This window comes from Streptomyces sp. NPDC028635, from assembly GCF_040637635.1.
In the GTDB taxonomy this organism is placed as follows: domain Bacteria; phylum Actinomycetota; class Actinomycetes; order Streptomycetales; family Streptomycetaceae; genus Streptomyces.
Window position 1 is genome coordinate 1 of the sequence record NZ_JBEZWX010000016.1, and the last position, 161,915, is coordinate 161,915.

The window sequence follows — 161,915 nt, forward strand, 5'->3', positions numbered from 1 at the left end:
GGGGTGTCCGTCCTCGGTCCGGCCGCCCGTTTCCGACGACGGCGCCCTGTGCCGGTGCCGGCCGCTGCGGGCGGACACCCCCCACCCCGTCCCCTTCCCGCCGTCGGCGGCTGCGGGCCGTCCCGCCGACGGTTCAAACAGGCCGACGGCTGCCGTCGCGCCCCTTCGGGGGCGCGGGGAACTGCGCGACCAGCCACGACACGCCCGCACCCGCCAACGCTCTGTCACCCTGGCTGCGGGCAGTCGTGCCGCAGGCCACCGCGGGCGGTCGCGTTACGCCAGGAGGCCCGAGGACTTCCACAGGCGGCGGCCCACTCCTCGGAGGACCCCGATGTCGTCCAGGAAGTCCGTCAGCCGCTTCGCGCCCGTCTGCATGACCTCGCGGCGGTGGCCGCTGGCCTTCACCTGGGCCATCGCCTCCCGCTTGTCCAGGCCGACGTTCGTGTAGACGTCCGGGTTGATGAAGGCGATGGAGAAGACGCGGGCGAACTCACCGGAGGTGACCCGCGTGAACTCCTGCGACCACTTCGGGGCCGTCAGCATCTGGCGGCGCAGCTCCTCACGGGCGTAGCGCACGTGGCGCGCCTCCTCCACGACGTGGATGCGCGTCACGCCCCGGATGAGGGGCTGGACCCGCTCGTCCGGGAAGGTCAGCCGCTGCATCCAGTCCAGGACCTCCTCGCCGAGCAGCGTCGCCGTGAAGGATCCCGGGGTGGTCGAGATCGTCTTGAACACCCGGCCCAGGTTCTGGTGCACCCGGCTGACCGGGTACCACGGCGTGCCGCCGCGGGAGATCACCCGGGCGAACATCTTCGAGTGCCGGCACTCGTCCTCGATCTCGGTGAGGGCGTAGCGCACGTGCGCGCTCGTCGCGGCCTTGTCGTAGATGTGGCGGACGAGCAGCTGCATCAGGATCAGTTCGAACCAGATGCCGAGCGAGGCCAGCGCCGCGGCCTCGTGCTGGGAGAGCGCGATCCGCTGCTCCTCGCTCATCCGCTTCCACAGCGGTGTGTCGTAGAGCGACACCAGCTCCGGCGGCCAGAACCACTTGCCCTCCTCGAAGGGCGCGTCCCAGTCCAGCTCCTTGTCCGGGTCGAAGGAGTGCTTCGCGGAGGAGGCGAGGAGGCGTTCGGCCACCTGTTCGCGGTCCTTGAGCAGGCCGAGCGCGTCGCGCAGGCCGTCCAGCGCCTCGGCTTCCGTCAGGGTCGTCGTCATGGCTGATCCACCTCGTCGTGCGGGGGGCAGGGCGGAGTTACCCGCCGGTCACTCCTCTTATGAGACTGCCTGTCAGCAAGCGCGTCAATCCCCGTGCAGCAAGTCGCGTCTTCCGTGTGCCGAGGAACTCGTTGACCGCGCGTCCGGCCCGTGTGAGCCTGCCGTGCATGCCGACCTTCGACCTGTACGCCGACGATCCGGGCGCCTCGCACTGGGAGGTGCCCGCCTCCGGCGCGGCCCGCTTCAGCTGGGAGTACGACGACGGCCGCGACCGCCTGCTCGCCCTCTACCAGAAGGGCAAGGACAAGCAGTGGGACGGGGCCCTGCGCATCGACTGGGATCTGGAGGTCGACCCCCACGACCCGCTGGGGACGCCGGACGAGGCCATGTCCGTGTACGGGAGCCGGCACTGGGACAAGATGTCCGACCGGGACCGCCGTGAGCTGCGGCGGCACTACGCCTCCTGGCAGTTCAGCCAGTTCCTGCACGGCGAGCAGGGCGCCATGATCTGCGCGGCGCGCATCGTGGAGTCGGCGCCGGACATGGACGCGAAGTTCTACTCCGCGACCCAGACCATGGACGAGGCCCGGCACGCCGAGATCTACGGCCGCTTCCTGCACGAGAAGATCGGGCTGGTCTACCCGATCAACGACAATCTGCAGTCCCTGCTGGGGGACACGCTGCGGGACAGCCGGTGGGACATGCCGTACCTGGGCATGCAGGTGCTCATCGAGGGGCTGGCGCTGGCCGCCTTCGGCATGATCCGGGACACGACCGACAAGCCGCTGCCCAAGCAGATCCTCGCGTACGTGATGCAGGACGAGGCGCGGCACGTCGCCTTCGGGCGCATGGCCCTGCGTGACTACTACCGGCAGCTCACCGACGCCGAACTGCGCGAGCGCGAGGAGTTCGTCATCGAGGGCTGCTACCTGATGCGCGACCGGCTGCGCGGGACCGAGGTGCTGGAGAACTTCGGCATCCCCAAGGCCGAGGCCGAGCAGCTCAGTGAGCACTCCGAGTTCCTGCGGCTCTTCCGCAAGCTGCTGTTCAGCCGGATCGTGCCCTGTGTGAAGGACATCGGGCTGTGGGGCAAGCGGCTGCAGCAGGCCTATGTCGACCTGGGCGTCCTGGAACTCGGCGACTCCGACCTGGACCTGCTCATGAACCAGGACGAGGAGATAGCCGAACGGCTCGACGCCGAGCGCTTCGCGGCGGAGGAGAGGGAGCGCGTCGAAGAGGTCGGCGCGGCGATCCGGGAAGGGGAGGGGGCGGAGGCGGCCGGGGCCTGACGTGTCACCCGCGTGGAGTACGGTTCTGGCGTGTCCACGCCTCCCCAGAATCCTTACGGCCGGCAGCCTCAGAACCCCTACGGACAGGGGCCCTGCGGCCAGAACCCGTACGGCGCGCAGCAGCCCCAGGCCCCGTACGGGCAGCCCCCGGCCGCCGGACAGCCCCAGGCCCCGTACGGACAGCCCCAGGCCCCGTACGGGCAGCCCCCCGCCGCCGGCGGACAGCCGCCCTACGCGGCCTACGGCCAGCAGCCCCCGGGTCCCTACCCGCCGCAGCCCCAGGGCTGGGGCGCGCCGCCGCCCAGGAAGCGGCGCGGACTCGTCATCGGCATCGTCGGCGGTGTCGTCGCCCTGATCGTGGTGGTCGTGGCCGCGCTCGCGCTGGCCGGCTCCAAGGGCGGCGGCTTCCCCGAGGCCAAGAACAAGCTCGTGCTGTCCAAGACGCTGCTGAACGGGCGTTACACGCTCAGCCAGGACCTGTCCGGCTCCGAGGGAAAGAAGATCGAGGACGAGGCCGACGGCTCCTGGGACGCCAAGGACACCCACGCCGTCGTCGGCCAGTACGCCCTCGGCGGCGACCAGACCAAGGGCACCCTGGTGGTCTCCGGCATGTACGGGCGCTTCAAGCACCCGGACCGGGCCCGCGACAACATGATGAAGGGGGCCGGAGAGGGCGAGGCCAAGGTCGTCGTACCCCCGAAGGACTTCCACCCCGACGCCTCCGGCATCACGGTGACCTGCGAGGTGCTCACCCAGGTGCAGATGGGCACCACGCTGACCGTGCCGATGTGCGGCTGGGCCGACGACAACACCGGCGCCTCCATCGCCGAGATCACCGCCGAGACCATGACGCAGGACCCGCAGAAGGTCGACCTGGAGGCCGCCGCGAAGACCGCGCTCCAGGTCCGCACCGAACTCCTCAAGCCGGTCTGAGCTACGCCGGGCACTCCAGGTCCTCGGCGGCCACGCCCCGCACGGGCGAGGCACCGAGGACCGGCTCCGCGTGCTGCGCAGGGAACGGGGCGCGCAGGGTGAAGGCGTACGGCGTGGGGCCGTGGGTGCGCAGGTGCAGCAGCCGGGCCTCGGCCTCGGCGACCGTCGGACGGTGGCCCGCCGGCACCCACCACAGGGTCGCCATCGCCTCCCGCACCCGCTCGAAGAACTCCCGGCGCCGGGCCAGCAACTCCCGGTGCAGACCCCGGTACATGAAGGCCGTCAGCGCGTCGGAGTCCCGCCACACCGACATGTTGATGATCAGCCACTCGTCGCCGAAGACCGCGATGTCGGTGGCGTCGCCGCCGTCGCTCTGCAACCGCCACACGAAACCGTCCGCCGCGTCCGCGTCGGCGTTGACGGGGTCGAGGCCGTCGACGAAGTCCTTCAACTCGGGTGAGTCCAGCGGGAATCGAAGGCGGGCGATGTTGACCTGGGCGAGTTCGAACGGGGCGTCAGTCATGACCGAACGGTAGGTCGGGCCGTCCGCCCGGCAGAAGCCCCGTCTCACGAACCGAGCACCGCCTGCATCACCGCCCGGGCGATCGGCGCCGCCGTACCGCCGCCGCTGATCTCGCCGCGGTTCGCGGAGCCGTCCTCCACCACCACGGCGACCGCGACCCGCGCCTCCATGTCCCGCTCGTCCTGCGCCCACGACACGAACCAGGCGTACGGCGTACCCGAGTTGCCGAGGCCGTGCTGCGCCGTGCCGGTCTTGCCGCCCACGATCGCGCCGGGGATCGCCGCGTTGGTGCCGGTGCCCTCGCGCACCACGCCCTCCATCAGCCTGCGCAGCTTCGCCGCCGTCGACGGGAGCATCGCCTGCCGCGTCGGACGCGGCCCCGCCGTGGTCACCGTCGCACCGCCGCGCCGCGTGGTGCGCTCCACCAGATACGGCGTCCGCAGCCGCCCCCCGTTGGCGACCGCCGCCGCGACCATCGCCATCTGCAACGGCGTGGCCCGCGTGTTGTACTGGCCGATCGACGACAGCGCCAGCTGCGCCCGGTCCACGGTCGTGTCGAAGGTGCTGGGCGCCACCGAGAACGGGATGCGCAACCGCTTGTCGTTGAAGCCGAAGGCCTGCGCCGTGCGCACCATCCGCGCGGCACCGACGTCCACGCCGAGCTTGGCGAACACCGTGTTGCAGGACCACTCGAAGGCGTCCCGCAGCGAGACGTCCCGGCAGCCGTCGCCCTCGTTCGTCAGCCAGGTCGTCGTCCCCGGCAGCCGGTAGGGGTCCGGGGAGGTGGTCGGCTCGTCCGGGTTCCTGAACAGGCCCGCGTCCAGCGCCGCCGCCGCGGTGACCACCTTGAAGGTGGAACCGGGCGGATACGTCTGCCGCACGGCCCGGTTCAGCATCGGCCGCTCCGGATCGGCGTTCAGCCGCGCCCAGGCACGGGCCGCCTCCGGCCCGTTCCCGGACAGCGCACCGGGGTCGTACGACGGAGACGACACCAGCGCCAGGATGCGTCCCGTCGCCGGCTCGATCGCCGCCACGGCGCCCTTGCGTCCGGCCAGCCCCTCGTAGGCCGCCCGCTGCGCCTGCGGGTCGAGGGTGGTCACCACCTCGCCGCCCGGGTCGCGGGCCCGGGTCAGGTCGCCGACCAGCGGCAGCGACGCCAGCAGCGGATCGGTGCCGGCCAGTACGGCGTCCTCGGTGTGCTCCAGCAGCGTCGTGCCGTACTCCTGGGAGGAGAACCCGGTGACGGGCGCGTACAACGGGCCGTCGGTGTAGGACCGTTCGTAGCGCAGCTGCTCGCCGGAGTCCCGGGAGCCGGTGACCGGCCGGCCGCCCACCACGATGTCGCCGCGGGGCTGGGCGTACCGGGCGATGGTGGGGCGGCGGTTGGCCGGGTTGTCGTTGTAGCCGCCGGCGACGACGAGCTGGACGCGGGCGGCGTTGACCAGCAGGGCGACCAGCAGCAGGGCGCAGAAGGCGGCGGAGTGGCGGATGGTGCGGGTCATGGCGCCTCCGGGGCGGCACCGGGCCGCCGGGCCGAGTCGCTGACGCGGATGAGCAGGGCGAGGATGGCCCAGTTGGTGACGACCGAGGAACCGCCCTGTGCGAGGAACGGCATCGCCATCCCGGTCAGCGGGATCAGCCCGGTCACCCCGCCCGCGATGACGAAGACCTGGAGCGCGACGATCGAGGCGAGGCCGACGGCGAGCAGCCGCCCGAAGGGGTCGCGCAGCGCGAGCCCGGCGCGGTAGCCGCGCTCCACGAGCAGGCCGTAGAGCAGGAAGACGGCCGACAGCCCGGCGAGTCCCAGCTCCTCCCCGGCGGTGGCGAGGATGAAGTCGGACTTGGTGGCGAACCCGATGAGGACGGAGTGCCCGAGGCCGAGTCCGGTGCCGAGCAGCCCGCCGGCCGCGAACGCGAACAGCGACTGGGCGAGCTGGTTGGCGCCCTGCCCGGCCTGGATGGAGGCGAACGGATGCAGCCAGTCCTCGATCCGCGCGTGCACATGCGGCTCCAGCTGCCCCACGGCGACGGCCCCCAGCGCGGCGAGCACCAGCCCGACGGCGATCCACCCCTTGCGCCCGGTGGCGACGTAGAGAAGGACGACGAACAGCCCGAAGAACAGCAGTGAGGTCCCGAGGTCCCGCTCCAGCACCAGCACCCCGACGCTCACCAGCCACACCGCGACGATCGGCCCGAGGACCCGCCCGGTCGGCAGCTGCATCCGCCACACCCGCCGCCCGGCGTACGTCAGCGCGGTGCGGTTCGCGGCGAGGTGGGCGGCGAAGAAGACGGCCAGCAGCACCTTGGCGAACTCCCCGGGCTGGATGGAGAACCCGGCGATCCGGATCCAGATCCGGGCCCCGTTCACGGCGGGGAAGAGGATCGGCAGCGTGAGCAGCGCGAGCGCCGCGGCCACGCACACATAGGCGTAGCGCTGGAGCACCCGGTGATCGCGCAGCATGGCGACGACGACGATGAAGAGCCCCACCCCGAGCGTCGACCACACCAGCTGCGTCGGCGCCGCCCGGTCGCCGGGCGTCTCGAGATCCAGCCGGTAGATGAGCACCAGCCCGAGCCCGTTGAGCAGGACCCCGATCGGCAGCAGCAGGGGATCGGCGTACCGGGCGCGCAGCCGGACGATCAGATGCGCCAGCAGCGCGAGGACGCCGAGCCCGGCGCCGTAACCGGCGGCGCCCGGCGGCACGGCGCCGGTGCGGCCCAGGCCCACCACGCAGTAGCCGCACACCGACAGCAGGACGGCGACGACGATGAGGGCGAGTTCGACACCGCGGCGCCGGGGCAGGGGGACCGGGGGAGCGGGCGTGTCCGCCACTGCCACGGTGATTCCGGTTCCGGCCTTCGTCATGTCCGGAACTTACCCAAACAGGGCGACTTGTGCCGCGCCTGCGGGGCGAGCGGGTGAGGGTGTGTCAGGGACGTCAGCACCAGCGGGGCGACGACCCGAGGACCTGGATGTAGCGGGCGGAACCCCAGGCCCAGGTGCCGTCCGTCAGCAGGTACCACAGGCGGTCGCCGTCGACGCTCTGGCCGCGGGTCTGGCAGTAGATCGAGACGATCTGACCGCGGCGCACGGAACGGATCACCTGGCTCCCCCGGTTGGGCGCGCTGCGCAGCAGCAACGTCCCGGCGGTGACCCGCCCCCGCGCAAGCCGCGACTCATGACCGCCGCCGCCCTGCTGCTGCCAGCTCCCCCCGTCGCCGCCGCCATCGCCGCCCTGCTGCTGCCAGCTCCCGCCGCCCCCGTCGCCTCCGGCGTCGCCGCCCTGCTGCTCCCAGCCGGCGTTGCCGCCGTCCCCGCCGCCCTGCTGTTCCCAGCTGCCACCGCCCCCGCCGTCACCGCCCTGGCTGGAGGCCGAGGAGCTGTCCTCCCCCCATCCGTCATCGGCGACGGCAGGCGTACCGGCAACGGCACTGGCGAACACGACGGTGGCGGCGGCTATGGCGAACCGCGCGAGACGGGGCCGACGAGACATGGGTACCTCCACGAGGAACCTGAGGGGTCAAAACCTGACTAACCGCCACGTTAGGAGCCGACGCGGAGCGCTGCCCGAATTGCTGGGCCATCGGGAGGGGGTGGCGGGGTCGCCCCCACCGGCCACCGGGCAGCAACGGGCCGCCGCAGGCAAAAAGGGGGGCGGGGAACTGCGCGACCAGCCACCACGCACGCGCGGACGAACCACCGCCGGAGGGCCATGGGGCGGAGCCGCTGGCGGGGTCCGGGGCGGAGCCCCGCGACGGCACCTCTTGCGCAAGATCAACCCGACCCCGGCGGCACCCTTGCGCAAGAGCAACCCCACCCCGGCGGCACCCTTGCGCAAGATCACCCCCCAACCGGCGGAGCCCCCGGCAGGGACAGCGTCGCCAGTGCCCCGCCCCCCACCGCGTTCGCGAACGTCAGCCGGGCGCCCAGGACCTCCGCCTGCCCCAGCGCGATCGTCAGCCCCAGCCCGTGCCCCGTCGCACCCCCCTCCGTACGGAACCGCTGCGGCCCGTGCGTGACGAGGTACTCCGGATAGCCGTCCCCGTGGTCCCGTACGGTCACCACCGGCCCGTCCACCGTCACCACCACCGGCCCCTTGCCGTGCCGGTGCGCGTTGGACACCAGGTTCCCCAGCACCCGCTCCAGCCGACGCCGGTCCGTCTCCACCCGCGCGTCCCGCACGACCCGGACCTCCGTCGGCGTCCCCGACGCCCGCACCACCCGCTCGGCCAGCGCCCCCAGCTCCTCGCTGTCCACGTCGAGCCGCTCCCGCCCGGTGTCCAGGCGCGAGATCTCCAGCAGGTCCTCCGTGAGGGTGCGCAGCGCGGCCACCCGGTCGCGCACCAGCTCCGTGGGCCGCCCCGCGGGCAGCAGCTCCGCGGCGGCGTGCAGCCCCGTCAGCGGCGTACGCAGCTCATGCGCCACATCCGCGGTGAACCGCTGCTCCGCCAGCAGCTTGCCCTGCAACGACGCGGCCATGGAGTCCAGCGCGGCGGCGACCGCCGCGACCTCGTCCTGCGGCCGTGACGGGTCCCCGGCCCGCGGGTCGTCCACCCGCGCGTCCAGATCCCCGGCGCTGATCCGCCGCGCGACCCGCGCCGTGGCGTGCAGCCGCCGCGTCACCCGGCTCACCGCGAACGCCCCCACCAGCACGGTCGCCCCGATCGCCAGCGCCGACGACCACAGGATCGCCCCGTCCAGCCCCTGGATCGTGCGGGCCTGCTGCGCGTAGTCCACGCGTACCGCGAGCGCGTGCCCGCCCTCCACGGGCCCCGCCGCCCACATCGCCGGCTCCCCGCGGTGCTCGCCGACCATCGTGCCCCGCTCCCCGGCCGCCGCCAGCGTCCGCAGCCGTGCGGGCAGGTCGGGGGGATCGACCCCGGCGTTCGGCAGCAGCGTGTCGCCGGCCTCGAAGGCCTGCGTGGCGTCCGCGAGCCGGGCGAGCGCCAGGTCGCGGGCCTGGCCGACGGTCTGGTTCGTCACCTGCACGTGCACCAGCACGCCGAGCAGCGCGGCCAGCGCACAGCACATCACGGTGATGAACGCGGCCGCCCGCACCGCCAGCGGCCCGGACCACTGCGGCAGCACGGACCTCATCGCCCACCTGCCGACCCGGAGGCCGACGGCGAAGCAGCCCCCGACGCCGAGGACGACGCGGCGCCCGACGCCGACGCCGACGCGGCGGGCTTGCGCTGCGGATGCCCCGGGTGCACCCCGCTCCCGGTGCGCACCATCTCGTCGTGGGTGAGCAGCATCGCCTTCTGGTCCGGATCCCAGGTCCACTCGAGCCGGTACTCGTAGCGCGCCAGATCGGACGGCGAGCTGAGCACGAGCGAACGCCCGGCCACCTCGACGGCGCTCACCGCGTCCTCCCACTTCATGACCTGCACCAGCCGGTGGTGGTCCACGGTGTACACCCGCACGGCCGTCATGGGCCCGGGCAGCAGCCGGAACCCGAGGGCCAGATCGTCGTGCCCGTCCCCGGTCAGGTCCCGGTAGTACGGCTTGAGCACCGGGCAGCGCCCCCGCTCGGGCCCCTGCCCACAGGCGTCACGCACCAGCCGGGCCGTCTCGGGGAACGTCTCGCCGCTCTTGCCGCCCGTCTTGTACCGCTCCGGGTGCGCCGCGATCTCCGCGCGCACGATCGCCGCCGGATCGACCTTGCGGATGTCGTCGCCGGGCACGGACACGCCCTTGACCACCTCGCGCTCGACCTCGTCGATGTCGTACGCCGGGGACGACGCCGGTGTCAGCTCCGGCCACAGCCGGGCCGGGCTGACCGCGACCTGCGTGGGCCCGGCGCCCTCCAGGGACCCGGTGTCACCGCAGGCGGTCAGGGCGGCGCCCAGCACGACGGCCAGGACGGCGAGCAGGGCACGCGGGCGGCGAGGGGGCACGGGACTCCTGTGGGTAGGGATGTTCGAGGGCCCCGTACACCATATTCGTAGGTAAGTCCTTTTTGCTGTTCGGAACCCACTCGCTGCTGTCCGGGACCCTGCTCGGGAACCTACTCGGCCAGCTCCTCCAGCAACCGCACCGTCGGCAGCCCGGCCCGCAGGTACGCCACGAACAGCTCGTTGTGCAGGGCCCATGGCGAGCGACGGGACCGTATCAGCCGTATGGCGTCCTCCACCGGGTGGCCCCGGTGGATCAGCGCCTGCGCGACGACCAGGCCGGAGCGGTTGTAGCCGTGGTAGCAGCGCACCAGCACCCGCCGGCCGTCGTCCAGCGCCTCGCCCACCGCCCGGGCCAGCCGCAGCACCCCCGCGAGCTGGGTGCCGTCCAGCGGCCCGTCCGGGATGTCCCACACATGGTGCTCGACCCCGGGATCCGGCCCGTGCCCCGGCAGCCGCAGCAGTGTCTGCACCAGTTCGAACTCGTCCCGTACGACGGCGAACTCCAGCCCGCCGGACGTCCCCCGGAACTCGTGCCCGCCCATCCACAGGCCCGGCACGATCTCGCTCCACGGGCTGTCCGGAGCGGGCACATCGGGCTGTTTCCCACGCGTACGCAACGGCGCCTCCCCAACCCCGCTCACCACGGTCCCCGCCCGCGCAACTCCCTCCCAAGGTAGCCGCCTTCTTGCCCCGGGAGCACCCTGCCTGTTCCCATGGTCATGGGGTGATGGGGCATGAGCCGACTGCGCGTCATACCGACCTACCGACACGGCCGCGAACGGCTGTACGTCTGCTCCACGGACGGACGGAACATCGCCTGGTACGACCGGGAGGCCGGCCGGGTGAACCTGCTCAGCGAAGACCACCGGGAGGCCGTCCTGGACGCCCTCGGCCCGTTCCTCACCGGCCAGGTCGCCGTGGGCCCGCCGCCCGTGCCGACCCCCGCCGAGCTGGCCCGGCTCAGCCTCCACCCGGACGACGACCTCGCCCCCAACCGGCCCGGCGAGGCCCTCCTGATCGCCCTGGAGCGCGAACCGGGCCCCGCGCACCGGCTGCGCCCGGACCCGCGCCGCCGGGCGCTGGAGGCGGAGCAGTGCGTCGGTAAGGCACTGGACCGGCTGGACGGGGCCGGCTGGCACGCGCTGCACTCCGTCCCGCTGCCCGGCGGCGACCGCGTCCACCACCTGCTGATCGGCCCCGGCGGACTGTTCGCGCTGCACGCCGTGCACGCCCGCAAGCAGAAGGTCACGGTGGACGGGCCGCTGCTCACCCTGGGCCGGCGCGACCCGGTGCCGCTGCCGCGGGACGTCCGCGCGGCCGCCGCCCGCGCCTCGTACGCGCTGACCGCCGAGGTCCGCCCGGTGCTGTGCCTGCTCGCCCCCGCGTCCGTCCAGGTCGCCGTACCGCCGCGCGAGGTCCGCGTCATGACGGACACGGAGCTGCCGGAGCTGGCCCGCCAGGGCGGCGTACTGAAACCGGCGGACGTGGAGGCCCTGCACGCGATGGCCCGGGACCGCACCACCTGGGCCCGCGTCTGAGCGCTCAGGGCACGCTTCCCGCGCGCCCCGGCTCCAGCAGCGGTGCCAGCAGGTCGCCGTGGTCCTGGAGCCGGGGCGCGATGTCGCCGGCGCCGAACGCCAGCTGCTCCGGCGCCCCGCAGTCCTCGACCTCCTCCCAGGTCACGGGCGCGGACACCCACGGGTGCGACCGGGCCCGCAGCGTGTAGGGCGTCGCGGTGGTCTTGCGGGCGGCGTTCTGGCTCCAGTCGACGAACACCTTCCCGGGCCGCAGGCTGCGCGTCATACGGTGCAGCGCGAGACGCGGCATGGCCTTCTCCGCCTCCACGGCGAGCTGCTTGGCGTACTCGGACGTGCGCTCCGACGGCGCCGGCTGCACCGACGCCAGCAGATGCAGCCCCTTCGACCCGGACGTCTTGGCGTACGCCTCGATCCCGTCCTGCCCGAGCCGCTCCCGCAACCACAGGGCGACCTCGCAGCACTCGACGACACTCGCGGGCGGTCCGGGGTCGAGGTCGAAGACGATCCGGTCGGCGACGTCGGGTGTCTGCACCCGCCACTGGTGCGTGTGGAACTCCGCGACCTGGTTCGCCGCCCACATCAGGCTCGGCAGATCCTGGACGACCACCATCCGGGACGGCCCCTCCGACCGGGGCACCGCGGCGGTCGTGACCCAGTCGGGCGTACCGGGCGGCACGTTCTTGGTGAAGAAGAGCTGCCCGTCCGGGCCGTCCGGATAGCGCAGGAAGGACACCGCGCGGTCCCGCAGATGCGGCAGCAGCGCCTCGGCCGTGGTCGCGTAGTAGTGCAGCACCTCGGCCTTGGTGAACCCGGTCGCCGGATACAGCACCTTCTCCAGGTTGCTGAGCGCGATCCGCCGCCCCTCCACCTCTGTGATCGGCGTCATACGATGAGAATTCCCCGCAAGAGGGAGATATCCGTACATATGCGGATGAACCTGACCGAAAGGGTGTGCACGTGAGATCCATATGGAACGGCGCCATCTCGTTCGGCCTGGTCAGCATCCCGATCAAGCTGGTGAACGCGACCGAGAGCCACTCCATCTCCTTCCGCCAGATCCACACGGAGGACGGCGGCCGCATCCGCTACCGCAAGTTCTGCGAGCTGGAGGACCGGGAGGTCACCCAGGCGGAGATCGGCAAGGGCTACGAGGACGCGGACGGCTCGATCATCCCGATCACCGACGAGGACCTGGCCAGTCTGCCGCTGCCCACGGCGAAGACGATCGAGATCGTGGCCTTCGTCCCGGCGGACCGGATCGACCCGCTCCAGATGGACGCCGCGTACTACCTCGCCGCCAGTGGCGCCCCGGCCGCCAAGCCGTACACCCTGCTGCGCGAGGCGCTCAAGCGCAGCAACAAGGTCGCCATCGCCAAGTACGCGCTGCGCGGGCGCGAGCGCCTCGGCATGCTCCGGGTCGTCGGCGACGCCATCGCCATGCACGGCCTGCTGTGGCCTGACGAGGTCCGCGCCCCCGAGGGCGTTGCCCCCGACGCCGACGTCACCGTCCGCGACAAGGAGCTCGACCTCGCGGACGCCCTGATGGACACCCTCGGCGAGGTCGACATGGACGACCTGCACGACGAGTACCGCGAGGCGGTGGAGGAGGTCATCGCCGCCAAGGTCTCCGGCACGGCCCCGCCCGAGGCCCCCGAACCCGCGGCCGGCGGCACGGTCCTGGACCTCATGGCGGCCCTGGAGAACAGCGTGCGCGCGGCCCGCGAGTCCCGGGGCGAGGGCGGCGGCCCGGCGGCCGGTGAGGAGGAGGCCGAGGTCAGGCCGCTGCGGGGGCGCAAGACGGCGAAGAAGACGGCGGCTCCCGCGTCGGCGAAGAAGGAGCCGGCGAAGAAGTCCGCCGCGAAGAAGACCACGGCCTCGGCGAAGAAGACGACCGCGAAGTCGGCACAGGGCACCGGCGCGAAGAAGACGGCGGCCGCGTCGAAGACCACGGCCAAGAAGACCCCGGCGAAGAAGACGGCGTCCCGCAAGCGCAGCGCGTAGCGCAGCGCGTAAGGGGACGCCGACCCTCTCCGGGCGACGGGTCAGGCCACTCGCCGAAGCGCGAGCACGGCGTTGTGCCCGCCGAACCCGAAGGAGTTGCTGAGCACCAGGTCACCCTGGCGGGGCAGCGGGCGCGCCGCCCCCGTGACGACATCGAGCCCGATGGAGGGGTCGATCGCCGTGCTCCCGACCGTCGGCGGTACGACGCCGTCGCGCAGCGTGAGCACGGCGGCGACGGCTTCGACACCACCGGCGGCGCCCTGCAGATGTCCGAGGTTCCCCTTGAGCGCGGTCACCGGGACGCCCCGCTGACCCAGCACGCCCCGCAGCGCGGCGGCCTCCGCGAGGTCCCCCTCCACGGTCGCGGTGGCATGCGCGTTGACGTGGACGACGTCGACGACATGCCCGCCGGCGTCCCGCAGGGCCCGCCGCAGCGCCAGAGCGACGCCGCTCCCGCTCGGATCGGGTGCGGCCATGTGGTGGGCGTCGGCGGACAGCCCCCACCCGGCGGCCTCGCAGTAGATCCTCGCCCCCCGGGCCCGGGCGTGCTCCTCGGCCTCCAGGACGAGCACGCCGGCGCCCTCCCCGTTGACGAACCCGTCCCGGTCCTCGGCGAAGGGCCGGGACGGCGAGAGCCCGTCCTTGACCTCATGCGTGGACAGCGCCCGCATGGCGGCGAAGGAGGCCATGATCGCCGGCGTGACGACGGCCTCGGCGCCCCCGGCGAGGGCGACGTCGATCCGGCCGTACCGGATGCGGTCGATGGCCTCCCCGATGGCCTCGGTCCCGGACGCGCAGGCGCTGGTGACGGTCCGGGCCTCCCCGGTGATGTGCAGATCGAGGGAGACCTGTGAGGCGGCCTGCGAGGGCACGGTCATGGGCGTGGTGAGCGGCGAGACCGCGCGGGGCCCGCGGTCCCGCAGCTTGCGGTCCCCGCCGACGAGCACCGACGCGTCCCCGAGAATCGCCCCGAGGCAGACCCCGACCCGCGAGGGATCGATGTGGCTGGCCTCGGTGCCGCCCTCCTGGAACCCGGCGTCCCCCCATGCCTCCCGGCCCGCCAGCACGGCGAACTGCGCGGCCCGGTTCATCCGCCGCGCGACGGCCCGCGGCAGCACCTCACCCGGATCGACGGGCACGACCCCGGCGGTCCGCACGGGCAGCTCGGCGAACTCGGGGTCGTCGACCTCCCGTATCCCGTGCCGCCCCTCCAACAGCCCCCGCCACAGCTCCCCGACCCCGAGCCCGAGCGGAGTCACGGCCCCGAGCCCGGTGACGACGACGCGCCGGGCGCGCGGAACGGAGGCGTGGGCGCTGGGCCGGGGGCTGTACCGCACGACGACCTCGTCATCACGCAGGGCGTCACCCGCCCACCCGCGCACGTCCTCGTCGGAGTGAGCGACGCCACTCCCGTCATCGAGATCCCGGTGCCAGACCCCCCACCGCCGCACGTACGTCTCCTCGACGGCCCCCGGATCGACGACGCGCAGCACACCGACCCGATCCCCGTCCCGGAACCGAGCCCCCGCCACGTCGTCGGACTCGACGAGCCCCACGCCGGCGGGATCGACCCGATACCCGGCGACGGTGAGCCGAGCGTCCCGTGCGACCAGGTGGTCCCGCTCCCTGCCCCCGAGCGCGGGCCGCAGGGAGAGCCGTATCCACTCGGGAGCCTCCGGCACCGTGTGCACGACGACGTACCAGCGGGCCCGCGCGCCCCCGTCGGCGCCGACTCCGGCATCGGCCGCGGCCTTGGCATCGGCTGTGCCCTCGGCATCGGCGGAGAGGTCGACGAGGTCCCCGGGGATCACCTCGGCGGCGCTGACGGAGTGGGGGTCGAGAGCGAGTCGGTTTTCCGGCGTTCCGTGCGAATGGGACATACTGCACCACACTTCCTGAGCCCGAACTGGCGTAAAGCGGACGGGAATGAGTGAAGCGGGCGAACGAACGAAAAGCCACAGTTGAAAACTGAATCTGCGAACTGGGTCACATGGCTGGTGTAGACGCGCACACCCGACGAGAAGTCAGGTCATATGCACATATATTGACTTGCACCGATTCCGACATTACGGACGTGAGTGAAGTCACTAGGAGGCTCGGCCTGAACCGTGACGGCGGGCAGGGGGCGCTGGCGGGAGTGCGCGCCGAGGGGCTCCCGGCCCGGCGATCTCGCGCCACGCGCCATCAAGCCTTCGGTGCGGGACGCCTTCCCTCTCCACGTGTGGCCGGCGTCACCTTTGGGTGGGTGATGTGGACCGCAGTCCTCGGAGGTGCGGCAGCAGCAGCCGGTGATGGCGGGAGCGAGGGTGGCCGAAGCGGCGAGGCAGCTTGGGCGACCCCATTGCCGCGCCCGACGCGCCCCTTGTCCGGCTGCGGATGCGCAAGTAGACGACTGCTGACGGGACTTGTATGAAAATCTGACTACCATGCGGAACGATCAAGAGGCTCAGTGGACCGTCGGGGTCGACTCAAAGGCAGGCGCTCGCGGAGGAAGGCATTCGTCGAGGCAAGTGGGCAACGAAGAGACACCTTCCTCTCTCCCTCGCTCCCCACGGACGGCCTCCTTCGTGATGGTGCACGTAGGACAATCTCCCGAGAGCCAGCGGAACTTGCAGTACGGCATCGAGACCCGTTCGTGGGGCTTCCCGCTCTGGAAACCCGAGTACCGCTTCGCACGCCCACGCTTCGCGGTGCTGGCCACCGGAGCGGGCCCGCGTGTGCAGCTCGACGCGTGGACCACGAAGACGATCACTCTCTATCTGTTCGAAGTACGTGAGAACTTCTACGAGGCGAGGGCTCCTCACTGGCCCGACGAGGAAGCGGAGAACGCGATCAAGTACCCGGTGCGCTTCGGCATCGAGCCCTTGGCCGTGCTCAAGGACGTCTCTCTGGCTGAGGACGGGCCGCTTGGGCTGACTGCCAGTGACGCCATACGTGTTTCGGGCACCCAACGAGGCATAGGCCTGCTGGTCGACATGGACCCGCAGCCGCTGCTAGATGCCGCCGGCATCCCGGCGAACTGGTCGCAAGAGCAGACCGTGCCCCTCAACCGGGCGCCCGGCTTCACCGCGGAGCAGGTGAAACCGCCCAAGGCGGCCAAGGCACCCTCCGGCGGCGCCGGTTTCGTCTCCGACCCCAAGAAGCGCAAGGCCATCGAACTGCACGCCGAAGACATGGCCGTGGCCCACTACGAAAGGCAGGGCTGGGCGGTCGAACGCCTCGGCAAGCCGTACGACCTCCACTGCACTCGTGGCCGGGAAGAGCGCCGTGTCGAGGTGAAGGGCACGACAGGCGCAGCAACGAGCGTCGACCTGACGATCAACGAGGTCGAACACGCACGGGACCCGCAGAACACAGTGGACCTGTTCGTGGTCAGCGACATAAAGGTGCACCTCGAGATCGACAACTACACGACCAGCGGCGGCAGGATCCTGCACCTCCATGACTGGGCACCCGCCGAAGAAGACCTGAGACCACGAAGCTTCGAATACCGCTTGCCGTTCGCCTGAACGCCAGATCCCCCCTTTCCGGCTCCCTCCCTTGCATGGTCCTACGGCGCCGAGAGCGGGGGAGCCAGGCACCGGCTTACGGAACACGCCACCGACTACCGGAAGCTACGCACGCGCCTCCGGAGGGGGCTTCGGTCTCAGGCGTGTGCGTAGGTCACGGGCATCTTGCCCATCGGTTATCGATCACTCGTCCACGGATAGTCCACAAGCCGCTATCACTTCGCATCAGTGGCACACAAGCCGATGAGCATGCGACAGCTCGCCCGCCATGGACCACAGGACGCCACGACTCTGCCGTTTGAGATCCCCGACACGCTCGGGCTCAGCCACGCTTCAGAATCCAGCGCGCGGGCGAGATGGCCGACAGGCTGATCACCCGGGCCGGGAATCAGGACTGCTTGGCGTCCTTCGTCGTGGTACGAGGGATCGGAACCGAGTTCTGGTCCCCGGCCTTCCCCTTTCCGTCAAGCCCGAGGGACTGCTTGATGTTTTCGAAGTCGACGACCGGGGTGCCGATCCTGGCCACCGTGTGCCCGTGCGAGGTCAGCATGGCCTCGGCGAACGGGCTGTCCAGCGTGGCGACTCAGGTCCACGAGCGAACCTCTGCCAACGGAACAGACTGCACGATCTCGAAGTCGACCAAGAGGTCCGGGATGTCGAGGTATTTGGGCAGAATCCGGTAACGGGCGTTGTTGTCGCGGAACATCTCCAGAGCCGCGTTCCGCTCCCGGCTCTCATTGCCGGGGGATCCGGCCTCGATCCAACGAGCGATCAAGGGTGCTTCGCTCAACGGAACCGCCTTGGCGATACGCACGTACTCGGCCTTGGCCGCTCGATTGCCGCCGCTGGGCAAGTCCCCGTAGAGGTCGCATGCAGGCGTGAGGACGACCCACCAGCCGTCCTGGGGATCCCGCAGAACGTCTGCGGCGGTCACGTGTTTCGTGACCGGTGGCATCGAGTTTTGGCTTTCCTCACGCACTCCGGGACCGCGGTCGCTCACGTCGATTTCGACCTTGCCCTCGGGCGTCCGCCTCGTCTCGATGAGGATGGCGCGCTCCTTCCCCTCGGGCAGGGTGGAGAGCCAGTAGATCGAGTTCCCTACGAGGTTGTGGACCACCTGGGAGATGTCACCGGGTCAGCCGTCACTGTCACGTCCTCGCCGCTGACGGTGATCCCGTGCTTCTCGAGCGTGGCCTCGTGGACCGCGACGGCGTCGTCGATCGCGGTTTGGAGGGAAAGAGCGCGGGAACGGCCTCGCCGCCTGCCGCTCAGCGGCTCGACGCGGGTGAAGAGCCGGTCCAGAGCCTGTTCCTGCGCGGTGAGGTCGACGTGCATCTTCGCGAGAGCGGAGGCGAGCTGTTCGTCCTCCTCCCGCTTGCGGCCCACCAGCTTGTTCAGCCGGCGGAGGACGTAGGCGATGCGGGTCAGTGCCGTTCGACCGTCGTGCAGTACGACGTCGACCAGCGCTCCCAGAGTCGCGAGGCGGGAGAACTGCGAGAGGACCTCCTGAACCTTCTCGACGCTCTCGTCGATCGTTTCCTGAGCCTCCTCCAGTGCGCGGCTCAACTCGGTGTCTTCCGGGTACTTCGAGTTGACGACGTCCCGGACGGGCGAGAGCGTGAAGTTCTGGATGGGGTGTCCACCGTAATTGGATCCGACTCGCGGCTCTCTCGCTTCGGACGGCGCAGCCCGTAGCGCCAGGTCTCGAGTCGGCTCACGGCCTGGGTCAGGACGCCCTTCAGGTCCTCGTATTCCAGAGAGTCGATGAAGCCTCCCCGGTGCGACCGGTCCCGAAGCCCGGGGTCACCGTCCGCCGATATGTACACGAAACCCGCGACCTGGTTGTTGGAGAACCGCATGGTGGGGTTGTTCACACGGCGGAGGTCGAAGCCCCGCCAGTCGAAGTCGACCTCGCCGAAGGGCTGCACCCGGAAGCCGTCCCGGTAGAGGGCGACACCGCTGTTGTCCTTGATCAGCTTACGGACCTCGGTGATGTTGCGGGCCCCGAGGTCGATGTTGAGCATCTCCTTGAAGGACGCCGAGTCGAGGTCCCAGGTATGGAGGTCGAACTTCAGGCGACCGCACTTGGGTGCCCTCCCATGCGACGGGAAGAGGTACCGGTTCAGGGTCTCCGACTGCCCGGACGTCAGGTTGGTCATGGTCAGGTCGGCGAGACCGCTTTCGTCGATGGTCCCTATGAGGCGGTAGTGCGGATGCGCTAGAGCTTCGCTGGCCCCGACGAAACCGGTGTGGTGGTCCAACGGCATAGTTGGAAGGAGGGGTAGATCGCGAAGTCCGGCTGGTCGGGTACGTCCAGCTCCGCAGGAGGGGGAGGAGGGAGGAGTCGGGACAGGGACCGCTTCAGGCTCTCCACCGACTCGGCCCCCCAGCCCTGCCGAAGCCCTTCGAGCCGGACGAGGGTGCCGTGAGAGCCCATCCATGCGCCCTGCTTCTCGCTTGTGCGGAAAGCAGTTGTCGCCTCGTCGAAGAGGCGACGCGCTTGGCCGTTGTCAGCGAACACCTCGGGAGCGCCCACGTTCCACTGGACCGGTACCTGGTCGAGGTAGGCGTTCTCGGCGGCGAAGTCGCTCCAGTCGAGCCGGATGTTCACCTCGGGGCCGCCGGCCTTGCGACTCCTGATCGCGGTCACGGCGCCGAGGCGGGCTGCGGAGAAGCGCCCGCCCCCTTTGCGCCAGGAACGCGTCGCCCGAACTGCTCACTGCGCGGAGCACGGTGCCGAAACGGTGTGGCAATCTCCATCCAGGTGTCCTGGACGGTCTCGGGGGACATGCCGTGTCCGTCGTCCCACACCTCGATGGAACCGTAGCCCTCCTCCAACGGCCCGTTGAACCTGATCACAGCCAGGCTGGCATCGGCGTCGTAGGCGTTCTTGACCAGCTCGGTGAGCGCCACCCGCTCGTTGATGATCAGATCCTCGCCGAGTGTGCTCATCAGGCGCGCACGGGGACGTAGGAACGTCTGTGTGTTCTCGGAGTCCACGCTCGCCCCTCTGACCGCTTCGTACCCGCACCCCCGCCCGAGGAGCACCAGCTGGCGATCTTAACGGCGGGGAGGGCTCTGGAAACGCTGCTCAGAACATTTGGGGCAGTACGTGCCGGGGCAGCGGTCCACGGTGGGTTGCGGCACCCGGCGAAAGGGGCGCAGCCCCTGTGCTCGAACGTGTCTTCTGGTTCGGGGGTTCGTTGAGACAGGTGACGTTCGTGGACGTATCGCACCGGAACGGGGGAGTCCCGAGGAGTAACCCAAGGGGTGGTGTCCTCTAACATGGGGTGGCTCAAGAGTAGAGCACTGCTTCAAGTTACCAATGGGACACGGTGAGTGAACAGCAGTGTTCACCAGGCAGGTCACCCGCGTGACAGACGAGACTTTGCGGCGGCGTGGACCGGCCGGAAGCCTTGCCTCCGCAGCGTCGTGCGTGATCTCCTGGAGGTCGTTCAGGTCGTCAGGTACGGAGGAGTGGGTCGTGGCGAAGGAGAAGGGGGCAAAAAGCACGTATGGCGTGCCCCTGGAGCGGAGCGACTACCTCAAACTGGACAAGCACAGGCACCACTGTGAGCCGGACGATTTCAGGAAATGGGTCCAGTCCGGTTACGGAAAAGACAAACGCCTGGCTGTCGACCTCTTCTCCGGTGCTGGCGGGCTGAGTCTGGGCCTTGAACGGGCCGGATGGACCACCGCTGCGGCCGTAGACTTCGACGAGCGGGCTCGCGAGACGCATGCAGCGAACTTTCCGGGAATGAGTCTCTGCGTCGACCTCGGGGATGACATTCAGCGAGGCGAATTCGTTCAGCGAATCCTTGACTCTGGCGCCGAGATCGACATCGTCGCAGGAGGCCCTCCCTGCCAGCCGTTCAGTCGTGCCGGACGCAGCAAGATCCGACATTTGGTCGAGTACCACAACCGTGACCCGCACGATCTCCGTAAGGAGCTCTGGCGCGCCTACGTCGATGTGGTCGAGCGGCTCCTTCCACGTGCCGTCCTGATGGAGAACGTCCCCGACATGGGGCTTGGGGATGACTTCAGTGTGATCCGCATCATCGAGGCAAAGCTGGAGAGTCTCGGGTATGTGACCCAGGTGCGTCTCGTCGATGCGTGGAACTATCGCGTGCCGCAGCACAGGAAGCGTCTGATCCTCCTTGCACGGAGAGACGGCGGCGCCTTCGCGTGGGGCAAGCCGACGAAACAGACCACCCTTCGGGATGCCATCGGCGACCTTCCTGCACTCAATCCGGAGCCTTTGAAAGCGGTGGGTGCCCGAGTCGGCGACTATGACGAGCAGCAGGAGCCGAAGCCCTCTTCCTTCGCCAAGGAGATGCGCAGAAGGGCAGACAAGGGCGTAATTCACGACCACATGACGCGGCGGGTTCGTGAGGACGACTTCAGGATCTTTACGGTCATGGATTCCAAGACCCTCTACTCCGAGCTCGAAGAGAAACTGGAAGAGGACGAGAAGGATTTCCAGAGGTACGACGCGGAGCAATTCACCGACAAGTACAAGAAATTGGACTGGAATGAATTGAGTCGCACCATCACCGCGCACATCGCCAAGGACGGTTACTGGTACATCCATCCTGAAGAGGCGCGAACGCTGACCGTGCGTGAAGCTGCGAGGATCCAGACCTTCCCGGACCGCTTTCGGTTCGCGGGTACGCGGAGTGACGCCTTTCGCCAGATCGGCAACGCGGTTCCCCCACTGTTGGGCGAAGCCGCGGCCCGGGTTCTCCTGCCGCAAGATGTTCCCGCCGGGGACGAGGCCGCGGACAAGTGGCCGAAGGTACGTGAGGAATTGACCCGCTGGGCCAAGGAGCAGCGTGCGGGCAAGCAGTGGTACCAGTTCCCCGGTGGCCGGAGGATGAAGCCGCTCGGGGCTCTCGTCATGGCAGTGCTCTCAGGAAGCAAGCTGCACCCGAAGCAGCTCTCCGACGTGATGGACGAGGTCGCTGGGCACAGGGAACTGACGCAGGACGTCTATCTCGCCCTCGTGAACGCAGCGCCGACAACAGCACTCCGCAAGCGTCTGGAGGGCAGGCTCAGTCCGGTCGTCGACAAGCCCGAGGTCTGGGTGAACGCGGATTCGGTTCTTGATCACAGCAAGGTGATGGGGCTCAAGCCGGCTGAGCTCGCCTTGTTCAGGCTGCTGGCCGGCGGCGACATAATGCTGGTCGGCCAGAGTGCGTTGCGGGTGGCTGCAAGGGTTCAGAAGAACGAATCGCACCTAACCAACCGACTGACCGAGGGTCGACTCAACCTCATCAAGCTTCTCGGCGCCGGCCGGGACGCACCGGTGCGCATGGCCGCCATCAGGTTCATCGGCGAGAACCTGTGTCGTGACAAGCAGCCGTTCTGTGGAAGCTGCCCGCTGAGCGACTACTGCCCGACCCGTCCGCATGAGGACGAGGGAACCGAAGCCACCTTGGACGTTGCGGTGACCACAGGCTGAAAGGCCCTTCCCGGGAGAACAGGGCCGCTGAGGTGTGCGACGTGGGCGATGCGCTGGGCGGCCCGCCCGGCGTTGGCCCAGACCTCACACTCCCAGATGCGCACTACGGTCCATCCGGCGTCTCTCGCTGCTTCGGTGTTCCTGGCGCCCCTTTCCATGTTGGTCGTGATCTTTGGCTTCCCAGCGCAAGGCGTTCGGCCCGCGGAAGTGCCGTGTGCCGCGGGACGGGCAGCCGTGCCAGAAGCAACCGTCGACGAAGACCGCGACGGAGTACCGGGGCAGCACGAAGTCCGCCGTGCAGCGGGGAGCGACCTTACGGTGCAGCCGAAAGCGGAGCCCGAGGGCGTGGATGGCGCTCCTGAGTGTCTTTTCCGGTTAGGTGTCCCGGACGCATCAGCCCGGGTACCAAGCTGCTCGTGTTCAGTGACGGGGACGGGCGCATCGTGCTGAGGCGGGCAGAAGACACGATCAACGACCTGTTGCGGGAGGAAACCCTGTAGCGGCAGCCCCGGCTGCGCGGGACTGCCGCTCTCACTCGGTGTCGTGGTCGAGACCGACGGGCTCGGGGTGGAACCCGTGCCGCAGAGCCTCTTCGTAGACCTCCATCGCCTGCCTGGCCTTGGTCCCGGTGACCCGCCGCCCTTGGGCCAGACGCTGCGCGACATGGTCGGCGAGCTGCCTGTCCACGGCGCGCAGAACCCGGCCTTCGCGGGCCCAGTCCGCCAGAGCCTGCCACTCCCCGCTGGGGATGTCCTCGACGGCGGCTTCGGCCTCGTCGGACTCGGTACTCTCGGGGGAGGCGATCTCAAACGGCTCGGCTGTGAGCTCGGCGGCCAGCGCGTCGGGAAGCGTCCACGGGATGCGGGAAACCTCGTCCCAGCAGTCGGGCTTCTTCGCCCACTCCGACACGTGCCGGTCGCCGGAGATCACCGTCTCCATGATCAAGGGACAGAGGTCGTCGAGGGCGTCCTCCAGGGCGTCCGTGATGCCCTGCTCATTCCAGATCCTGTCGAGGTCGATCCGCTTCTCGGCGGCGAGCGAGAGCCGGGCGACCGTGTAGGTCGTGATCAGTCGTTTGTGGCTGCCGGCCGAGTGCGCACGGGCGATCCGGTCGGCAGCCTGGAAGAGGAGTGCGGTGGCTATGGCGCGCTTGCAGTACTGCACGTCCACGACGGGATCGGACTTCTCGATCCGCTCCATGAAGTGGGCGAAGTTCTTCTGGGCGCCGCGACTCACCCAGTACGGGAGCTGCTCCCAGGAGTGCACGAAGGTGGCCAGGTCGGACTTGCTGAATCTCTGCCGGCTCGGCGTGATCAGCTTGAACTTGCGCTGGGCGGCGCGGGTCTCGTGCTCGGCGGACTTGTCGGTGTACTGACCCCGCGCCCGCTCGTAGAACCATCGCGTCTCCTGACCGCTGCCGTCGGTCGCAGGGGCCCACAGGCTGCGGGAGACACGCTCGAAGGCGACGTGGAACTCGTGGTTCGAGCTGAAGTCGACCAACGTCACCTTGTTCTGGGTGTTGGAGTACTGGGAGATCCTCGGAACGATCTCGGACAGGTAGGCGGGATCGACGATCGTGAGTTTCATCTGCACATGGACGCCGTCCAGGTCCCGCTTGTCATGAGTCAGGACGTGGTGCAGCGAGGCGGTGGTCTGACCGCCGTTGACGATCTGGAGGCCGGTCATGCTCCTGATGGCGACGGGACTGCCGTGCTCGTCGGTCTCGAAGTCCACGTCCGAGGCAGTGGCGGTCACGCCGTTGTTGTAGGCGAGGAAGCGGCTCGGATCCTTCAACAAGGTTTCGCGGATGCCCTTGTTCACGCCACCACGGGTCTGGAGGAAGGACCGGACGTTGAGTTCGAGCAGCCGGGTCCGGTGCTCCCTGTACAGTTCGGCAAGCTGTCGGCCGGGGATGACGGCCAGGACGACCGAGTAGTTCGGCTCTTCGCTGTGCGCCGCCAGGCAGGGAAGAGGACGCTCAAAGGTCACCTTGATGGGCTCGCCGATACTCCCGGAGGTCTCGTGCCTGTGGAGCCGTGCAAGGTCCCAGAGCTCGTGCGTGACAGGGATCCCCTCGAACTCCCCGGGCCCCGGGGCGCTCGTCGTGCTGACCCGGTTGCTGAGGAGGAAGAGGCGGATCTTCGGAACCTCCGACAGCGCCTTCTCCACACCGACGCACATGTCGTGCACGTCGGTGTTGTCCTCCTGGTTGGAGCGGATGGCCCCGTGCTTGCCCAGGAACGCGAACAGCCTGCGGAAGAGCCTGTCGGACTCGGCCTTGGTCAGCTTGCTGCTCAACGGGGTCAGGTTGAAGTCGGTGGTGTAGAGATCGAGGCTGGACCCGTCCTCGGGCAGGCCGTAGCCGTAGATCTCCAGCCCCCGGGAGGAGTGGTAGGCGAGCGCTGCGTCGGTGACGACCCCGGCCTCCTCGAGGATCTCGAGTACGTGCTGGGTGAACGTGTTCGGGATCGAGCCGCCTTGGGCGTCCGCCAGCGCCTGGATGTCGGTTACCAGGGCGCGCGAGTAGTCGTTGAGGTCGTGCTCAGCCATGGGTTCCTCGGATCAGGTCGACGAGTTTTTCGGCGGCCACGCTGTGGGCGGTCAGTGCCGACACGTCGATGGTGTAGGTGCAGTTGCCCACCCCGGGCGGCAGCTCGGCCTCGACGATGCGGGGGAAACCCTCCCCGACCATCCAGAACTCGCTGCGACGCAAGGTGTAACGGTCGTGGTCGTAGAGGTCCCGCTGATTCGGCAGATAGCCGGCTTGGACCAGCAGACCCTCGAAGCGCTGGGCGGCGGACGGCGAGGTCAGACGGGCCCGTATCTCGTCCACCAAGGCGTTCAGACTCCTGCCGAGCCCACTTTGCCGGTCGTCGAGGACCACGTGAGCCAGTGCGAGGGGCGTCGAGTCGACCGTGTCCAGCTGTCGCTCACTCGCGATCTGGACCGTTCGGGGTGAGCGCGCCGTGGTCGCCTTCACCTCGACCGCGGCACCGGGCAGCTGGAAGTCCTGGTTCGTCTGCCGGGGGCCGGTCCAGGAGCTGACGGCCGTGTGCTGGTCCACAGCCGGAAGTACGTATTCAAGAAGGAAGTGGAGTTCACCGAAGAGACCGCACCGAGCCTGTCGGGATAGTCCGTCGCGCGATACGGAGCGCAGCAGCTGCTGCCACCGGACGTAGCGGCGAATCGCGGCCTCCGCCGCCGTCTCGGTTGTCGGCGCGTCCCGCACCACCTCAGCGATGTCGGTGACAAGCGGGGTGAAGACCTCGGTGAGTTCGTCGTCGGTGAGCATCACTTGGAGCTCGTATTGGTTGCCGGACACCGACGACAGGGTCAGCTGCAGACCTCGGGTGGCCGGCAGTTCGTGGATCTCCTGACGTACGGTGTCGGCGGTCCTGGCGTCGGTGCCGAGCAACAGCATCCGCCGGAGAGCAGGGTGCGTCACCGACACCTGGATGTCGTGCGGGGAGTCGGGGTGGAGCCGCCGGGTGGACCTACCCGGGGTCTGCTGGTGGGCCTCCAGCTCCTGCCACACACTCTCGTCGATCACTCTTCGTCCTCGAAGTCGTCGAACTCCATGTCCTGCTTGAACCAGATGTCGTTCACCACGTACTCGGTCTTCAACTGGTGGCGGGAGAACGGGAAGCTGATGGCGAACCCGACCAGCGGAGCGACCGGCTCGGGGCTCCCCGACGACTTGGCCACCTCGGCAGGGCTGAGGGGGTACAGCAGAAGCAACGGCTGGTCAGAGCGACGCTGGTGACGCAAAGGCCGGCCTCGGGGGGTGTCGGGGTCCAGCGGTTCGCCCTTCCTGTTCAACTTCCCCTTCGCGGCGTCCTTCGTGGCCTTCAGGGCCCGGTCGTACTGTTCCTCGGTCAGGTCGCAGAGCTCGTCGGCAGGGCTGAGGACGCGCTTGATCGTGTAGCGGCCGGGAACCACGTCCGAGGACTTGGAGTGCCTGCGTGTGATGAGGCCGATGGAATGGCCCGCGATCTCGGCCGGCTCGCCCTCGGGCAGTCGGCTCGCGAGGCGGATCGTCCAGTTGCCGAGCTCGCCCTGCCTGGCGCACTGCCGCACGTATTCTGCGATGAAGGCCGGCCGCACCCGCTGGGCCTGCCGGTCGGTGAGATAGGAGTCGAGGAAACCCTCGGTGACGTCCGAGGCTGCGACCCCACTCCAGGTGACGCTCCCGCTTCGCTCGTCCACGTTCCCGGCTGAGAGTGCATCGAGGCGCGCGGCAAACAACTCGAGGAGGTCGTAGTTCTTGCGAACCACCTTCTCGGAGAGGTCGAAGATGGTCGTCTCGGGAAGCTCACCGGAGTAGCTGAGGCGGACACGCGTGCCCTGCCTCATCTTGTTGGAGGCCGTGATGCCGAGACCGAGCGACGAGGTCCTGACCTTGAGTCCGTACTCGCGGGGGGTCAGCCCCACCGCGGACATCTCCTCGACGTCGCGCCGGAGTTCGTCGGTGGCCGCGGTGATCTCCGCGTACTGGCGCTGCAGTGTACGTGTCGTGTACAGCCGGCACAGGTCCTCGTAGTGGGGACGGTAGCCGAACCAGCGGCCCATCTGCAGCAGGGTGTCGTACGTCTTGGAGGCACGCAGGTAGTAGCTGACCGACAGCCCTTCGAGGGTCAGACCGCGGGAGAGTTTCTCGCCGCCCACGGCGATGACCGACAGGCCGGTCTCCCGACGCTCGTAGTACTGGAGGGCATCCTTTGCGGCACCGTTGACGGCCATAACGGTGATCTTCGCAAGGGCGGCGTGGAGATGGGGTTCGACGTCCTCCCAGTCGAGCCGGCCCCCGGTCATGTCCTCGGTGCAGGGGACGAAGTCCTCGTCCCAGAGCTCCCGCAGCTCTTCCTCGAGTTCTTCGCGGGCACTGCTGAACCTGTCCTGGAGAACGTCGAAGAGCAGGCGCACGTGGGCGTCGATCTGCTCGCGGACCTGCTGCTGTACAGCTGTGAAGCGGGTCACGTGCACCAGCATGGAGTTGTGCACGGCGACCTGCCCCCGCGCTCGACGTACCGCGCAGGTCAGGACGAAGGACCGGATGGCTCGCTGCAGCGACTCGGGTAGGAAGTCCGGAACCTGGTGGTAGGACTTGTGCTTGTCCGGCACCCAGAGGTCCGTGTCCTTGATGTGCCTTATGAGAGGCAGCGGCTCGATGTCCTCCTCGTCGCCGTCGGTCTGCAGACCGAAGAGACGCTCCGGACCAAGGTAGTTCGACGGCGCCCGCAGAGTGCGGATGAAACTCTCCGGGAAGAGGTCGGGGCCCAGCTCGTCGTGGTCCGTGTCGGGGCTGATGTAGATGTTCGCGAAGGGGGTCGCGGTGTAGCCGACATAGGACGCCTTCGTGAAGCTGTTGACCAACCGCCTGATGGCCTTGTTGATCGCCGACGGGTTGGTGTCGGGGTCCTTGGACGTGTTCACCCCGGCGTTGTCGGCTTCGTCGTCGATCACGAACAGGGGGAGGTCGGGGACGACCATCCGGCCGGTCTCCGGGTCCTCCACGCCGTGGTTGTCGATCACCCAGTCCCGCAGGTTGTCGATGATCCGTCGGTTCTTCTTGACCACCAGGACCACCGGGACACTACCGACGGGCACGTTCGCGGAGACCGCCGTCTTGCGGGCGAAGTCCCCCTTCTCGTGGCTGGTGGTGAGCGACGCGGCCTTCAGGCGCTTGCCGTGCGACATCGCGCCAACACCGATATGACGATGCGCGTCGTCGTCCGAGCGGAACTGGTACTGGGTGTCGAACCCGAGGAGCCCTTCGTCGATACGGAGCTGGGTCTGGCTGCGCAGGTCGTTGTGGATCCCGGCGAACACCACGATGAGCCGGTAGCCGGCGTCGGCTGCCTTCGCGGCGAGTCCGATGAACTGCCCCGTCTTGCCGGACTGGACCTGTCCGATCACGAGCCCGGTCCGGCGCCAGATGCCTTCCCGCTGAGGGTCTTCCAGCTCACCGAGGACGTCGTCGGTGCTCTGGTCGAGTCGGCGCACGACCTGCGTCGGAAGCTTGGAGACGGTCAGGAGGTAGCGCCGGTAGCGGTCCCAGAAGTCCCAATTCCGGTCGGCCTTCGCGTCGGCAAGCCAGGGCACGTGCCCCTCGTCGTCCTTCATCGCGGAGGAATCGGCCTGGAACACGGTGGCCCGGGCTTCGAGCACCTTCCGCACCTGGTCCCGCTCCACTGTGATCCCCTGGGCAGCGAGGATGCTGACCGCTGTGTTCACGGCGAAGTCCACCTCGGCCGGCGTTGCCTGGCGGTCACCGGGCAGGAGCAGCACCGCGGTCTGCTCGGCCTTTTCGAGATTGTCTTCGGGGGTGGTGCTCACAGCGACCTCCTGCGGCCGGGTCGGTTTGGAGTGGGGACTACCAGGTGGGTCAGGAGTTCCAGAAACCTTGTTGCTCGTCGAAGGGGGGCATGGAGCTGAGTACTCCCCGGGCATCCTCAGGGGAGCGGCCCTGCCCAAGGAGCGCTTCGTACACCTGGCGGGCGATGTCGACGGTCTCCGGAGCGGCCGGCCCCGGACCGCCGAAGGGCTCGGGGTCGTCGACCATGTCGGTCTCGTGGAGCATGCGGAGCGCCGTGACCGGGACCGTTTCCTCAAGGAGGCGGATCATCGAGCGGACGACGTCCGGGTTGCCGCCCTGGTCGTCCATCGCTGCTTTCACCAAGGGGTGTTTTCGGTTGATGCGCAGAACGATCCGGCCGTCGTGGCGCTTCACGTTCCAGGCGAACTTCAGGGGGTCACCGTGCGCCCGGGAAACCACTTGACCACGCTGCCGTGCGGAGCGGGAGGCCGCCTCGCGCGTGTACCTGGCGATCCTCTCCAGGTGACGCCGCAATGAGACGGGCGGAACGACGCTCGCCTTGCGCACGTCCACGCCCCAGTCGGTGTCGGCCTCCGCAGGGATGTCCACAGCGATCCGCGCGAGGTTGTACTTCTCCTCGCGCCGCAGGCCGCGGATCCCCAGCCAGTTACCGGCCAGGATCAGGCGGTCACGGCGGTATACGTAGAACCCCTGCTGCCCTAGCCACCCCATCTGCCCGGCAGCCGACTCGTACTCGGCCTCCGATAGGCGCTGTGACGTGGGGAGGACGAAGGGCTCCACGCGTACCGACTCCGATCCCAGCGGCAGAGGCTCCCAGGGGATCCGCTGGACCGACGGGTGCGTAGACAGGAACGGGTCCCACGGGGAGAGGGCGGAGCCGCGCACCCGGATCCGGCACCGGGCCGGGCGCTGCAGGAAACGGGCGAAGACCATCGAGAGGTGGGCTTCGGTGCGTTCCGCCTCCGCATAGAACTGGGCCTGCGTCTTTTCATCATCGCTGGTCACGGCGGTGTTGTGGTAGCCGGAGAGCTGCTCCCACAGGACAACGGTCCCGTGCTGCATGCTTCCCGCGATCCGGCGCAGAAGAGTCGTGGTCGTATCGCCGGGGTCACGGAGGAGCCGCCACTCCTTGTGGTGCTCCACGACACCGAGGTCCCAAGTCCGGACGTGCCAGGTCCCGTCCTTGACCGTGGCGACGGTGAGTTTGCGGCACTGGGAGAAGGAGGCGGACTTCAGCCCCACACCGAAACGGCCGAGATCCGTAGCACTCCGTTCGGCGGACGGCCCGCGGGCCGCCACCGTCATGGCGGTCACCAGCTCGGGCTCCGTCATCCCTCTGCCGTCGTCCGTCACAGCGACCCAGGAGTTCTGTCCGTCCCAGGTGAAGTCGACGTCGATGTTCTTGGCCTCTGCTGAGACACTGTTGTCCACGAGGTCTGCGACGGCGGCGGGAAGCGAGTAGCCGAGCGAACTGAGCGACGCCACCATGCCAGCAGGGTCGGGAGCAGCGACCTCGAAGTCCATCTTTACGCTCCGTACCCGGTGAGTCCTGTGCGGTCGATTCGCCTGTGTGCTCCGCGGAGCGGCATGTGACAGGGCCTCTCGGGTCTTGTGTGGTGCGCGTGTTGCTGCTTGACCCACACCAGCCGAAATCCCCCGTTCGGAGCATGCTACCGAAGGGACTTGTCTCGCGTAAGTGATCTCTGTGAGCACTGCCCACCAGCTTTGCGAGGCATAACGCGTAGGCCGTTGAGTCGCCGGGGGCGGCCTGGACACTGGAGGAGCGCAGAAGATTCGGCGACACATCACAGTGGCACACCGACAGCCTCACAGGTTCCGTACTGGGGGCGCATGGAAGCACGCAGGTGCTGGCATTCGAGCTCTCAGCTTGGGAAGCTTGGGTTCCTTGGCAACAGTTGCTTCACTGACCTGCGACCGAGTGGCGTTGGAGCCCGGGGCCCACGCGTGGCCAATCGCCGCTGTTCCCCGTGTGTCCCAGCACGATCTGGCAGGGATCTGGCACGACGTCTTCGTCTCGACCTGTCGGCCCAGAAGTCGTTGAGGTCGCGTTAGCTGCTCAGCTGGCCATTGAAGGGTGCTGGCGGCCAGCTACGGTCGTCGTGGTTGCTGTACTTCGCTGCTGTACCGCAGGGATCAGGTCGGCTCGGCCTGGTCGTACTCGGCTGCCTCGAAGCTGGGCCGTAGCTGATCTGAGGCGTCGGATCGCTCGATCGTTGCCGATGCTGCTGTGTACCGGTTGGCGTACGGCGATGAGCACGCACAGAGTCATGGCGCCGTCGTCCTCCCGTAGGGAAGGATGCAAGAGAGTGCCAACGATCGAGAGCACGACGGGGTGGGGATGAAGCAGAGGGATTCTGAGCCTGTGGTCGGCATCAACAAGCCGACGGGCCAAGAGGCACGCGAAGCCTGGGGCTCAGAGGCGTACTTAATCCTCATAGGTGTAGCGCAGACATATCATGCCGTAATCACTTACAAGGAGTTGGCGGAGGAGATCCAGGGCCGGACTGGCATCCGGACCAAGACTCTCCTGCACAACTGGATCGGTCCGATCTTGGGCCGGGTGGTGCGTGAAGCCCACCGTCGCGGCGACCCACCACTGACGGCTCTGGTGGTCCATACAGACGACGGCAAGGTAGGCAGTGGCTACAAGGAAGTTCTGGCAGTCGCTGGAGAGCCGCCGGTAGATGACGAGCTGCAACGCGAGCATCACGCTGCCGAAGCCCGCCTTGCTTGCTACCGCCACTTTGGGGCGACCATGCCGCCTGGCGGTGGTGTGCCGGCCCTCGCTCCCAGACTGCGGGCCGCCGTCGAGCGCCAGCGCGAGCGCCCTGAAAAGCCTGCCCGGGTTTGTGAGCGCTGCTTCGTCCAACTGCCTTCGACAGGCATTTGCGATGCGTGCGGTTAGTCGACGACTGCTTCGTCCCGAAGCGACTTGGGTGGGGGCGCTACCTTGAGCTGCTGCGCTTCTCACCTGCGTTCATGGTCCGCGGACGTTCGCGCTCGTCCGTGGTAGTCCGTCGGCGTTGTCACGCATTAGCCACTCACATGGCGCGGCTCGCGGTGCCTGAATCAGCTCGCATCCGCTGAGTTCTCCAGGCTTGGGCATGGTGCTATGAGTGTCGCAGATCCATTTGGGTGACCTGGGGCCGGCGTTCCCTGCGACCGTCGTTAGTAGTTCGCCATCGGTCGTCATTGAGCGGCCTCGGACGGCCCACAGACGGCCCAGCGGATGGGCTCGTGCGCCCCCCTCGGCGAGGTTCCCTGTCGAATGGGACCACCACTGTCCGCCTCGGCCCTGCGCCCTCGGTGTGGGTCCTCAACGATGCCAGCCGCAGTAACCCTGTGCCGGCTCTGAGGGGCCGAGCGACAGAGCTCCACCAACGAGGTACCCGGATACGTACGACTACGAGGCAGCCGTTCTCTGGAACGCGCACGCCGGTGCCCTGTGGCGGCGCTTCTTGATCTACCACCGTCGGGAGGTCGCCAAGCGCGCCGGTCTCACGCAGCGCGCGTTCCGGCACTACGCCCGAGTCTCCTCCGCGAAGGTGGCCGAGTATCAGAAGCGTGGTGCCGTCCACTTCCACGCGGTCATCCGCCTCGACGGCCCGGAGGGAGGAGGCACCGCGCCCCCGGCATGGGCGTCGGCCGAGCTGCTGACGGACGCCATCCGGGCCGCTGCCACCGCTGCGCGCGTCGCCGGACCAGAGATCGACGGCCGTACCCACAGCTTCGTCTTCGGCCGTCAGCTCGACGTCCGTCCGATCGGCTCCGCCGACTTCAACGACGGCCAGGAGCTGACCGAGCGAGCCGTAGCGGCGTACATCGCCAAGCACGCCACCAAGGGCGCTGAGACAGCCACCGGCACCCTGGATCGCACGATCCGCTTCCTCGCCGAGCTGGCGCAAGCCCGGATCTCGGACCACGCCCGGCGCATGATTCGCACCGCGTGGACTTTTGGGGCACGCTCCGAGTTGGCAGGCCTCCGGCTTCGTGCCTGGGCTCACATGCTCGGCTTCCGCGGCCACTTCTCGACTTAGTCCCGTCGCTACTCGACCACCCTCGGCGCCCTCCGTGACGCCCGTGCCGAGTGGCGCCGTGCCCAAGCTGCGCCGCCCGTCCCGCAGGACGGTGAAACCACGCTCGACCTCGCCCACTGGGTGTTCGCCGGAACGGGCCTGTCTCACGCCGAAACGTGGCTCGCCGCCTCACTCGAACCCGCCCCCGGAACGGAAGGAGAACCGACATGGACGCCCGCCGCGACGAGACAGGTACCTCGCTATGAAGTGGCCTTATGCGGCGCCCAATACGCGAGACGGCATCAACGAATCCCTCACCAGCGTGACCATGGAACTTCTCGTGGAACGCCCGGGATGGCCGTCCGACGAGGAGATCCGTAAGGCGTTGCGCAGTTGGGCCTTCGTGCTGCCAGGTCCGAACGACAGGGAAGTGCCGGACAACGTCCAGAGCGTCTGCACTGGGTGGCAAAGGCGTCCAGGCCGCTCGCGGATCTCGCCGAACCGGCGACGGCGCGTGCGGTGCTCGACGGACTGAAGCTCAAGCTCGATGGCACCCCTGCAGCCGCTGAGACTGTGCGACGGAAGCGGCGGACCCTCGTGAACGCCGCGAACTATGCGGTCGACCTGGGGGAGCTGCGGGAGAACCCGATCACGGCGGTTCGCTGGCAGAAGCCCAAGGTCTCGAACCAGGTCGATCCGCGCGTTGTCGCCAACCCGGAACAGGCCCGCAATCTCCTGGCGGCAATGTCCTACGTCGGCGGCTACCGGCGTGCTCGCGGCCGGCGTCTCGTCGGGTTGTTCGCGGCGATGTACTTCGGTGGCCTCCGGCCCGCTGAGGCGGTCGGCCTGGTCGAGACTGACCTTGTCCTCCCTGAGCGGGGCTGGGGATCGGCGCTGCTTCACCGCACCCGCCCTTCGGTCGGCAAGCAGTGGACGGACTCGGGGGAGACCCACGACGACCGCGGGCTCAAGAATCGACCGGCTGAGGACGTTCGGCGTGTGCCCATCCCGCCCCAGCTCGTCGCCGTGCTGCGCGAGCACCTGGCCACGTTCGGCACGGCGGATGACGGGCGGCTCTTCTTCAGCGAGAAGGGTTCAGTCGTCCCGTCCTCGACCTACTACCGCGTGTGGCAGGAGGCTCGGCTCTTGGCGCTTACGCCGGCCGTCGCGGCCTCGCCACTTGTGAGCAGGCCGTACGACCTTGGGCACTCGGCGCTGTCGACGTGGCTTAATGCGGGAGTGGATCCCACCGAGGTAGCCGAGCGCGGTGGTAACAGCGTTGAGGTGCTGCTGACCCGGTACGCGAAGTGCCTCGACGGACGGCAAGACGTCGCCAACCGGCGCATCGAGGACCTGCTTCGCGAGTACGACTGAGCCCCAACTTCTGCCGTTCAAGGCCCCTGCGGTGATCCAGGAGCCTTGCCGTTTTCTGGGGTTTCGCGGTCAAAGTTTCGCTGCTGGGCAATACTGCTGCTCATGGAACGTCAGAGTCATATACCTGTGATCGAAGAGAAGGCGTGCTCAGCATGCGCCAAGCCGTACAAACCCCTCCGCAGGGGAATGTGTCAGCCGTGCTACCGCCGAAACGCGCGTTACGGGACGACTGAGTACCGACGGATGGAACTAGAAGATGTCACAGTCCACTTTATTCTAAGCAATTGCGCGGAATCGGGGGAGTGTCTTCTGTGGGAGGGAGCGATAAGTAAGGAGGGGAGACCGCAGACCATGGATCGCAGACTATGGAGAGAGGAAGGGAAGACTCGCCAAATTCTGTTGCATAGGTGGATGTATGAACAGCATTCGGGTGATGAGCTCCGCAAGGGCCAGCAGGTCAGACAAACATGCGGAGAAAAGCGGTGTCTTGCGCCAGCCCATCTTGAGACCTCGAAGCCGAGACCTGGACGTGAGCCGCTCGGCGATGCCGGGCAATACAAGGGGAGAAAGCGGCGGGAAGACCACTTCGAACGTTGTGCGAACGGGCACGAGTGGAGTGATGAAAACTTGTACATCGATGCCAAGGGGCGTCGTATCTGCAGGATTTGCCAAGTCGCGTCGCACCTGCGTAGAGCAGGGAAGGATCTCAGCGAACATGAGTGGCGTCGTCGGAAGCCCTGGGAGGAAACACCTGAGTGCGTGAACGGCCACCTGTATGAGCAGGTCGGTTGGTACTGGAACGGGGAGGCGCGTGTCTGCCGGAAATGTTTCGCTGAGAAGGAGCGTAAGCGGTGGCTGCGTGTGAACTATGGGCTAAGCACTGAAGACTTTGAGTCCCTGCTTGTGACTCAAGACTTCTCCTGTGCAATCTGTGCAACTACTTTTAACCCTGGTGTACGTGATCTCACCCCATGCGTCGATCACTCCCACACGACTGGGCAGGTCAGGGGCTTACTCTGCCACACTTGCAATCTCGGCCTGGGGCACTTCCGGGATGACCCGAAGCGCCTGCAAGCGGCGCGCGGCTATCTGGCGGCGTTCGCACCTCTGGACTCTCCGAGCGAGGAGATTCAGTGATGGCCTGGTTGAGGTCGTCACCACGAAGTTGCTAGATCGAGGCTCCTGCACCCCGTCCAGGGGCCTCGCGCTTTTCAAAGCCTTACCTGCGGCGATGCTCCAAGATCCCGTCCACGCCTCGTCCACAGACCCCGGCAAACGGCCGCTCCGGACGGCACATGCCTGCACATAAGCGAAGACCCCGGCCTCAGCGTATCCGCTGGTGACGGGGTCTTTGGGCACCTCATGCTGGGTGCCCCGGCAGGAAGGGCCCGAAGGCAATCAAGCTCCCGAACGGCGCGGTGCGGATCCGCCGTTCGGAACTGGAGCGGTGGATTGCAGCTCTGGAGGAAGCCGCGTGACCAATCGCAAGACCGGCGCAACTCCGGGCGCTCGTAAAGGCGAGCGCCCGGCCGGGCCTGAAGAGCCCACCCTTTCCACCGACGTCTGCGTCTGGAAAGTCAGCAAGATCTCCAGCAAGACGGCGCCTCACCAACTTCGTTGGGTGGTCGCTGGAAAGGTCCGCCACGCGACTTTCACGACGTCGGCGCTCGCCGAGAGCCGCCGCTCGGAACTCTGGCGAGCCATGCGCAAAGGCGAGGCCTTCGACGTGGGGACTGGGCTACCGGAGTCGGAGCTCCGGGCAGCGGAGGAGAAGGCGAGTGCCAAGCCGGACCCGTCATGGTGGGACTTCTCTCGCGAGTACATGGCAATGCGGTGGCGCACTGCCGCGGCGAAGACGCGTGAGGGGCTGGCGGACAGTCTCGCTACCGCAGCTCTCGGCATGATGAGGGAGAGCCCAGGGGCGCCGGACCTGGAGGACGTACGGCGTGCCGTTCGGTGGGCCGTCGTACCGGCACATAAGGACGAAGAGCCCCCGTCGGACCTGGAGAAGGTCTGCACGTGGCTGGCGACCCATTCTCTTCCCCTGTCCGCTCTCGGGGACTCAAAGGTGGTGCGGGACGTCCACTATCGGCTGTCGTTCAAGCTGGACGGCAAGCCGGCGGCTGCGGATACGTACAAGCGTCGCCGTCGCGGATTCAACACGGCCATGGAGTACGCGATTCAGGAGGGGTACCTGGAGGAGAATCCGCTGGCAGGAGTCAAGCGCCCCACTTCCAGTGGGAGCGATTCCGTGGACCCGCGAGTCCTGGTCAACGAGGTGCAGGGAAGGCAGCTCCTCACGGCTGTCTCCTATGTCGGCTCGGTGCACCGTAACCGGGGGCGGCGCCTGGTTGCCTTCTTCGCGTGCATCCTGTACGCCGCGATGCGCCCGGCCGAAGTGGTCGGACTCCGCTTGTCTGACTGCCATCTCCCCGACAAGGGATGGGGGACGCTCACCCTCTGGGAGACCCGTCCGATCTCGGGCAAGAAGTGGACCGATTCGGGCGAGCGACACGACAGGCGGGGGCTGAAGTCACGGGAGCCGGGCACGGACCGGCCGGTACCCATTCCCCCTGTTCTGGTCGCGATGCTCCGCGCGCACCTGAAGGAGTTCGGCACGGCCAAGGACGGGCGGCTCTTCCCCAACGAACGGGGGGACCTGCTGGGCACCTCCAGCTACTGGCGGGTGTGGCAGGAAGCCAGACCGCTGGCGCTCCCGCCCGACAAGGCGGCTTCGCCGCTGGCACGGAAGCCGTATCACCTCCGCGCCACCTGCATCACAAACTGGCTCCGCGCAGGCCTCCCGGTAGCCGAGGTGGCCCGACGCGCTGGTAACTCCCCGGAAGTCATCCACCGCCGATACGCGGGCGTCATCGACAACAGCGAGGAGGAGAACAACAAGAAGATCGAAAAGACCCTGGGATGGGAGGACCTCTCGGCGGGGAGTGCCGAGGCGGTGTCCGACGACCCCGGTGTCGCTCCTGTCGATAGAGCACTCCCACCGTCGCCGAGCGGGTGCTGAACCGAGTCGCAAATTTCTCTGCCGCAGCAAGGCGGCTCGCTCCGATCACCGCGCGCGGCCCGGCCGCCCACCGGGCCCGCGCTCCTGCCTCCGATTCGGTCCCTAGGAATTCAGGCCGATCGCACAGTGACGTTGCTTTACCTGGAAGCCCGGAGGAGAGGCCCCTCTTCACCGCAAATGACTGGCTGCGTCTCCTCTGCCCCTAGGGCGAGCTCGGATCGTTGGAAATTCTTTTCTCCAAGGCTTGGAAGAGAGCCTCAAGGCTGGTAGCCCGCTGCGGGTGAAGGGCATTTTTCGGGTTAGACGCGACGGCTCTCGCTACGATGCCTTTTGCTATCAATTCAGCATCTTTATCGAAGATTTTCCCTTGTCGACGGAAAGCGTCATCGAGGCGCGTGCTCCATTTCGCCCGACCCTTTTTAAACTCATCGACATCTAGGGATATGCCAAAGCATCCTTCTATCTCTGTTTTGTAAAGCTTGGCGGGAATGAGGTCTTCGAACTCGGATTCCCTCATTGATCGCACGATCGCATATGTCTCCTCCTGCATGGCAAGCAGGCCAGCATCTTTCGCGCGACTTCCTGCCTCTCGGCCAGCCTGGTCGTGATCCAGAAAGACGTGGTATTTGCAAAGCTGCTGCCGTAGCGCATCCAACTTGGGCAGCAGATTGCTGGCACCTCTCAGGTACTCAATCGCCAAGGAGCCAGAGGAGAGGTGCCGGGCAAGTTCAGGGTGATGCTCAGCAATCAGCGCGCCGAGCGCAAGGGAATCGTTTTCGCCCTCCACAACCAAAACAAGATTGGCTGACGCAAGGTTATCCGAGGCCCGCACACCCAAGACTTCCCTGAGTTCAGACAGGGTCTTGGCTGGATGCGCCTCATTAGCGTGAACGATCACATTCTTGGAAATGTGAAATCGATCAATCAAAAGTGGGCTGTGCGTGGATACGATAACCTGGCTCCCTGCCCACCCCGCAGCCGCGATGTCGTTGACTACCTGACGCAGCCCATGCACTGCTTTGGGGTGCAGGTGCGCCTCGGGCTCCTCAATAACAAGGACGAGCCCCTCTTCTCTTCTCCTGGATGTCGCCCTCGCAGGAGTTCTTGCTGCAGAGAGGGCAGCAAGGCTTTGCATGCCGTGCCCTTTATCCTGCAAATCAGTTTCCACGCCGTCATTTACCATAACTCGCAGCGTATCCACGATGCCATTCAAGAAATCATCTGGCGAGAACTCGATTCGAGCACTCTCGACCTCCGGCAAGAAGCTCTTCATGGTGGTACTCAGGGCTTCGCTCACAGGGGCCAATGAACGGCTTAGCGCCTCCGTCAGTCGGAGAGTCAAGTCTCTATACTCTGCGCGCCTTAGAACTCTCTGGAAATCTCTTGCCACTAGATCTCGAATCACGCGAGTGGCATCGTCGGCCGTCCTGGTGGCTGCGATATACTCCACTTCGAGATGGCGCTGAAAGAGTCTGCGCATCTGAAGCCCGTCGAGCTTTTCGGGCAATCCGTCAGCGTGGATTTCCACCTTACCTCGACGACCCTGCAAGATGACCCGAACGTGGAGCTCGCCTACCCATGTTAGGGGCGTACCCGGTCCAATATAGTCAGATCGACGACTGCCCTCAATATGAGACTCTTCATCGGTCAGCCAGTAGTCAATTACAGTGGCCCCATCGTGGTCCCTCTGCAGACTCTTCGGATAGTCGTCGTGCCAGTTGTAGAAATCCGTAAGGCGTGACCTAGAGGATTCAAGAAGGTCACCGCTGCGGCCGATCATGACACGTGCCAAGATTTGCCCGCCAAGCGCGAGTGCCCGGAGTAGGTTTGATTTCCCCTCATTGTTCGGGCCAACCACTACCGTCACGTCACCCAAGTCAATTCTTGGGGTCTTCAAAATCGATCGATAGTTCTGCACGGCGAATCCGGCGATTCTCACGTCCACCCCCCATTGTGCGCCGAACAACCGTTATAGCATGAGAGAGGTTGCTGGGCTTCCGTTCCAGCCTCACCGCGTCATGGGCAATGCTTCTTCGAAGAGCAAGGGCGACCTACCCAGATCGGGCGCCGTCACATGCCTGCGAGCTGGAGACATGTACAGCCTCCGCCGGTTCCCTGTCCGGACCGGCAGGGGAGCACGGCAATCGGACGCATCCAGCGAGGCCCACTCAGGCCGTTGCGTAACCGGTGTGACCGTCGGTGACCGGTCCGCGTGGAGCTTCGGATTAGACGCTCCCCTGCCACACCGTGCCAGATCGGGCGGGGAGCCAGAGAAGGAGGAAGGGTGGTGGCCGGCAGCCGCGAGGCCCACACGCTCCTCACACGCGATCGGTGCGCAACAACGAGAAAGAGCGGGAGATAGTGAGACTGTCTCCCGCTCCTTCATGTCGGCATCCGCCCTGGTCAGCGCTTGATTGTTGCTGTTCCTAGGCGAGTGCCCCCGGCAGGATTCGAACCTGCGCACACGGCTCCGGAGGCCGTTGCTCTATCCCCTGAGCTACGGGGGCGTGTCGGCCGCTCGTCGCGGTGACGGGTAGAACACTACCAGCTCCGACGGGGTGGTCATGAACGGGTTTCGGGGGCCGTGTCGATCTTCCGGAGGTGCGGGGCGTCAGCTTCGTGAGCCCACATCCCTCGCACGGGGTGGAAGTCACCAAAACCCGGACGCGATGGCCGGTCCGGACCTACTCTCAAGTTGTGTCAGGCGCGTCGGGCCGGGTGCTTGTGGTGGACGACAACAAGGTCATCCGGCAACTGATCAGGGTCAACCTCGAGCTGGAGGGTCTCGAGGTCGTGACCGCGGCCGATGGTGCCGAGTGTCTGGATGTTGTGCATGAGGTGCAGCCCGATCTTGTGACCCTCGATGTCGTCATGCCCCGGCTGGACGGGCTCCGGACCGTCGCCCGGCTGCGTGCCGACCCCCGTACCCGGGACCTGCCCGTCGCCATCGTCAGCGCCTGTCCGGAGTACGAGGTCGACGCCGGCCTCGACGTCCGTGTCGACGCGTTCCTCGCCAAGCCCTTCGAGCCGCACGAACTCATCCGGGTCGTCCGGGAGTTGATCGAGCGCGGCCGTGAGGGGGGCGGGCTCGGTGGGGGAGCGGGGGAGCGTGACTCCCTCGACTCCTCGGACATCGAGGACGCCCCGGCCGCCGACGACACCGAGCGCACGGCCCTCGGCGAAAGCTGACAGTCGGGCGGGGGGGAGAGAGGTACGGAGCCCGCGTCCCCGTGGCAGGGCTTATGGGCGGCGGGTGCAGGTGGCGTCCGGGACGGGCATCCGTCCCCGGTGGAGCCGACACGCGGCCCTCCACGCCGAGCCTCAGCTCTCCAGCGGGCGCCCGCCGCCCCTCGCCGAGTCCCGTTCCCCCACAAACGCCCGCCGCCTCCGCAACGCCCACCCCCGTCCACATCCCGGGACCCCCCGAAACCCGCTCGCCTACCCACCCCCCTCCTCCCCTACGCTTGTCCCGTGACCCCCGTCGAGCTCTCCCGTACCGTGCTGTGCGCGGTGCGTCGTGCTGTCGACGAGGGGGCGCTGACCGTGAGCGTTCCCGAGCGGGCCGTGGTCACCGTGCCGGGGCCCGGAGGGTGCGGGGACTACGCCACCAACATCGCCCTCCAGCTCGCCCGCCCCGCCGGCCGGCCTCCGCGTCATGTCGCCGAAGTGCTCCGCGACCGCCTCGTCCACGCCGACGGCGTCACCCGCGTCGAGATCACCGGGCCCGGGTTCCTCAACATCAGCCTCGCGGAGGCGAGCGGCACGGACCTCGTCCGGCGGATCCTGCGCGACGGGCTCGCGTACGGCCACACCGACGCCCTCGCCGGGCAGGTCACCGAACTCCGCGTCCCCTACGAGATCCGTGCCGAAGTCGTCGCCGACGCCCTCGCGCGGATCGCCGCCACGCAAGGCGCACGCGTCGAGATCGGTCACGAGATCGGCCACGGGATCGGTCACGGGGACGCGCCGGACGTGAATCTCCGTCCCCTCCCCGCCCCCGAGGACCCCACCCCCCTCGGCCCCGACGCCGCGCGCTGGGCGCTGCTCCATCCCGCCCCGCACGACCGGCCGCGGATCACCGCCGATCATCTTGTCCAGCGGGAGACCAACCCCCTCTTCCGCGTCCGGTACGCCCACGCCCGCACCCGGGCCCTGCACCGCAACGCCGCCGATCTCGGATTCGGCCCCGAGCCGGGGGCCCTCGAGCAGCAGAACGACGCCCCCGAGCGGCATACCCCCCTCCTCACCGCCCTCGCCGACCACCCCCGCATCCTGCGCGCCGCTCTCACCCACCGCGGCCCGGACCGGCTTGCCCGGCATCTCGTCACCGTCGCCGATACCACCCTCGCGCTGCTGCCCGGCGTGCTGCCGCGCGGTGAGGAGAAACCCTCGGCCGCCCACCGCGCCCGGCTCGCGCTCGCCGAAGCCGCCGGGACGGTGCTGGCCGGCGGCCTGTCCCTGCTCGGCATCGACGCACCCGACCACCTCTGAGCCAAAAAGAGACCCAGACATGAGCCGTTCCGCACATCCCGCCGGGCCCCGTCACGCCGACGTCCTCCCCGAGGGCCACTACTCCGCCCCGCCCACCGACCTCAACGCCCTCGACCCCAAGGTGTGGGCGCAGACCGTCGGCCGGGACGACCAGGGCGTGCTCACCGTCGGCGGGATCGATGTGAAGACGCTCGCCGAGACCCACGGCACCCCCGCCTACATCCTCGACGAGACCGACTTCCGGGCCCGTGCCCGCGCCTGGCGTACCGCCTTCGGGCCCGACGCCGACGTCTTCTACGCGGGCAAGGCGTTCCTGTCCCGGGCCGTCGTGCGCTGGCTGCACGAGGAGGGGCTCAATCTCGACGTGTGCTCCGGCGGGGAGCTGGCCACCGCGCTGTCCGCCGGGATGCCCGCCGAGCGCATCGCCTTCCACGGCAACAACAAGTCGAGCGAGGAGATCCGCCGGGCCGTCGAGGCCGGCGTCGGGCGGATCGTGCTCGACTCCTTCCAGGAGATCGTCCGCGTCGCCCACATCGCCCAGGAGCTGGGCACCAGGCAGCGGGTCCAGATCCGGATCACCGTCGGCGTCGAGGCGCATACGCACGAGTTCATCGCCACCGCCCACGAGGACCAGAAGTTCGGCATTCCGCTCGCCGGCGGACAGGCCGCCGAGGCTGTGCGGCGGGCGCTCCAGCTCGACGGGCTCGAACTGATCGGGATCCACTCGCACATCGGGTCGCAGATCTTCGACATGTCCGGGTTCGAGGTCGCCGCCCACCGGGTGGTCGGGCTGCTGAAGGACATCCGTGACGAGCACGGAGTCGAGCTGCCCGAGATCGACCTCGGCGGCGGGCTCGGCATCGCGTACACCAGTGACGACGATCCGCGTGAGCCGCACGAGATCGCCAAGGCGCTCGGCGAGATCGTCACGCGGGAGTGCGAGGCCGCACGGCTGCGCACCCCCCGGATCTCGGTCGAGCCCGGGCGCGCCATCGTCGGGCCCACCGCCTTCACCCTGTACGAGGTCGGCACCGTCAAGCCGCTCGACGGGCTGCGCACCTACGTCTCCGTCGACGGCGGCATGTCCGACAACATCCGCACCGCGCTGTACGACGCCGAGTACAGCGTCGCCCTCGTCTCCCGCGCCTCCGACGCCGAGCCGATGCTCGCCCGGGTCGTCGGCAAGCACTGTGAGAGCGGCGACATCGTGGTGCGCGACGCGTTCCTGCCGGCCGACCTGGCGCCGGGCGACCTCATCGCCGTCCCCGCGACCGGGGCGTACTGCCGGTCGATGGCCAGCAACTACAACCATGTGCTCCGCCCGCCGGTGGTCGCCGTCAAGGACGGCGAGGCCCGGGTGATCGTCCGGCGGGAGACGGAGGAAGACCTCCTCCGCCTCGATGTCGGGTGACGCTCGATGTCGGAGACGCCCGGTATCGGGTTCGGGTGACGCTCGATGTCGGGTGACGCCCGGTATCGGGTGATGCTCGGTGTCGGGCCACACTCGATGTCGGTGACGGGCGGATGCGCCCCGGACGGCGGCGGAAGATCTTCCGGCTTCCACCCCGTCCGGAAATGAAATAAACGTCTCACAATCCGGACCAAGGGCAGAAAATCCCGTCCGGTGAGTGAGACTGGTTCAACCGTAGACGGTATGAGGAAACGAGGTCGGATGATGCGTACGCGTCCGCTGAAGGTGGCGCTGCTGGGCTGTGGAGTGGTCGGCTCAGAGGTGGCGCGCATCATGACGACGCACGCCGACGACCTCGCCGCCCGGATCGGCGCCCCCGTCGAGCTCGCCGGGGTCGCCGTGCGGCGCCCCGGCAAGGTCCGTGAGGGCATCGACCCGGCCCTCGTCACCACCGACGCCACCGCCCTCGTCAAACGCGGCGACATCGATGTGATCGTCGAGGTCATCGGCGGTATCGAGCCCGCCCGCACCCTCATCACCACCGCCTTCGAGCACGGCGCCTCCGTCGTCTCCGCGAACAAGGCCCTGCTCGCCCAGGACGGGGCCGCCCTGCACGCCGCCGCCGAGGCGCACGGCCGGGACCTCTACTACGAGGCCGCCGTCGCCGGCGCCATCCCGCTGATCCGGCCGCTGCGCGAGTCCCTCGCCGGCGACAAGGTCAACCGGGTGCTCGGCATCGTCAACGGCACGACCAACTTCATCCTCGACAAGATGGACTCCACCGGCGCCGGGTACCAGGAGGCCCTCGACGAGGCCACCGCGCTCGGATACGCCGAGGCGGACCCGACCGCCGACGTCGAGGGGTTCGACGCCGCCGCGAAGGCCGCCATCCTCGCCGGGATCGCCTTCCACACGCGCGTGCGCCTCGACGACGTCTACCGCGAGGGCATGACCGAGGTCACCGCCGCCGACTTCGCCTCCGCCAAGGAGATGGGCTGCACCATCAAGCTGCTCGCCATCTGCGAGCGGGCCGCCGACGGCCGGTCCGTCACCGCGCGCGTGCACCCCGCGATGATTCCGCTGACCCACCCCCTCGCCTCCGTGCGCGGCGCGTACAACGCCGTGTTCGTCGAGTCCGACGCGGCCGGTCAGCTGATGTTCTACGGCCCCGGCGCCGGCGGTTCGCCGACCGCCTCCGCCGTGCTCGGCGACCTCGTCGCCGTCTGCCGCAACCGGCTCACCGGGTCCACCGGGCCCGGCGAGTCGGCGTATGCCGCCCTGCCGGTGTCGCCCATGGGCGACGTCGTCACGCGCTACCACATCAGCCTCGACGTGGCGGACAAACCGGGTGTGCTCGCCCAGGTCGCGACCGTCTTCGCCGAGCACGGGGTGTCGATCGACACCGTGCGCCAGCAGGGCAAGGACGGCGAGGCCTCCCTCGTCGTCGTCACCCACCGCGCGTCCGACGCGGCCCTGAACGGGACCGTCGAGGCGTTGCGCAAGCTCGACACCGTGCGGGGTGTCGCCAGCATCATGCGGGTTGAAGGAGAGTAACCAGCAATGACCCACCAGTGGCGCGGAATCATCGAGGAGTACCGGGACCGGCTGCCGGTATCCGACACCACGCCGGTCGTGACGCTCCGCGAGGGCGGCACGCCGCTCGTGCCCGCGCAGGTGCTCTCCGAGCGCACGGGCTGCGAGGTCCACCTCAAGGTTGAGGGCGCGAACCCGACCGGGTCCTTCAAGGACCGCGGCATGACCATGGCCATCACGCGGGCCAAGGAGGAGGGGGCCCAGGCGGTCATCTGCGCCTCCACCGGCAACACCTCCGCCTCGGCCGCCGCCTACGCGGTGCGCGCCGGCATGGTGTCCGCCGTGCTCGTGCCGCAGGGCAAGATCGCGCTGGGCAAGATGGGCCAGGCCCTCGTGCACGGCGCGAAGATCCTCCAGGTCGACGGCAACTTCGACGACTGCCTCACGCTGGCCCGTGCGCTCAGCGACAACTACCCGGTGGCGCTGGTCAATTCGGTCAATCCGGTGCGCATCGAGGGCCAGAAGACCGCCGCCTTCGAGATCGTGGACATGCTGGGCGACGCGCCCGACATCCACGTCCTGCCGGTCGGCAACGCCGGCAACATCACCGCGTACTGGAAGGGGTACCGGGAGTACGCCGCCGACGGCATCGCCTCCCGTACGCCCCGGATGTGGGGCTTCCAGGCCTCCGGCAGCGCTCCGATCGTGCGCGGCGAGGTCGTCAAGGACCCCTCGACCATCGCCACCGCCATCCGCATCGGCAACCCGGCCTCCTGGGAGTACGCGCTGGCGGCGCGGGACGAATCGGGCGGTGCCATCGACGAGGTGACGGACCGTGAGATCCTGCGCGCCTACCGCCTGTTGGCGTCTCAGGAGGGCGTGTTCGTGGAGCCCGCCTCCGCTGCCTCCGTCGCCGGTCTGCTCAAGGCCGCCGAGCAGGGCAAGGTCGACCCGGGCCAGAAGATCGTGTGCACCGTCACCGGCAACGGCCTGAAGGACCCCGACTGGGCCGTCGCCGGTGCTCCGCAGCCGGTCACCGTCCCCGTCGACGCCGCCACCGCCGCCGAGCGCCTCGGCCTCGCGTAGCCCGAGCGGCACACGCCCGGGCCTCACCGAGGTCCGGGCGTGAACGCCCACGACCTGGGAAGCTTCCCCATGACGGGGCACAGGGGGCTCGCGACACGCATCGTGCGCCTCCTGTGCGCCCTATGTCGCCACAGAACCTTCCTTCGATAGGCTGTACTCAACCCGCCCGCCGCATATGCCCCCCACCGCATGTGCCGCAGTGCCGCGCGTCCCGTGCGGCCCCAGGGTTCTCGGCACCTATCGAGATTCATTCGACCATCACGCAGCTCAAGGAGAGTCAACGAGCGATGGCCGGTCCAGCGTTCCGCGCCGCCGCCGTCCGGGTGCGCGTCCCCGCCACCAGCGCCAACCTCGGCCCGGGCTTCGACGCCCTCGGCCTCGCGTTGGGGCTCTACGACGACGTCGTCGTCCGGGTGGCCGACTCCGGGCTGCACATCGACATCGCCGGGGAGGGCAGCGAGACCCTGCCGCGCGACGAGAGCCACCTGCTCGTCCGCTCCCTGCGCACCGCCTTCGACGCCCTGGGCGGCCAGCCGCGCGGCCTGGAGATCGTCTGCGCCAACCGCATTCCGCACGGCCGCGGCCTCGGCTCCTCCTCCGCCGCCATCTGCGCCGGCATCGTCGCCGCCCGCGCCGTGACCATAGGCGGCGAGTCCAGGCTCGACGACGCCGCGCTGCTGGAACTGGCCACCGAGATCGAGGGCCATCCGGACAATGTGGCCCCCTGTCTGTTCGGCGGTTTCACGATTGCCTGGATGGAATCCGGCGCCGCCCGCTCGATCAGGCTCGAGCCAGCCGATTCCATCGTTCCGGTGGTTTTCGTGCCCGGAAAGCCGGTACTGACGGAAACCGCCCGCGGTCTTCTCCCGCGCACCGTTCCGCATGTCGACGCCGCCACCAACGCCGGCCGTGCCGCGCTGCTCGTCGAGGCCCTCACCCGGCGCCCCGAGCTGCTGCTGCCGGCCACCGAGGACCGCCTGCACCAGGAGTACCGCGCCCCGGCCATGCCGGAGAGCGCGGCGCTGGTGGAGCGGCTGCGCGCCGACGGCGTACCGGCCGTCATCTCCGGAGCCGGACCCACCGTCATGGCGTTCGCCGACGCGGCCGGCGCGGACAAGATCGAGGCTCTGGCGGGCGCGGACTGGGCGGCCAACCGGCTGAGCCTGGACCTCAAGGGCGCGAGTGTGCTGCCGCTCGCGACCTGACACACGCTTGCCGGATTAAGAGAGGGGGAATGTTTGTTGGATCCGGTAGTGTTAATCTCAGGTCTGCACCCGACCCCACCATGGCGAGGTGCCTCGTGTCCCCGTCCGGGACAGACATTCTTCCGGGAGCTCCCCACGCCGCACCGTGTTTCGTACGTCGTATCTGGGCAGTACGGCGTATGCGGGCACTGAGCGGTCCGATGGTGGGGGTACCCCCTCTGGGGGAGCTCCGGAATCGGTGCGACCACGCCACGTGACACTGGGTGCCACGGCTCGAGGTAGCGCCATCACCAGAAATTTCTTCCGCCGCTTTGGCGGACCACCGCCCCGGCTCCGTCCACACAGCAAGGACCGGAGTCGGACAGCACAACCGGTCGCCGAGCCAGACAGGCCGACGTCCGCTCCAGGGAAGGACCCTTCGTGAGCGACACCACCGATCTGATGGGCGCACGTGTCGAGGAGACCGCTGCCGCGCCCGCCACGGACGCCTCCGCGCCTGCCTCCGGTGCCGGCTCCCGGCGGCGCCGCGGTACCGGCCTCGAGGGCATGGTGCTGGCCGAGCTGCAGCAGGTCGCCTCGGGCCTCGGCATCAGGGGCACCGCGCGGATGCGCAAGAGCCAGCTGATCGAGGTCATCAAGGAGGCGCAGGCCTCCGGCAGCGCTCCCAAGGCCGCCGAGCCCGCCGCCGAGAGCAAGCCGAAGCGCCGCGCCACCTCCAAGGCCCGCACCGGTGAGGCCACCGCGGACGGCGAGCAGAAGGCGGAGAAGGCCGCTCAGGCCCCTGCCGAGAAGGCCGTCGCCCAGCAGCAGATCGAGATCCCCGGCCAGCCGGCGTCCGACGACGCCCCGAGCGAGCGCCGGCGTCGCCGCGCCACCGCCGAGGCCGGCAGCCCCGAGACGGTCGCCACCGAGGCCAAGAGCGAGCCCAAGGCCGACACGCCCGCGCAGCAGCCCCAGGGCGACGCCAAGGGTGACGCCGGCGAGGGTGGCGAGGGCCGCCGCCGCGACCGCCGTGAGCGTGGCCGTGACCGTGACCGCGGCGACCGCCGCAAGGGCGACGACCAGCAGGGCGGCCAGCGCGGTCAGCAGCAGGGCCAGCAGCAGGGCGGCGGCCGTCAGGACCGCCAGGACCGCCAGGACCGTCAGGACCGCAACAACGGCCCGCAGGACGACGACGACTTCGAGGGCGGCCGCCGTGGCCGTCGCGGCCGCTACCGGGACCGCCGTGGCCGCCGTGGCCGCGACGAGATGACCACCGAGCCGCAGATCAACGAGGACGACGTCCTGATCCCGGTCGCGGGCATCCTGGACATCCTCGACAACTACGCCTTCATCCGGACCTCCGGCTACCTGCCGGGCCCGAACGACGTGTACGTCTCCCTCGCCCAGGTCCGCAAGAACGGCCTGCGCAAGGGTGACCACATCACCGGCGCGGTCCGCCAGCCGAAGGAGGGCGAGCGCCGCGAGAAGTTCAACGCGCTGGTCCGCCTGGACTCGGTCAACGGCATGGCGCCCGAACACGGCCGTGGCCGCCCGGAGTTCAACAAGCTGACCCCGCTCTACCCGCAGGACCGCCTCCGCCTGGAGACGGACCCGGGCGTGCTGACCACCCGGATCATCGACCTCGTGTCGCCGATCGGCAAGGGCCAGCGCGGTCTGATCGTGGCCCCGCCGAAGACCGGCAAGACCATGATCATGCAGGCGATCGCCAACGCGATCACCCACAACAACCCCGAGTGCCACCTGATGGTCGTCCTGGTCGACGAGCGTCCGGAAGAGGTCACCGACATGCAGCGGTCGGTCAAGGGCGAGGTCATCTCCTCGACCTTCGACCGCCCGGCCGAGGACCACACCACGGTCGCCGAGCTGGCCATCGAGCGCGCCAAGCGCCTCGTCGAGCTGGGTCACGACGTGGTCGTCCTGCTGGACTCCATCACCCGTCTGGGCCGTGCCTACAACCTGGCCGCCCCGGCGTCCGGCCGCATCCTGTCCGGTGGTGTCGACTCCACGGCCCTCTACCCGCCGAAGCGCTTCTTCGGTGCGGCCCGCAACATCGAGGACGGCGGCTCGCTGACCATCCTCGCCACCGCGCTGGTGGACACCGGGTCCCGCATGGACGAGGTGATCTTCGAGGAGTTCAAGGGCACCGGCAACATGGAGCTCAAGCTCGACCGGAAGCTCGCCGACAAGCGCATCTTCCCGGCGGTGGACGTCGACGCGTCCGGTACCCGCAAGGAGGAGATCCTGCTCGGCAACGAGGAGCTGGCCGTCGTCTGGAAGCTGCGCCGTGTCCTGCACGCGCTGGACCAGCAGCAGGCGATCGAGCTGCTCCTCGACAAGATGAAGCAGACCAAGTCGAACGTCGAGTTCCTGATGCAGATCCAGAAGACGACGCCGACCCCGGGCAACGGCGACTAGTCGCTCCGCCAGGTGAGGCGATCCGTCGGGTCGTCGATCGGCTGCGGCTCGTCCGTGGCCGGTCAGCGCCCACGCGGCGGTAGCCGCTGACAGACGCAGTCCCGCGCCCCTCGGGCGTGTGAAGGGCCGTCCCTCGTCATGAGGGGCGGCCCTTCGCCGTCTGCTGCGATCTGTGCCACAGCGACCTGTTTGCGCCCGTTCGGTGACGGTCGGGGAAACGTGCAGGTGAGCGGCGTAAGACGGGCTCTCTTTATGACGGAGAGTGACCATCTTTGCGCGCTTCGGTCACGGGGTGTTGTGCAACCCTTTCCCGAGTTTCCCCGTCTGACCAATCGGGGCGACCATGGATCCCAGACGAGCTGAGGAGCACATGACCGCCGAGAGCACGCCGGGTCCCGGCATACCCGAGGCGCCCGGAGACAGCAGCGGCCCGGGCCGTCGAGCCAAGGGCCGCCGCCGCAAGCCCCGCGCCAGGCGCAGAGGCGTCCTGATCGCGGCCTGGACGGCGGCGGGCATCGTCGTGCTGGGGGGCACCGGCCTCGGGTACGTCTACTTCAAGCTCAACGGCAACATCAAGAGCATCGACATCAACCAGATGCTCGGCACCGACCGGCCCCAGAAGGTCGACAACGGTTCGCAGAACATCCTCGTCCTCGGCTCCGACACCCGCTCCGGCAGCAACAAGAAGCTCGGCGGCGGCGCGGACGACGGCAGTGCCCGGTCCGACACGGCGATGATCATCCACGTGTACAAGGGCCACAAGAAGGCCGGCGTGGTCTCCATCCCGCGCGACACCCTCATCGACCGCCCCGCCTGCACCGACAGCCAGGGCACCACCCACGACGCCGCGCACGGCGTGATGTTCAACTCCGCCTACTCCACCGGCGGCGCGTCCTGCGCCGTCAAGACGGTCGAGTCCCTCACCGGCGTGCGCATGGACCACTACCTGGAGGTCGACTTCGCCGGCTTCCAGAAGCTCATCGACGAGCTCGGCGGCGTCCAGATCACCACGACCAAGGACATCGCCGACCACGAGAGCCATCTGAACCTCAAGGCCGGCACGCACCGCCTCGACGGTCAGCAGGCGCTCGGCCTGGTCCGCACCCGGCACGGCGTCGGCGACGGCTCCGACCTCGGCCGCATCCAGCTCCAGCAGGCGTTCATCAAGGCCCTGGTCAAGCAGGTCAAGGACATCGGGGTCTTCACCAGCCCCAAGAAGCTCTACGACCTCGCCGACACCTCCACCAAGGCCGTCACCGCCGACTCCGGTCTCGGCTCGGTGAACTCCCTGATGTCCTTCGCGAGCGGCCTGAAGGGCATCAGCCCCGCGAACATGACGATGGTCACCATGCCGGTCCAGTACGACCCGAACAACGGCAACCGCGTCCTGGTCGAGAAGGCGAAGGCCCAGCTGGTGTGGGACGCGTTGAAGAACGACCGCCCGATCCCGAAGTCGGCCACGACGGGAACGGCCACAGGCGAGGCCAACGGCGTCGTGGCCGGCTGAAGGGGCGCGGGGCTGTGCCGATGCACGGCTCCGCCGCGTGGGCGCGACCAGCCACGACCAACCGGCACCCGCCCCCGGCGACAGACCCCCCACCCCCTGGGCGCCCTCCCGGAATAGAACAGCCGCACCCCCGGTTTGGGAGGATGGCACCAGTCCTGGCAGACTGGTACGTCGGCTCCGGTTCACGCCCCCGCACCCCGCGGCAGGCGACCCGGCGCCCTCCCGAAACCTAGGAGACACCTTGAAGCGCGACATCCACCCCGCGTACGTCGAGACGCAGGTCAGCTGCACCTGCGGCGCGTCGTTCACCACCCGCAGCACCATCGACTCGGGCACCATCCGGGCCGAGGTCTGCTCCGAGTGCCACCCGTTCTACACGGGCAAGCAGAAGATCCTCGACACCGGTGGCCGTGTGGCCCGCTTCGAGGCCCGCTTCGGCAAGGCCGCCGGCTCCAAGAAGTAGCGAGCCCCTTTTCGCCGGTCCACGGCCGCACGCCCGCGTGGCGTGTGCGCCGGGACCGGCGTTTTTGGTCGCCCGCCTTCCCCCTCACCACGCAGTAGCAGGAGCCCAAGATGTTCGAGGCCGTCGAGGAACTCGTCAGCGAGCACGCCGACCTGGAAACGAAGCTCGCCGACCCGTCGGTCCACTCCGACCAGGCCAACGCGCGCAAGCTGAACAAGCGCTACGCCGAGCTCACCCCGATCGTCGCCACGTACCGCTCCTGGAAGCAGGCCGGTGACGACATCGCCACCGCGCGCGAGCTGGCCGCCGAGGACCCCGACTTCGCCGCCGAGGTCAAGGAGCTGGACAAGCAGCGCGAGGAGCTGACGGAGAAGCTGCGCCTCCTCCTCGTCCCGCGCGACCCCAGCGACGACAAGGACGTGATCCTCGAGGTCAAGGCCGGCGCCGGCGGCGACGAGTCCGCCCTGTTCGCGGGCGACCTGCTGCGCATGTACCTGCGCTACGCCGAGCGCGTCGGCTGGAAGACCGAGATCATCGACGCCACCGAGTCCGAGCTCGGCGGCTACAAGGACGTCCAGGTCGCCATCAAGACCCGCGGCCAGACCGAGCCCGGCCAGGGCGTGTGGGCCCGCCTGAAGTACGAGGGCGGCGTGCACCGCGTCCAGCGCGTCCCCGCCACCGAGTCCCAGGGCCGCATCCACACCTCCGCCGCCGGCGTGCTCGTCACGCCCGAGGCCGAAGAGGTCGAGGTCGAGATCAACCCGAACGACCTGCGCATCGACGTCTACCGGTCCTCCGGCCCCGGCGGGCAGTCCGTGAACACCACCGACTCCGCCGTGCGCATCACGCACCTGCCGACCGGAGTCGTCGCCTCCTGCCAGAACGAGAAGAGCCAGCTCCAGAACAAGGAGCAGGCGATGCGTATCCTGCGCTCCAGGCTGCTCGCCGCGGCACAGGAGGAAGCGGAGCGGGAGGCCGCCGACGCCCGGCGCAGCCAGGTCCGCACCGTCGACCGCTCCGAGAAGATCCGCACCTACAACTTCCCGGAGAACCGCATCTCCGACCACCGCGTCGGCTTCAAGGCGTACAACCTGGACCAGGTCCTGGACGGCGACCTCGACGCGGTGATCCAGGCCTGCGTCGACGCGGACTCGGCCGCGAAGCTCGCCGCCGCGTAAGCCACTACGAGTACCTCCGGAGGACGTGCGTGAATTTGCTGCTCGCAGAGGTGGCCCAGGCCACCCAGCGGCTCGCCGACGCGGGCGTGCCCTCGCCGCGCACCGACGCGGAGGAGCTCGCCGCGTTCGTGCACGGCGTCAAGCGCGGCGAGCTGCACTCCGTGAAGGACTCCGACTTCGACGCCCGGTACTGGGAGGTCATCGCCCGCCGTGAGCAGCGCGAGCCGCTGCAGCACATCACCGGCCGGGCCTACTTCCGCTACCTCGAGCTCGAGGTCGGCCCCGGCGTCTTCGTACCGCGCCCGGAGACCGAGTCCGTGGTCGGCTGGGCCATAGACGCCGTGCGGGCCATGGACGTCGTCGAGCCGTGCATCGTCGACCTGTGCACCGGCTCCGGCGCCATCGCGCTGGCCCTCGCCCAGGAGGTGCCGCGCTCGCGGGTGTACGCCGTCGAGCTGTCCGACGAGGCCCTGCACTGGACGCGCAAGAACATGGAGGGCTCCCGGGTCGAGCTGCGCCAGGGCGACGCCCTGACCGCCTTCCCGGACCTGGACGGCCAGGTCGACCTGGTCATCTCCAACCCGCCGTACATCCCGCTCACCGAGTGGGAGTACGTCGCCCCCGAGGCCCGCGACTACGACCCGCAGCTCGCCCTGTTCTCCGGCGAGGACGGCCTCGACCTCATCCGCGGCCTGGAACGCACCGCGCACCGGCTGCTGCGCCCCGGCGGCCTCGTCGTCGTCGAGCACGCCGACACGCAGGGCGGCCAGGTGCCGTGGATCTTCACCGAGGAGAAGGGCTGGGCCGACGCGGCCGACCACCCCGACCTCAACAACCGCCCCCGCTTCGCCACCGCCCGCAAGGCGCTGCCGTGAGCACCACCCAGTCTTCGACCCCGCAGTACGTGTACGAGGAGGCCCGCTAGTTATGGCTCGGCGATACGACACCAACGACGCGACCGACCGTGTGACGGGTCTGCGCGAGGCCGCCTCCGCCGTCCGCCGCGGCGAACTCGTGGTGCTCCCCACGGACACGGTGTACGGCATCGGCGCCGACGCGTTCTCCAAGGAGGCCGTCGGGGACCTGCTGCAGGCCAAGGGCCGTGGGCGCAACATGCCCAGCCCCGTCCTCATCGGGTCGCCGAACACGCTGCACGGGCTCGTGACGGACTTCTCCGAGCAGGCCTGGGAACTGGTCGACGCGTTCTGGCCGGGTGCGCTCACCCTGGTCGCCCGGCACCAGCCGTCCCTGCAGTGGGACCTGGGCGAGACCCGCGGCACGGTGGCCGTCCGGATGCCGCTGCACCCGGTCGCCATCGAGCTGCTCACCGAGTTCGGCCCGATGGCCGTCTCCTCCGCGAACCTCACCGGGCACCCGGCGCCGGAGACCTGTGACGCCGCCCAGCAGATGCTCGGCGACTCCGTCTCCGTCTACCTGGACGGCGGGCCCACGCCGGGCAACATCCCGTCCTCCATCGTGGACGTCACCCGCGAGGTGCCCGTCCTCCTGCGCGAAGGCGCCCTCTCCCCGGAGGAGCTGCGCAAGGTCGTACCCGACCTCGAGGTGGCGAATTGACGGCCCCTGACGCGGGGCGTGGCATAGCCGGCGGGGGCTTCAACGGGGAGGAGACCACGACCTTCGGCTTCCCTCGCGACACCTTCCGCATCCTCCACGTCAGCACCGGCAACGTGTGCCGCTCGCCGATCACCGAGCGGCTGACCCGGCATTTCGTCTCCGAGCGGCTCGGCGTCCTCGGCGGCCCGGTCATCGCGGAGAGCGCGGGCACCTGGGGCCACGAGGGCGCGCCCATGGAGTCCCACGCCGAGACGGTGCTGGCCGACTACGGGGCCGACGCGTCCGGCTTCAAGGGCCGTGAGCTGCACGACGAGCACGTGATCCGGGCCGACCTGGTCCTCACCGCGACCCGGGACCACCGGGCCCAGGTGATCTCGATGGGGCACTCGGCGGGTCTGCGCACGTTCACGCTGAAGGAGTTCACGCGGCTGGTGCGGGCGATAGACCCCGCGACGCTGCCGCCGCTGGAGGACGGCGTGGTCAACCGCGCGCGGGCGCTGGTGCGGGCCGCGGCGGCTCTACGCGGGTGGCTCCAGGCGCCGACGGCCGAGGCGGACGAGGTGTACGACCCGTACGGGGCGCCGCTGGGCTTTTTTCGCAGCGTCGGCGAGGAGATCAGCGAGGCCCTGGACCCGGTGGTCACGGCCCTGACGGGGGTACCGGCACGGATGTAGTCGACGTTGGCTTCAGTTACCCGGCGTTTCCGGGTGTTGTGCCGTTGGGCTGCGCGCCCGGCGTTTCCTCGCACCCGGTGTCGGTGCCGGCCGGGGGCCGGGGTGCTCACCGGCGCTGGCCGGGTGCCTCCCCCAAGCACTACGTGCAGGGGGTACCCCCAGCCCACCCGTGCCGCCCCAGGCGGCACGCATGCCCGCGGTTGGGACCAACGGCACCGCAGCCCACCCAGGGGCGCGGGGAACTGCGCGACCAGCCACCACGCACCCGCACCCGCCCGGCAACCCCCACCCACCCGCACGCGCCGCGCCCGGCACCCCCCACCCGCACCAGCACACGAGACCCCCGCTCGGCCGCACGCACCGCGCCCCCCGAGCCGCCGCAGGCTTACCGTGGACGTACGTCACCGTCGACGCCATGCCCGGAGCCCACCATGACGGTCACCCACGCCACCGAAGCCGCCGAAGACACCCTGCGGCACCAGGACCCCGAGCTGGCCGACATCCTGCTCGCGGAGCGCACCCGGCAGGCGACGACGCTCCAGCTCATCGCGGCCGAGAACTTCACCTCGCCCGCCGTCCTGGCCGCCCTCGGCTCCCCGCTCGCCAACAAGTACGCCGAGGGCTACCCCGGCGCCCGCCACCACGGCGGCTGCGAGATGGCCGACGTCGCCGAGCGCATCGCCATCGACCGGGCGAGGAGCCTCTTCGGCGCCGACCACGCCAACGTGCAGGCGCACTCCGGCTCCTCGGCCGTCCTCGCCGCGTACGCCGCCCTGCTGCGCCCCGGCGACAAGGTCCTCGCCCTGGGCCTCCCGTACGGCGGTCACCTCACGCACGGCTCCCCGGCGAACTTCTCCGGCCGCTGGTTCGACTTCGTCCCCTACGGCGTCGACGCCGAGACCGGCCTCATCGACCACGACCAGGTCCGCACGCTGGCCCGCGCCCACCGCCCGAAGGCGATCGTGTGCGGCTCCATCGCCTATCCGCGCCACCCGGACTACGCCTTCTTCCGCGAGGTCGCCGACGACGTGGGCGCCTATCTCGTCGCCGACGCCGCCCACCCCATCGGCCTGGTCGCGGGGGGCGCCGCGCCCAGCCCGGTGCCGTACGCGGACATCGTGTGCGCCACCACGCACAAGGTGCTGCGCGGGCCGCGCGGCGGGATGATCCTGTGCGGCGAGGAACTGGCCGAACGCGTCGACCGGGCCGTGTTCCCCTTCACCCAGGGCGGCGCCCAGATGCACACCATCGCCGCCAAGGCCGTCGCGTTCGGTGAGGCGGCAACCCCGGCGTTCTCCGTGTACGCCCATCAGGTGGTGTCCAACGCGCGCGTCCTCGCCGGTCACCTGGCCGCCGAGGGACTGGTCGTCACCACGGGCGGCACCGACACACACCTGATCACCGCCGACCCCGCGCCCCTCGGCGTGGACGGCCGGACCGCCCGCGGCCGGCTCGCCGCGGCCGGGATCATCATGGACTGCTGTGCGCTTCCCCACGCCGACGACCGCGGTCTGCGCCTGGGCACGGCGGCCGTGACGACGCAGGGCATGGGCGAGGCAGAGATGGTCCGGGTCGCGGCGCTGATCGCGGCGGCCCTGCGCGACGGGGCCGACGCCCAGCGGATCCGGGACGAGGTGCGCGAACTGACCGGGGCGTTCCCGCCGTACCCGGCGTGATGTGTGCGACGCCAAGCCGTATCCCGTCGCGACCGGGGTAGGCGCACCGGCGTACCCGGCCCGTGACCGGCCGCACAGCCGCGCGTGCAACCATCCTGGCTACCCGGAAGTCCACAACCATATGCGCACCTCGCTAGGGTGTGGGGCTGAGATGGCCAGCGAGACCTGTGGGGAAGCCTGTGCGTGAATACCTGCTGACGCTCTGCATCACGGCCGCGGTGACGTATCTGCTGACAGGGCCGGTACGGAAGTTCGCCATCGTGGCCGGCGCGATGCCGGAGATCCGGGCACGCGACGTGCACCGCGAACCCACTCCGCGGCTCGGCGGTATCGCGATGTTCTTCGGACTGTGCGCGGGCCTGCTGGTCGCCGACCACCTCACCAATCTCAACGAGGTCTTCGAGAAGTCCAACGAGCCCCGCGCGCTGCTCTCGGGTGCGGCGCTGATCTGGCTGATCGGTGTGCTGGACGACAAGTTCGAGATCGACGCCCTGATCAAGCTGGGCGGTCAGATGATCGCCGCCGGCGTGATGGTGGTCCAGGGTCTGACGATCCTGTGGCTGCCGGTCCCCGGCGTCGGCACGGTCGCCCTCACCCAGTGGCAGGGCACGCTGCTGACCGTCGCCCTCGTCGTGATCACCATCAACGCGGTGAACTTCGTCGACGGCCTGGACGGTCTCGCGGCCGGCATGGTGTGCATCGCGGCGGCCGCGTTCTTCATGTACGCCTACCGCGTCTGGTACTCGTACGGCATCGAGGCGGCCGCCCCGGCGACGCTGTTCGCGGCCGTGCTGATGGGCATGTGCCTGGGCTTCCTGCCGCACAACATGCACCCGGCCCGGATCTTCATGGGCGACTCCGGGTCCATGCTGATCGGGCTGGTCCTGGCGGCGGGCGCGATCTCGGTGACCGGGCAGGTCGACCCGGACGTGATGAACCTGTTCGCCGGTTCCGAGCGCAACACCGTGCACCAGATGGTGCCGGTCTACATCCCGCTGCTGCTTCCGCTCACCATCATCGCGATCCCCGCCGCCGACCTGATCCTCGCGATCGTGCGCCGCACCTGGCGCGGCCAGTCGCCGTTCGCGGCGGACCGCGGGCATCTGCACCACCGGCTGCTGGAGATCGGCCACTCGCACAGCCGGGCCGTGCTGATCATGTACTTCTGGTCGGCGCTGATCGCGTTCGGCGCGCTGGGCTACTCGGTCAACTCGGCCTCGATGTGGATCGTGCTGGGCGTGGTCGCGCTCAGCGCCATCGGCCTGGTGCTGCTCCTGCTGCCGCGGTTCACGCCGCGCGCCCCGATCTGGGCGGAGCGGTTCGTGCCGCCGCGCTACCGGCGCCGCCGTCGCCGGGTCATCGCCGAGCCCGCGGCCCGCCACGCACACCCGGCCGACGAGGACGAACCGGAGCGCACCCCGATCACCGCGGGCACCCCGGGCGTCTCAGGAGTCAACGGAGCGACGGCCATCGGCCCCCGCGCACGCCTGCACGACCGGCGGAAAGCCGGTACCTCGCGCTGACGTCCGGCGCTGACGGCAAGGTAAGAATCTGACTAGAGCATTGCCAAGTCGTGGGGGAGCATTCCGGCGCAATACCAGACAAAGGGGCGCCGAAATTGCACAGACGCGCACGGTCACTCTCATGTGTGACAGCAAGCACACCCAACAGGTAAAGACTGCATCAAATAGTTTGTGATACGGTTCACGAGAACCCCGGACAGAGCCGAAGGACCCTAGTGCGAGGGTCCGTCGACGCGAGGGCTGCATGCTCTCGGCCGGGACTACGCTCGTCCATGACGACACCCCTTGCCCCCTGTGAAAAGCGGAGTTGCCGCCATGCCGTCCAACGACGTCCGGATCCTGGCCAAGGCCGCCGTGCCCACGGCCGCCGTCGGCGCTGTCGCCGCCGTCGTGAGCGGTGTGGTCGCCGGCGGCAAGGGCGCGATCGGGGCCGCCGTGGCGACGCTGGTGGTGATCCTCTTCATGGGGATCGGCCTCTACGTCCTGCAGCGCACTGCCAAATCGCTTCCGCACCTCTTCCAGGCGATGGGTCTGATGCTCTACGCGGCGCAGATCCTGCTGCTGTTCGTCTTCGTCGCGGCTTTCAAGCACACGACGCTGTTCCACCCCAAGGCTTTCGCGCTGACGCTCGTCGCGACCACGCTCGCGTGGATCGCCGCGCAGACGCGCGCCCACATGAAGGCCAAGATCCTGTACGTCGAGCCCGACAAGCCCGAGAAGACGGGGCACTCGTCGTGAGGGGTAGGGCCGGGATAAAGACGCTCGAGAGATCCTGCTATCGTCCGGTGCCAACTGCGGCATCGCGGGCGCGGGCATCTGAGCTGACGCCTGCTCATTCGCGAGGCGAGATGCCCCCAAGCCGCCCCCACATCCGTAACACCAGTCCCGTGCCGAACCGCGGCCGCACGCCGCGCCGACACAACGAGGTTGCCGTACCTATGCGCCACGCTGAAGGAGCCCGCGGTGAGTGCTGACCCGATGCAGACGCTCGCTTTCGACTCGAGCTGCCACCTGTTCGACGGGTGTGGTTTCGACAAGGTCGCACCGGGCCTGCACTCGTTCATGTTCGAGCCGCTCGTGGGCAACGCTGACGGCAACGGCTTCTACTTCAACAAGCCGATGCTGCTGGCCCTCCTGGGCTCCATCATCGTGGTGGGCTTCTTCTGGGCCGCGTTCGCCAAGCCCAAGGTCGTCCCGGGCAAGCTCCAGATGATCGCCGAGGCGGGCTACGACTTCGTACGCACCGGCATCGTCTACCAGACGCTCGGCAAGCGCGAGGGCGAGAAGTACGTCCCGCTCGCCGTCTCCCTGTTCTTCTTCGTCTGGATGATGAACCTCTGGTCGATCATCCCGGTCGCCCAGTTCCCGGTGACGTCGATCATCGCGTACCCGATCGTGCTCGCCCTGATCGTGTACATCACGTGGGTCGTCCTGACCTTCAAGCGTCAGGGCTTCGTCGGCTTCTTCAAGAACGTCACCGGCTACGACAAGTCGCTCGGCGCCGTTCTGCCGCTGTCGATGACCATCGAGTTCTTCTCGAACCTGCTGGTCCGCCCGTTCACCCACGCCGTGCGACTGTTCGCGAACATGTTCGCCGGCCACACCCTGCTGGTCCTCTTCACCGTCGCCAGCTGGTACATGCTGAACGGCATCGGCATCGCGTACTCCGCGGTCTCGTTCTCGATGACCATCGTGATGACCCTCTTCGAGCTCTTCATCCAGGCCGTGCAGGCGTACGTCTTCGTTCTGCTGACGTGCACCTACATCCAGGGCGCGCTCGCCGAGCACCACTGAGCACCCGCCCGCACCACACCCACAGACACCCGGTGGCCAACCCCCACCGGTCACTGAAAGAGAAGGAAGAACCGGCATGTCCGCTCTCCAGACCCTCGCTGCGGTCGACGGCAACCTCGGCTCCATCGGTTACGGCCTCGCCGCGATCGGCCCGGGCGTCGGCGTCGGCATCATCTTCGGTAACGGCACCCAGGCCCTGGCCCGCCAGCCCGAGGCGGCCGGCCTCATCCGCGCCAACCAGATCCTCGGCTTCGCCTTCTGTGAGGCGCTCGCCCTCATCGGCCTGGTCATGCCGTTCGTTTACTAAGACGGACGACAGCGACAGCCCCATTCGACGAAAGGCACTGATGTGAACCTCATGGTTCTGGCGGCCGAGAAGGAGAACCCTCTCGTTCCGCCGTGGCCCGAGCTCGTCATCGGCCTGATCGCCTTCGTCATCGTCTTCGGCTTCCTTGCCAAGAAGCTCCTCCCGACCATCAACAAGGTTCTGGAAGAGCGTCGCGAGGCCATCGAGGGCGGTATCGAGAAGGCCGAGGCCGCGCAGACCGAGGCCCAGAGCGTCCTCGAGCAGTACAAGGCCCAGCTCGCCGAGGCCCGGCACGAGGCCGCGCGCCTGCGCCAGGAGGCGCAGGAGCAGGGTGCCGCGCTCATCGCCGAGATGCGCGCCGAGGGCCAGCGGCAGCGTGAGGAGATCATCGCCGCCGGCCACGCGCAGATCGAGGCCGACCGCAAGGCCGCCGCGTCCGCGCTGCGGCAGGACGTCGGCAAGCTCGCCACGGACCTGGCCGGCAAGCTCGTCGGCGAGTCCCTGGCGGACCACGCCCGGCAGAGCCGCGTGATCGACCGCTTCCTCGACGAGCTTGAGGAGAAGGCCGAGGCGACTCGATGACCGCGCACGGAGCGAGCCGCGAGGCCCTTGCCGCCGCACGCGAGCGTCTGGACGCACTGACGGACAACACGGCTGTGGACGCGGCGAAGCTCGCCGACGAGCTGGCCGCCGTCACCGCGCTGCTCGACCGCGAGGTGTCGCTGCGTCGGGTCCTCACCGACCCGGCGCAGGCCGGTGAAGCCAAGGCCGAGCTGGCCCAGCGCCTGCTCGGCGCCCAGGTCAGCGGCGAGACCGCCGACCTGGTGGCCGGCCTGGTCCGCTCCCGCTGGTCGCAGTCCCGCGACCTGGTGGACGTGCTCGAGGAGCTGGCGGACGTCGCCGACCTCACGGCCGCCCAGCGGGCCGGCACGCTCGACGACGTCGAGGACGAGCTGTTCCGGTTCGGCCGGATCGTCTCCTCCAGCACCGAGCTGCGCGCCGCGCTGACCAACCGCAAGGCCGGCGCCCCGGCCAAGGGCGAGCTGCTGCGCAGCCTGCTCGGCGGCCGCGCCAAGCCGACCACCGAGCGTCTGGTCACGCGCCTTGTGACCGCGCCGCGGGGACGTAGCCTGGAAGCGGGACTCGAGTCCCTGTCCAAGCTCGCCGCCGACCGCCGGGACCGCACGGTCGCCGTCGTCACCTCGGCGGTGCCGCTGAGCGACGGCCAGAAGCAGCGCCTCGGCGCCGCGCTGACCAAGCTCTACGGCCGTCGGATGCACCTCAACCTCGACGTGGACCCCGAGGTCCTCGGCGGGATCCGGGTGCAGGTCGGTGACGAGGTCATCAACGGCTCCCTCGCGGACCGGCTGGAAGACGCCGCCCGCCGCATGGCGAGCTGACGGCGCTCGGCAAACAAAGACAGCAGTAGTACTTACGGCCCGGGTTGGGCCGTGCAGAGGATTCACCTCCTGTTGGGGGGAGTCCCCATCCCCCCAAAGTGAAACTTCGGGCCCAACAAGGAGAGCAGGGAACCCAGATGGCGGAGCTCACGATCCGGCCGGAGGAGATCCGGGACGCACTGGAGACCTTCGTCCAGTCGTACAAGCCGGACGCGGCCTCGCGCGAGGAGGTCGGCACGGTCACCCTTGCCGGCGACGGCATCGCGAAGGTCGAGGGCCTGCCCTCGGCCATGGCCAACGAACTGCTGAAGTTCGAGGACGGCACCCTCGGCCTCGCCCTCAACCTCGAGGAGCGCGAGATCGGTGCCATCGTCCTCGGTGAGTTCAGCGGCATCGAGGAGGGTCAGCCGGTCACCCGTACCGGTGAGGTCCTCTCCGTGGCGGTCGGCGAGGGCTACCTCGGCCGTGTCGTCGACCCGCTCGGCAACCCGATCGACGGCCTCGGCGAGATCGAGACCGACGGCCGCCGCGCGCTGGAGCTGCAGGCCCCCACGGTCATGCAGCGCAAGTCGGTGCACGAGCCGATGGAGACGGGCTACAAGGCCGTCGACGCCATGACCCCGATCGGCCGTGGCCAGCGTCAGCTGATCATCGGTGACCGTCAGACCGGCAAGACCGCGCTGGCCGTCGACACGATCATCAACCAGCGTGACAACTGGCGCTCCGGCGACCCGAAGAAGCAGGTCCGCTGCATCTACGTCGCCATCGGCCAGAAGGGCTCCACCATCGCGTCGGTCCGCCGCGCGCTGGAGGAGAACGGCGCCCTGGAGTACACGACCATCGTCGCCGCCCCGGCGTCCGACCCGGCCGGCTTCAAGTACCTGGCGCCCTACACCGGTTCCGCGATCGGCCAGCACTGGATGTACCAGGGCAAGCACGTCCTGATCATCTTCGACGACCTGTCGAAGCAGGCCGACGCCTACCGTGCCGTGTCCCTGCTGCTGCGCCGCCCGCCGGGCCGTGAGGCCTACCCGGGTGACGTCTTCTACCTGCACTCCCGTCTGCTGGAGCGCTGCGCGAAGCTCTCCGACGACATGGGCGCGGGCTCGATGACCGGTCTGCCGATCGTCGAGACGAAGGCCAACGACGTCTCGGCGTTCATCCCGACCAACGTCATCTCCATCACCGACGGCCAGTGCTTCCTGGAGTCCGACCTGTTCAACGCCGGTCAGCGTCCGGCCCTGAACGTCGGTATCTCGGTCTCCCGCGTCGGTGGCTCCGCGCAGCACAAGGCCATGAAGCAGGTCTCCGGCCGTCTGCGCGTGGACCTGGCCCAGTTCCGTGAGCTGGAGGCGTTCGCCGCCTTCGGTTCCGACCTGGACGCCGCCTCCAAGTCCCAGCTGGAGCGCGGTCAGCGCATGGTCGAGCTGCTGAAGCAGGACCAGTACCAGCCGATGTCCACCGAGGACCAGGTCGTCTCCGTGTGGGCCGGCACCACCGGCAAGATGGACGACGTCCCGGTCGCCGACATCCGCCGCTTCGAGAAGGAGCTGCTGGAGTACCTGCACCGCAAGGAGCAGGGCCTCATGACCTCCATCCGTGAGGGCGGCAAGATGTCCGACGACACCCTGACGGCCGTCGCCGACGCGATCGCGGAGTTCAAGAAGCAGTTCGAGACCTCGGACGGCAAGCTGCTCGGCGAGGACGCCCCGTCCGCCGCCAAGTGACGTAAGGAAGGGACCTGACTCATGGGAGCCCAGCTCCGGGTCTACAAGCGTCGCATCCGATCCGTCACCGCGACCAAGAAGATCACGAAGGCGATGGAGATGATCGCCGCCTCGCGCGTCGTCAAGGCGCAGCGCAAGGTGGCGGCCTCCACTCCCTACGCGACCGAGCTGACGCGCGCTGTCACGGCCGTCGGTACCGGTTCCAACACCCGGCACCCGCTCACCACGGAGGCGGACAACCCGACCCGTGCCGCGGTCCTGCTCCTCACGAGCGACCGCGGTCTGGCCGGCGCCTTCAACTCCAATGCCATCAAGGCCGCGGAGCAGCTGACCGAGCGCCTGGAGCGCGAGGGCAAGCAGGTCGACACGTACATCGTCGGCCGGCGTGGTGTGGCCCACTACAACTTCCGTGAGCGCACCGTCGCTCAGTCGTGGACGGGCTTCACCGACGAGCCGTCGTACGCGGACGCCAAGAAGGTCGCGGCGCCCCTGATCGAGGCGATCGAGAAGGACACGGCCGAGGGTGGTGTGGACGAGCTCCACATCGTCTTCACCGAGTTCGTCTCGATGATGACGCAGACGGCGCTGGACGCCCGGCTGCTTCCGCTGCGTCTCGAAGAGGTCGCCGAGGAGGTCGCGCCGCAGGGCGAGATCCTCCCGCTGTACGACTTCGAGCCCTCGGCGGAGGACGTCCTCGACGCCCTGCTGCCGCGCTACGTGGAGAGCCGCATCTACAACGCGCTGCTCCAGTCGGCCGCTTCGAAGCACGCCGCCACGCGGCGCGCGATGAAGTCGGCCACCGACAACGCGGGCGAGCTGATCAACACGCTCTCCCGTCTTGCCAACGCGGCCCGCCAGGCCGAAATCACCCAGGAAATCAGCGAGATCGTCGGTGGCGCGAGCGCCCTCGCCGACGCGACCGCGGGGAGTGACCGATAAATGACCACCACTGTTGAGACCGCGACGGCTACGGGCCGCGTCGCCCGGGTCATCGGCCCGGTCGTCGACGTGGAGTTCCCCGTCGACGCGATGCCGGAGATCTACAACGCCCTCCACGTCGAGGTCGCCGACCCGGCCAACGCGGGCGAGAAGAAGATCCTGACCCTGGAGGTCGCCCAGCACCTGGGTGACGGCCTGGTCCGCACCATCTCCATGCAGCCCACCGACGGCCTGGTCCGCCAGGCCCCGGTCACCGACACCGGCGACGGCATCACCGTCCCGGTCGGCGACTTCACCAAGGGCAAGGTGTTCAACACCCTCGGTGAGGTGCTGAACGTCGACGAGTCCTACGAGGGCGAGCGCTGGTCCATCCACCGCAAGGCCCCGAACTTCGACGAGCTCGAGTCGAAGACCGAGATGTTCGAGACCGGCGTCAAGGTCATCGACCTGCTGACCCCGTACGTCAAGGGCGGCAAGATCGGTCTGTTCGGCGGCGCCGGCGTCGGCAAGACGGTGCTCATCCAGGAGATGATCTACCGTGTCGCCAACAACCACGACGGTGTCTCCGTGTTCGCCGGTGTCGGTGAGCGCACCCGTGAGGGCAACGACCTGATCGAGGAGATGTCCGACTCGGGCGTCATCGACAAGACCGCGCTGGTCTTCGGTCAGATGGACGAGCCCCCGGGCACCCGTCTGCGCGTCGCGCTGGCCGGCCTGACCATGGCCGAGTACTTCCGTGACGTCCAGAAGCAGGACGTGCTGTTCTTCATCGACAACATCTTCCGCTTCACGCAGGCCGGTTCCGAGGTCTCCACCCTGCTCGGCCGTATGCCGTCCGCGGTGGGTTACCAGCCGAACCTGGCCGACGAGATGGGTCTCCTCCAGGAGCGCATCACGTCGACCCGCGGTCACTCGATCACCTCGATGCAGGCGATCTACGTCCCCGCCGACGACCTGACCGACCCGGCCCCGGCGACCACCTTCGCCCACCTCGACGCGACGACGGTTCTCTCCCGTCCGATCTCCGAGAAGGGCATCTACCCGGCCGTGGACCCGCTGGACTCCACGTCCCGGATCCTGGACCCGCGCTACATCACGCAGGACCACTACAACGCGGCCATGCGCGTGAAGAACATCCTGCAGAAGTACAAGGACCTCCAGGACATCATCGCGATCCTCGGTATCGACGAGCTCGGCGAGGAGGACAAGCTCGTCGTCCACCGTGCCCGTCGTGTGGAGCGCTTCCTGTCCCAGAACACCCACGTCGCCAAGCAGTTCACCGGCGTGGACGGCTCGGACGTGCCGCTCGACGAGTCGATCGCCGCGTTCAACGCGATCTGCGACGGTGAGTACGACCACTTCCCCGAGCAGGCGTTCTTCATGTGCGGTGGCCTCGAGGACCTCAAGGCCAACGCCAAGGAGCTCGGCGTCTCCTGAACTCCCTGAGTTCGGTGTGAGGGGGCGGGTACGTCCCGCCCCCTCACGCACGCCCCCTAGAATTGACCCCAACACCCGGCACCCCCGCCGGGTGGTGACCCGAGGAGCCACCCTTGGCTGCTGAGCTGCACGTCGAGCTGGTCGCCGCCGACCGCCAGGTCTGGTCCGGCGAGGCCACCCTGGTCGTCGCGCGCACCACGTCCGGCGACATCGGCGTCATGCCCGGTCACCAGCCGCTGCTCGGTGTGCTGGAGTCGGGCCCGGTGACCATCCGGACGAGCGAGGGAGGGACGGTCGTCGCTGCGGTGCACGGCGGTTTCATCTCGTTCGCCGACAACAAGCTGTCGCTGCTCGCGGAGATCGCCGAGCTGTCCGACGAGATCGACGTCCAGCGCGTGGAGCGTGAGCTCGAGCGCGCGAAGGCGGAGGGCGACGCCACGGCGGAGCGCCGAGCGGACGTACGACTGCGTGCGGCGACGGCCCGCTGAGACGCGAGTACGCCTTACGATGACCTACTCAGCCGCGGTCGGCTCCGGAGTGATCCGGAGCCGACCGCGGCTGAGGCAGATCTGGATGTTTTTTCCGTTCCGTTACCTAGGAGTCGAGGAGGTCGGTAGTCGATGGTCCTCGCTCTGACTGTGTGCGGAATCGTCGTCGCCCTCGTGGTGCTGGGTCTGTTCGTCTTCGGTCTGCGGCGCAGGCTGATCCAGCGCTCCGGGGGCACCTTCGACTGCAGCCTGCGCTGGGACGTGGCGGAGACGGCCGACACCAGCGGCAAAGGCTGGTCGTACGGCGTCGCCCGGTACAGCGGCGACCGCGTCGAGTGGTTCCGGGTCTTCTCCTACGCCCCGCGTCCGCGCCGGGTCCTGGAGCGCGGCTCCATCGAGGTGGCCGGACGCCGGCTGCCGGAGGGCGAGGAGGAGCTGGCGCTGCTGTCCGACGCGGTGATCCTCGTCTGCCTCCACCGGGGCACGCGCCTCGAACTCGCGATGAGCGAGGACGCGCTGACCGGATTCCTCGCGTGGCTGGAGGCAGCCCCGCCCGGGCAGCGGGTGAATGTGGCGTAACCGCATTCACCCTCCCCCGGACGAAGCCCGGGGGAGGGTGAGGGGGTGGGGCGGTTCTCGCTGTTACAGGTTGCTGCTGATCGCGTTCACCAGCTCGCCGTTCGCGGTGTCGCCGCTGAACTCCCAGAAGAACGCGCCGCCCAGGCCCTGGTTCTTGGCCCAGCTCATCTTCCCGGCGATGGTGGCGGGGGTGTCGTAGGACCACCAGTTGCTGCCGCAGTGGGCGTAGGCGGTGCCGGCGATCGTGCCGGTGGCCGGGCAGGACGTCTTGAGGACCTTGTAGTCCTCGATGCCCTGCTCATAGGTGCCGGCGGCGGGTCCCGTGGCGGTGCCGCCCGGGGCGTCCTGGGTGACGCCGGTCCAGCCGCGGCCGTAGAAGCCGATGCCGATGAGCAGCTTCTTCGCGGGCACCCCGACCGCCTTGAACTTGGCCATGGCGTCGGCGGTGGTGAAGCCGGCCTTCGGGATGCCGGTGTACGAGGTGAGCGGGGAGTGCGGGGCGGTGGGGCCCTTGGCGTCCCAGGCGCCGAAGAAGTCGTACGTCATCACGTTGTACCAGTCGACGTACTGGGAGGCGCCGGCGTAGTCCGCGGCCTCGATCTTGCCGCCGGCGGAGCCGTCCGCGGTGACCGCGGCGGTGACCAGGTTGTTCGCGCCGAACTTGGCGCGCAGCGCGGACATCAGGTTCTTGAAGGCCGCGGCGCCCGAGGTGTCACAGCTCAGACCGCAGGCGTTCGGGTACTCCCAGTCGATGTCGATGCCGTCGAAGACGTCGGCCCAGCGCGGGTCCTCGACCAGCTTGTAACAGGAGTCGGCGAACGCGGCGGGGTTCTGCGCCGCCTGGCCGAAGCCGCCGGACCAGGTCCAGCCGCCGAAGGACCACAGCACCTTGATGTTCGGGTACTTGGCCTTCAGCTCGCGCAGCTGGTTGAAGTTGCCGCGCAGCGGCTGGTCCCAGGTGTCGGCGACGCCGCTGACGGACTGGTCGGCGGTGAAGGCCTTGTCGTAGTCGGCGTAGGAGTCGCCGATCGCGCAAGCACCGTTGGTGACGTTGCCGAAGGCGTAGTTGATGTGGGTGATCTTGGCGGCGGAGCCGGACGTCACGAGGTTCTTGACGTTGTAGTTGCGGCCGTAGATGCCCCACTCGGTGAAGTAGCCGAGCTTGACCTTGTCGCCGGTGGGCGGGGGAGTGGTGGTGCCGCCGGTGGTGTGCACCTTGACCGCGCCGCTGACCGGGCCGGTCTGGTCGGCGGTGTCGCGGGCCTGCACGGTGTAGGAGTAGTCGGTTCCCGCGCTGAGCCCGGTGTCGGTGTACGACGTGGTCGTCACGGTCGCGACCTTGGCGCCGTCGCGCAGGACGTCGTAGTTCTTGACGCCCTTGTCGTCGGTGGCCGCGCCCCAGCTGAGCTTCACCGAGGTGTCGGTGACGGAGGAGGCGGTGGGGGTTCCGGGCGCGGAGGGCGCCGCGTCACCGGGGACGGTCGTGCCGTCGCAGCTGTCGCCGTTGAGCTTGCAGTTGGAGGGTGAGCCGGGGCCCGCGCCGTTGAAGCCGAAGGAGACGGTGGCGCCGGGGGCGACGGTGCCGTTGTAGGACTTGTTCTTCGCGGTCCAGTGGGTGCCGGAGGAGGTGACGTCGGCGTCCCAGGCGGAGGTGACGGACGTGCCGGAGGGGAAGTCCCACTCGACGGTCCAGGAGGAGATGCTCGTGGTGCCGGTGTTCTTGATGGTCCACTGACCGCCGAAGCCGGTGCCCCAGTCGCTGGTCTTGGTGAAGCTCGCCGTCGCGTTGCCCGCGGCCTGGGCGGGTCCCGCGAGGCCGACCAGACCGGCCAGGGGGAGCAGCAGGGTCGCGAACCCTGCCGCGGCGCGGTGTCTGAAGCGCATGGTGCGCCTCCTCTGTATGTGGGGATGTCAGGGGCATGACTGAGCCTTCACGCCCACGGTGCCGCGAGAATAGAAAGGTCTGGACCACGGGTCAATAGGTCTGGACCAGTTGACATTCCGGCGGGGATCCGGCTGCGTCAGATCCCCAACTCCCGGGCGATCACCGCCGCTTGCGCCCGGCTGCGCAGCTCCAGCTTCCCCAGCAGCCGGCTGACGTGCGTCTTCACCGTTGCTTCGGCCATGTCCAGCTGCTCGGCGATCCCCGCGTTGGACAGCCCCTGCCCCAGACAGGCCAGCACCTCGCGCTCCCGCCGGGTGAGAGCGTCGAGAACGGCCGGATCGGCCCGTCTCTCCCGGCCGGCGGTGGCCGCGAACTCGGCGATCAGCCGCCGGGTGACGGCCGGGGCGACGATTCCCTCGCCGCGGGCCACCGTTCGCACCGCCTCGATGAGATCGCGTGCCTCGGTGTTCTTCAGCAGAAACCCGGCCGCTCCCGCACGCAGCGCTCCGAAGACGTACTCGTCGAGGTCGAACGTCGTCAGCACCAGGACGTCGGCGAGCCCGGCCTCGACGACCTGCCGGGTCGCCGACACCCCGTCCAGGCGCGGCATCTGAACGTCCATCACCACCACGTCCGGCCGCAGCTCGCGGGCCAGTGACACCGCCCGCTCCCCGTCCTCCGCCTCCCCGACCACCTCGATGCCGGGCGCGCTGCGCAGGATGAGGACCAGCCCGGCGCGCACGGCGGACTGGTCCTCGGCCACGAGGACACGGATCACCGCGGGTCTCCTTCGGTGAGGGGCAGGGTGGCGCGTACGGCCCAGACGGCGCCCTCGGGCCCGGCCGTGAACGCCCCGCCGAGCAGCGAGGCCCGCTCCCGCATCCCGACGAGCCCGGCGCCCGAGCCCGGAGCACGGGGCGTTGCGCGAGAGCCGTAGGGACTGGTCACGACGATGTCCACGCAGTGGTCCCGGCGCGCCAGTGACACCCTGACCGGGCCGGGGGAGGCGTGCTTGAGGGCGTTGGTGAGGGATTCCTGGACGATGCGGTAGGCGGCGAGTTCGACGGGCGCGGGCAGGGGGCCGTGCATGGCGTCCAGGTGGACGTCGAGGCCGTTGTCGCGGGCGCTGTCGGCCAGTGCTTCGAGGCCGTCGAGGGTCGGGGCCGGGGCCGGTTCGTGGTCGCCGCTGCCGTCGCGCAGGATGCCGATCAGCCGGCGCATCTCGGCCAGTCCGTCGACGCTGTTCTCCCGGATGACGCCCAGCGCCTCCCGGCTGGTCGACGGGTCGTCGACGGACAGGGCGGCGGTGGAGTGGATGGCGATGGCGGACAGGTGGCCCGCGACGAGGTCGTGCAGCTCCCGGGCGACTCTGGCCCGCTCGGCGGTGACGGCCTGCGTCCGGTCCAGCTCGGCGAGCAGCGCGGTCTGCTCCGCGCGCAGCCGGGCGGCCTCCGCGGCGTCGCGGTGGTTGCGGACCAGCGCCCCGGTGGCGGCCGGGCCGAAGGAGACGACGGCCGCGCCGAGGCCGACGAACAGTGCCTGCGGACTGCGCCACCAGATCAGGAATCCGAGCGTCACGGCGATGCAGGCCAGTCCCGTGGCGACCGGCACCCGCCGGGCGGCGGCCGGTGACCCGTACAGCGCGGCGGCGTAGGCGAGGTCCGTGTACATCAGGATGGTGGCCGCGTTGCCCGTGGTGACCATGTCGAAGGCGAGGGCCAGGGATCCCGCCGCCAGCGCGAACTGCGGGCGGGTGCGGCGCAGCAGCTCCAGGGCCGCCATGACCGCGAGCGAGATCAGCCCCCACGTGGACGACAGCACCCCGCTGCCCGAGGTGTACAGGCCGAGCGCCCACATCGCGACCCCGCCGAGCAACCCGGCGACGGCGATGCGCACGTCGAACCGGTGCGGTCGGGGGAGCGTCACGGACATGCCCCCATCCAACACGGGCCGGGCGCCGTCCGCGTGCACCCCGGGAAGGGTCCGCACTGCATCTTTCGATGTACCGCGAGGTCGTCATCGGCGACGACGAAACCGGCGCCGGGCGGCGCAAGGCTGGAGAGGTGAGCGAAGGGAGCGAACCGTGATCGTCGGGCTGATCATCACCTGTGAGGTGGCGTTCTGGGTGCTGCTGGCGGCCGGGCTCGCCTTGCGCTACCTGTGGAGGATGCCCCGCACGGGCCTGGCGCTGCTGCTGTGCGAGCCGCTGCTGGAGGTGGTGCTGTTCGCGGTCACCGCGATCGACCTCAAGAACGGCGCCCAGCCGGACTGGCGGCACGGCCTGGCGGCGGTCTACATCGGTTTCACGGTGGGCCTCGGACACGCGACGATCAGGTGGGCCGACGCCCGGGTCGCCCACCGCTTCGCGGGCGGCCCGCCGCCGGTCCGTCCCCCCAAGTACGGCATGGCCCGAGCCGTCCACGAGTGGAAGGTGGCGGGCCGCTGGATCCTGGCGTCCGTGGTCGCCCTCGCCCTCCTCCAGGCTGCTGCCTGGTACGTCGGCGGCCATGGCGACACGAGCTCGCTGAGGGCGTGGCAGACGAGGATGCTGTGGCTGATCGGCATCAACGTCGTGATCGCGGCGAGCTACACGCTGTTCCCGAAACGGGCGCCGGCCGGCTCCCCCGGGAAGCCGGTGCGCTAGCGCTCGCCTCCCGGCACCCACAGCACGTCCCCGGTCTCCTTGTTGGCCGTGCGGGCCAGGATGAACAGGAGGTCGGAGAGGCGGTTGAGGTAGGTCGCGGTCAGGGGGTTCATGACGTCGCCGTGAGCCTCCAGGGCCGCCCAGGTGGACCGCTCGGCGCGGCGGACGACCGTGCACGCCTGGTGGAGCAGGGCCGCGCCCGCCGTGCCGCCCGGCAGGATGAAGGACCGCAGCTTCTCCAGCTGCTCGTTGAAGCGGTCGCAGTCCGCCTCCAGCCGGTCGATGTAGAACTGCTCCACCCTGAGCGGCGGGAACTCCGGGTTCTCCACGACCGGGGTCGACAGGTCCGCGCCCACGTCGAACAGGTCGTTCTGCACACGGGTGAGGACCTTGACGACCTCCTGGTCGAGGCCGCCCAGCGCGATCGCCGTGCCGATCACCGCGTTCGCCTCGTTGGCGTCGGCGTACGCGGCGATGCGCAGGTCGGTCTTGTGGACCCGGCTCATGTCGCCGAGGGCGGTGGTGCCCTGGTCGCCGGTCCTGGTGTAGATGCGCGTCAGATTGACCATGCGGCCAGCGTAGTTAGGCACCGGCCTTGCGGAACACTCGTGTGCCCACTGTCACGGCGAGCGCCGCGAATCCGACGGCCACCAGGGCGCCGTACAGCATGTGCGCGGTGGCGTACTCGCCGACGTAGGCGTCGCGCATGGCGTCCACCAGGTAGCGGAACGGTACGAAGTGGGACAGGACGTCCAGCCAGTCGGGGGCCAGGGTCATCGGCAGCATCAGGCCCGACAGCAGCATCGACGGCATCGAGACCGCGTTGATCAGCGGTCCGAACTCCTGCGGGCTGCGCACCTTCATCGCCACCGCGTACGACAGCGACGCCAGCGACACGGTCAGCAGTGCGACGAAGCCGAAGCCGATGAGCACACCGGGCAGGGGAGCCCGCAGTCCCATCGGCAGGGCCGCGAGCACCAGCAGCACCGCCTGGAAGACGAACACCGTGGCGTCCCGCAGGACCCGCCCGAGCAGCAGCGCGAGCCGGCTGACGGGCGTGACCCGCATCCGCTCGACCACGCCCACCCCGTTCTCCAGGATGATCATGAATCCCGCGAACAGGGCGCCGAAGAGCCCCAGTTGAAGCAGCAGACCCGGCACGAGCACCTGCCATGAGCTGCCCCTGCCGCCCAGCGGCAGGTCGGTGAGCAGCGGCCCGAAGAACAGCAGGTACAGCAGCGGCATCAGCACGCCGAAGAGCATCGCGAAGCGCGAGCGCAGGGTCTGGCGCAGGTAGCGGCCGTAGATGAGGCCGGTGTCGTGCACAAGCATGGGCGGAGTCCTATACGGCTACGGGGGTGGCGTCGGCCGGGGCGGGACCCCGGCCGGTGATGGCGAGGAACGTGTCCTGGAGCGTGGCGTCGATCGAGCCGCCGTGCTGCAGCTTGAGCGCGGTCGGCGTGCCCTCGGCGACGACCGTGCCCTTGTCGACGATCACCAGGCGGTCGGAGAGGGCGTCGGCCTCGTCGAGATAGTGCGTGGTGAGGAAGACGGTCGTGCCGTGCCCGCCGCGCAGCCGCCGCACCAGGTCCCACAGGTCGGCCCGGCTGCCGGGGTCCAGTCCGGTGGTCGGCTCGTCGAGGAAGAGCACGCGCGGGCGGTGGGTGAGCGCCATCGCGATGTCCAGCCGGCGCCGCTGGCCACCGGAGAGCGCGCCGCACTTGCGGTCGAGCAGGTCGGTGAGGTCCAGGTCGCGGGCGAGCTCGCCGGCGCGGGCGACGGCCTCGCTCTTGCTCAGCCGGTACATCCGCCCCTGCGTGACGAGTTCCTCCCGCACGCTGATCTGCGGGTCGACGCCGCCGGACTGGGCGACGTACCCGCAGGCCCGGCGCACGCCGACGGGGTCGGTCGCCAGGTCGTGCCCGGCGACGACGGCGGTGCCGCCGGTCGGTTTCAGCAGGGTGGTCAGCATCCGCAGGGTGGTCGTCTTCCCAGCGCCGTTGGGCCCGAGGAAGCCCAGGATCTCGCCCTCGCGGACGGTGAGGTCGATGCCGCGTACGGCCTCGACGGGGCCGTGCTTGGTCGTGAAGGTGCGCGCGAGTCCGCTCGCGCTGATGACTGCTGGCATGCCTCCCAGAAAAACAGAGTCCCTTGAATTTTGCAATGACTCCAAAAATTGTGTGAACCCAGCGAAGCTAGGATGAGGGCATGGCAGAGGGGCTCAGGGAGCGGAAGAAGCGGCAGACCCGGCAGTACATCTCCGATGTGGCCACGGGGCTGTTCCTGGAGCGCGGCTTCGACGCGGTGACGGTCGCGGAGATCGCGGACGCGGCGGACGTCTCCGTCAACACCGTCTACAACTACTTCCCCGCCAAGGAGGACCTGTTCCTCGACCGCTCGGCCGGCGTCGTCGACCGGCTGGCCCGCTGGGTCCGGGGCCGCGACACGGGGGAGTCCGCCGCCCGCGCCGTCCTGCGGGAGCTGCGCGAGGAGGTCGAGGCCGTCTCACCGCGCGTCGGCCTGATGGAGGGCTACAGCCGCTTCATGCGCGTCATCCAGGAGGCGCCGACGCTGCGGTCCCGGCTGTGGAGCCTTCAGCAGGAGAGCCACGACAATCTGCGGGCGGCGCTGGCCGAGGAGACCGGCGCCGCCGACGGCGACGCACTGCCGGACCTGATGGCCGGCCAGATCTGCTGGATCTACGAGACGGTGTTCGCCGCGATCGGCCGCGAGATGCTCAAGGGGCGGACGCCGGCGGAGGTGTCCCGGGAAACACTTCAGCTCCTCGACGAGGTCGAGGAGTTGCTGAGCGAGCGGGTGCTGGGGTACGCGGTCCGCGAGGGCTGACCCGTCCACAGGGGCCTGCGAGGCGGCTGCGCCGACGGTCGCGATGGGCCGCCGGGGCGATCTCGGGACCGGCGGTCATACCTGCCGGACTGGCGTGGCTCCTCGGGATGGCGCGGTACGAACTCGGTACGGCGTTCGAGCCCGGCTCCGGCGACCCCTCCGGCAGCCGGCCGCCTTGACGGCCGGTCAGGGAGGGTTCTTCGGGCGTGCCCGGCGCGTCGATGGTGTGCCGTGGACACCGGCCGGGAACTCGGCGGCGCCGACGGGGAACTCGATCCGGTCGGCGTTGTCCGTGCGGACGGTGGCAAGAGGTGGCCCCGCAGTCAAGATCACTGAGCCCCGGCCCGTCGGCGCCTCACACCCGTGGCGGCCGGCTCTCGGCTGCCGCCCGGCCGTTCCCCCGACACGGCGTCACATCCCCCGCACGTTCCGACGTGACCGGCGTCTCACCCCGTGAGACGTGAAACGCGTTACTAACTCCGCCGCGCCGCCCCTCACGGGCGCTAGTGTCCGCCGGAGAGAAGTTGGCCCCTGCGCGACCCTCCCCCTGCCCGGTGGCGCCTCGGTGAGTTCCGTCCCGAGGTGCCGGGCGCACCCTCCGAGCGGACGAGGGGACGGGACGCCGGGGCCTGACGACAGCGCGTATCAGGGGAGTCGCACAGTGGCACGGAAGCTCGCCGTCATCGGGGCCGGTCTCATGGGGTCCGGCATCGCCCAGGTCTCCGCGCAGGCGGGCTGGGACGTCGTCCTGCGCGACGTCACCGACGAGGCACTCACCCGCGGCACCGACGGCATCAAGGCGTCGTACGACAAGTTCGTGAGCAAGGGCAAGCTCGCCGCACAGGACGCCGAGGCCGCCCTCGCCCGCATCACGCCGACCACCGATCTGGACGCCGCGGCCGACGCCGACCTCGTCGTCGAGGCCGTCTTCGAGAAGCTCGAGGTCAAGCACGAGATCTTCCGCGCCCTCGACAAGATCGTGCGCCCGGAGGCCGTCCTCGCCTCCAACACCTCCGCCATCCCGATCACCAAGATCGCCGCGGCCACCGAGCGCCCCGAGCGGGTCGTCGGCGTGCACTTCTTCTCGCCGGTGCCGATGATGCAGCTCGTCGAGCTGGTCCGCGGCTACAAGACCAGCGACGAAACCCTCGCCACCGCCCGCGAGTTCGCCGAGTCCGTCGGCAAGACCTGCATCGTCGTCAACCGGGACGTCGCCGGGTTCGTGACGACCCGTCTGATCTCCGCGCTCGTCGTCGAGGCCACCAAGTTGTACGAGTCCGGTGTCGCCACCGCCGAGGACATCGACATCGCCTGCAAGCTGGGCTTCGGCCACGCCATGGGCCCCCTCGCCACCGCCGACCTCACCGGGGTCGACATCCTGCTGCACGCCACCAGCAACATCTACACCGAGTCCCAGGACGAGAAGTTCGCCCCGCCGGAGCTGATGCGCCGGATGGTGGACGCCGGTGACATCGGGCGCAAGAGCGGGCAGGGCTTCTACACGTACTGATCACCGCACTCACCCCGGAGAGGTCACTCTCCGGGGTGAATCAGGTATCGGTTCGCTCACAGCCAGCAACCGCACCGCCACCGGCGCAGTCAGACCTGGCACACCCACGTCATGGAGTAGCCACCGCACTCACCCGAGGAGCGCATATGCACATCAGGGGCGACCACGTCGAGCTGGTCGTCGGGGGCCGCCTCGACGTCCGCAGCGCGGCGGACGCCCGTACGGTCCTGCACGCGGCGGTCGACGACGGCGTCGGCGACCTCGTGCTCGACCTGTCAGAACTGGACTCCTGGGACGCCACCGGGCTCGGCGTCATCATGGGTGTCCACCGCCGGGCCGGCCGCTGCGGCCGCCGCCTGGTGCTGCGCGGCGTACCGCCGCAGATGCAGCGCCTGCTGGTGGCGACCCGGCTGCACCGCATCCTCGCCATCGAAGGCGGCCTCGCCGTGGACTCCCTGCCCCGGGTGTAGCCCCGTCGCGGACCCCCGCCCCGGGTAGCTCCCGCGGCTGTGACCGCGATCCGTTCCCACGGGTGTGACCGCGAAGATCTGTTCCCACGGGTGTGACCCCGGCGCCCGGGGGCACCCGGCGCACGGCCGAGACCCGGCGAAACGCCCCACGCGCCCAATCCTCACCGGACTGTGACGTCTCGGGCGGCGCGGTACCCCGGGCTGTCGGAGATACTGAGCGAAGGTTTACGGTTCGTCTGCCCGCCGCCCGCAACCCTCGACCGGGCACCGGACCAGAAGCGACAGCGCAGTGTGCAGCAAGGCCGGGAGGGGCTACCGCCACACGACGCTTTTGGGGGGCTTGAAACCTATGGACCCGAACACCCGGGGGCCCGAGGAGCACGGCCGCGAGGATGACGGCCACGCGCCGCGCCCGCGCCCGTCCAGGGACCCCCTCACACCCGACCTCGGCCAGCACGGGCCCGCGCAGGCCCGCATGGTCCAGGTCGTCTCCGGGGACCTCCTGCTCACCGTCAACCCCGTCGACGGCAGCGAGATAGAACCCTGCCCGCCCGCCGGACTCCCCGAACGCCCCACCCGGCGCAGCGCCGCCGACCGCGCGGACGCCGACCGCGCCGCCGCGCCACCCGTCCCGCCCGGACCCGCCCGGCCCGCGCTGCCGCTGCTGGGCCGCGACGAGGAACGCGAGCGCCTGGTCCGCCTCCTGGCCCGCGGCCGCTCCGTACGCCTCACCGGCCCCGCCGGTTCCGGCCGCACCAGCCTCCTCGACCTGGCCGCCGAGGACTGCGCGGACCTCGCCCCCGACGGTGTCGTCCGCCTGAACGGCTTCCACCGCACCGCCGACGATCTGCTGCACGACCTCCTGCACACCGTGCACAGCGCGCCCCGCCACCGCCCGGCCCGCGAGGAACTGCTGGAGTGCGTCCGTGACATCGGCGCCGTCGTCGTCCTCGACGACCTGGAGTTCGGCGGGGCGGCGCTCGACGAGCTGCTCGACGCCACCCCCGAGTGCGCCTGGCTGTTCGCCGCCACCCCCGACGTCGCCGCACCGTCCGCCGGCTCCGCCGTCGAGGAGGTCTTCCTCGGCGGACTCGACCGGGCCGGCGGCGTCGAGCTCATCGAGCAGTCCCTCGGCCGCGTCCTCACCGAGGACGAGGCCAACTGGGCGGGCGACCTGTGGTTCGAGTCCGAGGGCCTGCCGCTGAGGTTCGTCCAGGCGGGCGCCCTGCTGCGGCAGCGCGACCGGCTGCGCGCCGGCGTCGACGCGGTCGACGAGTACGGCGTCTTCGAGGACGCGGTGCCCCTCGACGCCCCCGTGCCGGACGAACCGGACGAGGACGTACCGCTGCCCGCTCTCGGCGAGGCCGCGGCGCCCGCCCCGCTGCTCGCGTCCCGCCTCAGCGCGTCCGCCCGCGCCACCCTGCGCTTCGCCGTCGCCCTCGGCGGCGAGGTGCCGCACCAGGCGCACCTGCCCGCCCTCGTCGGCGACACCCACGCCGACGCCGCGCTCGGCGAACTCGCCGCCTGCGGACTGGTCTCCCCGGTCGGCTCCCGCTACCGGCTCGCCGCCGGCGTCCAGACCCAGCTGGAGGCCGCCGGATACGCCGACGACGCCACCGAGCAGGCCCGTACCGCCGCCCGGCACTACACCTGGTGGGCCGGGCATCCCTCGGTCACCCCCGAACGGGTCTGCGCCGAGGCCGACGCCGTTCTCGCCGCCCTCACACCGCTCGTCTCCGCGGGGCCCGACGAGGAGGACGGCGAGCACACGGCCGTCGCGCTCGCCCGCGCCGCCGCGCCCGCGTTCGCCGCGGGCCTTCAGTGGGGCGCCTGGGAGCGGGCCCTGCGCGCGGGCGCCGAGGCGTCGCGGCTCGCGGGAGAGGTCGCCGAACAGGCCTACTTCCACCACGAACTGGGCGTCCTCGCGCTGTGCGCCGGCCGGCTCGACCGGGCCCGTGCCGAACTCGAGGCGTCCGTCGGGCTGCGCGGCGCGGTCTCCGACAAGCGCGGGACGGTCGCGGGCCGCCGCGCTCTCGCTCTCGTCGCCGACCGCGCGGGTGATGTGCCGGGCCTCCCGGTGACGGCGGGGGAGGAGGTGGCGGCCGCCCGCTCCGAGGAGTCCGCCTCCCCGGCGGCCGGTGTGCTCGCGCCGATTCCGCCGCTGCCCCGGCCCGCCCCGGACGACGGCGTCACCGTCGTCGCCCACCAGGCCGCTCCCGCTCCCCACGGCCCCGCGGCGGGGCGGCGCGGCGGCATCAGGGGCCTGGCCCGCCGCAATCTCGTCGCGGCCGGCGCCGGGGCGCTGCTCGTCGCCGTGCTCGGTACGGTCGTGACGCTGGGCGCCACTTCCGACAACGACGCGCACACCCCGTCCGACCAGGTCGGCGTCACCCCGTCCGCCGGCCAGGACCTCGACGACGGCACTCTGGGCGCCGACGCTCCGCAGAAGAACGGCGACGACCCCCGCGGCGCCACCGGCACCCCGGCCGCCCGCCCCACGGACCCGGGCCCCGACGGCACCTACGGCACGGCGGACGACCCGACGCCGACCACGGCGGCGGGACCGTCGGACCGGCCGACGGGGACGCAGCAGACGGGGGGAGGGGCCCCCACGCAGCCGTCGGAACCGGCGACGAACCCGCCGACGACGAAGACCTCGTCGAAGCCGACGACGTCCCCGAAGCCCTCGACGCCCACTTCGTCGTCTCCCTCGCCCACCGAAACGGAGACGACGGGACCGTCCACGTCGCCGACCGACACGTCGTCCCCTTCCACCTCCAACACCGCGAGCGGCCCCGCCTCCTCCAGTGCCCCGGCGGGATCCAGCAGCTCGGCGAGCGCGCCGCAGAGCGGCACGGCGAGCAGCACGGAGTCGGTGATCTGACTCCGCGTACGGCGAAGGGCCGGCCCCTCGACCGGGGCCGGCCCTTCCGTACGGTGTGACGTCGCTCAGAACAGCCGGAGCTTGTCGTCCTCGATGCCGCGCAGGGCGTTGTAGTCCAGGACCTGGCAGCCGATGCCGCGGTCCGTGGCGAGGACGCGGGCCTGCGGCTTGATCTCCTGCGCCGCGAAGATGCCGCGCACCGGTGCGAGATGCGGGTCGCGGTTGAGGAGCTCCAGGTAGCGGGTGAGCTGCTCGACGCCGTCGATCTCACCGCGCCGCTTGATCTCCACCGCGACGGTCCGGCCTTCGGCGTCCCGGCACAGGATGTCCACGGGGCCGATCGCGGTCATGTACTCGCGCCGGATGAGCGTGTAGCCCTCGCCGAGGGTCTCGATGCGGTCGGCGAGCAGTTCCTGGAGGTGCGCTTCCACGCCGTCCTTGATCAGGCCGGGGTCGACACCCAGTTCGTGCGAGGAGTCGTGGAGGATCTCCTCCATCGTGATGATCAGTTTCTCGCCCGCCTTGTTGACGACGGTCCAGACGCCCTCCTCCTCGCCGGTGCCCTCCTTCAGCGTGCACGGCGGCGACATCCAGTTCAGGGGCTTGTAGGCCCGGTCGTCGGCATGGATGGAGACGCTGCCGTCCGCCTTGACCAGGATCAGTCGGGGCGCGGAGGGCAGGTGGGCGGTGAGCCGGCCGGCGTAGTCCACGGAGCATCGGGCAATGACGAGACGCATGGTCGGCAACGCTACTCGACGGACACCCGTGCACGCGATTCGCCCGGTGAGCCGCCCCTAATCTCCCTGATTCCGCCTGTTCCACACTGGCCGATTGTGTGCCCAACTGGGCGTTCCTATCTGCCCATTCGCCTGGTGCCGTCACGGTCTGTTGCCTACCGTAGAAAACGGGAGGTCGCTATGCGTGTACTCACCGTGTTCGGTATTTCGGCATCGCGGGCTCCCCTTTCCGTGTCCGGCAACCCCTGCTGTGCGGGGGTGCGAGAGGAGAACCCATGTCGCTCGACGTCTCACCGGCCCTACTCGAACAGGCCGAGCGAGGCGAGGTCGACGAAGCAGCATTCGTCGACTGCGTCCGGACCTCCCTGCCCTACGCATGGGAGATGATCAGCTCCCTGGTGGCCCAGCTGAAGGTGGACGGCGGCGAGTTCGCCGACAACCAGACGCCCCCGCCGGACGAGCAGGCACGCGGCCAGCTGCTGCGCGCGCTCGCCAGTGACGCGATACGCGGTGCCCTGCAGCGGCACTTCGGTGTGCGGCTGGCCTTCCAGAACTGCCACCGCGTGGCGGTGTTCCCGCTCGACTCCTCCGTGGACGAGACGCTGGCGCGCTTCACCTCGATCCGCAACCAGCTGCTGAACCAGTCCCCGGAGCTGCGGGACTGCTGACGCGGTGAGGTCTCCCGCTTGCCGCTCCGCCCGGGGAGGTGCAGACATCGAAACCGGAGCGGCAAGCTCCCCGGGACGCTCTCAGGGCAGATGGGGGAGTACCTCGGCGCCCAGGCGCCGGACGTTCTCCTCCGTCGCCGCGAGGTCGCCCGAACCCTCCACCAGCAGGGCGAACCGGGAGATACCGGTCCGCTCGCCGGTCGCCGTGAGCCGGTCGACGGCGAGCCGCGGCGTGCCCACCGGGTGCAGCCCGCACAGCAGCTCGGTGTACGCCAGCGGGTCCCGCATCCGCCGCTGCCTGCCGTCGACGGTGACATGGGCGTCGAGCCCCTGCTTCAGCCAGCCCGGCATGGCCTTGGTCAGTGTCTCCACCGCGTCCGTGCGCCGGTCGGCGAGCTGGCAGACGCCGGCCGAGACATGCGCGGCCGACCGGATCTCGTCCTCGTCGCGGCCCGCCGCCCGAGCGGACCGCCGCCACAGGGCGACCATCTCGGCCTTCTCCTCGTCCCCGATGTGCATCCCGAGCAGCATGGGCAGTCCGCGCTCGGCCGCCAGCCGCACGCTCGACGGCGAGGTGCACGCCACGATCACCTCCGGGCCCGGGTCGTCCGTGAGCGCCTCCGACGGCCTCGGTACGACGGACACCTCGCGGAAGCGGAACCGCTCGCCGTCCGCCGACACCCGCGCGTCGCGCAGCCAGCGCGTCAGCAGATCGAGTGATTCCGGGAAGCCGTGCTCGTACGCCCCGAGGCCCGAGCCGAACACCTCGAGGTCCACCCACGGCCCGCCCCGGCCCACGCCCAGCGAGAACCGGCCGCCACTCGTCAGATGCAGCAGCGCGGCCTGCTCGCCGAGCGCGACGGGATGCGCCGTCGGCAGCACGCTGACCGCCGTGCCCACCCGCAGCCTGCGGGTACGGCCCAGCAGCAGCGCGGCCAGGGTGACGGCCGACGGGCACGTGCCGTAGGGCACGAAGTGGTGCTCGGCCAGCCAGGCCGTGTCGAGCCCCGCCTCCTCGGCGACCTCCGCGGAGCGGACCGCGCGGTGCAGCGCCTCTCCCGGGCCCTGGCCGGGGAACTGGGCCGCCAACACGAAACTTCCAACGCGCATCGCTTTTCCTGCTTCCTCGGCTCCGACGCGGAGCTCCCCCACCCGGCATAACCGTCTGACACGTGCCGAGGACACGGCCTGACGGAGTAATTTGCGGATTGTCGGGAGAATCCCGGGGAACGCCGGGCCCCGCAGGGGCACTTGGCGAGGCGCTCCCCCCGTCCCGGAGCGGGGAGTACCCCGGAGCGCGCCGCGTACGCTGGAAACGGCCCGTGCCCCCTGTATAGCTCCGTGAGGTGTTCCGTGTCCCCGCGTCGCAACCGCCCCAAGGCTTCCGGCTCGCCCGGCCGCAGCGCCGAGGACGACCAGTCGAGCCGGTACGGCGGCTGGCAGTCGTCGGTGAGCTGGCAGGGCGAGCACTGGAGCGTGCGGCACGTGGCGGGTGCGAGCGCCCAGGGCAAGAGCTACCGCTGCCCGGGCTGCGACCAGCTGATCCCCGACGGCGTCCCGCACGTCGTCGCCTGGCCCGAGCACGCGGGTGTCGACGACCGCCGCCACTGGCACAAGGCCTGCTGGAACGCGCGGGACCGCCGCACCACGCGGGTGCAGCGGTCCCGGAACGCGCCGAAGTTCTAGTACGCCCTCACACGTCGTACGCCCTCACGCCTCCTGTGCCTCCAGGCGTCCTGAGCCCCTACGCGTCTTACACCCCTATACGTCCCGCTTCTCCAGCAGCGCCCACGCGGCGGCGAACGCGGCGGCCGTCGCGACGAGGGCGATCCACAGCGGGTCCCAGCCGGAGGGGCCGTTCTCGCCGATGGACGTCGTGTAGAACACGCCGAGCTGGGTCGGGATCGAGTAGTCGAACAGGAACTCGCGGACCTTCTGCAGCGACTCCGTCACCATGAACAGCGCGAGCACCAGCGGGGCCAGCACCAGACCGATCATGATCGTGATGGCGCCGGCCGAGTGCCGGATGATCGAGCCGATCAGCAGGGAGAACAGGGCGAGCAGCGCCATGTAGAGCGAGACGCCGACGGTGGCCTTGAACCACTCCCCGCCGGTCGCCTCCTTCGCGTCGGAAAGGATGCCGGTCAACGCGAACGAGACGAACGCGGTCGACACCAGCGTGACCGTGAACACCACCGTGAACAGCACGATCGCCTTCGCCGTCAGCACCCGGGCGCGCGTCGGGCAGGCCACCGTCGTGGTGCGGATCATGCCGGTGCCGTACTCGGAGGCCGTGGTCAGCACCCCGAGGGTGATGACGCAGACGCTGCCCAGCAACACCCCGAACAGGCCGAACGGCAGCGGGCTGCTGCTCGCCAGGTCCTCCGGCGAGGCGTTGGCCGCGAGGAGCGCGCCGGTCATCAGGCCGATGCCGACGACGAGCAGCACGAACACCCCGAGCGTCCACAGCGTGGAGCGCACCGAGCGCAGCTTGGTCCACTCGGAGGCGACGGCGTGCCCGAGGTGCGTGCGCACGACCGGGATCGGCGAGGTGTAGGCGGGGGCGCCGGGCGCCGGCTGCCAGGTCGGCGCGGCCTGCGGCGTCGGGAACTGGGGCGAGCTCATCGGGCGTCCTCGGACTGGGCGGTGGTCGGTTCGGCGGAGGATGCGGCGGACGCGGGCGACTGGGCCTGCGGCGCCGGGGCCCCGGCGGGGGCCTGCGGCGCGGGGGCCTGCGGGGCGACCGGCTGGGCGGGGGCCTGCTGGGCGTACGGGTTCACCGGGGCCGCGCCCGGTGCCTGCGGGGCGCCGTACGGAGCCGCGTGGGGTGCCTGCGGGGCGCCGTACGGGCCCGGGCCGCCCTGGGGCGGCGGGAACGGCTGCCCGCCCTGCTGGGGCGGCGGCGGGGCGTACCAGCCGGGCTGGCCCTGCCCGGGCACCGGCATCGGCGGTTCGGCGCCCGGCGGCAGCGGCTGCTGGAAGGCGGCCTTCTGGTCGATCGTGGAGCGGTAGTCGACGGCCGTCTGCGTCATCCGCATGTACGCCTCTTCCAGCGAGGCCTGGTGCGGGCTCAGCTCCCACAGGCGTACGTCGTGCTCGTGGGCGAGGTCGGAGATGCGCGGCAGCGCCAGTCCCGTCACCCGCAGCGCGCCGTCCTGCTCGGGCAGCACCTGGCCGCCGGCCTCGGTGAGCGCGGCCGTGAGCTTCTCACGCTGCTGCGGCTCGCTGTCGGGGGTGCGCACCCGCGCGAAGCCGGCGGAGTTCGCCGCGATGAAGTCCTGCACGCTCATGTCGGCGAGCAGCTGACCGCGCCCGATGACGATGAGGTGGTCGGCGGTCTGCGCCATCTCGCTCATCAGGTGGGAGGAGACGAACACCGTGCGCCCCTCGGCGGCGAGCGCCTTCATCAGGTTGCGCACCCACAGGATGCCCTCCGGGTCGAGGCCGTTGACCGGCTCGTCGAAGAGCAGCACCTGCGGGTCGCCGAGCAGCGCGGCGGCGATGCCGAGCCGCTGGCCCATGCCGAGCGAGAAGCCCTTGGAGCGCCGCTTGGCCACGTCCTGGAGGCCGACCACGCCGAGCACCTCGTCGACGCGGCGGGCCGGGATGCCGGACAACTGCGCCAGGCTCAGCAGGTGGCTGCGGGCGGAGCGGCCGCCGTGCACCGCCTTGGCGTCCAGCAGGGCGCCGACCTGGCGGGCCGCGTTGGGCAGCCGGCGGTAGGGGTGGCCGCAGATCGTGACCGACCCGGCGGTGGGGTTGTCCAGGCCGAGGATCATCCGCATCGTCGTCGACTTGCCCGAGCCGTTCGGCCCGAGGAAGCCGGTGACGGCGCCGGGCCGTACCTGGAAGGAGAGGTTGTACACAGCGGTCTTGTCGCCGTAGCGCTTTGTCAGGCCGACTGCTTCGATCATGCTCCGCACCCATCGCAAGGTTCAGGACAGCGGGGCACACGCCCCCGTAAGGGTTAGGAGGATATCCAGGAGCTGACGGTTCCACCCAAGAGAAGGCAAAGACCGAGCCGGGGCCGGTCCGGGTCCGGGTCCCGGTCCGGGGCTAGGCGTCGCGCCGCTTCAGCAGGAGGTATCCGCCGGCCAGGACCGCCGCCACCCACGCCACCATGATCCCGAGGCCGCCCCAGGGGCCGTACGGGGTGTCGTCGCCGACCGGGGTGACCACCTGCATGATCTTGCTGCCGGCCTGGTCGGGCAGGTACCGGCCGATCTTCTTCGTCGCGCTGACGTTGCCGAGGATGTTCGAGATCAGGAAGAAGAACGGCATCAGGATGCCGAGCGACAGCATCGGCGAGCGCAGCATCGCGGCGACGCCCATCGAGAACATCGCGATCAGGGTCATGTACAGCCCGCCGCCGAACACCGCGCGCAGCACCCCGGGGTCGCCGATCGAGGCCCGGTGCTCACCCAGCATCGCCTGCCCGAGGAAGAACGTGGCGAAGCTGGTCGCCATGCCGACCACCAGCGCCAGCCCCGTCGCGACGGCCACCTTGCTGAACAGGAACGTGCCGCGCCGGGGCACCGCGGCCAGCGAGGTGCGGATCATGCCGGTGCTGTACTCGTTCGACACCACCAGCACCCCGAACACGATCATCGCGAGCTGGCCGAGGGTCATCCCGGCGAAACTGATGAAGGTCGGGTCGAAGGAGAGCCGGTCGCTGCGGCTCATGTTGTCGAACTCGTTCTTCGACAGCGCCGAGATCAGCATGCCGAGGGCGATGGTGACCACCACGGCGAGGGAGAGCGTCCAGACCGTGGACGCCACCGACCGGATCTTGGTCCACTCCGAGCGGATGACCTGGACCGCCGCCATGGCTCAGTCCCCCTTCTGCCAGCCGGCGCCCCACGGCTCCTGCGGCGCCGGGGGTGTGCCGTCGTGTGCGTGGTACTCCACCGCCTGCGCGGTCAGCTGCATGAACGCCTCCTCCAGCGAGGCCTGCTGACCGCTCAGCTCGTGCAGCACGATCTGGTGCTGCGCCGCCAGCTCACCGATCTGCTCGCTCTTGCCGCCCTCCACCTCCAGCACCCCGCTGCCGGTCTCCACGACGGTGATCCCCGCCTGGTGCAGCACGTCCAGCAGCCGCTCGCGCTGCGGGGTGCGGATCCGTACGAAGGCGCGGGAGTTGTGGGCGATGAAATCGGCCATCGAGGTGTCGGCCAGCAGCCGGCCCTGTCCGATGACGACGAGATGGTCCGCGGTGAGCGCCATCTCGCTCATCAGATGGGACGAGACGAACACCGTCCGCCCCTGCGCCGCCAGCGACTTCATCAGGTTGCGGATCCAGTGGATGCCCTCCGGGTCGAGGCCGTTGACCGGCTCGTCGAACATCAGGATCCGCGGATCGCCGAGCAGCGCGGCGGCGATGCCGAGCCGCTGCCCCATGCCGAGCGAGAAGCCCTTGGTCTTCTTCTTCGCCACCGCCGTGAGACCGACCGTCTCCAGCACCTCGCGCACCCGGCGGGTGGGGATGCCGTTGCTCTGCGCGAGGCACAGCAGGTGGTTGTAGGCGCTGCGCCCGCCGTGCCAGGCCTTCGCCTCCAGCAGCGCGCCGATGTACGTCAGCGGGTCCTTCAGCTGGTCGTAGTGGATGCCGTCGATCCGCACATCCCCGGCCGTGGGCCGGTCCAGGCCCAGGATCATCCGCATGGTGGTCGACTTGCCCGCGCCGTTGGGACCGAGGAAGCCGGTGACGATGCCGGGTCTGACGGTGAAGCTCAGATTGTTCACCGCCACCTTCTCGCCGTACCGCTTGGTCAGCCCCTCGAGCTCGATCATGCGGCCACGCTAAGACGGAACGAAGCCCTCCGCCAGTGCTGGCGGAGGGCTTCTTCAGTCGTTCGGACGCCGTACCCCGGGCGTTGTGAACCGGTCAGCGCGACTGCTGCGCCGGCACCCCACGAGAGACCTGCTCGTCGTCGCCCGGCGTGCCCGCGGCAGCGACCGCCGCACCGGTCAGCGTGGCGAGCATCTCGCGGACGTTCGTCAGCTGGGCGTTGATGGAGTCGCGGCGGTTGGTGAGCGCCGCGAGCTCGCGCTCCGATTCCGAGCGGATGCGGTCGGCCTTGGCGTTGGCGTCGGCCACGATGTCCTCGGCCTGGCGCTGAGCCGTCTCCACCGTCTGGCGGGCGCGGCGCTCGGCGTCCGTGCGCAGCTTCTCCGCCTCCAGACGCAGCTGCTCGGCGCGGTGCTCGATCTCCGCGAGCCGCTTCTCGGCCTTGGCCTGACGGGAGGCCAGGTCGCGCTCGGACTGCTCACGGCGCTTGGCGAGGTTCGTCTCGAAGTCGGCGGCGGCCTGCGCGGCCTTGGCGCGGGTCTCCTCGAAGAGGGCGTCCGCCTCCTCACGCTTGGACTGCGCGTCCTTCTGCGCCTCGGTGCGCAGCTGCGCCGCGTCGGCCTTGGCCTTCTCGACGATCCGGACGCCCTCGTCCTCGGCCTTCGCCTTGCGGTCGGCGGCGTAGGACTCCGCGTCGTTGCGCACCTGCTGGGCCGCCGACTCGGCGAGGTCGCGGTGCTGCTCGGCGGCGCGCCGGGCCTCCTCGCGCAGCTCCTTGGCCTCTTCCTCGGCAAGGCGCAGGATCTTCTCGACGCGCGCGCCGAGCCCGGCGTAGGACGGCTCGGCGTCCGTCACCTGAGCCTGGGCGTTCTGCGTCTCGAGGTGCAGCTCCTCGATGCGCTTCTCCAGAGCGGTGATACGGGAGAGGGCCTGGTCACGGTCGGAGACGAGCTTGGAGATACGTTCGTCCACCTGAGCGCGGTCGTACCCACGCCGCACAAGCTCGAAGCCGTAGGGGGAAGTGTCGCTCATGGGGTTCCTGTCGAATGAGACCGGTGAGGTGATAGGTGGAATCCTAGGGGTCAGAACGGCGTGTCATCGAGCGGATACGTGTTTGATCTGGAGAATGACACCCCTTTTGGGTGGCTGATCGGCGGACCACTTGCCAAGACACCGTCAAAGGCCCAGCCCAGGACCGTCGGACATCGCCGCGTCACTTCCGCTTCCCCTCCGTGCCGTTGGCTCAGACTGGCCCGTCGCCGCCCGCCGGCGCTACCCGTCCGACGACTTGCCACCCGAACGAGGGGCGCCGACCGTCGCACCGGCCTTGACCGCCGAGTCCTTGGGAGGTGAGGGGGCTTCGAAGGACTCCAGCGCCTCCAGCACGTCCTGGACGCGGGAGATCTCGGCGTTGATGTCCTCGCGACGCCGCACCAGGACCTCCAGCTCGCGCTTGCCCTCCTCGACCGTGCGCCGCGCCTCGCGGACCGCCTCGGCCTTGAGCTCCTCGGCCTCCTTGACCAGCCTGGCCTTCTTCTGCTCGGCCTCCTTGAGCAGCCCCTCGGCCTTCTTCACGGCGGCGATACGGACCTTGCCCGCCTCGGAGTTGGCCTCCGAGACGATCTCCTTGGCCTTCGCCTCCGCCTTGGCCAGCTGCTCCTCGGCGGCCTTGATGAGCGCGTCGCAGCGGTCGCCGGTCGACTTCATCGTCTCGGCGGCCTCGCGGCGGGCCCGCTCGTGCAGCTCCTCGATCTCGGAGGTGATGCGGTCGCGCAGCTCCTCCGCCCGCTCCCTTATCTGCGTGGCGTCCCGGCGCGCGCCGACCAGCAGCTCGTCCGCGTCCGAACGGGCCTTCTCCACCATCTGGTTGCCCTCGATGGTCGACTCGGAGACGATCCGCTCGGCCTCCTTGCGGGCCGCGCCGACCATCGTGTCCGCCTGAGACTCGGCGTCCGCGGTCGTCTTCAGCGCCTGCTGCTGCGCCTCGGTGAGCAGCTTGTCCGCCTCGGCCGTGGTCTCCGTGATGAGCTTGTCGACCTGCTCGGCGGCCTCGCTGCGCCGCTTGTTGGCGTCCTTGCGGGCCTCGTCCAGGGTGCGCTCGGCCTCCTCGCGGGCGGTCGTGACCAGCCGCTCGGCCTCCTTCGCCGCCTCCGCCTTGACCCGCTCGGACTCGCTGCGGATCCGCTCGGCGTGCTGCTGGGCGCTGCCGACCGTCTCGGCGGCCTCGGCACGCAGCCGCTCCGCCTCCGCCGTGGCGTCCCCGACCAGCTTCTCCGCCGTGGCGACCGACTCCGAGCGGACCCGCTCGGCCTCCTCGAGCGCCTCGGTGCGGACGCGTTCGGCCTCCGCGGCGGTCTCGGTGCGCAGCCGGTCGGTCTCGGCGACGGTCTCGGCGCGCAGCCGGTCGGTCTCGGTGACCGTCTCGGTGGTGAGGCGTTCGGCTTCGCCGCGGGCCTCGCTGATGAGGGTGTCGGCCTGTGTCGCGGCGTCCGAGCGGATGCGGTTGGCGTCCTCCCGGGCGTCCGCCCGCGTACGGGTCGCGTCCTGGTCGGCCTGCGCCCGGATGTCGGCGGCCTCGGTGCGCAGCCGGTCGGCCTCCTCCCGCCCCTGCGTGCGGACCCGCTCGGCCTCCTCGAGCGCCTCGGTGCGGACGCGTTCGGCCTCCGCGACGGTCTCGGTGCGCAGCCGGTCGGTCTCGGCGACCGTCTCGGTGGTGAGGCGTTCGGCTTCGCCGCGGGCCTCGCTGATGAGGGTGTCGGCCTGCGTCGCGGCGTCCGAGCGGATGCGGTTGGCGTCCTCCCGGGCGTCCGCCCGCGTACGCGCCGCCTGCTGGTCGGCCTGCGCGATGGTCTCCGACGCCTCGGTGCGCACCCGCTGCGCGTGCTCGGCGGCGTCCGAACGCATCCGCTCGGCCTCCGCGACGGCCTCCGCCACCGTGTGCTCGGCGAGCGCCTTCGCGGCCTGCGACTCCTCGTTGGCCTCGCGGCGCAGCCGCGCGGCGTCCTCGCCCGCCCGCTCCCGCTCGGCGTAGGCGTCCGTGCGGACCCGGTCGGCCTCCTCCTGGGCCTCCCTGCGGGTGCGCTCCGCCGCGTGCTCGGCGGCGCTGCGCAGCCCGGCGATCTCGTCCTGCGCCTGCTCGTGCAACCCGGCCACGGAGTCCCGCACCTGCTGCGCGTGCTGCTCGGCCGCGGACACCATCTCGCCCGCGCGGCGCTCGGCCTCCTCGACCAGACGGGTCGCCTCGGTCTGCGCCTCCTCCACGCGCGTGCGGGCCGCCGCGAGCAGCTCCTCGCTCTGCGCGCGGGCCCGCTCACGCTCCTGGTCCGCCTCCTGGCGCGCCGAACCGAGGAGTTCCTCGGCCTCACGGCGCCGGCGGGCCGCCTCCTCCTGCGCGGCGGCCAGCGTCTCCGACGCCTCCGCCGCCAGCCGCTCGGCCGCGGCCTGCGCCTCGGCGCGCAGCCGGTCGGCGCTGTCCTGCGCCTCCGACTTCAGCCGCTCCGCCTCGGCCGCCGCCTCCGAGCGCAGCCGCACGGCGACGGCCTCACCCTCGGCTCGGGAGGCGGAGGCGTCCGCCGCGGCCTCGGTGCGCAGCCGCTCGGCCTCGGCCTCGGCCTGCTGCTGGAGCGTACGGATCCGCTCCGCGGACTCGCCGCGCAGCCGCTCGCTCTCCTCGGCGGCCTCCCGGCGGATGCGGGCGGCCTCCTCACGGGCGTCCGCGAGGGACTGCTCGGCCGCGGCGAGCCGCTCCTGCGCCTCCGACTGAAGACGCGTCAGCTCCTCGGCCGCCTCGGCCTGCCGGGCGGCCAGCGCCCGCTCGGTCTCCTCGCGCAGCTCGCGCGCGGCCCGCTCGGCGTCCGCCTTCAGCGTCTCGGCCTGCTCGGCGGCCTCCGCACGGTGCTGTTCGGCCTCCGCGCGGGTGCGCTCCAGGGTCTCCTCGGCCTGCCGGCGCAGGCTCGTCGCCCGCTCGATGGCCTCGGTGCGCACCTTCTCGCTGTCCGCGGTCGCGGTCTTGCGCAGCTCGTCGGCGTCCGCCTTGGCCTTGGCGAGCAGCTCCTCGGCGGTCTTGGCCGCCTCGTCGATCTGCTGGACGGCCTCCTTGCGGGCCTGGGCGCGGATCTTCTCGCCCTCGGCGACCGCGTCGGCGCGCAGCTGCTCGGCCTCGCCGCGCAGCCGGCGCGCCTCCTCCTGCAGCTCGACCGTCTTGGCCCGGTACTCCTCGGTGTCGTCCTTCGCCGCGCCCTTGAGCTGCTCGGCGATCTCGTGCGCCCGGGCGCGCAGCCGGTCCGCCTCGGCCTCGGCCTCGGTGCGGATGCGCTCCGCCTCCTCGGCGGCGGCCTTGCGGGTCTGCTTGGCGTCCTCGGACGCCTTGTTGAGCACGTCCTCGGCGGTCCTGGCCGCCTTCGACAGCTGGGTGGCGGCCTCCTCGGCGGTGGCGCTGCGCGCCTTCTCCGCGGCCTCGGCGAGCAGCTTCTCGGCCTCGGCGCGGGCGTCGGCGAGCAGCTGCTCGGCCTCCTCCTTGGTGGACTCGGCCTCCTTGGTGGCCTCGCCGACCAGCCGGGCGACCTGCTCCTTGGCGGTGCGCGTGCGGGTCTCGTTGGCGGCCTCGGCGCTCGCCAGCGCCTTCGCGGCGGCCTCCTTGGCCTCGGCGACCAGCTTCTCCGCCTGGGCGCGGGCCTCGCGCAGCGCGGTGTCGGCCTCGGCGATGCGGGCTTCCGCCGTACGGCTCAGCTCCTGCGCCTGACGGCGCGCGGCCTCCGACTCGCTGGCGGTGGAGGTACGCAGCTGCTCGGCGTGGTCGGTGGCCTCCTGGGCCTGGGTGGAGGCGGCGTTGAGCAGCCGCTCGGCGTCCGCGCGGGCCCGGCGCAGGAGCTGCTCGGCCTCGGCGCGGGCCGACTCGGCCTCACTGGTGAGCCGCTGGCGGGCCTCGGCGGTCAGCCGCTCGGCCTCCGCGCGGGCACTGGCCAGGGCCTGTTCGGCCTCGGCGCGGGACTCCTCCATGAGCCGGCGGGCCTGCGCCTCGGTGCGGGCGCGCAGCTGTTCGGCCCAGGCGACGTTCTCGTTGACGTGCGACTCGACCGTCGCCCGGCGTTCGGCCAGCTCCTGGTCGAGCTGCTGGCGCCGGGTCACCGCCTCCTGGTGCAGCTCGGCCTGCAGCCGCGCGGCCTGCTCGGCGTGCTCCTGGAGGATGCGCTGGGTCTGGGCGCGGGCCTGGCTCAGCTCGCGCTCGGCGTCGGCGCGGATCTGGTCGGCCTGCAGCTGGGCCTGGCGCAGCAACTGCTCGGCCTGGTAGCCGATGTCCCCGCCGTCGAAGGCGGGCCGGGACATGATGGTGCGGCGCGCCTCGTGCAGCTTGGCGCGCAGCACCTCGACCTGGTAGCCGAGGTCCTCGGCGTGCTGGATCGCCTTTTCCCGCTCGGTCTTCAGCCGTTTCATCTCGGCTTCGAACCGAGTGAGGTGGTCGACGTCAGCCGCCGGCTCCCGCTCCTGGCTCTCGTAGCCCCGCACTGCGCGGTCCCATCCGTCCCCTGGTCGCAAGTCTCTCCAACGAGCACCGTCCATCCGCCGAACGGGGCCCCCGGGTGAATGGTGTCAGATCAACGGCGGAGCATGGGCTGCTGCCCCGTCGCTCGCCCCCCTGAACCGGACCCCGGATCGGTCCCCCCGGTGACGGAGGGACCCGGCCACCGCAGGGTTGGGCGGCGACCGCACCCAACCCTACCGGCCCTTATGTACGAGGGTCAGTGCTCGTCCGACTCAACGGGGGCCGAAGTGACCAGTTCTGTCAGGACGCCATGGCAGTCCTTGGGGTGCAGGAAGGTGATCCGCGAGCCCATGGAGCCGATGCGCGGCTCGTCGTAGAGCACGCGGACGCCCTTGCCGCGGACGGCCTCGGCGTCGGCGTCCACGTCCGCGGTGCCGAAGGCGATGTGGTGGACGCCCTCGCCGTTCTTCGCGAGCCACTTGCCGACCGCGGAGTCCTCGCGGGTCGGTTCGAGCAGCTGGAGGTAGGAGGCACCCCCGTCGGACGTCTCGTTGATCTTGAGCATGGCCTCGCGCACGCCCTGCTCCTCGTTGACCTCGGTGTGGAACACCTCGAAGCCGTACGTGGCCCGGTAGAACTCGACGGTGGCGTCGAGGTCGTGGCAGGCGATCCCGATGTGGTCGATTCGCGTCAGCATGCTTGTCAGTGGAGCGCGTGCCGGGTGGTTACGCAACGTGCGCGCGATCACACCGGCGGCCCGGTGACGGCACGGAGTGCCACTCAGTACATTCGAAGTAAACCCTCGTTCACTCCTCGGTCGTGCAGGCCGGTAAGGGGATCGCAGCTCATGGCAACTGCAACGAACAGCTCGGTGATCGTCTCGGGCGCGCGGACGCCCATGGGGCGGCTGCTGGGCTCTCTGAAGTCCTTCTCCGGAGCCGACCTCGGCGGCTTCGCGATCAAGGCCGCCCTCGACCGCGCGGGGATCGGCGGCGACCAGGTGCAGTACGTGATCATGGGCCAGGTGCTCCAGGCCGGCGCGGGCCAGATCCCGGCGCGCCAGGCGGCCGTCAAGGCGGGCATCCCCATGAACGTCCCGGCGCTCACCATCAACAAGGTGTGTCTGTCCGGCCTCGACGCCATCGCGCTCGCGGACCAGCTGATCCGGGCCGGCGAGTTCGACATCGTCGTCGCGGGCGGCCAGGAGTCCATGACCAACGCCCCCCACCTGCTGCCGAAGTCCCGCGACGGCTTCAAGTACGGCGCGGTGCAGATGCTGGACGCGATGGCCTACGACGGCCTGACCGACCCGTGGGAGAACATCCCCATGGGCGAGTCCACCGAGAAGCACAACACCCGCCTCGGCATCGGCCGCGCCGAGCAGGACGAGATCGCCGCCCTGTCCCACCAGCGGGCGGCCGCCGCGCAGAAGAACGGCGTCTTCGAGGCCGAGATCACCCCGGTGGAGATCCCGCAGCGCAAGGGTGACCCGGTCCTGTTCAGCAAGGACGAGGGCATCCGCGCCGACACCACGGCCGAGTCCCTCGGCAAGCTGCGCCCGGCGTTCTCCAAGGACGGCACGATCACGGCCGGCACCTCCTCGCAGATCTCCGACGGCGCGGCCGCCGTGGTCGTGATGAGCAAGGCCAAGGCCGAGGAGCTGGGTCTGGACTGGATCGCCGAGATCGGCGCCCACGGCAACGTCGCCGGCCCGGACAACTCGTTGCAGTCGCAGCCGTCGAACGCGATCGCGCACGCCCTGAAGAAGGAGGGCCTGGAGGTCTCCGACCTCGACCTCATCGAGATCAACGAGGCCTTCGCGGCGGTCGCCGTGCAGTCAATGAAGGACCTCGGGGTGTCCACGGAAAAGGTGAACGTCAACGGCGGCGCGATCGCCCTCGGCCACCCGATCGGCATGTCCGGTGCCCGCCTGGTGCTGCATCTGGCGCTGGAGCTCAAGCGCCGGGGCGGCGGGGTCGGCGCGGCCGCGCTGTGCGGCGGTGGCGGCCAGGGTGACGCGCTGATCGTGCGGGTACCCAAGGCCTGAGCAGTCCGTATATTCGTACGATCCTGATCTGAACGGAGCTGTGATGCAGGACGTCTCCTCGCTGGTGGCCCAGGCCAGGGAAGGCCGGCCGCGTGCCGTGGCCCGGCTGATCTCCCTGGTGGAGGGGGCGTCCCCGCAGCTCAGGGAGGTCATGGCGGCGCTGGCCCCGCTGACCGGCAACGCCTACGTCGTCGGCCTCACGGGCTCGCCCGGCGTCGGCAAGTCCACCTCCACCTCCGCGCTGGTCACGGCGTACCGCAAGCAGGGCAAGCGGGTCGGCGTCCTGGCCGTCGACCCCTCCTCGCCCTTCTCGGGCGGCGCCCTCCTCGGTGACCGGGTGCGGATGTCGGACCACGCCTCCGACCCCGGTGTCTACATCCGCTCCATGGCCACCCGCGGTCACCTGGGCGGCCTCGCCTGGGCCGCGCCGCAGGCCATCCGCGTCCTCGACGCGGCGGGCTGCGACGTGATCCTGGTGGAGACGGTCGGCGTGGGCCAGTCGGAGGTGGAGATCGCCTCCCAGGCCGACACCTCCGTCGTCCTGCTCGCCCCGGGCATGGGCGACGGCATCCAGGCGGCGAAGGCCGGAATCCTGGAGATCGGCGACGTGTACGTCGTCAACAAGGCGGACCGGGACGGCGCGGACGCCACCGCGCGGGAGCTGAACCACATGCTGGGCCTCGGGGAGGCCCGCGGGCCGGGGGACTGGCGCCCGCCGATCGTCAAGACGGTGGCCGCGCGCGCCGAGGGCGTCGACGAGGTCGTGGAGGCCCTGGAGAAGCACCGCGCGTGGATGGAGGAGCACGGGGTGCTCGCGGAGCGCCGCCGGGCCCGTGCGGCCCGCGAGGTCGAGGCCATCGCGGTCACGGCGCTGCGCGAGCGGATCGGTGACCTGCACGGGGACAGCCACCTGCCGACCCTCGCGGAGCGCATCGTCGCCGGGGAGCTGGATCCCTACCGGGCGGCGGACGAGCTGGTCGCGGGTCTCACCGAGGGCTGACACCGGGGGCCGCCCACCAGCTCGGCCGGCTCCGTCGTTCGGCGGGTTCGGCTGAGTGGGGGCTGGTCGCGCCCAGGCGGCGGAGCCGCACATCGATGCAGCCGCGCGCCCCTTTCGGGGCGCTCGGGAAACCCTTGCGGCCGAACCCTCGCGACCAGCCCGTCCTGCGTTCGCTCAGGGGCGGCCGCGTTGCGTTCGCAAGTGGTCGGCGATGGGCCTGAGGGACTTGTCCAGTTCCGTCAGCGCCTCCGGCGACAGCAGGTCGATGAAGTGGCGGCGCACCGAGTCCACGTGGTGGGGTGCGACCTTCTTCATCGTCTCCATGCCGTGCTCGGTGAGCACGGCGTACAGCCCGCGCCGGTCGGACTCGCAGTTCTCCCGCCGTACGAGGTCGGCGTTCTCCATGCGCGTGATCTGGTGGGAGAGCCGGCTCTTGGACTGGAGCGTGGCGGAGGCGAGGTCACTCATCCGCATCCGCCGGTCCTCCGACTCGGAGAGATTCACCAGGATCTCGTAGTCGTTCATCGTCAGGCCGAACGGCTGCAGATCCTTTTCGAGCTGGTACGTCAGCAGCCTGTTGACCTCCAGATGGGTACGCCAGGCACACTGCTCCGCATCCGTCAGCCATCGCGTGGCCGTCTCGGTCTCCATGAATGAAGTCTACCTAAGAAGTTGAAAGGCGAACTACTGAGGGTGGTGTGACAGTGCGCACGCGTTCGACGTCACACTCCGCAGACTACCGCTCACAGCCCGAAGCGACGCTGGAGGTCGCCCAGCTGTCCGGGAAGGCGCGGTGCCCCGGACTGCCCTCCGGCCGGACCGTGCGCCCCGCCTCCCCCGGGTACCCCGGGTTCCGCTGGAACCGCCCCCGTGGCCTGCTCGGCCATGAGTGTCTCGGTCGACTGCAGAAGGACCGTGCCGGCGCCCACGAACTCGAACTGATGCTCCTCTCCGGACACCCCGCCGAGGCCCGTCATCGCACGTAGACCGCCCCATACACCCGTCAGATACCCGTGGTCGTAGTGATGGCACGGGGACGGGCAGTCGGCCCACCCGACGAGCGCCTGCGGGTCCACCCGGATCGGGGGTTCCATGAACACCACCGGCCCGTTAGATGCGGCCACGAACTTTCCGGTTCCGATCAGCGTCAGAAAGCCCGGCACGATCGACTGCTTGAGCGACAGAGTTGGCTGAAAAGCGAGCAGGTTGCCGGAGCGAATGGTCAGATTGCCGTCATCCAGGTCGTAGGAATTGACATCGAAGGCCCGGTCGGCGAGCAGCATCTTGCCCGAGCCCCCGGCCACCACCCAGTCGCTCGCGTGCAGAGGCGAATGGAACGACGTACGCACCAGACGGTCCAGCCGGCCGTGCCCGACGCCGTTGAACTCGATCGCCCCGTAGTAGGCGATCATCTTCCCCTTCTGCAGGAACCACGGGCTCCCCTTGAGCTCCACGCAGAAGGTGTACGCGTTGACGTTGTCGTCGGCGGGCAGGGTCGAGGGGTCGTGCACGACCGGCCCTGCGCCGTAGGGGGTGCTCACAGCTTCTCCTCCGAGGCCTGGACGTAGACCGCACCGCTGCCGCTCAGCTCCAGCTGGAACGCCTCGCCGGAGCCGCGGCCCACCATGTCCCGCCAGCCGAGGGCGGTGGACAGCTTGTTGCGTACGTCGCCGTGGTGGGCGACGTAGGCCTGCGGGTCCACGTGCACGGGCCGCTGCGGGGTGATCGGGATCTCGAAGACGCCGCCGTGCGCCATCACGGCGACCGCGCCGTGTCCCTCGAGGGTCGTGGTGAACAGCCCCTGGCCGCTGACCTGGCCCCGGACCATGCCCATGACGCCGCCCTGCGCCCCCAGGAACACCGTGCCCTGTCTCAGGGTGCCCTCGAAGGCGAGCAGCCGGTCGGCCTCGACGTACAGCGTGTCGCCGGTCAGGCGGATGATCTGGACGTGGTGGCCGCCGTGCCCGAAGAGCACGGTGCCGCTGCCCTCCACGGTCATCAGCGGGGTCGCCTCGTTCGCGATCCGCCGCCCGATCATCGACATGACCCCGCCCTGGCCGCCCTGGACGTTGGGCGTGAAGCTCACGTCGCCCCGGTAGGCGAGCATCGCGCCGCGCTGGCTGTACAGCCGCTGCCCGGGCACCACGGTCGCCTCGACCATCTTGGAGTTGATCTCACGGAAGGCCATCTCAGACGTCCCCCGCGATCGTGTTGCGCTCGCTCGGCTGCACGTACACCAGGCCGTCCCCCTCGAAGCGGATCTGGAAGGCCTCACCGCCGCCCTCGCCCATCAGCGTGCGGAACGTCACACCGGACTGGAAGGACTGGCGCAGGTTGCCCTGGTGGGCGACGTAGGCGCCCGGGTCGACGCTCAGCGGGTACTGCGGCGACACCCGCAGCACCACCGCCGGGCCGTCGGAGGTGATCGCCGCCTGCCCGCGCCCCTCGACCGTGGTCGTGAACAGCCCGTTGCCCTGCGAGGCCCCGCGCAGCCCCGTGAACGTCGTGCCCGTCCGCAGGCCCGCGTCGGTGGCGAGCAGATTGCTCGACTCGACGTACAGCGTGTCCCCCTGGAGGGTCACCAGGTTGATCTCCGACGCCCGGTCGGCGAACCAGCAGGTCCCCTGCCCCCTCACCTCCATCACCGTCATCTGCTCACCGGTGAGCCGCCGGGTCACCATGCCCCGCAGACCCTCACCGCCCCCCGAGAGCTTCTTGAACGCCATCTGCCCGTCGTACGCGACCATCGAGCCGTTCTTCGCCTTCACGGCGTCCCCGGTCATGTCGACGGCGAGCACCTTGCTGCCTTGCAGTCGGAACATCGCCACGCGAGGAAAGTAGCGGGCGGACGGACGGGACAGAGCCCGTGGGGGGAGAGCGACCCTGAGCGGACCCCTACGGGCGCGGTTTGCCACAATGGGGGAACGCTTGTGCGTGCGTTCACAAACGGCAGCCGCAACTCCCGACAAAAGGTGACCCGTGGACATCAAGACCGCCACCGCCCTCCGCCGCCTCCGCCTGGTCTCCGCACCCGAGGCCGTGTCCTTCCTGATCCTGCTCGTCTGCTCGGTGCTGAAGCGGACCACGGACTTCGACGCGGTGCCGGTCATGGGCATGGTCCACGGCGTGCTGTTCGTCCTGTACGTGCTCTTCTGGGCGGACGCCTGGAAACGCGCCAAGTGGCCGCTGAAGACCGCCGCGCTCTACTTCGTGCTCTCGGTCCTGCCCACCGGCGGCTTCTTCGCCGAGCGCAAGCTGCGCCGTGAGGCCGAGGACGCCGTCATCGCCGCCCGGGCGCGCCAGGAAGGCGTGGTGAACGCATGATCGTCGCCTTCTCCGTGACGCCCCTCGGCGTCGGCGAGGACGTGGGGGAGTACGTCGCCGACGCGGTCCGCGTGGTCCGCGAGTCGGGGCTGCCCAACCGCACCGACGCCATGTTCACCTCGATCGAGGGCGACTGGGACGAGGTCATGGACGTCGTCAAGCGCGCCGTCGCCGCCGTCGAGGCCCGCGCCCCGCGCGTCTCCGTGGTCCTCAAGGCGGACATCCGCCCCGGCGTGAGCGACGGCCTCACCTCCAAGGTGGAGACCGTAGAGCGGCACCTGGCCGAGGGGTGACCCCCTCGCTCCGCTGCCGCCGCTGACGGTCTCCGGGGCCCGTGCGGCGTCCCCCGGCGGCGGTCTGCGTCCTGCCCGGCGGCCGGGGCGCGCCGGACCCGCGGGCGGGCGCCCGGGGCGGCGGACGACCGAAAGGCGAGACAGAGCTGACCGCCATATGACCGACGGGTAGGGTCTGATGACGTGCCCAAGCCTCTCAGCCTCCCGTTCGACCCCATCGCCCGCGCCGACGAGCTGTGGAAGCAGCGCTGGGGCAACGTGCCGGCCATGGCCGCGATCACGTCCATCATGCGCGCGCACCAGATCCTGCTCGCCGAGGTGGACGCGGTGGTCAAGCCGTACGGGCTGACGTTCGCGCGCTACGAGGCGCTGGTGCTGCTCACCTTCTCCAAGGAGGGCGAGCTGCCGATGTCCAAGATCGGCGAGCGTCTCATGGTGCACCCCACGTCGGTGACGAACACGGTGGACCGCCTGGTCAGGTCGGGTCTGGTGGCCAAGCGGCCCAATCCCAACGACGGCCGTGGCACCCTCGCCTCCATCACCGCCAAGGGCCGCGAGGTCGTCGAGGCCGCCACCCGCGACCTCATGGCGATGGACTTCGGTCTCGGCGCGTACGACGCGGAGGAGTGCGGCGAGATCTTCGCCCTGCTGCGCCCGCTGCGGATCGCGGCGAAGGACTTCGAGGGCGAGTGACACGGGGCACCTGACCCCGGGCAAGATCTCCCACAACGGACGGTTACGCTCGAAGCCATGAAGAAGAGCGTGCTGACCCGCTACCGCGTCATGGCCTACGTCACCGGCGTGCTGCTGGTCCTGCTGACCCTCGGCTGCGTCGCCAAGTACGGGATCCACATGGACGGGGCCGACAGCTTCGTCCGGGTCGTCGGCATCGCGCACGGCTGGCTGTACGTCATCTACCTGATCTTCGCGTTCGACCTCGGTTCCAAGGCGAAGTGGCCGGTCGGCAAGCAGCTGTGGGTGCTGATCGCCGGCACCATCCCGACGGCCGCGTTCTTCGTCGAGCGCAAGGTCAGCCGGGAGCTGGAGGCCAAGGTCGCCGGCCCGGCCCCCGCGGTCGCCAAGGCGTAACGCCGCCGTTTTGCCGGCTCCGGCCACCGCCGCCGTACACCTGTACGGCGGTCAGCCATCGACATTTACTAGGACGTCCTAGTAAATTCGAGGGTATGGACGCTGACGCCATCGAGGAGGGCCGCCGACGCTGGCAGGCCCGGTACGACGCCGCACGCAAGCGCGACGCTGACTTCACCACGCTCTCCGGCGACCCCGTGGAGCCGGTCTACGGCCCCCGGCCGGGGGGCACGTACGAGGGCTTCGAGCGGATCGGCTGGCCCGGGGAGTACCCCTTCACGCGCGGTCTGTACCCGACCGGCTACCGAGGGCGGACGTGGACCATCCGGCAGTTCGCCGGGTTCGGCAACGCCGAGCAGACCAACGAGCGCTACAAGATGATCCTCGGCAACGGCGGCGGCGGCCTGTCCGTCGCCTTCGACATGCCGACGCTGATGGGCCGCGACTCCGACGACCCGCGCTCGCTCGGCGAGGTCGGGCACTGCGGCGTCGCCATCGACTCCGCGGCCGACATGGAGGTGCTGTTCAAGGACATCCCGCTCGGGGACGTCACCACCTCCATGACCATCAGCGGCCCCGCCGTGCCCGTGTTCTGCATGTACCTCGTCGCCGCCGAGCGGCAGGGTGTCGACCCGGGCGTGCTCAACGGCACGCTCCAGACCGACATCTTCAAGGAGTACATCGCCCAGAAGGAGTGGCTCTTCCAGCCGGAGCCCCATCTGCGCCTCATCGGCGACCTGATGGAGTACACCAGCGCGAAGATCCCCGCCTACAAGCCGCTGTCCGTCTCCGGCTACCACATCCGCGAGGCCGGCGCGACGGCCGCGCAGGAGCTGGCGTACACGCTGGCGGACGGCTTCGGCTACGTGGAGCTCGGGCTCTCGCGCGGGCTGGACGTGGACGTGTTCGCGCCCGGTCTGTCCTTCTTCTTCGACGCGCACGTCGACTTCTTCGAGGAGATCGCCAAGTTCCGCGCGGCGCGCCGGATCTGGGCGCGGTGGATGCGGGACGTCTACGGTGCGCGGAGCGAGAAGTCCCAGTGGCTGCGCTTCCACACGCAGACCGCCGGTGTCTCGCTGACCGCCCAGCAGCCGTACAACAACGTCGTGCGCACGGCCGTGGAGGCGCTCGCCGCGGTCCTCGGCGGCACCAACTCCCTGCACACCAACGCCCTCGACGAGACCCTCGCGCTGCCGAGCGAGCAGGCGGCGGAGATCGCGCTGCGCACGCAGCAGGTGCTGATGGAGGAGACCGGGGTGGCCAACGTGGCCGACCCGCTGGGCGGTTCCTGGTACGTCGAGCAGCTCACCGACCGCATCGAGGCCGACGCCGAGAAGATCTTCGACCAGATCAAGGAGCGGGGTCTGCGGGCGCACCCGGACGGGCAGCACCCGATCGGGCCGATCACCTCCGGCATCCTGCGCGGGATCGAGGACGGCTGGTTCACCGGCGAGATCGCCGAGTCCGCCTTCCGCTACCAGCAGTCGCTGGAGAAGGGCGAGAAGCGGGTGGTGGGCGTCAACGTCCACACCGGATCCGTGACCGGCGACCTGGAGATCCTGCGGGTGAGCCACGAGGTGGAGCGTGAGCAGGTGCGGGCGCTCGCCGGGCGCAGGACGGCGCGGGACGAGTCGGCGGTACGTGCGGCGCTCGACGCCATGCTCGGTGCGGCCCGCTCCGGCACCAACATGATCGAGCCGATGCTGGACGCCGTACGCGCGGAGGCGACGCTGGGCGAGATCTGCGGGGTCCTGCGGGACGAGTGGGGGGTGTACACCGAGCCGGCGGGCTTCTAGGCGGCTACGCGGAGGTCAGCCCCAGCAGCAGGACGCGGGTGAAGCTGCGCACCCATTCCTCGTCCGCCGGCTCCGCGCTGACCAGGGTGCGGTGGACCACCGCGCCCGCCACCACGTCGAAGATGAGATCGGCCGTGCGGGCTGCCTCCCGGGGATCGCTCTCGGGGGGCAGCTCGCCGCGTTGCTGGGCGCGGGCACGGCCCTCCAGAACGAGCCGTTTCTGGCGTTCCACGATGGACGCGCGGATGCGCAGGCGCAGGGCGTCGTCCCGGGTCGACTCCGCCACCACCGCCATCAGGCCGCTCTTGGCCTCCGGCCGGGCGAGGATCGCGGCGAACTGGAGCACCACGCCCTCGATGTCGGCGGCCAGGCTGCCGCTGTCGGGCAGCCGGAGTTCGTCGAAGAGTTCCGCGACCGCGTCGACCACCAGTTCGTTCTTGCCCGACCAGCGGCGGTAGAGAGTCGTTTTCGCAACCCCGGCGCGGGTGGCCACGTCTCCCAACGTGAGTTTCGACCAGCCCAGTTCGACCAGCGCCTCGCGTGTCGCCGCCAGGATCGCGGCGTCCGCGGCGGCACTGCGCGGACGGCCCGTTCGGGCGGCGGGGGAGCGGCTCGGCATACGACGACCATATCCGGCCGTTCCGGCCCCGTCGTGAGGGAGATCACCGGGAGGTGGTGTCGCGCGGACCCCCGATGGCATTACGCTACGACTCGTAGCGAAAGCTCGTGAGGGACGTACACGGGCGACGACCCGGCGCGTGGGTGGGGACCCGGCGCCGACCGCGAACATCCGCCGGTCCGGCTCGGTGTCCACCGGGCGGGCCCGGCTTTTCACATCGTTTTTCACGCAGGCACCTGGACGGGGGAGGATAGACGCATGCAGCCACGGAACATGTCCATGAGCGGCGTCGTCGACCTCGCCGCGGTGAAGGCGGCCCAGGAGGCCAAGGCGAAGGCCGAGCAGGCGCGCGCGGAAGCGGCGCGGCAGGGCGGGACGGGCGCCGTCTCCCCCGCCGACCTCGTCTTCGACGTCGATGAGGCCGGATTCGAGCGGGATGTCGTGCAGCGGTCGGCCGAGGTGCCGGTCGTCATCGACTTCTGGGCCGAGTGGTGCCAGCCCTGCAAGCAGCTCAGCCCGCTGATCGAGCGCCTGATCGTCGAGTACAACGGCCGGCTCGTGCTCGCCAAGATCGACGTCGACGCCAACCAGATGCTGATGCAGCAGTTCGGCATCCAGGGAATCCCGGCCGTCTTCGCCGTCGTCGCCGGCCAGGCGCTGCCGCTCTTCCAGGGAGCGGCCGGCGAGGAGCAGATCCGCCAGACCTTCGAGCAGCTGGTGGCCGTCGCCGAGCAGCGCTTCGGCATCACCGGCCTGACCGTCGACCCCGAGGCCGAGCCGGGCGGCGCGCCGGTCCAGGCGCCCGTCGAGGGCCCCTACGACGCCGCGCTGAACGCCGCCGCGCAGGCGCTGGACGCGGGCGACATGGCGGGGGCGATCCGGGCGTACCAGAACGTGCTGGCCGACGACCCGGCCCACCCGGAAGCCAAACTGGGTCTGGCGCAGGCCGAGTTGCTCCAGCGGGTGCAGAACCTCGACCCGCAGCAGGTCCGCAAGGACGCGGCCGAGAAGCCGGCCGACGTGCAGGCGCAGATCGCCGCCGCCGACCTGGATCTGGTGGGCGGTCACGTCGAGGACGCCTTCGGGCGGCTGGTCGACACGGTGCAGCGCACGGTGGGCGATGACCGCGAGGCCGTACGGCTGCGGCTGCTGGAGCTGTTCGAGGTCGTCGGGGCCGACGATCCGCGGGTGACCGCGGCGCGGCGGGCGCTGGCGCGGGCCCTGTTCTGAGCCGCCCGGGCACCCGTCCCCCGACCAGTCGGTAAACGCCCGGGCATGTGATGCCCGGGTGAAAAGTTCGCCGAGACGCCTCCACCGCGGCCGCGCTTTACCAAATCTTGGTAATCGCGGCCGCTGTTACTGCAAGTAAGTCCAGGCAGTGGTTCTGTCGGATTCTGTCCAGCGATCAACGGTTTTGTCCCCGCACGCGGAGCCACCCTGTGTCGCCGCCCGAGACCTCTGGGTCGCCGAGCGGTGATCCGCCCGTTACTAGCGAGTAACGAACCCCCTTGTGCCGACGGCGAGAATGCACCACGATCGGCGACGCTCGGTCCATTCCCGCAGCCCGACAGCCAATCGGGTCACGGGACTTCCTGGGTCCCCACCGAGCAGAGCCGGCGGCAGTGGCGCCGGCTCTCGGACAGGGGGGTCTTCGCCACGGCGAAGCCTGTCCAGCAAGGTTGTGCGTGATGCGTGTCAGGCGCGACCAGTGGTTGTCGCTCGGGGGTGATCGCCGGTGATTCGGGCGCGTACCAGCGCCACCGAGCGCGGGCGCTCCTTCCCGAGGACGTAGCACTTCTCCCATCCCTGCCCGGTGAGCCGCCGTAGAGGGGGCCAGATGGTCAGGAGATGTACGTCCGAGAAGGAGGAAATATGGAGTCCCAGGTGCGTGGCGGGACCAGATGGAAGCGGTTCGCCGTGGTCATGGTGCCCAGCGTGGCCGCCACGGCTGCCATAGGCGTCGCCCTGGCACAGGGCGCGCTGGCCGCGTCGTTCAGTGTGTCGGGGCAGTCGTTCAAGGTCACCGCCGACGAGCTGCACGGTGACGGTTTCGAGCAGTACGGCGCGATCGACACCGGGTACACCCTCAGCGGTGAGAAGACGGCGCACCCGGTGGCCGTGTCGGGCTTCAAGTCCGCGACCATCAAGAACCTGTGCCAGTCCGTCGTCACGCCGAACATCCCGCTGCTCGGCTCGGTCACCCTGACCCTGTCGGCCGGCAACAGCGACGACGAGAAGAAGCAGGTCTCCGCGGAGCGCCTGTACATCGACGTCGCCGACCTCGAGACCACCGGCGGTGCCAAGTTCACCGGCATCGACATCGGTGTCCCGGCGGGCGAGACCGGTGCCGACAAGGGCGGCAAGGGTCCCGGCATGGCGGGCGGCAAGGAGCAGTCCAACCCGTACGGGTTCGCGCAGCAGGCCACCAAGGCCGACCTGTACGGCGTGCGGCAGACGGCGTGGGCGACCACGGCCGGAACCTTCACGCTGCCCGGTCTGAAGATGAAGCTGCAGACGGGCGCCCACGAGTGCTACTAGGCACCGGGTGACGGGCGGGGGGAGCCATCAGGCGCCTCCCGCCCCTCCGCTACCGGGCCTTGAGCACACACCCCCCACACTCGCACCACATCCCCACCACAGCGATGCCGCACCAGGGAGCTGTTTTCCTATGAGCGCCGAGACTTCTGCCGTACCCGGCCAGTTCACCCGCCGGAGGCTGCAGTTCCGCGCCTGGCGGGGCACCCGGCCGTTCTGGGCCGGACTGTTCGTCATGCTCGGTGGCTTTCCGATCATGTACTTCCCGTACGCACATCTGCAGGTCGGCCATCTGACGCTGGCCATGGCCACCACCGCCGGGGCCGGCTCGCTGATCATCGGTGTGCTGCTGGTCGTCCTGGGCATCAGCCTGTGGTTCCAGAAGCACATCCGCGTCTTCGCGGGTGTCGCCTCGATCCTGCTCGCGCTGGTGTCGCTCCCCGTGTCCAACTTCGGCGGCTTCGTGGTGGGCTTCCTCTTCTCCATGATCGGCGGGGCCATGGCCGTGTCGTGGGCGCCGGGCGGGCCGGCGAAGCAGGAGCGGGCCGAGGAGGCCGGCGCCGACGGGGACGCCTCCGCCGGAGCCGGTTACGGCCAGGTGCCGGACGGGGCGGGCGAACCGAACGATCTGTCAGGAACGAGCCCGGCCAACGGGGCGAACGGGAGGCACAGTGCCGGCTGACGAGGTGACCCACGGAGCTGACGCCGAGGCGTTCCGTGGGAGAACCGGTCCGCGTCATGCGGCCCCCAAGAAGCCGCTGTTCACCAGGTTCCACATGCCGGCCGGCCGGGCGATAGCCAGTGTCGCGATGCCCACGGCGGTCCTGATGGGCATGGGATTCACGGCGTCCCTCGCCGTGGCCGACAACAACCCCTCGTCGTCGAAGATGGCCGACGAGTACAAGGACTGCGTCGCCGCCCTCGAGAAGGACGGCAAGGACGCCTCCGCCACCCCCTCGCCCTCCGCCTCCGAGAGCAAGGACGCGACCGGCGGCGCGCAGGACGGCAAGGACTCCGCGACCCCGGACCCGTCGGCCGACGGGGGAACCTCCGGCTCGTCCGGCTCCGCGGGCTCCGGCACGGACACGACCTCTTCGCCGGATTCAGGTTCCGGCGACAAGGCCCAGCCCACGCCGTCGGCCTCCGCCTCCACGGCCCCGAAGAGCGGGTCCACCGCCTCGGCGCCCACCCCGTCGCCGTCCGCCACGGACAAGAACCTGCTGCAGGACATCGGCGACGCGCTCGACGGTCTGCTCGGCGGCGGCCAGAAGAACACGCCGTCGCCCACCGCCACCCCCACGCCGTCCACGTCCCCCTCGCCCTCCGCCGACCAGGCGGCCGGCACGGTCAAGGACACGACCGACAAGGTCACCGGCACCGTCAAGGACACCACCGACAAGGTCACCAGCACCGTCAAGGACACCACCGACAAGGCGACCGGGACGGTCAAGGACACCACCGACAAGGTGACCGGCGCGGCCAAGGACGTCACGGACGCGGCGCAGAAGGCGGCCGACGGGGCCACCGCGTCGCCGAGTCCGTCGGCCGGCTCCACCACGGATCCCGCGGACTGCAAGGCCGCCACCGACGCCCAGGGCGGTGTCGACGGCAAGACGGTGGCCGACGACCCCTGGTACCTCGAGGCCAGTTCGCTGCTGCTGAAGAGCGCGGACTACCAGGGCGTGGTCGAGGTGAAGACCGCCTCGGGCACCACCAAGAAGGTGCTGAAGTACGTCATCTCCGGCGGCACCGACATCGGCGACCTGCACCAGACGGTGAAGGACAAGCAGTCCGGCAAGACCTACCACGTCCAGGCCGGCAAGGGCACCACGTCCACCATCCGCGACGGCGACACGGTGATGTACACCGAGTCGATCTCCGGCAACCTCTTCGGCCTGATCCCGATCACCTTCAGCCCGGACAACCCGCCGCCGCTGAACATCCCGCTGATCTACTTCACCCACGTGAAGGTGGTCCAGGCGGCCCAGTTCGGCGGCACGCTCACGGTGCCCGGCATGCACCTGTACACCACCGACTGAGCTTCGCCGGGCCCGCCCGGGGGCCGCAGCAGTACGGACGCCGAGGGCGCCCCCTGTCGCAGGGGGCGCCCTCGGCGTCTGTGCGGTGTCGCGGTGGGGTCAGTCGCGGGCGGCGACGCCCAGGTGGTGGACCCGGACCATGTTGGTGGTGCCGGGGACGCCGGGCGGGGAGCCGGCCGTGATGACGACGACGTCGCCCTCGTTGAAGCGGCCGAGCTTGACCACTTCCTGGTCGACCAGCTCGACCATCTCGTCGGTGCTGTTCACGAACGGCACCACGTGCGGCTCCACGCCCCAGCTGAGCGTCATCTGGTTGCGGGTGTTCTCGTCCGTGGTGAACGCGATGATCGGCTGCGTCGCGCGGTAGCGGCTCAGACGGCGGGCCGTGTCGCCGGACTGGGTGAAGGCGATCAGGCCCTTGCCGCCGAGGAAGTCGGCGATCTCGCAGGCCGCGCGGGCCACCGAACCGCCCTGCGTGCGCGGCTTCTTGCCCGGCACCAGCGGCTGCAGGCCCTTGCTCAGCAGCTCCTGCTCGGCCGCCGCGACGATCTTCGACATCGTCTTGACGGTCTCGATCGGGTACGCGCCCACGCTCGACTCCGCCGACAGCATGACCGCGTCCGCGCCGTCCAGGATCGCGTTGGCCACGTCGGAGGCCTCGGCGCGGGTCGGACGGGAGTTGGTGATCATCGACTCCATCATCTGGGTCGCCACGATCACCGGCTTGGCGTTGCGCCGGCACAGCTCGATCAGGCGCTTCTGCACCATGGGGACCTTCTCGAGCGGGTACTCGACGGCCAGGTCGCCCCGGGCGACCATCACGCCGTCGAACGCCATCACGACGTCCTCCATGTTCTGCACCGCCTGCGGCTTCTCCACCTTGGCGATGACCGGGACCCGGCGGCCCTCCTCGTCCATGACCCGGTGGACGTCCCCGACGTCCTTGGCGTCCCGGACGAAGGACAGCGCGACCAGGTCGCAGCCCATGCGCAGTGCGAAGCGCAGGTCCTCGATGTCCTTCTCGCTCAGCGCGGGCACGTTCACGGCCGCGCCGGGCAGGTTGATGCCCTTGTGGTCGGAGACCACGCCGCCCTCGATGACGATCGTCCGCACCCGCGGGCCCTCGACCTCGACGACCTTCAGCTCGACGTTGCCGTCGTTGATCAGGATCTGGTCGCCCTTGGCCACATCCCCGGGCAGGCCCTTGTAGGTGGTGCCGCAGATCTGCTTGTCGCCCGGGACGTCCTCGGTCGTGATGACGAACTCGTCACCGCGCTCCAGCTCGACCGGACCCTCGGCGAAGGTCTCCAGACGGATCTTCGGGCCCTGCAGGTCGGCGAGGACGCCGATGGCCCGGCCGGTCTCCTTCTGCGCGGCACGCAGCCGGTCGTACCGGCTCTGGTGCTCGGCATGGGTGCCGTGGCTGAAGTTGAAGCGGGCCACGTTCATGCCGGCTTCGATCAGCGCTACGAGCTGCTCGTGGGAGTCGACCGCGGGGCCGAGAGTACAGACGATTTTCGAACGGCGCATGGGGCGATCCTATCGGTTTGTTTCGCTACGGAATATTCCGTCTGGCGGAAAGTACAAATGAGTGCCCGAATGCTCAGGTGCGCTCAGTTCTTCTTTACGACCAGTGCGTAGGTCTGCGTCGCGATCTCCAGTTCTTCGTCCGTCGGCACCACCGCGACCGCCACCCGCGCGTCCGCCGGAGAGATCAGCCGCGGGCTCTCGCCACGGACCGCGTTGCGCTCCGGATCGACCGCCAGGCCCAGGCTCTGCAGGCCCTCGATCGCCGCCTGCCGCACCGGCGCCGCGTTCTCCCCGACGCCCGCGGTGAAGGCGACCGCGTCGACCGTGCCGAGCACGGCGTAATAGGCGCCGATGTACTTCTTCAGACGGTGAATGTAAATGTCGAAGGCGAGCCGCGCCTGCTCGTCGCCCTCGTCGATCCGCCGCCGGATCTCCCGCATGTCGTTGTCCCCGCACAGCCCGAACAGACCGCTCCTCTTGTTGAGGAGAGTGTCGATCTCGTCCATGGACATTCCGCCGACACGAGCCAAATGGAAGATGACCGCCGGGTCGAGATCACCGGAACGCGTACCCATCACCAGCCCCTCCAAGGGCGTCAGCCCCATGGAGGTGTCCACGCACACACCGCCCCGCACGGCCGACGCCGACGCGCCGTTGCCCAGGTGCAGCACGATCACGTTCACCTCTTCGGGCGCCTTGCCCAGCAGCTTGGCCGTCGCCCGGGAGACGTAGGCGTGCGAGGTGCCGTGGAAGCCGTAGCGGCGGATGCGGTACCGGTCGGCGATCTTCGGGTCGAGCGCGTAACGCGCCGCGGACTCCGGCATGGTCGTGTGGAACGCCGTGTCGAACACCGCGACCTGCGGGAGGTCCGGGCGCAGCGCCCGCGCGGTACGGATGCCGGTGAGGTTGGCCGGGTTGTGCAGCGGCGCGACCGGGATCAGCCGCTCGATCTCGGCGATCACCTCGTCGTCGACGACGGTGGGCTCGGTGAAGAACATCCCGCCGTGCACCACCCGGTGCCCGATCGCGGCCAGTTCCGGGGAGTCGAGGCCCAGTCCGTCCTTGGCCAGCTCCTCCGCCACGGCCTTCAGCGCGGCGTCGTGGTCGGCGATCGGGCCGTTGAACTCGCGGGCCTCGCCGCCGGTCAGCGGGGTGTGCTTGAGCCGGGAGGTCTGCTCGCCGATGCGCTCGACCAGGCCCACCGCCAGCCGGCTCTCGTCGCGCATGTCGAGCAGCTGGTACTTCACCGACGAGGAGCCGGAGTTGAGGACGAGGATGCGGGTGCCGGTCACTGCTGGGGAGCCTTCTGTGCGGGGGACTGGGCCTGGATCGCCGTGATGGCGACGGTGTTGACGATGTCCTGGACGAGCGCGCCCCGGGACAGATCGTTGACGGGCTTGTTCAGACCCTGCAGCACCGGACCGACGGCGATCGCGCCGGCCGAGCGCTGCACGGCCTTGTAGGTGTTGTTGCCGGTGTTCAGGTCGGGGAAGATCAGCACGCTGGCCTGCCCGGCGACCTCGGAGCCCGGCAGCTTGGTCGCGGCGACCGACGGCTCCACGGCGGCGTCGTACTGGATCGGCCCCTCGATCTTCAGATCCGGGCGGCGCAGCCGGGCCAGCTCCGTCGCCTCGCGCACCTTGTCCACGTCGGCGCCGGCGCCGGAGGTGCCGGTGGAGTACGACAGCATCGCGATCCGCGGCTCGACGCCGAACTGCGCGGCCGTGACGGCCGACTGCATCGCGATGTCGGCGAGCTGCTCGGCGTCCGGGTCGGGGTTGACCGCGCAGTCGCCGTAGACGAGCACCTTGTCGGCCAGGCACATGAAGAACACCGACGACACGATGGCGGAGTCCGGCCTGGTCTTGATGATCTCGAAGGCGGGGCGGATGGTGGCCGCGGTCGAGTGCACCGAGCCGGACACCATGCCGTCGGCGAGGCCCTCGGCCACCATCAGCGTGCCGAAGTAGTTCACGTCGGAGACGACGTCGTAGGCCAGCTCCACGGTGACGCCCTTGTGGGCGCGCAGCGCCGCGTACTTCTCGGCGAAGGAGTCGCGCAGCTCGCTGGTGGCCGGGTCGATCAGCTGCGAGTCGCCGAGGTCGACACCGAGGTCGGCGGCCTTCTTGCGGATCTGGTCGACCGGCCCGAGCAGCGTCAGGTCGCACACGCCCCGGCGCAGCAGCACCTCGGCCGCGTGCAGCACGCGTTCCTCGGTGCCCTCGGGCAGCACCACCCGGCGCCGGTCGGCGCGCGCCTGCTCCAGCAGCTTGTGCTCGAACATCATCGGCGTGACGCGGTCGCTGCTCGGCGCCGAGACCCGCCTGTTGAGGTCGGCGGTGTCGACGTACCGCTCGAACAGGCCGAGCGCCCGCTCCGCCTTGCGCGGGGTGGCCGCGTTCAGCTTGCCCTCCAGGGAGAACAGCTGGGCGGCGGTGGGGAAGCTGTTGCCGGACACCGACAGCACCGGGGTGCCCGGGGCGAGGCGCGCGGCGAGGGTGAGGATGTCCTCGCCCGGGATCTCGTTCAGGGTGAGCAGCACACCGGCTATCGGCGGGGTGCCGGCGCTGTGCGCGGCCAGCGAGCCGACGACCAGGTCGGCGCGGTCCCCGGGGGTGACGACCAGGCAGCCCGGGGTCAGGGCGCCGAGGAAGTTCGGCAGCATCGCCCCGCCGAAGACGAAGTCCAGCGCGTCGCGGGCGAGTCCCGAGTCGTCGCCGAGCAGCACCTTCGCGTCGAGCGCGTGCGCGATCTGGGACACCGTCGGCGCGGACAGCGCGGGCTCGTCGGGGACGACGTAGCAGGGCACCGGCAGCCGCCCGGCGAGCCGTTCGGCGATCGCGTCGCGCTCCTCGCGGGCGACCCGGTTGGTGACCATCGCGAGCACGTCGCAGCCCAGGCCGTCGTAGGCGCGGTAGGCGTTGCGCGTCTCGGCCAGGACCGACTCCGCCGCCTGACCCCGGCCGCCCACGACCGGGATCACGGACGCGCCGAACTCGTTGGCCAGGCGCGCGTTCAGCGACAGCTCGTCGGGCAGCTGGGTGGCGGCGAAGTCGGTGCCGAGGACCAGGACGACGTCGTAGTCGCGGGCGACCAGGTGGAAACGGTCGACGAGCGCCGCGACCAGCTCGTCCGTGCCGCGCTCGGCCTGCAGCGCGGACGCCTCGTCGTACTCCATGCCGTAGACGGTCGCCGGGTCCTGGGAGAGCCGGTAGCGGGCGCGCAGCAGCTCGAACAGCCGGTCCGGCCCGTCGTGGACGAGAGGGCGGAAGACGCCGACCCGGTCGACCTGCCGGGTCAGGAGTTCCATGACCCCCAGTTCCACGACCTGGCGGCCGTCGCCGCGGTCGATACCGGTCACGTACACGCTGCGCGTCACGTGTGCTCTCCGTTTCATCTGCGAGGTGAGGGGTGGTGCGGCCTGCGGGGTCTGCGTCTCGTGTACACCACCGTGTACAAAAATCGCCCACGGGGGTGAGCGGAACCCTCTTGACAATACCCCTGGGCACAGATAAGGCGCCCGTCAAGACGTTCCGCTGGTCAGCGACGTGGAACAATCGGGAGGAGGCTCACAGGTACCCACAGCGAGCAGGAGACACAGCACGATGCGCATCGGAGTTCTCACCGCAGGCGGCGACTGCCCCGGCCTGAACGCCGTCATCCGATCGGTCGTGCACCGGGCGGTGGACAACTACGGCGACGAGGTCATCGGCTTCGAGGACGGCTACGCCGGCCTGCTCGACGGGCGCTACCGCGGCCTCGACCTGAACGCGGTCAGCGGCATCCTCGCCCGTGGCGGCACGATCCTCGGCTCCTCCCGCCTCGAGCGCGACCGGCTGCGCGAGGCGTGCGAGAACGCGGCGGACATCGTCAGCGACTTCGGCATCGACGCCCTCATCCCGATCGGCGGCGAGGGCACGCTGACCGCGGCGCGCATGCTCAGCGACGCCGGTCTGCCCGTGGTCGGCGTGCCCAAGACGATCGACAACGACATCTCCTCCACCGACCGCACCTTCGGCTTCGACACCGCCGTCGGCGTCGCCACCGAGGCGATGGACCGCCTGAAGAGCACGGCCGAGTCCCACCAGCGTGTGATGGTCGTCGAGGTCATGGGCCGGCACGCCGGCTGGATCGCCCTGGAGTCCGGCATGGCCGCCGGCGCGCACGGCATCTGCCTGCCCGAACGCCCCTTCGACCCGGCCGACCTGGTGAAGATGGTCGAGGAGCGCTTCTCCCGCGGCAAGAAGTTCGCCGTCGTCTGCGTCGCGGAGGGCGCCCACCCGGCCGACGGCACCATGGACTACGGCAAGGGCGAGATCGACCAGTTCGGCCACGAGCGCTTCCAGGGCATCGGCACCGCCCTCGCGCACGAGCTGGAGCGGCGCCTCGGCAAGGAGGCCCGGCCGGTCATCCTCGGCCATGTCCAGCGCGGCGGCACGCCGACGGCGTACGACCGGGTGCTCGCCACCCGCTTCGGCTGGCACGCGGTCGAGGCCGCGCACCGCGGCGAGTTCGGCAAGATGACCGCACTGCGCGGCACCGACATCGTCATGGTGCCGCTGGCCGAGGCGGTGACCGAGCTGAAGACGGTCCCGAAGGACCGGATGGACGAGGCCGAGTCGGTCTTCTAGCAGACGAGTCCTGCCGGCGGGCGAGGCCGGGCCGGTCTTCCGGCACCCGGCCCGCCGGACCGGCCCGCGTCCTCGCCCGGAGCTGCCCGGGCGGGCGGCACCCGCCCGCTAGCCGGTCCTCTTGCGCACCGCGCTCCAGAAGTTGTCCACGATGTCGTCCAGGAAGGCGCGGCCCGAGTCGCTGGAGTCGCTGCTGCCGCCGCCCCAGCTGAGGGTGGCGGTCATGTGGCCCTGGTAGTCCTCGTGCAGTTCCTGCAGGACCTCCTCCAGGATGCCCCTCTCCAGCGGCGCGATCTTCATGACCGGGCGCACATACCCCTGCCAGCGGGTACTGGCCGCGCTGCGCAGCAGTTCCGCCAGCCGCTGCTCGCGCCCCGTGACGGCCACGAAGTCCGGCAGGGACAGCCGCAGCACGTCGGCGAGCGCCACCGACTGGCGCTCGTTGCCGTGCCAGTCCCCGCTCTCCTCCATGCGCAGGTACGAGCGCACGTCGACGCCCACCTCCCGGGCGACGTCCTCCGGCGCGACACCGCGGGCCATGCGGTGCTCGCGCAGGGTGCGCGGCCGGGCGATGAGTTCGCCGGGCGCACACCACAGCACCCCGGCCAGCGCGGTCAGCTCGGTACTGCTGGGGCTGGTGATCCCGCGTTCCCAGGCGATCACGAGATCCGGGGTGACGTACGGCAGCCCGTAGGACACCCGCATGCCGTGGGCGACGTGCTCGGGCCCCATGCCGAGGGCGGCGCGCAGCCGCCGGGCGGCCAGGGCGTCGAACGGGGGGCCGGGCTGGTTCGAGGGAGAGGGATGGCGCACCCGCCACAACATAGAGCGGCACTCAAGGTGTGACTACGGTGGGTTCGGCCAGGATCACGGATTGTAGGAACCTACGTTTCCGTAGGTTTACCGTTTGCGGCACGTGTCACCCCTTGACCGCTCCCGCCAGGGCGAAACCGCCGCCCAGCCGTCGCGCGATCAGCACGTACAGCAGGATCACCGGCGTCGAGTACACCACCGAGAACGCGGCCAGCTGCCCGTAGGCGACCATGCCCCGGTTGCCGAAGAACTCGTTGATGCTCACCGACGCCGGCATCTGGTCCGGGGTGAGCAGGAGCATGAACGGCACGAAGAAGTTGCCCCACATCATCACGAACGAAAACACGGTCACCACGGCGAGTCCGGGACCCATCAGCGGCAGCACGATCCGGACCAGGGACTGCCCGGAGGACGCCCCGTCCGTCCAGGCGGCCTCCTCCAGCTCCTTCGGCACGCCGTCCATGAAGTTCTTCATCAGCCAGATCGCGAAGGGGAGCTGGGAGGCGGCGAAGAAGAGGATCGTGCCCTGCAGGGTGTCGATCAGGTTCACCTGCACGAACAGGGCGTACACCGGCACCATCACCGCCGTGATCGGCAGGCTCGTCGCGAACAGCACCGACAGCAGGAACGGCCGGTTGAACCGGGAGCGGAACCGGGACAGCGGGTAGGCGGCGAGCGCGGCGCACGCCACGGTCAGCGCGGTCGCGCCGCCGCACAGGATCAGGCTGTTCAGCAGCGGGGTGAAGGTGATGTCCGCGGTGAGGATCGCGTCGAAATTGCCGAAGGTGACCCCGTCCGGCGCCTTCACCCGCAGATCGGCGTGCGGATCGACGGACGACAGCACGACCCAGGCCAGCGGCAGGCAGAAGGCCGCGGCCACGACGAGCAGTGCGAGATCGGCGGCCAGGCGCCGGGCAGCACGGCGGGAGGCGAGGGGACGGCTCATGGCGGTGCCTACACCTCCGTCCGCAGCAGCCGCAGATACACCACGGAGAACAGCGATCCGACGACGAGCAGCAGCAGGGCGACCGCCGTGCCGTAACCGATCATGCTGTTCTGGAACGCCTGCTCGTACATGAACAGCGGCAGGGTCTCGCTGCGGCCGCCGGGACCGCCCCGGGTCATCACCCAGATCAGCCCGAACACGGACAGCGTCTGCAGGGTGTTGAGCATCAGATTGGTCCCGATGGAACGCCGGATCATCGGCAGCGTGATGTGCCACAGCCGGCGCGGTCCGCTCGCCCCGTCGACCTCGGCGGCCTCGGTGATCTCCTGCGGGATCTCGGCGAGCGCGGCGGAGTACACCAGCATCGAGAACGCCGTGCCGCGCCACACGTTGGCGAAGGACACCGCGAGGACGGGCAGCGTGAACAGCCAGTTCTGCGACGGCAGGTGCAGCGCGTCCAGGACGGCGTTGAGCGTTCCCTCCTTGCGGAAGAAGGCGTAGAGCAGGAACCCGGCCACCACCTCCGGCAGCACCCACGCCGTGACCACGATCCCGCCGGTGAGCGTGCGCACCGGCTTCGACGCCCGCCGCATCAGCGCGGCCAGCGCCAGTCCCAGGGTGTTCTGCCCGAGCAGCGACGACACCACCGTGAAGACGAGCGTCAGCCATACGGCGCGGAGGAACTCCTCGTCGTGGAAGGCCCGGCGGAAGTTGTCGAGGCCGACGAAGGAGGAGTGGGCCTGGCCGGTGAGCTGGAGGTCGGTGAAGGCGATGTAGGCGCAGTAGGCGATGGGCCCGGCGAGGAAGAGCAGCAGCAGGGCCAGCGCGGGCAGGAGGGGCAGCGTGCGCGGAAGGAACCGCGCGGTCATTTCTCGACCACGTGGCCGCCGGTGATGTCCTTCAGGGCGTCGTCGTAGCCGGCCGCGGCCTTCTCGACGCTCGCGTCGCCGGTCGTCACGGACTCCATCGCCTCCTGGATCGCCGTCGACACCTTCGGGTACGCCGGGTAGGCGGGCCGGTAGTGGGTGGTGGCGACGAGGTCGGTGAAGAACGTGATGCCGGGCTGGGCGGTGGCGTACGCGGGATCGCTCGCGACGTCCTTGCGCACCGCGATACCGGAGTTGGCGACGTACCACTTCTGCGCGTTCGCCTTGGTCTGCAGCGTTTTGATGAACTCGAAGGCGAGGTCGGGGTTGCCGGCCTTGGCCGGGACGGCCCAGGTCCATCCGCCGGACATGCTCACCTTGCCGGGCGCCTGCCCTTCCTGCGTGGGCATCGCGGCGAGCCCCAGCTCGCGCGACCACGCGGGCCACTCGTGACCGGCTCCGGGCAGCCAGTCCTGCGGCAGCCAGGATCCGTCGAGGTCGATGCCCAGCTTGCCCTTGGGGAGCAGTTCACCGCGGACGATGGTCTGGATGTTGGGATCGAGGGCGGTGGAGACGTCGGGCCCCAGCTTCTCCTTGTAGACGGTCTCGACGAAGGAGAGCGCGTCCTTGAACCCCTGGCCGCCGGCGACCCACTTCTTGCTGCCGGCGTCGTACAGCGGATCGGTACGGCCGTCGCCGGTGCCGTACAGCAGCATCTCGAACCCCTGCATGGTGGCGGCCTCACCGGCCGGCTTGCCCGTGTAGACGTTGAGCGGGGTGACGCCGGGGACCTTCCGCTTGATGGCCCGGGCCGCGGCGAGCACGTCGTCCCACGTCCTCGGCTGCCAGGGCACCGGGAGGCCGGCCTTGGCGAGGATGTCCTTGTCGTACCAGAGCCCGCGGGTGTCCGTCCCGTCCGGAACGCCGTACGTCCTGCCGTCCTCCCCCTTGGCGGCGGCCTTGGCGCTGTCCATGAACTGCTGCCAGTCTGGCCACTTGGCGAGATAGGCGTCCAGCGGCTTCAGATACCCGCTGGTGATGTCCGAGTTGATGAGAAACGTGTCCTCGTAGACCAGGTCGGGCGCGGTCTTGGGCGAGCGGAGCATCTGCTGGAGCTTCGTGTAGTACTCCGAGTCGGGCGCCTTGACCGGGACGAGCTGGACCTTCTTGCCGGGATGGCTCTGCTCGAACTGCTTCTTGACGCCGGCGAGATAGTCGTCCATCACATGGACGGAGTTGTCGGTCGACTGCTTGAAGGAGACCCTCACGGTGTCGGGGCTGCTGCCCGACCCGCCCCCGCACGCGGTGAGCGCGGTGGCGGCGAGAACGGTGGTCAGGAGTGAACGGACGGCGGCGGTGGGGCGCACGGGCATGACCTCCAGCGGGCTCACGAGGCTGTGACGCGGAGATTGCTGCGGTGCGAACGTAAGTTGAGTGGTCTAGTCAGGTCAATGCGTGTGCGGGGGATTGCCGCCGGACAGCCCGAACAGAGCGGCCGCGTTGTCGTGGCACACCGCCCGCAGCCAGTCCCGGCCGAGGTCCAGCCGTTCCAGGGCCCGGAGTTGGTGCGCGTAGGAGTACGGGATGTTCGGGAAGTCGGAGCCGAGGAGGACGCGGTCACCGAGGGCGGCGAGCCGGGGGAGGGCCCGCCGCGGGAACGGCATGAGCCGTTCGGTGAAGTCGGTGAAGGCCATCGTCGTGTCCAGCCGCACCTGCCCGTACCGCTCGGCGAGGCCGAGGAAGTCCTCGTACTCGGGCATCCCCAGGTGCGCGACGATCAGCCGCAGTGACGGGTGCCGGGCGAGGACGCGCGCGATCGGGCCGGGGCCGGTGTGCTTGCCGGGCGCGGGCCCCGAACCGCAGTGGATCACCACCGGGACGCCGGCCTCGGCGAGCAGCCCCCAGGCCCCGTCCAGCATGTCGTCCGCCGGGTCGTAGTCCCCCACCTGGACATGGGCCTTGAACACCCGCGCACCCGCCTCCACGGCCTCGCGGACATAGGTCTCGACGCCCGGCTCGGGGTGGAGGGTCGCGGTGTGCAGGCAGTCGGGCGTGCGGCGGGCGAAGCCGGCCGCCCAGCCGTTCAGCCAGCGCGCCATGCCCGGCTTGTGCGGATAGAGCATGGAGGTGAAAGCGCGGACGCCGAACTCCCGCAGCAGCAGCGCCCGTTGCGCCTCCTCCTCGCGGTACGTGATCGGCCACGCGAGCCCACCGGTCAGCGGTCCCTGCGCGTCGAAGTACGCCCAGACCTTGCGCAGCACACGCTCGGGCATGAAGTGCGTGTGCACGTCCACCAGCCCGGGAAGACCGAGCCCCGTCCAGAAACGCCGGACCTCTGCGGACTCCTCACTCATCCACGGCTCCCTGCCCTCACCGGGGTGCGCCCCGCATCCACTGGTACACCAGCTCCGGTCGTCCCACCGTTCCGTACTGCGGCCGGCGTTCCGCGCGGCCGGTGTTCACCAGGTGTTCCAGGTAGCGGCGGGCGGTGATCCGGGAGATGCCGACCGCCTCGGCGAGGGCGGTGGCCGTCAGGCCCTCGGCGCCGTCGCGCAGGGCCACCGTCACCCGCTCCAGCGTCGGGCCGCTCAGGCCCTTCGGCAGCGACGCGGGGCCCGGTGCGCGCAGGACCGCCAGGGCGCGGTCCACCTCGTCCTGACCGCTCGCCTCGCCCGCCGCCGCCTGGAACTCGGCGTAGCGCACGAGGCGGTCGCGCAGGGTGGCGAACGTGAACGGCTTCAGGACGTACTGGACCACCCCGAGCGAGACGCCCTCGCGGACGACCGCCAGGTCCCGCGCCGACGTCACGGCGATGACGTCCGCGTGGTGACCGGCCGCGCGCAGGGAGCGGGCCAGCTGCAGGCCGTGCACGTCCGGCAGGTGCAGGTCGAGCAGGAGCAGGTCCACGGGGGTGCGGTCGAGGAAGCGGCGGGCCTCGGCGCCGGTGTGCGCCTTGCCGACGGCGACGAAGCCCGGCACCCGGCCGACGTACATCACATGCGCGTCCGCGGCGACCGGGTCGTCCTCGACGACCAGCACCCGGATCGGCGGCCGCGCGGCTCCGCCCGCCGAGGGCGCATCGCCGCTCATGCCTCGCCTCCCGTCGCCGCGCCCACCCGCAGCGGCAGCCGCACCTCGAACTCCGCGCCGCCGCCCGGGGCCTCGCGCACGGTCAGCGTGCCGTCGTGCCGGTGCACGGTCTGGCGCACCAGCGCCAGACCCAGGCCCCGGCCGCCCGGGCCGGACGGCTTCGTGGAGAAGCCGCGCTGGAAGACCAGCTCGGCGTGCGCGGCGTCCACCCCGGGCCCGGTGTCCGCCACCCGCAGCACCAGCTCGGCGCCGTCGGACACGTCGGACCAGGCCGTCACCGTCACCCGCGGCGCCACCCCGCCCTGCGCCGCGTCCACCGCGTTGTCGATGAGGTTGCCGAGGATCGTCACCAGGTCCCGGGCGGACAGGGACTCGGGCAGCAGGCCGTCGTCCAGCCGGCTGTCCGGCGACACCACCAGCTCCACGCCCCGCTCGTTCGCCTGGGCCGTCTTGCCCAGCAGCAGCGCGGCCAGCACCGGCTCGCTCACCGCCGCCACCACCTGGTCGGTCAGGGCCTGCGCCAGCTCCAGCTCCGCCGTGGCGAAGTCCACCGCCTCCTCGGCCCGGCCCAGCTCGATCAGCGAGACCACGGTGTGCAGCCGGTTCGCGGCCTCGTGCGCCTGGGAACGCAGCGCCTGGGTGAAGCCCCGCTCCGAGTCCAGCTCGCCCATCAGCGACTGGAGTTCGGTGACGTCCCGCACGGTCACGATCGTGCCGCGGCGCTCCCCGCCCGACACCGGCGAGGTGTTCACGACGATCACCCGCTCCGCCGTCAGATGCACCTCGTCCACCCGCGGCTCGGACGCCAGCAGCGCACCCGTGAGCGGCGCCGGCAGCCCCAGCTCCGTCACCGGCAGCCCCACCACGTCCCCGTTCACCCCCAGCAGCTCCCGTCCACCGTCGTTGACCAGCGCCACACGGTACTGCCCGTCGAGCAGCAGCAGCCCCTCGCGTACGGCGTGCAGCGCGGCCTCGTGGTAGGCGTGCATGCGGCTCAGCTCGGCCGCGTTCATGCCGTGGGTGTGCCGGCGCAGCCGGGCGTTGATCACATATGTGCCGATCGCCCCGAGCGCCAGCACCCCGGCCGCGACCCCGAGCAGCGCCGTCACCTGGTCCTGCACCCGCGCGCTGATCGCCTCCACCCGGATCCCCGCGCTGACCAGGGCGACGATCCGCTTGTCGTCGTCCTCGACCGGGGTGACCGCGCGGACGGAGGGGCCGAGGGTGCCGGTGTAGGTCTCGGTGAAGGTCTCGCCCCGCAGGGCGCGGGCGGTGTTGCCGAGGAAGCGTCTGCCGATCTGGTTCGGGTCGGGGTGGGTCCAGCGGATGCCCTGCGGATTCATGATCGTGACGAAGTCGACGTCGGTGTCCCGCATGATCCGCAGCGCGTACGGCTGCAGCTCGGCCGTCGGGTCGGGGCCGCGGACCGCGGAGCGCACCGACGGCGCGTCGGCCACCGACCGGGCCACCGCCGTGGCCTGCCGGCCCGCCGCCTGCTCGGCCTGGCTGCGGTCGCTGACGTACGTGAACAGCGCGTACCCGGCCACCACCAGCGCGAGCAGGACGGCCTGCATGGCGAAGAGCTGGCCCGCCAGGCTGCGGGGTCTCGGCAGGGTGAGGCGCATGCCGTCAGTCTGCCTCGTGGTCCGACGGCGGACTAAATGATCGGACGGTGAACTAAATGAACGGAAGGGTGACCGCCCTCACAGGGCCGGGAGATAGTCACGGCAATCCCCGAAAAGCCCGGACGTGAGCCGCACGCCGGTGATGCCGACGAAGACGTCAAGGAGGGCAGCCGTGGCCGCCAGCACATCCCCAACGGCACCTGCCGCGCCCGCTGTGAAGCGGGACCGCACCCACTACCTGTACATCGCGGTGATCGTCGCGGTCGCCCTCGGCATCGTCGTCGGGCTGGCCGCGCCCGGCTTCGCGGTCGAGCTGAAGCCCATCGGCACGGGCTTCGTGAACCTGATCAAGATGATGATCTCGCCGATCATCTTCTGCACGATCGTGCTCGGCATCGGCTCGGTCCGCAAGGCGGCCAAGGTCGGCGCGGTGGGCGGTATCGCCCTCGCCTACTTCCTGGTGATGTCGCTGGTGGCCCTCGCGATCGGCCTGGTCGTCGGCAACATCCTGGAGCCCGGCTCGAGCCTCGCGGTCACCGACGCGGTCAAGAGCGTCGGGCACGCGCAGGTCGACGCCGAGGCCAAGGACACCACCACGTTCCTGCTCGGGATCATCCCGACCACGATCGTGTCCGCCTTCACCGAGGGCCAGGTGCTGCAGACCCTGCTGGTCGCGCTGCTGTGCGGGTTCGCGCTGCAGGCCATGGGCGCGGCCGGGCAGCCGGTGCTGCGCGGCGTCGAGCACATCCAGCGGCTCGTCTTCCGCGTCCTGGCGATGGTCATGTGGGCGGCGCCGATCGGCGCGTTCGGCGCGATGGCCGCGGTCGTCGGCTCGGCGGGCGTGGATGCGCTGAAGTCCCTGGCCGTGCTGATGCTCGGCTTCTACCTCACCTGCGCGGTGTTCATCTTCGTCGTCCTCGGGGCGCTGCTGCGGATCGTGGCGGGGCTCAACGTCTTCACGTTCTTCAAGTACCTGGGCCGTGAGTTCCTGCTGATCCTGTCCACCTCCTCCTCCGAGTCCGCGCTGCCGCGGCTGATCGCGAAGATGGAGCACCTGGGTGTCAGCAAGCCCGTCGTCGGCATCACGGTCCCGACCGGGTACTCCTTCAACCTCGACGGCACCATGATCTACATGACCATGGCCTCGCTGTTCATCGCCGACGCCATGGGGACGCCGATGTCGGTCGGCGAGCAGATCCCGCTGCTGCTGTTCCTGCTGGTCGCGTCCAAGGGGGCGGCGGGCGTCACCGGCGCGGGCCTGGCCACGCTGGCCGGCGGCCTCCAGTCGCACAAGCCGGCGCTGGTGGACGGCATCGGCCTGATCGTCGGCATCGACCGCTTCATGAGCGAGGCCCGCGCGCTGACCAACTTCGCGGGCAACGCGGTGGCGACGGTGCTCGTGGGGACGTGGACGAAGGAGATCGACACGGTGCGCGTCCGCGCGGTGCTGGCGGGGGAACTGCCCTTCGACGAGCGGACGTTGCTGGACGACGCCGAGAGCGATGCGGTACCGGAGAAGCAGCTGGCCTCCGCCTAGCGCCGTCGGGGCGCAACCGGTTCTGCGTGTGCGGGCCGTCCGCGGCCTCTCGCGCAGTGCCCCGCGCCCCTCGCCGGCACTTCCCCACCCCCTCCTGCCAGGGCACCCGGCATTGCCTGAACCTTTGCCGGGTGCCCTTCGCGTTGCTCAGACGTCCGCCGCCAGCTTCCCCACCAGGTCCGCCGCCCGCCCCGCCGGCACTCCCGCCGCCGTCAGGACCGTCACCGCCGCCGAGCGGCCTGCCTCCGAGGGCGGGACCAGGGCGTCGTTCACGGCCTCCATCAGGGCGAAGAGGATCTGTTCGTGGACGTAGGCCAGGGCCGGGGCCGGGAGGGCGGAGGCGAAGACGCCCTCGTCCAGGCCCTGCTGGAGCAGCCGGACGCTGGTCTCGCGGACCGGGGTGAGGCGTTCGCGGATGCCCTGCATGGTGACCGTGCGCTGGGCCAGCGCGACGAGCAGCCGGTAGCGGTCGGCGATCTCCCACACCGCGAGCACCGAGCGGGCCACGGCCTCGGCCGGGTCGTCCACGCCCTCGCGGCCCTCGGCGTGCGCGGCCGCCAGCGCCTGCACCGCCTCGTCCACCAGCGTGCCGATCAGCGCCTCGCGGCTCGGGAAATGCCCGTACACCGTGCGCCGCACGACACCGGCGGCGCGCGCGATCTGGTCCATGGAGGCGTCGGGGTCGCGCAGCAGCTCCGCGAGGGCGACGTCGAGGATGCGGCGCCGGTTGGCGTCGGCGCGGCTGTTACCCGTGGTCATGGCAGTCATTGTGCCTTCCTCCCGTACGCGGGTCCCCCGGCGACTTGCACAGCGATGCGCAGCGGTCCGCCCATCGATTTGCACAACGATGTGCAACGGACGTACATTGCACATGGTTGTGCAACTGCACGCCGCTGTGCAAGTTTCGACGTCGAGGAAGGCGATCCCTGCCATGCGACTCGTGATGAACGAACCGGTCGAGGAGATGGAGGGCCCCTACCGCCGGCGCTGGTGGGCACTCCTCGTCCTCTGTCTGAGCCTGCTGGTCATCGTGATGGCGAACACCGCCCTCACGGTCGCCGCGCCCGACATGACCCGTGACCTCGGGCTGTCCAGCGCCGACCTGCAGTGGGTCATCGACGGCTACACCGTCCCGTACGCCGCGCTGATGCTGCTGCTCGGCGCGATCGGCGACAAGTACAGCCGCCGCGGCGCGCTCGTGCTCGGGCTCGTCGTCTTCGGCGGCGGCGCGGTCGCCGGGTACCTCGCCGACAGCTCCACGGCGGTCATCACCGCCCGTGCCGTGATGGGCGTCGGCGCGGCGCTGATCATGCCCGCCACGCTGTCGCTGCTGGCCGCGACCTTCCCGCGCGGGGAACGGGCCAAGGCGATCACCCTGTGGACCGCCACCGCCGGGCTGGCCATCGCCGCCGGACCCGTCGTCGCGGGCGCGCTGCTGCGCGACCACGGCTGGTCCTCCACCTTCCTGATCAACGTGCCCATCGCGGCCGTCGCGATCGTCGCCGCCCTCGTCCTGGTCCCGCCGTCGAAGGCCGGGCACCACGACCGCATCGACTACGTCGGCGGTCTGCTGTCGGTGATCTGGACCGGCGCCCTCGTCTACATGATCATCGAGGGCCCGCACTTCGGCTGGGGCGCCAAGGCCGTCACCGCGGCGGTCGTGGCCGGCGTCGCGCTGGTCGCCTTCGTCCTGTGGGAGCTGCGCCACCCGCGCCCGATCCTGGACGTGCGCCGCTTCACCGAGCGCCGCTTCGCCGGCTCCAACCTCGCCGTCGCCCTGTTCTTCCTGGCCGTCTTCGGCGCCTTCTACTACCTCACCCAGCACCTGCAGTTCGTCCTCGGCTACGACGCCCTCGACACCGGCGTACGGATGCTGCCGCTGGCCGGCGCGGTGTTCGCCGGCTCGGCGCTGACCGGGTACCTCACGCCGCGGGTCGGCATGAAGTGGACAGTGAGCGCGGGCATGGTCGGCGGCACCGCCGCGCTGGCGCTGCTGACCCGGGTCGACGCGGGATCGTCGTACGGCGACTTCGTGGCGCCCCTGATCATCCTCGGCCTGGCGATCGGCCTCGCCCTCTCGCCCTGCACGGACGCCATCATGGGCTCCTTCCCGGAGGCCGAGCTCGGCGTGGGCGGCGCGGTGAACGACACCTCGCTGGAGCTGGGCGGCTCGCTCGGCATCGCGATCCTCGGCTCGCTGCTCGCCACGTCGTACTCCGGCCACCTCGAGGACGCCACCAAGGGCAGCAAGCTGCCCGCCGACGCCCTGGCCACCGCGCAGGACTCCGTCGGCGCCGGGTACGCCGTCGCGCAGGGCATCGGGGACAAGGCACGCGCACTGGCCGAGCAGGCGGCGCACGCGAGCAGCCCGCAGCAGGCCGCGCAGCTCAAGGCACAGGCGCAGCAACTCGCCGAGGGCGCCGGGCAGATGAGCCACGCCGTCGGCTCCTCGTTCGCCGACGCGGTCGCCCACACCAGCCTGGTCGGCGCGGTGATCCTCGGCGTCGGCACGGTGCTCGTCGCGGTGCTGCTGCCGCGCCGGGACACGGCGCGCACGGAGCAGCCGGCCGACGAGAAGGAGGCCCAGCTCAGCACGGCCGGCTGACTCTCACCGAACTCTTAACCGGGTCCACTAGCGTGCCGCGCCGATCACCAGGCGCGGCACGCCGCGCAGTACAGGAGGCCCGGGGGATGAGCATCGACTGGAACCGGCGGACATGCGCACGGCGCGGCCACGTGACGTACGCGCCGGACGACCCCCGGCTGCGGGTGCGGCTGCACGCCGAGACCGCGCTGGGCGAGGTGTGGCGGTGCCTGCGCTGCGGGGACTTCGTGCTCGGCGAGCCGCACGGCTCCGGGCCGGCCGCCGACGCGCCGCTGGTGCCGCGCGGCAAGGTCCTGCGGGACCTGTTCATCCTGCGCTTCCTCGCGATCGAGCGGGTGCTGCGCGGGGTGTTCATCGTGCTGGTCGCCGCGGCCGTGTGGAAGTTCTCCAACAGCCAGGACGCGGTGCGCCGGCTCTTCGACGACAACCTCGACGTCTTCCGGCCGGTCTTCCGGCACTTCCACTACGACCTCGACCACTCACCGGTCGTCGGGTCCATCCAGAAGGCGTTCGGCTACCGGCACTCCACCCTGCTGCTGGTCGCCGGTCTCCTGCTGGCCTACGCCCTGATCGAGATCGTCGAGGCCGTCGGCCTGTGGTACGCCAAGCGCTGGGCGGAGTACCTGACGGTGGTCGCCACCGCGGCCTTCCTCCCGCTGGAGATCTACGAACTGACCGAGCACATCAGCGCGTTGAAGATCGCCACGCTGGTCCTGAACATCCTCGCCGTCGCCTACATCGCCCTGGCCAAGCGCCTGTTCGGCCTGCGCGGCGGCCGCCGCGCCTTCGACGAGGAACGCCACAGCACGTCCCTGCTGGAGGTGGAGGAGGCGGCGAAGGTCACCGCCCAGGCGTCCTCGCAGTCCTAGTAGCGGTCCAGGCGGTGCGCGTACGGCGTCGGCAGGGCCGGGGTGCCGCCGCCGGGGAACCACGCCGTGCACACGTCCCGGTGGCGGGCCGGGACCGGCATGCCGTGCGCGTCGGCGTCCTCGGCCGACCAGTGGCCGAGGAGCAGCCGGACGAGCGCCCGGTCGTCGGGGACCAGGTCGCCGTGGAGCAGCGCCGCGAACGCCGTGTCGTGGAGAGGATCCGGACCCCGGCCGATGGCGGCCCTGCGGCGCAGCTCGGGCTCCAGCCGGGTCACCAGGGCCGCCCGGTTCAGGACGGCGGCCATCATGCCGCCGCTGGGCGGGAAGCTCTGCCGGTACGCGCAGCCCATGCCGCGAGCCACTCGGCCGACCAGGCTGTCGGCGGGCTCTCGCACGGTGAACTCGGCCAGGCGCCGCTGCCAGCACAGCCGGGCGAGGGCCACGAGCAGCAGGCGGGCCGCGGTCGCGTCCTCGGCCACGAGTTCCTCGACGGTCACCGTGCCCAGGGGGTCGCCGAAGGCCCGGCCCTCCAGGACGGCGTATCCGGCCGTCGTGCCGCCCGCCCGCAGGACGAGGGTGCGGGAGCCCGGCTTCCAGGTGGTCGCGGGGAGGAGCCGGTTCCAGCCGGCCTGCCGCTCGAGGGTCCACGGCCGCCGGGCGTGCGCGGTGTTGTAGAGCCGGATCATCGCCGGGAGGTCGGCCGCCGAGCCGTCCCCGACCCCGGGCACGTCCGCCTCCAGGTCGGCTCCCGTCGCGGACTCGACGGCGCGCACGGGAACGACCAGGCTGCCTTCGGCGAGCGCCCCGGCGAAGCCGAACTTCTCGTACAGGCCCTCGATCGCCTCGGACACGAAGGCGACGTCCACCCGCTGCGCCATACCGTCCAGCGCCCGGCGCAACAGCCGGCTCATGTGGCCCTGGCGCCGGAACCCGGGCTGGGTCTCCACCCCGCCGATGCCCTCCGCCGCGACGGCCACCGCCCCGAAGCGCAGCCGGAAGGACACCGCCTCCAACTCGGCGACCGGCTCGCCGCCCCCGGTCCGCAGCCGGCAGAACCGCGTCCGCAGACTCCGCACGTCCTGCTCCGCGACTTCCGAGTACCCGACCGTACGCTCACGCTCCGACACGCCCCGCAGCATAGGGGTTTCCCCGTGCCCACCGACGGGACGGCACCGGGCCCGGGCGCCGGCAGGCGATGCCCCCCGGCGCCCGGGCCCGGGAGGAGGGGCCCCCTGCGGCTCACCCCCGTTCGCCGGTCGTGGACGCCTCCAGTGCGCTCAGTTCCTTCTCGCTCAGGGACAGGTCCGCGGCGGCCGCCGAGTCCTGGATGGTCTGGGGGCGGCTCGCGCCCGGGATCGGGACGACGGACGGGGAGCGGGCCAGCAGCCACGCCAGGCAGACCTGCTGGGGGCTGACCCCCCGCTCCCGGGCCACGTCGTGGAACGCGGCGAAGCGCTGCCCGCCCTCCAGCCGGGACGGCCCGTCCAGCGAGCTGCGGGTGATGCCGCCGAGCGGGCTCCACGGCAGGAACGCCAGGCCCAGCTCGGCGCAGAGCCGCAGCTCCGGTTCGCTGTCGCGCACGGCGGGGGAGTAGCGGTTCTGTACCGACACCAGCCGCTCGCCGAGGATCGCGCGGGCCTCGCGGATCTGCCCGGCGGTGACGTTGGAGACCCCGGCCAGCCGGATCTTCCCCTCGTCGAGCAGCTCGCGCAGCACGCCCACCGACTCGGCGAACGGGACGGCGCGGTCCGGCTTGTGCAGCTGGTACAGGCCGATCGCCTCGACGCCCAGCCGCCGCAGGGACGCCTCGGCCGCGGACCGCAGGTGGCGCGGCGAGCCGTCGACCGTCCAGCTGCCGTCGGCCGGCCGGCCCCGGCCGCCCTTCGTCGCCACCAGGACGCCGGAGGTGTCGCCGCCGTAGGCCGCCAGCGCCCGCGCCACCAGCAGCTCGTTGTGGCCGGGTGCCGCACCGGGCAGGTGGTAGGAGTCCGCGGTGTCGATCAGGCTCACGCCCGCGTCCAGCGCCGCGTGCACCGTGGCCACGGCGCGCGCCTCCTCGGGGCGGCCCTCGAGGGACAGCGGCATCGCGCCGAGTCCGACCGCGCTCACCTTCAGCTCACCGAGCTGTCGCATCCGCATGTCAGGCGTCCTTTCCGAGGGTCTCGGCGACCGCGTGCGGCAGCCACTGCCGTACGTGTGAGAAGGGGAAACCGAGCCGGACGGCCCGGGAGTTGTCCATGCCGTAGAAACGGGAGAAGGCGAAGGGGGAGACCTGGCCGACCTCCACCGGCCGGAACACGGTCGTGCCCTGGGGCAGGTGCTCCGCCACCGCCGCACACAGGTCCCGCGTGCTCAGCAGCCCGTGCGAGGCCGCGTTGACCGGACCCGTGAAGTCCCGGCCCACCGCCCAGAACAGGAAGTCGGCGATCTCCTCGACATGGATGTACGTCGCCGGGTGCTCGACCGGCGGCACCGCGATCGGCTCGCCCGCCGCGATCCGGTCCGCGTAGTGCGTGAGCCGGCCGGTGAAGTCGTCGGCGCCGCCCAGCACATGGGCCACCCGCACCGACGTCCACGGCAGGTCCTGCGACGCCGCGAACACCGCCTCCGCCTGCCGCTTGCCCTCGCCGTAGCGGGACTCCGCGAACGCCGCGTCGTCCCAGGGGAGTGCGAGGTCCACGGCCACGGTGCGCGGATCGACGGCGTCCTCCCGCACGGGCGCGACGGAGTCCTCGTACTCGTACACCTCGACCGTCGACGTCAGCACGTACCGGCCGGTGCGGCCCGTGAACACGCGGCGCGCGGTCTCCGCCTGGCGCGGCGTGTAGCAGACCTGGTCGACGACGGCGTCGAAGTGCGCCGCGCCCAGCGCCGCCCGCAGGGCCGTCTCGTCGTCGCGGTCGGCGACGACATGGCGGGCGCCCGGCGGCGGTGGGGAGGAACCCCGGTTGAGCACCGTCACGCGGTCCCCGGCGGCCAGCAGCCGCTCGATGAGCCGCTTGCCGAAATAGCGGTTCCCGCCGACGACCAGAACCTCACGCATTCCGTCCCCCTCGGACTGGAGCAAAGAGTGGAGCAAAGGGTGGAGCGAGCAGTGGATCAACGCCCATAATTCTTTCGGCACTCGAGTCCGTACTGAAGGGGGAACCGTGGGAGTTCCGGCTGCCGCACCGAAAGAACCTCGGCATCTTCGCGCCGCCGCCAGCGAAACCTCGGTGACCCTGGACGCACTGGACCGGCAGATCCTCGACCTGCTCCAGACCGACGGCCGGATCAAGCTCAGCGAGCTGGGCCGACGGGTCCGGCTGAGCCCGGCGGCGGTGACCGAACGGGTACGGCGGCTGGAGGCGGCCGGGGTCGTCACCGGCTACGGCGCCCGCGTCGCCCCCGCCCGCCTCGGCTACGGCATCCAGGCCTTCATCCGGGTCGACCCGCACGGCGGCTACACCCTCACCCACCCGAGGACCCTGGAACTGACCGCCCGCCCGGAGATCACCGAGGCGCACCACGTCGTCGGCGAGGACTGCTGGATCCTGAAGGCCGCCGTGGAGGACACCGGCCATCTGGAGGAGGTACTGGCGCAGATCTCGGCCCTCGGGCGGACCACCACCTCGATCGTGCTGTCCTCCCCGGTGGCGCACAAGCCGCTCCTGCCGCGCTTGCCTTGACGTCGGCGTCAAGGCGTACGGTCGCAGGCATGCGAATCGGCGAGCTGGCCGCACGGGCCGGGACCACCACGCGCACGCTGCGGTACTACGAGGCGCGGGGGCTGCTGCCCGCACGCCGGGACGAGCACGGGCACCGCAGCTACGACGACCACGACCTGCGGCTGCTGGAGCAGATCCGGACGCTGCAGGACTTCGGGTTCGAACTCGAGGAGACCCGGCCGTTCGTGGAGTGCCTGCGCGCCGGGCACCCCGAGGGCGACTCGTGCCCGGCGTCGGTCGCGGTCTACCGGCGCAAGCTGGCCGAGCTGGACGCGCTGATCGGCGAGCTGAGCGGGGTGCGGGCGAGCGTCGCGGCGCAGCTCGCACGGGCCGAGCAGGCGCTCGGCGAGCTGGCCGCCGAGTCGCTGGTTCCGGGCGGTCCGGAACCGCGGTGCGAGCTGGGAGGGCAGCAGAAATGATCAGGACGGACAACGTGCGAGAGGTGACGGACGCGGATTTCGCGGCCGAGGTGCTGGGGGCGGACCTGCCGGTGCTGGTGCAGTTCACGGCCGAGTGGTGCGGGCCGTGCCGGCAGCTCGCTCCGGTGCTCGGCGCCATCGCCGCCGAGGAGGGCGACCGGATCAAGATCGTGCAGATCGACGTGGACCGCAACCCCGAGACGACGATCCGGTACGCCGTGATGGCCACGCCCACGCTGATGGTCTTCCGCGGCGGTGAGCCGGTGAAGTCGATGGTGGGCGCCCGGCCCAAGCGGCGCCTGCTCCAGGAGCTCGACGACGTGCTCTGAGCGTCCCGCGCCCCGGATGCGAGAAATCCCCCGAGCAATTGTGCTCGGGGGATTTCTTTCGCTATATTTGTTCATTCGCGACTTCCCTTGCGAGGGGTCACGAAGAAGCTTAAGTGAGCACAGTATATCCGGGCGGGAGCGGAATTGTCAAACACCGAATTTCCGGACGATGAATTGCGGCACGAGCAGGAATTCATCGACGGGTTGTACGCGCGCGTGGACGCGCTGCGCGGCGACACCGAGACCGCCGTCCAGGACGCGCTCGCGCAGGGCGACAAGCCCATGCAGGCCCGCCTGGAGCGGGACATCCTCGTCGCCGAACGCTCGGGGCTGCTCGCCGCGCTGAACGCGGTGGACGGCTCACTGTGCTTCGGCCGCATCGACTTCACCGACGGCACCGGCCACCACATCGGCCGGATCGGGCTGCGCGAGAACGACACCGAGCGCACCCCGGTCCTGATCGACTGGCGTGCCGAGGTGGCCCGGCCGTTCTACGTGGCCACCGGGCACACCCCGATGGGCCTGCGCCGCCGCCGGCACATCGCCACCGAGGGGCGCGACGTCACCGGTCTGCACGACGAGTTCCTCGACGTGAGGGACCAGGAGCGCACCGGCCACGAGGACCCCACCGGTGACGCCGTGCTGCTGGCCGCGCTGAACTCCGCGCGCACCGGCCGGATGAGCGACATCGTGCAGACCATCCAGGCCGAGCAGGACGAGATCATCCGGGCGCCCCACCGCGGGGTGCTGGTCGTCGAGGGCGGCCCCGGCACCGGCAAGACTGCCGTCGCCCTGCACCGCGCCGCCTACCTCCTCTACGAGCACCGCGAGCTGCTCGCCAAGCGGGCCGTGCTCATCGTCGGCCCGAACCCGGCCTTCCTCGGCTACATCGGGGAGGTCCTGCCCTCCCTCGGTGAGACCGGGGTGCTGCTCGCCACGGTCGGCGAGCTGTTCCCGGGCGTGCGGGTGACGGCCACGGACACCCCCGAGGCGGCCGCGGTGAAGGGCCGCGCCGAGATGGCCGACGTGCTCGCCGCCGTCGTACGCGACCGGCAGGCGCTGCCCGACCCGGTCATCGCGATCGAGCACGACCGCGAGGTCCTCATGCTCGACGACGGCCTGGTGAACGTCGCCCGGGAGAAGACCCGCGCCGCCAAGCTGCCGCACAACGCCGCCCGCGAGTACTTCGAGGGCCACATCCTCAACACCCTCACCGAGCTGTACGCCGAGCGTGTCGGCACCGACCCCTACGACGGCTCCAGCCTGCTGGATCCGAGCGACATCACGCAGATCCGCGACGAGCTCGCCGAGAACCCCGAGGTCTGGGCGGCCGTCGACCAGCTGTGGCCGGTGCTCACCCCGCAGCGCCTGGTCGCCGACTTCCTCGCCGAACCCGAGGGCTACCTCGACGACGAGGACGCGGCCGCGATCCGCCGCCCGGTCACCCGGGCCTGGACCGCCGCCGACGTGCCCCTGCTGGACGAGGCCGCCGAACTTCTCGGCCAGGACGACCGGCGCGAGCGCGCCCGCGCCGAGCGGGACCGCGAGACGCAGATCGCCTACGCGCAGGGCGTCCTCGACGTCTCCTACGCCTCCCGGACGTACGAGTTCGAGGACAAGGAGGAGGACGATCCGGAGTCGTCCGAGGTGCTGTCCGCGCACGACATCATCGACGCCGAACGCTTCGCCGAACGCCAGGAGGAGGCCGACCACCGCTCCGCCGCCGAGCGCGCCGCGGCCGACCGCACCTGGGCGTTCGGGCACATCATCGTCGACGAGGCGCAGGAGCTGTCGCCGATGGCGTGGCGGCTGCTGATGCGCCGCAGCCCGACCCGTTCGATGACCCTGGTCGGCGACCCGGTGCAGACCGCCGAGGCGGCCGGCGTCGGCTCCTGGGAAGGCATCCTCGCGCCCTACGTCGAGGACCGCTGGGAGCACACCCGCCTCGGCGTCAACTACCGCACCCCGGCGGAGATCATGGAGCTGGCGGCGGCGGTCGTACGGGCCGGACACCCCGGCTTCGAGCCCCCGCAGTCCGTGCGCTCCACCGGCGTACGGCCCTGGGTGCGCGGCACCGACGACCTGCCCGGCGCGGTCGAGAAGGCCGTCGCCGAACTCACCCCCGAGGAGGGCAGGCTCGCCGTCATCGCGCCGCGCGAGCTGCACCGCCGCCTCGCCGCCCGGCTGGACGGCGTGACGGCGGGCGCCGAGCCCGACCTGACGCGCCGAGTCGTCCTGCTCGACCCGCGCCAGGCCAAGGGCCTGGAGTTCGACTCCGTCCTGGTCGTCGAGCCCGGCCACTACGGCACGAGCGACCTGTACGTCGCCCTCACCCGCGCCACCCAGCGCCTCGGCGTCCTGCACACCGGCGAGCTGCCGCAGGGCATGGCCGAAGCGGCCCGGTGAGAACCACCCGGCCGGGCCCCGTCCGTTCGGGCCGGGCCCCGGCGGGGCTCTGCCACGGGCGCGCGCCCGGCCATGCGCCCACCGCAGGGCCGTGAACGGCGGCAGGCACCGACGGGAGCGTCCCACCCGGCCGCTCGCCCGAGGCGGGCGGCCGCGTGACCGGGTCGGCGGCCCGCAGGCCGGAGTCCGCCGGCCGGGAGGCCGCCGCCGCCCCGCCCGGCGCCCGGGCGGGCCGGCCGCCGCTCAGGCAGGCCGCAGCCACACCGTCGCCAGCGGGGGCAGGGTGAGCCGGATGCTCGCGGGGCGGCCGTGGCAGCCCTGCGGCTCCGGCTTGACCGGGTCGGGGCCGGTGACGTCGCTGCCGCCGTAGCGGGCCGCGTCCGTGTTGATCACCTCGTGCCAGGCGGGGACGTCGTCGGGCACGCCGAGGCGGTAGTCGGGGCGGACCACGGGGGCGAAGTTGGACACCGCGAGCAGGGGGCTGCCGTCGGCGTCGTAGCGCAGGAAGGCGAAGACGTTGTCCTCGGCGGCGTCGCCGACGATCCACTGGAAGCCGTCGGGGTGGATGTCCCGCTGCCACAGCGCCGGGGTGGCCCGGTAGCGGGCGTTCAGGTCGCGGACCAGGTCCAGCACGCCCCGGTGGTCGGGCTCGGCGCCGTAGGACGGGTCGAGCAGCCACCAGTCCGGGCCGCGCACCTCGGACCACTCCGAGCCCTGCGCGAACTCCTGGCCCATGAACAGCAGCTGCTTGCCCGGGTGGGCCCACATGTAGGCCAGGTAGGCGCGCAGGTTGGCGCGCTGCTGCCACCAGTCGCCCGGCATCTTCGACACCAGCGACCGCTTGCCGTGCACCACCTCGTCGTGCGAGATGGGCAGCACGTAGTTCTCGCTGTACGCGTACACCATCGAGAACGTCATCTCGTGGTGGTGGTACCGGCGATGGATCGGGTCGTGGCTCACGTACTGCAGCGAGTCGTGCATCCAGCCCATGTTCCACTTCAGCCCGAAGCCGAGGCCGCCGAAGCCGCTCGGGCCCTTGTGGTGCGTGGCCCGGGTGACCCCGTCCCAGGCCGTGGACTCCTCGGCGACGGTCACCACGCCCGGCACCCGCCGGTACACGGTCGCGTTCATCTCCTGCAGGAACGCCACCGCGTCCAGGTTCTCCCGGCCGCCGTACTGGTTCGGCGTCCACTGGCCCGACTCGCGCGAGTAGTCCAGGTAGAGCATCGAGGCGACGGCGTCCACGCGCAGGCCGTCGATGTGGAACTCCTCGCACCAGTACACCGCGTTGGCCACCAGGAAGTTGCGCACCTCGTTGCGGCCGAAGTCGAACTCCAGCGTCCCCCAGTCCGGGTGGGCCGCCCGCAGCGGGTCGGAGTGCTCGTACAGCGGCCGCCCGTCGAACTCCGCGAGCGCCCACTCGTCGCGCGGGAAGTGCGCCGGCACCCAGTCCATGATCACGCCGATGCCGGCCTGGTGCAGCTTGTCCACCAGGTACCTGAAGTCGTCCGGGGTGCCGAGCCGGGCCGTCGGCGCGTAGAAGCCGGTGACCTGGTAGCCCCACGAGCCGCCGAAGGGGTGCTCGGCGACGGGCATCAGCTCCACGTGCGTGAACCCCAGGTCCTTGACGTACGCCGGGAGCTGCTCGGCGAGTTCACGGTACGTCAGCCCCGGCCGCCAGGACGCCAGGTGGACCTCGTACAGCGAGAACGGGCCCTCGTGCGCGGGCACCTCAGGCCGGCGCGCCAGCCACTCCTCGTCGTTCCACTCGTAGTCCGAGGACGTGATGATCGACGCCGTCTCCGGCGGGACCTGCGTGCGCCGGGCCAGCGGATCCGCCCGCAGCGTCTTCGAGCCGTCCGGCCGGGTGATCTCGAACTTGTACAGCTCACCCTCGCCGACGCCGGGCACGAACAGCTCCCACACCCCGGTGGAGCCCAGGGAGCGCATCGGGAAGGCGGTGCCGTCCCAGTAGTTGAACGTGCCGGCCACCCGCACGCCGCGCGCGTTCGGCGCCCACACCGAGAAGCGGGTGCCGGCCACGCCCCGGAGCGTCATCGGGTGCGCGCCGAGCACCTCCCACAGCTGCTCGTGCCGTCCCTCGCCGATCAGATGCAGGTCCAGGTCGCCGAGCGTGGGCAGGAAGGCGTAGGCGTCCTCGGTGTCCAGGACGGTGTCGCGGTACGCCACCAGCAGCCGGTACGCCGGGACCTCCCGCAGCGGCAGCAGGCCCGAGAAGAAGCCGTCCCCGTCCGGGTGCAGCTCCGCGCGCACCCCGTCGGCGACCACGGTCACCGACAGGGCGTAGGGCCGCAGCGCCCGCACGAGAACGCCGCCCGCCGCCGGACGGGCGCCGAGCACCGCGTGCGGGTCGTGGTGCGTCCCGGCCAGCAGCCGCTCACGGTCGCCGTCGTCCAGAGCGGGAGCGAGGGGGACGGGGACGGTGACCTCGGGGCCGGGCGGGGCGGGCGTCACCGCGGCCGCCTCCGGGGGCGCCGACTCGGCCGGGGCCGTCTGCCGCGCGGTCTCCTCGGCCGGGGCCGTCTTCTTCACCGCCTTCTCGGCCGCCGTCTTCTTGGCGGCCTTCTTGGCCTTCTTCGGATCCGAACCGCTGGACTGTCGACGGGGGGTCACGGGGGAGCCTCCTGGAAGGGGACGTCGGTCGGACGGCGGGCCGGTCAGCTCGGGTCGGGCACGGCGGCGAGCTGCTCGATCGCCGCCATCGGCACCGGCAGCCAGTCGGGGCGGTGCCGGGCCTCGTAGACGACCTCGTAGATCGCCTTGTCGGTCTCGTAGGCGCGCAGCAGGACGGGGTCGGTGCGCGGGTCGAAGCCGCTCGCCTCGGCGTATCCGGTGCAGTACGCGGCGCGGCAGGTGCGCGCCCACTGCGGTGCCGGCGTCTTCGCCGAGTGCGCGGCGTAGTCGAAGGAGCGCAGCATGCCCGCCACGTCCCGCACCACCGGCTGCGGCATCAGCCGCTCGGCCAGCGGCCGGGCCGGCTCCCCCTCGAAGTCGATCAGGGCCCAGTCCCCGGCGGGGGAGCGCAGGCACTGCCCCAGGTGCAGGTCGCCGTGCGCGCGCTGCGCGGTCCAGGTGTGCCCCTCGGCGGCCAGGTCCGCCAGCGCCTCGAAAGCGGTCCGCAGCCCCGGCGCGTACGGGCCGAGCACCGGCACCTGCTGTACGGCGCTGTCCAGCCGCTCGATCATGCCGTGGACCAGCGGCTCCAGCTGCGCGTGACCGAGCGTGACGGTCGGCAGCGCGCGGGCCAGCGCCATGTGCACCTCGGCGGTGGCGCGCCCCAGCTCGCGCGCCTCGGCGGCGAAGTCCTCGCCCTTGGCCAGCTGCCGCAGCGCCAGCTCCCAGCCGTCGGCCGCGCCCTGCACGAAGGGCTGGAGCACACCGAGGACGTACGGCTCGCCGGCCTGGTCCGTCGTGTCCTGGGGGTCCGCCTCGATCCACGCCACCGGCGCGGGCACCCGGGCGCAGCCCTCCCGGGCCAGGGCCAGCGGCAGCTCCAGATCGGGGTTGACGCCGGGGACGACCCGGCGCAGCACTTTCAGGATGAACGTGTCGCCGTAGACGACCGACGAGTTCGACTGCTCGGCCGTCATCACCCGGGGCACCAGGCCGGGCCGTATCTCCGGCTGCGGAACCCGCTCGAAACGCAGCCCGCCGATGCGGGCCTGGGAGCGCAGGGCCTCCAGGAGCACATCGGCGGGCCGGGGGTCGTACAGGGCGTCGTACACCGTGCGCCCGGTGAGCGGGCCGTCGGTGACATGACCTATCAGCGCGGGCGCCAGCCGGGGCGGCAGCGCCTCGCGCGCGCCTATGAGCAGCTGGTAGCAGTCCCCGGGGTGGGTGTCGGCGGCGCCCAGGGTGTGCGGCTGGTGGGCGCGTACCAGCAGGTGGTACAGGCCCAGCCGGCCCGACGCCGGGAGCAGCTCGGTGGCCGCCACCAGCGAGAAGCCGGTGACCGGGCGGCCCTTCCCCGCGAACCAGCGCTGCCTCGGCAGCCACTCGCGCAACAGCGGATCCAGTGACGCGAGCAGGCCGGGGGTGGTGGTACCCGAGACGGTGACCGTTTCCGCCATGGCGTCACGTCCTTTCCCCGGGGGGCGGGGGTGGGGGCGGGGGGCTTACTCTTGCGTGCCCCGGGCGGGACGGTGGAAACCGCCCCGCCCCAGGTTGTCCGCGCGGCGTCTAGGCCCCGCCGTCCTTGCGGAGCCGGAACCAGTAGAAGCCGTGGCCTGCGAGCGTGAGCAAGTACGGCAGCTCCCCGATGGCCGGAAAGCGCACCCCGCCGAACAGCTCGACCGGGTGGCGTCCCTCGAACCTCTGCAGGTCCAGCTCGGTGGGCTGGGCGAAGCGCGAGAAGTTGTGCACGCACAGCACCAGGTCGTCCTCGTACTCGCGCAGGAACGCCAGCACCGCCGGGTTCGACGACGGCAGCTCCGCGTAGGACCCCAGCCCGAAGGCGGTGTTCTGCTTGCGGATCTCGATCATCCGGCGGGTCCAGTGCAGCAGCGACGACGGCGACGCCATGGACGCCTCGACGTTGGTGACCTGGTACCCGTAGACCGGGTCCATGATCGTGGGCAGGAACAGCCGCCCGGGGTCGCTGGAGGAGAAGCCGGCGTTGCGGTCCGGGGTCCACTGCATCGGCGTGCGCACGCTGTCGCGGTCACCGAGCCAGATGTTGTCGCCCATGCCGATCTCGTCGCCGTAGTACAGGATCGGCGAGCCCGGCAGGGACAGCAGCAGCGCGGTGAACAGCTCGATCTGGTTGCGGTCGTTGTCCAGCAGGGGCGCGAGCCGGCGGCGGATGCCGATGTTGGCCCGCATCCGCGGGTCCTTGGCGTACTCCGCGTACATGTAGTCGCGCTCTTCGTCGGTGACCATCTCGAGCGTCAGCTCGTCGTGGTTGCGCAGGAAGATGCCCCACTGGCAGCCGGACGGGATCGGCGGGGTCTTCGCGAGGATCTCGGAGACCGGGTAGCGGGACTCGCGGCGCACGGCCATGAAGATGCGCGGCATGACCGGGAAGTGGAAGGCCATGTGGCACTCGTCGCCCCCGGACTCGAAGTCGCCGAAGTAGTCCACGACGTCCTCCGGCCACTGGTTGGCCTCCGCGAGGATCACCGTGTCCGGGTACTGGGCGTCGATCTCCTTGCGCACCCGCTTCAGGAACTCGTGCGTGGCGGGCAGGTTCTCGCAGTTCGTGCCCTCCTCCGCGTACAGGTACGGCACCGCGTCCAGCCGGAAACCGTCGATGCCGAGGTCCAGCCAGAACCGCAGCGCGGAGATCATCTCCTCCTGCACCGCCGGGTTCTCGTAGTTGAGGTCCGGCTGGTGGGAGAAGAACCGGTGGAAGAAGTACTGCTTGCGCACCGGATCGAAGGTCCAGTTCGACACCTCGGTGTCGACGAAGATGATCCGCGCGTCCTGGTACTGCTTGTCGTCGTCGGCCCACATGTAGTAGTCGCCGTAGGGCCCGTCGGGGTTGTTGCGCGACTCCTGGAACCACGGGTGCTGGTCGCTGGTGTGGTTCATGACGAAGTCGATGATCACGCGCATGCCGCGCTGGTGGGCGGCGTCGACGAACTCCACGAAGTCCGCCAGGTCGCCGAACTCGGGCAGTACCGAGGTGTAGTCGGCGACGTCGTAGCCGCCGTCCCGCAGCGGCGACTTGAAGAAGGGCGGCAGCCACAGGCAGTCGACGCCCAGCCACTGGAGATAGTCGAGTTTGGCGGTGAGTCCCTTGAGGTCGCCGACGCCGTCGCCGTTGCTGTCCTGGAAGGAGCGGACGAGGACCTCGTAGAAGACGGCGCGCTTGAACCAGTCGGGGTCCCGGTCCTTGGCCGGGGTGTCCTCGAACTTGTCCGGGACGGGTTCGTTGACGATCATTTTGTGGGTGACCCTCCGGTCTGCGGGATGGACGGTCGCAGGACGGTGAAGACATGCGCGGGCCTCAGGCCCGGTTCGAGTCGCACGTAGTTGGCCCTGCCCCAGTGATAGGTCTCGCCGGTGAGCTCATCGCGCACCAGCGTCATCTCGTGCCAGTCCAGGCCGAGTTGCGGCATGTCCAACGAGACCGTGGCCTCCTGGGTGTGGTGGGGATCGAGGTTCGCCACCACCAGAACCGTGTTCGAACCGCTGCGCTTGGAGTACGCGATGACCGCGTCCTGGTCGGCGTGGTGGAAGTGCACGTCGCGCAGCTGCCTGAGGGCCGGGCTGCGGCGCCGGATGTCGTTCAGGCGGGTGATCAGCGGGGCGATGGTGCGGCCCTCGCGCTCGGCGGCCTCCCAGTCACGCGGCCTGAGCTGGTACTTCTCCGAGTTGAGGTACTCCTCGCTGCCCGGCTTCAGCGGGGTGTTCTCGCACAGCTCGTAGCCGGAGTAGATGCCCCAGGTGGGGGAGAGGGTCGCGGCCAGCACCGCGCGGACCTCGAAGGCGGGCCGTCCGCCGTGCTGGAGGTAGGCGTGCAGGATGTCCGGGGTGTTGGCGAAGAAGTTCGGCCGCATGTAGGTCGCGGCCTCGCCGGACAGCTCCGTGAGGTACTCCGTCAGCTCCTGCTTGCTGTTGCGCCAGGTGAAGTACGTGTACGACTGCTGGAAACCGATCTGGGCCAGGGTGTGCATCATCGCGGGGCGGGTGAACGCCTCGGCCAGGAAGATCACGTCCGGGTCGGAGGCGTTGATGTCGTCGATCACCCGCTCCCAGAAGACCACCGGCTTGGTGTGCGGGTTGTCGACACGGAAGATCCGCACCCCGTGGTCCATCCAGTACCGCAGCACCCTGAGGGTCTCGGCCACCAGGCCGTCCATGTCGGCGTCGAAGGCGATCGGGAAGATGTCCTGGTACTTCTTCGGCGGGTTCTCGGCGTAGGCGATCGTCCCGTCGGGCCGGTGGTGGAACCACTCCGGGTGTTTCTGCACCCACGGATGATCGGGGGAGCACTGGAGCGCGAAGTCCAACGCGATCTCCAGACCGTGCGAGCGCGCCTGCTCCACGAACCAGTCGAAGTCCTCGATCGTCCCCAGCCGGGGGTGGACCGTGTCGTGCCCGCCCTCCGGTGAACCGATCGCCCAGGGCACGCCCACGTCGTCCGGCTCGGCGGTCAGGGTGTTGTTCTTCCCCTTGCGGAAGGTCGTGCCGATCGGATGGATCGGCGGCAGATAGACGACGTCGAAGCCCATCGCGGCGATCTTCGGCAGCCGCCGGGCGGCGGTGCGGAAGGTGCCGTGCGGCTGCTCCGGCGTGCCCTCCGAGCGCGGGAAGAACTCGTACCAGGACCCGAACAGCGCCCGCTCCCGCTCCACCAGCAGCGGCAGCGGATCGGAGGCGGTGACCAGGTCGCGCAGCGGGTGCGCGGCCAGCACCGCGTCCACCTCAGGCGTCAGCGCGGCGGCCAGCCGGGAGGCGGAGGGCCGGGCCTCGTCGCGCAGGGCGTCGACGGCCTCCAGCAGGACGTCCCGCTGCTCGCCGCTCAGCGGCCCGGCGGCCCGCTCGTACAGCCGTGCGCCCTCCTCGAGGACCAGCTCGGTGTCCATGCCGGCCGGGATCTTGATCTTCGCGTGGTGGCGCCAGGTGCTGACGGGGTCGCTCCACGCCTCCACGGTGTACGTCCACCTGCCGGGCGCCCCGGCGGTCACCGTGGCCCCCCAGCGGTCCGTGCCGGGCGCCAGCTCCCGCATCGGCGTCCAGGGGCCCGCGCGGCCCTCGGGGTCCCTGAGGACGACATTGGCGGCGACGGCGTCATGGCCCTCACGGAACACGGTGGCCGAGATCTCGAACGACTCGCCGGTCACCGCCTTGGCCGGACGGCGGCCGCGCTGGACGACCGGGCGGACGTCCAGGACGGGTATCCGGCCCACGGCCGTGGCCGGCGCGGCCGCCGCGGGCGGGGCGCTGCGCGCGGCCGCGTCCGGGGGTGACTTCGGGGGTGCGGCGGTGCTCTGGGTCGGGGGTGCTGACGAGTGGTGCGTGGCGGGCATGACCGCTCCTGTCCGCGACAACGTGGGTGGGCGGATGGCTGTGGGGAGGTCTGGTCTGCAGTTGTGCCAAGAGGGGTACCCCGGTAACTACCGGAGGAGCCTTCCCACACTCTTCTGGTGGGCAATCCGGCACTTTGTTAACTACTCACGCGTATGTCTACGCACAAGACCGGATCGTTTCCAGCCGGGTGTCCACACACCGGGTCGATTCAGGCCGAACGGGGGTCTGCGGGCCCGGTCCCCGGCGAGGCGGGCACCCGCGCCGGTACCGTCGTAAGGGACGAGCCGGCACATCCCGGTGTGCCGGCGGCAGCCACTCGCGTCGAGGTGACTTGTGAAGGCGATCCGTCGATTCACCGTCCGACCCGTACTCCCCGAACCCCTCCGCCCGCTCAGCGACCTGGCGCGTAACCTGCGCTGGTCGTGGCATACGGAGACCCGTGACCTGTTCCAGTCGGTGGACCCCGAGCAGTGGGCCGAATCCGGCGGCGACCCGGTCCGGCTGCTGGGCAGCGTGCGGCCCGCCCGGCTGGCGGAACTTGCCCAGGACCGCCGCTTCCTGCGCCGCCTCACCGCGGTCGCCGGCGATCTGCACGACTATGTGAGCGGCGAGCGCTGGTACCAGGCCCAGTCCGGGGACCTGCCCGCCGCCGTCGCCTACTTCTCGCCCGAGTTCGGCATCACCGCCGCGCTCCCGCAGTACTCCGGCGGCCTCGGCATCCTGGCCGGCGACCACCTCAAATCGGCCAGCGACCTCGGCGTCCCGCTGATCGGGGTGGGCCTGCTGTACCGCCACGGCTACTTCCGGCAGTCCCTGTCCCGGGAGGGCTGGCAGCAGGAGCACTACCCGGTACTGGACCCCAACGAACTGCCCGTGACGCTGCTGGAGGAGGCCGACGGCACCCCCGCCCAGGTCTCCCTCGCCCTGCCCGGCGGCCGCTCGCTGCTCGCCCGGATCTGGGTCGCCCAGGTCGGCCGGGTACCGCTGCTGATGCTGGACTCCGACGTCGAGGAGAACGACCTCGGCGAGCGCGGGGTGACCGACCGGCTCTACGGCGGCGGCAGCGAGCACCGGCTGCTGCAGGAGATGCTGCTCGGGATAGGGGGTGTCCGGGCGGTACGGACGTACTGCCGGCTGACCGGGCACCCGGACCCGGAGGTCTTCCACACCAACGAGGGACACGCCGGGTTCCTCGGCCTGGAACGCATCGCCGAGCTGTGCGACACCGGGCTGGATTTCGACTCCGCGCTGGAGACGGTACGGGCCGGCACGGTGTTCACCACGCACACGCCCGTCCCGGCCGGCATCGACCGCTTCGACCGCGAACTCGTCGCCCGGCACTTCGGGCCCGACGCCGAGCTGCCGCGCATCGACGTCGACCGGGTGCTGCGGCTCGGCATGGAGACGTACCCGGGCGGTGAGCCGAACCTGTTCAACATGGCGGTGATGGGGCTGCGGCTCGCCCAGCGCGCCAACGGCGTGTCGCTGCTGCACGGCCGCGTCAGCCGGGAGATGTTCTCCGGACTGTGGCCGGGATTCGACCCCGAGGAAGTGCCGATCACCTCCGTGACCAACGGGGTGCACGCGCCGACCTGGGTGGCCCCGGAGGTGTTCCGGCTCGGTGCCCGGCAGATCGGCGCGCAGCGCGCCGAGGACGCGCTGACCGCGGGCGGCTCCGACCGCTGGGACTCCGTCGCGGACCTCTCCGACCAGGAGATCTGGGATCTGCGCCGGGATCTGCGCGAGCAGCTGGTGACCGAGGTGCGCCGGCGGCTGTGGGCGTCGTGGCGGCAGCGCGGCGCGGGCGCGGCGGAGCTGGGCTGGATCGAGGGCGTCCTCGATCCGGACGTGCTGACGATCGGGTTCGCACGGCGGGTGCCGTCGTACAAGCGGCTGACGCTGATGCTGCGCGACCGGGACCGGCTGATGGAGCTGCTGCTGCACTCCGAGCGGCCCATCCAGATCGTCGTCGCGGGCAAGGCCCACCCGGCCGACGACGGCGGCAAGCGGCTCGTGCAGGAGCTGGTGCGGTTCGCGGACGATCCACGGGTACGGCACCGTCTGGTGTTCCTGCCGGACTACGGCATGGCGATGGCGCAGAAGCTGTACCCCGGGTGCGATGTGTGGCTGAACAACCCGCTGCGCCCGCTGGAGGCCTGCGGCACGTCCGGGATGAAGGCCGCGCTGAACGGGTGTCTGAACCTGTCCGTGCTGGACGGGTGGTGGGACGAGTGGTTCCAGCCCGACTTCGGCTGGGCGATCCCGACGGCCGACGGCGCCGGGACCGATCCCGACCGGCGGGACGACCTGGAGGCGGCCGCGCTGTACGAGCTGCTGGAGCAGCGGATCGCTCCGCGGTTCTACGAGCGGGGGCGGGGCGGGCTGCCGGACCGGTGGATCGAGATGGTCCGGCAGACGCTGACGCATCTCGGGCCGAAGGTGCTGGCGGGGCGCATGGTGCGGGAGTACGTGGAGCGGCTGTACGCCCCGGCGGCGCAGGCGCACCGGGTGCTGCGGCCGGAGGTGGCGCGGGAGCTGGCGGAGTGGAAGGCGCGCGTGCGGGGGGCCTGGCCGGCCGTGTCCGTGGACCACGTGGAGACGTCGGCGACGAGTGCGACGGCGGAACTGGGGACGACGCTGACCCTGCGGGTGCGCGTGCGGCTCGGTGATCTCGGGCCGGAGGACGTGGAGGTGCAGGTCGTGTCCGGGCGGGTGGACGCGGAGGACCGCATCACTGGCGGGACGGCCGTGCCGCTGAAGCCGGTGGGCGGGCCCGACGCGGAAGGGCGGTGGAGCTACGAGGGGCCGCTGGCGCTGGAGCGGACCGGGCCCTACGGGTACACCGTGCGGATCCTGCCGTCGCACCGGCTGCTGGCGGCCGGGGCGGAGCTGGGGCTGGTGGCCGTGCCGGCGGAGGAGCTGGGGGAGGGCGGGGTGCTGTTGCGGTAGGGGTGCCTGCGGCGCCGGGGTGCGTCGAGGGTGGGGGCCGGGGGGCAAGCGCCCCGAAGGGGCGCGGGGAACTGCGCGACCAGCCACAACGCACCCGCGGACGACGCACGACCCGGCGCCGCGGGCAACCGGCGGGCGACCCACGACCCGGCGCCGCAGGCAACCGGCTAGGACTCGTCCTGGGGGGCGCAGAGTCTGCGCAGTACCGTGCCGCAGCGGTGGGCGTAGGCGTGCTGGAAGGCTCGGGTGGCCGCGCCGCCCGCCTTGGCGTACCACTTGGCCGGGCGGCTGAAGGCGGCCACCGTGAGCCAGACCGTGCCGTCGCCCGTGCGATCGACGACGAAGGCCTCCTCGCCGCATTCGGGGTGGCCGGGCAGGGTGCCGTAGGCCCAGCCGGCCCGGCGGGGTTCCTCCGCGGTCCAGACGATGCGGCAGGGGGCCTTGATCATGCCGGCGAGGGTGACGGTGACGTCGACTCCCTCGGCGGCGCGTTCGGCGCTCGCGTCGATGCCCACGCCCAGTTCCCGGTGCATCTCCCAGGTGAGGACCGCGTCGGCGGCCCGGCGGAAGACCGCCTCGCCCTCGCCGAGGCGGGTGCGCACGTGCAGGGGGCGGAAGCCGGGCGGGCAGGCGGCGAGGTCCTCGCGGGTGGCGCCGACCGCCTCGTACGTGAAGGACATGGGGCCCAAGAGTACGGCGGCACCCGGAACGTTTCCGTTCCGGGTGCCGCCGGGTGCGCTAGTTGACGTTGACCGCGGTCCAGGCGGCGGCGACCGCCTTGTACTCGGCGCTGGTGGAGCCGTACAGCGCCGACGCCGCGTTCAGGGTCGCCGTGCGGGCGGCCTTGTAGTTGGTCGTGGACGTCATGTACGTGGTGAGCGCCTTGTACCAGATCTGCAGCGCCTTGGCGCGGCCGATGCCGGTGACGGCGGAGCCGTTGTAGGTGGGCGAGTTGTAGCTGACGCCGTTGATCGTCTTGGCGCCGCTGCCCTCCGACAGCAGGTAGAAGAAGTGGTTGGCGACACCGGACGAGTAGTGCACGTCCTTGTTGCCCACGGTGGAGGACCAGTAGTCGGCGGAGCCGCCGTCCTTGCTGGGCTTGTCCATGTAGCGCAGCGGGGTGCCGTCGCCGTTGATGTCGATCTTCTCGCCGATGAGGTAGTCACCGGGGTCCGAGGCGTTGTTCGCGAAGAACTCCACGCCGGTGCCGAAGATGTCGGAGGTGGCCTCGTTCAGGCCGCCGGACTCGCCGGAGTAGTTCAGGCCGGCGGTGTTGGAGGTGACGCCGTGGCTCATCTCGTGGCCGGCGACGTCGAGGGAGGTCAGCGGGTCGGCGTTGCCGGAGCCGTCGCCGTAGGTCATGCAGAAGCAGCTGTCGTCCCAGAAGGCGTTCACGTACGCGTTGCCGTAGTGGACGCGGGAGTAGGCGCCGACGCCGTTGTTCTTGATGCCGTTGCGGCCGAAGGTGCTCTTGTAGAAGTCCCAGGTCTCCGCAGCGCCGTAGGCGGCGTCGGCGGCCGCGGTCTGGTCGGAGGAGGAGGTGGAGGCGGTGCCGGTGCCGAAGACGTTGGTCGAGTTGGCGACCAGGGTGCCCGTGCCGGACGTCTTGCGCGCCAGGTTGTAGGTCTTGTGGTTGCCCCGCGCGGTGTCGGTGAGCTGGTACGTCGAGCCCGACTGCACGGAGTTCAGGGTGACCGTGCCCGAGTACAGCGTCTTGCCGGTCGCGTTTTCGATGCCCTGGTACTCGAAGAGCTTCTTGCCGGTGGCCGCGTCGGTGATGACGTGCAGCTGGTTCGGGGTGCCGTCGTCCTGGAGGCCGCCGACGATCGTCTCGTAGGCGAGGACGGGCTTGCCGGTGGCGGCCCAGATCACCTTGCGGGAGGAGTCGGCCGCGGTCTTCTGCGAACCGGCCGCCTGCGCGGCGGTCAGCGCCTGCTTCTCGGCCTTGGCCGGGGCCAGGGCGGGGGTGAGCGAGGCGACCTTGATGGTGGCGTTGACGGCCTTGGTGACGCCCTTGGCCGCACCGGACGCCGTCTGGTGGACGATGAGGTCGCCGCCGAGGACCGGCAGGCCGGCGTAGGTGCGCTCGTAGCGGGTGTGCGTGGTGCCGTCGGCGTCTCTGACGACGTCCTTGACGACCAGCTTCTCCTGGGCGCCGAGGCCTATCTGCCGGGCCGTACCGGCGGCTTCCGCCTGCTTCTCCCGGATCAGGGAGGTGTGGGCGGCCGTGGAGAGCTGCACCGGGGCGGCCGCGAGCGGGGCCGGCGTCTGGGCGGCTGCGGAACCGGTGGTCAGACCGGTGGTGAGGAGGGCTCCGGCCGCGACGGCGGTGGCGATGGCCAGAGTGGTGCGCTTGTGACGCGCGAAGGGGCTGGACACACAAGCTCCTTGTGGGGGAGACCGGCCGGTTGTGGGGCAACCGGCCGAGGTGGTCGTGAGGTTGTGCGGCGGGTGAGGGAAGACTGGCACCTCGGGCGCGTACATGTCATGACCCCGAGGTGATGTTGGCCGAAAGTTGACTGTCCGGTAAACATTGCCGAAATGTAAAAAGCGGGCGCCGCCCCGGGAGTTGCAGCACCGGGGCGGAACCCTGCTCGTGGGACGGCGGTTTACGGGAAGGTCAGCTTCCAGCCGTCGATGTAGCCCGTGTCGTAGGTCGCCACGTCCTGGACGCGCAGCTTCCAGGTGCCGTTGGCCACCTCGGACGAGGCGTTGACCGTGTACGTCGCGTGCACGTCGTCCGCCGAGTCCGAACCGCTCGAGTTCTTCAGGCGGTACGCCGTGCCGTCGGGGGCCACCAGATCGATGACCAGGTCACCGCGCCAGGTGTGCACGATGTCGACCGTCACCTGGAGGTTGGACGGGGCGTTGCCGGTGCGTCCGGTGACGTTGATGGAGGACGTGACGGCCGGGCCGTTGTCCGGAATCGAGACGTTGGCGGTGTTCTCGAACACCGTGCCGCCACCGCCGCCGCCACCGCCCGAGCGGGAGCCGACCGCGACGGCCGCCCACGCGTCCTGCACCGCCTTGTACTCGGCGGAGGTGGTGCCGTAGAGCTCACCGGCCGCCGCGAGCGTCCCGGTGCGGGCCGCCGCGTAGTTGGTGGTGGAGGTGAACTTCGTGGTCAGCGCCCGGTACCAGATCTGCAGCGCCTTGTCCCGGCCTATGCCGGTGACCGGAAGCCCGTCCGCGGTGGGCGAGTTGTAGCTGACGCCGTTGATGACCTTGGCGCCGCTGCCCTCCGACAGCAGGTAGAAGAAGTGGTTGGCGACACCGGACGAGTAGTGCACGTCCAGGTTGCCGACGCCCGAGTACCAGGAGTCGGCCGAGCCGCCGTCCTTGCTGGGCTTGTCCATGTAGCGCAGCGGCGTGCCGTCGCCGTTGATGTCGATCTTCTCGCCGATGAGGTAGTCGCCGACGTCCGAGCTGTTGGCCGCGTAGAACTCCACGCCGGTGCCGAAGATGTCGGAGGTGGCCTCGTTCAGGCCGCCGGACTCGCCGGAGTAGTTCAGGCCGGCGGTGTTGGAGGTGACGCCGTGGCTCATCTCGTGGCCGGCGACGTCGAGGGAGGTCAGCGGGTCGGCGTTGCCGGAGCCGTCGCCGTAGGTCATGCAGAAGCAGCTGTCGTCCCAGAACGCGTTGACGTACGCGTTGCCGTAGTGCACCCGGGAGTAGGCGCCCACACCGTCGTTGCGGATGCCGGAGCGGCCGAAGGTGTTCTTGTAGAAGTCCCACGTCACCGCGGCGCCGTAGTGCGCGTCGGCGCCCGCCGTCGCGGCGTTCGACGTGGTGCCGTTGCCCCAGGTGTTGGTCGTCTGGGAGAACAGCGTGCCGGTGCCGGACGTGCCGTGGTTCAGGTTGTACGTCTTGTGGCCGCCGCGGTCGCCGTCGTTGAGCGTGTACGTCGAACCCGACAGCGTCGTCGTCAGCGGGACCGTGCCGCTGTACTGGGTGTTGCCGGTGCCCGTCGCGTTCTCGATGCCCTGGTACTCGAACAGCTTCTGCCCGGTGGCCGCGTCGGTGATGACGTGCAGCTGGTTCGGGGTGCCGTCGTCCTGGAGGCCGCCGACGACCGTCTCGTAGGCGAGGACCGGCTTGCCGCTCGCCGCCCAGATCACCTTGCGGGAGGAGTCGGCGGCGGTCCGGGAGGAGCCGAGGGCCTTGGCGCGCTGCACGGCGCGCTGCTCGGCGGTCGCCCGGGCGACCTTGCCGGTGAGGTCGGCCACCTTGAGCTGGGCGTTCGTCGCTTTGATGACGCGCTGCGTCTGCCCCTTGGCGCTGTCCACGACCAGGTCGCCGCCCAGGACGGGCAGGCCGGCGTAGGTGCGCTCGTAGCGGGTGTGCAGCGTGCCGTCCGCGTCCTTGATCACGTCACGGACGACGAGCTTCTCCTGCGCGCCCAGACCGATCCGCGTCGCGGTCTGCGCCTTGGCGGCGTCGGCGTCGCGCAGCAGCTCGGCGCGCTGCGACGCGGAGAGCTTGACGGCCATGTGGGCGGGGTTCGCCTTGCCGGCCACCGGTGCGGCGGGGGCGGCGCTGGCGGCGCCCGACTGGACGGCCGCGGCGAGCAGGGCGGACACGCCGACGAGGGCGACACCCGCCGCGCGGCGGTGCAGGGTGTGGGAGGTGCGTCTGCGCGAGGAACTGCTTCTCAACACTGACTCCTTCTGCGTGGCCGCGGATCGCGCGGCCAGGGGAGACCGGGCGGCCGATCGAGCCGTCCGGGCAGAACTGGGAGGTGCGTGAACACACGTGCGGCAGTGCGATCGGCGACGGCACAGCGAGGGAGGGTCTGTGGGGTTGCTGTGCAGTGGCCGTGGGAAGAGTGGCAGGAGATCTCGGCTCCTGTCAGGAGCGCGTCAGGAAGTTGGCTGGAAATCGTCCGTTGACCGGATGTTCATGTTCGGTATGCGGACTGTTGGCCCGGCGGCCGAACACCCGGACACGGACCGCAGGGCCGGACACCCGGACGCGGACCGGAGGACCGGACACACCGTGAACGGCCCCGAGGGCGGCGGGGCGTTCAGACCGCCCACTCGGCGGGCAGCCGTCGGCGCCGCGACGACGGCGACGGGGGCCGGCGCGCAGAACACGAACGTCATCCGGATCTCTCCGGACCGGCACCGCAGCCGGGGCGCCGGCAGGGACGTGGCGAACCCCGCCACCGCGCCGAGCATCGACAGCAGGCCGAACAGTCAGGCGGACAGACCCGGTTCGCCGAGCAGGAACACCGGCAGCATGGCCAGAACGACACCCGCCCCCAGGTTGTTCAGCGCCGCCTGCTGCAGCAGCAGACGCGGGGGAGAGCGCCCGCAGCGCCGTCTCCGACGACTGCAGGCGGGCATTGCCGTCCGCCGCCCTGCGCCGCGGCAGCACCTGCGGCAGCACACTGCTGTGCGCCACGTCGAAGAAGACCCCGGCGAGACTCACCACCAGCGCCACCATCCGCCAGTTGCGGCACCGTCAGCACGCCGAGGACGGGCAGGGCGAATCCGGCCACCTCCGACGCCGCGAAGCGGAAAGTGTTCGCGGACCACAGCCGCCGGAAGCCCGGCACCCGCAGGGCCTCGGTGCCCTCACCGCCGGGTGATGGCCCCCCCCCGCGGGCGCGCCGTCGGCTGCCCGCTCGGTGGCCGTCACGCAAGGCTCTCCCGCCACGCCCGGTGCAGGTCCGAGAAGCGGCCCGTGCCCTCGATCAGGTCCGCCGGAGTGCCGTCCTCCACGATCCGGCCGTGCTCCATCACCAGCACCCGGTCGGCGATCTCCACCGTCGACAGCCGGTGCGCGATCACCACCGCCGTACGCCCCTGGAGGACCGTCGTCATCGCCCGCTGCACCGCCCGCTCCCCGGGGATGTCCAGCGAACTGGTCGCCTCGTCCAGGATCAGCACGGCAGGATCGGCCAGCAACGCCCGCGCGAACGCGACCAGTTGCCGCTGCCCGGCAGAGATACGGCCGCCCCGCTTGCGTACGTCGGTGTCGTAGCCGTCGGGCAGCGCGCTGATGAACTCGTGCGCCCCGATCGCCTTCGCGGCCTGCTCGATCTCCTCCCGGCTCGCCTCCGGGCGGCCGATGGCGATGTTCTCGGCGACCGTGCCGGAGAACAGGAACGCCTCCTGCGTCACCATCACCACCCCGCGCCGCAGCTCCGGCACGGCCAGTTCGCGCAGGTCCACACCGTCTAGCAGCACCCGCCCCTCGCTCGGGTCGTAGAACCGGGCGAGCAGCTTGGCCAGCGTCGACTTGCCCGCGCCGGTGGAGCCGACGACGGCCACCGTCTGCCCGGCCGGCAGCGTCAGATCGAAGCGGGGCAGCACCTCGCCGCCGGTGCGGTAGGCGAACCGCACGCCGTCGAAGACGACCTCGCGGCCGGGCTGCTCGCTCTTCAGCGGCGGCAGTTCCCTCGGCTTCGACGGCTCGGGCACGGTCGGCGTCTGCGCGAGCAGCCCGGCGATCTTCTCCAGGGACGCGGCCGCCGACTGGTAGGAGTTCAGGAACATCCCGAGCCGGTCGATCGGGTCGTACAGCCGCCGCAGATACAGCACGGCCGCCGCCAGGATGCCCAGCTCCAGCGAGCCGCCGGCCACCCGGTAGGCGCCCCACAGCACGATTCCGGCCACCGCGGTGTTGGCCACCAGGCGGGAGCCGACGACATAGCGGGCCATCTCCAGCAGCGCGTCGCCGTTGGTGCGCTCGTGGCGGCGGTTCAGCACCCGGAACTCGGCGTCGTTGGCCGCCTCCCGGCGGAAGGCACGCACCGGCCGGATGCCGTTCATCGTCTCCACGAACTTCACGATCACCGAGGCGATCGCCGTCGACCGCCGCCGGAACACCTCGCCCGCCCGCCGCTGGTAGAGGCGCACCAGCAGGTACAGCGGCACGAAGGAGGCCACCGCCACCGCGCCGAGGCCGAGATCCAGCCACAGCAGCATGGCCGAGATGTACACGAACGACAGGATGACCGTCACCAGCTCCTGCAGTCCCTCGCTCAGCAGCTCCCGCAGCGACTCCACGTCCGTGGTGGAACGGGAGATCAGCCGGCCCGAGGTGTAGCGCTCGTGGAAGTCGATGCTGAGCGCCTGGGCGTGCCGGAAGATCCGGCCGCGCAGATCGAGCAGCACGTCCTGGTTGACCCGCGCCGAGGCGGCGATGAACACGAACTGCAGCGCACCGGACACGGCCGCGCACAGCAGATACCCGACGGCGACCGCGATCAGCGGGCCGTGCCGGTCGTCCCGGAACGCCGGTACGGCGCTGTCGATGGCGTACGCCACCAGCAGCGGGCCCGCCTGCACGGCCGCCTGCTGGAGCAGCAGCACCAGGGTGGTGAGCGCGACCCGTGCCTTCATCGGCGCGAGCAGGGAGCGCAGCAGCGCGCCGGTGGCGCCCGGCGGAGAGGGCAGGACGTCCCGGTCGAAGGGGTCGCCGTCGTGACCCGGGCGGGGTGGCTCGTCCTCGTCGGCGGCGGGGACGGACGTCGTGGGGGCCGTCATCTCTCGTCCTCCTCCGGGCGGTCCAGGCCCGACATCAGGTGCGCGTACTCGGCGTTGCTGTGCAGCAGTTCCTGGTGGGTGCCGACGGCGGCGATCCGGCCGCCCGACAGCAGCGCGACACGGTCGGCGAGCAGCACGGTCGAGGGGCGGTGCGCGACGATCAGGGCCGTGGTGTCGGCGAGCACCTGGCGCAGCGCGGCCTCCACGGCGGCCTCCGTGTGCACGTCCAGCGCCGACAGCGGGTCGTCCAGGACGAGGAAGCGGGGCCGGCCGACGACCGCGCGGGCCAGCGCGAGACGCTGGCGCTGGCCGCCGGACAGGCTCAGGCCCTGCTCACCGACCTGGGTGTCACGGCCCTGCGGCAGGGCGTGCACGAAGTCGGCCTGGGCGACGGCGAGGGCGCGCTCCAGCTCGGGTGCACCGGCCTGCTCCGCGGCGCCCATCAGCACGTTCTCACCGACGCTCGCCGAGAACAGGGTGGGCTCCTCGAAGGCGACGGCCACCTTCGCGCGCAGCTCCTCGCGGGGCATGGCGGTGATGTCCTCGCCGTCCAGCGTGATCCTGCCGGAGGTCACCTCGTGCAGCCGCGGGATCAGCGCGGTCAGGGTTGTCTTGCCGCTGCCGGTCCCGCCGACCAGGGCCATCGACTCGCCGGGCCGGATGTGCAGATCGACCCGGTCGAGGACGGGCGGGGCGTCGGGGGGCGCGTCGGGGTAGCGGAACGTGACCTGGTGCAGGCGCAGCCCCTCCTCGTCGTACCGGGTCCGCGCGGGCACGTCCGACGACTCCGGCACCTCGTCCATCACCTCGAAGTACCGTTCCGTCGCCGTCGCCGCCTCCTGGCTCATCGCCAGCAGGAAGCCGATCGACTCCACCGGCCAGCGCAGCGCCAGTGCCGTGGACAGGAAGGCCACCAGTGTGCCCGTGGACAGGTCACCGTCGGCGACCTGCACCGCCCCCACCACCAGCGCGGCCCCGATCGCGACCTCCGGCAGCGTCACGATGACCGCCCAGATCACCGCCAGCAGCCGCGCCTTGCGCAGCTCCGTGCCGCGCAGGGTGTGCGACAGCTCGCGGAAGGCGCGCGCCTGGCTGCGGTGCCGGCCGAAGCCCTTGATGATCCGGATGCCGAGCACGCTCTCCTCGACGACCGTCGTCAGATCGCCGACCTGGTCCTGCGCGAGGCGCGCCACATCGGCGTACCGCCTCTCGAAGACCAGGCACATCGCGATCATGGGCACCACCGGGCCGAGGATCACCAGCCCCAGCGTCCAGTCCTGGGCCAGCATGATCAGGACGCCGACGAGGATCGTCACCCCGTTGACCAGGAGGAACGTCAGCGGGAAGGCGAGGAACATGCGCAGCAGCATCAGATCCGTGGTGCTGCGCGACAGCAGCTGCCCGGACGCCCACCGGTCGTGGAACGCGACCGGCAGTCGCTGCAGATGCCGGTACAGATCGGCCCGCATCTCCGCCTCGACGTGCGACAGCGGCCGCGCCACCAGCCATCGCCGCAGCCCGAACAGCAGCGCCTCCGCGAGGCCGAGCAGCAGCAGGTACAGCGCGCCGAGCCACACCCCGGCCGGGTCCCGGTCGGCGACCGGGCCGTCCACCATCCACTTGAGCACGAGCGGGATCACCAGCCCCACCAAGGAGGCGACGATCGCGACGAACGCCGCGACGGACAGCCGCGCCCGCACGGGCCGCACATACGGCCACAGGCGCAGCAACGTCCGCACGGCGGACCGGTCCCGGGTGGTTGCACGTGTCGTGGACATCAGCAGCGAGCCTACGGATCGCCACTGACATCGCCCACCGAGTTTCGGACGGACCGGGCTCCGCCGCTGGACCTACGACCACGGCAGGGGCGCCCCGGCACGCGCACCGGGCCCCCGGCATGCGGGCCGCAGCGGACGTCGTGGCGCCGTGCCGCAGCGGACGTCGTGGCGCCGCGTCGGAGGGGACGTCGTAGCGCCGTATCAACCGATCGGCTGATGCCGGCTCGAGCGCGACGGCCGATGCCGCGGACCGGGCCGTGCCGGGACGCTGGTGCCATGACCGACATCCCTGTCATCGAAGTCACCGATCTGCGCAAGTCGTACGGCGGCCGCCCGGTCGTCGACGGCGTCTCGTTCACCGTCCGCGAGGGCGAGATCTTCGGGATCCTCGGCCCGAACGGCGCCGGCAAGACCACCACCGTCGAGTGCGTCGAGGGCCTGCGCGTCCCCGACGCCGGGCGGGTCCGGGTCACCGGCCTCGACCCGGTGGCCGACCGCGAGCAGGTCGCCCGGGTGCTCGGCGCCCAGCTCCAGCAGAGCGAGCTGCAACCCAAGCTCACCGTGCGCGAGGCCCTGGAGCTGTACGCCGCCTTCTACGACCGCCCGCTCGACTGGCGGCCGCTCGCCGAACGGCTGGGGCTGACGGAGAAGCTCACCACCCGCTTCGCCAGGCTGTCCGGCGGGCAGAAGCAGCGGCTGTTCATCGCGCTCGCCCTCGTCGGCAACCCCCGGGTCGTCGTCCTCGACGAGCTGACCACCGGCCTGGACCCCCGCTCGCGCCGCGACACCTGGCAGCTGATCGAGGACGTCCGCGCGAGCGGGGTCACCGTCCTGCTGGTCACCCACTTCATGGAGGAGGCCCAGCGGCTGTGCGACCGCGTCGCGGTGATCGACCGGGGCCGCGTCGCCGCCCTCGACACCCCCGACGGGCTCATCCGCCGCTCGGCCGGCGCCACCGTCATCAGCTTCACCCCGTCCGCGCCGCTCGACGACAACGCCCTCGCCGCGCTGCCCGGGCTCGCCCGCGCCGAACACAAGGACGGCCGCGTCACGCTCTCCGGCACCGACGAGACCGTCAACGCCGTGATCACGCTCCTCGCCCGCCACCACATCACCGCCCACCAGCTGCGCGTCACCGACGCCACGCTCGACGACGCGTTCCTGGACCTGACGGAGGCCGCCCGATGAACGCCCTGAACCCCGCCGTGCTGCGCACCGAGATCCGGCTCTTCCGCCGCGAGCCCGCGGCCCTCTTCTGGATCCTGCTCTTCCCGGCCCTGCTGCTGGCGATCCTCGGCTCCATCCCGTCCTTCCGGCACCCCGACGCCTCCCTCGGCGGCCTGCGCACGGTGGACGTCTATGTGCCGGTTGCGGTGCTCCTCGGCCTGATCGTCGGCGGCGTGCAGAGCCTGCCGCAGACCGTCACCGGGTACCGCGAGCGCGGCATCCTGCGCCGCATGTCCGCCACCCCCGTCCGCCCCTCCGCTCTGCTCGCCGCCCACATGCTGGTGTACGGCGGCGCCGCCCTGCTCTCCGCGCTGCTCGCGCTCGCCGTCGGCCGGATCGCCTTCGACGTGGCCCTGCCCCGGCAGGCCGCCGGATACCTGCTCGCCCTGCTGCTGGCGACGGCGGCCGGCCTCGCCCTGGGCGCGGTGGTCACCGCGCTGTCGCGCACCACGAAGATCGCGAGCGCCATCGGTTCGGCGGTGTTCTTCCCGATGATGTTCTGCGCGGGCGTGTGGGTGCCGGTGCAGGCCATGCCGGACCTCCTCGCCCGGATCGTCGGCTGGACCCCGTTCGGCGCCGCAGCGCAGGCCCTGAACCAGGCCGCCGCCGGCCACTGGCCGGGCTGGGGCCACCTCGGTGTGCTCGCCGCCTGGACGGTGCTGCTGACCGGCGCGGCCGTGCGCTGGTTCCGCTGGGAGTAGGCGACGCCGTGCGCGAGGGAGCGGGAGACCCTGATCGAGGCGGAGTCGGCGGTCGTATGCCGGGACGAGGAGGCGGTCGTATGCAGACTGGGGGCATGGTCGCCAAGGACACGCAGCTCGACCAGCGGTGGGACCAGTTCCACCGCTGGGGCCCGTACGGGATGCTCGGCATCGCCACGCTCATCGCGGTGGCCACCCAGGACATCATGGCCGGGCCGGGCCGGCGGTACGCGGCCGCCGCGCTCGTCGGCGCGGCGCTGGCACTCCACCTCTACTGGGACCGCCGCCCGCACGGCCCCGCCACCGGAACCGGGCGCCGCCGCCGGACACCCTCCCGCGCGGGCGCCATCTTCTACGCGGTGCGCTGGGCGATCGCCTTCGCGCTCACCTGGCTCAACCCCTTCTTCGCCCTGTACGCCGTCACCGGCTACTTCGACGCCGACGAGCTGATCCCCGGACGCGGCCGGCACCGCATCGGCCTGTTCGCCACGTCCGTCACCCTGGCCGGCTCGCAGTCCGGCGGGCTGCCCCTGAAGAACGCCTCGCAGTGGGGCGTGTTCTTCGGGATGCTGGTGGTCAACAACGTGCTGTGGATGGTCGTCGGCCACCTCACCCACCAGGAGGAGGAACGCTCCCGGGCCCGCGCCGACACCATCGTCGAACTGGAACGCACCAACACCGCGCTCCAGCAGGCCCTCGACGAGAACGCCGCCCTGCACGCCCAGCTGCTCGTCCAGGCCCGCGAGGCGGGCGTCGCCGACGAGCGCCGGCGGCTGGCCGCCGAGATCCACGACACCCTCGCCCAGGGGCTGACCGGCATCATCGCCCAGCTCCAGGTCGTCGTGAACACCCCCGACCCGGACCTGGCCCGCGACCACACCGTGCGCGCGATGGACCTGGCCCGGCACAGCCTGGGCGAGGCCCGCCGCTCCGTGCACAACCTCGCCCCCGCCGCCCTCGACCGCGACGAACTGCCCGAGGCGCTGAAGAAGACCGTCGCCGCCTGGGGCGAACGCACCGGCGTCCGCGCCGACTTCACCGTCACCGGCACCGCCGAGCAACTGCACGCCGAGGTCTCCGCCACGCTGCTGCGCATCGCCGAGGAGGCCCTCGCCAACACCGCCCGGCACGCCGACGCGACCCGCGCCGGGGTCACCCTGTCGTTCATGGGCGACGAGGTCGTCCTCGACATCCGCGACGACGGCCGCGGCTTCGACCCGCTCACCCTGCCCGAGCACAGCAGCACCGGCGGCTTCGGCCTCGGCGGCATGCGCGCCCGCGCCGAACGCATCGCCGGCTCCCTCACGGTGGAGTCCGAACCGGGGTACGGCACCGCCCTGTCGGCTCGCGTACCGTTGGTGCGCCATGACCGATGAGACGTCCATCTCCCTGCTGATCGTCGACGACCATCCCGTCGTACGGGACGGACTGCGCGGCATGTTCGCCTCCGCCTCCGGCTTCACCGTCCTCGGCGAGGCCGCGAACGGGGTGCAGGCCGTCGAGCGGGTCGCCGCCCTCGACCCCGACGTGGTCCTGATGGACCTGAGGATGCCGGGCGGCGGCGGGGTGGACGCCATCCGGGAGCTGACCCGGCGCGGCGCCCGCGCCCGCGTGCTGGTGCTGACGACGTACGACACCGACTCCGACACACTGCCCGCGATCGAGGCGGGCGCGACCGGCTATCTGCTCAAGGACGCGCCCCGCGAGGAGCTGTTCACCGCGGTCCGGGCCGCCGCCGAGGGCCGCACGGTGCTCTCCCCGGCCGTGGCCTCCCGCCTGGTCTCGGCGGTCCGCGCGCCCAGGTCCCCGGGCAACGAGCCGCTGTCCGCCCGCGAGCGGGAGGTGCTGGCACTGGTAGCCAAGGGCACCTCCAACAAGGAGATCGCCCGCGAGCTGTTCATCAGCGAGGCCACGGTGAAGACCCACCTCACCCACCTGTACGCCAAGCTCGGCGTCAACGACCGCGCGGCGGCGGTGGCGGTGGGGTACGACCGGGGGATCCTCGGCTAGCTCCGCCGGAGGAGAGCGGTGAGTGAGTCCCGCCCGGCCATGTACACACCACAGCGGCCCCACCGGAAACAGATCCGGTGGGGCCGCTGTGGCACTGAGAGAATTCCCCTGCCCGCGGTTTTACTCGGGACCGGTGACGGGGTCACCTTCGGCGGAGGAGCCGAACCCCATGCATCCGACCACTTTGAGTGGGTGCGGATCGAGGTAGAGGGGAAAGAGGTATCCGCCTCGGGCACGATCGTCCACGTAGGCCACAAGAAGGCCCTGCTCGCCCTTTTCGGCAAGACTCGCAAGACATTCCGTGACGCCGACAACCGGCTTGCCGCGCCGCTGCAGGCTTCTCACCCTCCCGCGAAGGATGCCTCGGAGCCTCGACGCAGGAAGGGGCTCGAGGAAGATCTCGAAAGGCGCTCCGGAAAGCAATGCATTCTTGGCTTGAATGCCGGCCTCCGAGTCGGCCTCGAACGCGGCGAGCAGTTCACTCGCGGATACCTCGTTCACCTCATCGCCGCCTGACCGGTGTCCAGGTCCGTCCGAAGTCGAAGCTGATGTCGTCGGCCCAGATTTCACCGACGATGAGATGCTCGTCTTCGAAGAACCTTTCATATTCGGTGCCGTGGATCTGGATGTTTCTCGACGGTCCTATGGCGGGATCGATGTTCGCCACCCTGATGCGCAGCATCACACCTGCCCCAACATAGTCGTCCCCCAGATTCTGGGCGCCGAACTCGGCAACTTCGGGGTCATCCGACCACGACGTGTAGATGGTGTCCGTGGCATTACCGCCGGAGTGACCGTGAATGTCCGTGTTGGTTCCGCGGGGCACCGCACGGCCTTCCGCAGCGGTGTCGTAGCTGTGGTGACCCTCGGCGACACCGCGGTACAGATACCCATCGGTGTTCTCGTCACAGTTGTGGACCAGGATCGAGGTACCGGCTGCCACCACGTAGTACGTGTGGACGTCGGACACCGTCATGTTGTGGACGGTGGCCGTCCGTGCCGTCCAGCGGTCGATCGCTGTGACCTGGACGTACGTGCCCGCGCTGGTCTGCAGCCACTCGCCGGCCTTCAGATCCGTGGCCTTGATCCAGGCGTGCAGTTCGGGAACCCAGAAGGGGTGGCCGTCAGTTGCGGTGACCTGGGCCGTCCTGCTGCCCTTCTTGCCGCCGGTGTCGATCGTGACCTTGACGAGGTGCTTCAGGCCGTGGCCGCGGATCTCGGCCGTGACGTTCTCGATGCGGCGCTCACCGGTCTTCGGGTCGGTGGTGACGACCTTGTCACCGGCCTTGACCTGCTCGATCGGCTTGGTGGTGCCGTCGGCCATCAGGACCTTGGTGCCCGGGACGAAGCTGTTGCACGTCCCGCCGCTCTCGCCGCCCTCGGCCTTGCCCGAACCGCCGCTGCCGCTGGATCCGCCGTTGCTCTTGGAGGAGCCACCGGACTTGCCGCCGGGCTTGGAGCCACCGCTGCCGCCGCCGCCCTTGCCGCCGCCACCGTGGGACGACGCCTTCGGGGCCGCCTGGGCCTGGGCCGCCTTGTGTCGGGGGTTACCAGTCTTCCTGGCGGCGGCCGCCGCTCTGTCGGCTGTTCGTTTGGCTGCCTCGGCCGCCTTCTTTTTCGCTCGTTGCGCCGCGAGTTTCTTGGCGCGTTCGATGGCGAGTTTCTTCGCCCTCAATGCCGCCCGTTCGGCTGCCTTGGCGGCCTTGAGGACGATTTCGGCTGCCTTCTTGGCCGCCTTGAAGGACTCGACGGCCTTGATGGTGCGTTTGACGGCCTTGATGACGGACGGGATCTTGCCGAGCTTGGTCCACGGGATGGCGTCGACCGCGATGCTGATGCAGGACCACATGTCGCCGCCGAAGCACGCCATGGCGTCGTTGATGCCGATGAAGTCCTTCAGCGTCTCCCAGGCCACGGCCAGGATGACTGAGGTGAGGGACTTGCCCTGCATCGCCTGTGCCTGCGCGACCTGCGCCGCGGACAGACCCGCGCCCGCGAGGGCCGCGGCCCGCTCGGAAGCGGTCAGCGCGATGGACTCGCCCGTCGGGTCGGAGAACGTCACCGGGTTGTTGTGCGCGTACTCGTATCCGTTGGACTGCAGGACGTCGTTGAGGTCCAGCACCGGGTCGGCGGACAGGAAGCGTCCCACCACCGGGTCGTACAGGCGCGCGCCCAGGTGAACGAAGCCGGAGCTGTCGTCGGTCGGTGAGCCCAGGAACCCGGTGTGCTGCTGCCGGTTGACGCCACCGGTGTCGGTGCCGCGCTGGTTGCCGAACGGATCCTGCTTGCGGATCCGCACCGACATCCCGCCATCCAGGGCCACTTCGGCATACGGGCTGCCCTGGTGGTCGGTGGTGATGGCGACCAGCTTGTCGCCGCCGGTGCCGTAGGCGTAGCGCATCACCGAGCCGCCAGGGGCGTCGTAGGTGCGCTGCGTCTGGACGAGGACGCCGCCCTTCTGGACGGTGACCTCGGACTGGCCCAGGCTCAGTGTGGCCTGCTTGCCCTTGATGGTGAGCAGGACAGAGCCGTCGGGGCCGTAGATGTAGCGGGTGTCGTTCTGAGGCGACCAGAGCTGCTCGGCCTTGGTGCTGTCACACGTGGCGAGCACGACCGGCGTGGAGTTCGCCGAGTTGGCTCCCTGCACCGACAGGCAGAGTCCGGAGGCCACGTGGGTGAGCTGGCCCGAGGCGTTGCGCTTGAGCTCCTGGCCGGCCGAGCCGTCGCACTTCTGCAGCTGGACCGCGGACCCGGCGGTGTTGCCGGCGGGCTGGACGCACCAGTTGTCGTAGACGTTCAGCGTGCCCTGATCGGGGTTGGTCCCGCCCGGGGTCTGGCTGAAGCGCCAGTTCTGCGCCGGGGAGGCGTTGCAGCCGTAAAGCTGAAGCGCCGTACCGGCGACCGCGAGGCCGGACCTCAGGTCCAGGCACTTGTCGGCGAGGCCCACATAGGGGGTCTTGCCGCCGGTGCCCGCACCGGTGATGCGGTCGACCTTGCCGTCATAGGTCCAGGACAGGGACTGCTTGTCGCCGTTCTGGATCGAGGTGATCGTCTTGGTCTCACCGGTGAGCTCGTACAGACGCTCCGCCTCGGCCTTGACCTGCGCACCCTGAGGGGTGGTGTAGGTCTTGGACACCTTCGTCAGGGTCTGCGGCTGGGTGCCGTCGGCCTTGCCGTAGGCGTAGGTGGTGGTCGCGTCCTTGGCGGTGTTGCCGGTGAGGTCCTTCTCGGTCAGCTTGGTGCGGTTGCCGAGGAGGTCGTACTCGTACTCCTGCCAGTAGCCGGACTTGTCGGTGCCGGGGGCCACGTTCAGTGAGCCGTCGGCGTTCTTCGGAGCGGTGCAGGCGTTCTGGTCCTTCGAGGTCCAGGCCGTCTTGAGCTGACCCAGCGGGTCGTAGGTGAAGCACTGCCGCTCGTCGATACCGGTGGCGCCCTCCTTGATGGAGGTGACGTTGCCGGACGGGTCGTAGGTGTACGACCGCTTGGAGACCAGGTTGCCGGAGACGAGGGACTTGTCGTCGCTCTTCTCGCGGTAGACCTGCTGGTCCTTGAGCTCACCGCTGGACTCGTCGTAGGTCGACTGGGTCCAGACCCGGTAGGGCTGGGCGCCGAGCGTGGAGCGCAGCACCTGGCCGTAGGGGTCGTAGACCGTCTCCGCGCCGTACCAGTCCTTGCCGGAGATGGAGAGCGGCTTGCCGTCCTCGTTGTAGCGGATGACGATCTTCTCGGAGTCGAACTTGCCGATCTTCGGCAGAGTCGACTCCTCCGGCACCCCATTGTCGGCGTACTTGTAGGAGGACGTGTAGGACGCGTCCAGGCCCCAGGCAGAGGCCAGGGTGCTGGGAAGGGTCAGCGTGGTCGAGGTCGGCTGGTAGTCCTTGTTGTAGCCGTCGACCTGCTGGGTGTAGGCCTCACCGTCGGTGTAGCGGGTGGCGGTGTAGGGCATGCCCTTGCCGCCGGGCGCCAGGTCGTAGGTGAAGTTGGCGAGCAGAGTGCCGGAGGCGTCCTTCAGGCGCTGCTCGGTCGGCCGCGACAACTGGTCGTAGCCGTTCCAGACCGTGATGCCACGAGCGTTGGTGACGGTCAGTGGGCGGTCATGAGAGTCGTACGCGGTCCGCGTCGTACCCGTGTCCGGGTCGGTGGCGGTGTCCTGACGGCCACGGTGGTCGTACGTCCACGTCCACGGGTGGGTGGAGTCGGCGGAGTTGGTCGCCTTCACCAGCCGGCCGAACGCGTTGTACGAGTAGCGCATCGACGTGAAGCCGCCCGGCGCGTCGGGGTTGAACGTGTCCACACGCGAGGTGCGGCCGAGGGCGTCGGTGTACACGCGATAGTCGGAGACACCGGCCGGGCTGTCGACCTTGGACCAGTCCTGGCCGTACTCGTACTTGATGGCACGGTCCTCGACGGGCTGGGACGTGGTCTCGCCCGTCAGCGGGTCGGCGACCTTGAGGACCGGGGTTTCCTTGAGGACGCGGCCGGAGCCGTCGTAGGTGTAGCGGGTGATGTTGGGGACCTGAGTGTCGGCTTCCGGCGTGAAGAGCTCGCCGGGCTTGGACTCGTAGGTCAGGTAGGCGTTGTTGGTCTGCCAGACCTCACCGGAGCTGTTGTACAGCGTGTCGGTGATCAGCCAGCCGCCACCGTCCGCCTGCTCCTGCTGCTGCCGCTCGCGGCCGAGGCCGTCGTAGAGGGTGACAGAGGTGTCGATCTTGTCGTTGTAGCCGCGCGAGTAGGTGGTGACGTAGGACGGCTTGCGGTCCTCACCCTCCTTGTACTCGGGGACGGTGTAGACGGCGCGGAAGTCCGGCACCGCGGTGTCGGACGGGGCACGGTCCGCCGCCCAGGCCTTCTCGAGCCGACCCAGCGGGTCGAACTCCGCCTGAGTGACATGGCCGTTGGCATCCGTGGTCTTGGTCGTGGTGCCTCGACCGGGCTCGAGCTCGCGGGTCTCGGAGTGGCCGACGGCGTTGGTGTCGGTGACCTTGAAGACCTGGCCCGTAGCCGGCTCGTAAGTGATCAGGCCGGCAGTCTTGTGGTCGGTGTCGGTCGTGCGCGTCACTCGGCCGATGGCGTCGAACTCGGTCGTGCCGTCCGACTGCCAGCCGTTGCCGTCGCCGTTGATCGACCAGGTCTCGGACGCCTCGCCCTTGGTGGTGTCCGCAAGAGCAACACCGTAGCCCTGACCGTCGTACGCCGTACGGATGCCACCGCTGAGGGTCGACAGGTCCGAGAAGTCGGCCGCCGCGCAGGTCGTCGGCGATTCCAGGACCTGCTTGGTGAGGCCGATGATGTTCTTGGCGGTGTTGTGGATGTACTCGGACTTGGTGCAGGACTCGTCGCCGGTCTTGCCCGTGTCACCCAGCGATTCCACCAGGACCGGGAGACCGTACGTCGACTCGTACGTCGTGTGGGTCTTCACGACCCGCTCGGTGCGGGTGTCGTCGCTGTTCGTGCCCGACGACTTCGTGTAGGCGATCTCGTCGGGTTCGGTGACGCGCCAGGCGCGCAGTGGGTCGAGGCCGTCGTCGCGGTCGCGGTGGGCCAGTTCGGTGGCCTCCGGGACGGTGACCGAGCGGGACACCCAGTCGGTGTCGGCGTCGGTGGCGTTGTCGTAGTCGAGTTCTTCGGCGATGCGGCCGGCGAAGGCGTCGCGGTCCTTGGCGATCTCGGTGCCGGTGATGTCCTTCACGGACACGGTGTCGCCCATGCCGCGGAAGAAGCGGGTCACCGCCTTGGAGCGCTTGGAGCCGATCGACGCGTCGTCCGTGCCGGTGATCACCGTGGTCTGCTCGACGCCCGCGAACTGCGAATAGGTCCGGGTGGACTTCTTGGTGAACTCCTGGTCGGCGAGCTTCCAGCCGGGGTTCTTGTAGAGGTACGCCGTCTTCGTCGCGAACGCGCCGTCGACGTTGGGGAGTTCCTCGATGGAGTCCACGACGTACTTGTGGAACCAGTCGATGTCCTCGACCTCGGGATCCGGCGCCCAGAAGGAGGGGTAGCACAGGCGGGTGTTGGACTTCAGCCCCGCGGTGTCCTTCTTGTCCGGCAGGTTGGTGCCGGTGGCGCAGTCACCCTCGGGCTTCTTGTACGTGACGACGGTCTCGCCGCCGTACTCGTTGATGACACGCGCGATCCGCAGCCGGGAGAAACCCGGGCGCGGGTCGTTGGGGCGCATCACCCGGTT

Annotated in this window: 132 protein-coding genes, 1 tRNA gene and 4 pseudogenes; 68 read left to right on the forward strand and 69 right to left on the reverse strand. The window is 70.3% G+C overall.

The genetic code is table 11. The features are described 5' to 3' along the window. Positions 1-273: 273 nt before the first annotated feature. Positions 274-1,215 (reverse strand): diiron oxygenase, encoded by a 942-nt coding sequence (locus AB0E88_RS18910; RefSeq protein WP_361631660.1) that lies wholly within the window; start codon positions 1,213-1,215, stop codon positions 274-276. Between the two features lie 167 nt (positions 1,216-1,382). On the opposite strand from AB0E88_RS18910, the gene AB0E88_RS18915 reads away from it, so the two are divergent. Together AB0E88_RS18915 and AB0E88_RS18920 are read left to right on the forward strand one after the other, a co-directional pair. Then, positions 1,383-2,504, forward strand: a complete 1,122-nt coding sequence (locus AB0E88_RS18915; RefSeq protein WP_361631662.1) for a ferritin-like domain-containing protein — start codon at positions 1,383-1,385, stop codon at positions 2,502-2,504. Positions 2,505-2,534: 30 nt separating this feature from the next. Further along, positions 2,535-3,437, forward strand: coding sequence for a hypothetical protein (locus tag AB0E88_RS18920; protein WP_361631664.1), 903 nt, complete (start codon positions 2,535-2,537; stop codon positions 3,435-3,437). A gap of 1 nt (position 3,438) precedes the next feature. Here the strand turns inward: AB0E88_RS18920 and AB0E88_RS18925 are convergent, their stop codons facing one another. The 7 genes from AB0E88_RS18925 to AB0E88_RS18955 all read right to left on the reverse strand — a co-directional run bounded on the left by AB0E88_RS18925 (position 3,439) and on the right by AB0E88_RS18955 (position 10,475). After that, entirely contained in the window at positions 3,439-3,960 is a 522-nt protein-coding gene (locus AB0E88_RS18925) for a DUF3291 domain-containing protein (protein ID WP_361631666.1), read from the reverse strand. Positions 3,961-4,004: 44 nt separating this feature from the next. Further along, positions 4,005-5,462 (reverse strand): penicillin-binding transpeptidase domain-containing protein, encoded by a 1,458-nt coding sequence (locus tag AB0E88_RS18930; protein WP_361631668.1) that lies wholly within the window; start codon positions 5,460-5,462, stop codon positions 4,005-4,007. Continuing rightward, a complete protein-coding gene (locus AB0E88_RS18935; RefSeq protein WP_361631670.1) occupies positions 5,459-6,826 on the reverse strand; it encodes an FtsW/RodA/SpoVE family cell cycle protein in 1,368 nt (455 codons plus the stop codon). The genes AB0E88_RS18930 and AB0E88_RS18935 overlap by 4 nt, the downstream gene beginning before the upstream one ends. A 73-nt stretch (positions 6,827-6,899) precedes the next feature. Next, positions 6,900-7,454, reverse strand: coding sequence for an SH3 domain-containing protein (locus AB0E88_RS18940; RefSeq protein WP_361631672.1), 555 nt, complete (start codon positions 7,452-7,454; stop codon positions 6,900-6,902). Positions 7,455-7,801: 347 nt separating this feature from the next. Next, positions 7,802-9,058, reverse strand: a complete 1,257-nt coding sequence (locus AB0E88_RS18945) for a HAMP domain-containing sensor histidine kinase (protein ID WP_361631674.1) — start codon at positions 9,056-9,058, stop codon at positions 7,802-7,804. Continuing rightward, positions 9,055-9,858 carry a hypothetical protein gene (locus AB0E88_RS18950; RefSeq protein WP_361631676.1) on the reverse strand — a complete coding sequence of 268 codons (804 nt, stop codon included), beginning with the start codon at positions 9,856-9,858 and terminating at the stop codon, positions 9,055-9,057. The genes AB0E88_RS18945 and AB0E88_RS18950 overlap by 4 nt, the downstream gene beginning before the upstream one ends. Before the next feature lie 110 nt (positions 9,859-9,968). Beyond that, positions 9,969-10,475 carry a protein phosphatase gene (locus AB0E88_RS18955; RefSeq protein WP_361631678.1) on the reverse strand — a complete coding sequence of 169 codons (507 nt, stop codon included), beginning with the start codon at positions 10,473-10,475 and terminating at the stop codon, positions 9,969-9,971. Positions 10,476-10,592: 117 nt separating this feature from the next. On the opposite strand from AB0E88_RS18955, the gene AB0E88_RS18960 reads away from it, so the two are divergent. Next, complete coding sequence (locus tag AB0E88_RS18960; RefSeq protein WP_361631680.1) at positions 10,593-11,396, forward strand: nuclease-related domain-containing protein; 804 nt, start codon at positions 10,593-10,595, stop codon at positions 11,394-11,396. A 4-nt stretch (positions 11,397-11,400) separates the two neighbouring features. Here the strand turns inward: AB0E88_RS18960 and ligD are convergent, their stop codons facing one another. Continuing rightward, positions 11,401-12,282, reverse strand: coding sequence for a non-homologous end-joining DNA ligase (ligD, locus tag AB0E88_RS18965; RefSeq protein WP_361631682.1), 882 nt, complete (start codon positions 12,280-12,282; stop codon positions 11,401-11,403). 71 nt (positions 12,283-12,353) lie between these two features. On the opposite strand from ligD, the gene AB0E88_RS18970 reads away from it, so the two are divergent. Beyond that, on the forward strand, positions 12,354-13,397 hold the full coding sequence (locus AB0E88_RS18970) for a Ku protein (RefSeq protein ID WP_361631684.1): 1,044 nt from the start codon (positions 12,354-12,356) through the stop codon (positions 13,395-13,397). A 41-nt stretch (positions 13,398-13,438) separates the two neighbouring features. Here the strand turns inward: AB0E88_RS18970 and AB0E88_RS18975 are convergent, their stop codons facing one another. Beyond that, positions 13,439-15,277 (reverse strand): beta-ketoacyl-[acyl-carrier-protein] synthase family protein, encoded by a 1,839-nt coding sequence (locus tag AB0E88_RS18975; RefSeq protein WP_361631686.1) that lies wholly within the window; start codon positions 15,275-15,277, stop codon positions 13,439-13,441. 729 nt (positions 15,278-16,006) lie between these two features. Between AB0E88_RS18975 and AB0E88_RS18980 the strand changes: the two genes are divergently transcribed. Further along, the gene (locus AB0E88_RS18980; RefSeq protein ID WP_361631688.1) at positions 16,007-16,906 is read left to right on the forward strand and encodes a DUF3883 domain-containing protein; all 900 of its coding nucleotides are present in this window, start codon (positions 16,007-16,009) and stop codon (positions 16,904-16,906) included. A 388-nt stretch (positions 16,907-17,294) separates the two neighbouring features. Here AB0E88_RS18980 and AB0E88_RS18985 read toward each other — a convergent pair whose 3' ends face one another. The 6 genes from AB0E88_RS18985 to AB0E88_RS19010 are packed head-to-tail and all read right to left on the reverse strand — an operon-like array spanning position 17,295 to position 19,906. Further along, entirely contained in the window at positions 17,295-17,456 is a 162-nt protein-coding gene (locus tag AB0E88_RS18985; protein ID WP_361631690.1) for a hypothetical protein, read from the reverse strand. A gap of 33 nt (positions 17,457-17,489) precedes the next feature. Beyond that, entirely contained in the window at positions 17,490-18,023 is a 534-nt protein-coding gene (locus AB0E88_RS18990) for an ATP-binding protein (protein WP_361631692.1), read from the reverse strand. After that, a complete protein-coding gene (locus tag AB0E88_RS18995) occupies positions 18,005-18,472 on the reverse strand; it encodes a hypothetical protein (RefSeq protein ID WP_361631694.1) in 468 nt (155 codons plus the stop codon). Before AB0E88_RS18995 ends, AB0E88_RS18990 begins: the two co-directional genes overlap by 19 nt. Next, positions 18,469-19,167 (reverse strand): hypothetical protein, encoded by a 699-nt coding sequence (locus AB0E88_RS19000; protein WP_361631696.1) that lies wholly within the window; start codon positions 19,165-19,167, stop codon positions 18,469-18,471. Before AB0E88_RS19000 ends, AB0E88_RS18995 begins: the two co-directional genes overlap by 4 nt. Continuing rightward, on the reverse strand, positions 19,125-19,556 hold the full coding sequence (locus tag AB0E88_RS19005) for a hypothetical protein (protein WP_361631698.1): 432 nt from the start codon (positions 19,554-19,556) through the stop codon (positions 19,125-19,127). Before AB0E88_RS19005 ends, AB0E88_RS19000 begins: the two co-directional genes overlap by 43 nt. Beyond that, positions 19,553-19,906, reverse strand: coding sequence for an ATP-binding protein (locus AB0E88_RS19010; RefSeq protein ID WP_361631700.1), 354 nt, complete (start codon positions 19,904-19,906; stop codon positions 19,553-19,555). Before AB0E88_RS19010 ends, AB0E88_RS19005 begins: the two co-directional genes overlap by 4 nt. Positions 19,907-20,390: 484 nt before the next feature. On the opposite strand from AB0E88_RS19010, the gene AB0E88_RS19015 reads away from it, so the two are divergent. Further along, positions 20,391-22,367, forward strand: a complete 1,977-nt coding sequence (locus AB0E88_RS19015; RefSeq protein ID WP_361631702.1) for a DNA cytosine methyltransferase — start codon at positions 20,391-20,393, stop codon at positions 22,365-22,367. 84 nt (positions 22,368-22,451) lie between these two features. On the opposite strand, the gene AB0E88_RS19020 is transcribed toward AB0E88_RS19015, so the two are convergent. The 6 genes from AB0E88_RS19020 to AB0E88_RS19045 all read right to left on the reverse strand — a co-directional run bounded on the left by AB0E88_RS19020 (position 22,452) and on the right by AB0E88_RS19045 (position 31,594). After that, positions 22,452-22,718 carry a hypothetical protein gene (locus AB0E88_RS19020; protein WP_361631900.1) on the reverse strand — a complete coding sequence of 89 codons (267 nt, stop codon included), beginning with the start codon at positions 22,716-22,718 and terminating at the stop codon, positions 22,452-22,454. 180 nt (positions 22,719-22,898) lie between these two features. Further along, positions 22,899-24,917 (reverse strand): AIPR family protein, encoded by a 2,019-nt coding sequence (locus AB0E88_RS19025; RefSeq protein ID WP_361631704.1) that lies wholly within the window; start codon positions 24,915-24,917, stop codon positions 22,899-22,901. Then, entirely contained in the window at positions 24,910-25,917 is a 1,008-nt protein-coding gene (locus AB0E88_RS19030; RefSeq protein WP_361631706.1) for a PD-(D/E)XK motif protein, read from the reverse strand. Before AB0E88_RS19030 ends, AB0E88_RS19025 begins: the two co-directional genes overlap by 8 nt. After that, on the reverse strand, positions 25,914-28,703 hold the full coding sequence (locus AB0E88_RS19035) for a Z1 domain-containing protein (RefSeq protein ID WP_361631708.1): 2,790 nt from the start codon (positions 28,701-28,703) through the stop codon (positions 25,914-25,916). The genes AB0E88_RS19030 and AB0E88_RS19035 overlap by 4 nt, the downstream gene beginning before the upstream one ends. A gap of 49 nt (positions 28,704-28,752) precedes the next feature. Continuing rightward, positions 28,753-30,228 carry an ATP-binding protein gene (locus tag AB0E88_RS19040; protein ID WP_361631710.1) on the reverse strand — a complete coding sequence of 492 codons (1,476 nt, stop codon included), beginning with the start codon at positions 30,226-30,228 and terminating at the stop codon, positions 28,753-28,755. Positions 30,229-31,150: 922 nt separating this feature from the next. After that, a complete protein-coding gene (locus AB0E88_RS19045; RefSeq protein WP_361631712.1) occupies positions 31,151-31,594 on the reverse strand; it encodes a hypothetical protein in 444 nt (147 codons plus the stop codon). A gap of 520 nt (positions 31,595-32,114) precedes the next feature. Between AB0E88_RS19045 and AB0E88_RS19050 the strand changes: the two are divergent. The 5 genes and pseudogenes from AB0E88_RS19050 to AB0E88_RS19070 form a co-directional block, all read left to right on the forward strand. After that, positions 32,115-32,969, forward strand: a pseudogene (locus tag AB0E88_RS19050) (replication initiator); the annotation flags it as partial. 22 nt (positions 32,970-32,991) lie between these two features. Further along, positions 32,992-34,115: pseudogene (locus tag AB0E88_RS19055) on the forward strand (site-specific integrase); the annotation flags it as partial. Positions 34,116-34,526: 411 nt separating this feature from the next. Next, entirely contained in the window at positions 34,527-35,252 is a 726-nt protein-coding gene (locus tag AB0E88_RS19060) for an endonuclease VII domain-containing protein (RefSeq protein WP_361631714.1), read from the forward strand. A 242-nt stretch (positions 35,253-35,494) separates the two neighbouring features. Next, positions 35,495-35,593, forward strand: a pseudogene (locus AB0E88_RS19065) (excisionase); the annotation flags it as partial. Next, positions 35,590-37,137 (forward strand): site-specific integrase, encoded by a 1,548-nt coding sequence (locus tag AB0E88_RS19070; RefSeq protein WP_361631716.1) that lies wholly within the window; start codon positions 35,590-35,592, stop codon positions 37,135-37,137. The pseudogene AB0E88_RS19065 and the gene AB0E88_RS19070, both read left to right, overlap by 4 nt. 202 nt (positions 37,138-37,339) lie before the next feature. On the opposite strand, the gene AB0E88_RS19075 is transcribed toward AB0E88_RS19070, so the two are convergent. Beyond that, on the reverse strand, positions 37,340-39,076 hold the full coding sequence (locus tag AB0E88_RS19075) for an AAA family ATPase (RefSeq protein WP_361631718.1): 1,737 nt from the start codon (positions 39,074-39,076) through the stop codon (positions 37,340-37,342). Positions 39,077-39,572: 496 nt separating this feature from the next. Continuing rightward, positions 39,573-39,644: transfer RNA gene (locus AB0E88_RS19080), tRNA-Arg, on the reverse strand. 190 nt (positions 39,645-39,834) lie between these two features. Between AB0E88_RS19080 and AB0E88_RS19085 the strand changes: the two genes are divergently transcribed. The 25 genes from AB0E88_RS19085 to AB0E88_RS19205 all read left to right on the forward strand — a co-directional run bounded on the left by AB0E88_RS19085 (position 39,835) and on the right by AB0E88_RS19205 (position 66,548). Continuing rightward, the gene (locus AB0E88_RS19085) at positions 39,835-40,326 is read left to right on the forward strand and encodes a response regulator (RefSeq protein WP_361631720.1); all 492 of its coding nucleotides are present in this window, start codon (positions 39,835-39,837) and stop codon (positions 40,324-40,326) included. Positions 40,327-40,608: 282 nt separating this feature from the next. Then, on the forward strand, positions 40,609-41,628 hold the full coding sequence (gene nrtL / locus AB0E88_RS19090; RefSeq protein WP_361631722.1) for an ArgS-related anticodon-binding protein NrtL: 1,020 nt from the start codon (positions 40,609-40,611) through the stop codon (positions 41,626-41,628). Between the two features lie 19 nt (positions 41,629-41,647). Continuing rightward, complete coding sequence (lysA, locus tag AB0E88_RS19095; RefSeq protein ID WP_361631724.1) at positions 41,648-43,039, forward strand: diaminopimelate decarboxylase; 1,392 nt, start codon at positions 41,648-41,650, stop codon at positions 43,037-43,039. Between the two features lie 264 nt (positions 43,040-43,303). Further along, positions 43,304-44,593 carry a homoserine dehydrogenase gene (locus AB0E88_RS19100; protein WP_361631902.1) on the forward strand — a complete coding sequence of 430 codons (1,290 nt, stop codon included), beginning with the start codon at positions 43,304-43,306 and terminating at the stop codon, positions 44,591-44,593. 6 nt (positions 44,594-44,599) lie between these two features. Beyond that, a complete protein-coding gene (gene thrC / locus AB0E88_RS19105) occupies positions 44,600-45,658 on the forward strand; it encodes a threonine synthase (protein WP_361631726.1) in 1,059 nt (352 codons plus the stop codon). A gap of 287 nt (positions 45,659-45,945) precedes the next feature. After that, positions 45,946-46,863 carry a homoserine kinase gene (gene thrB, locus AB0E88_RS19110; RefSeq protein ID WP_361631728.1) on the forward strand — a complete coding sequence of 306 codons (918 nt, stop codon included), beginning with the start codon at positions 45,946-45,948 and terminating at the stop codon, positions 46,861-46,863. A gap of 420 nt (positions 46,864-47,283) precedes the next feature. Then, positions 47,284-49,281, forward strand: a complete 1,998-nt coding sequence (rho, locus tag AB0E88_RS19115) for a transcription termination factor Rho (RefSeq protein ID WP_361631730.1) — start codon at positions 47,284-47,286, stop codon at positions 49,279-49,281. Between the two features lie 370 nt (positions 49,282-49,651). Beyond that, positions 49,652-50,788 (forward strand): LCP family protein, encoded by a 1,137-nt coding sequence (locus tag AB0E88_RS19120; RefSeq protein WP_361631732.1) that lies wholly within the window; start codon positions 49,652-49,654, stop codon positions 50,786-50,788. Positions 50,789-51,029: 241 nt separating this feature from the next. Continuing rightward, positions 51,030-51,251, forward strand: coding sequence for a 50S ribosomal protein L31 (gene rpmE, locus AB0E88_RS19125; protein ID WP_190013247.1), 222 nt, complete (start codon positions 51,030-51,032; stop codon positions 51,249-51,251). Positions 51,252-51,361: 110 nt separating this feature from the next. Continuing rightward, a complete protein-coding gene (gene prfA, locus AB0E88_RS19130; RefSeq protein ID WP_361631734.1) occupies positions 51,362-52,429 on the forward strand; it encodes a peptide chain release factor 1 in 1,068 nt (355 codons plus the stop codon). A gap of 29 nt (positions 52,430-52,458) precedes the next feature. Further along, positions 52,459-53,304: a peptide chain release factor N(5)-glutamine methyltransferase gene (gene prmC / locus AB0E88_RS19135; protein WP_361631736.1), complete on the forward strand. Its 846-nt coding sequence runs from the start codon at positions 52,459-52,461 to the stop codon at positions 53,302-53,304. Positions 53,305-53,356: 52 nt separating this feature from the next. Continuing rightward, positions 53,357-54,004, forward strand: coding sequence for an L-threonylcarbamoyladenylate synthase (locus AB0E88_RS19140; RefSeq protein ID WP_361631738.1), 648 nt, complete (start codon positions 53,357-53,359; stop codon positions 54,002-54,004). Then, a complete protein-coding gene (locus AB0E88_RS19145; protein WP_361631740.1) occupies positions 54,001-54,678 on the forward strand; it encodes a protein-tyrosine-phosphatase in 678 nt (225 codons plus the stop codon). Before AB0E88_RS19140 ends, AB0E88_RS19145 begins: the two co-directional genes overlap by 4 nt. A gap of 431 nt (positions 54,679-55,109) precedes the next feature. Next, on the forward strand, positions 55,110-56,354 hold the full coding sequence (gene glyA / locus AB0E88_RS19150; protein WP_361631742.1) for a serine hydroxymethyltransferase: 1,245 nt from the start codon (positions 55,110-55,112) through the stop codon (positions 56,352-56,354). A gap of 179 nt (positions 56,355-56,533) precedes the next feature. Next, the gene (locus tag AB0E88_RS19155; RefSeq protein ID WP_361631744.1) at positions 56,534-57,877 is read left to right on the forward strand and encodes an MraY family glycosyltransferase; all 1,344 of its coding nucleotides are present in this window, start codon (positions 56,534-56,536) and stop codon (positions 57,875-57,877) included. Between the two features lie 315 nt (positions 57,878-58,192). Further along, positions 58,193-58,615, forward strand: a complete 423-nt coding sequence (locus tag AB0E88_RS19160) for a hypothetical protein (protein ID WP_361631746.1) — start codon at positions 58,193-58,195, stop codon at positions 58,613-58,615. A gap of 225 nt (positions 58,616-58,840) precedes the next feature. Further along, positions 58,841-59,671, forward strand: a complete 831-nt coding sequence (gene atpB / locus AB0E88_RS19165; protein ID WP_361631748.1) for a F0F1 ATP synthase subunit A — start codon at positions 58,841-58,843, stop codon at positions 59,669-59,671. 76 nt (positions 59,672-59,747) lie between these two features. Then, positions 59,748-59,978 (forward strand): ATP synthase F0 subunit C, encoded by a 231-nt coding sequence (gene atpE, locus AB0E88_RS19170; protein WP_103780068.1) that lies wholly within the window; start codon positions 59,748-59,750, stop codon positions 59,976-59,978. 51 nt (positions 59,979-60,029) lie between these two features. Beyond that, positions 60,030-60,560, forward strand: a complete 531-nt coding sequence (locus AB0E88_RS19175) for a F0F1 ATP synthase subunit B (RefSeq protein ID WP_361631904.1) — start codon at positions 60,030-60,032, stop codon at positions 60,558-60,560. After that, entirely contained in the window at positions 60,557-61,378 is an 822-nt protein-coding gene (locus AB0E88_RS19180; RefSeq protein ID WP_361631750.1) for a F0F1 ATP synthase subunit delta, read from the forward strand. Before AB0E88_RS19175 ends, AB0E88_RS19180 begins: the two co-directional genes overlap by 4 nt. A gap of 137 nt (positions 61,379-61,515) precedes the next feature. After that, the gene (gene atpA, locus AB0E88_RS19185) at positions 61,516-63,105 is read left to right on the forward strand and encodes a F0F1 ATP synthase subunit alpha (protein WP_361631752.1); all 1,590 of its coding nucleotides are present in this window, start codon (positions 61,516-61,518) and stop codon (positions 63,103-63,105) included. Between the two features lie 21 nt (positions 63,106-63,126). Further along, positions 63,127-64,044, forward strand: coding sequence for a F0F1 ATP synthase subunit gamma (locus tag AB0E88_RS19190; RefSeq protein ID WP_361631754.1), 918 nt, complete (start codon positions 63,127-63,129; stop codon positions 64,042-64,044). Then, a complete protein-coding gene (gene atpD / locus AB0E88_RS19195) occupies positions 64,045-65,481 on the forward strand; it encodes a F0F1 ATP synthase subunit beta (RefSeq protein ID WP_361631756.1) in 1,437 nt (478 codons plus the stop codon). It abuts the gene before it with no gap. A gap of 113 nt (positions 65,482-65,594) precedes the next feature. Beyond that, positions 65,595-65,969: a F0F1 ATP synthase subunit epsilon gene (locus tag AB0E88_RS19200; RefSeq protein WP_361631758.1), complete on the forward strand. Its 375-nt coding sequence runs from the start codon at positions 65,595-65,597 to the stop codon at positions 65,967-65,969. A gap of 132 nt (positions 65,970-66,101) precedes the next feature. Next, positions 66,102-66,548, forward strand: a complete 447-nt coding sequence (locus tag AB0E88_RS19205) for a DUF2550 domain-containing protein (RefSeq protein ID WP_361631760.1) — start codon at positions 66,102-66,104, stop codon at positions 66,546-66,548. 63 nt (positions 66,549-66,611) lie between these two features. Here AB0E88_RS19205 and AB0E88_RS19210 read toward each other — a convergent pair whose 3' ends face one another. The 3 genes from AB0E88_RS19210 to AB0E88_RS19220 all read right to left on the reverse strand — a co-directional run bounded on the left by AB0E88_RS19210 (position 66,612) and on the right by AB0E88_RS19220 (position 70,365). Continuing rightward, positions 66,612-68,432, reverse strand: coding sequence for a glycoside hydrolase family 18 chitinase (locus tag AB0E88_RS19210; protein ID WP_361631762.1), 1,821 nt, complete (start codon positions 68,430-68,432; stop codon positions 66,612-66,614). A 137-nt stretch (positions 68,433-68,569) separates the two neighbouring features. Next, positions 68,570-69,211: a response regulator transcription factor gene (locus tag AB0E88_RS19215; protein WP_361631764.1), complete on the reverse strand. Its 642-nt coding sequence runs from the start codon at positions 69,209-69,211 to the stop codon at positions 68,570-68,572. Next, entirely contained in the window at positions 69,208-70,365 is a 1,158-nt protein-coding gene (locus AB0E88_RS19220; RefSeq protein ID WP_361631766.1) for a histidine kinase, read from the reverse strand. Before AB0E88_RS19220 ends, AB0E88_RS19215 begins: the two co-directional genes overlap by 4 nt. 151 nt (positions 70,366-70,516) lie before the next feature. Between AB0E88_RS19220 and AB0E88_RS19225 the strand changes: the two genes are divergently transcribed. Next, positions 70,517-71,077 carry a hypothetical protein gene (locus AB0E88_RS19225; RefSeq protein ID WP_361631768.1) on the forward strand — a complete coding sequence of 187 codons (561 nt, stop codon included), beginning with the start codon at positions 70,517-70,519 and terminating at the stop codon, positions 71,075-71,077. On the opposite strand, the gene AB0E88_RS19230 is transcribed toward AB0E88_RS19225, so the two are convergent. The 3 genes from AB0E88_RS19230 to AB0E88_RS19240 are packed head-to-tail and all read right to left on the reverse strand — an operon-like array spanning position 71,074 to position 73,205. Then, positions 71,074-71,646, reverse strand: a complete 573-nt coding sequence (locus AB0E88_RS19230; protein WP_361631770.1) for a cob(I)yrinic acid a,c-diamide adenosyltransferase — start codon at positions 71,644-71,646, stop codon at positions 71,074-71,076. The genes AB0E88_RS19225 and AB0E88_RS19230 overlap by 4 nt on opposite strands. 13 nt (positions 71,647-71,659) lie before the next feature. After that, positions 71,660-72,409 (reverse strand): ABC transporter permease, encoded by a 750-nt coding sequence (locus AB0E88_RS19235; RefSeq protein WP_361631772.1) that lies wholly within the window; start codon positions 72,407-72,409, stop codon positions 71,660-71,662. A 10-nt stretch (positions 72,410-72,419) separates the two neighbouring features. Continuing rightward, positions 72,420-73,205 (reverse strand): ATP-binding cassette domain-containing protein, encoded by a 786-nt coding sequence (locus AB0E88_RS19240; protein WP_361631774.1) that lies wholly within the window; start codon positions 73,203-73,205, stop codon positions 72,420-72,422. An 80-nt stretch (positions 73,206-73,285) separates the two neighbouring features. On the opposite strand from AB0E88_RS19240, the gene AB0E88_RS19245 reads away from it, so the two are divergent. From AB0E88_RS19245 to AB0E88_RS19260, 4 genes are all read left to right on the forward strand, one after another. Continuing rightward, the gene (locus tag AB0E88_RS19245) at positions 73,286-73,924 is read left to right on the forward strand and encodes a helix-turn-helix domain-containing protein (RefSeq protein WP_361631776.1); all 639 of its coding nucleotides are present in this window, start codon (positions 73,286-73,288) and stop codon (positions 73,922-73,924) included. A gap of 661 nt (positions 73,925-74,585) precedes the next feature. After that, on the forward strand, positions 74,586-75,434 hold the full coding sequence (locus AB0E88_RS19250; protein WP_361631778.1) for a 3-hydroxyacyl-CoA dehydrogenase family protein: 849 nt from the start codon (positions 74,586-74,588) through the stop codon (positions 75,432-75,434). Between the two features lie 146 nt (positions 75,435-75,580). Next, positions 75,581-75,904 carry an STAS domain-containing protein gene (locus AB0E88_RS19255; protein ID WP_361631780.1) on the forward strand — a complete coding sequence of 108 codons (324 nt, stop codon included), beginning with the start codon at positions 75,581-75,583 and terminating at the stop codon, positions 75,902-75,904. A gap of 349 nt (positions 75,905-76,253) precedes the next feature. Next, positions 76,254-78,788, forward strand: coding sequence for an ATP-binding protein (locus AB0E88_RS19260; protein ID WP_361631782.1), 2,535 nt, complete (start codon positions 76,254-76,256; stop codon positions 78,786-78,788). A gap of 65 nt (positions 78,789-78,853) precedes the next feature. Here the strand turns inward: AB0E88_RS19260 and nucS are convergent, their stop codons facing one another. After that, complete coding sequence (gene nucS / locus AB0E88_RS19265; RefSeq protein ID WP_361631784.1) at positions 78,854-79,525, reverse strand: endonuclease NucS; 672 nt, start codon at positions 79,523-79,525, stop codon at positions 78,854-78,856. A gap of 275 nt (positions 79,526-79,800) precedes the next feature. Here nucS and AB0E88_RS19270 point away from each other — a divergent pair, with 275 nt between their 5' ends. Beyond that, positions 79,801-80,193 (forward strand): SCO5389 family protein, encoded by a 393-nt coding sequence (locus tag AB0E88_RS19270; protein WP_361631786.1) that lies wholly within the window; start codon positions 79,801-79,803, stop codon positions 80,191-80,193. Between the two features lie 81 nt (positions 80,194-80,274). Here AB0E88_RS19270 and AB0E88_RS19275 read toward each other — a convergent pair whose 3' ends face one another. After that, positions 80,275-81,303: an LLM class flavin-dependent oxidoreductase gene (locus AB0E88_RS19275; protein WP_361631788.1), complete on the reverse strand. Its 1,029-nt coding sequence runs from the start codon at positions 81,301-81,303 to the stop codon at positions 80,275-80,277. 243 nt (positions 81,304-81,546) lie between these two features. Here AB0E88_RS19275 and AB0E88_RS19280 point away from each other — a divergent pair, with 243 nt between their 5' ends. Then, on the forward strand, positions 81,547-81,879 hold the full coding sequence (locus AB0E88_RS19280; protein WP_361631790.1) for an ATP/GTP-binding protein: 333 nt from the start codon (positions 81,547-81,549) through the stop codon (positions 81,877-81,879). Positions 81,880-81,954: 75 nt separating this feature from the next. Here AB0E88_RS19280 and AB0E88_RS19285 read toward each other — a convergent pair whose 3' ends face one another. From AB0E88_RS19285 to mce, 7 genes are all read right to left on the reverse strand, one after another. Beyond that, entirely contained in the window at positions 81,955-82,818 is an 864-nt protein-coding gene (locus tag AB0E88_RS19285) for an ABC transporter permease (RefSeq protein WP_361631792.1), read from the reverse strand. Further along, complete coding sequence (locus AB0E88_RS19290) at positions 82,815-84,107, reverse strand: ABC transporter ATP-binding protein (RefSeq protein ID WP_361631794.1); 1,293 nt, start codon at positions 84,105-84,107, stop codon at positions 82,815-82,817. The genes AB0E88_RS19285 and AB0E88_RS19290 overlap by 4 nt, the downstream gene beginning before the upstream one ends. Before the next feature lie 142 nt (positions 84,108-84,249). Then, positions 84,250-85,020 (reverse strand): ABC transporter permease, encoded by a 771-nt coding sequence (locus AB0E88_RS19295; RefSeq protein ID WP_361631796.1) that lies wholly within the window; start codon positions 85,018-85,020, stop codon positions 84,250-84,252. A gap of 3 nt (positions 85,021-85,023) precedes the next feature. Then, positions 85,024-85,983: an ABC transporter ATP-binding protein gene (locus AB0E88_RS19300; protein WP_361631798.1), complete on the reverse strand. Its 960-nt coding sequence runs from the start codon at positions 85,981-85,983 to the stop codon at positions 85,024-85,026. 94 nt (positions 85,984-86,077) lie between these two features. Then, a complete protein-coding gene (locus tag AB0E88_RS19305) occupies positions 86,078-87,013 on the reverse strand; it encodes a cellulose-binding protein (protein ID WP_361631800.1) in 936 nt (311 codons plus the stop codon). A 240-nt stretch (positions 87,014-87,253) separates the two neighbouring features. Beyond that, on the reverse strand, positions 87,254-91,540 hold the full coding sequence (gene scy / locus AB0E88_RS19310) for a polarized growth protein Scy (RefSeq protein ID WP_361631802.1): 4,287 nt from the start codon (positions 91,538-91,540) through the stop codon (positions 87,254-87,256). Between the two features lie 179 nt (positions 91,541-91,719). Further along, the gene (gene mce, locus AB0E88_RS19315) at positions 91,720-92,160 is read right to left on the reverse strand and encodes a methylmalonyl-CoA epimerase (RefSeq protein ID WP_361631804.1); all 441 of its coding nucleotides are present in this window, start codon (positions 92,158-92,160) and stop codon (positions 91,720-91,722) included. Positions 92,161-92,310: 150 nt separating this feature from the next. Between mce and AB0E88_RS19320 the strand changes: the two genes are divergently transcribed. Both AB0E88_RS19320 and meaB read left to right on the forward strand, forming a co-directional pair. Beyond that, positions 92,311-93,510 carry an acetyl-CoA C-acetyltransferase gene (locus AB0E88_RS19320; protein ID WP_361631806.1) on the forward strand — a complete coding sequence of 400 codons (1,200 nt, stop codon included), beginning with the start codon at positions 92,311-92,313 and terminating at the stop codon, positions 93,508-93,510. A gap of 43 nt (positions 93,511-93,553) precedes the next feature. Continuing rightward, positions 93,554-94,510: a methylmalonyl Co-A mutase-associated GTPase MeaB gene (meaB, locus tag AB0E88_RS19325; protein WP_361631808.1), complete on the forward strand. Its 957-nt coding sequence runs from the start codon at positions 93,554-93,556 to the stop codon at positions 94,508-94,510. A gap of 174 nt (positions 94,511-94,684) precedes the next feature. Here the strand turns inward: meaB and AB0E88_RS19330 are convergent, their stop codons facing one another. The 4 genes from AB0E88_RS19330 to AB0E88_RS19345 form a co-directional block, all read right to left on the reverse strand. Continuing rightward, the gene (locus AB0E88_RS19330) at positions 94,685-95,161 is read right to left on the reverse strand and encodes a MarR family transcriptional regulator (protein ID WP_361631810.1); all 477 of its coding nucleotides are present in this window, start codon (positions 95,159-95,161) and stop codon (positions 94,685-94,687) included. A gap of 92 nt (positions 95,162-95,253) precedes the next feature. Further along, positions 95,254-96,051 (reverse strand): AIM24 family protein, encoded by a 798-nt coding sequence (locus tag AB0E88_RS19335; protein WP_361631812.1) that lies wholly within the window; start codon positions 96,049-96,051, stop codon positions 95,254-95,256. Next, on the reverse strand, positions 96,048-96,698 hold the full coding sequence (locus tag AB0E88_RS19340) for an AIM24 family protein (protein ID WP_361631814.1): 651 nt from the start codon (positions 96,696-96,698) through the stop codon (positions 96,048-96,050). The genes AB0E88_RS19335 and AB0E88_RS19340 overlap by 4 nt, the downstream gene beginning before the upstream one ends. A 1-nt stretch (position 96,699) precedes the next feature. Next, entirely contained in the window at positions 96,700-97,332 is a 633-nt protein-coding gene (locus AB0E88_RS19345) for an AIM24 family protein (protein ID WP_361631906.1), read from the reverse strand. A gap of 157 nt (positions 97,333-97,489) precedes the next feature. Between AB0E88_RS19345 and AB0E88_RS19350 the strand changes: the two genes are divergently transcribed. The 5 genes from AB0E88_RS19350 to AB0E88_RS19370 all read left to right on the forward strand — a co-directional run bounded on the left by AB0E88_RS19350 (position 97,490) and on the right by AB0E88_RS19370 (position 101,012). Next, a complete protein-coding gene (locus AB0E88_RS19350; RefSeq protein WP_361631816.1) occupies positions 97,490-97,834 on the forward strand; it encodes a DUF3817 domain-containing protein in 345 nt (114 codons plus the stop codon). Beyond that, the gene (locus AB0E88_RS19355) at positions 97,831-98,127 is read left to right on the forward strand and encodes an MTH1187 family thiamine-binding protein (RefSeq protein WP_361631818.1); all 297 of its coding nucleotides are present in this window, start codon (positions 97,831-97,833) and stop codon (positions 98,125-98,127) included. Before AB0E88_RS19350 ends, AB0E88_RS19355 begins: the two co-directional genes overlap by 4 nt. A 183-nt stretch (positions 98,128-98,310) precedes the next feature. Further along, positions 98,311-98,820, forward strand: a complete 510-nt coding sequence (locus AB0E88_RS19360) for a MarR family transcriptional regulator (protein ID WP_361631820.1) — start codon at positions 98,311-98,313, stop codon at positions 98,818-98,820. Between the two features lie 57 nt (positions 98,821-98,877). Next, the gene (locus AB0E88_RS19365; RefSeq protein ID WP_361631822.1) at positions 98,878-99,216 is read left to right on the forward strand and encodes a DUF3817 domain-containing protein; all 339 of its coding nucleotides are present in this window, start codon (positions 98,878-98,880) and stop codon (positions 99,214-99,216) included. A gap of 95 nt (positions 99,217-99,311) precedes the next feature. Next, a complete protein-coding gene (locus AB0E88_RS19370) occupies positions 99,312-101,012 on the forward strand; it encodes a methylmalonyl-CoA mutase family protein (RefSeq protein ID WP_361631824.1) in 1,701 nt (566 codons plus the stop codon). Positions 101,013-101,016: 4 nt separating this feature from the next. Here AB0E88_RS19370 and AB0E88_RS19375 read toward each other — a convergent pair whose 3' ends face one another. After that, entirely contained in the window at positions 101,017-101,631 is a 615-nt protein-coding gene (locus tag AB0E88_RS19375; protein WP_361631826.1) for a TetR/AcrR family transcriptional regulator, read from the reverse strand. A gap of 258 nt (positions 101,632-101,889) precedes the next feature. Here AB0E88_RS19375 and AB0E88_RS19380 point away from each other — a divergent pair, with 258 nt between their 5' ends. The 4 genes from AB0E88_RS19380 (at position 101,890) to AB0E88_RS19395 (ending at position 106,205) form a co-directional block, all read left to right on the forward strand. Next, positions 101,890-102,861 carry a tetratricopeptide repeat protein gene (locus tag AB0E88_RS19380; RefSeq protein WP_361631828.1) on the forward strand — a complete coding sequence of 324 codons (972 nt, stop codon included), beginning with the start codon at positions 101,890-101,892 and terminating at the stop codon, positions 102,859-102,861. A gap of 642 nt (positions 102,862-103,503) precedes the next feature. Then, the gene (locus tag AB0E88_RS19385) at positions 103,504-104,169 is read left to right on the forward strand and encodes a DUF6230 family protein (protein WP_361631830.1); all 666 of its coding nucleotides are present in this window, start codon (positions 103,504-103,506) and stop codon (positions 104,167-104,169) included. A 130-nt stretch (positions 104,170-104,299) separates the two neighbouring features. Beyond that, positions 104,300-104,848 (forward strand): DUF6114 domain-containing protein, encoded by a 549-nt coding sequence (locus AB0E88_RS19390; RefSeq protein WP_361631831.1) that lies wholly within the window; start codon positions 104,300-104,302, stop codon positions 104,846-104,848. Beyond that, a complete protein-coding gene (locus AB0E88_RS19395; RefSeq protein WP_361631832.1) occupies positions 104,838-106,205 on the forward strand; it encodes a hypothetical protein in 1,368 nt (455 codons plus the stop codon). Before AB0E88_RS19390 ends, AB0E88_RS19395 begins: the two co-directional genes overlap by 11 nt. A 99-nt stretch (positions 106,206-106,304) precedes the next feature. Here AB0E88_RS19395 and pyk read toward each other — a convergent pair whose 3' ends face one another. From pyk to pta, 3 genes are all read right to left on the reverse strand, one after another. Further along, positions 106,305-107,735 (reverse strand): pyruvate kinase, encoded by a 1,431-nt coding sequence (pyk, locus tag AB0E88_RS19400; protein ID WP_361631834.1) that lies wholly within the window; start codon positions 107,733-107,735, stop codon positions 106,305-106,307. Positions 107,736-107,818: 83 nt separating this feature from the next. Continuing rightward, the gene (locus AB0E88_RS19405; RefSeq protein WP_361631836.1) at positions 107,819-109,027 is read right to left on the reverse strand and encodes an acetate kinase; all 1,209 of its coding nucleotides are present in this window, start codon (positions 109,025-109,027) and stop codon (positions 107,819-107,821) included. Next, a complete protein-coding gene (gene pta, locus AB0E88_RS19410; protein ID WP_361631838.1) occupies positions 109,024-111,114 on the reverse strand; it encodes a phosphate acetyltransferase in 2,091 nt (696 codons plus the stop codon). Before pta ends, AB0E88_RS19405 begins: the two co-directional genes overlap by 4 nt. Before the next feature lie 226 nt (positions 111,115-111,340). Here pta and AB0E88_RS19415 point away from each other — a divergent pair, with 226 nt between their 5' ends. Beyond that, on the forward strand, positions 111,341-112,366 hold the full coding sequence (locus AB0E88_RS19415; protein ID WP_361631840.1) for an ATP-dependent 6-phosphofructokinase: 1,026 nt from the start codon (positions 111,341-111,343) through the stop codon (positions 112,364-112,366). 108 nt (positions 112,367-112,474) lie between these two features. Here AB0E88_RS19415 and AB0E88_RS19420 read toward each other — a convergent pair whose 3' ends face one another. The 7 genes from AB0E88_RS19420 to AB0E88_RS19450 all read right to left on the reverse strand — a co-directional run bounded on the left by AB0E88_RS19420 (position 112,475) and on the right by AB0E88_RS19450 (position 119,706). Further along, positions 112,475-113,188 carry a helix-turn-helix transcriptional regulator gene (locus tag AB0E88_RS19420; protein WP_361631908.1) on the reverse strand — a complete coding sequence of 238 codons (714 nt, stop codon included), beginning with the start codon at positions 113,186-113,188 and terminating at the stop codon, positions 112,475-112,477. 97 nt (positions 113,189-113,285) lie between these two features. Beyond that, positions 113,286-114,125, reverse strand: a complete 840-nt coding sequence (locus AB0E88_RS19425) for a carbohydrate ABC transporter permease (protein ID WP_361631842.1) — start codon at positions 114,123-114,125, stop codon at positions 113,286-113,288. A gap of 8 nt (positions 114,126-114,133) precedes the next feature. Next, positions 114,134-114,994 (reverse strand): sugar ABC transporter permease, encoded by an 861-nt coding sequence (locus AB0E88_RS19430; protein ID WP_361631844.1) that lies wholly within the window; start codon positions 114,992-114,994, stop codon positions 114,134-114,136. Continuing rightward, positions 114,991-116,364 carry an extracellular solute-binding protein gene (locus AB0E88_RS19435; RefSeq protein WP_361631846.1) on the reverse strand — a complete coding sequence of 458 codons (1,374 nt, stop codon included), beginning with the start codon at positions 116,362-116,364 and terminating at the stop codon, positions 114,991-114,993. The genes AB0E88_RS19430 and AB0E88_RS19435 overlap by 4 nt, the downstream gene beginning before the upstream one ends. Before the next feature lie 75 nt (positions 116,365-116,439). Next, positions 116,440-117,345 (reverse strand): amidohydrolase family protein, encoded by a 906-nt coding sequence (locus AB0E88_RS19440; RefSeq protein WP_361631848.1) that lies wholly within the window; start codon positions 117,343-117,345, stop codon positions 116,440-116,442. A gap of 16 nt (positions 117,346-117,361) precedes the next feature. Then, positions 117,362-118,081 carry a response regulator gene (locus AB0E88_RS19445; protein ID WP_361631850.1) on the reverse strand — a complete coding sequence of 240 codons (720 nt, stop codon included), beginning with the start codon at positions 118,079-118,081 and terminating at the stop codon, positions 117,362-117,364. Continuing rightward, on the reverse strand, positions 118,078-119,706 hold the full coding sequence (locus tag AB0E88_RS19450) for a sensor histidine kinase (protein ID WP_361631852.1): 1,629 nt from the start codon (positions 119,704-119,706) through the stop codon (positions 118,078-118,080). The genes AB0E88_RS19445 and AB0E88_RS19450 overlap by 4 nt, the downstream gene beginning before the upstream one ends. A 142-nt stretch (positions 119,707-119,848) precedes the next feature. Here AB0E88_RS19450 and AB0E88_RS19455 point away from each other — a divergent pair, with 142 nt between their 5' ends. Next, the gene (locus AB0E88_RS19455; RefSeq protein ID WP_361631910.1) at positions 119,849-121,243 is read left to right on the forward strand and encodes a cation:dicarboxylase symporter family transporter; all 1,395 of its coding nucleotides are present in this window, start codon (positions 119,849-119,851) and stop codon (positions 121,241-121,243) included. 147 nt (positions 121,244-121,390) lie between these two features. On the opposite strand, the gene AB0E88_RS19460 is transcribed toward AB0E88_RS19455, so the two are convergent. Continuing rightward, entirely contained in the window at positions 121,391-122,011 is a 621-nt protein-coding gene (locus AB0E88_RS19460; protein WP_361631854.1) for a TetR/AcrR family transcriptional regulator, read from the reverse strand. A 163-nt stretch (positions 122,012-122,174) separates the two neighbouring features. Between AB0E88_RS19460 and AB0E88_RS19465 the strand changes: the two genes are divergently transcribed. Then, entirely contained in the window at positions 122,175-123,848 is a 1,674-nt protein-coding gene (locus AB0E88_RS19465) for an MFS transporter (protein WP_361631856.1), read from the forward strand. An 86-nt stretch (positions 123,849-123,934) separates the two neighbouring features. Continuing rightward, positions 123,935-124,717 (forward strand): DUF2127 domain-containing protein, encoded by a 783-nt coding sequence (locus AB0E88_RS19470; RefSeq protein WP_361631858.1) that lies wholly within the window; start codon positions 123,935-123,937, stop codon positions 124,715-124,717. Here AB0E88_RS19470 and AB0E88_RS19475 read toward each other — a convergent pair. From AB0E88_RS19475 to AB0E88_RS19485, 3 genes are all read right to left on the reverse strand, one after another. Next, positions 124,714-125,844: a GNAT family N-acetyltransferase gene (locus AB0E88_RS19475; protein ID WP_361631860.1), complete on the reverse strand. Its 1,131-nt coding sequence runs from the start codon at positions 125,842-125,844 to the stop codon at positions 124,714-124,716. The genes AB0E88_RS19470 and AB0E88_RS19475 overlap by 4 nt on opposite strands. A 112-nt stretch (positions 125,845-125,956) precedes the next feature. Continuing rightward, the gene (locus tag AB0E88_RS19480) at positions 125,957-126,856 is read right to left on the reverse strand and encodes an aldo/keto reductase (protein ID WP_361631862.1); all 900 of its coding nucleotides are present in this window, start codon (positions 126,854-126,856) and stop codon (positions 125,957-125,959) included. 1 nt (position 126,857) lies between these two features. Beyond that, positions 126,858-127,760 carry an NAD-dependent epimerase/dehydratase family protein gene (locus AB0E88_RS19485; RefSeq protein WP_361631864.1) on the reverse strand — a complete coding sequence of 301 codons (903 nt, stop codon included), beginning with the start codon at positions 127,758-127,760 and terminating at the stop codon, positions 126,858-126,860. Between the two features lie 172 nt (positions 127,761-127,932). On the opposite strand from AB0E88_RS19485, the gene AB0E88_RS19490 reads away from it, so the two are divergent. The 4 genes from AB0E88_RS19490 (at position 127,933) to AB0E88_RS19505 (ending at position 131,578) form a co-directional block, all read left to right on the forward strand. Beyond that, a complete protein-coding gene (locus AB0E88_RS19490; RefSeq protein ID WP_361631866.1) occupies positions 127,933-128,385 on the forward strand; it encodes an Lrp/AsnC family transcriptional regulator in 453 nt (150 codons plus the stop codon). Between the two features lie 29 nt (positions 128,386-128,414). Next, positions 128,415-128,843 (forward strand): MerR family transcriptional regulator, encoded by a 429-nt coding sequence (locus tag AB0E88_RS19495; RefSeq protein WP_361631868.1) that lies wholly within the window; start codon positions 128,415-128,417, stop codon positions 128,841-128,843. Beyond that, positions 128,840-129,172, forward strand: a complete 333-nt coding sequence (gene trxA / locus AB0E88_RS19500; protein ID WP_361631870.1) for a thioredoxin — start codon at positions 128,840-128,842, stop codon at positions 129,170-129,172. Before AB0E88_RS19495 ends, trxA begins: the two co-directional genes overlap by 4 nt. A gap of 126 nt (positions 129,173-129,298) precedes the next feature. Next, positions 129,299-131,578, forward strand: coding sequence for a UvrD-helicase domain-containing protein (locus tag AB0E88_RS19505; RefSeq protein WP_361631912.1), 2,280 nt, complete (start codon positions 129,299-129,301; stop codon positions 131,576-131,578). Between the two features lie 243 nt (positions 131,579-131,821). On the opposite strand, the gene glgB is transcribed toward AB0E88_RS19505, so the two are convergent. From glgB to AB0E88_RS19525, 4 genes are all read right to left on the reverse strand, one after another. Continuing rightward, the gene (gene glgB / locus AB0E88_RS19510) at positions 131,822-134,212 is read right to left on the reverse strand and encodes a 1,4-alpha-glucan branching enzyme (RefSeq protein WP_361631872.1); all 2,391 of its coding nucleotides are present in this window, start codon (positions 134,210-134,212) and stop codon (positions 131,822-131,824) included. Positions 134,213-134,256: 44 nt separating this feature from the next. Beyond that, on the reverse strand, positions 134,257-135,669 hold the full coding sequence (locus AB0E88_RS19515) for a maltokinase (RefSeq protein WP_361631874.1): 1,413 nt from the start codon (positions 135,667-135,669) through the stop codon (positions 134,257-134,259). Positions 135,670-135,778: 109 nt separating this feature from the next. Further along, complete coding sequence (gene treS, locus AB0E88_RS19520) at positions 135,779-137,482, reverse strand: maltose alpha-D-glucosyltransferase (protein WP_361631876.1); 1,704 nt, start codon at positions 137,480-137,482, stop codon at positions 135,779-135,781. Beyond that, positions 137,479-139,572, reverse strand: coding sequence for a maltotransferase domain-containing protein (locus AB0E88_RS19525; protein ID WP_361631878.1), 2,094 nt, complete (start codon positions 139,570-139,572; stop codon positions 137,479-137,481). Before AB0E88_RS19525 ends, treS begins: the two co-directional genes overlap by 4 nt. Before the next feature lie 334 nt (positions 139,573-139,906). Between AB0E88_RS19525 and AB0E88_RS19530 the strand changes: the two genes are divergently transcribed. Continuing rightward, positions 139,907-142,522, forward strand: a complete 2,616-nt coding sequence (locus AB0E88_RS19530; protein ID WP_361631880.1) for a glycosyltransferase family 1 protein — start codon at positions 139,907-139,909, stop codon at positions 142,520-142,522. 167 nt (positions 142,523-142,689) lie between these two features. Here the strand turns inward: AB0E88_RS19530 and AB0E88_RS19535 are convergent, their stop codons facing one another. From AB0E88_RS19535 to AB0E88_RS19560, 6 genes are all read right to left on the reverse strand, one after another. Next, positions 142,690-143,202: a DUF1990 domain-containing protein gene (locus AB0E88_RS19535; RefSeq protein WP_361631882.1), complete on the reverse strand. Its 513-nt coding sequence runs from the start codon at positions 143,200-143,202 to the stop codon at positions 142,690-142,692. Between the two features lie 58 nt (positions 143,203-143,260). Next, positions 143,261-144,901: a M4 family metallopeptidase gene (locus AB0E88_RS19540; RefSeq protein WP_361631884.1), complete on the reverse strand. Its 1,641-nt coding sequence runs from the start codon at positions 144,899-144,901 to the stop codon at positions 143,261-143,263. A gap of 230 nt (positions 144,902-145,131) precedes the next feature. Next, on the reverse strand, positions 145,132-147,177 hold the full coding sequence (locus tag AB0E88_RS19545) for a M4 family metallopeptidase (protein ID WP_361631886.1): 2,046 nt from the start codon (positions 147,175-147,177) through the stop codon (positions 145,132-145,134). Positions 147,178-147,717: 540 nt separating this feature from the next. Next, positions 147,718-147,867 carry a hypothetical protein gene (locus AB0E88_RS19550; RefSeq protein ID WP_361631888.1) on the reverse strand — a complete coding sequence of 50 codons (150 nt, stop codon included), beginning with the start codon at positions 147,865-147,867 and terminating at the stop codon, positions 147,718-147,720. Between the two features lie 291 nt (positions 147,868-148,158). Further along, the gene (locus tag AB0E88_RS19555; protein WP_361631890.1) at positions 148,159-150,015 is read right to left on the reverse strand and encodes an ABC transporter ATP-binding protein; all 1,857 of its coding nucleotides are present in this window, start codon (positions 150,013-150,015) and stop codon (positions 148,159-148,161) included. Beyond that, positions 150,012-151,793: an ABC transporter ATP-binding protein gene (locus AB0E88_RS19560; protein WP_361631892.1), complete on the reverse strand. Its 1,782-nt coding sequence runs from the start codon at positions 151,791-151,793 to the stop codon at positions 150,012-150,014. Before AB0E88_RS19560 ends, AB0E88_RS19555 begins: the two co-directional genes overlap by 4 nt. Positions 151,794-152,069: 276 nt before the next feature. Between AB0E88_RS19560 and AB0E88_RS19565 the strand changes: the two genes are divergently transcribed. From AB0E88_RS19565 to AB0E88_RS19585, 5 genes are all read left to right on the forward strand, one after another. Beyond that, positions 152,070-152,981 (forward strand): ABC transporter ATP-binding protein, encoded by a 912-nt coding sequence (locus AB0E88_RS19565; RefSeq protein ID WP_361631894.1) that lies wholly within the window; start codon positions 152,070-152,072, stop codon positions 152,979-152,981. 5 nt (positions 152,982-152,986) lie between these two features. Continuing rightward, a complete protein-coding gene (locus tag AB0E88_RS19570) occupies positions 152,987-153,721 on the forward strand; it encodes an ABC transporter permease (RefSeq protein WP_361631914.1) in 735 nt (244 codons plus the stop codon). Between the two features lie 95 nt (positions 153,722-153,816). Next, positions 153,817-155,097, forward strand: a complete 1,281-nt coding sequence (locus AB0E88_RS19575; protein ID WP_361631916.1) for a sensor histidine kinase — start codon at positions 153,817-153,819, stop codon at positions 155,095-155,097. Beyond that, positions 155,087-155,731 carry a response regulator transcription factor gene (locus AB0E88_RS19580; RefSeq protein WP_361631896.1) on the forward strand — a complete coding sequence of 215 codons (645 nt, stop codon included), beginning with the start codon at positions 155,087-155,089 and terminating at the stop codon, positions 155,729-155,731. The genes AB0E88_RS19575 and AB0E88_RS19580 overlap by 11 nt, the downstream gene beginning before the upstream one ends. Before the next feature lie 192 nt (positions 155,732-155,923). Continuing rightward, on the forward strand, positions 155,924-156,247 hold the full coding sequence (locus tag AB0E88_RS19585) for a hypothetical protein (protein ID WP_361631898.1): 324 nt from the start codon (positions 155,924-155,926) through the stop codon (positions 156,245-156,247). Between the two features lie 391 nt (positions 156,248-156,638). Here the strand turns inward: AB0E88_RS19585 and AB0E88_RS19590 are convergent. Continuing rightward, positions 156,639-161,915 (reverse strand): annotated as a pseudogene (locus AB0E88_RS19590) (ricin-type beta-trefoil lectin domain protein); the annotation flags it as partial.

What these genes read in the sequence shown, in the direction of transcription:
- AB0E88_RS18910 (WP_361631660.1), bottom strand. Translation starts at nt 1,215, where the DNA reads ATGACGACGACCCTGACGGAAGCCGAGGCGCTGGACGGCCTGCGCGAC.
- AB0E88_RS18915 (WP_361631662.1), top strand. Translation starts at nt 1,383, where the DNA reads ATGCCGACCTTCGACCTGTACGCCGACGATCCGGGCGCCTCGCACTGG.
- AB0E88_RS18925 (WP_361631666.1), bottom strand. Translation starts at nt 3,960, where the DNA reads ATGACTGACGCCCCGTTCGAACTCGCCCAGGTCAACATCGCCCGCCTT.
- AB0E88_RS18930 (WP_361631668.1), bottom strand. Translation starts at nt 5,462, where the DNA reads ATGACCCGCACCATCCGCCACTCCGCCGCCTTCTGCGCCCTGCTGCTG.
- AB0E88_RS18935 (WP_361631670.1), bottom strand. Translation starts at nt 6,826, where the DNA reads ATGACGAAGGCCGGAACCGGAATCACCGTGGCAGTGGCGGACACGCCC.
- AB0E88_RS18940 (WP_361631672.1), bottom strand. Translation starts at nt 7,454, where the DNA reads ATGTCTCGTCGGCCCCGTCTCGCGCGGTTCGCCATAGCCGCCGCCACC.
- AB0E88_RS18945 (WP_361631674.1), bottom strand. Translation starts at nt 9,058, where the DNA reads ATGAGGTCCGTGCTGCCGCAGTGGTCCGGGCCGCTGGCGGTGCGGGCG.
- AB0E88_RS18960 (WP_361631680.1), top strand. Translation starts at nt 10,593, where the DNA reads ATGAGCCGACTGCGCGTCATACCGACCTACCGACACGGCCGCGAACGG.
- ligD (WP_361631682.1), bottom strand. Translation starts at nt 12,282, where the DNA reads ATGACGCCGATCACAGAGGTGGAGGGGCGGCGGATCGCGCTCAGCAAC.
- AB0E88_RS18975 (WP_361631686.1), bottom strand. Translation starts at nt 15,277, where the DNA reads ATGTCCCATTCGCACGGAACGCCGGAAAACCGACTCGCTCTCGACCCC.
- AB0E88_RS18985 (WP_361631690.1), bottom strand. Translation starts at nt 17,456, where the DNA reads ATGCTGACCTCGCACGGGCACACGGTGGCCAGGATCGGCACCCCGGTC.
- AB0E88_RS19025 (WP_361631704.1), bottom strand. Translation starts at nt 24,917, where the DNA reads ATGGCTGAGCACGACCTCAACGACTACTCGCGCGCCCTGGTAACCGAC.
- AB0E88_RS19040 (WP_361631710.1), bottom strand. Translation starts at nt 30,228, where the DNA reads ATGGACTTCGAGGTCGCTGCTCCCGACCCTGCTGGCATGGTGGCGTCG.
- AB0E88_RS19060 (WP_361631714.1), top strand. Translation starts at nt 34,527, where the DNA reads ATGTATGAACAGCATTCGGGTGATGAGCTCCGCAAGGGCCAGCAGGTC.
- lysA (WP_361631724.1), top strand. Translation starts at nt 41,648, where the DNA reads ATGAGCCGTTCCGCACATCCCGCCGGGCCCCGTCACGCCGACGTCCTC.
- AB0E88_RS19100 (WP_361631902.1), top strand. Translation starts at nt 43,304, where the DNA reads ATGCGTACGCGTCCGCTGAAGGTGGCGCTGCTGGGCTGTGGAGTGGTC.
- thrC (WP_361631726.1), top strand. Translation starts at nt 44,600, where the DNA reads ATGACCCACCAGTGGCGCGGAATCATCGAGGAGTACCGGGACCGGCTG.
- thrB (WP_361631728.1), top strand. Translation starts at nt 45,946, where the DNA reads ATGGCCGGTCCAGCGTTCCGCGCCGCCGCCGTCCGGGTGCGCGTCCCC.
- AB0E88_RS19120 (WP_361631732.1), top strand. Translation starts at nt 49,652, where the DNA reads ATGACCGCCGAGAGCACGCCGGGTCCCGGCATACCCGAGGCGCCCGGA.
- prfA (WP_361631734.1), top strand. Translation starts at nt 51,362, where the DNA reads ATGTTCGAGGCCGTCGAGGAACTCGTCAGCGAGCACGCCGACCTGGAA.
- AB0E88_RS19140 (WP_361631738.1), top strand. Translation starts at nt 53,357, where the DNA reads ATGGCTCGGCGATACGACACCAACGACGCGACCGACCGTGTGACGGGT.
- glyA (WP_361631742.1), top strand. Translation starts at nt 55,110, where the DNA reads ATGACGGTCACCCACGCCACCGAAGCCGCCGAAGACACCCTGCGGCAC.
- AB0E88_RS19160 (WP_361631746.1), top strand. Translation starts at nt 58,193, where the DNA reads ATGCCGTCCAACGACGTCCGGATCCTGGCCAAGGCCGCCGTGCCCACG.
- atpE (WP_103780068.1), top strand. Translation starts at nt 59,748, where the DNA reads ATGTCCGCTCTCCAGACCCTCGCTGCGGTCGACGGCAACCTCGGCTCC.
- AB0E88_RS19175 (WP_361631904.1), top strand. Translation starts at nt 60,030, where the DNA reads ATGGTTCTGGCGGCCGAGAAGGAGAACCCTCTCGTTCCGCCGTGGCCC.
- AB0E88_RS19180 (WP_361631750.1), top strand. Translation starts at nt 60,557, where the DNA reads ATGACCGCGCACGGAGCGAGCCGCGAGGCCCTTGCCGCCGCACGCGAG.
- atpA (WP_361631752.1), top strand. Translation starts at nt 61,516, where the DNA reads ATGGCGGAGCTCACGATCCGGCCGGAGGAGATCCGGGACGCACTGGAG.
- AB0E88_RS19190 (WP_361631754.1), top strand. Translation starts at nt 63,127, where the DNA reads ATGGGAGCCCAGCTCCGGGTCTACAAGCGTCGCATCCGATCCGTCACC.
- atpD (WP_361631756.1), top strand. Translation starts at nt 64,045, where the DNA reads ATGACCACCACTGTTGAGACCGCGACGGCTACGGGCCGCGTCGCCCGG.
- AB0E88_RS19205 (WP_361631760.1), top strand. Translation starts at nt 66,102, where the DNA reads ATGGTCCTCGCTCTGACTGTGTGCGGAATCGTCGTCGCCCTCGTGGTG.
- AB0E88_RS19210 (WP_361631762.1), bottom strand. Translation starts at nt 68,432, where the DNA reads ATGCGCTTCAGACACCGCGCCGCGGCAGGGTTCGCGACCCTGCTGCTC.
- AB0E88_RS19220 (WP_361631766.1), bottom strand. Translation starts at nt 70,365, where the DNA reads ATGTCCGTGACGCTCCCCCGACCGCACCGGTTCGACGTGCGCATCGCC.
- AB0E88_RS19230 (WP_361631770.1), bottom strand. Translation starts at nt 71,646, where the DNA reads ATGGTCAATCTGACGCGCATCTACACCAGGACCGGCGACCAGGGCACC.
- AB0E88_RS19235 (WP_361631772.1), bottom strand. Translation starts at nt 72,409, where the DNA reads ATGCTTGTGCACGACACCGGCCTCATCTACGGCCGCTACCTGCGCCAG.
- AB0E88_RS19240 (WP_361631774.1), bottom strand. Translation starts at nt 73,205, where the DNA reads ATGCCAGCAGTCATCAGCGCGAGCGGACTCGCGCGCACCTTCACGACC.
- AB0E88_RS19245 (WP_361631776.1), top strand. Translation starts at nt 73,286, where the DNA reads ATGGCAGAGGGGCTCAGGGAGCGGAAGAAGCGGCAGACCCGGCAGTAC.
- AB0E88_RS19255 (WP_361631780.1), top strand. Translation starts at nt 75,581, where the DNA reads ATGCACATCAGGGGCGACCACGTCGAGCTGGTCGTCGGGGGCCGCCTC.
- AB0E88_RS19260 (WP_361631782.1), top strand. Translation starts at nt 76,254, where the DNA reads ATGGACCCGAACACCCGGGGGCCCGAGGAGCACGGCCGCGAGGATGAC.
- nucS (WP_361631784.1), bottom strand. Translation starts at nt 79,525, where the DNA reads ATGCGTCTCGTCATTGCCCGATGCTCCGTGGACTACGCCGGCCGGCTC.
- AB0E88_RS19270 (WP_361631786.1), top strand. Translation starts at nt 79,801, where the DNA reads ATGTCGCTCGACGTCTCACCGGCCCTACTCGAACAGGCCGAGCGAGGC.
- AB0E88_RS19275 (WP_361631788.1), bottom strand. Translation starts at nt 81,303, where the DNA reads ATGCGCGTTGGAAGTTTCGTGTTGGCGGCCCAGTTCCCCGGCCAGGGC.
- AB0E88_RS19285 (WP_361631792.1), bottom strand. Translation starts at nt 82,818, where the DNA reads ATGAGCTCGCCCCAGTTCCCGACGCCGCAGGCCGCGCCGACCTGGCAG.
- AB0E88_RS19290 (WP_361631794.1), bottom strand. Translation starts at nt 84,107, where the DNA reads ATGATCGAAGCAGTCGGCCTGACAAAGCGCTACGGCGACAAGACCGCT.
- AB0E88_RS19295 (WP_361631796.1), bottom strand. Translation starts at nt 85,020, where the DNA reads ATGGCGGCGGTCCAGGTCATCCGCTCGGAGTGGACCAAGATCCGGTCG.
- AB0E88_RS19300 (WP_361631798.1), bottom strand. Translation starts at nt 85,983, where the DNA reads ATGATCGAGCTCGAGGGGCTGACCAAGCGGTACGGCGAGAAGGTGGCG.
- AB0E88_RS19305 (WP_361631800.1), bottom strand. Translation starts at nt 87,013, where the DNA reads ATGAGCGACACTTCCCCCTACGGCTTCGAGCTTGTGCGGCGTGGGTAC.
- scy (WP_361631802.1), bottom strand. Translation starts at nt 91,540, where the DNA reads ATGGACGGTGCTCGTTGGAGAGACTTGCGACCAGGGGACGGATGGGAC.
- mce (WP_361631804.1), bottom strand. Translation starts at nt 92,160, where the DNA reads ATGCTGACGCGAATCGACCACATCGGGATCGCCTGCCACGACCTCGAC.
- AB0E88_RS19320 (WP_361631806.1), top strand. Translation starts at nt 92,311, where the DNA reads ATGGCAACTGCAACGAACAGCTCGGTGATCGTCTCGGGCGCGCGGACG.
- meaB (WP_361631808.1), top strand. Translation starts at nt 93,554, where the DNA reads ATGCAGGACGTCTCCTCGCTGGTGGCCCAGGCCAGGGAAGGCCGGCCG.
- AB0E88_RS19330 (WP_361631810.1), bottom strand. Translation starts at nt 95,161, where the DNA reads ATGGAGACCGAGACGGCCACGCGATGGCTGACGGATGCGGAGCAGTGT.
- AB0E88_RS19340 (WP_361631814.1), bottom strand. Translation starts at nt 96,698, where the DNA reads ATGGCCTTCCGTGAGATCAACTCCAAGATGGTCGAGGCGACCGTGGTG.
- AB0E88_RS19345 (WP_361631906.1), bottom strand. Translation starts at nt 97,332, where the DNA reads ATGTTCCGACTGCAAGGCAGCAAGGTGCTCGCCGTCGACATGACCGGG.
- AB0E88_RS19355 (WP_361631818.1), top strand. Translation starts at nt 97,831, where the DNA reads ATGATCGTCGCCTTCTCCGTGACGCCCCTCGGCGTCGGCGAGGACGTG.
- AB0E88_RS19365 (WP_361631822.1), top strand. Translation starts at nt 98,878, where the DNA reads ATGAAGAAGAGCGTGCTGACCCGCTACCGCGTCATGGCCTACGTCACC.
- AB0E88_RS19370 (WP_361631824.1), top strand. Translation starts at nt 99,312, where the DNA reads ATGGACGCTGACGCCATCGAGGAGGGCCGCCGACGCTGGCAGGCCCGG.
- AB0E88_RS19375 (WP_361631826.1), bottom strand. Translation starts at nt 101,631, where the DNA reads ATGCCGAGCCGCTCCCCCGCCGCCCGAACGGGCCGTCCGCGCAGTGCC.
- AB0E88_RS19380 (WP_361631828.1), top strand. Translation starts at nt 101,890, where the DNA reads ATGCAGCCACGGAACATGTCCATGAGCGGCGTCGTCGACCTCGCCGCG.
- AB0E88_RS19385 (WP_361631830.1), top strand. Translation starts at nt 103,504, where the DNA reads ATGGAGTCCCAGGTGCGTGGCGGGACCAGATGGAAGCGGTTCGCCGTG.
- AB0E88_RS19390 (WP_361631831.1), top strand. Translation starts at nt 104,300, where the DNA reads ATGAGCGCCGAGACTTCTGCCGTACCCGGCCAGTTCACCCGCCGGAGG.
- pyk (WP_361631834.1), bottom strand. Translation starts at nt 107,735, where the DNA reads ATGCGCCGTTCGAAAATCGTCTGTACTCTCGGCCCCGCGGTCGACTCC.
- AB0E88_RS19415 (WP_361631840.1), top strand. Translation starts at nt 111,341, where the DNA reads ATGCGCATCGGAGTTCTCACCGCAGGCGGCGACTGCCCCGGCCTGAAC.
- AB0E88_RS19425 (WP_361631842.1), bottom strand. Translation starts at nt 114,125, where the DNA reads ATGAGCCGTCCCCTCGCCTCCCGCCGTGCTGCCCGGCGCCTGGCCGCC.
- AB0E88_RS19430 (WP_361631844.1), bottom strand. Translation starts at nt 114,994, where the DNA reads ATGACCGCGCGGTTCCTTCCGCGCACGCTGCCCCTCCTGCCCGCGCTG.
- AB0E88_RS19435 (WP_361631846.1), bottom strand. Translation starts at nt 116,364, where the DNA reads ATGCCCGTGCGCCCCACCGCCGCCGTCCGTTCACTCCTGACCACCGTT.
- AB0E88_RS19440 (WP_361631848.1), bottom strand. Translation starts at nt 117,345, where the DNA reads ATGAGTGAGGAGTCCGCAGAGGTCCGGCGTTTCTGGACGGGGCTCGGT.
- AB0E88_RS19445 (WP_361631850.1), bottom strand. Translation starts at nt 118,081, where the DNA reads ATGAGCGGCGATGCGCCCTCGGCGGGCGGAGCCGCGCGGCCGCCGATC.
- AB0E88_RS19450 (WP_361631852.1), bottom strand. Translation starts at nt 119,706, where the DNA reads ATGCGCCTCACCCTGCCGAGACCCCGCAGCCTGGCGGGCCAGCTCTTC.
- AB0E88_RS19455 (WP_361631910.1), top strand. Translation starts at nt 119,849, where the DNA reads ATGCCGACGAAGACGTCAAGGAGGGCAGCCGTGGCCGCCAGCACATCC.
- AB0E88_RS19460 (WP_361631854.1), bottom strand. Translation starts at nt 122,011, where the DNA reads ATGACTGCCATGACCACGGGTAACAGCCGCGCCGACGCCAACCGGCGC.
- AB0E88_RS19465 (WP_361631856.1), top strand. Translation starts at nt 122,175, where the DNA reads ATGCGACTCGTGATGAACGAACCGGTCGAGGAGATGGAGGGCCCCTAC.
- AB0E88_RS19470 (WP_361631858.1), top strand. Translation starts at nt 123,935, where the DNA reads ATGAGCATCGACTGGAACCGGCGGACATGCGCACGGCGCGGCCACGTG.
- AB0E88_RS19480 (WP_361631862.1), bottom strand. Translation starts at nt 126,856, where the DNA reads ATGCGGATGCGACAGCTCGGTGAGCTGAAGGTGAGCGCGGTCGGACTC.
- AB0E88_RS19485 (WP_361631864.1), bottom strand. Translation starts at nt 127,760, where the DNA reads ATGCGTGAGGTTCTGGTCGTCGGCGGGAACCGCTATTTCGGCAAGCGG.
- AB0E88_RS19495 (WP_361631868.1), top strand. Translation starts at nt 128,415, where the DNA reads ATGCGAATCGGCGAGCTGGCCGCACGGGCCGGGACCACCACGCGCACG.
- trxA (WP_361631870.1), top strand. Translation starts at nt 128,840, where the DNA reads ATGATCAGGACGGACAACGTGCGAGAGGTGACGGACGCGGATTTCGCG.
- AB0E88_RS19515 (WP_361631874.1), bottom strand. Translation starts at nt 135,669, where the DNA reads ATGGCGGAAACGGTCACCGTCTCGGGTACCACCACCCCCGGCCTGCTC.
- treS (WP_361631876.1), bottom strand. Translation starts at nt 137,482, where the DNA reads ATGATCGTCAACGAACCCGTCCCGGACAAGTTCGAGGACACCCCGGCC.
- AB0E88_RS19525 (WP_361631878.1), bottom strand. Translation starts at nt 139,572, where the DNA reads ATGCCCGCCACGCACCACTCGTCAGCACCCCCGACCCAGAGCACCGCC.
- AB0E88_RS19535 (WP_361631882.1), bottom strand. Translation starts at nt 143,202, where the DNA reads ATGTCCTTCACGTACGAGGCGGTCGGCGCCACCCGCGAGGACCTCGCC.
- AB0E88_RS19550 (WP_361631888.1), bottom strand. Translation starts at nt 147,867, where the DNA reads ATGCCCGCCTGCAGTCGTCGGAGACGGCGCTGCGGGCGCTCTCCCCCG.
- AB0E88_RS19555 (WP_361631890.1), bottom strand. Translation starts at nt 150,015, where the DNA reads ATGACGGCCCCCACGACGTCCGTCCCCGCCGCCGACGAGGACGAGCCA.
- AB0E88_RS19560 (WP_361631892.1), bottom strand. Translation starts at nt 151,793, where the DNA reads ATGTCCACGACACGTGCAACCACCCGGGACCGGTCCGCCGTGCGGACG.
- AB0E88_RS19565 (WP_361631894.1), top strand. Translation starts at nt 152,070, where the DNA reads ATGACCGACATCCCTGTCATCGAAGTCACCGATCTGCGCAAGTCGTAC.
- AB0E88_RS19575 (WP_361631916.1), top strand. Translation starts at nt 153,817, where the DNA reads ATGGTCGCCAAGGACACGCAGCTCGACCAGCGGTGGGACCAGTTCCAC.
- AB0E88_RS19580 (WP_361631896.1), top strand. Translation starts at nt 155,087, where the DNA reads ATGACCGATGAGACGTCCATCTCCCTGCTGATCGTCGACGACCATCCC.